Source organism: Paenibacillus sp. FSL P4-0176, from assembly GCF_037975265.1.
Classification (GTDB): Bacteria; Bacillota; Bacilli; order Paenibacillales; family Paenibacillaceae; genus Paenibacillus; species Paenibacillus amylolyticus.
The window spans coordinates 5,070,740-5,301,425 of record NZ_CP150242.1; the positions used below are offsets into that span (position 1 = coordinate 5,070,740).

At 46.4% G+C, this 230,686-nt stretch carries 187 protein-coding genes, 1 other RNA gene and 2 other annotated features (1 of these 190 only partly in view); of the genes, 27 read left to right on the forward strand and 161 right to left on the reverse strand.

From position 1 onward, the window contains the following. From MKY95_RS23705 to lspA, 3 genes are all read right to left on the reverse strand, one after another. A protein-coding gene (locus tag MKY95_RS23705) for an LL-diaminopimelate aminotransferase (RefSeq protein ID WP_047843740.1) crosses the window boundary here: on the reverse strand, window positions 1-306 show its beginning. It extends 948 nt beyond the left edge of the window; only the first 306 of its 1,254 coding nucleotides appear in the window; it begins with the start codon at window positions 304-306; its stop codon lies beyond the left edge, outside the window. Between the two features lie 110 nt (window positions 307-416). Further along, window positions 417-1,388 (reverse strand): RluA family pseudouridine synthase, encoded by a 972-nt coding sequence (locus tag MKY95_RS23710; RefSeq protein WP_047843741.1) that lies wholly within the window; start codon window positions 1,386-1,388, stop codon window positions 417-419. Continuing rightward, window positions 1,372-1,866 (reverse strand): signal peptidase II, encoded by a 495-nt coding sequence (gene lspA / locus MKY95_RS23715; protein ID WP_017687321.1) that lies wholly within the window; start codon window positions 1,864-1,866, stop codon window positions 1,372-1,374. Before lspA ends, MKY95_RS23710 begins: the two co-directional genes overlap by 17 nt. 221 nt (window positions 1,867-2,087) lie before the next feature. Between lspA and MKY95_RS23720 the strand changes: the two genes are divergently transcribed. Then, the gene (locus tag MKY95_RS23720; RefSeq protein WP_036614837.1) at window positions 2,088-2,825 is read left to right on the forward strand and encodes a TraR/DksA C4-type zinc finger protein; all 738 of its coding nucleotides are present in this window, start codon (window positions 2,088-2,090) and stop codon (window positions 2,823-2,825) included. 41 nt (window positions 2,826-2,866) lie between these two features. Here MKY95_RS23720 and MKY95_RS23725 read toward each other — a convergent pair whose 3' ends face one another. From MKY95_RS23725 to MKY95_RS23905, 37 genes are all read right to left on the reverse strand, one after another. After that, window positions 2,867-3,226, reverse strand: coding sequence for a DUF5665 domain-containing protein (locus tag MKY95_RS23725; protein ID WP_017687319.1), 360 nt, complete (start codon window positions 3,224-3,226; stop codon window positions 2,867-2,869). Window positions 3,227-3,391: 165 nt separating this feature from the next. Then, entirely contained in the window at window positions 3,392-6,490 is a 3,099-nt protein-coding gene (gene ileS / locus MKY95_RS23730) for an isoleucine--tRNA ligase (RefSeq protein WP_036614965.1), read from the reverse strand. 512 nt (window positions 6,491-7,002) lie between these two features. Beyond that, window positions 7,003-7,295: a binding site (T-box leader), on the reverse strand. A gap of 57 nt (window positions 7,296-7,352) precedes the next feature. Further along, a complete protein-coding gene (locus MKY95_RS23735) occupies window positions 7,353-7,862 on the reverse strand; it encodes a DivIVA domain-containing protein (protein WP_017687316.1) in 510 nt (169 codons plus the stop codon). 240 nt (window positions 7,863-8,102) lie between these two features. Next, entirely contained in the window at window positions 8,103-8,885 is a 783-nt protein-coding gene (locus tag MKY95_RS23740; protein WP_036614847.1) for a YlmH/Sll1252 family protein, read from the reverse strand. An 18-nt stretch (window positions 8,886-8,903) separates the two neighbouring features. Further along, window positions 8,904-9,170, reverse strand: a complete 267-nt coding sequence (locus MKY95_RS23745; protein WP_036614851.1) for a YggT family protein — start codon at window positions 9,168-9,170, stop codon at window positions 8,904-8,906. A 7-nt stretch (window positions 9,171-9,177) separates the two neighbouring features. Beyond that, window positions 9,178-9,645 (reverse strand): cell division protein SepF, encoded by a 468-nt coding sequence (locus MKY95_RS23750; RefSeq protein WP_036614853.1) that lies wholly within the window; start codon window positions 9,643-9,645, stop codon window positions 9,178-9,180. Then, entirely contained in the window at window positions 9,636-10,337 is a 702-nt protein-coding gene (locus MKY95_RS23755; protein WP_036614854.1) for a YggS family pyridoxal phosphate-dependent enzyme, read from the reverse strand. The genes MKY95_RS23750 and MKY95_RS23755 overlap by 10 nt, the downstream gene beginning before the upstream one ends. Before the next feature lie 6 nt (window positions 10,338-10,343). Further along, window positions 10,344-11,243: a peptidoglycan editing factor PgeF gene (gene pgeF / locus MKY95_RS23760; protein WP_036614856.1), complete on the reverse strand. Its 900-nt coding sequence runs from the start codon at window positions 11,241-11,243 to the stop codon at window positions 10,344-10,346. 51 nt (window positions 11,244-11,294) lie between these two features. Then, a complete protein-coding gene (locus MKY95_RS23765; protein ID WP_017687310.1) occupies window positions 11,295-11,687 on the reverse strand; it encodes a YlmC/YmxH family sporulation protein in 393 nt (130 codons plus the stop codon). A gap of 174 nt (window positions 11,688-11,861) precedes the next feature. Next, on the reverse strand, window positions 11,862-12,644 hold the full coding sequence (gene sigG / locus MKY95_RS23770; protein WP_017687309.1) for an RNA polymerase sporulation sigma factor SigG: 783 nt from the start codon (window positions 12,642-12,644) through the stop codon (window positions 11,862-11,864). 111 nt (window positions 12,645-12,755) lie between these two features. After that, window positions 12,756-13,478, reverse strand: a complete 723-nt coding sequence (gene sigE, locus MKY95_RS23775; protein ID WP_036614858.1) for an RNA polymerase sporulation sigma factor SigE — start codon at window positions 13,476-13,478, stop codon at window positions 12,756-12,758. An 11-nt stretch (window positions 13,479-13,489) separates the two neighbouring features. After that, window positions 13,490-14,470, reverse strand: a complete 981-nt coding sequence (gene spoIIGA / locus MKY95_RS23780; RefSeq protein ID WP_036614861.1) for a sigma-E processing peptidase SpoIIGA — start codon at window positions 14,468-14,470, stop codon at window positions 13,490-13,492. Between the two features lie 261 nt (window positions 14,471-14,731). After that, the gene (ftsZ, locus tag MKY95_RS23785) at window positions 14,732-15,847 is read right to left on the reverse strand and encodes a cell division protein FtsZ (protein ID WP_017687306.1); all 1,116 of its coding nucleotides are present in this window, start codon (window positions 15,845-15,847) and stop codon (window positions 14,732-14,734) included. A gap of 150 nt (window positions 15,848-15,997) precedes the next feature. Continuing rightward, entirely contained in the window at window positions 15,998-17,281 is a 1,284-nt protein-coding gene (gene ftsA / locus MKY95_RS23790; protein WP_036614863.1) for a cell division protein FtsA, read from the reverse strand. Window positions 17,282-17,574: 293 nt separating this feature from the next. Continuing rightward, window positions 17,575-18,342 (reverse strand): FtsQ-type POTRA domain-containing protein, encoded by a 768-nt coding sequence (locus MKY95_RS23795; protein WP_036614865.1) that lies wholly within the window; start codon window positions 18,340-18,342, stop codon window positions 17,575-17,577. 58 nt (window positions 18,343-18,400) lie between these two features. Further along, a complete protein-coding gene (gene murA, locus MKY95_RS23800) occupies window positions 18,401-19,684 on the reverse strand; it encodes a UDP-N-acetylglucosamine 1-carboxyvinyltransferase (protein ID WP_036614867.1) in 1,284 nt (427 codons plus the stop codon). 17 nt (window positions 19,685-19,701) lie between these two features. Further along, window positions 19,702-20,607: a UDP-N-acetylmuramate dehydrogenase gene (murB, locus tag MKY95_RS23805; RefSeq protein ID WP_036614869.1), complete on the reverse strand. Its 906-nt coding sequence runs from the start codon at window positions 20,605-20,607 to the stop codon at window positions 19,702-19,704. A 149-nt stretch (window positions 20,608-20,756) separates the two neighbouring features. Further along, on the reverse strand, window positions 20,757-21,866 hold the full coding sequence (murG, locus tag MKY95_RS23810; RefSeq protein WP_036614872.1) for an undecaprenyldiphospho-muramoylpentapeptide beta-N-acetylglucosaminyltransferase: 1,110 nt from the start codon (window positions 21,864-21,866) through the stop codon (window positions 20,757-20,759). A 7-nt stretch (window positions 21,867-21,873) separates the two neighbouring features. Next, window positions 21,874-22,971 carry a stage V sporulation protein E gene (gene spoVE, locus MKY95_RS23815; protein WP_036614875.1) on the reverse strand — a complete coding sequence of 366 codons (1,098 nt, stop codon included), beginning with the start codon at window positions 22,969-22,971 and terminating at the stop codon, window positions 21,874-21,876. Between the two features lie 48 nt (window positions 22,972-23,019). Beyond that, window positions 23,020-24,441, reverse strand: a complete 1,422-nt coding sequence (gene murD / locus MKY95_RS23820) for a UDP-N-acetylmuramoyl-L-alanine--D-glutamate ligase (protein WP_339194738.1) — start codon at window positions 24,439-24,441, stop codon at window positions 23,020-23,022. A gap of 3 nt (window positions 24,442-24,444) precedes the next feature. Beyond that, entirely contained in the window at window positions 24,445-25,413 is a 969-nt protein-coding gene (gene mraY, locus MKY95_RS23825; protein WP_047843751.1) for a phospho-N-acetylmuramoyl-pentapeptide-transferase, read from the reverse strand. A 12-nt stretch (window positions 25,414-25,425) separates the two neighbouring features. After that, window positions 25,426-26,838: a UDP-N-acetylmuramoyl-tripeptide--D-alanyl-D-alanine ligase gene (gene murF / locus MKY95_RS23830; RefSeq protein ID WP_036614967.1), complete on the reverse strand. Its 1,413-nt coding sequence runs from the start codon at window positions 26,836-26,838 to the stop codon at window positions 25,426-25,428. Continuing rightward, on the reverse strand, window positions 26,838-28,325 hold the full coding sequence (locus MKY95_RS23835; protein ID WP_036614878.1) for a UDP-N-acetylmuramoyl-L-alanyl-D-glutamate--2,6-diaminopimelate ligase: 1,488 nt from the start codon (window positions 28,323-28,325) through the stop codon (window positions 26,838-26,840). Before MKY95_RS23835 ends, murF begins: the two co-directional genes overlap by 1 nt. A 140-nt stretch (window positions 28,326-28,465) precedes the next feature. Next, window positions 28,466-30,418 carry a stage V sporulation protein D gene (locus MKY95_RS23840; RefSeq protein ID WP_036614879.1) on the reverse strand — a complete coding sequence of 651 codons (1,953 nt, stop codon included), beginning with the start codon at window positions 30,416-30,418 and terminating at the stop codon, window positions 28,466-28,468. 94 nt (window positions 30,419-30,512) lie between these two features. Next, entirely contained in the window at window positions 30,513-32,846 is a 2,334-nt protein-coding gene (locus tag MKY95_RS23845; protein WP_036614880.1) for a penicillin-binding transpeptidase domain-containing protein, read from the reverse strand. A 12-nt stretch (window positions 32,847-32,858) separates the two neighbouring features. Next, the gene (locus MKY95_RS23850; RefSeq protein ID WP_036614881.1) at window positions 32,859-33,287 is read right to left on the reverse strand and encodes a hypothetical protein; all 429 of its coding nucleotides are present in this window, start codon (window positions 33,285-33,287) and stop codon (window positions 32,859-32,861) included. Window positions 33,288-33,314: 27 nt separating this feature from the next. Continuing rightward, window positions 33,315-34,265, reverse strand: coding sequence for a 16S rRNA (cytosine(1402)-N(4))-methyltransferase RsmH (gene rsmH, locus MKY95_RS23855; RefSeq protein ID WP_036614882.1), 951 nt, complete (start codon window positions 34,263-34,265; stop codon window positions 33,315-33,317). Window positions 34,266-34,283: 18 nt separating this feature from the next. Next, window positions 34,284-34,721: a division/cell wall cluster transcriptional repressor MraZ gene (mraZ, locus tag MKY95_RS23860; RefSeq protein WP_017687291.1), complete on the reverse strand. Its 438-nt coding sequence runs from the start codon at window positions 34,719-34,721 to the stop codon at window positions 34,284-34,286. A gap of 274 nt (window positions 34,722-34,995) precedes the next feature. Beyond that, window positions 34,996-36,261: an adenosylhomocysteinase gene (locus MKY95_RS23865; protein ID WP_036614885.1), complete on the reverse strand. Its 1,266-nt coding sequence runs from the start codon at window positions 36,259-36,261 to the stop codon at window positions 34,996-34,998. A gap of 44 nt (window positions 36,262-36,305) precedes the next feature. Continuing rightward, window positions 36,306-37,937, reverse strand: a complete 1,632-nt coding sequence (bshC, locus tag MKY95_RS23870; protein WP_076318869.1) for a bacillithiol biosynthesis cysteine-adding enzyme BshC — start codon at window positions 37,935-37,937, stop codon at window positions 36,306-36,308. Window positions 37,938-38,094: 157 nt separating this feature from the next. After that, entirely contained in the window at window positions 38,095-39,864 is a 1,770-nt protein-coding gene (locus tag MKY95_RS23875) for an ABC transporter ATP-binding protein (protein ID WP_036614890.1), read from the reverse strand. 17 nt (window positions 39,865-39,881) lie between these two features. Then, entirely contained in the window at window positions 39,882-40,808 is a 927-nt protein-coding gene (locus MKY95_RS23880) for an ABC transporter permease (RefSeq protein ID WP_017687287.1), read from the reverse strand. A gap of 2 nt (window positions 40,809-40,810) precedes the next feature. Continuing rightward, on the reverse strand, window positions 40,811-41,743 hold the full coding sequence (locus MKY95_RS23885) for an ABC transporter permease (protein WP_036614893.1): 933 nt from the start codon (window positions 41,741-41,743) through the stop codon (window positions 40,811-40,813). A 189-nt stretch (window positions 41,744-41,932) separates the two neighbouring features. Then, window positions 41,933-43,630, reverse strand: coding sequence for a peptide ABC transporter substrate-binding protein (locus MKY95_RS23890; RefSeq protein WP_036614896.1), 1,698 nt, complete (start codon window positions 43,628-43,630; stop codon window positions 41,933-41,935). 153 nt (window positions 43,631-43,783) lie between these two features. Then, entirely contained in the window at window positions 43,784-44,158 is a 375-nt protein-coding gene (locus MKY95_RS23895) for a DUF3397 domain-containing protein (RefSeq protein WP_036614898.1), read from the reverse strand. Beyond that, window positions 44,158-45,117, reverse strand: coding sequence for a 2-dehydropantoate 2-reductase (locus MKY95_RS23900; protein ID WP_036614900.1), 960 nt, complete (start codon window positions 45,115-45,117; stop codon window positions 44,158-44,160). Before MKY95_RS23900 ends, MKY95_RS23895 begins: the two co-directional genes overlap by 1 nt. Window positions 45,118-45,267: 150 nt before the next feature. Then, window positions 45,268-45,918 (reverse strand): RsfA family transcriptional regulator, encoded by a 651-nt coding sequence (locus MKY95_RS23905; protein ID WP_036674824.1) that lies wholly within the window; start codon window positions 45,916-45,918, stop codon window positions 45,268-45,270. 314 nt (window positions 45,919-46,232) lie between these two features. On the opposite strand from MKY95_RS23905, the gene MKY95_RS23910 reads away from it, so the two are divergent. Further along, complete coding sequence (locus MKY95_RS23910; RefSeq protein WP_017687281.1) at window positions 46,233-46,469, forward strand: DUF2626 domain-containing protein; 237 nt, start codon at window positions 46,233-46,235, stop codon at window positions 46,467-46,469. A 184-nt stretch (window positions 46,470-46,653) separates the two neighbouring features. Continuing rightward, on the forward strand, window positions 46,654-47,733 hold the full coding sequence (locus MKY95_RS23915) for a hypothetical protein (RefSeq protein ID WP_036614980.1): 1,080 nt from the start codon (window positions 46,654-46,656) through the stop codon (window positions 47,731-47,733). Between the two features lie 23 nt (window positions 47,734-47,756). On the opposite strand, the gene MKY95_RS23920 is transcribed toward MKY95_RS23915, so the two are convergent. Further along, window positions 47,757-49,028, reverse strand: coding sequence for an extracellular solute-binding protein (locus tag MKY95_RS23920; protein WP_076318868.1), 1,272 nt, complete (start codon window positions 49,026-49,028; stop codon window positions 47,757-47,759). 221 nt (window positions 49,029-49,249) lie between these two features. After that, complete coding sequence (locus MKY95_RS23925) at window positions 49,250-50,584, reverse strand: PhoH family protein (protein ID WP_024628438.1); 1,335 nt, start codon at window positions 50,582-50,584, stop codon at window positions 49,250-49,252. A gap of 152 nt (window positions 50,585-50,736) precedes the next feature. Here MKY95_RS23925 and MKY95_RS23930 point away from each other — a divergent pair, with 152 nt between their 5' ends. Beyond that, window positions 50,737-51,432, forward strand: coding sequence for a YhcN/YlaJ family sporulation lipoprotein (locus MKY95_RS23930; RefSeq protein ID WP_076318867.1), 696 nt, complete (start codon window positions 50,737-50,739; stop codon window positions 51,430-51,432). Between the two features lie 7 nt (window positions 51,433-51,439). On the opposite strand, the gene MKY95_RS23935 is transcribed toward MKY95_RS23930, so the two are convergent. The 6 genes from MKY95_RS23935 to MKY95_RS23960 all read right to left on the reverse strand — a co-directional run bounded on the left by MKY95_RS23935 (window position 51,440) and on the right by MKY95_RS23960 (window position 57,205). Beyond that, window positions 51,440-51,892, reverse strand: coding sequence for a pyridoxamine 5'-phosphate oxidase family protein (locus MKY95_RS23935; RefSeq protein ID WP_076318866.1), 453 nt, complete (start codon window positions 51,890-51,892; stop codon window positions 51,440-51,442). A 98-nt stretch (window positions 51,893-51,990) separates the two neighbouring features. Further along, a complete protein-coding gene (locus MKY95_RS23940) occupies window positions 51,991-53,052 on the reverse strand; it encodes an LCP family protein (RefSeq protein WP_074095864.1) in 1,062 nt (353 codons plus the stop codon). Window positions 53,053-53,142: 90 nt separating this feature from the next. Next, window positions 53,143-53,439, reverse strand: a complete 297-nt coding sequence (locus MKY95_RS23945; RefSeq protein WP_036614990.1) for a YlaH-like family protein — start codon at window positions 53,437-53,439, stop codon at window positions 53,143-53,145. 298 nt (window positions 53,440-53,737) lie between these two features. Beyond that, window positions 53,738-55,582 carry a translational GTPase TypA gene (typA, locus tag MKY95_RS23950; RefSeq protein WP_036674819.1) on the reverse strand — a complete coding sequence of 615 codons (1,845 nt, stop codon included), beginning with the start codon at window positions 55,580-55,582 and terminating at the stop codon, window positions 53,738-53,740. Between the two features lie 177 nt (window positions 55,583-55,759). Beyond that, entirely contained in the window at window positions 55,760-56,254 is a 495-nt protein-coding gene (locus tag MKY95_RS23955; RefSeq protein WP_143781059.1) for a hypothetical protein, read from the reverse strand. Between the two features lie 291 nt (window positions 56,255-56,545). After that, on the reverse strand, window positions 56,546-57,205 hold the full coding sequence (locus MKY95_RS23960) for a TerC family protein (RefSeq protein WP_047843767.1): 660 nt from the start codon (window positions 57,203-57,205) through the stop codon (window positions 56,546-56,548). Window positions 57,206-57,292: 87 nt separating this feature from the next. On the opposite strand from MKY95_RS23960, the gene MKY95_RS23965 reads away from it, so the two are divergent. Then, window positions 57,293-58,003 (forward strand): TerC family protein, encoded by a 711-nt coding sequence (locus MKY95_RS23965; RefSeq protein WP_036674816.1) that lies wholly within the window; start codon window positions 57,293-57,295, stop codon window positions 58,001-58,003. 123 nt (window positions 58,004-58,126) lie between these two features. Here MKY95_RS23965 and thiI read toward each other — a convergent pair whose 3' ends face one another. The 6 genes from thiI to MKY95_RS23995 all read right to left on the reverse strand — a co-directional run bounded on the left by thiI (window position 58,127) and on the right by MKY95_RS23995 (window position 62,977). Beyond that, the gene (thiI, locus tag MKY95_RS23970) at window positions 58,127-59,368 is read right to left on the reverse strand and encodes a tRNA uracil 4-sulfurtransferase ThiI (protein ID WP_036615288.1); all 1,242 of its coding nucleotides are present in this window, start codon (window positions 59,366-59,368) and stop codon (window positions 58,127-58,129) included. 5 nt (window positions 59,369-59,373) lie between these two features. Beyond that, the gene (locus MKY95_RS23975) at window positions 59,374-60,522 is read right to left on the reverse strand and encodes a cysteine desulfurase family protein (protein WP_076318864.1); all 1,149 of its coding nucleotides are present in this window, start codon (window positions 60,520-60,522) and stop codon (window positions 59,374-59,376) included. A gap of 172 nt (window positions 60,523-60,694) precedes the next feature. After that, a complete protein-coding gene (locus MKY95_RS23980; protein WP_047843770.1) occupies window positions 60,695-61,447 on the reverse strand; it encodes a lytic transglycosylase domain-containing protein in 753 nt (250 codons plus the stop codon). Between the two features lie 190 nt (window positions 61,448-61,637). Continuing rightward, complete coding sequence (locus MKY95_RS23985) at window positions 61,638-61,979, reverse strand: hypothetical protein (RefSeq protein WP_235193989.1); 342 nt, start codon at window positions 61,977-61,979, stop codon at window positions 61,638-61,640. A gap of 107 nt (window positions 61,980-62,086) precedes the next feature. Next, on the reverse strand, window positions 62,087-62,305 hold the full coding sequence (locus MKY95_RS23990; RefSeq protein ID WP_074095869.1) for a DUF1540 domain-containing protein: 219 nt from the start codon (window positions 62,303-62,305) through the stop codon (window positions 62,087-62,089). 165 nt (window positions 62,306-62,470) lie between these two features. Continuing rightward, window positions 62,471-62,977, reverse strand: a complete 507-nt coding sequence (locus MKY95_RS23995; protein WP_017687263.1) for a YpuI family protein — start codon at window positions 62,975-62,977, stop codon at window positions 62,471-62,473. A gap of 283 nt (window positions 62,978-63,260) precedes the next feature. Between MKY95_RS23995 and MKY95_RS24000 the strand changes: the two genes are divergently transcribed. After that, window positions 63,261-65,135, forward strand: coding sequence for a S8 family peptidase (locus MKY95_RS24000; RefSeq protein WP_076318863.1), 1,875 nt, complete (start codon window positions 63,261-63,263; stop codon window positions 65,133-65,135). A gap of 101 nt (window positions 65,136-65,236) precedes the next feature. Here MKY95_RS24000 and MKY95_RS24005 read toward each other — a convergent pair whose 3' ends face one another. Continuing rightward, window positions 65,237-65,494, reverse strand: coding sequence for a hypothetical protein (locus tag MKY95_RS24005; protein WP_076318862.1), 258 nt, complete (start codon window positions 65,492-65,494; stop codon window positions 65,237-65,239). Window positions 65,495-65,580: 86 nt separating this feature from the next. Next, window positions 65,581-67,101, reverse strand: coding sequence for a PLP-dependent aminotransferase family protein (locus MKY95_RS24010; RefSeq protein ID WP_076318861.1), 1,521 nt, complete (start codon window positions 67,099-67,101; stop codon window positions 65,581-65,583). A 107-nt stretch (window positions 67,102-67,208) separates the two neighbouring features. Here MKY95_RS24010 and MKY95_RS24015 point away from each other — a divergent pair, with 107 nt between their 5' ends. Next, entirely contained in the window at window positions 67,209-68,438 is a 1,230-nt protein-coding gene (locus MKY95_RS24015) for a PLP-dependent aminotransferase family protein (RefSeq protein ID WP_036615022.1), read from the forward strand. Between the two features lie 257 nt (window positions 68,439-68,695). Here the strand turns inward: MKY95_RS24015 and rnpB are convergent. The 24 genes from rnpB to MKY95_RS24135 all read right to left on the reverse strand — a co-directional run bounded on the left by rnpB (window position 68,696) and on the right by MKY95_RS24135 (window position 91,525). After that, an RNA gene (gene rnpB, locus MKY95_RS24020) (RNase P RNA component class A) lies at window positions 68,696-69,105 on the reverse strand. 82 nt (window positions 69,106-69,187) lie between these two features. Next, a complete protein-coding gene (locus MKY95_RS24025; RefSeq protein WP_036615024.1) occupies window positions 69,188-70,303 on the reverse strand; it encodes a Nif3-like dinuclear metal center hexameric protein in 1,116 nt (371 codons plus the stop codon). Continuing rightward, window positions 70,279-71,037, reverse strand: coding sequence for a class I SAM-dependent methyltransferase (locus MKY95_RS24030; protein WP_036615026.1), 759 nt, complete (start codon window positions 71,035-71,037; stop codon window positions 70,279-70,281). Before MKY95_RS24030 ends, MKY95_RS24025 begins: the two co-directional genes overlap by 25 nt. A 184-nt stretch (window positions 71,038-71,221) precedes the next feature. Then, window positions 71,222-72,361, reverse strand: a complete 1,140-nt coding sequence (rpoD, locus tag MKY95_RS24035) for an RNA polymerase sigma factor RpoD (protein WP_017687256.1) — start codon at window positions 72,359-72,361, stop codon at window positions 71,222-71,224. 43 nt (window positions 72,362-72,404) lie between these two features. Further along, on the reverse strand, window positions 72,405-74,225 hold the full coding sequence (dnaG, locus tag MKY95_RS24040; RefSeq protein ID WP_036615029.1) for a DNA primase: 1,821 nt from the start codon (window positions 74,223-74,225) through the stop codon (window positions 72,405-72,407). A gap of 47 nt (window positions 74,226-74,272) precedes the next feature. Further along, window positions 74,273-74,761 carry a YaiI/YqxD family protein gene (locus MKY95_RS24045; RefSeq protein ID WP_047843776.1) on the reverse strand — a complete coding sequence of 163 codons (489 nt, stop codon included), beginning with the start codon at window positions 74,759-74,761 and terminating at the stop codon, window positions 74,273-74,275. Window positions 74,762-74,969: 208 nt separating this feature from the next. Continuing rightward, a complete protein-coding gene (glyS, locus tag MKY95_RS24050; protein WP_036615031.1) occupies window positions 74,970-77,045 on the reverse strand; it encodes a glycine--tRNA ligase subunit beta in 2,076 nt (691 codons plus the stop codon). Further along, window positions 77,038-77,925 (reverse strand): glycine--tRNA ligase subunit alpha, encoded by an 888-nt coding sequence (gene glyQ / locus MKY95_RS24055; protein ID WP_017687252.1) that lies wholly within the window; start codon window positions 77,923-77,925, stop codon window positions 77,038-77,040. Before glyQ ends, glyS begins: the two co-directional genes overlap by 8 nt. A 410-nt stretch (window positions 77,926-78,335) precedes the next feature. Then, entirely contained in the window at window positions 78,336-79,088 is a 753-nt protein-coding gene (gene recO, locus MKY95_RS24060) for a DNA repair protein RecO (RefSeq protein WP_036615032.1), read from the reverse strand. Between the two features lie 33 nt (window positions 79,089-79,121). Beyond that, window positions 79,122-79,262, reverse strand: a complete 141-nt coding sequence (locus MKY95_RS24065) for a YqzL family protein (RefSeq protein WP_074095877.1) — start codon at window positions 79,260-79,262, stop codon at window positions 79,122-79,124. Window positions 79,263-79,366: 104 nt separating this feature from the next. Beyond that, complete coding sequence (gene era, locus MKY95_RS24070; RefSeq protein ID WP_017687248.1) at window positions 79,367-80,266, reverse strand: GTPase Era; 900 nt, start codon at window positions 80,264-80,266, stop codon at window positions 79,367-79,369. A 39-nt stretch (window positions 80,267-80,305) separates the two neighbouring features. Then, window positions 80,306-80,719, reverse strand: a complete 414-nt coding sequence (locus MKY95_RS24075) for a cytidine deaminase (RefSeq protein ID WP_036615035.1) — start codon at window positions 80,717-80,719, stop codon at window positions 80,306-80,308. Window positions 80,720-81,021: 302 nt separating this feature from the next. Then, window positions 81,022-81,393: a diacylglycerol kinase family protein gene (locus MKY95_RS24080; RefSeq protein ID WP_017687246.1), complete on the reverse strand. Its 372-nt coding sequence runs from the start codon at window positions 81,391-81,393 to the stop codon at window positions 81,022-81,024. Beyond that, complete coding sequence (gene ybeY / locus MKY95_RS24085; protein WP_036615036.1) at window positions 81,393-81,890, reverse strand: rRNA maturation RNase YbeY; 498 nt, start codon at window positions 81,888-81,890, stop codon at window positions 81,393-81,395. Before ybeY ends, MKY95_RS24080 begins: the two co-directional genes overlap by 1 nt. A gap of 115 nt (window positions 81,891-82,005) precedes the next feature. Continuing rightward, a complete protein-coding gene (locus MKY95_RS24090) occupies window positions 82,006-84,255 on the reverse strand; it encodes an HDIG domain-containing metalloprotein (RefSeq protein ID WP_036674803.1) in 2,250 nt (749 codons plus the stop codon). A gap of 16 nt (window positions 84,256-84,271) precedes the next feature. Continuing rightward, window positions 84,272-85,243 carry a PhoH family protein gene (locus tag MKY95_RS24095; RefSeq protein ID WP_017687243.1) on the reverse strand — a complete coding sequence of 324 codons (972 nt, stop codon included), beginning with the start codon at window positions 85,241-85,243 and terminating at the stop codon, window positions 84,272-84,274. A 6-nt stretch (window positions 85,244-85,249) separates the two neighbouring features. Continuing rightward, window positions 85,250-86,443 carry a sporulation protein YqfD gene (yqfD, locus tag MKY95_RS24100; protein WP_076318860.1) on the reverse strand — a complete coding sequence of 398 codons (1,194 nt, stop codon included), beginning with the start codon at window positions 86,441-86,443 and terminating at the stop codon, window positions 85,250-85,252. Next, the gene (gene yqfC, locus MKY95_RS24105) at window positions 86,440-86,733 is read right to left on the reverse strand and encodes a sporulation protein YqfC (RefSeq protein ID WP_076318859.1); all 294 of its coding nucleotides are present in this window, start codon (window positions 86,731-86,733) and stop codon (window positions 86,440-86,442) included. The genes yqfD and yqfC overlap by 4 nt, the downstream gene beginning before the upstream one ends. A 180-nt stretch (window positions 86,734-86,913) precedes the next feature. Next, complete coding sequence (locus tag MKY95_RS24110; protein ID WP_076318858.1) at window positions 86,914-87,513, reverse strand: hypothetical protein; 600 nt, start codon at window positions 87,511-87,513, stop codon at window positions 86,914-86,916. Window positions 87,514-87,526: 13 nt separating this feature from the next. Continuing rightward, window positions 87,527-88,537 carry a flotillin-like protein FloA gene (gene floA, locus MKY95_RS24115; protein ID WP_036615045.1) on the reverse strand — a complete coding sequence of 337 codons (1,011 nt, stop codon included), beginning with the start codon at window positions 88,535-88,537 and terminating at the stop codon, window positions 87,527-87,529. A 158-nt stretch (window positions 88,538-88,695) separates the two neighbouring features. After that, on the reverse strand, window positions 88,696-90,018 hold the full coding sequence (locus MKY95_RS24120; RefSeq protein WP_051447387.1) for an NfeD family protein: 1,323 nt from the start codon (window positions 90,016-90,018) through the stop codon (window positions 88,696-88,698). A 282-nt stretch (window positions 90,019-90,300) separates the two neighbouring features. Then, complete coding sequence (locus tag MKY95_RS24125; protein ID WP_017687237.1) at window positions 90,301-90,744, reverse strand: GatB/YqeY domain-containing protein; 444 nt, start codon at window positions 90,742-90,744, stop codon at window positions 90,301-90,303. Between the two features lie 15 nt (window positions 90,745-90,759). Continuing rightward, window positions 90,760-90,933 (reverse strand): 30S ribosomal protein S21, encoded by a 174-nt coding sequence (rpsU, locus tag MKY95_RS24130; protein WP_005547957.1) that lies wholly within the window; start codon window positions 90,931-90,933, stop codon window positions 90,760-90,762. A 232-nt stretch (window positions 90,934-91,165) separates the two neighbouring features. After that, on the reverse strand, window positions 91,166-91,525 hold the full coding sequence (locus MKY95_RS24135; protein WP_024628477.1) for a histidine triad nucleotide-binding protein: 360 nt from the start codon (window positions 91,523-91,525) through the stop codon (window positions 91,166-91,168). Between the two features lie 247 nt (window positions 91,526-91,772). Between MKY95_RS24135 and MKY95_RS24140 the strand changes: the two genes are divergently transcribed. Then, window positions 91,773-92,696, forward strand: coding sequence for a cysteine synthase family protein (locus tag MKY95_RS24140; RefSeq protein WP_076318857.1), 924 nt, complete (start codon window positions 91,773-91,775; stop codon window positions 92,694-92,696). Window position 92,697: 1 nt separating this feature from the next. After that, complete coding sequence (locus tag MKY95_RS24145) at window positions 92,698-93,831, forward strand: bifunctional cystathionine gamma-lyase/homocysteine desulfhydrase (protein ID WP_036615052.1); 1,134 nt, start codon at window positions 92,698-92,700, stop codon at window positions 93,829-93,831. 768 nt (window positions 93,832-94,599) lie between these two features. Here the strand turns inward: MKY95_RS24145 and MKY95_RS24150 are convergent. The 6 genes from MKY95_RS24150 to MKY95_RS24175 all read right to left on the reverse strand — a co-directional run bounded on the left by MKY95_RS24150 (window position 94,600) and on the right by MKY95_RS24175 (window position 109,690). Next, window positions 94,600-94,944, reverse strand: coding sequence for a hypothetical protein (locus MKY95_RS24150; protein WP_036615054.1), 345 nt, complete (start codon window positions 94,942-94,944; stop codon window positions 94,600-94,602). A gap of 588 nt (window positions 94,945-95,532) precedes the next feature. Continuing rightward, window positions 95,533-98,952: an SMC family ATPase gene (locus MKY95_RS24155; RefSeq protein ID WP_036615057.1), complete on the reverse strand. Its 3,420-nt coding sequence runs from the start codon at window positions 98,950-98,952 to the stop codon at window positions 95,533-95,535. Beyond that, window positions 98,949-100,133, reverse strand: a complete 1,185-nt coding sequence (locus MKY95_RS24160) for an exonuclease SbcCD subunit D (protein ID WP_036672068.1) — start codon at window positions 100,131-100,133, stop codon at window positions 98,949-98,951. Before MKY95_RS24160 ends, MKY95_RS24155 begins: the two co-directional genes overlap by 4 nt. A 53-nt stretch (window positions 100,134-100,186) precedes the next feature. Continuing rightward, entirely contained in the window at window positions 100,187-104,614 is a 4,428-nt protein-coding gene (gene addA, locus MKY95_RS24165; RefSeq protein ID WP_076318856.1) for a helicase-exonuclease AddAB subunit AddA, read from the reverse strand. Further along, window positions 104,611-108,114: a helicase-exonuclease AddAB subunit AddB gene (gene addB, locus MKY95_RS24170; RefSeq protein ID WP_036615064.1), complete on the reverse strand. Its 3,504-nt coding sequence runs from the start codon at window positions 108,112-108,114 to the stop codon at window positions 104,611-104,613. The genes addA and addB overlap by 4 nt, the downstream gene beginning before the upstream one ends. Window positions 108,115-108,313: 199 nt before the next feature. Next, the gene (locus MKY95_RS24175; RefSeq protein ID WP_036615067.1) at window positions 108,314-109,690 is read right to left on the reverse strand and encodes a class I SAM-dependent rRNA methyltransferase; all 1,377 of its coding nucleotides are present in this window, start codon (window positions 109,688-109,690) and stop codon (window positions 108,314-108,316) included. Window positions 109,691-110,078: 388 nt separating this feature from the next. Here MKY95_RS24175 and MKY95_RS24180 point away from each other — a divergent pair, with 388 nt between their 5' ends. Continuing rightward, complete coding sequence (locus MKY95_RS24180) at window positions 110,079-111,080, forward strand: Na/Pi symporter (RefSeq protein WP_017687227.1); 1,002 nt, start codon at window positions 110,079-110,081, stop codon at window positions 111,078-111,080. A gap of 57 nt (window positions 111,081-111,137) precedes the next feature. Here the strand turns inward: MKY95_RS24180 and MKY95_RS24185 are convergent, their stop codons facing one another. The 18 genes from MKY95_RS24185 to gpr all read right to left on the reverse strand — a co-directional run bounded on the left by MKY95_RS24185 (window position 111,138) and on the right by gpr (window position 129,180). After that, complete coding sequence (locus MKY95_RS24185) at window positions 111,138-111,572, reverse strand: NUDIX domain-containing protein (protein ID WP_036615070.1); 435 nt, start codon at window positions 111,570-111,572, stop codon at window positions 111,138-111,140. A gap of 113 nt (window positions 111,573-111,685) precedes the next feature. Further along, complete coding sequence (gene mtaB, locus MKY95_RS24190) at window positions 111,686-113,032, reverse strand: tRNA (N(6)-L-threonylcarbamoyladenosine(37)-C(2))-methylthiotransferase MtaB (RefSeq protein WP_076318855.1); 1,347 nt, start codon at window positions 113,030-113,032, stop codon at window positions 111,686-111,688. 2 nt (window positions 113,033-113,034) lie between these two features. Beyond that, window positions 113,035-113,799 carry an RsmE family RNA methyltransferase gene (locus MKY95_RS24195; protein WP_076318854.1) on the reverse strand — a complete coding sequence of 255 codons (765 nt, stop codon included), beginning with the start codon at window positions 113,797-113,799 and terminating at the stop codon, window positions 113,035-113,037. 137 nt (window positions 113,800-113,936) lie between these two features. Beyond that, a complete protein-coding gene (locus MKY95_RS24200; protein WP_036668570.1) occupies window positions 113,937-114,617 on the reverse strand; it encodes a site-2 protease family protein in 681 nt (226 codons plus the stop codon). 3 nt (window positions 114,618-114,620) lie between these two features. Next, complete coding sequence (gene prmA, locus MKY95_RS24205) at window positions 114,621-115,586, reverse strand: 50S ribosomal protein L11 methyltransferase (protein ID WP_076318853.1); 966 nt, start codon at window positions 115,584-115,586, stop codon at window positions 114,621-114,623. Window positions 115,587-115,776: 190 nt separating this feature from the next. Next, entirely contained in the window at window positions 115,777-116,169 is a 393-nt protein-coding gene (locus tag MKY95_RS24210; RefSeq protein WP_076318852.1) for a hypothetical protein, read from the reverse strand. Further along, complete coding sequence (locus MKY95_RS24215; protein WP_017687220.1) at window positions 116,162-116,341, reverse strand: YfhD family protein; 180 nt, start codon at window positions 116,339-116,341, stop codon at window positions 116,162-116,164. The genes MKY95_RS24210 and MKY95_RS24215 overlap by 8 nt, the downstream gene beginning before the upstream one ends. Window positions 116,342-116,599: 258 nt before the next feature. Beyond that, entirely contained in the window at window positions 116,600-116,968 is a 369-nt protein-coding gene (locus tag MKY95_RS24220) for a hypothetical protein (RefSeq protein ID WP_076318851.1), read from the reverse strand. Window positions 116,969-117,208: 240 nt separating this feature from the next. Beyond that, window positions 117,209-118,333 carry a molecular chaperone DnaJ gene (gene dnaJ / locus MKY95_RS24225; protein WP_036615086.1) on the reverse strand — a complete coding sequence of 375 codons (1,125 nt, stop codon included), beginning with the start codon at window positions 118,331-118,333 and terminating at the stop codon, window positions 117,209-117,211. Window positions 118,334-118,462: 129 nt separating this feature from the next. Next, window positions 118,463-120,310 (reverse strand): molecular chaperone DnaK, encoded by a 1,848-nt coding sequence (dnaK, locus tag MKY95_RS24230; protein WP_036615087.1) that lies wholly within the window; start codon window positions 120,308-120,310, stop codon window positions 118,463-118,465. Window positions 120,311-120,471: 161 nt separating this feature from the next. Then, window positions 120,472-121,035 (reverse strand): nucleotide exchange factor GrpE, encoded by a 564-nt coding sequence (gene grpE / locus MKY95_RS24235; RefSeq protein ID WP_036615089.1) that lies wholly within the window; start codon window positions 121,033-121,035, stop codon window positions 120,472-120,474. 44 nt (window positions 121,036-121,079) lie between these two features. Beyond that, a complete protein-coding gene (gene hrcA, locus MKY95_RS24240) occupies window positions 121,080-122,111 on the reverse strand; it encodes a heat-inducible transcriptional repressor HrcA (protein ID WP_036615092.1) in 1,032 nt (343 codons plus the stop codon). A 254-nt stretch (window positions 122,112-122,365) separates the two neighbouring features. Next, window positions 122,366-122,836 (reverse strand): N-acetyltransferase, encoded by a 471-nt coding sequence (locus MKY95_RS24245; RefSeq protein ID WP_017687214.1) that lies wholly within the window; start codon window positions 122,834-122,836, stop codon window positions 122,366-122,368. A 118-nt stretch (window positions 122,837-122,954) separates the two neighbouring features. Continuing rightward, complete coding sequence (gene hemW, locus MKY95_RS24250; protein WP_036615094.1) at window positions 122,955-124,139, reverse strand: radical SAM family heme chaperone HemW; 1,185 nt, start codon at window positions 124,137-124,139, stop codon at window positions 122,955-122,957. A 223-nt stretch (window positions 124,140-124,362) separates the two neighbouring features. After that, entirely contained in the window at window positions 124,363-126,177 is a 1,815-nt protein-coding gene (lepA, locus tag MKY95_RS24255; protein WP_036615097.1) for a translation elongation factor 4, read from the reverse strand. A gap of 145 nt (window positions 126,178-126,322) precedes the next feature. Next, window positions 126,323-126,682, reverse strand: coding sequence for a hypothetical protein (locus MKY95_RS24260; protein WP_036615099.1), 360 nt, complete (start codon window positions 126,680-126,682; stop codon window positions 126,323-126,325). 54 nt (window positions 126,683-126,736) lie between these two features. Then, a complete protein-coding gene (locus MKY95_RS24265; protein ID WP_036615100.1) occupies window positions 126,737-128,032 on the reverse strand; it encodes a stage II sporulation protein P in 1,296 nt (431 codons plus the stop codon). A 146-nt stretch (window positions 128,033-128,178) separates the two neighbouring features. Next, window positions 128,179-129,180, reverse strand: a complete 1,002-nt coding sequence (gene gpr / locus MKY95_RS24270) for a GPR endopeptidase (protein ID WP_036615103.1) — start codon at window positions 129,178-129,180, stop codon at window positions 128,179-128,181. 175 nt (window positions 129,181-129,355) lie between these two features. Between gpr and rpsT the strand changes: the two genes are divergently transcribed. Continuing rightward, entirely contained in the window at window positions 129,356-129,628 is a 273-nt protein-coding gene (gene rpsT / locus MKY95_RS24275; RefSeq protein WP_024628504.1) for a 30S ribosomal protein S20, read from the forward strand. 188 nt (window positions 129,629-129,816) lie between these two features. Here rpsT and holA read toward each other — a convergent pair whose 3' ends face one another. The 3 genes from holA to MKY95_RS24290 all read right to left on the reverse strand — a co-directional run bounded on the left by holA (window position 129,817) and on the right by MKY95_RS24290 (window position 132,918). After that, window positions 129,817-130,833, reverse strand: coding sequence for a DNA polymerase III subunit delta (holA, locus tag MKY95_RS24280; RefSeq protein WP_036615106.1), 1,017 nt, complete (start codon window positions 130,831-130,833; stop codon window positions 129,817-129,819). A gap of 256 nt (window positions 130,834-131,089) precedes the next feature. Further along, window positions 131,090-132,373: an anti-sigma factor gene (locus tag MKY95_RS24285; protein WP_036615109.1), complete on the reverse strand. Its 1,284-nt coding sequence runs from the start codon at window positions 132,371-132,373 to the stop codon at window positions 131,090-131,092. After that, complete coding sequence (locus MKY95_RS24290; protein ID WP_017687205.1) at window positions 132,370-132,918, reverse strand: sigma-70 family RNA polymerase sigma factor; 549 nt, start codon at window positions 132,916-132,918, stop codon at window positions 132,370-132,372. Before MKY95_RS24290 ends, MKY95_RS24285 begins: the two co-directional genes overlap by 4 nt. Before the next feature lie 351 nt (window positions 132,919-133,269). On the opposite strand from MKY95_RS24290, the gene MKY95_RS24295 reads away from it, so the two are divergent. Beyond that, on the forward strand, window positions 133,270-133,572 hold the full coding sequence (locus MKY95_RS24295) for a hypothetical protein (protein WP_017687204.1): 303 nt from the start codon (window positions 133,270-133,272) through the stop codon (window positions 133,570-133,572). 131 nt (window positions 133,573-133,703) lie between these two features. On the opposite strand, the gene MKY95_RS24300 is transcribed toward MKY95_RS24295, so the two are convergent. The 6 genes from MKY95_RS24300 to MKY95_RS24325 all read right to left on the reverse strand — a co-directional run bounded on the left by MKY95_RS24300 (window position 133,704) and on the right by MKY95_RS24325 (window position 140,873). Further along, a complete protein-coding gene (locus MKY95_RS24300) occupies window positions 133,704-135,728 on the reverse strand; it encodes a copper amine oxidase N-terminal domain-containing protein (protein WP_051447376.1) in 2,025 nt (674 codons plus the stop codon). 763 nt (window positions 135,729-136,491) lie between these two features. Then, window positions 136,492-137,931, reverse strand: coding sequence for a polysaccharide deacetylase family protein (locus MKY95_RS24305; RefSeq protein ID WP_036615114.1), 1,440 nt, complete (start codon window positions 137,929-137,931; stop codon window positions 136,492-136,494). Window positions 137,932-137,983: 52 nt separating this feature from the next. Then, window positions 137,984-138,118 (reverse strand): hypothetical protein, encoded by a 135-nt coding sequence (locus tag MKY95_RS24310; protein WP_268745214.1) that lies wholly within the window; start codon window positions 138,116-138,118, stop codon window positions 137,984-137,986. Window positions 138,119-138,526: 408 nt separating this feature from the next. Then, a complete protein-coding gene (locus tag MKY95_RS24315) occupies window positions 138,527-139,303 on the reverse strand; it encodes a DUF3298 and DUF4163 domain-containing protein (protein ID WP_051447377.1) in 777 nt (258 codons plus the stop codon). 170 nt (window positions 139,304-139,473) lie between these two features. Next, window positions 139,474-140,364 (reverse strand): DUF3298 and DUF4163 domain-containing protein, encoded by an 891-nt coding sequence (locus MKY95_RS24320; protein ID WP_036615115.1) that lies wholly within the window; start codon window positions 140,362-140,364, stop codon window positions 139,474-139,476. Next, window positions 140,361-140,873, reverse strand: a complete 513-nt coding sequence (locus MKY95_RS24325) for a sigma-70 family RNA polymerase sigma factor (RefSeq protein WP_036615117.1) — start codon at window positions 140,871-140,873, stop codon at window positions 140,361-140,363. Before MKY95_RS24325 ends, MKY95_RS24320 begins: the two co-directional genes overlap by 4 nt. A 620-nt stretch (window positions 140,874-141,493) precedes the next feature. Here MKY95_RS24325 and MKY95_RS24330 point away from each other — a divergent pair. Beyond that, on the forward strand, window positions 141,494-141,946 hold the full coding sequence (locus tag MKY95_RS24330; RefSeq protein WP_036615118.1) for a hypothetical protein: 453 nt from the start codon (window positions 141,494-141,496) through the stop codon (window positions 141,944-141,946). Window positions 141,947-141,961: 15 nt separating this feature from the next. Here MKY95_RS24330 and MKY95_RS24335 read toward each other — a convergent pair whose 3' ends face one another. The 3 genes from MKY95_RS24335 to MKY95_RS24345 form a co-directional block, all read right to left on the reverse strand. Then, window positions 141,962-144,838 (reverse strand): ComEC/Rec2 family competence protein, encoded by a 2,877-nt coding sequence (locus tag MKY95_RS24335; RefSeq protein WP_076318849.1) that lies wholly within the window; start codon window positions 144,836-144,838, stop codon window positions 141,962-141,964. A 102-nt stretch (window positions 144,839-144,940) separates the two neighbouring features. Further along, window positions 144,941-145,459, reverse strand: a complete 519-nt coding sequence (locus MKY95_RS24340) for a deaminase (protein ID WP_076318848.1) — start codon at window positions 145,457-145,459, stop codon at window positions 144,941-144,943. 39 nt (window positions 145,460-145,498) lie between these two features. Further along, a complete protein-coding gene (locus MKY95_RS24345) occupies window positions 145,499-146,134 on the reverse strand; it encodes a helix-hairpin-helix domain-containing protein (RefSeq protein WP_076318847.1) in 636 nt (211 codons plus the stop codon). Window positions 146,135-146,319: 185 nt separating this feature from the next. On the opposite strand from MKY95_RS24345, the gene comER reads away from it, so the two are divergent. Further along, complete coding sequence (gene comER / locus MKY95_RS24350; protein WP_036668550.1) at window positions 146,320-147,165, forward strand: late competence protein ComER; 846 nt, start codon at window positions 146,320-146,322, stop codon at window positions 147,163-147,165. Here the strand turns inward: comER and leuS are convergent. From leuS to spoVAC, 17 genes are all read right to left on the reverse strand, one after another. Further along, complete coding sequence (gene leuS / locus MKY95_RS24355) at window positions 147,146-149,590, reverse strand: leucine--tRNA ligase (RefSeq protein ID WP_036668549.1); 2,445 nt, start codon at window positions 149,588-149,590, stop codon at window positions 147,146-147,148. The two genes, comER and leuS, sit on opposite strands and share 20 nt — an antisense overlap. A gap of 78 nt (window positions 149,591-149,668) precedes the next feature. Beyond that, window positions 149,669-149,938 (reverse strand) — a binding site (T-box leader). Window positions 149,939-150,050: 112 nt separating this feature from the next. After that, complete coding sequence (locus tag MKY95_RS24360; protein WP_076318846.1) at window positions 150,051-151,007, reverse strand: aminoglycoside phosphotransferase family protein; 957 nt, start codon at window positions 151,005-151,007, stop codon at window positions 150,051-150,053. 223 nt (window positions 151,008-151,230) lie between these two features. Beyond that, window positions 151,231-152,001: a class I SAM-dependent methyltransferase gene (locus tag MKY95_RS24365; RefSeq protein ID WP_036615129.1), complete on the reverse strand. Its 771-nt coding sequence runs from the start codon at window positions 151,999-152,001 to the stop codon at window positions 151,231-151,233. A gap of 319 nt (window positions 152,002-152,320) precedes the next feature. Next, window positions 152,321-153,226, reverse strand: a complete 906-nt coding sequence (locus MKY95_RS24370) for a S1-like domain-containing RNA-binding protein (protein ID WP_036668546.1) — start codon at window positions 153,224-153,226, stop codon at window positions 152,321-152,323. After that, window positions 153,223-153,570: a ribosome silencing factor gene (rsfS, locus tag MKY95_RS24375; RefSeq protein WP_036615136.1), complete on the reverse strand. Its 348-nt coding sequence runs from the start codon at window positions 153,568-153,570 to the stop codon at window positions 153,223-153,225. The genes MKY95_RS24370 and rsfS overlap by 4 nt, the downstream gene beginning before the upstream one ends. 17 nt (window positions 153,571-153,587) lie before the next feature. Further along, window positions 153,588-154,154, reverse strand: a complete 567-nt coding sequence (gene yqeK / locus MKY95_RS24380; RefSeq protein WP_076318845.1) for a bis(5'-nucleosyl)-tetraphosphatase (symmetrical) YqeK — start codon at window positions 154,152-154,154, stop codon at window positions 153,588-153,590. Next, the gene (locus MKY95_RS24385; protein WP_074095918.1) at window positions 154,138-154,728 is read right to left on the reverse strand and encodes a nicotinate-nucleotide adenylyltransferase; all 591 of its coding nucleotides are present in this window, start codon (window positions 154,726-154,728) and stop codon (window positions 154,138-154,140) included. The genes yqeK and MKY95_RS24385 overlap by 17 nt, the downstream gene beginning before the upstream one ends. Window positions 154,729-154,743: 15 nt before the next feature. Then, window positions 154,744-155,037, reverse strand: coding sequence for a ribosome assembly RNA-binding protein YhbY (gene yhbY / locus MKY95_RS24390; RefSeq protein WP_017687186.1), 294 nt, complete (start codon window positions 155,035-155,037; stop codon window positions 154,744-154,746). A gap of 269 nt (window positions 155,038-155,306) precedes the next feature. Next, complete coding sequence (aroE, locus tag MKY95_RS24395) at window positions 155,307-156,176, reverse strand: shikimate dehydrogenase (protein ID WP_076318844.1); 870 nt, start codon at window positions 156,174-156,176, stop codon at window positions 155,307-155,309. A gap of 42 nt (window positions 156,177-156,218) precedes the next feature. Next, window positions 156,219-157,346 carry a ribosome biogenesis GTPase YqeH gene (yqeH, locus tag MKY95_RS24400; protein ID WP_036615146.1) on the reverse strand — a complete coding sequence of 376 codons (1,128 nt, stop codon included), beginning with the start codon at window positions 157,344-157,346 and terminating at the stop codon, window positions 156,219-156,221. Continuing rightward, entirely contained in the window at window positions 157,343-157,870 is a 528-nt protein-coding gene (locus tag MKY95_RS24405) for a YqeG family HAD IIIA-type phosphatase (protein ID WP_036615148.1), read from the reverse strand. The genes yqeH and MKY95_RS24405 overlap by 4 nt, the downstream gene beginning before the upstream one ends. A gap of 110 nt (window positions 157,871-157,980) precedes the next feature. Next, window positions 157,981-160,194: a transglutaminase domain-containing protein gene (locus MKY95_RS24410; protein ID WP_076318843.1), complete on the reverse strand. Its 2,214-nt coding sequence runs from the start codon at window positions 160,192-160,194 to the stop codon at window positions 157,981-157,983. Next, window positions 160,191-161,375: a DUF58 domain-containing protein gene (locus tag MKY95_RS24415; protein WP_339200034.1), complete on the reverse strand. Its 1,185-nt coding sequence runs from the start codon at window positions 161,373-161,375 to the stop codon at window positions 160,191-160,193. The genes MKY95_RS24410 and MKY95_RS24415 overlap by 4 nt, the downstream gene beginning before the upstream one ends. A gap of 66 nt (window positions 161,376-161,441) precedes the next feature. Further along, window positions 161,442-162,398 carry a MoxR family ATPase gene (locus tag MKY95_RS24420; RefSeq protein ID WP_036615157.1) on the reverse strand — a complete coding sequence of 319 codons (957 nt, stop codon included), beginning with the start codon at window positions 162,396-162,398 and terminating at the stop codon, window positions 161,442-161,444. Between the two features lie 207 nt (window positions 162,399-162,605). Then, window positions 162,606-162,956 (reverse strand): stage V sporulation protein AE, encoded by a 351-nt coding sequence (gene spoVAE / locus MKY95_RS24425; protein ID WP_047843814.1) that lies wholly within the window; start codon window positions 162,954-162,956, stop codon window positions 162,606-162,608. A 5-nt stretch (window positions 162,957-162,961) separates the two neighbouring features. Beyond that, window positions 162,962-163,978, reverse strand: a complete 1,017-nt coding sequence (spoVAD, locus tag MKY95_RS24430; RefSeq protein ID WP_076318841.1) for a stage V sporulation protein AD — start codon at window positions 163,976-163,978, stop codon at window positions 162,962-162,964. Beyond that, window positions 163,975-164,427 carry a stage V sporulation protein AC gene (spoVAC, locus tag MKY95_RS24435; protein ID WP_047844446.1) on the reverse strand — a complete coding sequence of 151 codons (453 nt, stop codon included), beginning with the start codon at window positions 164,425-164,427 and terminating at the stop codon, window positions 163,975-163,977. The genes spoVAD and spoVAC overlap by 4 nt, the downstream gene beginning before the upstream one ends. A 699-nt stretch (window positions 164,428-165,126) precedes the next feature. Here spoVAC and MKY95_RS24440 point away from each other — a divergent pair. Together MKY95_RS24440 and MKY95_RS24445 are read left to right on the forward strand one after the other, a co-directional pair. After that, the gene (locus MKY95_RS24440; protein ID WP_076318840.1) at window positions 165,127-166,200 is read left to right on the forward strand and encodes a M42 family metallopeptidase; all 1,074 of its coding nucleotides are present in this window, start codon (window positions 165,127-165,129) and stop codon (window positions 166,198-166,200) included. A gap of 161 nt (window positions 166,201-166,361) precedes the next feature. Then, the gene (locus MKY95_RS24445) at window positions 166,362-166,682 is read left to right on the forward strand and encodes a hypothetical protein (RefSeq protein WP_036615167.1); all 321 of its coding nucleotides are present in this window, start codon (window positions 166,362-166,364) and stop codon (window positions 166,680-166,682) included. Between the two features lie 231 nt (window positions 166,683-166,913). Here the strand turns inward: MKY95_RS24445 and MKY95_RS24450 are convergent, their stop codons facing one another. Then, a complete protein-coding gene (locus MKY95_RS24450) occupies window positions 166,914-167,621 on the reverse strand; it encodes a metal-dependent hydrolase (RefSeq protein WP_036615169.1) in 708 nt (235 codons plus the stop codon). Between the two features lie 275 nt (window positions 167,622-167,896). Here MKY95_RS24450 and nirB point away from each other — a divergent pair, with 275 nt between their 5' ends. From nirB to MKY95_RS24470, 4 genes are all read left to right on the forward strand, one after another. Then, entirely contained in the window at window positions 167,897-170,326 is a 2,430-nt protein-coding gene (nirB, locus tag MKY95_RS24455; protein WP_339194800.1) for a nitrite reductase large subunit NirB, read from the forward strand. Between the two features lie 57 nt (window positions 170,327-170,383). Beyond that, entirely contained in the window at window positions 170,384-170,710 is a 327-nt protein-coding gene (nirD, locus tag MKY95_RS24460) for a nitrite reductase small subunit NirD (protein WP_076318838.1), read from the forward strand. A gap of 43 nt (window positions 170,711-170,753) precedes the next feature. Then, window positions 170,754-171,536 carry a formate/nitrite transporter family protein gene (locus MKY95_RS24465; protein ID WP_076318837.1) on the forward strand — a complete coding sequence of 261 codons (783 nt, stop codon included), beginning with the start codon at window positions 170,754-170,756 and terminating at the stop codon, window positions 171,534-171,536. Between the two features lie 286 nt (window positions 171,537-171,822). After that, window positions 171,823-172,452 (forward strand): YfbR-like 5'-deoxynucleotidase, encoded by a 630-nt coding sequence (locus MKY95_RS24470; protein WP_036615181.1) that lies wholly within the window; start codon window positions 171,823-171,825, stop codon window positions 172,450-172,452. Here the strand turns inward: MKY95_RS24470 and MKY95_RS24475 are convergent, their stop codons facing one another. Further along, complete coding sequence (locus MKY95_RS24475; protein ID WP_036668535.1) at window positions 172,453-173,262, reverse strand: response regulator; 810 nt, start codon at window positions 173,260-173,262, stop codon at window positions 172,453-172,455. A 4-nt stretch (window positions 173,263-173,266) separates the two neighbouring features. Further along, on the reverse strand, window positions 173,267-175,144 hold the full coding sequence (locus MKY95_RS24480) for a sensor histidine kinase (protein WP_076318835.1): 1,878 nt from the start codon (window positions 175,142-175,144) through the stop codon (window positions 173,267-173,269). 177 nt (window positions 175,145-175,321) lie between these two features. On the opposite strand from MKY95_RS24480, the gene MKY95_RS24485 reads away from it, so the two are divergent. The 3 genes from MKY95_RS24485 (at window position 175,322) to MKY95_RS24495 (ending at window position 178,425) form a co-directional block, all read left to right on the forward strand. Next, the gene (locus tag MKY95_RS24485) at window positions 175,322-176,626 is read left to right on the forward strand and encodes an ABC transporter substrate-binding protein (RefSeq protein WP_235193736.1); all 1,305 of its coding nucleotides are present in this window, start codon (window positions 175,322-175,324) and stop codon (window positions 176,624-176,626) included. A gap of 100 nt (window positions 176,627-176,726) precedes the next feature. Beyond that, window positions 176,727-177,599 carry a sugar ABC transporter permease gene (locus MKY95_RS24490; protein ID WP_017687164.1) on the forward strand — a complete coding sequence of 291 codons (873 nt, stop codon included), beginning with the start codon at window positions 176,727-176,729 and terminating at the stop codon, window positions 177,597-177,599. Window position 177,600: 1 nt separating this feature from the next. Next, entirely contained in the window at window positions 177,601-178,425 is an 825-nt protein-coding gene (locus MKY95_RS24495; RefSeq protein ID WP_036668529.1) for a carbohydrate ABC transporter permease, read from the forward strand. A gap of 161 nt (window positions 178,426-178,586) precedes the next feature. Here the strand turns inward: MKY95_RS24495 and MKY95_RS24500 are convergent, their stop codons facing one another. The 16 genes from MKY95_RS24500 to MKY95_RS24575 all read right to left on the reverse strand — a co-directional run bounded on the left by MKY95_RS24500 (window position 178,587) and on the right by MKY95_RS24575 (window position 212,874). Beyond that, complete coding sequence (locus MKY95_RS24500; protein ID WP_036668528.1) at window positions 178,587-179,915, reverse strand: MFS transporter; 1,329 nt, start codon at window positions 179,913-179,915, stop codon at window positions 178,587-178,589. 20 nt (window positions 179,916-179,935) lie between these two features. Further along, a complete protein-coding gene (locus MKY95_RS24505) occupies window positions 179,936-180,571 on the reverse strand; it encodes a TetR/AcrR family transcriptional regulator (RefSeq protein WP_036615194.1) in 636 nt (211 codons plus the stop codon). A 60-nt stretch (window positions 180,572-180,631) separates the two neighbouring features. Continuing rightward, complete coding sequence (locus tag MKY95_RS24510) at window positions 180,632-181,399, reverse strand: ABC transporter ATP-binding protein (protein ID WP_036668524.1); 768 nt, start codon at window positions 181,397-181,399, stop codon at window positions 180,632-180,634. Between the two features lie 12 nt (window positions 181,400-181,411). Further along, a complete protein-coding gene (locus MKY95_RS24515) occupies window positions 181,412-183,733 on the reverse strand; it encodes an FtsX-like permease family protein (protein ID WP_339194807.1) in 2,322 nt (773 codons plus the stop codon). Between the two features lie 47 nt (window positions 183,734-183,780). Further along, window positions 183,781-184,521 (reverse strand): alpha/beta fold hydrolase, encoded by a 741-nt coding sequence (locus MKY95_RS24520; RefSeq protein ID WP_036615200.1) that lies wholly within the window; start codon window positions 184,519-184,521, stop codon window positions 183,781-183,783. Between the two features lie 25 nt (window positions 184,522-184,546). After that, complete coding sequence (locus tag MKY95_RS24525; RefSeq protein WP_017687157.1) at window positions 184,547-185,431, reverse strand: hypothetical protein; 885 nt, start codon at window positions 185,429-185,431, stop codon at window positions 184,547-184,549. Next, on the reverse strand, window positions 185,428-185,691 hold the full coding sequence (locus tag MKY95_RS24530; RefSeq protein ID WP_017687156.1) for an acyl carrier protein: 264 nt from the start codon (window positions 185,689-185,691) through the stop codon (window positions 185,428-185,430). Before MKY95_RS24530 ends, MKY95_RS24525 begins: the two co-directional genes overlap by 4 nt. 15 nt (window positions 185,692-185,706) lie before the next feature. Next, window positions 185,707-186,756 (reverse strand): HAD-IIIC family phosphatase, encoded by a 1,050-nt coding sequence (locus MKY95_RS24535; protein ID WP_036668585.1) that lies wholly within the window; start codon window positions 186,754-186,756, stop codon window positions 185,707-185,709. 20 nt (window positions 186,757-186,776) lie between these two features. Further along, on the reverse strand, window positions 186,777-187,628 hold the full coding sequence (locus MKY95_RS24540) for a 3-hydroxyacyl-CoA dehydrogenase family protein (RefSeq protein ID WP_036668523.1): 852 nt from the start codon (window positions 187,626-187,628) through the stop codon (window positions 186,777-186,779). A 28-nt stretch (window positions 187,629-187,656) separates the two neighbouring features. After that, window positions 187,657-188,976 carry an aminotransferase class III-fold pyridoxal phosphate-dependent enzyme gene (locus MKY95_RS24545; protein ID WP_036668522.1) on the reverse strand — a complete coding sequence of 440 codons (1,320 nt, stop codon included), beginning with the start codon at window positions 188,974-188,976 and terminating at the stop codon, window positions 187,657-187,659. Further along, window positions 188,973-189,953, reverse strand: coding sequence for an ACP S-malonyltransferase (locus MKY95_RS24550; protein ID WP_051449589.1), 981 nt, complete (start codon window positions 189,951-189,953; stop codon window positions 188,973-188,975). The genes MKY95_RS24545 and MKY95_RS24550 overlap by 4 nt, the downstream gene beginning before the upstream one ends. After that, window positions 189,950-191,101 carry an acyl-CoA dehydrogenase family protein gene (locus MKY95_RS24555; protein WP_076318834.1) on the reverse strand — a complete coding sequence of 384 codons (1,152 nt, stop codon included), beginning with the start codon at window positions 191,099-191,101 and terminating at the stop codon, window positions 189,950-189,952. The genes MKY95_RS24550 and MKY95_RS24555 overlap by 4 nt, the downstream gene beginning before the upstream one ends. Continuing rightward, window positions 191,098-191,355 carry an acyl carrier protein gene (locus MKY95_RS24560; RefSeq protein ID WP_036615207.1) on the reverse strand — a complete coding sequence of 86 codons (258 nt, stop codon included), beginning with the start codon at window positions 191,353-191,355 and terminating at the stop codon, window positions 191,098-191,100. The genes MKY95_RS24555 and MKY95_RS24560 overlap by 4 nt, the downstream gene beginning before the upstream one ends. Beyond that, complete coding sequence (locus MKY95_RS24565; protein ID WP_339194816.1) at window positions 191,352-195,551, reverse strand: beta-ketoacyl synthase N-terminal-like domain-containing protein; 4,200 nt, start codon at window positions 195,549-195,551, stop codon at window positions 191,352-191,354. Before MKY95_RS24565 ends, MKY95_RS24560 begins: the two co-directional genes overlap by 4 nt. Next, window positions 195,541-212,334 carry a hybrid non-ribosomal peptide synthetase/type I polyketide synthase gene (locus MKY95_RS24570; RefSeq protein WP_036668517.1) on the reverse strand — a complete coding sequence of 5,598 codons (16,794 nt, stop codon included), beginning with the start codon at window positions 212,332-212,334 and terminating at the stop codon, window positions 195,541-195,543. Before MKY95_RS24570 ends, MKY95_RS24565 begins: the two co-directional genes overlap by 11 nt. Before the next feature lie 63 nt (window positions 212,335-212,397). Then, window positions 212,398-212,874 carry a DUF6790 family protein gene (locus MKY95_RS24575; RefSeq protein ID WP_026080959.1) on the reverse strand — a complete coding sequence of 159 codons (477 nt, stop codon included), beginning with the start codon at window positions 212,872-212,874 and terminating at the stop codon, window positions 212,398-212,400. Between the two features lie 423 nt (window positions 212,875-213,297). On the opposite strand from MKY95_RS24575, the gene MKY95_RS24580 reads away from it, so the two are divergent. Both MKY95_RS24580 and MKY95_RS24585 read left to right on the forward strand, forming a co-directional pair. After that, entirely contained in the window at window positions 213,298-213,723 is a 426-nt protein-coding gene (locus MKY95_RS24580) for an Rrf2 family transcriptional regulator (protein WP_036668516.1), read from the forward strand. Window positions 213,724-213,833: 110 nt separating this feature from the next. Then, window positions 213,834-214,691 carry an SDR family oxidoreductase gene (locus MKY95_RS24585; RefSeq protein WP_076318832.1) on the forward strand — a complete coding sequence of 286 codons (858 nt, stop codon included), beginning with the start codon at window positions 213,834-213,836 and terminating at the stop codon, window positions 214,689-214,691. A 188-nt stretch (window positions 214,692-214,879) separates the two neighbouring features. Here MKY95_RS24585 and MKY95_RS24590 read toward each other — a convergent pair whose 3' ends face one another. From MKY95_RS24590 to MKY95_RS24620, 7 genes are all read right to left on the reverse strand, one after another. After that, window positions 214,880-215,419, reverse strand: coding sequence for an RNA 2'-phosphotransferase (locus tag MKY95_RS24590; protein ID WP_047844448.1), 540 nt, complete (start codon window positions 215,417-215,419; stop codon window positions 214,880-214,882). Between the two features lie 31 nt (window positions 215,420-215,450). Then, on the reverse strand, window positions 215,451-215,891 hold the full coding sequence (gene imm48 / locus MKY95_RS24595; protein ID WP_053061631.1) for an Imm48 family immunity protein: 441 nt from the start codon (window positions 215,889-215,891) through the stop codon (window positions 215,451-215,453). Window positions 215,892-215,982: 91 nt separating this feature from the next. Further along, on the reverse strand, window positions 215,983-217,224 hold the full coding sequence (locus tag MKY95_RS24600) for a hypothetical protein (protein WP_076318831.1): 1,242 nt from the start codon (window positions 217,222-217,224) through the stop codon (window positions 215,983-215,985). A 182-nt stretch (window positions 217,225-217,406) separates the two neighbouring features. Then, on the reverse strand, window positions 217,407-223,043 hold the full coding sequence (locus MKY95_RS24605; protein WP_076318830.1) for a S8 family serine peptidase: 5,637 nt from the start codon (window positions 223,041-223,043) through the stop codon (window positions 217,407-217,409). A gap of 552 nt (window positions 223,044-223,595) precedes the next feature. Further along, entirely contained in the window at window positions 223,596-224,585 is a 990-nt protein-coding gene (locus tag MKY95_RS24610) for a serine/threonine-protein kinase (protein WP_047843836.1), read from the reverse strand. 299 nt (window positions 224,586-224,884) lie between these two features. Beyond that, window positions 224,885-225,754, reverse strand: a complete 870-nt coding sequence (locus MKY95_RS24615; protein ID WP_036668513.1) for an alpha/beta hydrolase — start codon at window positions 225,752-225,754, stop codon at window positions 224,885-224,887. 210 nt (window positions 225,755-225,964) lie between these two features. Continuing rightward, on the reverse strand, window positions 225,965-226,618 hold the full coding sequence (locus MKY95_RS24620; RefSeq protein WP_047843837.1) for a ribonuclease H family protein: 654 nt from the start codon (window positions 226,616-226,618) through the stop codon (window positions 225,965-225,967). Window positions 226,619-226,772: 154 nt separating this feature from the next. Here MKY95_RS24620 and MKY95_RS24625 point away from each other — a divergent pair, with 154 nt between their 5' ends. After that, entirely contained in the window at window positions 226,773-227,405 is a 633-nt protein-coding gene (locus MKY95_RS24625; protein WP_339194823.1) for a DUF421 domain-containing protein, read from the forward strand. 144 nt (window positions 227,406-227,549) lie between these two features. Here MKY95_RS24625 and MKY95_RS24630 read toward each other — a convergent pair whose 3' ends face one another. After that, window positions 227,550-228,317, reverse strand: a complete 768-nt coding sequence (locus tag MKY95_RS24630; protein ID WP_339194826.1) for an ABC transporter ATP-binding protein — start codon at window positions 228,315-228,317, stop codon at window positions 227,550-227,552. A gap of 2 nt (window positions 228,318-228,319) precedes the next feature. Further along, on the reverse strand, window positions 228,320-229,396 hold the full coding sequence (locus MKY95_RS24635) for an iron ABC transporter permease (RefSeq protein ID WP_339200036.1): 1,077 nt from the start codon (window positions 229,394-229,396) through the stop codon (window positions 228,320-228,322). Between the two features lie 166 nt (window positions 229,397-229,562). Between MKY95_RS24635 and MKY95_RS24640 the strand changes: the two genes are divergently transcribed. Beyond that, complete coding sequence (locus tag MKY95_RS24640; protein ID WP_339194829.1) at window positions 229,563-230,627, forward strand: ABC transporter substrate-binding protein; 1,065 nt, start codon at window positions 229,563-229,565, stop codon at window positions 230,625-230,627. Window positions 230,628-230,686 lie beyond the last annotated feature (59 nt).

Below are 230,686 nucleotides of genomic sequence, written 5' to 3' on the forward strand. Positions count from 1 at the left end.
GTTTTTCAGGTAGGAAGCAGCAGCAGCTTTGAATTCAGGAATACCATTGTCGGAATAACCACGGTTCTCAGGTCTGGAAGCTTCTTCTGCAAGTGCAGCTACAATGCCTGCATCAGCCATTTCGTCCGGTTCACCTACACCAAGGTCAATCAGTTCCACATCGGGAAAATCTTTTTTGGCCGAAGCTTTGGCACGTTTGATTTTCTCGAATTTATAAATGTTCGTGTCTTTACCATAGTTGGAGCCACCGATACGGTCGGCAAAATTAGTCTGAATGTAAGTTTCTTGGTATTTATCGATACTCATAACGTTGTTCATCTCCTCATTTGACGCAAATTTCTACACTTTAATATGAAGCATTTGCGTGATCAAAGCCATGGACAAAGTATCCGAACATTTGTACTTTCTTGGAGCTGTTAACGACTGCGTAGCGAGGCGAGCACGTCTTCCATATCTTGCGGAATCGGAGCTGAAAATTCAAGGTATTCTCCCGTTGTTGGATGCACAAATCCAAGAATGGCCGCATGAAGAGCCTGTCCTTGCATTTTGATGCCTTTATTCCGTCCATAAGTTGGATCTCCTACAAGCGGGTGACCAATAAATTTCATGTGAACCCGAATCTGGTGAGTACGTCCTGTCTCCAGTTTCAATTCCAACAAGGTGTAATCATTAATCCGCTCAGTAACGGTAAAATGCGTAACGGCATGTTTACTGTTACGTTCCGTTACCGTATACATTTTGCGGTCATTGGTATCCCGTCCAATCGGTGCATCAATGGTCCCTTGATCATGGTTAAGATGACCATGAACGAGCGCAATATACCGTCTATTCACCGTATGTTCCTTCAACTGAGCAGCCAGTGATGCATGCGCACGATCGTTCTTGGCAGCCATGATCAGGCCGGATGTATCCTTATCAATACGATGCACAATACCAGGACGCAACTCCCCATTAATACCCGAGAGGTCTTTGCAGTGATGCATAAGTGCATTAACGAGGGTACCCGATGTGTGTCCTGGTGCCGGATGCACCACAAGACCACGCTGTTTGTTGATCACGATCAGGTCGCTGTCTTCATATACCACTTCCAGCGGAATATCTTCGGCAACGATCTCCACAGCAGCTGGTTCTGGAATCTGTAACTCAACTAGATCCCCTTCGGATAACTTGGCATTGGCTTTGACTACAGCACCATTTACCGTAACCATTCCGTCTCCGATCCACAATTGAACTTGGGAGCGAGATACGTTATCTACGGCTTCCGTAATATATTTATCAATTCGTTCTTTTTTATGTTCAGCGGCAACGGTCCATTCCATACGTTCATTGCCATTCATTAGTTCTTCGTCGTTAATCTGTTCCTTATTCGGATTACTCATGATGTTCATTCCCTTCAATCTTCGCGGCTGCTTTTTCGCGCCGTCCTTCAAGCAATGTCTCCACTATGATCAACCCTACACCGATGCAGATTGCCGAATCGGCGATGTTAAAAATGGGAAACGTATAACTCCCAAAATTAAGTTGTACAAAATCTACAACTTCTCCGGTCAATGCCCGGTCAAGGAAGTTGCCAATTGCTCCACCAAGCACCAAACTAAGCGCCACAGGCAGCAATTTGTGCGGGGTATCTTTTACCTTTTGCAAATACCAAATCAAGGCAACGACCACAATCAACGTAACCACAATAAAGAACCAACGCTGGTCTTGCAGAATGCCAAATGCTGCTCCTGAGTTACGATGTGATGTGATGACAAAGAAATTGCCGATGACCGGAATTTCTTCTCTGAGTTCCATCCGGGTTGCAATCAGATACTTGGTTCCCTGATCCAATAAAAATACGATAAAAGCAAGGATATAATACACCACGTTTGTTTGTCACTCCGTTCTTGTCTTTTCCAAACGATACCAGGCTTACGCCAGACTTGTTTATTGTAGCACAGCTGTTTGGAAATCGTCCACGACGCGCTACATCGCAATGCTTATGGCAAAAACGATAACATTTCCCTTCTGTAATCTTGCCCTCAATGGCACATCCTACAATAGAGTCAAAATCCGGATTCCAGCATGAAAGCAGAAAGGGGAAAATCATGTCACATTTTACTAACGAACAACTACAATTTCTACGTTCCCAACTGATGTCCGATAAGCGCGATATTGAACATAGACTTTCGGAAAACGAGCATTATGGCCTTGGAGATTCCCTTAAACTACAGACAGGTGAATTATCACCAATTGATAACCATCCTGGCGACATAGCTACGGAGGTGTATGAACGCGAGAAAGATATTTCCCTGCTGGAACATGATGAATTCCAATTGGAACGAATCGATTCTGCACTGCACTCCATCGAAGAAGGACATTACGGTACATGTGCGGTCTGCCAGCAACCCATCCCTTATGAACGCATGGAAGCTGTTCCCTACACCAAATACTGCAAAAAACATCAACCGGAAACCGTTGTCTCTGAGAACCGTCCTGTAGAGGAAGAATTCCTCGCCCCGGCATTTGGTCGAACCAGTCTGGACGAGCGTGATGATCAAAATGGCTTCGATGGTGAAGACACTTGGCAGATTGTTGAAAGCTGGGGCACATCGAACTCACCAGCCATGGCTGAAGGACGCGATATCGACAGCTATGATGTTATGGCGATTGAAGCCACCGATGAAGTGGAAGGCTGCGTTGAAGCGTACGAAAGCTTTGTTGCCACGGACATCTATGGTCATGACGTCTCCATCGTGCGTAATCGGCAATATCGCCAGTACCTGGAGAACCGTGAGGGCGAGGGTCTGTTAGAACCGGATATGGAGACGGATGACATTTACTAAATGCACTTTGATATCTTTCACCTTTAATCGCTGCTAATCGCTTAGTATGTGTTCATATCAAGCTGGCGCTGGACAATGCGCACAATATCAGCGATGTAGTCTCCAACAATGGGAAGATTGAGCGCCCCAAGTAGCTGTAAAACGTAAATGATCGTTGCTGCGAAAAAGGTAAACCCAATCGCAATCCCCACACCTCGTGCGGCTCCAGACAACAGGTTCAATCCTATCAATTTCCATGGCCTGTTCAGCAATTCTGTGTATTGCGCTATTCGTGAACGTTCGAGTTCATTCGCCAGACGGTTCGTCAGGGTATGTAACTCTTCGATTTTGTCATGCGAATTCAGATTATCTGACGTTGATTGTTGTGAAGTGGATGCGGTTTGCTTGTCATGTTCGCTCATGTTTTGGTCAGTTCCTTTGATCAATATAGATTGACTGCACTATAGAATCATTGCCTTATTGCCTAAAAAACAAACGAGCCCAGATACAGGGAATATGTCCCTGCCTCTGCGGCTCGTTTGTTTATACTCTATATTCTATCCCTGTTGAATGGGACATGCTCCGAATTACGCTTCGATGTAAATACCGATCGATTTGCCTCCGGCTTCAACACGTTCCATCGACTCATTCGAACCAAATGTAACTTCGGTTACGAGAACATTTTCACGCAACACATCATCAAACGCCTGAATAGCTTCCTGAAGGGATGCATCCACATCCAGTGTCAAACGTACTCTTTTCTCAATTGGCAGATCCAGTCGTTTCCGGGTATCCTGCACAGCACGAACCACTTCACGGACCCAGCCTTCCTGTTCCAATGCTGGCGTGATTTCGGTATTGAGCGCAACCGTCAGACCGTAACCTGATGCTGAAGCAAAGCCTGATTTGGCCTGTTTATCAACCAATAATTCTTCGCTCGTTACTTGCAGCTCTTCGCCTTCCGGTGAAACGATGTTCAGTACACCTTCCGAAACCACTTTACGCGTCTCATCGGCTGACATTCCCTTGAAGAAGTTTTGCAGGAATCCTACGTTTTTGCCGTATTTTTTACCTGCGACCTTCAGGTTCAGCTTCAATGTAAAGTCAACGAATTCCGCGTCATTATGCTCCGTACGGATTCCTTTTACATTGATCTCTTCCTTGATGATCTCTTCATAACTTGCCAGGTCAAACCCTTTATCCAGAGAAACGATCAATTCGGACAGTGGCTGACGTGTCTTGATGCCTGTTTCGTTACGAACGTTACGGGCAAGTTCGACCACGCGGCGAGCCGTCTCCATATCCTGTTCCAGTCCTGCATCAATCAGCGCTTCGTTAGCTACCGGATAGTCTTCCATGTGCACACTCTCACCTGTTGCAAGGTTCAGATAGATGTCTTCTGCCAGCATCGGTGTGAACGGAGCAACCAACTTCGCGGTAGTCACCAGCACCTCAGTCAATGTGCGGTAAGCGTCCAGTTTATCCTCTGTCAGGCCACTTCCCCAGAACCGGTCACGGGAACGACGGATGTACCAGTTACTCAACTCATCAACAAATGCTTCAATCGCTTTGGAAGAGTTCAGATAGTCGTTAACCAGCAATGCTTTTTCTACAACCAGGATCAGGCTGTTCAGTCTCGACAGAATCCAGCGATCCAGCTTGTGTGCGGACAGTTGGAACGGGTGCTCCTGTGGATCAAATCCATCAATGGTAGCATAAAGCGTCAGGAATGCATGGGTGTTGACCAGCGTATCCACCATTTTGGATTTTGCTTCGCCTACGATACCTTTGGAGAAACGTTTGCTGTTCCACGGTGCACTGTCAGACAACAAAGCCCAGCGGAATGCATCTGTACCGTATTCTTCAATCACTTCCCAAGGATCGATAACGTTACCTTTGGATTTGGACATCTTCTGTCCGTTCTCGTCAAGAACGTGTCCTGTAGCCATAACCGCTTTGTAAGGCGCTTTGCCTGTCAAAAGGGTGGAAACCGCCAGCAAGCTGTAGAACCAGCCACGTGTCTGGTCAATCCCTTCACAGATCATATCTGCAGGATACTGCTGTTCGAATACTTCTTTATTTTCAAATGGATGGTGCTGCTGGGCAAACGGCATGGAGCCGCTGTCGAACCAGACATCGATCACTTCCGGTGTACGTTTCATTTCATATTTGCCACAAGAGCTCATGACTTTAACGTCATCCACGTATGGTTTATGCAATTCAAGATTCTCAGGCACATCACCTACCGCACGAGCACGCAATTCTGCAATGCTGTGTGGAGCAAATTGTTCGCCAGTCTCCTCGCAAACCCAGATGTTCAGCGGAGTTCCCCAATAACGATCACGGCTGATGTTCCAATCCACCAGATCCTCAAGGAATTTCCCGAAGCGACCTTCACGAACGTGACCCGGGTACCAATCCACTTCACTGTTGTTGGCAATCAGTTGGTCCTTGATGGCTGTTGTTTGGATAAACCAGCTGTCCATTGCATAGTACAGAAGTGGTGTATCACAACGCCAGCAAAATGGATAGCTGTGCTCATATTTTTCTTTGCTGAACAACCGTCCATGCTCAGACAGATATCTCACGATATCAATGTCACAATCCTTCACGAAACGTCCCGCAAAGTCAGTAACCTCAGCGACAAATTTGCCTTCCAAGTCCACCATGTTCACAAAGCTGATCCCATTCTCACGGCATACACGGTAGTCATCTTCACCATGGGCAGGAGCCATGTGTACGATACCCGTACCACTTGCATCCGTTACAAAGCCTGCGCCCAGGATGATGTTGGCTTTCTCAGCCTGTACGTAGTTGAACGGAGGATCATACGTTTTGCCAACCAGATCGGCACCTTTCAGTGCACCGATGATCTCATACTCACCCTTGGTATCTTTCATCACTTTCTCCACCAGATTGGTTGCCATGATGTACACTTCATCACCTTGACGAACACGGGAGTAGTCCATATCCGGATTCACGGCAAGTGCAACGTGTGAAGGCAGTGTCCAAGGTGTTGTCGTCCAAGCCAGTACGAATTCTCCGCTGTCATTCAGTTTGAATTTCGCTGTAGCACTCAGATCTTTGACGTCTTTGTACCCTTGTGCAACTTCATGGGAACTCAGTGTTGTCTGACAAGATGGACAATACGGGCTCACACGGTGACCACGATACAACAGGCCTTTCTCGTGGATCGTCGCCAGGATGTTCCATACACTCTCGATGTAGTTGTTATCAAGGGTGATATACGGGTTATCCATATCCGTCCAATATCCGATGCCTTCTGTCAAATCACGCCATTGTTGCTCATACTCGAATACGCTCGCTTTACATTCGTTGATGAATTTCTCCACGCCGTAATCTTCGATTTCCCACTTGTGGGAGATACCAAGCTTCTTCTGTACACCCAGTTCTACAGGCAGACCATGTGTATCCCAACCTGCTTTACGAACGACACGGTAACCCTTCATCGTGTTATACCGTCCAACAAAATCCTTAATTACCCGTCCCAGCACGTGACCGATATGCGGTTTACCGTTTGCTGTAGGCGGCCCTTCATAAAATACGAAGTTTGGCTTGCCCTCCCGGTTTTCGATGGATCTTTTGAATGTATTCTCCGTTTTCCATTTATCTAACACGCGTAATTCTCTGGCGCGTGCCTTCTCTTTGACGTCAACTCGTTGCATGATGATCAACTTCCCTTTCTTTGGTTGGATTGTGGACCGTCCACAAAAGCGTTTCAATCCCCCTAAATCCCCCTTGCCAAGGGGGACCCCATAGGCGCTCCGCCCTCTGGACACCCGGGATGGGTTGTCGTTGGGGGAACGGTGGCGCTTATGGGCGAGGGGTGGATGTGCGTAGTGGCGGCCATTTTGCGGCTGTTCCCTGCGCGAACGCCGCATGGCCTTACCGCGAGGCGGGTGTTGCCGGGCGCTTTGCTTTCCCGGGCGGGCGGCTCTCTCCTTGAGGTCCCTTCGGGCCTCATGGACGTTCGCCTTAGCGAAACCCGTGTGCCGGGCGCTTTGCTTTCCCGGGCGGGCGGCTCTCTCCCTGAGGTCCCTTCGGGCCTCACGAACGTTCGCCTTAGCGAATCCGTGTGCCGGGTGCTTCGCTTTCCCGGCGAGCGGCTCTCTCCTTGAGGTCCCTTCGGGCCTCATGGACGTTCGCCTTTTTTGGACACAAAAAAGCCCCGTCCCTGGAAAGGGACGAGGCTATACTCGCGTTACCACCCTAATTCTGTTCATCACAAACCACATCCAGGCAAACCTGGGTATGCTCTGTCATCAACAGCGCTTATGCCCCGCTAAACTACTGCAGGGTGCCGTTATAACGTACGGCTTACGGTTCGGCTTACACACGGCAATCATAATCACCGCTTCAGCGTCACTTCTCCGGGGAGATATTCGGCTATAACTCATCCATTGGTTTGCACCAACCACCAACTCTCTGAGGGATGAGATCATAACGTACTGAACCCGTCATGGAATCACTATTCATTATGAATATAGTTATAGCCTCTTTGCAGACAAAAGTCAACCAGGCGACAGACTAATAAATTTCTTTCATCTCCCGCTCACGGTCACGCACTTCCTGCTCCCGGCTCTCCAGCACTTCCCAACCATCCTGAGTCAACAGTTCAAGCTGCGCTTCAACAAGCGTGCGGAAACGGGCACGATAAATCGAGGCCTGCTTTTTCAGTTCTTCCACTTCCAAAGCAATTTTGCGAGATTTGCCCAACGATTCGTTCACGATCCGGTCTGCATTTTTCTCTGCTTCCTTCACGATCAACTGCGCTTCTTTCTTCGCATTACCCTTCACATCATCAGCAGCTTCCTGCGCAATGATAATCGTTTTGCTAAGCGTCTCTTCAATTGTAGAAAAATGATCCAGTTTCTCCTGAACGGACAGCAACTGATTGCTCAGCTCTTTGTTCTCGCGAATGACGCCTTCGTAATCTTTGATGACTTGATCCAGGAATTCATTGACTTCATCCTCGTCATACCCGCGCAAACGTCGGGAAAATTCCTTGTTGTGTATGTCCAGCGGCGTTAATGGCATGCTGTCCACCTCCTGTTAAAGTTCCTTCCCGTCCAGAGAAGGTTTGCAGCATATGGGTACCACCCAAGGGGCCGTATCGTTGATGCCTAACCTTGGCAACGTATACGGAATGCAGGATCAGAATTGCATCCTCCAACGTTCATGTAAAGCTTTGACTTAATGTTTATCGGATACACCGCGTATTTTCTACACCTTTATGATAAACATTTCGACAAGAAAGCGGATTTTCCTGCAACAGACTCAGGCAAATTTGCCGATTTTCACTCGGCAACGCCCTTTTTTGGTCATCCCATCCTGTTCCATAACCTTGAAGCGGCCAAATCCCTGAATGGATACGACATCACCCGCTTTTAGCGATTTGGAGGGATCTTCCTCAACTTTCCAGTTCACACGGCAGCGACCAGCTTTGATCGGAGCCAGCACTTTACTGCGACTAAGCCGATACACATCTGCGCAGATTCCATCCAAACGAAGCGAAGCGACCGTAATGTCCATCGTCTCCAGTTTACTCTCTGACCATCGCATCTGATCCAAAGGAAGTAACTCTGTGAACACATGTAACCGATGCACCTGATTCAGTTGAAGCGATAAAAAAGCGCCGGTTTCCGCCGCCACCACTGTATGGCAACCGTCCTCCAGCACTTGGATATCCCCGATCTTTCCACGTTTCATCCCAAGCCCGAGCAGGGAACCCATATAGTCCCCATGCTCCAGCTCCGAGATTTTCTGATCATCAGACGTAATACTGAGCACCTGCATACCCATATCCTCATCATCCAGATACATATAATCAGGTGCAACCAGCGCACGCTTGCGTTCAGCAGCCTCGTAACCACCATCCAGACGAATCTGAACGTCGTTACGGCGATTGGCAAGAGTCTGTAATATAAAAACCTGTCTTGGATCAAGAAAGTCAGTTAGCTTCATGTCATGATACTTACCCGCCTGCTCAACCCAATCCGAAGCCTTATCTACAAAATCCCGCTCATCATGGCTAAAATGTTCGTAAATTTCACCGCTCATCTATGTCACCCTACCCTATTATGCAAAATATCCAAGTATAGAGATCAACCCAACAAGCGCAAGTCGAAGAACAAGCAACGCCACAATCGGGGAAATATCCAGCACACCGAACAAAGGCGGTATAAATCGGCGAAACGGACTTAGATATGGTTCCACTAATTTGCCCAGCCATTCACCGATAAAGCTTTCCCGTGCGTTGGGAAGCCATGACATCAATATGTAGACGATGACCATGTAAAAGTAAATTTGATATGCAAAACCCAAAATATTAACTAACGACTCCAAAAACGGCTCACCTCATTCTGTTATAATCTTGCTCGCTGTCAGCCAGTATTTCCGTAATTGATCCCTGAATTTCAACCGTATCTGGCGTACAGAGAAAAATGTTTCCGCCGATTTTGGAAATACCGCCACCCAATGCATATACCGTGCCACTCAAAAAATCAATAACGCGCAGCGCTTGGTCCTGGCGAATTCGTTGCAAGTTCACCACAACGGTACGATGCGAACGCAGATGGTCGGCAATTTCCTGAGCCTCGTCATAAGAACGCGGTTCATACAGGACAACTTTAACATTTTTCTGGGAATGAATGCTCACCACATTATTCCCCCTTTGGTTTCTACGTTTATCGAGACTGGAGGTTTCAGCTTCCTGATGTTCAGCCTCATTTTCCTCCTGCGCAGCCATTCGTTCACGTTCCACAATCTCTTCCTCTTCCTGAAGTCCGAGGAAATTCATAAATTTATTCATTACGCCCATCGTGAACCCTCCTCTTTTCCTACGAGAATCGATCCTAGCCGTACCCAGGTTGCACCTTCTTCAATGGCCACTTCAAAATCATTGGACATCCCCATCGACAGTTCAGTCAATGGTTCTGCTGTAAGGGCTTGTCCATTCAGTTGATCTCTCAGCTCACGCAATCCACGAAATACGGGACGCGTCAGCTCCGGATCTTCCTCATGAGGTGCCATGGTCATCAGGCCAACGACCTTGAGATTGTTGAACGAACGAATATCACGCAAAAAAGAACTTGCCTGTTCAGGCTGTAAGCCATACTTGCTCTCTTCACCCGAAATATTCACCTGCAAAAACGTTTCCACTTGGATGCCAAGTGAAGCTGCTTTTTTATCCAACTCCTTCGCCAATGACAAACGATCCAGTGAATGTATGTAACGAAACTTGCCAATCACGTCTTTCACCTTGTTTGTCTGCAAATGACCGATAAAGTGCCAGGTACCCTGCTGACCAAAAGCTTCCCATTTGGCCTGTGCATCCTGCCACCGGTTTTCTCCAATATGCTCAAGACCATGATCCAGCACCGATCCCGTTGTTTCAAGTGAGACATATTTCGTGACCGCAATCACATTCACATCATCACGATGACGGTTACTGCGCCGACATGCGTCCTCGATCTTCTGATTTACCTGTTGAATACGCTCCTCCAATGACACAGAGGGTCACCTCTCTTCCAGCCCAATCCAGCTCGCCATCCGCCCCGTAACACCATTTTCCTTCCGATAGGAGAAAAATAGTTCGGGATAACAACTTGTACACCATGTTGTACATTCGATATGATCCGGCATTATTCCTGCTTTCATCATAATGTGTCGATTACATTCTTTCAAGTTTAACATCGTTTTACCGTTATTCACGGCTCGATATGCTTGTTTAGAAGCAGAATCCTCGTATTTATCATTAACCGGGGAATCATCAAACCAAACCCGTACATGCTGCATGACCGCCTCATCCACTTCATAACAGCAATCCCCGATCGACGGACCGATTGCAGCTCGAATGTCCTGCCTACGGCTGCCATACTCCCGTTCCATCGTCTCCACCATGGATACAGCGATACCCGCGACTGTACCTTTCCAGCCGGCATGAGCAAGACCTACCGCCTGCTGCACAGGGTCATAGAAATAAAGCGGAACACAGTCTGCGTAGAAAGAAGTCAACAGCACACCAGGCGCATTCGTGACCAAGCCATCCGTATCCTGCAACGCAGATTGACGATCAAGTAATCCTCTGCTCCGATCTTCAGCGGTAATTACAGCCACATGTTTGCCATGCACCTGCTCTCCACAGGTCCATGCTTCTGCTGCAAAGCCAAGCTTCTCGGTTACAAGCCTGCGGTTGTTAAGTACAACTTCAGGGTCATCCCCCACATGATAAGCACAATTGAGCGTAGCATACGGAACTTTTCCAACTCCACCATGCCTCGTTGTAAACCCGACTGACAACTGTTCAAATTGTTGTGTCCAGGGCTCAACATATAATAATAACGGATCAGGACCGAAATCTGGATTTGGTTTTTTGGTCCGTTCAAGTAATTCTTTATCCAATACAAAGGGTTCCATTATCTCACCTCACCACTTCCAGTGTACCAAATGAGCCACATTCTGTCTCATTTATATCGTTCGACGCTGATTACGTTCCGACCGTTCAATGCGTTCCACTCGCTCTGTACGGTTATGCTGCTGTTCATCATACAGGCGCGCTTCGCGATCACGCTCGTCATACGTATTTTCCTTCACCTCATCCATCTTCACCAGTATCACATCTGAACCAATCTTCACAATGTTTCTCCAGGGAATCACCAGATCCGTTCCCCCGCCAAAAAGACCCATAAAACGGCTGTACCCTGGCACAACAATCGCTTCAATTCGTCCCTGCTTCAGATCTAACTCCAAATCACTGATCTGACCGAGGCGTTTACCATCCGTAATGTTAATGACATCCTTTGTCTGAAAGTCCGAGATTTTCATGCCTCGTGCCGCTACTTCGCTCGTATTTACTTTCATTCATTCCCGCCCCCTGTTATTCCTCTTCTGCCCGTTCTTCACGCTTCTATACAATATATGTTTCAGGGGCGAAAAATGTCCTGTTTTTCATCGAATGTGGAAACGGTCCAAAACAAAAAGACGACCAACGGTATACACTGCCCCGATTGATCGTCCTTCTGCCTTTGCATCGTGTTATGACTTTACATGTTTTTGCATCTGCTGTATCGCTGATTTCTCCAGACGTGATACCTGAGCCTGGGAAATGCCAATTTCATCAGCCACTTCCATCTGGGTTTTCCCTTCGAAAAACCGCATCGATAGAATCATTTTTTCCCGCTGACCAAGACGATGCATCGCTTCACGAAGTGCAATTTCCTCGATCCATGACACATCTTTGTTTCTGTCATCGCTGATCTGATCCATAACATAGATCGGATCTCCACCATCATGATAAATCGGTTCGAAGAGCGAGACCGGGTCCTGAATGGCGTCCAATGCAAAAACAACATCCTCCTTCGGCACATTCAGCACTTCCGCAATTTCGAATATCGTCGGTTCCCGGGAGTTTTTATTCGTCAGGCTGTCACGGACCTGAAGTGCTTTATAAGCAATGTCCCTCAAGGAGCGAGATACCCGAATTGGGTTATTATCACGCAGGTATCGACGGATTTCACCGATAATCATCGGCACCGCGTAGGTTGAAAATTTGACATTCTGGGATAAATCAAAATTATCAATGGCTTTCATCAGGCCGATGCAACCAACCTGGAACAGATCATCGACAAACTCCCCCCGATTGTTAAAACGCTGAATGACACTGAGTACCAGACGCAGGTTGCCATTCACTAATTTCTCTCTTGCTGAGCGATCATGGTGTTGCTGAAGGGAATGAAACAATTCCCGCATTTCAGTGTTGGTGAGGACAGGCAATTTTGCGGTGTCCACGCCACAAATCTCGACTTTGTTTCGGGTCATCGTGATTTACCTCCCAAGGAGAAACATTAATGTACATTATCTCCGGGGCAGGCTTTTTTATTCGTACTTGGCACCCTTGCCAGTAATACCCATTCTGACCAATGATGTATTTCAGACCATTTTATTGAACTCCTTGCGAAGTCTTTTAATGATTCTTTTTTCGAGTCGAGAGATGTAGGATTGGGAGATTCCGAGGAGATCGGCTACATCTTTTTGTGTCTTTTCTTCCCCATCCGTCAGGCCAAAACGAAGCTCCATAATCATTCGCTCGCGCTCCGTTAATTTCTCCAGTGCCTTGTGCAAAAGTTTCCGGTCTACCTGCTCTTCAATATTCCGATAGATTGTATCGTTTTCTGTACCCAATACATCGGATAATAATAGTTCATTTCCATCCCAATCAATGTTGAGCGGTTCATCAAAAGAAACTTCAGTTCGGATCTTACTATTACGTCTCAGGTACATCAAAATTTCATTTTCGATACAACGTGAAGCATAGGTTGCCAGTTTGATTTTCTTTTCCGGGTCAAATGTATTAACTGCCTTGATCAATCCGATCGCTCCAATGGAGACCAAATCCTCAATATTGATTCCTGTGTTTTCAAACTTTCGTGCAATGTACACCACCAGACGCAGGTTGCGCTCAATGAGCATCGCGCGAATGGCCGAGTCTCCCGAGGATAATTTTTGCAGCAAAAATTCCTCCTCTTCCCTTGTCAAAGGCGGCGGAAGTGCCTCACTTCCCCCAATATAATAGATCTCTTCGCTTTTGAGTCCCAATAAAAATAACAGACGGTAATATTGCAGCTGCACCACCAGTTTCCATTTCACAAGCATGTACGTTCCTCCTATACCACATTCAGCGGCTTTTCTGTTGCTCCCGCAGAGAGAGCCGTAGACTGCGCAGAAGCAGCGTCTTGCACAAGTTCAGGATGAATCACGGCCTGGTATTTCCCATCCGACGACAAAACACCTCCATCCAGCCCAATAAGTACCCTTGTCGTCTCATAACATGTTTCCTCCATCGTCACCTTCACCCGGTCCGGCTTCATTGCCAGCATAAACGCAGTCCCTTTGTTAATGCCCCGATAAGGCACCAGCCGCAGTCGATCCTGCCACTGAAAACTTTCCTGATCAAGCTCCAGAATAAGGTTGTCCGGCGCCTCGTCCTTGAGTCTACCCTTCCATGAAGCGGGTAACATGTCTTGCCATAACGAAACCTCCATCACCATGACCGGCATGCGCGATAAGGGATCTGTAAGTTGATTGCCCGTATCCAGAAGGCCTGTACAAGAAATGACTACCTCATCGATGCAGACCTCAACTTTACCCAAATAGGTCGTCATGCGATCCGTTTTCCGTTTTGAGCTCTGCACAGCTTTGAATAAAAACAGGACAGAAAAAAATACGATAAACGTGAACCAGAAAGCAATTTTCAGATCAAATGACATACCGCCAGAAGCCGTGAACCAAATGCCGTTAAACAACTCACCGGAGCTCTGAAGCATGTAATGCACACCCAGAATACCTCCGGCAGCGACAAAATTAATCACATAGAAGGTACCTAGCGTCCTCGCAAAAGCCTGCAGACCTTTAAAACCAAAAGCAATCGTAAGCATGACCAGCGAAAACCCGAACTTGATCAGAAAGGTGAACATAAAATCAAACTCCGGTACAAACATCATGACCACGTATAATGCACCCACAATGGCTGACAGCAACCATCGCCACCAAACCAGCTTTGTCTTGCGCATCCAGGCGGTCATTCCGATGAGTGCACCGTCAATACACAGGTTTGTCAAAAAAATTAGATCCACATAAACAACCAAAGTCTTCACCTGCCTGCGCGCAACATATCGAAATACCGGTACCCGATATCCTGATATTCATGAGCATATTCACAAGTATACGGAGCCCCCTGTTCAAAGTCTGTCTAATCATGGGGGTGTGGTTCCAACTTTTTTTGTCGGAATTGCTCAGGCCCTTTGTTCAGAATTTGTTCATTGCTGTATGCTATGATATCTAAATAAACAGAAAAAACCCGGTCGCTCCATAAGGAGTACCGGGTTTCCAATAAATTGATTTGCGTATTAATCGTTGTTATTATTGCGTGAACGATTGCGTAAAAATGTCGGAATGTCCAGCTGATCATTGCTCGGCTGATTTCCGAAAGGACGCAGGTTCGGCGAACGTGTATCCGTCGTCTCCGCTGTTGCTGGAGCTGGCTTACGTCCTGGTGGTGGTGGAGCAGGTTTATCTTCAAAACCGGTTGCAATAACCGTAACCTTAATCTCCTCTTTCAGGTCTTCGTCAATGATGGCACCAAAGATCATATTCACTTCCGGGTCGGAAGCAGAAGTTACGATCTCTGCCGCTTCGTTCACTTCATACAGGGACAGATTAACGCCACCCGTAATATTCATGATTACGCCGCGAGCACCTTCAATAGAAGTTTCCAGCAAAGGACTCATAATGGCTTTCCGTGCTGCTTCTGCGGCACGATTCTCACCAGTTGATTCACCAATCCCCATAAGGGCTGAACCACGTTCGTGCATAATCGTTTTGACGTCAGCAAAGTCAAGGTTGATTAGACCCGGTACAGCGATCAAATCAGAGATACCTTGTACAGCTTGACGAAGTACGTTATCCGCTTGACGGAATGCTTCAAGCATAGGAGTCTTTTTGTCTACGATTTCGAGCAAACGATCATTAGGAATCACGATCAGTGTGTCGACTTTTTCCTTGAGAGCTTCAATACCTTGCTCTGCATGGCTGGAACGCTTGCGTCCTTCAAATGTAAATGGACGAGTTACGACACCAACGGTAAGTGCACCACACTCTTTAGCGATTTCGGCAATAACCGGAGCCGCACCTGTACCTGTACCACCGCCCATACCGGCTGTAACAAATACCATGTCTGCACCTTTCAACGTGTTCATGATCAGATCGCGGGACTCTTCCGCTGCTTTTTTACCTACATCCGGGTTGGCGCCAGCACCAAGACCACGAGTCAATTTATCACCGATTTGCAATTTATGCTCGGATTTCGCCAGGTGTAACGCCTGAGCATCCGTATTCACCGTAATAAATTCAACACCTTGTACACCATTTTCAATCATACGGTTGACTGCATTGCTTCCGCCGCCGCCTACACCGATGACTTTAATTTGAGCCAAGCTCTCCATCTCGAAATCAAATTCCAACATATTATTCCATCTCCCCCTCAATGTGCATGGATGGCCCGTCCAATTTTTGATTTGAACCGAATCAATTTCATATATCGACGAACGAAAGCGTTTATTTTAGTACCGGCGCATTCAGACGGCTTCAAGAATGTATGAAATGGATCCAACCTGTTATATAAATTCGCTGAACATATTCTTCAGCCGCTCGAACAGACCGGGTTTTTGCTCCGATTCCTGTGCCGTATTTGGCTTCGGACGGTTGGTCGGTTTCTTGTTGTTATTATTGTTATTGTTATTTCCACCGCCGTTATTGATCGAGGGACGAATGCGCAAACTGCGAATTACACTGTGCAATATGCCGACTCCGCTTGTAAACCCGGGGTCACGCACACCAATATAATCCGGAACTGCAACTCGTACCGAAGCAGCAAGCTCATGCTGAGCGACCTGCAGAACCCCCGGCATAGAGACCGTACCTCCCGTTAGTATATAACCTCCAGGAAGCTCGTTGTAACCAAGACGCTTCACTTCTTGGGATATCATCTGGAATATTTCTTGAACCCTAGGTTCAATAATTGCTGCCAGATCCTCCTGTGAAAACTCCTTGTCTACATTACTGCCAATTCGGGTGACTTTGAACATCACATCCGCAGCAGCATCATCCAACCAGGCACAGCCATATTTCAGTTTCACCTTCTCCGCCTGATCCGTTAACGTGCGTAAGCCATAGGCGATATCATTTGTTACGAATTCCCCACCTATAGGCAACGTTGATGTTGCAACAAGACTGTCTTCTTCAAAAATGGCGATGGTTGTTGCACCTGCTCCAATATCAACAAGCACTGAACCCATCGTTTTTTCATCTTTGGACAAAGCCAGTTGACCCGCTCCAAGCGACATGAGAACCAGATCGCTTACTTTCAGACCCGCTTTTTCCACGCAGCGCAAAAGATTATGTATCGCGGTTTTTGCACCCGTTATGATCGTTGCTTCAACTTCCAGACGAACACCAATCATACCACGGGGGTCCTGTATGCCCTCCAAGCCATCCACAACATATTGCTTGGCGACAACATCAATAATTTCCCGTTCCGGCGGAACTGCAATGACTTCGGCTGCTTTCAACACCCGTTCCATGTCTTCTTCTCCGATTTCACGATCCTCGTTAGACACAGCCACGACGCCGTGACTGCTCATCAGTCCGATATGATTTCCCGAGATTCCAACATACACTTCGGATATTTGAATACCTACCATACGTTCTGCATGATCCACTGCGTTGCGAATCGACTGCACCGTCTGATCGATATCTACGATTACACCTTTGCGAATTCCCTCCGAGTCGGCAGATCCAACTCCTATAATATTAAAGGTTCCATTATTCATTTCCCCAATAATAGCGCGAATTTTGGATGTACCGATGTCCAAACTAACAATGATGTCATTGTTGCTCAAGTCTGTGGCACCTCCTGACTCCAATAGTAAATTACGTTCGAATTTAAACACTCTTAAAACATATTCAACACACTTCAGGCTTTCCCTCTTTTTTCTACAATGTTTTTGGGTGTCAAAATCTGGTTGCCAGACATAAAACATTGAAGAAAAAAGAAGGAGGCAACTCATGTGCCATAAGTTCAAGTGTATCATTTTTTCTTCATCTCAGAAAGAACAAGTTTCATTGCTCTGACGGGGTCAAACCCCGACCTGCCTAGGCTTTCATATTCAGTCCAGCCTCATCATGGCAAAGATCAGGGGCTTGCTCCTGGTTCAGCATCATCTTCCGGGTCATCCGGGATGAAAGGGACATAGGTATCTGCCTCAAGCATGGTGATTTTCCCAGGCCGTTCGGTCTCAATCACCTGATTCAGATACTCCACTTTATCCGATAAAAGAGAGACGGTTGTAATCACTTCAAACTGCGATTTGGTATACATCCGAATCTGATCCGGAAATGAAGGCGTTGGATTCGGAATAATTTCCGAAATATCCGTCGTCAATTCATTCGGAATTTTAGCCAGTGTCTGGCTCAGTTTGGCTTTGAGTGGATCATCAGCCTTCCATTGGGTCAATATGGGCTTCTCCACAGCAACACCAATTGTTGCCGGAACCGTCAAGCTTGTCCCACTGGCTAATATCGCTTTTAGCGTACCGTCAGAACCAAGCTCATAAGCAACCGTGGCATATTCCTGAACCTTGATATGGATAATCCCCGGAAACTTTTTGTCCACGGTAACGGTGGAAATCGCCTTGATGGTCTTGAGACGCTCAATAACCTCGGCAGTACTTGTCCCAAAAAATTGTTCGCCTTCTTTCAGCCCGCTTTTCTCCAGCAGTTCTGAAGTTGCTGTATATACATTACCCGTAATTTCAATTGCCGAAATCCGACTCATGGAAGAACGAAAGAATAATACAGCCAGCAATACAATAAATAATAATAAGAGAATAATTACAATTTTGCGGCTTGTGTTTCCTTTTGGCCGATTCTTCTTCAGAACCGGAATTTGACTTTTAGGCATAAGTAGCGCTCCACAAAGCCTCAGGTCCCCTCCCTTCAAGAAGGGGACTCCAAGGACGTTAATTGGCAAAATCCAACTGTTTCGAAACGGGCGACTGTCGCTCAACCGATGCTCCAAGACTTTGGAATAACTTCTCGATCTGATCGTAGCCCCGGTCAATATGATGCACTTGCTCCACAACCGTTTTGCCTTGAGCAGCCAGACCAGCAATGACCAGAGCTGCACCTGCACGAAGATCGGTTGCTTCTACTGTAGCCCCGTACAGACGGGGAACACCACGGATAAATGCTGCGTTCAGATCGACTGAAATATCAGCCCCCATCACATTCAGTTCATCCACATGTTTGAACCGGCCCTCGAATACCGTTTCCTTCATCACACTGAATCCGTCTGCCAAACTGAGCAGCACCATGATTTGCGATTGCAAATCTGTCGGAAACGAAGGATACGGAGAAGTCACAATACGGTCTACTGATTTGGGACGGCTCATACAGCTCACCGTCATTATATCATTGCAGACTGTGATTTGAACACCAGTGCGCTTCAATACATGTATAAGTGAAGTAAGATGAGCAGGATTGCAGTGTGTAAGCGTAACATTGCCTCGTGTTGCTGCTGCTGCAATCATCACGGTTCCGGCAACGATTCGATCCGGTATAATCTCATAGGAACAAGGTTTCAGTTTCTCAACGCCATTGATCGTGATTGTATCCGTTCCTGCACCAATAATGCTTGCACCCATAGCATTCAAAAAGTGTTGCAGGTCCTGGATTTCAGGTTCTCTTGCGGCGTTGCAGATGGTTGTCGTCCCTTTAGCCATAACGGCTGCCATCATGATATTCTCCGTCGCTCCCACACTCGGGAAATCCAAATGAATATCTGTACCCACCAGATTGTGCCCATGACAGATAATCTGTTGGTCCTGCTCTTCAATCAAAGCTCCGAGCGCTTCCAGGCCCCGGAGGTGAAGATCAATTTTGCGTTCTCCAATGGCACAGCCGCCTGGCTGATACACTGACACTTGCCCAAACTTAGCCAGCAATGGTCCCATCAAAAAAATGGAAGAGCGCATCTGCTTCATTAGATCTTCTGGCACATCATATGACCGGATAGACGAGGTATTAATCGTCACTGTTCCCTGTTCATGCCGACACGTGCATCCAAGCCGTTCCAGGATATACAGCATCACTTCAATGTCCAGCAAGTGTGGAACGTTATGCAGTGTAACTTCTCCATCTGCCAACAAACTTGCGGCCATAATCGGTAAAGCGGCATTTTTTGCTCCATGGATGCGTATGGATCCTGAGAGGGGTTTCCCGCCTTCAATCACCAATTTGTCCAATGTATCACCTCCGGGGTTTACCGCTCACCCACTACGAAGACTTCCGGTACCAGGTTAATACCGTTTTGAGATGATATAGTGCTCTGTATCTGCTGCATTAGGGTGATAACGTCCTCTGCTGTTGCTTGGCCTGTATTAACAATGAAATTGGCATGCATGGTGGATACCTGTGCGCCTCCCTGGGTCATTCCTTTCAGCCCTGCTGCTTCAATCAGGCGGGCTGCATGATCACCCGGTGGATTTCGGAATACACTACCTGCACATGCCATCTGCAGTGGCTGTGTGCGGCGTCGGCGATCTTTGTAAGCCGCCATCGTTTCCGAAATGACGTTGCGCTCTCCATGCTGGAGTTCAAACGTAGCTTCCAGCACGATGCCTCTCCGATCATGCAGAACAGAGTGGCGGTAGGCAAAATCCATGTCCTCCTTGCTGTAACGTACCAATTCCCCTGTCTCCAGTACAATCTCAGCGAATTTGAATATCCGTGACACATCCGATCCATGCGCGCCTGCATTCATGTATACGGCTCCACCGACAGTGCCGGGGATACCGCTGCCGAATTCCAGACCGGTCCATTCCTTTTTGGCAGCAACCACACTGAGTTTAACAAAAGAATGCGCCGCTCCGGCGGTTACACCGCCTTCGTGAAATTCGGCATAATCAAAGCCCTCGCCTGGTTTCACCACAACACCACGTATTCCTTTGTCTGACACCAGCATGTTTGAGCCCCGTCCTAGTTGCATCCACGGAATCTGATACGTGTGAAGCAATTGAACGAGATTCATCATCTGCTCTTTATTCTCCGGAATGACCAGTGCATCCGCAGGACCGCCGATCTTCCATGTGGTGTATTTGGCTAGCCATTCGTTTTCAAGAACTCTGCCAACATTATTCTGGGATAGTAACGATATCCACTGATGCATGTTTGCTTCCTCCTTTGCTTCAAAACCGATGAGCACGGTATGTTCTGTTGTTACAGACCGTGTTCTGGCGCCATGGAACGATGGTCACGATTTATACGGTATCTTATGTCAGCCCCGTCTCGTGTGTGACAATCGCCCACAATCACACTTTATCGGTGTGCAGCAAGACGCTGAATTTCATGAACAAGCACTTCAGCTGCATCGGGTTTCCCCAGTTTTCGGGAGGCTTCAGCCATTCGTTTACGTCCCGATTCATCATTCATAATCTTGGCGATGGCTTCATACAGGACTTTGCCTGTAAGATCCTTCTCCAGCATCGTGAGTGATGCGCCTCCACCTTCAAGCGTGCGTGCATTGGCTTCCTGATGATTATTAGTCACGTTAGGTGACGGAATCAGGATCGAAGGAATACCCAGTGATGTAATCTCCGCAAGGAATGATGCACCTGCGCGGTTTACAATCAAGGATGTGCAGGCAAGCACCTCAGGCATATTATGCACGTAAGGCAGGACATGCAGGTGGTTTGGCATCGTACCCAATGAGCTGCGAATGGCTTCACGCGTTTCATCAAAATAGGTATCCCCTGTAACGTAAACGACATGTACATCATCCAGTTGTTCCAGCAATGGAGCCATGTCCACCATGGCCTGATTGATTGCTTTTGCCCCGCGACTGCCACCAACCACAAGAACAACACGGCTGTTCATCGGTACACCTAACGTGGCAAAACCACGATCACGGCTAGCTTGGGCTACCGTAGTCGCTCGCGGATTACCAGTGTAGATCACCTTTTTTGCGCCGGAAAACGATTTTTCAGAACCTTCAAAGCTAACGGCAACCGTGTCCACATAACGCATCAAAAATTTGTTCGTCAGACCAGGGATGGCGTTCTGTTCATGAATTATACTCGGAATCCCCAGTTTTGTTGCTGCATATACCACAGGTCCACACACATATCCACCTGTACCAATCACAACATCCGGTTTGAATTCCTTCAGCATTTTTTTGGACTTGCGTACTCCTTGAATGAAACGCATGACCGTCTTCAGGTTTTCGATGGACAATTTCCGTCGAAAGCCCGTAATATCAATGGATTTAAAAGGAATATTTTCTTGGGGAACCAGCTTACTTTCCAGCCCTCTGGTTCCTCCGATGTATAGAAATGTCGAGTCCGGATTCTCCGCCTCGCATTGTCTTGCTATGGCAACGGCCGGATAGATATGTCCACCCGTACCGCCACCGCTTAGAACGACTCGCATCGCATAGTCACCTCGCATAACGGGATAAATTCACTAAAATGCCCAGTGCTGTGAGCATGAGGGTCAATGATGACCCGCCGTAACTGATCAGAGGCAATGTAATGCCCGTAACAGGCATCATGCCAATGACAACACCAATGTTAATAATGACCTGTACGGCGACCATACCTACGATACCAACACCAAGCAGACTGCCGAAGGCATCCGGAATGGTCATGGCTACACGCATCCCTCTCCACACCAGCACCAGAAACAACAATAATACAATCATTCCACCTATAAAGCCGAGTTCTTCGGCCAAAATACTAAAAATAAAGTCCGTTTGCGGTTCAGGTACATAACTGTACTTCTGCCGGCTCATACCCAGTCCCAATCCCGCCAGTCCACCAGGACCAATTGCGTATAAGGATTGAATGATCTGATATCCGGCACCCAGCGGATCGGACCACGGGTCCAAAAACGCTGTGATACGCTGCAGCCGATAGGGTGCTGCTGCAATCAAAGCTGCAAACCCGGCTACGCCGCCAAGAGCAAGCAAGCTCAGATGTTTCATTCGCGCTCCGGCTGTGAAAATAATAAGCATCGATGCGCCCATCATCACGGTGCCAGTCCCCAAATCAGGTTGCAGCATAATAATCCCAAAAGCCAAACCGATCAATCCCAGCGGTGGCAGAAGCCCCGTTGTGAAGGTTTTGATTTTACCCGGTTCCTTGCTCAGCCAGTGAGCGAGAAACAGAATCATGCCCAGCTTCATGAATTCTGAGGGCTGAATACCGAACGAACCAATGCCCAGCCAACTTCGTGCACCACCGCGAACCACACCAATTCCTGGAATGAGCACCGCAATGAGCATAATAAAACAGGCAATCAATATAGGCTTGGCATATTTCCTCCACACCCGGTAGTCTACATTAGCAGTTACGAACATGGCTACAAGCCCAAGCACCGCAAACAGGGCCTGTCTTTTTACAAAATAAAATGAATCGCCATAGTCATGAAAGGCAAGCACCGAGCCCGCACTATATACCATAATAATGCCGATGGCAAGCAATGCCAAAATACAAATCAGCAACCAAATATCTGGTGCTGGTCGCGTCTGTTTCATCAGGAGGCCACCCCTTGCATGTAAGTAGGGGCTTTTCCACCCCCCTACTTACAAGTTATGCGCCGCCTCTTTAAAAATGCGTCCCCGCTCTTCATAGGAAGCAAACATGTCCCAACTTGCACATGCCGGGGATAACAAAACGACATCACCGGCACTGGCAAACTTCGATGCTTCCTGCACAGCAACGGTTAACGTCCGGGCAGCGTCCTCCTCATTATCGACGACCTTAATTTGCTTTAATCCGGCAAGTTCCGCGACCTTGGCAATTTTTGTCCGTGTCTCTCCAATTGCAACGACAGCTTTTACCCGTTCCTGGAACAAGGGTAACAACTCCATCATGTCTGATCCACGATCCAGCCCTCCTGCAATCAATACGACCGGTTCCTTGAACGAATTCAGGGCCATGACCGTAGCCTTTGAATTGGTCGCTTTGGAGTTGTTGTAGTACGCAGAACCATTATGCTCTAGAACATATTCAAGTCGGTGTTCAACCGCCTTGAAATCTGCAAGCGGAGCAGCCAGCACTGCTGGATCAGCTCCTGCCGCTACGGCAATGGCCACAGCGGCCATTGCATTTTCCACATTGAATCGTCCAGCGATGCCAATGTTCTCGATGTCAATAATGGTGTGGTGATTTCCCTTTTCATCCGCGTAGATAATCTGACGCTTCACATCATCCTCTTCTCCATCCACATAAGGAGGATCTGCATACACACCTGTATCCAATTTCTCTGTCACGGAGAAGGGGATCAATCTGCCTTTGATGTAAGGAACCAGACCACGACATACCGCATCATCCCAATTCAAGATGGCTACGTCGTCAGGCTGCTGATTGGCGAACAGTTTGGCTTTGGAAGCCACATAATCATCCATGTTCCCGTGATAATCCAGATGCGTCTCTGCAACGTTAAGCAAGCTGGCAATCCGAGGACGAAAATCAACCGTTCCTTTGAGCTGGAAACTGCTAAGCTCAACAACCATCCAGTTATCTGGAGAAGCTTGCTCTGCCGCTTCACATAGAGGTGTTCCGATATTACCGGCAACGATCGGGTTGAGGCCGGCATGCTCCAACATTTTACCCACCCAAGTGGTGGTTGTTGTTTTGCCGTTGGAGCCCGTAATCCCGATCATGGGTGCAGCACATAGATGATAAGCAACCTCTACTTCGGTCACCACTTCAATGCCCAATGCCAAAGCTTGCTGCACAGGAGCTGCATGGTAGGGGATACCCGGGTTTTTGACAACCAGCTTCACACCACTGTGAATCAGATCATCCGGATGCCCTCCGCATACAACAGAAATTCCCAAAGCCTCCAATTCGGAAGCTTCGGGACATTGATCTCTCTCTTTTTTATCATTTACTGTAACCTTCGCTCCGGCGCGATCCAGCACTTTGGCGACCTGTACGCCGCTTTTGGCCAATCCGAGCACGACTACTTGTTGTCCGCGATATGATTCAGGATGGTTCATGATCTACAACCCCTTGTTGAGATAAAGTCCAAGAGCGGCCAAAATTGCGCCTACCGCCCAAAAGGTAATAACAACCCGCCATTCTGACCAACCACTTAATTCAAAGTGATGGTGAATGGGGCTCATTTTGAATACACGCTTGCCACGAGTCTTGAATGATACCACTTGAATGATGACAGACAGGATCTCGATAACAAAAATACCGCCAATGATGACAAATAGAAGCTCTGTTTTGGTTACAATGGCTACCGCACCAATCGCACCGCCAATCCCCAGAGAACCGGTGTCTCCCATAAACACTTTGGCCGGATGTGCGTTATATACCAGAAAACCGAGTACGGCCCCGATCATCGCTGCTGCACACACTGCTGCCGGCATCGACGTGGCTTGCATCGCCACAATGGCAAACGCGCCAAAGGCAATCGCACTTACCCCTGACAGCAAACCATCCAGACCGTCGGTAAAGTTAACCGCATTGGTAATGGCAAGCATCATGAATACAACAAACGGATAATAGAACCATCCGGTCCAGTCAAACGAGAATGACGTTCCCGGAATAGAGATGGCTGTGCTGTGTCCATTCTGGATCAGCAAGAAACACATCACTGCACTGAAGAACAATTGGCCCAGCATTTTTTGTCTGGCCGTCAGTCCCAGCGAACGTTTGAACACAATTTTGATGTAATCATCCAGGAAGCCAATCAGCCCGAATCCCAGCGTAGCCACAAGCAAGACATAAAAGTCTGTATTCTTGACTGCCGAAAATTTCAAAAAGGCCAATGTGAACGCAACTAAAATGACGACTCCACCCATTGTAGGTGTTCCGCTTTTTTTCAAATGGCTCTGAGGCCCATCTTCCCTAACTTGCTGTCCGAATTTCATCCGGCGTAACAGCGGAATCAGGAGCGGTGCGGCAATCACCGCCAGAATAAATGAAACGCCGATTGTTAACAGTAATACCTGAAAATCCATGGGTTCACCCCTCTAGTCTACTCGATTCTGTAATGGTGCTATTTGTAGTGCTTCGACCACGTCTTCCAGCTTCATGCCTCTTGAGGCTTTGAACAAGACAACGTCTCTGGGATGTAGTTTCTCCAGTAGATAACGGGTCATTTCTTCTTTATCTATAAAAGCATGCACAGCCTCTGTAGGCATATGCTTGCTTGCTCCTTCAGCAATCTTGGCTGATAGCGGACCATATACCAGCACCATGTCCATTTTGGCCGATGTGATATACTCTCCGATTCCGTAATGCAGATCCTGCTCTTGGGGACCGAGTTCAAGCATATCACCAAGCACAGCCACTTTCATGCGGTATCCTTTCAGACCTTCTAGTACATCGATTGCGGCCTTCATGGAGGTTGGACTTGCATTGTATGCATCATTCAGCAGGGTTAGACCACTAACGCCTTGCGTAACCTCAATACGCATGCCTGTCAGTTTCAAGCGAGACAATCCCGCGGCAATCTGTTCCGTCGTCACTTTAAAATGACGGGCTACTGCCAAAGCAGCCAGACAGTTAACGACATTATGCGTTCCTAGCAGAGGTAGCGTAAAAGCATGTTCTCCAGACTGTTTGGTAGTGAAAACTACCCCGTTCTGCGCATTCATAAGTCCGGTAGGATAGTCATCATTATCGGTTTGCAGACCAAATGTAAACCGCTGCAATCCATCGGGTTGTTTCGTTGCGGGTTCTTCAAGGACTTGTGCAATTAAAGGCTCGTCTCCGTTGTAGATCAGTAACCCGCCAGGCTTCAATCCCGCAGCAATCTCGGCTTTGGCTCTGGCTATCTCCAGTCTGGACCCCAGCTGAAGCAGATGTGATTCACCAATATTGGTAATGACCGCTACATCAGGCTGCGCAATAACCGACAAATCGTTAATTTCCCCGCGACCACTCATACCCATCTCCAAAATGATAATCTCGGTATCCGGGTCCATGCTTAGTACAGTCAGCGGTAAACCAATGTGATTATTGAAGTTGCCTTGCGTCTTATGCACTTTGAACGTCGTTGAGAGAATGGCATCCACGATGTCCTTTGTTGTTGTCTTGCCGTTGCTGCCTGTAATGCCAACCACAGACGCTTTATTCTCCGTTAGATAAGCAGATGCGAGTGCTTGCAGTGCGACAAGTGTGTCGTCAACAACAATGACAGCTCCTTGTGGCGGAATACCATGATCCTTTTGCCAGATCGCCCCTGCAGCCCCCTTCTCTAGACAGGCTTGCACAAATTCGTGTCCGTCAAACCTTTCACCCACTAGCGGGATAAACAAACTGCCTTCCAGAGGTTTACGCGAATCGGTAAACACCCCTTCGACCATTACATTGCCATGAGCGGCAACGTCACTTAATGTTCCTCCACACATCTCGGCCAATTGTGCCAATGTTCTTTTTATCAATTGGATTTGCCCCTTATCGCTTCTTTGGCTATGATTCGGTCATCAAAATCGGTTTTGGTTGTGCCGATAATCTGATAGGTCTCGTGACCCTTACCCGCAATCAATACTACATCGGCTGGGCTTGCCATTTCAATAGCTTCATGAATGGCCTGGCGTCGATCCACAATCATCGTATAACGTTCAGCAGGAACGGATTCTTCAATCAGGCCCTGTTCAATGTCTTTGAGAATGAGATCCGGATCTTCTGTCCGTGGATTATCGGAAGTAACCAGTACAAAATCACTATAATTCGCAGCAATTTTCCCCATGAGAGGACGTTTGGTACGGTCCCTGTCACCACCACAGCCAAACACGCAGATTACACGCCCTTCGGCAAATTCTTTCACCGTCCGCAACACATTCTCCAGTCCATCCGGTGTATGGGCATAATCGACAATAACAGCAAATGGCTGTCCTTCGTCCACTCCTTCAACACGTCCATCCACGCCCGGAACCGTCTCCAGACTGCGCTTGATCTCTTCCAGCGGAATACCTTCCACCAGCGCTGCAGATATTGCTGCCATTGCATTGTACACATTGAATTTGCCTACCATGCGCAAGCGAATATCTGTGCTACCTGCAAATGTATCCACATGGAAAGAAGTTCCCTGAGACGTGATTGAGATTTGGGATGCGCGTACATCCGCCTTTTCACCCATGCCATATGTAATCACTTCAGCCGCAGTCACAGAGATGAAATAAGCCGCAGCCGGATCATCTGCATTGATGACAGCATATTTACGCTGTGTAACATCTTCCGTATAACCGTTACCCAGACGTGCAAAGAACAATCCTTTGGCCCCGCGATATTCCTCCATGGAATGGTGGTAGTCCAGATGATCTTGCGTCAGGTTAGTAAATACCGCAGTACGGAAATTCGTTCCCTTTACTCGCCCTTGTTCCAATGCGTGAGAAGAAACTTCCATAACACAGCAGTCCGTACCCTTCTGAACCATATCATGCAGACTACGCTGCAGATCAAGCGCCTCTGGTGTTGTTCCTGACATCGGGTAGGTGCGACCGTCATACCGCATTTGAATAGTACCGATCAATCCCGTCTTGCGTCCGTAATCACTCATGATTTTTTCAATCAAATAGGTGGTCGTTGTTTTTCCGTTCGTTCCCGTTACACCAATCATATTCATTTTCTGGCTTGGCGAGTCAAAAAAGAAATCTGCCAGAACAGCCATCGCAAATCGGCTGTCCTTCACCAGCAATTGTGGTACAGGCAGATCCAGCTGCCGTTCAACCACCAATGCAACTGCACCGGCATTTACAGCTTTTTCTGCATAATCATGACCATCTACCGTATGTCCCGGAAGACAGATAAACAGATCACCCGGTTTTACCTGCCGGGAATCTGTCTGAAGGTTTTGGCATTCTGTATTTGATTCGCCCACGAGGCGGGCGGTGGTCAGCATCGATGCAAATTGTTTTAAAAGCACATGAATAACCTCACTTTTCCAATTATACTTCTGTTTTAACATATGTCTGTATTTATTAATATCGTCAATACAACCCAATAATGAAACGCACTTGGATGAATTTTGTTGCGCTAGAAGCCTCAAACTACCCCTAAGCCCCGTTATTCATCCTTTGTGTGATCATGTGCATCGTTCAGTACATTCCCCATATAAATGCGGATAGTTGATCCCTGATCTACCCTCGCCCCAGGTTTGGGTGCCTGATTAATCACGTATTTACCACTGCCAGACTTCGCCAGCATAAAATTCATGTTCAGGTCTTCGTACAGATCTTCAACAGTAGCTCCTGTCAGGTCTGGGACTGTCACGATTTTGGTTTCACCATACTTGTATTCTTTGGCGACCTGATCCTTCCGAACAGGTACATTCATATAGTGCAAAGCATCTTCAAGGATGTTCTGTACAATCGGGGCGGCAACCACACCTCCGAACTGAATTCCTTTGGGATTATCAACTGCGGTATAGACCACAATCTGTGGATCATCTGCTGGTGCAAATCCGATAAAGGATACGATATGCTCGGTCGAGGAATAACGTCCGTTGATAACCTTCTGGGCTGTACCTGTTTTGCCACCGACCCGGTATCCATCAATGAATGCCGGACGCCCGGTACCTTTTGCGACAACACTCTCGAGTGCTTCACGTACTTGTTTGGATGTATTCTCCGAGATCACCTGACGAACCAGTTCCGGCTTGGCTTCTTCCATGACTTCTCCTGTGACCGGATGGACCCACGCTTTCGTAACATAAGGCTTGTAAAGTTTCCCCCCATTGATGGCCGCTGACACAGCTGCTACTTGCTGAATGGGCGTTACGGATACACCTTGACCAAAAGCCGTCGTTGCAAGCTCGACAGGTCCCACTCTGGACAGTTTGAACAGAATTCCACTGGCTTCTCCGCTAAGGTCGATCCCTGTCTTGGTACCGAAACCAAAGTCTTTAATATAGGAGAAGAGCGATTCTTTGCCCAGCCTCTGCCCCAAAGCCACAAAGCCCGGGTTACATGAGTTCTCCACAACTTGTAAGAAGGTCTGACTTCCGTGGCCGCCCTTTTTCCAGCAACGCAGACGGGCCCCACCCACCTCAACATATCCGGGATCAAAAAATTGATCCTGTTGCAGATTGACCTTTTTCTCTTCAAGCGCTGCTGCCAAAGTAATGATCTTAAATGTGGAGCCCGGCTCGTAGGTCATCCAGATCGGTAAATTTCGATTGTATATCTCCGCGGGATATTGCTGATAATCGGCAGGTTCGTATCCCGGCCTGCTGGACATCCCCAAAATTTCACCCGTTTTGGGATTCATCGCTATGGCCAATGCTGAGTTCGCCTGGAACTTCACCATGGCCTGATCCAGTTCTCTCTCCATGATGGACTGAATGGATTTATCAATGGTCAGCTTGAGGTTAAGGCCGTCCTTCGGTTCCACATACTTCTCGGATGAGCCCGGCATTAGCCTTCCGGCCGCATCGGACAAGTAGGACACACTGCCATTCAAACCATTCAGCTTATCATCATATTTCTTCTCGACACCCGTTAAGCCCTGATTATCAATGCCCGTAAAACCAAGAATATGGGCAGCCAAATCATCATAAGGATAAAAACGTTTATTGTCTTCAGCAACAACGATACCCGGAAGCTTCAAATCACGGATGCGCTGAGCTTTCTCCATCGTAATTTTGCGGCCGCCGGGTTGTAGTCGTACAATGAGTTCTCGTTTCTTGATGGTTGCGAGCACTTTTTCTTCCGTCATCCCAAGCAATGGGGCCAGCGCTTTAGCCGTCGTTTCAGCTTCTTTCACCTGAGCCGGAATGGCCATAATGGTTGGTGTTGTCACATTATAGGCCAGAGAGGTTCCATTTCGATCCAGGATCTCCCCTCGCTTGGCTGAGTAAGGAATATTACGCCGCCAGGATTCTTCTGCTTTTGCTGACAATTCAGGGCCTTCCCCGAGCTGTACATAAGCAAGCCTGATCATCAGAGCCGAAAATAACAAAACTAAAATCATTAAACTCCATAGCAACCTGCGCCGCAGATTTACGCTTGATCCCTTCACGAAAAGATCCCCCCACTCGTCCCAAAATCATGACATTCGTTCCATTCATGAATATTCAGGACAACCGGGGGTTAGAACAAGCTGTCAGAGCTCCCTAAGGAAGCGTAGCTCCGTTTGTTGCTGGATCGTCAGAGGATTCGGATTCATTGGCAGGAGCCTTGCTGTTATCTGTTTCGTCTGTTTCGTCGGTTTTAGCTTCTCCGGCCGAAGCCTCTTGTTCCTTCACTTCAGCTTCTGATGACGGATCAGAAGAGATTGGAGCCTCATCGGCTATACCTGTCACTGCAGCTTTAGCAGTTTGCAAGTTCAACTGCACAGTTCTCTGCTCACCTGCGACCTGCTCGGTTTGCTTCACGACATAACCCTCGCCCTTGACCGTAACCCCCACTTTCATGAGAGAAAGTACTTCTAGGGCATCCCGGAGAGATTCACCTGTTAGATCGGGAATCTTCATCTTGCTGCTTTCTTCCGTTAGCAGATAGATTCGTTGGCCTGGATTCATAGAGGCGCCAGCAACCGGATACTGCCGAATTACATTATCACCTTGACCAAGAGTCACATAAGCAATACCTGCGCTTAGAAGCTGGCTTCTGGCTTGTTTGGCTGTCTTGCCACTTAAGTCAGGCGCCTTGGCTTGCACGACAGAGACTTCTTTTGACTTTTTGTCAGGAGTTTTGGCTGTATCTTTGGGTATTCCCATGTATTGAAGAGTCTGGCTGACAATCTTTTTGAACACCGGCGCAGCTGCGGTTCCTCCCCCAATGTTGGTTCCATCCGGTTGGTCAATGACAACAAGTATAGCAATCTTCGGATTATTCACGGGCGCGAATCCAATAAACGATACAACGTCTTTTGACTTGCTGTATGCTCCGTTAACAACCTTTCTTGCTGTACCTGTCTTACCAGCTACACGGTAACCTTCAATATAGGCGTTACGACCGGTACCAATCGTTTGGTCTGCAACCACTTGTTCCAGATAACCGCTCACCAGTTTGGAAGATTCCTTGGAAATCACCTGACGAACAACTTTGGGTTTGATGACTTCCGTTGTTCCATCATTCGGGTTCTTGATCTCCTTCACCAGATGTGGCTCCAGCAATTTGCCGCCGTTGGCAATCGCAGAGATGGCTGCGACCTGTTGAATTGGTGTTACCTGTACAAGACCGTGACCGTAAGCAGCAGTAGCAATCTCGGATTTGTAAACCAGTGGCTTGATCGGGGAGGCTGCCTCATTTGGCAGATCAATACCCGTCTTTTTGCCGAAGCCGAATTCGTCTATGTAATGACGCAGACGTTCGCCGCCAAGCATGTTGTAACCCAAGTTAACAAAAGCAATGTTACTTGACCGTTTGACACCTTCGAGATACGAGATCCAACCATAGGAATGACCATTATCACTAATCGGGAAACCACCGATATACATGCGTTTGGATTCAAAACTTGCATTGGGATCGAAGAGTTTTTCTTCAACAGCCCCTGCTAGCGTAACTATTTTGAATGTACTACCTGGCTCATAGATGGATTGAGTAGCATGGTTGATAAAATTCTTTTGATCAGGTGTACTCCCATACGTATTCGGGTTAAAGGTTGGCCAGTTCGCCATCCCTAGAATCTCCATCGTGTTTGGGTCCGCGGCAATGACCGTCATGCTCAGTGGGTTATACTTGGCAACGGCTTCTTTCATTGCATCCTCAATGTAGAACTGGATCGTATCATCGATGGTCAGCGTAAGGTTCTTACCGTTCTGAGGTGGCAGATAGTTATCCTGTGAATCCGGAAGTTTAATGCCTTTGGCATCCTTCTGATAATTCAAATATCCATCTGTACCTGTCAGTGCTTCATCATATGAGACTTCAAGTCCATTGACAGCTTTCCCATCCCGGCTCATATATCCCAAGAGGTGAGAAGCAAGTGTTTCTTCAGGGTAAAAACGCTTCGACTCCTGAGCCATCACAATTGCATTACGAGCCTTGTACTCTTCTTGTAATTCCTCACGCAGTTCGTTGACTTTTTCCGCAAGCTCTGGACTTATCTTATATCCTTCACTGCGTACTTCACGTTGCTGAAAAAAATCGCCATTTTCTTTCTTCGCTGTGACTAGAGCACGCATCTCACTCTCATTTTTCCCAAGAAGGGCAGAGAGCTTCTCCGTAACAACATCCTGAATTCCGAGTTCATTAATTAATAACGGATTAACAGAAACCGTATACGCAGGGGCATCGGTAGCCAAAATATTACCATTTCGATCCGTAATCGTTCCACGTGCAGCCTTAATCGTCTGTTCCCGCTCTACCAAACCGGCTGCCCGTTCCTGCCATTCACCGCCATTCACAACCTGAATGAAAAAGATTCGGGTTACGAGTACAAGAAAAAAGAGGGTAATACATCCCCCTATAAGCAACGTGCGCATCTTTATTCTTTTTATCATCGGAACACCTCTTTACTTACTGCTTGCTGTATTCGAGGACGACTCAGTGCCAGTTGATTTCGTACTTGTTGAGCGAGGTACATAAATGACATCCTTACCGGAAGCTTCAACGTAACCAAGTTGTTTTGCATTTTCGATGACCTGGTTGTTCAATGTTTCTTTTTCCACTTGCAGGTCTGCAATCGTCTTTTCATACACCTTGATATCCGAAATAGTAGACTGCGCCTGCTTGTTCAGATCATAGATATGAGCATAACGAGACATCAAGGCTCCTCCAACAAGGATAACTGCAACCAGGGTAATCAGATACAAAATCTTCTCGCGTGCCGGAAGACCCGTACGACGGGTCACCACTTTGGTGGTTTCTTTGTATCGTTGCTGGGTCACACGTTCCTGGGACGCTTTTTCTTTTACAGCGAGATTACCACGTGTATATGCCATACTCCGATTCTCTCCTCCACTCTTGATCTACAATTTCTCGGCTACGCGCAGCTTGGCTGAACGAGCACGTGAATTTTCGGTCAATTCCGTTTCCGTTGGAATCAACGGTTTTCTGTTAACTAAACGCAGGGTCCCCTTGCCGCCGCATACACACAACGGAAAATCGGGTGGACATGTACATTTTTCCAGATAACTACTGAAAATCTGTTTACATATCCGATCCTCAAGGGAGTGGAAGGTAATAACAGATACACGTCCTCCTGGTGCCAGACAACGAACAGCCTGATGCAAGCCTTCTTCAAAGGCACCCAACTCATCGTTGACGGCAATGCGTAATGCCTGGAAGCTGCGTTTGGCAGGATGTCCACCAGTACGTCGAGCTGCCGCCGGGATGCCTTCCTTGATCAGTTCCACGAGTTCACCTGTCGTCTCAATGGTAGACTGCGCTCGTTTTCCGACGATAACACGGGCAATTCTTCTCGAAAACTTCTCTTCACCATAGCGATACAAAATTCGAGCAATCTCTTCTTCTGGCCACTCATTCACAATCTCTTTGGCCGTCAGCATTGCATCCTGGTCCATTCGCATATCGAGCGGAGCATCGTGATTGTAACTGAATCCACGTTCTCCTTCATCAAATTGCGGAGATGACACACCCAAGTCGTACAAAATACCGTCGACCTGTGGTGCACCATCCTTCATTGGTACATCCAGATCCTTGAGTACCTGTTCCAGATCCCGAAAATTGGTTTTCACCAATGTTACACGTTCTCCATAAGCTGCGAGCTTCTCGCGAGCATTATCCAAAGCCCAATCATCCTGATCAAGTGCGATCAGACGTCCCCCTGGACCGAGCTTGGAAGCAATCACGGAGCTATGTCCGCCACCGCCTAAAGTGCAGTCCACGTATATACCGTCCTGCTTGATGTTTAATCCCTCTGTTGCCTCTTCTTTGAGTACGGTTATGTGGTGAAACAACCTGCACCCCTCCTGACTTTATAAATCAAAATTAAAATCGACCAGCTTTTCGGCAATGTCGTTGAATGCTTCTTCGGATTGATTGAAATAACTCTCCCATATGCCTTTGCTCCAAATCTCCACCCGGTTCGACACGCCAAGAACAACACAATCCTTGTCCAGCTTGGCATACTCTCTTAAATTGCCCGGCAGATTTACCCTGCCCTGTTTGTCCAGTTCACATTCGGTTGCACCCGAGAAAAAAAACCGGGTAAACGCACGTGCATCAGATTTCATCAATGGCAGTGCTTTGAGCTTCTGTTCCATGACCCCCCACTCCTCCATGGGGTACACGAAAAGACACTGGTCCAAACCCCGTGTGACAACGAAAGACGGTCCCAGAGATTCGCGGAATTTAGCCGGAATGATCACCCGACCCTTATCATCAATGCTATGTTGGAACTCCCCCATAAACATTGGCCCACTCACTCCTCACCCGTTTCTCCCACTTTGCCCCACTTTCCACCACCTAAGCATAATAGATTCGCACAAAAAAATCAAAACCCTTCTTGCATGACTTGATTTTTTAATTTTTCAGCATAAAAAAAACGTCCTTGATCCTGTCACTCAGGATCAAAGACGCTTCCCTTAAACGGGCAATCGTATGTCTACCCGCACATGAGCCATATCATCAATAAACCATTCTATACCTATTGAATCATTTCATCAGCTTGTAATTATTGGATAGTGCTTAAAATTTCCAGCTATCCAGGTATTTCACTTGCTCAGCTGACAAGGAGTCGATGCCAATATTCAGGCTTTCAAGTTTATAGCTGGCAACCTGCTGGTCAATATCATAAGGTACATTAACAACGTTTTTACCCAAGTTTTCATAATTCTCACTTACATAACGCAGACCAAGCGCCTGCAGAGCAAACGTCGTATCCATGATTTCGGCAGGGTGACCATCTGCTGCACCCAGGTTCACAAGACGACCTTCTGCAAGAAGATACATTTTACGACCGTCTTTGAAACGATATTCCTCAATGTTGCGACGAACTGTGCGAATCGATTCGGAACGTTTAGCCAGTTCAGGTTTATTCACTTCAACATCAAAGTGACCTGCATTACTCAGGATCGCTCCGTCCTTCATCACATCGTAATGCTCACCTGTGATAACATCCTTATTGCCTGTAACTGCGATAAAGAAATCTCCCAATTTGGCGGCTTCCACCATCGTCATGACTCGGAACCCATCCATGTGTGCTTCTACCGCTTTGATTGGATCGATCTCGGTTACGATCACATTGGCACCAAGACCTTTGGCGCGCATGGCTACACCTTTACCACACCAGCCATAACCTGCTACCACTACGTTTTTACCAGCGATAACCAAGTTAGTTGTACGAATAATCCCGTCGAATGCAGATTGTCCAGTACCGTAGCGATTGTCAAACAGATACTTGCAGTATGCGTCATTAACCGCAACCATCGGAAACTTCAATTGGCCTTCTTTCGCCAATGCTTTCAAACGAATAATACCCGTTGTCGTTTCTTCTGCTCCTCCGCGAATGGTTGCTGCGAGGTCAGGGCGCTCGGATGCAATAATGGTTGCAAAGTCTCCACCATCATCAATAATGAGATCAGGCTTCACCTCAAGCGCACGCAGTTGCAGTGATTTGAATTCCGCAGGCTCCGGATTGTACTTCGCATACACCGTAACACCGTCTTCCACCAATGCTGCGCAAACATCATCTTGTGTAGACAATGGATTGCTATGCGTAATGGTTACTTCTGCACCACCCGCTTGGATCACTTTTGCCAAGTAAGCTGTTTTCGCTTCCAGATGAAGACAAATGGCAACCTTCAAACCTTTGAAGGGCAGATCCTGTTCGAACTGGCGACGAATGCGGTTTAGTACCGGCATATGCGCTTCTACCCAATCAATTTTCAGGTGACCCTCTGAAGCGAGTCCCATATCTTTAACAATACTGTTTTGCAATGCAGGTGTAGTCATTTCATATCCTCCTCGTTTATGTGTTTCTTCTATTATAAAGGGCTCTATAGTGCAATAACCTTGTGCTCTCCAAGGAATTCACTTGAGGCCTTAATCAGTTCATCGATCCACTCGGTGCCATAACGATTCAGGTAAAAGAGTGCATTATGTACTCGTTCCTGTGGTTTGCCCGTTGGGAATAAGGAGTTCTGAATGCCATTCCAGTGCCTTAGACTCACATTATGTTTATCTTCGATAGCTTTGTGAGTCTGCTGTTTCAGATACTGCATTTGCTCGTTGATTTTACTCAAATTGGTGTCACCAATTCGTTCCAGCCCAGGATGAATCTCCGCAATCTCATCTAGCAACGGTCCATACAGATCAAGAAACGCTTCCTGAACCTTGTCAAACTGTTCATCTACCTTGAACGTCTCCTGCTGTGCGAGCCATTGCTCCTTCTTTTCTTCCATATGATATTGAACATCCTGAAAAGAAAGTCCATATTGTTTCATATGTTTGTGATGAATATCTTCCATGATGGTGAAAGACAACCGCGGCAACAAAATGGGCATTTGCAGGCCGAACTGACGGAATGCTTCCCGAGTCAAACCCCAATATGCAATTTCACCTTGCCCCAAAATAACAGCGGCTACAGGCAACACGGAATCTTGCATTAATGGTCGTGTCAATACGTTGTTACTGAAGCGCTCCGGATGTTCTCCCAGTTCCTGAAGCAAACGTTCCTCTGAGAAAGAAACCAAACCTTTGCGATCACTATATAAACCGTCCTTCAACAACAAGAGTAGACGCGTACCTTCATGAATGTAGAACAGATTGGCTCCATCCTCCGCCACTTCGGCAGGCATAACATAACCAGCTTGTTGTACCAGCGCAGCACCTTGTGTGTATGCGCTGCGCAGTACTTCATTTTTTCGTATCAACCGCTCAAACACGGGCTGTTCCAACCTGCGTAAATCTGGATCCGATGCATCCATTAGAACAAGTCCACTACTGGCAAACAAGGCAGATATCATGCGGGCAAATGCATCACTCAGATTTGAACTGGATTGATGGATCTCTGAGATGCATTTCATCAGTCCTGGTTTATGTATCGTATCAGGTAAAAGATGTTCCACCTGTTCGAGTACATTCACCCACTGCTGCGAATCCACATGAACATTACTCACAGAATCCCTTCCTGCGAATCGTCCTTGTAACTTAACCTTCTTCATGTCTCCCTGATAATCAGGTAGATATGTGTGGTTAACCTCATCCCAGTCATGGTCTTCACCGGCAATCCAAAATACTGGGACTACCGGGCGTTGAAGTCTTTCTTCCGCTTCACGCGCAGCTGCCACTACGCTAGCGGCTTTGTATATGACGAACAGTGGTCCGGTGAGCAGACCGCTCTGCTGTCCTCCTGTAACCACTAGTGCATCTTGTTCTGCAAGACGTGTGATGGACGTATGAACCTCTCCATGGTCGTTCACCCGCTTATTATATATACGTAAATACTCTGCCAGATCACGACGATCAATACGTGTGTTTTCCGATTGGTCCAGCCACTCGGCACGCGCCTGAAGTCCTGATTCCCAGCGAATGTCATACTCGTAAAGGCCACGCGCAGCATCTCTTGAACAGATATAATCTTCTGCAAGTCTTGATCCGCTGCGGAGTGCCTCGGTAATACCGTTCATGAGGTCTGCCTCCTATTCTGCTTCAAAGAGCCTTTCTTGATTGTACCGAATTCAGGGCCGCTTCGTCAAAAGAAAGTAATTAAAATACGAAAAAAACCGCCGAACGAGTCGGCGGCATTTAATACATCAATAATAGCATATCGCTTTAATATTCCTATTATACGTAAGGTTCTGCAACCCAGTGACCTTTGGAAACCTCAATCAATTGAGAATTTTCCAGGTTGTACGGATCATTTGCAGGACCGCCAGATCCGTTCTGAATCGGGCTCATATGCTCTTCCGGCAGCAAGATGCGACGTTTGTTCGCTTCCACTTCCGGATCAGGTACAGGGATCGCGGAAAGCAATGTTTTGGTGTAAGGGTGGACAGGGTTCGCATATAGTTCTTCACTTTCTGCGAGCTCAACCACTTTACCCATGTACATTACAGCTACACGGTCACTGATATGTTTAACCATTGACAAGTCATGCGCAATAAACAGGTATGTCAAGCCGAGACGTTGCTGAAGTTCTTCAAGCAATTTAACGACCTGCGCCTGAATGGATACATCCAGTGCAGACAATGGCTCATCACAGATGATGAATTTAGGGTCTACAGCAAGCGCACGCGCAATCCCGATCCGTTGTCTTTGACCACCGGAGAATTCATGTGGATAACGAAGTGCATGACTTGGATTCAAACCTACCAGATCAAGCAGTTCCTCCACTCGTCTCTTGCGCTCTTTAGAGCTGGAAGCCAGACCATGAATATCGAGTGACTCCCCGATAATATCCATAACATTGAAACGCGGGTTAAGAGATGCATATGGATCTTGGAAGATCATCTGCATATCTTTACGCATTTCTTTCATTTTACGCGGAGACAACTTGTAGATATCCGTTCCGTTGAAGTTAACATTTCCGCCAGTTGGCTCATAAAGACGCAGAATGGTGCGACCTGTTGTGGATTTACCACAGCCAGACTCGCCTACAACGCCAAGTGTTTCACCTTCAAAGATATCAAAGCTTACGTCATTGACCGCTTTGAGAATGTTACCTTTACCCAAATTAAAGTACTGTTTCAAGTTTTTCACTTGTACCAGAGGCTTATTGCTGCCTTTGATAATACCAGCCGGAGCTGGTTTTTCCTTTTTGGGCTCGTCCAGACGTGGCAAAGCATTCAGCAATTTAATCGTGTATGGATGTTGAGGGTTACTAAAGATTTCAGCAGTTGTTCCTGTTTCAACAACTTCGCCTTCCTTCATAACAACAACACGGTCACACATACCCGCTACGACACCAAGGTCATGTGTAATCAGCATGATCGATGTTCCTAGCTTTTGCTGCATGTCTTTCATGACATCCAGAATTTGAGCCTGAATTGTAACGTCAAGTGCAGTTGTCGGTTCATCCGCAATCAGAAGGGATGGACGACATGCAAGCGCGATCGCAATCATGGCACGCTGACGCATACCACCAGAGAATTGGTGAGGATAATGATTCATGCGAATAGCCGCATTTTTAATACCTACAAGTTCAAGCATCTCCAAAGCCGCTTTATTCGCCGCTTGTTTGGACATGTTCTGATGCTTGCGCAATACTTCGGTAATTTGTTTACCAATTTTAATGGTAGGATTCAATGAAGTCATTGGATCTTGGAAGATCATACCGATATCTTTACCACGAATCGCTTCCATTTGTTTGTCTGTCTTATTCAGCAGGTCTTGCCCGTGAAAAGTAATTTCTCCGCTTTTGACCTTCGAAGGCGGGGAGGGAATCAATTTCATGATGGTTTGGGCGGTAACACTCTTACCACTACCCGATTCACCTACGATCCCCAGCGTCTCTCCTTTGCCAAGTTCAAAACTCACATGTTTAACGGCATCAAATTCACCAGAACGTGTTGAGAACGACACACTCAGGTCTTTGACAGTTAAAATCGGCTCCATAATCCCACCTCCTGTTTCTATTTACGTAATTTCGGATCGAGTGCGTCACGCAGACCGTCTCCGAGCAAGTTAAATGCAAGCATTGTAAGAACCATTAGACCTGCTGGGAACCACATCCGCCACGGGAATAGCGTCCAGCCTGTAAGTGCATCATTGATCATAGAACCAAGTGAAGATCTTGGTGCTGATACACCCAATCCAAGGAAGCTCAGGAACGCTTCAGCAAAGATTGCATTTGGAATGGACAACGTCAATGTTACAAGAATCGGTCCTATTGCATTGGGCAACAAATGACGGAACAATTGACGCCCTGTGCTTGCTCCCATGGACCTTGCAGCAAGAATAAAGTCTCTGTTTTTGAGTTGCATAATTTCACCACGCACAATCCATGACATGCTGATCCAGCCTGTGATGGTGAGGGCAATGATAATCGTTGTCAGACTTGGTTCCAGTACAACCAGCAACAAAATTACAACAAGCATGTACGGCAAGGAGTAGAGAATTTCGGAAAACTTGTTCATAATTCCATCTACACGTCCACCGTAGAAACCCATGATCGCTCCATAAATAACCCCGATAACAAGGTCAATCAAGGCTGCGGCCAAACCTACAGTAAGGGATACACGTGCTCCTACCCAAGTTCTTACCCACACGTCGCGACCAAGCTCGTCCGTGCCGAACCAGTGCTCCGCACTCGGTGCTGCATTGGCATTCAACAAATCATTGGAATAATAATTATAACTTGTAAACAAAGAAGTTGGACCAATCAAAGAGAAAATCACGACAAGAACTAACACGCTCAGACTGATCATTGCAGCCTTATTGGTTGCAAGTCTGTACATGGCATCTTTAAAAAGGGATACACTTTCTTGCGGTTTAACCGCTGCCTGACTAGTCAGGTTCGTGTTCGCCGTTTCATTCTTTTTATTATTCGTGCCAGACAACGTTATGCCCCCTTCCGGCTTTCCAGCTTAATTCTAGGATCAATCAGCACGTAAGCGATATCCGTAAAGAAACGAGCCAACATCAGGAGGATACCATAGAAAATTGTGATCCCCATGATCATAGTGTAATCACGGTTTGTGATACTCTCTACGAATACTTTACCAATTCCCCCGATGTTAAAGATCTGTTCAATTACAACGGAACCTGTGATGATATTCGCTGTCATTGGACCAACATAAGTTACTACTGGTAGAATACCGTTTCTTACAACGTGTTTAAACATAATTGCAGGCCATTTCAGACCTTTGGCTTTAGCTGTTTTGATATAATCTGCATGTAAGACTTCAAGCATGCTCGAACGCGTCAAACGAGCGATAAAAGCAATCGGAGATGCAGATAGCGCTGCAACCGGAAGAACGTAATCCAATGGACCATCAAAGCCCATAACGTTAAACCAGCCTAATTTAGTAGCAAAGAGATACTGCAATAGTGACGCAAGCAAGAAGCTCGGAACAGCTATCCCTATGACTGCCAGGATCATCGTGATATCATCAATGAGTTTACGATGGTAAACTGCAGCAATAAGGCCCAGCAGAACACCCACGATAATGGAGATAACAATTGCAAACACTCCAAGTTTCAGTGAAGCGGTGAATGTTTCGCCGATCATTCCGGCTACATCTCGATTGAGATATTTCATTGAGACTCCGAAATCTCCCTTAATGATTCCACCCATATACTTCAGGTATTGTTCATACATCGGTTTGTCCAATCCATACTTCTGTTCCAGCAAGACCCGAATTTCAGGCGATACTTTTTTCTCAGATGTAAAAGGGTCACCCGGAATAGCCTTCATCAGGAAGAAGGTTGCAGATGCGAGTATGAAAAGCGATAGCAGCATAAATAATAGTTTTTTCAACACATACTTAACCAACCCTTGCACACCTCCACAAACAATATTTTGTATACAAATCGATTGTAGAATTAGACAGAAATAAAGTCCAATCCATTTATCGGAAATTTCAAGAATTATAAGGAAAATCGGTGCACATACAAAAAATCGGGATATATATGGAATTCCACATATATATCCCGAAGTATTCATATTAGACTTCAGAACAACTTATTTCTCTTCCAGATATGCACGAGTGTAGTCAATAGCTCCACTGAAATCAAGTTGTACACCTTTCAGGTAAGGCTTAGTCAAAGATACGTTAGTGTAATAATAGATTGGCATAACGCCCATTTCATCTTGAATCAGGATTTTCTCAGCGTCAGCAAATGCAGCCATACGTGCAGCTGGATCAGCAGATTTTACAGTTTCTTTAACATCTTTGTCATACTGTTCGTTGCTGAATTTGGAATCATTGTTTGTGTTTCCAGTAGTCCACATTTCCAAGAAGTTGTATGGATCGTTGTAGTCAGCAGACCAACCTGCACGAGCTACTTGGAAGTTTTGGTTTTGACGGTTCTCAAGGAATACGCCCCACTCTTGGTTTTCTGTTTTCACATCAACACCAAGATTTTGTTTCCACATGTCAGCAACCGCCAAAGCGATTTTTGCGTGGCCATCACTAGTGTTGTAGATCAACGTAACAGCTGGCAATGTTGTGTAACCTTCTTCTTTCATACCTTCAGCAAGCAATGCTTTAGCTTCTTCAACATTTTCAGTGAAGTAATCGTCTTTGTGCTCATCACGGAATTCGCCGTTTTCACCACGGATACCTGGAGGTACAAAGCCGAATGCTGGAATTTGTCCACCTTGTGTAACTTTGTCAACAATCAGCTGACGCTGAATTGCCATTGCAAATGCTTTACGGATTTTAACGTTGTTAAATGGTGCTTCGTTTACGTTGAACTGATAGTAGTACGTACTTGCAATACCAGTAGCTTTGAACTCGTCCGGCAATTCCGCTTTTACAGAAGGAATTTGGTCGGATGGAATTTCACCGTTAGGTGCACCAGTGTAGTCCAATTGTCCTGATTTGTAAGCTTGCAGTTCGGAAGCACTGCTGTTTGTCAGAGACATATCGATTTCAGCCAATTTAATATCGGCAGCTGCATGGTAACCATCGTTTTTCTTCACAACAATTTTTTGACCTTTAGAGTATTGATCCATTACAAATGGTCCGTTAACGATCATGTTTTTGTAGTCTGTGAAGAATTTGTCATTTGTGTCTGCAGATGCATGTACTGGGTAGTACGTGTAGAATGCTGTCAGACCCAAGAAGTAAGGTGTTGGGTTTTCCAACGTTACTTCCAATGTGTGCTCATCAGTAGCTTTAACGCCTACTTGTGAGAAATCTGTGACTTTAGTACCTTTGTATGTTTCATCTTTGCTGAGGTTGTAACCTTCAGCGCCTTTAATATAGTACAATTGGTATGCATATGGAGAAGCTGTTTCCGGTTTCAAAGCACGTTCCCAAGAACGAACAAAGTCTTCGGCAGTGATTGCATCACCGTTGCTCCATTTAGCTTCCGGGTTCAGGTTGAAAACATATTTCAAACCATCTTCGGAGATTGTCCAGTCTTTAGCTACGCCCGCTTGTTCTTTACCATCAGCATCGATGCGTACAAGACCTTCATACAAGAATTTCAGAACTGTGTTGGTTTGGCTGTCTTTTGCTTGAGCCGGGTCCAACGTAGGAGGTTCAGCTGACAGGTTGATTTTCAGAATTTGATCTTTAGCAAGACCATTTCCTTCGTTTGCAGAACCAGTATCGGTGTTACCTGTGCCTTCGTTTTTCGATCCGCACGCTGCAAGTACGGTACCGAACGCCAAAATCAGCGTCAAAAGGACTAATAGACTTTTCCTTTTCATCTAACACGTTCCCCCTAAATTGATATGGTTTATATGTTTATAGATTATACAACCACCGGTCAAAAAAATCTACATTACTTTTTCAGAAAGTAATGTTTTTTTCAGTTTTCGACAAAATCGACACATTTTTTGCCTCTTATGCGTTATGTAACCTTACATCTGTTGCATGAAGTATCTAAATAATCCAAATAAAGTAAACAAAACATACCCGAAACTCATGATGACGAAAGACATGCGCCATACGGCCCGGAACATTCTACCCCTATCGACCTTCCCTTTTAGTCGATTTTGCGCACCCCCGATGAATCCAAGTGCTACTAGTATGAGTATTAATGTCAGATAAAAACCAAAATTCGAATCAAATGTTAAGTTGAATAACGCTGAAACTGAAAATACAAGAAAAAAAGTGGTTACATCCATTGCCATTCGCAATGCTTTACGTTTGTCTTTTTTCCATACGTACATGCCCCAATAGACAAGAAAGAACGGAAAAAAGGGCAAAATGCTCAACACAATAAAAAGTCCCATTAATTCACTCCTTCCGGTTGCATTCCTTCAATCAGATGAAGCAGTATTTCATGTGTAGGTGCAAAAAGGTCCAACTTCTGTGCCATTCTTACAATATGACCGTTAATTGACCTCACTTCTGTACCACGTCCAGCGAGAACATCTGCAAGCATGGAGGAAGTATTCGTGGCAGTAGAACGACAGACCGATATCAGTTGATCCCACATATCCTGATCCAAACATATTCCACTTGCAGAGTAGATTAACAATACTTCATCATATAACTGGCGCATTAGCCTCTTTCGTTCTTCCTTGACGATCAATTCTCCATTAGGGATTCGCCATAGTGCCGTGAGCGGGTTAATGACTGAATTAATCAATAGTTTCCTGTATATCAGCTTATCGATTTCATTCGACACTGTACAGTCAAATCCTGCCTGCTGCAACGATCCCGACAGAGTAAATGTTCTCTTCTCCTCTATAGAGGTAGAAGCTCCTATATGTATGTTGTACCTCCCCAGCCTAGTTTCACCTGTACCTGCACGAGTCACCTGACTTTGTGTTCGCTTCGCACCTTCTGTTGTAACCGCACTACACAGAAGCGACTTTGGCAAAGCTGCTTGAAGTTTTGTAAGATGGCCCATCCCATTCTGAAAACAAGCGACATTCAGCACATGATCTTGTAATGGACTAATCTCATGAATGAAATCATCAATGCTTGTCTGCTTAACCATGAGCAATAACCATTCTCCTGGTTTTTTCTTCCATGTGTCAGTCAGCTTACTTATTGGTTTCGCCTGTAATTGATCCGGTAGAATATGTATTTCCTCGTCTTGTTCCACAATGATTACTCCATTATGGCTGAGGAGGTCTGCCTGAGCTGCTGTTCTCGTCCAAAACCTGACCTGGTTACCTGACGCCAGCAGTTTCCCGCCATACAAAAGACCAAGTGCTCCCGCTCCTACGATGTCAATGATCATATGATGCACTCCTCTCCGCTTCAGTAGTTTCTCTTCTATTATCTATAATAGAACAAAAACACCAAACTAAAAACCCGTCATACCTGCCGTTGTGTAACGGAGGTGTGGCGGGTTCATACCTGACTTTCACAAATCAAACGTCTGAATTTGTTATTCAATTCGTTCCAGATTCCCGTTGGCATCCATCTTGAAACGTGTCTTAAGTTCCTCTTCTTCTTCGGACAAAAATGCGAGTCTGCGAGCCCGATCCATAATCTGAATCAAAGCTTTGTAGTCGTCATTCACCACACGGTAATCCGTCTGTACTTCATTCACTTCCTTGGAGAGACGGTCATTCTCAAGACGTAGTTCAAGCAATTCATCTTCTTTCTCCCGAAGCTCCTTCTCCAGCATCTTGAGTTGACGACTACTCTCCTGCACCGTTCCCTTCCATTGTCGCAGGAAGCGGATTACTGCATCCATCGATAATGAATCGTCTGAGATCCCATCTGATTTGTACAGATGTTCTTCAGTGTCCAGTGTAGACAGCGCTGCAACCTGCGGTCCGAGCATAGCTGGTTGCTTTCTGAGATAACTTCGTTTTTGTCGTTGTGCCTTGGCGTTACTGATGGCAGAATCATACTTTTTACGTACACAACTGTTCCAGCGAAAACCGCATGCGGCAGATGTTCTGCCTATTTTTTCGCCCACCTCTTCAAAAGCGGCCAATTGTGTACTGCCTTCCCGAATATGACGCAAAGTAACCTCAGCCAATATCAAATCGTCCTCTGTACTCCAAGCATCCTGTCTCACTGCAGTCATGCTATAATACCCTCCTAACAACATCCTAAAATAACCGTCCGCATTACCGGAAGCCCGGTATGTGAATTAGGTATAAAAGCTGCTTCATTCATTCTTATGCCTCTCATAGAGTTCATAGAATTGATTTCATACTAAAATGTATTTCCACATTCAGGCTTGCTCATACGTGACATACGTAAAACATATCCCTCTATACTTACTTTGAGCAAAAAAAGAATTCGCTTTCATATCCAAATTTGTTTACACGTTTTTCCTTTCCCGGTATAATGTTGTGTAGACAATCTATGAACGTACTTAGGAGAGGAGGATTTACCGTGGCACGCATGTTTCGGGTACTCGGGTTCTTCACGCTTGCAATTGGCCTGATGGCTTTTGCGGGAGATCTGGTCGAAATGGCTTTGCTTTTTTTCCTGCAGACTGCGTTTTTTGTCATTTTGGGATACTTGAAATTTACCGAGCGAACGTACATATTGCTCTTCTGGGGTTATATGATCGTAACATTCACGGGGTTCAGCTACTGGACCGTATTCGAAATGGGTTTGCCGCTCTAATCCACCTGCAGCATCAAAGTGATCCGATATCTGTCGGGTTGCTTTTTTGTTGTGTTCAGATTAAATGAATGCTCATGGTGTTATGTAACCACTAAGGATATTTCACGTATTTGTTTCATATATTGTCTGGAAGACAACAAGCCTGTACGATTGTCATTTAAGAAGTGGAAAGGAGAATGGATCGGTGAAACATCAACACGGCATTTCCGCCTTTATATTATGCATCATTTTATTCCTCCAGCTACCTTTAGCCTATGCCTATGGAGAGTCTTCACCTGAGGATACACGTGAGATATTACAAAAAAGTCTATCCATCGTTGAAATCGATCATGAAATCGAACGCATCACCGAAAGGCAGAAGCAGCTGGCTCAACAACACGAGACATTATCCGTCCAGCTGCAGGAACAGGAAGAGCAGATACATATTCAGCAAGATCGGGCCGGAGCTGTAGTGAGGTCCTACTACACAGGAGAACGCGACAGCCTCCTCATGACGGTCCTGGGAGCCAGGTCATTCAAAGACCTGTTTGTACTGTATGATTATTACCAGATTATTATCGGACGGGATCAGGCTGTGCTGGACAAGTATCAGGTCCGTTATCGCAATCTGCAACAGACTTCCACTCAGATTCGTCAGACTACAACAGAATTAACCGAAATGAAGACTAATCTTCAAAACCAGCGGGAACGTGTAGTCGCCTTGCAAAAAGAAGTGGATGCCCAAATAGCCACCAGCGGAGATGCGGCAGCGATTCAGAAACTGATGGATGAATTAACCCTCTATTGGGAGAATATCGGCATCTATGAGGTGAAACGATATTTCAAAGCATTGGCATCTGCCATGCAGAACCTGCCCGATTTTATCCAAAAACAAAACGGAGGTATATCCACGACTGGAACAACGTATACGATTCGAATTGGGCAGGATGAGCTTAATTCATTTCTACGTTCCCAAAATTCAATCTTTGAAGACTTTGCCTTTCAGTTTAACCAGGATAAGATTATAGCTTCCGGTCAGCGGGATCAGTTGCAATTAAGCATTGAAGGACATTATACGGTAGAAAATGAACCTCAAAACTCCATTCGTTTTCATGTGGACAAACTTGTATTCAACCAGCTTGAATTACCAGACACCACTCGCCGAATGCTGGAAAAAGAATTTGACCTTGGGTTCTATCCACAGAAAATCCTCTCGTTTGTCAAAGCAACCGATGTTTCGACAAGTGAAGGCATACTGGAAGTAAAACTAGCTATATCCTTTTAAAGAGGTTGAACACGAACTTAACGTTAATTCGTCGTTCTAATACTGTCTACGTATTGATTCGCTGTAATTTCACCCTTTAAGAATTGTTGTACTTTTTTATGAAAACGAGTTATTAGAGCATGACTTTCGGTCGTTGCAGCAGGGACATCTTGGGTGGTCGGGAACCAGGGTTGTCCCTTTGTCATGTCATAACGTCCAACGAGTTTCTCAGACTCCATATCCAGCTCCTGTTGCTTTGCGGGCAACCGGTTAACCTGTTGGTACCATTTCAGCTGTGTCGTAGCGGACGTCATTCCTTCAATCCATCTACTGGCCTCCTCAGCCTCAACCGACCCCGCAGTAATAACAAGGCTTCTGGAGTTTACGGTTTCCAAGGTTTCGAAAGAAATCCGCTCCAAAGAATCTTTATCAACTGCACTCGCTTGATCCGCACTTAATAATTGAGATAACAATGATACAACCATCGGTGTGCCGTTCTGGTCAGCAGTTGGAGAGAACTCTGAATTGGTAGACTCCAGCTTAATAAGGGGCTGAATCTGATTCATCAACTGAATCCCCTGCTGAAGATTCCCCGTTTGCGAATCTATCTGTGTTCGTTTAACTTGGTCTGGTGCCATTTTCGGTTCCAAATGATTCAGCCACGCATTTGTCCCGTACATATCATTGATGTTCATTGTAATTAAAGGGATGCCTTCCGCAACAGCTTGTTGAGTAAGTTTGACCCACTGATCTTTATTGCGAGGTAATGACTCCAGACCAGCTCTCTTCAGAAATGAAGATTGTGCAGCCAGAATGTACGGATCAAAATCAAAAGGCATTCCCCACTGATAACCATTCCACTCTGTCATTCCCCGTAACCCAACTACCGTATCTCCTAGCGACTTCGATAATGTGGTTCCGTTTAACGGATACAGGTACCCTTTTTGGGCATAGTATTGCACTTCCTCACTATCAAGCAGAACAACATCACCGTTCTCTCCTAGTGAAAATTCAAGATCCAAAACATGCTTATATGTATCCGGCTTCTCATTCCGAAGATTAATCTCTACCAGCTGGGAAGCAGCAACTTCTTTAGCTATTTTTTGAAAGGCTTGGAACTCTTCATCCGACATGGCCACTACAATCTCCAGCGGAGCTTGAGCATCTTCATTACGGGACGAAGACCCAGGAAAAGCATCCTTCTCCTGATCGCGTTCCTGATTGAGCTGCGAACCTCTAAAGTCAAAACTCGGTGACAAGATCGTTAACGAAAGCAGCAATACCGCGAATAAAACAACCTGATGTCTACGCTTCATTAACTTCCCTCCCTGTTCACCTAGTTTTTTCCTGCAGCAATTATTGTAACAAATAAGTAGTACTCTTGTCCTACCCTGCCGAAAAACACTTTTTCGGATTTTTGCATAATACGAGCATATCGAGTTCTGTGTAATAACGCTTACTTATTTTTTCAGCAAAAAGCCGGCTCCAGGAGCCGGCTTCAATAACAACATTTTCCGGGAAATAAATCCCCTAAATTTTACAATAAATCAGCTGCAAGCTGTGCCAGCTTGGACCGTTCTCCTTTTTCGAGCATGATGTGTCCGCTGATTCCCTCTTGTTTGAACCGTTCCACGATATACGTCAGACCATTACTGGCAGAATCAAGATACGGATGGTCTATCTGTTCGGGGTCTCCCATCAAAATAATCTTACTGCCTTCACCGACCCTTGATACAATAGTCTTCACTTCGTGGCGCGACAGATTCTGGGCTTCATCAATAATGATAAACTGTCCAGGTATCGATCTTCCACGAATATACGTTAAGGCCTCCACCTGAATACTGCCAAGCCCCATTAGGATTTTATCGATATCTCCGGCTTTTTTGGTATCAAACAAAAACTCCAGATTATCATATATCGGCTGCATCCATGGACGAAGTTTTTCTTCCTTCTCACCAGGCAAATAACCGATATCTTTCCCCATTGGAACAACAGGACGAGCAATCAACAGTTTTTTGTATTTATGATCATCCTCTACCTTAAGCAGACCTGCTGCAAGTGCCAGCAAGGTTTTTCCTGTTCCGGCTTTACCGGTGATAGTAACAAGCGGGATGTCATCATTTAAAAGCAGTTCCAGTGCCATGCGTTGTTGTGCGTTACGTGCGCTAATACCCCAGACATTATCATTACTGAGGAAAAGCGGCTCCAGCTTTGTTCCCTCTGTGTTCACTTTAAGCAAAGCCGATTTATTGGTTCCCATCTCATCCTTGAGAATGACAAATTCATTCGGATACAACGAATAAGACAACTGCAATGGTTTGATTGGTAAAAAACGATATGTGTAAAACTCATCAATCACTGACGGATGAACTTTTAGGGCCGTATAACCTGGATATAACTCACTGAGTCCTGCCGTCCGATCTGATAAGTAATCCTGTGTGAACAGACCAAGTACATCCGCTTTGATACGCACAAGTACATCTTTACTGACAAGCACGACCTGACGTTCAACTACTTCCTTTTCATTCTCCTCAATCTGATAATTCAGTGCGACAGCCAAAATGCGATTATCGTTGGACACTTCACCAAACATTTCCTGAACTTTCACGAAACTCCGATGATTCAGCTCTACTTTCAGGTTACCTCCATTAGCCAAAGGTACCCCACTGTGCAAGTGACCCAGCTCTCGTAATCCATCTAACAGTCTGGATACATTACGGGCATTACGCCCAATTTCATCGGCATTTCTTTTTTTGGAGTCGATCTCCTCCAGTACAACCGCGGGAATGATTACCTCATGTTCCTCAAAGGCAAATATGGCATTGGGGTCATGCAGAAGCACGTTGGTATCCAATACAAAAATCTTTTTCATTCAATCCCCTCCAAAGCGGCGTCGTTAAAGGCATGAATAGTGTGATCTTTCAGCAGCGGCATGGACAATCATGATCCCATACATAAATGTATTCGACTAGGGCAAAATAATTGTCAACCATTCTGAAAAACTCCAAGAAAGGATGAACATTTATGAAAATATGGGTTTGCACGCTGCTTCTGATCTTTATACTTACAGGTTGCAACAGTTCCACACGCAGCGCTTCGCCGAATCAAGGTACACATGCGAAAGGTTACGGAGGAAATGTAACAACTCAGCAAGATCAAGGGAAAGGATCTCACATGCTCAATGCACAGGAAGATCGGATGAATCCTTCACGTTTGGACCGTCTCAATGAGAATACAGGTGAAGTCCATGATACCAACATTGCGGATGATGCACAGAGTGGCCGGATGCCCAATGAAAAACGAATCAATCACCTTAAAGCCCTTGCCAAGCAAGTAGAAGGTGTTGAAGATGCGAACTGCGTCATACTCGGTAATACAGCCGTAGTTGGCATCGATGTTGATGGTGAACTGGAACGTGCTCGGGTGGGTACCATTAAGTACGCTGTTGCCGAAGCACTTCGCAAAGACCCCGAAGGTATAGATTCCATCGTTACTGCTGATGCAGATGTCACTGAACGAATTAAAGAGATTGGTGAACATATTCGTCAAGGGCACCCAATCTCCGGTTTTGCTTCAGAACTCGCTGACATGGTGGGACGAATTATCCCTCAACTCCCAAAAGACGTCAAAGTCCGTCAAAATCCGGATGAACACATGAATCAAAAACAACAAATGCAGCAGCTGCATTCATCGGACAAAAGACAACAAAAAGCCCAGTGATCTCTCACTAGGCTTTTTTCATGGCAGCAAAAACCTGCTCATCTAATTTCTCAGCAGCACGCTGATCATATATTTTGACATATTGAGGCACAGAGGACAATTGAGCGCCGTAAAACAGAGCATTCCTCACCGCTTCAATTGTAATGTCGAAACAGCACATATTAAATGGAACGTCCAGCAGCGGATCTTGTCGTACTGCAGCACGTCCGTTCACTGCGTACACCGTCTCTTCTCCAAAGACAGTTACCGTAATGAGCGGATTAGTAATCATGTTTTTCACTAAACGTGAACGATGATCAATTGCTACACGAAAAGTAGAAGCATTCTCCGCATAAATCCAGGAGATGGCTGTTGAAGTCGGACCTCCGGATTCTACATCCACAGTGCTCAGAAGCACAAAGGTCTCATTCTTGAATTGCTGTAAAAGAGATTCAGTTAATTGTGTGACGGCTTCGGACATTCAACCAGCCCCCTAACCTTCTTTATGCAATTCTTGTACTTGGTTTATGTTATTATAGCATACCGATTAACGTGCTTCCAATCCCAAAAGAATGAAGGTTATTCGCCTGAAGGTGAAGCCGTTACTTTACCTGAAAGTGTATCTTGTAAAGCCTGCTTGGCATTGGCGAGTTCCGTCTCATTAATATACACATATGGACTTCTCCACTCTCCGGTAACCGGAGTATAATGCACATCCGAAGTGGAAATGTTCCAATACGTCGAGATAAAGTTTTTCATTTGTTCCGATTCCACATCTGTCGTCATATTCTTGTCAACTGCACCAATCACTTTGCTGATCTTTGTAATGCCCCCAAGAGATTTCATCTGATCCAGCATGGAGTTCAGCACTTGGTTTTGACGTTTGTTACGATCAAAGTCATTGGATTCATCAGTCTTCGGATTACAATTGGATTTGCGGTAACGAACAAAATCTAGTGCTGCTTTACCATCGAGATGTTGTGCGCCTGCGACCAGATTGATATCTGTACCATCGGCTGTATCTCTATAACACATATTTTTATCCACAGTCACATCCACGCCACCCACGGCATTGACAGCATCACGGAATGCCTGGAAATTCAGGACGGTTGTATAATTAATATCTACATCCAAATACTTGCCCATCATTTCTTTCATCTGATCCTCTGCATTTTTGCCAGTGGTTTTTTCCTGTGCTTTGAATCTTGGATAATAGGAATTCAGCTTGTTGGATTTGTACCCATCCAATTGAATACGCGTGTCTCGAGGCAAAGATACAATGGTTGCCGTCTTGGTCTTCGGATTCAACGAAGCCACCATAACAACATCCGAGAGATATGTGCCAGTTTCAGGACGGTTATCTGTGCCTAATAACAGCATCGTGATCGGTTTGGTTGTGGCTGACATCCCGGGAGGTACCGGTTTATCGATGCCTGTATCCACGACTTGATTGTATACCCAGTACGCATATCCACCGCCTACCACAATGGCAATAACCAATAGACTTAAAAGGATTCTGCCAAAAGCATTCATTCTCTTTTTCTTCTTAGGCTGCTTGCCCTTGCCATTCTTCGATCCAGAAGCACCGGATTGCGTTGGTGCCTGTCTCCGTGGAGGCAGTCCGTTCGAATTTGAGTTCATATCTTCAACACCTTTATCACATCTGTTTTTGTCTAAATAAAAGACAACCGCTTTCCCTAAGGAAAACGGATGGTCTGTACAAGACAGGATTTATGAGTTTCGAGCGGCAGCTTCCGCTTTTTTCTTTTGACGACCTTCAATAAAATAACGCACTCTCACTAATAACATCAAACCAACCGCCACCAGCAAACATTGAATGATGGGAAGCTTGTCGATTTGAAAAATAAGAAGCATGAATGTGCCCATCGCCATCAAAATATAGAGAACGATTTCCTTACCAAGTGGCAATTTCTGACGTACCCGAAACACCTTATTATATACGTAAGTAATCAATACAAAGATGACGATGTAGGCTACGATCGGGTGTGATGCGAACCATGCTTGCATGCACAGCCAGCTCCTTTCGTGTTCATGCTAGGATAAGTTAACTGGTTGATGGAATTCCCTTTAGCAACTTAGAGAGCCAGTACGTGCATCGTGACCGTTTCGGTCTCAGCTCGTTCTTCTGATCGCTGTTATCCCCAGATTTTTTTGATCCATTTTTCAATGGTAAAATCCGTGGATAAAGGCGAGCGCTTCGCTTCTTCAGAATCGATTCTGATCCCTACACTACTTTAGCTGTACAACCCTCTCGTTACTTGCCGGGCCCATCAAATGCTAACTTATATAGTTTATTTTGTTGTTATTAGGCTTTAGAAGCCATTTTGCGTTGTTTTTCTGCACGCTCACGCTCGGATTTGTTCAGAATCTTTTTACGAAGACGAATAGATTTTGGTGTAATCTCACAATATTCATCTTCATTCAGATATTCAAGCGCCTGTTCCAATGAGAAGATAATCGGAGTTTTAATTTTAACCGTATCATCTTTACCGGAAGAACGAACGTTAGTCAGTTGTTTTTCTTTGCAGATGTTAACAACGATATCATTGTCACGTGTATGTTCACCAACAATCATACCTTCGTAGATTTCAGTACCCGGCTCCAAGAAGAGCGTACCGCGATCCTCAACGCCCATCATGCCATAGAACGTAGATGTACCCGTTTCAGTTGAGATCAACACGCCTTGGTGACGTCCACCCACTTGACCGGATACTACTGGAGCGTAGCTGTCAAATGCATGGTTCATTACACCGTAACCACGAGTCAATGTCAGGAAGTTTGTGCTATATCCGATCAAACCACGTGCTGGAATCAGGAACTCCAGACGTACTTGACCACTACCTGTGTTAACCATGTTAACCATCTCTGCTTTACGTGCGCCCAGGCTCTCCATTACGGAACCCATGCTCTCTTCAGGGATATCAATCAACAAGCGCTCAACAGGTTCCATTTTCTTACCGTCAACTTCTCTTACGATAACTTCTGGTTTGGATACTTGAAGCTCATATCCTTCACGACGCATATTTTCAATCAAGATACCCAAGTGAAGCTCACCACGTCCGGAAACGATAAATGCATCAGGGCTATCCGTTTCGTCAACACGAAGGGAAACGTCTGTTTCCAACTCTTTGAACAAACGCTCACGAAGTTTACGGGAAGTTACCCATTTACCTTCACGACCTGCGAATGGACTGTTGTTCACGAGGAACGTCATTTGCAGTGTTGGCTCATCAATTTTCAGAACTGGCAAAGCTTCCGGGTTGTTAGGGTCGGCAATGGTTTCACCAATGTTGATGTCCTTGATCCCTGCAATGGCAACGATGTCGCCTGCTCCTGCTTCTTCCGTCTCAATACGTTTGAGACCTTGGAAACCAAACAGTTTCTCGATACGTGCAGTTTTGCTCTTACCATCACGCATAATAACCGTTACCGATTGTCCTTGACGGATCACACCGCGGTTAACACGACCAATGGCAATACGGCCAAGGTATTCATTGTAGTCCATCAAAGTAACGAGGAATTGAAGTGGTTCTTCAACATTTTCGGTAGGGTGTGGGATATGACTAACGATGGTATTGTAGATCGCCATCATGTTGTCATCTTGTTTGGCAGGATCATTATCCATGCTGGATGTTCCGTTCAATGCGGAAGCATATACAACAGGGAATTCGAGTTGTTGATCGTTGGCACCCAGTTCAATGAACAGGTCCAATACTTCATCAATAACCTCAGTCGGACGAGCCGCTGGACGGTCAATTTTGTTTACAACAACGATTGGTGTCAGGTTATGCTCAAGTGCTTTACGAAGTACAAACTTCGTTTGTGGCATACAGCCTTCATAAGCATCAACAACGAGCAATACACCGTCAACCATTTTCATGATACGTTCAACTTCACCACCGAAGTCGGCGTGTCCTGGTGTATCCACAATATTAATCAGGTAATCTTTATAAGTTATAGCCGTGTTTTTGGCCAAAATCGTAATACCGCGTTCACGCTCCAAATCGTTGGAGTCCATTACGCGCTCCTGTACCGTTTCGTGATCTCGGTAAGTACCGGATTGCTGGAGCAACTTGTCAACGAGTGTTGTTTTTCCGTGGTCGACGTGGGCAATAATCGCAATATTGCGAATGTGTTCTCTTGAATGCATGTTTTGTATCCATATCCTTTCCAATTTCAAATCATATCTACTTAAACTTCCCGCAATTTCGCAGGTTACTCACAAAATAAGCGTCGGTGATATCCCGACGCATGTCTATATCCCTTATATTATAGTTTATTATAGGTAAAAATCAAGATATTTCGCACGAAAAGACCACTGGGAATGTTACCAGCCTCTCCCTTGACGTCCTCGTCCAAGTAATAACCAGACTCCGCCCAAGATCAAAAGGACAGCAAGTACATAGATTATTCCCGTTTGCAGCAAGGTAAATCCGAATAATATGATGGACACCGCACCAAGGATCAAAGCTGCAGGTAACACATATTCCGGTCTTCGTCGTTCAGCCATTCCATATTCGAGTAACCCTATGGCGATCCCTAGCAAGAATGCTGGCCACAGCCTGCTCATAAGTCCAGCGCCCCATGTATTCGTTATACTGAATAAAACACCATACACCGTTAGTATGCCGGCAGGAACGAGTGACCACGATGGTGAAATGCGCGCATAATATAACGCATGAAGGGCGATTCCTGGCAGCAGAATCAGCAAAGGCCAAAAATTGCGACCAATAAATCCAAACACGCCAAACTTGCCAAGCAGAATAATAATTCCCGCAGCTACAATAAATAGTCCAATCGCTTTTTCATTTCTCATCCTCAATCACCTCTTATACTATGGCTATGTACTTTATTTCTTCATAAACGATACGCATTCCATGCTGACTGTTGATATTCAAACCTGTAATCATGCTTCTAGTGTATCCGATGTTTCGGCAAAAAACTATACTTTATGTCGCACTTTGCATGCGTCCTTTACCTGTATTACCCTAAAATGTGCAACTTATGACCAGCCCAATGATTGTTGTATTGACAAGCGTATTATCTCACCACAAAACCGCCTAAACCGGACGGTTCAGACGGTCATATGTTCAAGCTTTTATCCAAAATTAAACTATGCGTTCTTCCGCACAAATTTATGTGCGCCTCCAATCGCAACCACAAGACAAGCCATGGCTACGGGTAGCAGCGTATGCACCTCTGATGCCATACCCCCCAGCCATTCTCCTAACTTGGGGTCTTTCATCACCATCTCACCTGCTGTGAAGGCCAGGATGCCTGATCCGACGAATACAAGAATCGGAAATCGCTTCAACAAACCAACAATCAACCCGCTCCCCCATACGACGATGGGGATACTGATTGCAATACCAATGACGATCAGAGCCAAATCTCCATCTGCCAAAGCCGCTATGGCCAAAACATTATCCAAGCTCATTACAAAATCGGCAATCAGAATGGTTTGAATGGCTTTCCAGGTCGTAGAAGCTTCTCGAATATGTACTTCATCCTCATTTTGAAGCAGCAGCTTTACTGCAATCCAGAGTAGCAACAGCCCACCTGCCGCTTGGATAAAGGGAATCCCCAGCAATAATACCGCTACAAAGGTTAACACACAACGCAGCAGCACCGCGCCAAAAGCTCCCCACCATACCGCTTTTTTGCGTTGTATTGGTGGCAGATCCTTGCTGGCAAGCGCAATAACAACCGCATTATCTCCACTTAATACCAGATTGATCATTAAAATTTCAGTTAACAGCCATAGTGTATCCATGTCCTCATCCCCCCACATTAACTTGTATGTCGGAGTTGTCCATGCTATTCTTAATGATTGAACCGTATATAAGGAGTGACATATATCATGGAGCTATTTAGTCCCACATTCTGGCTGGCTTTGCTGAACGTTGTCTTTATTGATCTAATTCTGGCTGGGGATAATGCCATCGTCATTGGTCTCGCAGCTCGAAACTTGCACCCTTCCGTGCAGAAAAAGGCGATTCTATATGGAACTGGCGGCGCACTTTTGATTCGAATTTTAGCAACAGTTGTTGTTTTATGGTTGCTTAAAGTTCCGTGGCTCTTGCTTGTGGGAGGCATACTTCTGATCTGGATTGCCTATAAATTATTGGCGGATCAGGGAGATGAACACAATAATGTCCAGGCGGGAACTTCCTTGTGGACCGCTATTCGTACCATCGTGATTGCGGATGCAGCCATGGGATTAGATAACGTGATTGCAGTTGCTGGAGCAGCGCAGCAGCATCTCGTGCTTGTCATCCTTGGACTCCTGATTAGTGTACCTATTATCGTCTGGGGCAGTACCCTGTTTATCAAGCTAATTAATCACTTTCCTTGGATCATCTATGTCGGAGCCATTGTTCTCGGGTATACGGCTTCCAATATGATCACCGAGGAACAGCGACTCTTGCCTTACTTTACGGAACATCCGGCATTGCGCATTCTCTTCATCGTTGTGGTTATTGCAGGTGTAGTCTTTGCAGGTTATCGCAAACGCTCCAGCAGTTCCAGCCACAAGGGATCTGGCGGGGAGCAGCAGCGCTCCTATTCGTAGGCTAATTTAAACTAAAAATTTCATCTGAATACAGCAAAGGACTGAACGATATTTCATCGAACAGTCCTTTTTTTGCAGTTAACATAGCCCTTATTATGTCAGCCATGCTAATTTTTATAGAGTTTAGAACCAGTCATCCTTCATGCCATTGTCGCCTGTCGGATTCGTTACCACAGAAGTTTCACCGGCGTGCAGTGTGATCGTTTCAGTTTGTTCCACCGCCTGATCCACCCATTCTGACAGATGGCTCATTGTTGATTCTATTTTATCCACAATTCGAAGATTTGGATTGGTTGAAGGTGACTTTGGCACAAAGAGAGTGCAGCAATCCTCATATGGCAAAATAGAAATGTCATACGTTCCGATCTGTTTGGACAGGGTAATGATCTCCTGTTTATCCATCATAACCAGTGGTCGCAACAGTGGCAGATCCGTCGCACGACCAATGACATTCATACTCGGAAGAGTCTGACTCGCTACTTGGCCCAAGCTATCCCCGGTGATCAGTGCTAATGCCCGCTCACGCTCGGCAAGTTTGGATGCAATTCGCAGCATTGAACGTCGCATCAGCGTAATAATCAGATTATCCTGACCCAGTTGAGTAAATGCCGTTTGAATCTCTGTAAATGGAACCAGATGCAGCTTGATTGTTCCTGCATGATCAGCAAGGGCACGTGCCAAATCAATGACTTTCTCTTTGGCGCGCTCGCTTGTGAACGGGTAACTGTAAAAATGTACACATTCCACTTCAAGTCCACGGCGCATGGAAGACCATGCTGCCACCGGGCTGTCTATTCCACCTGATAGCAGTACCATTGCTTTGCCATTCGTACCCAGTGGAAAGCCGCCTACTGCCGGAATGGTTTCGTTGAAAATATAGGTACCCTGATCCCGAATTTCCACTCGCAGTTCAATATCAGGTTGACGAACATCAACACTTAATTGCTGAAACTTCCGAAGAATCGGGGAACCGACCAAATGGTTCATTTCATGGGAAGAGTTCGGGAACTCCTTCCATACCCGCCTTACATTTACCTTGAATGTGGTGCCTTCTTTGAATTCGTCTTCCCTTTCGTCCATAAACGCAACTGCGGTTTTCACAATCTCATCAAGCTCAGATGGAGTAACTTTAACCGGACTAATCGACATCACACCAAATACCCGCTTCAGCACCTTAATCAGTTCAGTATGTGATTCACCGCCAAGATCCACATAGACACGGCCATATTCTTTGCGAAGGCTCGCTCCTGGATAAGGTTTAAGCAAAGCTTTCACCTGTGTAATGATCGTTTTCTCAAATCGGGCACGATTTTTCCCTTTTAACATAAACTCTCCGAAACGGAGAAGCAGCATATCATATTTCATATCCATTACATCCGCCTTTCGAGGGGCCGCAACTGCGCCACCATCTGATGTAAAGCCTGTTCAAGCAAGGCTACATCTTCTTCTGTATGTTCATCTCCAAGACTAATACGCAATCCGCCAACAGCACAAGCTGCATCTCTGCCCATCGCAAGTAGAGCCCGACTCGGTTCAGCCGAACGCGAAGAACAGGCAGATTGGGTCGATATGGTTACGCCAAGTTGCTCCAAGGTGTGCAGCGCCACTTCTGCCTTCATCCCGGGATAGGAGAAGTGTACAATATGAGGTGCACCCTCTGGGCGACTGTTCAATTCAAATTCAGGAATGGCACGTATCGTTTCCATCAATCGATCACGGAGCACCGTTGTACGCCGGGCAAAATCAACCTGATCTTCTGCTGCCATTCGCATAGCCTTTGCCATGCCTACCAGCAAGGCCACGTTTTCTGTGCCTGCTCTTAGGCCTTGCTCCTGTGATCCTCCTGACAATAGTGGCGTAAGCTCCACTCCACTTCGAACATACAGGAGACCTGCTCCCTTCGGTCCACGAATCTTGTGAGCAGACAGACTGTACAGATCTGCACCCCAAGCGGCAGGTGTCGCCTCCATTTTCCCAAAACCCTGAACACCATCCACATGGAAAAGCACCCGTGGTGCTTTCTTTTTGAGCTGTTTGCCAATCTCTGCAATCGGATGGATGGCTCCTGTTTCATTGTTTACATGCATCAGACTTACAAGCACCGTGTCGGGCCTGATCGCGTCTACGACCTGCTGAGCGTTCACTACTCCATCGGAATTCACAGGAACTAATGTCACATTCCATCCCCACTGCTGCAATTGCATAACACTTTCATACACCGAGGCATGCTCGGTAGCCGTAGTGATGATATGTCTGCCTCGTGACTGATAACGTAATGCCGCACCTTTTATCGCAAGATTGTTACTCTCGGTGGCACCGGAAGTAAATACAATCTCTTCAGGCTTAACGCCGATTGCAGCAGCGCATCCAGATCGAGCACGACGCAGCAACTGATCGGCACGCTCTCCATACCCATGGATGGAGGACGGATTACCGAATTGTGTCTCCATAATTTCGGCCATCGTACGAATCACATCAGGATGGGGAGGTGTGGTTGCAGCATAATCAAAATATTTCAAATGAGGTTAGACCTCCCTTATCTCTTCGTTCTTGAACCTACAGTGAGCATTGTAACACGATACCCATACAACACAAAAAGACCAACCGGGAACAGGCGTTTCAAGCGCTTCTGCTCCCACATTTGATCTCATCCTGTCTACCATGTGTTTTCACAACTGTCTATCTGTGAGTTTAGATCACATATTTCGACTGTGCCTTCTCCACCTTGGAGATATAATTCTGAGTTTCGGAAGGCAAACGGTTAAGTACACTCATCAGTTCGCTATCACTCGACACGCCCAGACGTGAAACACGCCCTGGCCCTGCATTATATGCAGCAAGTGCCATCTTCACTTCTCCACCGAAACGCTGGAGCTGAAGGGAAAGATACCTCGTACCCGCATCAATGTTCTGGGCAGGGTCAAATGAATTACTCACACCCAGCCCTGCAGCCGTGCCATCCATTAATTGCATGAGCCCTTTGGCACCGGCAGAGGACACCACATTTGGGTTAAAATTGGACTCTGTGTCAATGACGGCCTTGATCAATGATTCAGGAACACCGTATTTGGCACTTGCCTCGGCAATCAAAGATTCATAATCCGTAGGTACAGATGCACCTGAATCCACGATTCCTGTATTGGATGAAGATAATAAAGACTCAACGATGTTATTGGAGACAGAGGACGATCCTGCCGTATTTATATCTGGATTGTACGTGCTTCCGAGTTGCAGCCACAACAGACCATCACTGGATCTTTTGGAGACCGTAGCGGTAGAATCTGTATTGCTCGTCGAATTGGCACCCGTACCTAACAGCCCGTCCATCACATTGGCGAAATCCACTGTTGAACCAGCATCCGATTGTGATCCACTGGTTTGGTTATTCACATTGGACAATTGCAGTTCCAACAACTGCCGCGATCCGCTTGGATCAATCTGCATGAGTTATACCCACTCCCGTATAATTAAGCGTATTATGACCTTATTCTACATCGTTTTACAGCAAGGTTCCATTGTTTTCAAAAAAATATATGAATCTCTCCACATAACCTGCGCATATACGAAAAAAACCTTCTGTAATTCACCGCATTTGGGTGAGAACAGAAGGCTTTTGAATGAATCATTTTACACGTTAACGAGCGAATGGAATCATGAAAAAATAACTCAGCGTAGCTACAACACCCAGTCCAATGGACCAGGCTCCCGCTGTCTTACGACCATTCACATAGGCATAGTAACCCAGTACGGCTGCGGCCGGTCCAAGTACGATTGACCACATAAACAAAGACGCGATCCCGAAGGCAAGTCCCATGTAACCCGCAACCTTGCCTGTTGATTCCATGACCCGGTCTGCCTCATGCTTCTCAGGTACAGGCTCTGCCCGTTCGGTACCTCCAGTTCTTACGACAGTCGGAGGAGCGACCTCTGCCCCGTATTCTTCCCGATGTGCTTTTCTGGGATAATCGACGCGCATACGCTGTTTTTCACCGTCAACATTGATTTTAGGGCGATCCTGCAAATTAAACTTATTATCGTCATTTTTCATTGGGAAGCACCTCCGTTATGAATAGGGATGACTGCTCACTTGGGTTTGAACGTGTGACAGCATGTTGCAGAGGATGTGCGTGCATGATCATGGTGATCGGAGTCAAATGTCTCACCGGCAAATTCCTCATGCAGACGACGGGTGGCATGTTGGTCGATGTCAATCATGATGGCATCAGCGTGGCAGAAGTTGTTCTCCCCCCAAAAGTTGCAGTTGGAGACGCTGCATTTGACAATTGGTTTGTCTTGGCTCATTTTTTATCACCTCGACTACTATTGTCTCCCCGCCACAAACCTGATATTCCCCGTCAAAATGCCAGATGATGACATGATCACACCTCGTCTGATTCTCACTAAAAACACAAAAAAACCGCCACAAGGGCGGTTTCGTCCAATTTCATATTCAGGTTTAAACGTTAATTAGGCGTGATTCCGTTGATTTTGCATACGGCGCTGAGTCAGGTAATCACTTTCATAATATGCCAGATCATCGCGCAATTCTTCGTACGTTTTGGAAACCTCAAGAATGACATCCCGTACTGCACGGATTGGCTTGTCACGGAAACGAATGGCATCTTGTCCTGTGTAAGCGTATCTTCCGTCTTCGGAATAACATTCATTTTTGGGATAGAAAAAGCTGTTTACGCATTGGTGATACGTATTATAAAGAGCCTTTTCGGCAAAATCGACATCAAAGTTGGCACGACGCAGCACAACGCCAAGTTTTTCGTAAGAAACTTCAGAAAAAACGAGCAAATGACGGAGATCTGAAAGAAATCCTTTGTAGAAGGCTGTTGATTCTTCCGTCTGATTCTGATCCAGTTCAGGCAAAGCATTCTCATTCAAAAAATTTTCAATCCGATCGATAGCCGGTTTTAACTTTTCCCTAGTTGACTCACATGTTTTCTGTACATTGGCTGCTGACATAAAGGTAGCTCCCCCTTAAATAAGTCCTTACATATAGGTCGGCCAACGGTGGTTTTCCCCTGACCTTTGAATTCTCAGCTATAATCCTACCATAAAAAGATGACGAGCGGTATCCCTTAATCATGCTTTCAGCTTCTGCCGTTAAACATGCCTATTATACGCAGTTAGACTCGAACCCGCCTGCATAAAAATATCCGCTTTTTCTAACGATAGATATGACCAGTGACAACGACGAAGCACTGTTAATGATTGTCCAAAATGAACGAAGGAGGTTCCATCCACCATGTCCAGACCGAAATGGATTAACTGGGCCCTTGCAGCTGGTGCAGGAGCACTCGCTCTGACACTCCTGCTTCCAACATCCAATCGTCCCGAACCTAAGCCAGGTGCCCTGTCTGACTCTGCTCATGAGGAGCACACGAGTAAACAGCGTCTGAAAGTGCAGGATGTCAAAGCAACCGATCTTCTGACCCGTATGGATGCCAAGCAACATCTCAGTATCATGCTGGAGAAAACCGCCACAATGAATGCTTCGCAGGTTAGCCGATATGTGAATGATCTCCAAAGTTCACATGAACATATCAGATCCATTCATCTCATGAATACCAATGGCTCTTTTAACAAGCCCTTTGATCACGCCTCCACACAAGGAAGCAAGTTGGAACAACAGAAGCTTCAACATTCGCTCAACCTTGCCAAAAAAGCGGTAAACAAACGTCAAAGTTTTGAATCCTCTTCTTTTCCTTTGGGAAAAGAAAAATATTTTGTTATGGGGCAACCCTCCAAAGATGGCAAAAGAGCTGTAATTGCCTTGTTCAGTCAGAACGTATTAAATGCTGTTGAACAACATCAGCGCAAAAATCTGCGCATGATCCCTTATCCGCGTGAGGGTAAATTCAAAATTGAGTCTGTTCACCCGGATACGCTTAACGAAATCACAGTAAAAACTGGACATGATAATGCAAATGCCAGTCATTTTTATGAAAATGAAATCGTCATCCGTTTTCGCCAAGATCCCGGTGAACGGGATATGCGTATCATTAAATCCGATCTGAGAGCGCAATCTGCGCGCAAGCTGGGATACACGTATGTTTTTCGGTCAGAACATATGAGTTACAAACAATTGCATAGTTATTTCGAAAGCAAATGGAATCCACTCTATATGGAGCCCCACTATATGTATTTAACCAATGATACTGTAACTGAACAAACAGATGTAACGATACCCAATGACATTTTGTTCTCCGATTATCAGTGGAACCTGCCTGCGATTGAGACAAACAGAGGTTGGAATATTACCAAGGGAAACAAAGATGTCATCGTAGCAGTAGTTGATACGGGGGTTGATATGAATCACCCTGACCTGAAGGGCAAGCTCCTTGAGGGTTATAATGTGGTCGAGCCGGGAAGCCAACCGATGGATGATGTGGGACATGGAACACACGTCGCAGGCATTATCGGCGCTATTGTCAACAATAATGAAGGCGTGGCAGGCATGAGCTGGTATAACAAGGTACTACCGGTTAAAGTACTCGACAACTCAGGTTCTGGTACCACGTATGCCGTTGCCGAAGGCATCATCTGGGCAGCCGATCATGGAGCCAAAGTTATCAACATGAGTCTCGGCAATTATGCTGATGCGCAATTTCTTCATGATGCCATTAAATACGCTTTTGACCGGGATATCGTCCTGATTGCAGCCACGGGGAACGATAATACCGAGCGTCCAGGATACCCTGCTGCTTATCCGGAAGTATTTGCCGTATCTGCTACGGACCCGGATATGAGCAAAGCTTCCTATTCCAACTACGGGGACTATGTGGATGTGATGGCTCCGGGGTCCAGTATCGCCAGTACCTATCCAAACAATCAGTATGCGGCCTTGTCTGGAACGTCCATGGCTAGCCCTCATGTAGCCGCACTTGCAGGTTTGATTCGTTCGTTGAACCCGGACTTGACCAACACGGAAGTGATGGATTTGATGCGCCAAAGTGTTATTGACCTCGGTGATCCGGGTCACGACAAGTATTTCGGCTATGGCCAAATCGATGTCTATAAGGCACTGCAAGCCGCATCAGGCAACAGCGCTCCTTTGCAGTTCTGGCCGCAACATGTCAGACAACAAATGGATAATACGATGAAAAAGTATACGCAGTAAGCGTAATGAGGAAAATCTGTAAAAAATACAAAAGCAGCTGCGCCCCGGGGCGTACGCTGCTCTTTTGGTTTATATCCAATTCCCCGGGGCACCCGCTGCGATTAGCGTTTGCGAGAAGATGTGCGGGTTTTGCTTGATTTTTTCACGGATTTTTTCTTCGGATTATGGCTGGATACATAGCAAGGGTCTTCTTCTTTAACAACAACAGGATACATGTGGTGATGAATCGGAACACAGTGATGTTTTTTGATCACTTCAATCGGGTGGATTACAGGCACGATTTGTGGGATGTAATAATCCTCAACAACCTGGATCGGGTCACAGACAATCGGGCAAAGCGGTGGACAGTAATGGTTCATTTCAAAACCAACTCCCTTTCTGGTGATACTATAACCTATTGCAACAGAGCGAAAGTGGATTGGATGTATGTCCATAGTCCGAAAAATTATATGAGCGGTAGCCTGTCCGCCACTGTCCCACCCTGCCCAGGTGTTACTCTGTCAATGACTTGGCACAGTACACGAAGTCCTTCACACAAAAGCTCAACGTTTGTTACCGTGAAGCAGATACGCAGACTTGGTGTATCCATCTCCCCTACATAACAGGCTGAACCGGGGAGGAAAGAGACCCCTGCAGCAAGTGACTGATGATGCAACTCACGCATATCCAAGTTACTTGGAAGTTGGAGCCACAGATTGAGTCCTCCCTCTGGCAAGCGCCATTGCACGCCCATAGTAGCATGCTCTTCCAGCACTTCAGATGCTGCGCACAAGCGAGAATACAATTCATCCCTCAATCGGGATACATAGGCACCGTACTGATTCTGAATGAAAGATTGCAGTGCCTTTTGTGTAAGCAGCGGACTCCCCAGATCCGCCGTAGATTTCGCGGCCACAAGCCGGGTCAATACACTTCCGTCTGCGATGGCGCAGGCTATACGGCAACCGGGAGACAACACCTTGCTGAAGCTTTTAATATATACGACATGACCTGTCCCATCCATCGATTTAATGGAAGCCGGGGGAGGGTCCCGAAAATAAAGATCTGCAAACGGATCATCCTCCAGAATGAGGCAGTGGTAGCTTTGCGCGAGATTAAGAAGTTGTGCTCGTCTTCTTGCACTCATCGTGATACCTGTTGGATTGTGATAGGTCGGGATCGTATAGATCAGCTTGGGCGGATAGGTATCACATAATCGGGTCAACAGATCAATACGCATGCCTTCGTCATCCATTGGGACCGTAATGATCTTCGCGCCTCTACTCGTAAATACATCAATGGCTCCGGTATAGCTTGGTGCCTCCATGTATACAACATCCCCAGGTCCGACAAAAGTTCGTGCCACAAGATCGATTCCCTGCTGAGCACCACTTGTAATTAACATGCGTTCAGGTGCAGCCTGTAGTCCACGCTCGGCAAAATGTTCGGCCAAGATCTGTCTAAGCTCACGATCCCCCTGAAAAGACCCGTAAGCTGCCATACGCTCTGTATGATCAGAGGAGAGTCGGTAGGCGCTGTCGATAATCTCTCGTGTAGGCAACAGTTCAGGCTGAATCGCTGACATATGAAGTTCATACCGCACTTGAGGTGACGTATCAAAATGTCTCCAGAGCTGGGCTCGCGGTAAATAATCCACCAGTGCCATCTGCCAATTCCATGACGTACTGGATTCACCGTTGGCATTGTTTCGCTGCGTTCGGTCCACATCCTCCATCTGATCCACGTTCAATGTACCTCTCACATAACAACCTTTCCCCTGGGAGCAGGTGATCAATTGAATCGCTTCAAGTTCAGCATACGCTTTGGATACAGTGACCAGGCTGACACCCAAATCAGCGGTCATTTTGCGAACAGAAGGAAGTCGGGTTCCGGGTTCAATGAGTCCTGATCTGATGCGATCGGCAATCGTTAGCGCAATCTGCACGTACAATTTGGTACTGCTTCCCCGCTTTAATTCAATATGCATATGTGCTCCCCCAACTGTTATGATCTTCATTTTACTGTTATAGTGTAGTCCGTCTATTATAGTTTATAATATCAGTATAACAGTGAATAACAGGAGATGAGAATAACATGAGTATCCCTTGGTCCAAAATGGCACAAAACACCCCGTCCTCTGTCGTTCGCGATATGCTCCAGGCCGCTCAGGCACCTGGAATGATCTCTCTAGCCGGTGGATTACCAGCCCAGACTTCATTCCCACTGGAAGCCATCCGCGTTGCATATGAAAAAGTATTTATGAGCGGAGCAGCCGCTCTTCAATATGCGGAGACTGAGGGTTACCGTCCTCTTCGCGCCAAAATCGCCGAACGTCTTGAATCCAAGGGCATTCCCGCTTCACCCGATCACATGCTTCTCACTACGGGTTCACAGCAATCCATTGACTTGGTTTGCCGCATCCTTCTCGACCCGGGTGACCGCGTACTGGTGGAATCACCAACCTACCTCGCTGCTCTGCAAGTCATTCATTCCTATCAGGCTGAATCTCACGGCGTAGCCTGTGATGATCACGGCATGTTGCCTGAATCTCTGGAGGAACAGCTCCAGTTGCATCGTCCAAAACTTGTTTATATTAATCCCACGTTCTCCAATCCTACGGGAAAAGTATGGTCGCGAGAAAGAAGACAGCAGGCTGTGGATCTGTGCCGCAAGTATGGTGTACTCATTCTGGAAGATGATCCCTATGGTGAAATTCGGTTTAATCCAGAGCAATTGGATGTCCCTGCTCTCGCAGAACTGGATGCAGTATCCTATGACGGCCCTTCCAACGTTATTTACACCAGTACATTCTCCAAAACGGTAGCACCTGGCCTTCGTACGGGCTGGATACTGGCTGCCCCCGATATTGTCAAAATGGCAGCACGAGCCAAACAAGGTGCCGACTTGCACTCCAGTAGCATTGACCAAAGAGCGCTTCATGCACTGCTTGAATCTTTCGATCTGGATGCGCATATCCGCCATATTTCAGAGGATTACGAACAACGCATGAAAACATTGACTACTCTTATGGCAGCCAAAGCTTGGGAAGGCATCTCGTGGAATTCACCTCAAGGTGGCATGTTCTTGTGGCTGCAACTGCCTGAAGGCATGCTTGCAAGCAATCTGTTCACTTATGGTATCCAGGAGAAAGTGTGCATTGTCCCTGGTGATTCCTTCTATGCAGGTACACCAGAGTTAAACCGCATGCGGATCAACTTTACTCATACGGACCCTGAGCTCCTTCCGGAAGCCGTGGAAAGAATGGATCGCGCCATCCAACGTTGGCATGCTTCCTTAACATCCGACAGTGTTGTTACACTGTAATGAACTGTCATAAACGTTTCACTATTCCATTAGCGTATGAAGGTTAATAAATTGATATGAGAAACAAAAATAAGGCGGCAGGCCCGAGAATCTCGGAACTGCCGCCTTATTTTTATAGAACCTGTTATCAACAGGAGTTAAGTTTTTTTAGATGTTCATGGGTCCTTCTGATCAGTCAGGCCATCGGATGATTCATACGAGTTGTCCTCGACTGATAGGTGGACTACATTGTGTTGCAATAGTGTTGTTGTTGCAGTTAGGAAAGCTTACCGTAAGCCGGGTTCTGTGCTCTTCGTGGTTCATACGGGAACTACCCTCCCACCAGAAGCGACAATCATCTATCTAGGCCATACATTGCTGCACAGCTCAAGCGACCAACCTAGACACACCTCGGGCTAAGGTTGCCTCCTCCGAAGAGGCGGCTGTGTCCCATTAGGTCTTGCTCCAGATGGGGTTTACCAGGAACGAAGTCACCAGCGTTCCTCGGGGTCTCTTACACCTCGGTTCCATCCTTGCCTGTGCCGGAAAATCCGGCCATCGGCGGTCCATTTCTGTGGCACTATCCTTCAACTCGCGCTGACTGGACGTTATCCAGCATCCTGCCCTGTGGAGCCCGGACTTTCCTCTCGTGGCAACGAAGGCCACCAGCGATTGTCTGTCAAGCTTTCCGAACAACATTACATAGTATACAGGCATTTAGGTTCCCAGACAAGCTTAATATTACTGGGAGCTGCACAGCAACGGTCTTTTTAGATAAACTGGAATACTTCCGTATTTACCTCAGAAGCCGTAACTTGCGTATCATATCGTTTTTCTTCCAAACGGGAACGAAGCCAATCCGCTGTTTTTGGTTTCATAATCTTCTCGGAATTATGTCCCGGGTCGATGATACACATACCTGCCATTAACGCATCATGAGCCGTGTGATAATCAATATCTCCGGTCACAATAACATCCGCACCTTTGAAGCGGGCAGTCAGCGCGTAACGGCTGCCAGAGCCGCCAAGAACCGCTGCTTTTTTGATCTGCTTGTTCAGATCTCCTACTACCCGCACATGAGGCACATTGAATTGGGTCTTCACGACCTCCACTAGCTCACCTAATGTCTTAGGATCCCTAAGGGGTCCCAAGCGTCCCAGACCGAGCGTACGGCCCTTTAAATCCATTGCATAGAGGTCATAGGCCACTTCCTCATACGGATGAGCCTTAAGCATCGCCTGAACGACCTTACTTCTCAGACTTTGGGGTACGATGGTCTCAATACGCATTTCTTCCACACGTTCCATCTGCCCTTGGGTACCGATAAACGGTTGAGTCCCTTCACCAGGTACAAATGTTCCTGTACCTTCCGTGTTAAAGCTGCACTTGTTGTATTGACCGATACTCCCCGCTCCGGCTTCCAGAATGGCCTGAAGAACCTGTTCATGATGGGTACGAGGCACAAAGACAGCCAGCTTGTACAGATGATCTGTGTGTACATCTTCCAGCGATTCTTTACTCTCGATGCCAAGTGCCTCGGCCATCCAGTCATTCATACCACCCTCGGCCACATCCAGGTTTGTATGACTGATATAGACAGCAATATCATGCTTAATCAGCTTTTCATACAATTTACCCATAGGTGTATCTGTACTCAGTGACTTAACCGGACGGAAAATGATGGCGTGATGAGCGATAATCAGGTTGGCTCCAATGCGAATCGCTTCGTCCACCACTTCATCCGTCACATCCAAAGCTACTAACACGTGACGGATTTCTTTTTGCAAACTGCCGAGCTGGAGACCAATGCGGTCATCCGGTACAGCCAGATGTTTTGGAGCGAGTTGCTCCATCAGTTGAATTACAGTTTGACCTTTGGCAAACATGCCAAAACCTCCTTCAAGTTTGCGATAAGACGCTCTACCTCAGCCGCCTTGTCCCGGGAAGAATCCTGATCGGATTTGGAGATGGAGTTAACAACCCCTTGCAGTTTGACGATCTCACTTTCCCATTTGGCAAAAAATACATCCGTTGGTCGATCAACCAAATAAGGCCCCATCCGTAGCAGCAAATCTTCCGTCAATTCTGCCCCGCCTTGAAGCGGACGTGCACGATACACCTCTACATTGGCAATCGGGCTTACAGATTGTGGCATCGCCGTTATAATCTCATAAATCTTGCCATCTTCTTCGAGCAACTGTTCTGCTACAACCACCCAGTGATGCTCCAGTAACCAGCGTCTGAGGATATCCTCACCCACATTTGGTTGCAAAATAAGTAACTGGACTCCTTCCAGTTTGGATAAACCTCTGTCCAAAATAGAAGCAATCAAGGCACCGCCCATACCTGCAATGGTGATGACATCCACTTCACCCGCAGAGATCACATCAAGACCGTCTCCACGACGCACCGTGATTTTTTCTTTCAGGCCAGCATCACTGACTTGTTTGCATGCAGCATCATAAGGGCCAGGATTGACTTCCCCGGCTACTGCACTTGCAGCTTTCCCACTGCGGATTGCGGCTACTGGCAGCAACGCGTGGTCTGAACCGATATCAGCCATGCGGCTGCCATCGGGAATTTGATCATGTATTCGCTGTAATCGATTCGAAAGTTTCATGAAGCACCTACACCATTCATTTAATTTATTGATTTGCATTGAACAAGGAAAAGCGATAAAATAAAATCCAATAAAACATTTCAAGGATGAATTTCCAAAACCAAGAAATCAAGACGTTTAAATTAAAAATAAAGGAGACCCCGCCGCCGCTAAAGCGTCTTGCGGAAAGTCTCCCATAGTTCGATTATTCGAGGAAATCCTTGAGTCGTTTACTACGACTCGGGTGACGCAACTTACGAAGAGCCTTAGCTTCGATCTGACGAATACGCTCACGCGTAACACCAAATACCTTGCCGACTTCCTCCAGCGTTCTCGTCCGTCCATCGTCCAGACCAAAACGTAGACGAAGCACGTTCTCTTCACGTTCAGTCAATGTATCCAATACATCTTCGAGCTGTTCTTTCAGCAACTCATACGCAGCAGCATCCGCCGGAGCAAGTGCTTCCTGATCCTCAATGAAGTCACCCAGATGGGAATCATCTTCCTCACCAATCGGTGTTTCCAGAGAAACCGGTTCCTGTGCAATCTTCGTAATTTCACGAACTTTCTCTACACTCAGATCCATCTCAGCAGCGATTTCTTCTGGTGTCGGTTCACGCCCAAGTTCCTGCAACAGCTGACGGGATACCCGGATCAGCTTATTAATCGTCTCCACCATGTGCACAGGGATACGAATTGTACGCGCCTGGTCAGCAATAGCACGAGTGATCGCTTGGCGAATCCACCATGTTGCATACGTACTGAACTTGTATCCTTTTTTGTGGTCGAACTTCTCAACCGCTTTGATCAGACCCATATTACCTTCCTGAATCAAATCAAGGAACAACATTCCACGTCCAACGTAACGCTTGGCGATACTGACAACGAGTCGTAAGTTAGCTTCAGCCAGACGACGCTTGGCTTCTTCATCCCCGTTCTCAATCCGTTTAGCCAGTTGTACTTCATCATCTGCCGACAACAGTGGCACACGACCAATTTCCTTGAGGTACATACGGACAGGGTCATTGATTTTGATACCTGGCGGCAAGCTCAGATCATCATCAAAGTGGAATTCGTCCTCTCCCTCTCTGGTGTTGTTCTCGGAATCTTCACTAGGACGAAGTGTAACCTCTTCATTATTTTCATTCACTACATCGATACCCAGATCGCTCAGTTGCTCATAGAACTCATCCATTTGCTCTGCATCCTGCTCAAAAGGAGAGAGTTTCTCTATAATTTCCTTGTAATTCAGCGAAGCTCTTTTCTTACCTGATTCAATCAATTGATCTTTAACCTGATCCAGTGTCAATTCTGTTTCTAGTTCAGTATGCTGATCATTCGCCATAATTCGACTCCCTCCTCCCTAGAAACATCTAATCATCAGACGTTCACTGTCTCTCTAGGGCAATCATTTCAATTGCAATCTGTGCCGCGCGTACAGAATCACCTGCCCGCTCTGCAGCAATCATTTCTTCTTTTTTCAAATCGTACTCTTTCTTACGCGGATGCTTCAGCACTTCCCTGATGCAATCATCGAGCATTTGAATACTCCATTCACCTGGACCATCCATCATCGAGATTGAACTAACCGTCTTTTCCAGGCGATCGTCATGCAGTGAAGACATAAAACGGCTTGTATCCGACGGTTTGCCTTGCGCATAGTAGGCATATAGATAAGCAGCAATAGCTGCATGATCATCCAAGTTAAAAGCTTCACCAAGATGCTCATTCACGTACTGGGCAGCCTCATCATCCTGCAACATCCAGGCAATCAGTTTGCGTTCGGCAGCGTGATAAGCCGGCAACAGATTGGGTGTAGGCACCTGCCTATTTTGTTGCCTACCATTATTCCACCTTTTCGGGTTATTATCCCCAAACTGGAGGTTATTTTTCATCGCCTCCCGTTCTTCATTACACTCCTGCTTCAATGTTTCGAACGATACGTCCACTTCTGCAGCCAGTTCACGAAGATACACTTCCCTTTCTGTTGGAGAAGGTAAGGGTGCAATCAACTTTACTGCTTCTTTCGAATAGGCGATTTGTCCGCCACCCTCTAGCAGTATATGGCTTTTTTTTAAGTTTATAAGTTTAAATTTTGTAGTTGTCACGGCACCGTCCACAATCTGGTTTCGGAACCGTTCACCACCATGCTTCCGGATAAAATCATCCGGGTCAAGTCCCTCGGGAATGAGAGCCACTTTGACCTGCAATCCAGCTTCCTCAAGAATAGGGAAGTTTTTGAGTGCAGCAGCCTGTCCTGCTCTGTCGCCGTCATAACATATGATGACTTCGTCGCACATCCCTTTGAGCATCAGTGCCTGATTCTCGGTTAACGCAGTGCCCATTGCCGCTACACCATTCTGGATATCCTGGTCCCATGCGGAGATGACATCACCATATCCCTCGAACAAAATGGCTTGTCTTTGTTTGCGAATTGCATTCTTGGCATGATGCAGATTATAGAGAACACGGCTTTTGTTAAATAACCGGGTTTCCGGTGAATTTAGATACTTCGGTTGCCCATCTCCCAATATGCGTCCTGCAAATGCAATCGGCTTGCCGCTCCTGCCATTAATCGGGAACATAATCCGGTCTCGGAATCGATCAACATATCCCTGACCTTCATTTCGGGGTGACAGAAGTCCACCCTTTTCCATCTCTTCGAGTGGATAGTTACGTTTCTCAAGAAATTGTACCAGTGTGTCCCAACGATTTGGTGCGAAACCAATCTGGAACTGGTCAATCAACTTGTCGCCAAAACCTCTTGAGCGTAAATACTCCATGGCTGACTTGCCGTGCTCTGTATTTTTCAACAAAAAATGATACAGCTTCGCGGTAAGCTCATAAGCCTCCAACAGACGTTCTGTCTCCGGATTCACATGAGCAGATTCACGCCCTTGCCAGTCCCCCATAGAGATGTGACTTTCTTCCGCCATCGTTTTGACAGCCTCGGGAAAGGATAACCCTTCGATTTCCATCCTGAATTTGATGGCATTTCCGCCCGTGCCGCAACCGTAGCAGTAGAAAATTTGTTTCTCAGGTGTAACGGTGAACGAAGGCGTCTTCTCGGAATGAAAAGGACAGAGGCCTTTCATATACTTCCCCTGTTTGGTCAGATGCACAAATCGGCTCACCGTATCGACAATATCATTCTGCTGTAACACCGATTCAATAATACTTTCGGGTATACCGCCTTGTCCGGTACTCATCTCTGGCCACCTTCATCTCTTCAACACGTAAATATAATTCGATAAACTTACACATTCTCCTGCAAATCTTTTAAAAGTTTTGTCAGTTTATGTTGAAACATTTCTCGATCCTGCTCTGTGAAAGGCTTTGGGCCTTTCCCGTAATGGCCTCTTTTTCGTGCTTTGGCCGCAGTATGACGAGAATCCAACATGAAATCAATGTCACGATCGTTGAACTCACGACCACGAAAGGACAAAACATAACAACGTTTGCCAAGCGCAAGTGCCGCAAGTCCATAGTCCTGAGTGATAACCACATCATATGGCTTAATATGATTAGCAATATACAGGTCTGCGCTCTGATCACTGCGATCCACTTGCACGGTTCGTACCCCTTCTCCTCCTTGAAGCAAATGATCAAATGAAGAGACTAACAATACGGGGATGTTGAAAAGGCGAGCTGTTTGCGCAATCTCGGTTTTGACCGGGCAAGCATCACCATCCACAACAATGTGGCGTATATTTAACTCACTCAAACCCAGACCACCCGGTTTCATAAAATAGCTGCATATTGTTATATACGACCCCGGCCAGGCAAAATCCTTCTGCCGGAACGAGGGAAATCAAAGGCTAAAATACGGAGCGGTTGTCAAAAATACAATTCACAACCCGTTCCGTATATTTATACCCTCATATATCCTTCTTTAATACTGAATTTTAGCTTTGCGCCAAGTCTGTGGAAAAGGACTCATGAAATTCGCCCAATTACCAAACCAACTTGGAAAAATCAGCAAATCCTTTCAAGTCACGATCAATAGCCGCGAGTAAGGCAAGTCGGTTCGCCCGAACAGCTTCATCTTCAGCCATAACCATGACCGAATCGAAGAATGAGGTAATACCATCCTTCCAGGCAGATGCAATAGCCAGTGCTTCAGCAGCATGATGCTGAGTCAACGCCTGACGATATTCTGCATTCGTTTTGCTCCATGCCTCATGTAACTGACGTTCTCCATCTTCTGTGAACAGTTCTGGATGTACGGAAGCATTGGATGCTTTGGCCGCCAGATTACCCACACGGTTGAACGATTCAACCGTTGTTTTGAATGCGTCTCCTGTCATAACAGCCGCCATCAACGCTTCACCTTTTGGTACAACAGCGCTGATATCATCGAATCCGGAAGAAATTACGGCATCCACTACGTCGTAGCGAACTGTTTCGGACAACAATTTTTTCACACGAAGACCAAAGAAGTCTTGCAGATCTTTACGAACCTCTTCATCTGCACGTTTCAACAGGTTCATCTGGGCATGCACTTGAAGTGCTACTCCGAACACGTCTGACAATGTCAGCGGAAGCTTGTGATCCAGCAAAATCTGTACAATACCTGCAGCCTGACGGCGCAGCGCATACGGATCTTGAGAACCCGTTGGAATAATGTTGATGGAGAAACAACCCACGATTGTATCCATTTTGTCCGCAGCACTCACAATGGCACCAACAAGAGAAGCAGGGGATTGATCTCCAGCGAAACGTGGCTGATAGTGTTCAAATACCGCTTTGGCCACTTCTTCTTTTTCGCCAGCTTTACGAGCGTAATCCTCACCCATCACACCTTGCAGTTCCGGGAATTCTCCCACCATCAGTGTCACCAGATCGAATTTGCAGATATCTGCTGAGCGGCTAACGGATTCAGCAACATCACCGGATACTTGCAGTTTGGTAGCAAGTCCATCGGCAATCTTGCGAATACGACGCACTTTATCTCCAACCGTTCCCAATTCTTCCTGGAAGACGATACTTTCCAGCTTCGACAATGCATCCTTAATCTGTAGCTTCTGATCTTCCTCATAGAAGAACTTGGCATCAGACAGACGTGCACGCAGAACTTTTTCATTCCCTTTGGCAATAACGTCCAGTGAATCACTTCCACCGTTACGTACCGTCACGAAGAATGGCAACAATTGTCCTTCATTGTCCAGTACAGGGAAATAACGCTGATGCTCACGCATGGAAGTAATCAATACTTCTTGTGGAATATTCAAGAATGAGGAGTCAAATGTCCCGAACAATACGGTAGGTGTTTCCACCAGGAACAGAACTTCCTCCAGCAAGTCTTCCTTAATCGCGATATCCCATTTTTTCTCCGCAGCCAGTGCCTGAATCTGGGATACAATCATCTGTTCACGTTCCTGGATATCAGCAATGACATGTTCGGAACGCAACACTTCCACGTATGAAGACGGAGTGGAGATCACAGCCTCCTTACCGAGGAAACGATGTCCGCGAGTTACATTACCCGACTTAATACCTGTCACTTCCAGATCGATAACCTCACTGCCGAGCATAGCCACAATCCAGCGGATTGGACGTACAAATTTGAAATCATAGGAAGCCCAACGCATGAATTTTGGGAACGTCATGGCATGTAATACAGAAAGTAATCCTTCGCCAACTACAGAAGCCGTCTCCACACCTTTGCTGCTCTTCGTTGCATAGATATATTCGACACCGTTCAGTTCCTTGAACGTGAACTGGTCCGGTTCAACACCTTGACTGCGGGCGAATCCGAGTGCAGCCTTGCTCCAATTGCCACTGTCGTCCAGGGCAATTTTGCGTGAAGGACCTTTCACTTCTTCCTCGATATCTTCCTGCTTTTCAGCCACATTGTGAATCAAAACAGCCAGACGGCGCGGTGTAGCATATGCATTCACTTCACCATAAGCAATGCGGGATGCGTCAAGCCATTTCACGACACGCTCTTGCAGCTGTGCGATTGCTGTGCGCATAAAGCGTGCAGGTACTTCTTCCAACCCGATTTCGAACAATAGATCCTTAGACATGCTCGGCTCCCCCTTTCTTGATCAGCGGGAAGCCTAGCTTCTCACGCTCTTCCATATATGTTGCAGCGACTTGGCGAGCCAGATTACGAACACGTGTGATGTAACCCGTACGTTCCGTTACACTGATGGCTCCACGTGCATCCAACAGGTTGAACGTGTGGGAACATTTCAGCACATAGTCATATGCCGGGAATACCAGATGCTGCGCCATGGCCTTGTTTGCTTCTTCTTCATGCATGTTGAAGAGTGTAAACAGCATTTTGACATCAGATACTTCAAACGTATATTTAGAGTGTTCGAATTCTGGCTGACGGAATACATCACCATAAGTGATACCTTCCACCCATTCCAGATCAAACACATTCTCTTTATCTTGAATGTAAGAAGCCAAACGCTCCATACCATACGTAATTTCAACAGCTACCGGATTTGTCTCGATCCCACCGACCTGTTGGAAATACGTAAATTGTGTAATTTCCATTCCGTCCAACCATACTTCCCAACCAAGACCTGCACAACCAAGGGAAGGATTCTCCCAGTTATCTTCAACAAACCGAATATCATGTTTGAGCGGATCAATGCCAAGACGTTTCAGACTTTCCAGGTAAATTTCCTGAATATTGTCCGGAGAAGGCTTGATGATGACCTGGAACTGATGATGCTGGTACAGCCGGTTAGGGTTCTCACCATAACGTCCGTCCGAAGGACGACGGGAAGGCTCCACATAGGCCACTTTCCAAGGTTCGGGTCCAAGCGAGCGTAAAAAGGTCATCGGGTTCATCGTACCTGCCCCTTTTTCCGTATCGTATGGCTGGACAATAATACAGTTATGCTCGGCCCAGAATTGTTGCAGCGTTAGAATCATCTGCTGAAAATTCATAATCATGCTCCTTTTCAATGGTTTGTTAGCAAGCTTAGGACGGTGAAGACAACAATAAATAGCCCCCGTCCTACGCCTGTTGTACAGACGTAGGGACGAGAGCTATTCCCGCGGTTCCACCCTACTTGGCTTAGATCAAACAAGATGATCCTGTTCGTTCCAGCCCACTTTTCCGTGTCCATTCATGCTCCCGAGTGCCGTTTCAAAAACCGATTCAGCCAGGCTCCCACCATCCCCGACTCGCTCATTCATGATTCCCAAGTGTTATACAACGACTTGTCTCCATAAATGTAATAAATCCAGTCTTTTACTTTCTCGTTCAATGCATGTCTCATAAAGAGAAATTATATTTCATAATATATAAAATCTAGTATGAAGTCAAGATATAGTTTCACTTCCACCAAAACGCCTCAAATCCCGTACTTCTCCATCTGATCGAGGAAAGAACGGGATTTAAGATTCAGACCAAGCTGATGATCCATAAAGGCACGCATCAACTTTTTGATCTCATCACGGGTAGATTCACTCACAGATATATTCCCCAAGCGCTGCAGATCCAACTGTGCGAACAAACGCAACAACTTCAGAGCCTTTGGACTAACTGACATCGCTGGAGGATCGAAATGTTTGCATGCTCGACACAAGACGCCACCAAGTCTGGGACTTATAAACAACTGCTCATCTGGTCGCTCCTGGTTGCAGGAGATGCACTCATCGAACTGTGGACCATATCCGGATGCCTGTAATATTTTCATTTCGTACAGACTTATAATAACAACCGGATCTTTCTCTTCCTTCAACGCCTGCAAACACGCCTTTAACTGTTTGAACCAAAATGTACCTGTTTCCTCATCCTGAAGCACCCGATCCAATAGTTCACACGCATAAGAGGCATAAGAGGCCTTGACCAGATCTTCACGCAACTCATGATAGGATTCAACGATTTCTCCAGCATTCAGTGTACCTAGACCCGTATTGCGAAAATAAACATATTGACCAAACGTAAACGGCTGCACCAGTGCAGCATGTCGGCTCTTGGGCTTTTTGGCACCGCGGACGAGTACCCCTACTTTCCCGCCGCTTTCGGTGCAAAGTGTAATGATTTTGTTCCCTTCGCCGTAGTCCATGCTGCGGATGACAATGCCTTCCACCCTGTATAGCATGCCTCGTCACCTAACCATTCCCGAATCAGCCAGTTATCCTTCGGCTTCTTCATCTTCAATCACTTCCCTTGCATTATCCGACTCCTGTCCTAACGAGTTACACGCCTCGGTATATAACAAATAGGACTCCACGTCCCCCGTCATCGCAAAAACCTTCCACGAAAAATCTCGCATCGGAATTTCATCCTCTCTTCGGAAATGACGTCTGCATCTACCAAATAGGATGGAGTCTTGCAAGGTAAACTATGTGTTGCAATTACTGGATACAACTCGGATGATCAGTCGCGCCCGAAGCCAAGATCACGCAGAACTCGATCCTGATTTCTCCAGTCCTTTTTCACTTTGACCCACAGATCCATGAAAATTTTGGAGCCAAGCAAGTTTTGAATGTCATGTCGAGCTCGTTTACCCACTTCTTTCAGAAGGGCACCTTGCTTGCCGATAATGATCCCTTTTTGCGAATCCCGTTCCACAAATATGACAGCTGAGATATAAACGACACCGTTATCTTGCACTTTCATATCTTCGATCGTTACAGCAATGGAGTGAGGCACTTCTTCACGAGTCATTTGCAGAATTTTCTCACGAATCAACTCGGCACATACAAACTGCTCCGGATGGTCAGTAACCTGGTCGTCAGGATAGTACTGTGGACCTTCAGGCAGATACTTGCCGAGCTGTTCCAGTAATGTGCTGACATTATTGCCATGCTTGGCAGACACAGGCACAATTTCAGCGAAATCGTGTAATTTGCGATACTCTTCAATAAGTGGTAACAGCGCTTCCGGCTCAATTTTGTCAATTTTGTTCATAACGAGAATGACAGGCGTACGGATATTTTTCAGCTGTTCCGCAATATAGCGGTCACCACCGCCCATTCCTTCGGAAGCATCAATCAAGAATAAGGCTGCTTCTACTTCACTCAGTGTGTTCAAAGCGGTCTGGTTCATATAATCGCCTAATTTGGACTGACGTTTATGAATCCCTGGTGTATCCAGAAAAACGATCTGTTGATTGTCCGATGTATATACACCGTGAATTTTATTACGGGTTGTTTGCGGCTTGTCCGACATAATTGCAATTTTCTGTCCGATGACTTGGTTCATCAAAGTGGATTTACCAACGTTTGGACGTCCGATAATGGCTACAAAACCGGATTTGAATTTTTGTTTTTTCATATGTTCCTCCTCAGGCGCCTAGGCCTGGAATGTATTGGTTTATTTTTTGGCAGAATTCAGATCAGAAGGCCCAAAAGCCCAAGGTAACAGTTCAGCAACGGTGGTCTCTTGCAGATCACCTTTCAAATTCCCCAAGATGACTTTCATATCGGGTTCACACAGTTCGTACATGACCTGACGACATACGCCACATGGAGCAATCGGACCATCCGTGTCTCCCACAATGGCAATCGCTGTGAAGCTGCGAGGCTTCTGCCCACCTGCAATGGCACTAAACATCGCTGTACGCTCAGCACAGTTACCTGGTGTATACGCAGCATTCTCAATATTACAACCATGATGCACATGACCTTCACTGTCAAGCAAAGCCGCGCCAACACCAAAATGGGAGTAAGGCGTATACGCCTTCGTACGTGCCTTAATTGCTTCTTGCATTAACAAACCGTTATCCATTAATAATCTCTCCCTTAGGGTGCAATATAAAGTTAGTACCTACGAATTAAGTTCAACCAAAGCCAATTTTACACTAGCCACTCCGAGTCCAGAATAACCCTTCGATCGCTGTTACCCCCAGATTTTTTGATTCACTTTTTCAACGTGAAAATCCGGGGATAAAGGCGAACGCTTCGCTTCTACAGGTTTATTTCTGTCCTCTTCGTTATCGTGTAATGTCAACAAGTTCAACTTAAAAACGGTCTAACTTCACAAATTTGTGTAGTATTAAAATCACAAAACGAATCAAAGTTAATACAAAATCAGTACAAACCCAGCCAGCTCATCACCGGCTTAATGAAAACGATACAACCGATGATGACGGCGAATACCGCAGCCAGCAGAACTGCCCCGGCCGCGGTATCCTTTGCCGCTTTTGCCAGCGGATGGATATGGGGGTGTGCCAAGTCAACCGCTGCCTCTACAGCCGTGTTCATCAATTCAGTCACCAGGACCAAAAAGACAGCGGTCAGCACAAACATCCAATCCGTTCTTGAGATTCTGAAAAAAAAGCCGGCTACACACATCAAAATAGCCACTCCCGTGTGAACTCTCACATTACGCTGAGTCCGCAACCCATATGCGATTCCTTCCGCAGCATTGCGGAATACCAGACCCCAGGAGCGTCTTTTCATTATCGTGTCAACCCGGCCTGGGCCAATACCGCTTCTTGTTTGCCCATCATTTCAGCCTCACTCGCTTCATCCTGATGGTCGTATCCGAGCAGGTGCAAGAAACCATGGACAAACAGAAAACCAAGTTCACGTTCAAATGAGTGTCCATACTCTTCACTTTGCAGGATGGTCCGTGGTACGGAAATGATGATGTCTCCAAGAACATCCGGCATTTCTTCCATTTCTTCATCTTCGTCCAGCTCATAGATAATATCTAGTTCTTCATCCACCGTTTCGTTCATCGCAAAAGACAGTACATCCGTAGGACGGTCAATGCCGCGATAATCACGGTTCAACTCATGAATCTGCTCATCATTCACAAAAGTCAGAGCCACTTCCCCGTCTGCCACACCTTCCGCTTCTCCTGCGAGATTCAGCAATTGTTCCAGCATTGCAATCATCGGGTCTGTAATTTCTTTATCCTGTTGTTCATTATTCCATGCCAGGTTAAGACTCATTCTTTCATAACTCCTGTCTGCTCATATTAGAGGTTGTTCAAAAAAAACATTTCTAGCTTCATCCCATCTTCTCGGTACTGAAAACCAACCTTTTTGAACACGAACTATTATTGAATTAGCCTGCTTCGGGTGAAGTCGGCTTTGGTTTCTTGATCTCCTCCGGATATTCTATCCTGGAGTGGAAGATACCCATCACCGTTTCCTTCAATGTTCTGGCGACGATATCCAGTTCACGCATCGTAAGGTCACAATCATTGAATTGATGATCATCCAATCGTCCTTTAATAATCTTCTCAATCATGGACTCCACTTGCTCCACTGTCGGTTTGCGCAAAGATCTCACAGCAGCCTCTACACTATCAGCAATGCCAACAATAGCCGATTCCTTGGACTGAGCCTTCGGCCCAGGGTAACGGAAATCTTCTTCCGTGAAATCAGGCTCAACACCTGCTTCTTCCGCCTGGCGCAGTGCTTTGTGATAGAAATAGTGGAGAAATGTCGTGCCGTGATGCTGTTCCGCAATATCCCGAATAGGTCTGGGCAGCTTATAATCCTTCTGCATTTCCACCCCATCGCGCGCATGGGCAACGATAATGGATTTGCTCAGTTTCGGATCAATTGAATCATGTGGATTCTCCATATTGTTCTGATTTTCAATAAAATAGATCGGGCGCTTCGTCTTGCCAATATCATGATAATACGAACCGACTCGGCATAGCAATCCGTTAGCTCCTATGGCTTCTGCTGCTGCTTCGGACAGATTCCCTACCATAACGCTGTGATGATAGGTACCCGGTGTCTCCGTCAGCAACTTACGAAGAAGCGGATGGTTCGGATTAGACAGTTCCACCAGTTTGAGCGCTGACAAGATGCCAAATGAAGTTTCAAAAAATGGCATCAGCCCAATGACCAGTATGGCAGTTAATACGCCACCCGCAAATGCAAATCCAACACCGTACAGTGTCGTGGTTCGATTCCAATCGCCCGAGTCAATCAAAGCCAAGGTGAAGACGGCTATCGACCCGAACAGACAGACCATAATGGCCCCTTTCAGGATCGTTGATCGCTGGCTAGCCTTATGAGTTGCGAAGATCGCAACAAACGAAACCAATACAGCGAAGAAACCTAATTCGAAGTCAAAAAGCTGACCCTGATGGGTATTCAAAATGATGCTGGACAACATACCGATCAATATCGAACATACAAAGGCAAGCGAGGTATCCAGTAACAAGGCAATTAACATCGCTCCTACCGCAACAGGTGCAAGGAAGCCAACATAAGACCTCTCATTGGTCTGGATAATCGCCGTCACATGCATAACCACAATCGTAATAATAAAAATGAGAACAAGCATCAACAGCTGGGCATTATTATATTTAAAATGTGTTCCGCTGCCTTGCTGAATATACATCAGAATGGCTGCTGACAACAGGCAGGAAAACATAAGAAGTCCAAGCTGCGGCCAGTAGTTCACTTCATTTTTCAGCAAATCATTCTCATCCAGCAAAGTATACATCTCCGGGGTGATCATCTCACCCTTGGCAACTAATGTGTCCCCTTGCTTGATAAAGACGGTTTGCGTGTTCTCACGCGCCTGTACTTTGGCTTCCTTAGTTCCCTCTTCATCGTAGAAGCGGTTCGCGGTCACCACAAGGCGAGCAAGCTCTTGCACGACCTCACGTTGCGTTCGCTTACCAAGAGAGCTGACACTCACCATCTCAGCTACTTTGGCACGGGCAGTGGTTGCATCGCTGATCTGATCCGTCATTAACCGGGCAACAATATCCCTCGCAACCGGTTTCATCTCCTGGATATCATCCGATGTCAGACGCGAGATTTTGATGTAAGTTTCTTCGGGAATACGGTAGCTTTGCTCCTGTACCACATTTCTGATTTCTTCCAAAAGAGTCTCGGAGTATGTACCGGCTTTCCGATTATTATTGATATAGTTGGTCACAAAATCCTTCTGGCGCTGTGGAATTTCATCCCGATAAATATCAATCTTATCCTGACTTGAAATCTGATCATCCTGATTTAATCGATCTACACGATCAAGCAGGGTAGTCATCAAATTTTCGTTTCGCAACTGGACAATCTGAAATATCGGCTGTACCCGTTCAGCAGCTTCTTCCTGTGCTTTGAGTGTGGCCTTGTTATTCGGAATCTGCATGGGCGCAGCAATGTCCACTTCACTCCGTGTCCCTTCCTGAATATCATAGCGCTCAGGGAGCAGTTTGGAAGCCAGACTGACGTAGAAAAGAATCACCAGAAACAAAAACAGAAGATAGCGTGCCCACACGCTATACTTCCATCCTGTAGCCTTATTCTGAAAAGATTTGCCTTTTGACGGTTCCTTCGAGGTCACTTTAGACAATCCCTTTCTATGCTTGATTTTCTGCGGCGTGGTTGTAAGCCACGATAATTTTCTGGACAAGGGAATGCCGTACAACATCTTGCTCGGCAAAATAGACAAATCCAATCTCGTTAACTTCATTCAAGATCGTATTCGCTTCCACAAGCCCGGATTTCTTACCACGCGGTAAATCAATCTGTGTCACGTCTCCGGTGATGACCATTTTGGAGCCAAAACCAAGACGGGTTAGAAACATCTTCATCTGTTCCGGCGTTGTGTTCTGTGCTTCATCCAGAATGATGAAGGAGTCATCCAGCGTACGCCCCCGCATGTAGGCGAGTGGCGCGATTTCGATTAACCCTCGCTCCAGTGCCTTAGCGGTCTGTTCCTGTCCCATAACGTCATATAGGGCATCGTACAGTGGTCTCAGATAAGGGTCTACCTTCTCCTGAAGATCACCTGGCAAAAATCCAAGACTCTCTCCCGCTTCAACAGCAGGCCGTGTGAGTACAATGCGTTTGACGCTACCTTCTTTAATCGCGGCAACAGCCAGTACAACAGCAAGGTAGGTTTTACCCGTACCGGCAGGACCAATGCCAAATACAATATCACGTTTTTTAATTGTAGTTACATAGTGCTTCTGTCCAATGGTTTTAACACGGATTGGTTTACCTCGATATGTCGTCGTAATCTCGCCCTTGAACAGATCCAATAGCTGGTCTGCCCGCATATCCTTGGCAAGTTCAATCGCATACTTCACATCTCTCTCGGTTAACACATATCCATTGCGTATCAATTGCAGTAACACATCAAATAATTGTTCAAGCGATTCCACCTGCTGTGCGTTGCCAAAAATCACAATCTCCGCTTCACGGGATGCAATCTGGGCGGGAATCTCGGATTCAATCAGTTTAAGAAAAGTATCTTGGGGTCCAAAAAGAGATTGGCCCTCTCCCGCACTCTGGAGGGAGATTTGTATGCTGCGTGTTTGCTCTGACAAATATCCTCATTCTCCTTGACTATGGACTAGCGGAAGTTCTTCCGCAATGCTTTCTTCTACTTCAAATAAGACTTTCATATAAACTTTACCATTCTCTTTCTTCTCATGCAAAATTTTTTCACTTATAATTTTTGTTCCTTTGCCGTTTTTGGCGATAATATCGTTCCTTGCTCCTTCCAATCCTTTCGTTCTGGCCCATTCTATCGTCTGTTGTTGCTCATGCTCTCGGGTCTCCAGATCTTTCTCTGTCAGCCAACCCATAGGAAGTGTAAAGGATCGCCACGTTAATGGTTTATGATTACTCTCGGTATCAAATGAACTGAACGGTGTACTTCCGTACCCCCACAGTTGAATCGCCCAATTCCCCAGTACCATGTAAAAACGTTCTTTGCTCTCACCTGTCATTGTATTATGTTTTTGCACTAGCGGAACCTCTACCTGATACTCACGCCATACCAGACCACGAACTTCGCCTTTGGCAACGATTGTTTTGGTGTTCTCCTCATCCCCGAGAATCCCTGAGATCAATACCTGACCCTTTTTGACACGCATGTCCTTCTGAACAACAGGGCGTCCCTGCTCCGCATAGATTTGAGTGACCACAGCATCTGACTTACTGATCAGATGTCTGGGGTTCAGTAATGGTTCGCGCTTTGGTTGGGCAGATTCTACGACCTGAATGGTAATGGTTGTCCCCTCTTTGCTCACGCCAATCCAGGTTACATCCGGCAGAGCGAGTGCAAGCTGCCTGGAGAGCTTGTCTTGGCTTTGCAGACGGAACCCCCATTGCAAAGGATATATGCCCTCTTTCTTCGCTGCTGCAAGCACCTCGTCGGTGGGAATGGTGACGTTACCCTTGACCTCCACACTCCATACCATGGACGACAACGCAAACAAAGCTGCCACAAAAAACAGCATACCCCCAAGAAAGAACTTCCTCCGCAATAATCGGGCCGCAAAAAAGGGGAAACCGCTGCGATGGGTTACTTTCACCCTGCAGCCTGTCCGTTTCAACACAGGACGCAACCTGAAAAAATGCGGCAGCAGAATATTCATCTCTGCCACGCGTCCATCGTGAGCACGCAGGTCCCAAACTTCCAGTCCCTGCTCTGCCACCGTGTTGATTAATGTTTCAATGTCTCCCCCAGTGACCGTTATTCGGACTGCTCCCCGCAGTTTGTACAGACTGGGCTGCTTCATCCGTTCCCCTCCACTCCATTCATATGAATATCCAGAATCCTTCCTTCGACAGCTACTTCATCCGGCAAAATATTACGTATCACCAAGGCAGTTCCTTTGATCTCTAACTGGCCTTGGGAAAGAGCCAACACGATACGATCCGGCGTGAAATGGATGACACCGCGATGGTTCTCTATATACAGTTGCTTACTGCCGATCAGGGTTAACCGTGGCATATCATAAAGCACATCCTGCGGCAGATCCAACACTTCACTGGTCCATCTGCGCAGCTTGCGGCTGATCCGGGTCATTCGAAGGTCTTCCCCCTTCCTCTACAGTTCAACTTATGCGCAGATTCATGAATTTATGAAAATTCCGGGGCGTGTTAGGGACGAATGTTGAGAAAAAAGGATAGAACACAGAAAAAGCCGTCTCCGGCGGCTTTATGCTCACCAGAGACGGCTTTATTTCCGTCCAATAAATTGACTTGTTTACAGTTTTCCTCTTGTACCAAACGGTTGCTTGGAACGAGGGGAACCCAGTACTTCTGCCCACAGGACACCTGTGCGAATGTCTGCCGGACGAAGCGGAGACGCTCCCGATCCATCGCTGCTGGTCTCATCCCAACTGGAATCAGACACAACTGGCCGATTCGCAGAAGAGATGCGATTCAAGCGTTCTTCGATCAAACGTTGCTGTTCTTCCATGCCTCTCATCTGTTCCTCAAGTGAATTTGCCATCGCACTCATCGTGCCCTCACTTCTGTAGTCAGTTGCGGGGCGAGAAGATGCAGCAGGCTCCGAATACGGCTCATCATACTGATTCTCATATTGCACGTCATCATACCGATCATCATACTGTTCATCATAGCGGGGGTCTGTAGGTCCGGAAGACTGCTGCGGAGATGAATTGTCTCTTGAACGTTCATCCCGGCCTGAATCACCACTGCCTCCAAATGTAGGCATCCCGTTGGCAGGACGCTTTTTGTTCGGATCAGCCGATTTGGCAGCTTTCCCCAAGAAGGAGAAGAGTGCAAAACCGATGACGGCCACAATATACAAATTATCAAAAATCCATTCAAATAGGCCCATATGCACTCACCGCCTATCTTCCGTTTTTGGAATCACCCTGATCGTTGGAATTCGAACCTTCACCAGGTTTTCCCAATGTGTTGCGCATTTGAGTATCCGCTTCAATGTTCTTCAGGTTCATATAATCCATCACACCGATTTTACCGTTACGAAGTGCCTCAGCCATTGCCAAAGGTACTTGGGACTCGGATTCAACAACGCGTGCTCTCATTTCCACTACGCGTGCTTTCATCTCTTGCTCTTGGGCTACGGCCATTGCGCGACGCTCTTCGGCTTTTGCCTGAGCGATACGTTTGTCAGCTTCTGCTTGCTCTGTTTGCAAGAAGGCACCAATGTTTTTACCTACATCAACGTCCGCAATATCAATGGACAGGATTTCAAAAGCAGTACCAGCATCCAGACCTTTGGACAATACAGTACGAGAGATCAGATCCGGATTTTCCAGGACGTCTTTGTGAGAATTGGAGGAACCGTTCGTACTTACGATACCTTCACCAACACGGGCGATGATCGTTTCTTCACCAGCACCACCGACGAGACGATCAATGTTGGCACGAACCGTAACCCGTGCTCTAACTTTAACTTCAATACCATCTTTGGCAACCGCAGAGACAATCGGTGTTTCGATAACTCGTGGGTTAACACTCATCTGTACGGCTTGTAATACGTCACGACCTGCGAGGTCAATCGCAGCAGCACGTTCAAATTCGAGTGGAATGTTGGCACGTTGTGCAGCAATCAGAGCGTTTACAACACGGTCAACGTTACCACCGGCCAAGAAGTGACTTTCCAGTTGGTTCATTGAAAGTTTAAGACCAGCTTTAGTTGCTTTAATCATTGGATTAACGATACGGCTAGGCGTTACACGTCTCAGTCTCATCGCTACCAGTGTAATAATACTTACGCGTACGCCGGATGCAATCGCTGAAACCCAGAGCATAACCGGGAAAAAGCTGAAGAATACGCTCAATACGATAATACCTACTACCGCAATGAGCAAAATCGTAATCATAGATGTGTCCATTTAATTTCCTCCATTTGCAATTTGAATTTGATAAAAATATTTGAGAATACACTCTTGAGTCCGCTGCTAAATGAAAGAATGCACCACCTTGCTGGCAGCTTCAGCTACGTGGTTATGTACATTGCCGAAGCGTTAATCCGCTTCGACAACAGAGCGAGTTACACCGGCAAAGCTTGCTGAACCACAATCCGGGTACCTTCCGCTTTAATCACAATAATCGGAGTATCGATGGGAATAAAATCTCCGTCGGTCACAACGTCAATTCGTTCCCCTTCAAACATCGCTGTTCCAGAAGGACGAAGTGGTGTCAGACTGATTCCTTGCAGACCAACCAGCTCTTTACGTTCTGTGGCTGATGAATAACCCCGATCCGCAGACATGCTATCACTCAGTATGAAGCGATTCCATATCCCTCGATCCTTAAAGATAATTGAGATGATCGCAATGACTACCAGTGCTGCTCCAAAAGCGATACCTAGAGATACAAATGCATCACTCGTATCATAAGCAGCCCTTACAACACCGGCCACAAGCGCAATTGATCCCAAAATCCCCAGAATACCAAAGCTCGGAATAAACATCTCCAGAATCATCATGATGAGTCCGACGGTAAATAGCACCCATGTCTCTGCTCCGGCAAATCCCGCAATGTAATTACCCGAGAAATACAACACGAAACACACGATACCTACAATACCAGGAACTCCAAAACCAGGAACAATCAATTCAATGATCACACCCGCGATTCCGAGGAACAATAACACAGTCATAACAACCGGATTAGTAAGAAAAGAGGAAATATTCTCCGCTGTTGTTCGTTCTACCTTAAATACGTCATCTTGACTGTAACCTGCCCAAGCTGCCGCTTCTTCCGGTGTGTTACTGATGTGGTCGGCATAACCAACTTTCAGCGCTTCTTCAGCCGAGAGAGCAATAATTTCACCTTTTTGCTTGGTTTTATTGATCTCTGGCATTTCAACAACGATGTTAACATCCGTCATTCCAGCTGCAATCTTGCCATCACGACCACTGATTTCAGCCGCTCCCTGCATTTTGCTTTTCCAGAATGCAACAAGCTTTGGATCATCAACATGTTTACCCGTACTGTCGACCATTGCTGCCGCACCAATCATACTGCCTGGTGACATTACGATCTTATCTGCATTCAGAGCCAGAAAACTCCCTGCTGAAGCAGCATCTCCACGAACAAATGCAACAGTCTCAATCGGACTGTCCTTAATTAGGGTACCTAATGCTTCTGCAGTGTCGACACGGCCTCCCGGCGTATTGATATCAAGAACGATCAGGCCAGCATTCATCTCTTCTGCTTGCTTGAACCCGCGTTCCATGAACTTGCCAAGTCCCTGCTCGATTGGTTTATCAACCGGAATAATATATACGGCACCACTCTTCTCAGCTGCATGCGCTGACGGTGATCCAATCCAGACAGGAAGCAACAGCGTCAGCAGCATTAAGAGCATCAATGGCCCCGTAAGCTTCTTCCGGCGCTTTCCCTTCACAATAGTCCCCCCTTTTCCATTAATGTTATACTGTCCAGCTTATGGTATTTATTACGTGCAATGCAACATTTCGTTTCAAAATCTTAAAATTATATTTGAAAACTCAATCAATTGCAAGAATAAAAATCCATAATAATATATATTAACCATTAAAAAGAAATTTCGTCATCCCAAGGACATGATGCCTTCTGATAAATGGAAAAAACACCTCCTGACAAGTCAGAAGGTGTTTATTGATTTGCTTTATTGCAGAAATTGTTGAACTGCTTGATTTACCAGTTTGCCGTCCGCTTTGCCTTTAACTTTCGGCATAAGGGCCGCCATGACTTTCCCCATCTCGGCTTTCGAAGAAGCACCGGTTTCCTGGATGGTCTGCTGTACAATAACTTTAATTTCTTCTTCGGTAAGCTGTGTGGGAAGGTACTGGATGAGTACTTCAATTTCCGCTTTTGCATTTGCCGCGAGATCTTCACGGCCCGCTTTGTCAAATTCTTGGAGGGCATCTTTGCGCTGTTTGATTTCACGACTCAGGATATCAAGCACTTCGTTGTCATCCAAATCTCTTTTCAAATCTATTTCAAGATTCTTGATCGTCGAACGAATCAACCGAATGTTGGAGAGTCTGAACTTGTCCTTACTCTTCATCGCTTGCTTCATATCTTCGTTCAATCGTTCGCTAAGATTCATGTAATTAAAATCCTCCTAAAACTTTCTCTTACGAGCAGCCTCGGACTTTTTCTTGCGCTTTACGCTTGGCTTCTCATAATGCTTACGTTTCTTCACCTCAGCCAATACGCCATCTTTAGCGATGGAGCGTTTAAAACGACGAAGTGCAGCATCAATAGTCTCGTTTTTGCGAACTTTAGTTTCAGACACCAGTTTTCCCTCCCTCCGACCAGACCGTCCAAGAGCAATAACACGGTTCATCATCTTACATTATAGGCGAAAGATAATAAAGGTGTCAACCTCAATGTAATGATCACTTATTTGAATCCATTTTATAACTCAAAGGTATTATGAAATGAATTCATTATATAAGCATTTGGTCACACATTCGTGGATTTAATGCATATGACTAAATCCTCAATAGTAGTACCCATTAGCTCGTTTATTTGTGAGAATCGGACAGACTTGTCAACACGCCAAGTCTGGTACCACCCAACAAATGGTAATGCAGATGATGAACGGTTTGTTCTCCATCCTTACCACAATTGTTGATTAATCGATATCCTGTTTCCTCCACGCCAAGACGCTTCGCAGCTTCTTGAGCAGCCAGATGAATCTCGCCGATCAACGGCAGATCTTCTGCAGTAACTTCATTCATGGAAGCAATATGTTTCTTCGGAATGACAAGAACATGTGTCGGTGCAGCGGGCTGGATGTCATGAAAAACGATAACATGGTCATTCTCCAGTACTTTATTGGAGGGAATGCTGCCCTCTACAATTTTGCAAAATAAGCAATCCATAGTTCATACCCTCCTTTGTATTCCAGTGTATGTATTCCCCTCTATCATACTAAAAGTAAAAACCCACGTCCAATCTCTAGACACACAACCAGGTATTCCAGGTCAACTCTCCATCTATCATCGAGCCGAACACTATACAACATTGGATGTATACCAAGCCATTTTATTGAAATATGGTTTTATCACGCACTTTTCCCAATTAAACAAATATGTATGGTTAATGACACACAAAAGGAGATTGGTTAATTTGACCGTTTATCAACATGTACAGGAACTTATAGGTAATACACCTCTGCTTGAATTAACTCGTTATCCATTACCGGAAGGAATCCGCCTGTTCGCCAAACTGGAATTCATGAATCCCGGAGGAAGTGTGAAAGACCGGATCGGCAAGTTTTTATTGGAGAAGGCCTTGGCACGAGGAGATGTTAAACCAGGTGGAACGGTGATCGAAGCTACTGCAGGCAACACAGGAATTGGTCTTGCAATGGCGGCTGTAGGCCTGAATTTAAAGGTCATTTTCACCGTACCTCAGAAGTTCAGTGTTGAGAAGCAGCAGTTGATGAAAGCCCTTGGTGCTACGGTCGTCAACACACCCACATCCGAAGGAATCACTGGTGCCATACGCAAGGCGGAATCGCTGGCGAAAGAAATACCGGGTTCGTATATTCCAGGTCAGTTCTCCAATGCAGATAACCCACTCGCACATTATGAACATCTGGGTCCTGAGATTTGGCGTGATCTGAACGGGCAGGTGGATGTATATGTCGCCGGAGCCGGGTCTGGCGGAACTTTCATGGGAGTATCTCGCTATTTGAAGGAGCAAAAACCGTTAATTAAAACATGTATCGTAGAACCCGAAGGTTCGATACTCGCAGGAGGTCCATCGGGACCACATCGTACAGAAGGAATAGGGGTCGAAACGTTATCTTCTTTTATGGATGTGAGTTACTTTGATGCCATTCATACGATCTCAGATGAAGATGCCTTTGAGCGGGTCAAGGATCTGGCCTTGTTGGAAGGCTTACTGGTAGGAAGTTCCTCAGGTGCAGCTATGCAAGCCTCATTAAACGAAGCCGTTCACGCAGCTCACGGAAGTAACATCGTCGTTATTTTCCCGGATAGCAGCGAACGGTATTTAAGCCAAAATATCTATAATGGAGGACAATGAAATGAGACCAAAAACCAAGCTGATTCATGCAGGTATTGTCGGTGATCCACACACTGGAGCAGTGAGTGTACCGATCTATCAAGTAAGCACGTATGAGCAAGAATCAGTTGGCGTACACAAAGGATACGAGTATTCACGTACAGGCAACCCTACCCGTCATGCGTTGGAAGAAGTCATTAAAGAGCTGGAGGATGGCGTTCGAGGTTTTGCTTTTAGTTCGGGCATGGCTGCAATTCACGCTGTACTGTCTCTGTTGAAAACAGGAGATCACGTCATTCTGACGGATGACGTATACGGCGGGACCTATCGCATTTTCACCAAGGTGCTGAATCGTCTGGGTATCGAGTCTACTTTTGTAGATACCACCTCACTACAAGCACTGGAGCAGGCTTTGCGATCCAATACAAAGGCCATCTATGTAGAAACACCTACCAATCCGTTACTCAAAGTCACCGATATTGCTGCTGTAGGGAAATGGGCGAAACAACATGAATTGTTGTTCATCGTGGATAACACGTTTAGTACCCCTTATTGGCAAACCCCGCTGGCTCTTGGGGCAGATATTGTACTGCATTCTGCAACGAAATATATCGGCGGTCATAGTGATGTCGTGGCAGGACTTGCGGTTGTCAACAGCGAGCAACTTGGTGAAGATCTGCATTTTATTCAAAATGCAATTGGCGCAGTTCTGGGACCTATGGATTCCTGGCTGTTAATGCGAGGTCTTAAAACATTGGGATTGCGGATGGAAGCGCAAGAGCGCAATACAGAGCAGCTTGTGACATTTCTGAATCAGCATCCAACAGTGAGTAAAGTTTATTATCCCGGACTGCCCGACCATCCGCAGCACAAGCTTGCTTCCATGCAAGCGAGAGGATATGGCGGTATGGTTTCCTTTGATGTAGGCAGTGCTGAAAAAGTAGATGACGTGTTAAGCAAAGTCCGTTATTTCACATTGGCTGAAAGTCTAGGCGCGGTGGAAAGTTTAATCTCTGTACCTGCCCGAATGACGCATGCCTCCATTCCTTATGAACGTCGGCAAGAATTGGGGATCACGGATGGTTTGATTCGGATCTCCGTTGGGATCGAGGATGTTGAAGATTTACTGGAGGATTTGAAATCTGCATTAAGTTAAGGGCATTTTGAAGTCCGTGCTGGCTGATACTTGCGAATGGGTAGTTGACCATTCTCTAAGGAACACAGGACGTCTCATTTGGCGTTCAGGCGCTAATTTGAAATTATAAGGAACATCAGGCACGTTATTTCCCGAAATAACTCAAAAAAATGCTGAAAGCGGCTGTTTATTCGGTTATAACGTGTATCAGATTCCTTAAAATTCTGAGGACGCTTCAAAGCCTTGAATAAGATGCCTCAGATTCGTCAGCGCTCACATCATGCTCCGCTCCTCCAATCGTGGCAAGAGAACAGCATGGATTCCACCCGAAGCGAAGCTTTTTATCGGGATAGAGAATTAAAGCTTTTCGGTGTCTTGATCGTAAGCTTGCACATAGGACGTTCTCGCATATTCAGGATGCAGTACACCGATTGCTGCTGCGGACGTTCAGGCCAGGTCTGCTTTCAGTAGTTAAATACACGTTATGTGCCATCCGTTCATCATCGACCTTACACTAATTAGATTCAAAAAAAGGTCATGCCTTACAGAAGTTCGCTTCTGCACAGGCATGACCTTTTTAGATATTCGGTATGTTGCCAGTTGTATTGCAAAGACTGTTGCGATACATCAGGCTGAGACTCTGTATGTGATAAGACCTCTCTAATTCATGCTGTACGGTACCATGAATGAAACATCCATCCTCAGCTAGTTATTTTCGAGGATTTTCATAGGATGCCCATAGGGTACATAAGAATGTGTCACTTGCAGTTATGACTGTTTTTTCTAATTTCAATAATACGGTAAAAGGGTTAACGCTGTAAGCGCAAATAACGGGAGCACCAGTCGGTTAAAACGTCTACGGCCATAACCATAATACGGATAAGGCGTAGGGTAGCCGTAACCTGGATAAAATCCGCGAGTATGACCTATCGGATAGTTTGCCCCAGGCATTGCATTTGGAGCCCAGTTCGCATGATTCACCATGGCTTCTGGTCCAACGGGAACAGCCAGGTAGATCATTTCATCATCCACATTTTCCATAATGCCATCGTAGTGCATACCGTCTTTCATCTGTACACATACATAACGGTGCATGTGTTCTTTGCATATTTTCTTCGCTTCCACTTTTTCCACTTGCCAACGCCTCCCTGATTCTGCTCTTGATCACCTTTTCATGGTATTCAGAACTGGGCGAATTGACACTACTGATGAGAAAACACAAAAAAGAAGCACCCCGTGAGCGGCTTCCTTGGAAGTCTGCTGCGCGGACATCTATTCAGGAAACGTCCTGATCAGATGTCCGCCGGGGTACTTAAATAAAGTTTGTCGGCTTAACTGTAGTATAACAGTGGGATGAACCTGTATCTGTGATGTAACTCACTCCGCTAAGTTATAAAAGCAGGAAAAGAAATATTTTCACAAAAATAATATTACGTAATAGTGCATGTTTAAAAAGGGCGGTTTTCAGTACCAAAAAGACGGGATAAAGCTAGAAATGGAGTAGCGGAGCATAGATAGAACTACGTGAGCAACCGTAATGTTTCCGAAGGAAACAACCTTCGTAAGCCCCTACTTATTTCAGCTGAATTCCATATTAGATGTTGATGATGCCGCTAGGCACCATTCGTAATCAAAAGCGGACTTTTTGAACAACCTCTAATATTCATTTTGCTTGGACTATTAGAGGCGCTTCTATGATCTATATTGCTTACACATTGCCCTCTACAGAGTCTCCAAGACCACACGTGAGCCGTTTCCGGCCTCACCTGCCGGAATCACCACAAGTTTGCGCGGCAAGCGTGCACGCAGTTCAGGCACGTGACTGATGACACCAACAGCCAATCGATCGTCATGCAATTTTTCCAGAGACGTAATGACGGTATCCAACAGTTCAGGGTCAAGGGTACCAAACCCTTCATCCAGGAAGAAGAATTGAAGTGGGTACTGACCTCGCAGTTGAATCTGGGCCGACAGTGCCAAGGCCAGTGACAACGAAGTCAAAAATGTCTCGCCACCTGACAACGTTGATACCGGTCGTTTGACTCCCCCGTTGGCATCATCACAGATCACAAAACCACCACCGGAATCCACCTCCAGTGAATAACGCTGTTTGGTCAGGAAGCGCAGACGCTGAGATGCCGCATGACTAACCTGCATCAGTTGTTCCTCCGCAATATACTCAACAAAAGCATTGCCTCTGAACGCGGATTGCAGCTTGCTGAGCAGTTCGCCTTGACGGCTTACCTCCACCCGCTTGTTCTCCAGTTCGGTCCAGCGAACATGTCGCTGCTCCACATCCTCCAAATCACGTTCTGCACGTGCTTTGGCACGAAGGGCAGCCTCGTCCTCAATTCGGACCTGCTGCAAACGTTCGGTGCAGGCTAACCACTGTTCCTCCGATACGACAGCACCACCCAGCTTTTGTTCCAGTTCACGCAACTGGGATGCCAGTTCACGCTCACGTTCCCGGTGCTGCTGGATCTCCCCTGCCAGTCGCTCTGCTTCCTGTGCAGGAATTGCCGCGGATACAACAGCATCATCTGAGTCAAATGGAGATTGTTCCAGCAATTGCTTCCACCGTTCCTGTGCTTGTTGCAGATGTTCTGTGGCCGAGGCGGCTGCCTGCTGTGCCATGACGTCTTTCTTGGCTGATTCCTGCTTCAGCGTGTCCGCTTCTTTGAAGCGTTGTGCCGAGTCCGAAGCTGTTTTCCGCAGTCCATCCAGACGAGCCTGAGCCGCAGTAATCAGATCTTCTACCCGTTGCTCCCCAACCCACTGGCGCAAGCGTTCTTCCTTCTCGGCCAGCTGTTTGCTATTGCCCTGCCACTCCGTTTGCCACTGAATCAGTTGTTTGTCCAATTCCACCAGCTTCTGCTGGAGAGATTGAATGATTTGGTCTTTTTCCTCAAGGAACGTCACGCTTTTGTTCAGACGTTCCTTGATGTCTTCGGCGCGCGCATCGCGCTCCTGCATCGCCTGATAGAGGGCCTTGGCCTCCTCCTGAGCGATGCCCGGCAGTTCTGCGGCCCAGCGGCTCTGCAAAGTAGCCGCTGCGGCCTCGCTCTCAGCCAGCTTGCGCTCCGCCTGGGTGAGCCCGGCACGGCCGGCCTCTTGCGCAGCTGCCGCTTCCATGCGGCGCTGCTGCGCGCCCACAGCCGCCTGCTGTAACGCGGCGGCTTCGGCTTGGAGCGGCGCTGCTGCGGTAGCCAGCGCCTGCGCGGCTTCGCGCAGCGCAGCGGCACGCGATGCCCAGCCTGCCGGGGAGCGCCCGTGTTCGGGCGACCCGGCGGGCTCGGGCTCCGCTGCCGCAGGCGCGGCCTCGGCTGCGGCCGGAGCTTCGCCGGCCGCAGCGCCAAGCTGCGTCAGCAGGCTGCGACGTTCGTGCAGCTGCTGGCGCAGCCCAAAGCGCAGCTCCTGCAGCTCCGCGTGCAGGCTGCGCAGCAGTTCCAGGTCCGCGTCGCCTGCGTGCGGACCTTCTCCCGGCGGGGCAGCCGGGAGCGGGTGATGCGGCGAGCCGCACACCGGGCATGGCTCGCCGTCGTGCAGTTCGGCGCGCAAGGCGGAGGACAGCCGGTGCAGCTCCTGCTCGCGCATCGTGCCACGCAGCCGTTCCTCCGCAAGGGCCAGCAGGCTTTGTTCGCGGCTAATGTCCTGCTCACAGGCAAGCAAGGCCTCAAGACCTGCTGACGCCTGTTCTACCAGATGCTGACGCTGATCACTCAGGCGTTTTTCTTCCTCAGCCGCCGCCTTCAGCTTGTCGGCTCCCTGTTCTGCCGATTGCTTATAGGCTTGCATGTCAGCCTTATTTTGCTGCAACTGCTCCGCGGCAGTATCCACACGATGTTTCAGTTCTAGCGCAGCTTGAAGTTGCCTGCGTTCCTCTGACTTCACTTCATTTGGCTTGAGGCTCTCCTGTAGTTCCTCTCGCCGTTTGCGTCCGCGCTGTTGCAGTTCCTTTTCTTTCTCAAGCTGCTGTCCCAGCGCAGTTTGTTCGCTCTGCCCCTGTTCCAGCAACTGCGCGAGGCGCGAGCAATCGGCTTGAAGTCCGTCCCGTTCACGTTGCAGCTCTTTTGCTTGTTCGAGTTGCTCCAGGCGCAGCAGAAGTTTCGGTTCTTCCTCAGTCATTTGCTTGCGTGCCGTCTCAGCCTTCTCCGCTTCCTGAACAGCCAGACGCTCATGTTCCAGTGCTTGCTGATGAGCTGTCTCGGCAGTATCCTGCCGCTGCTTCTGTGTAGCCATGGCATCTCGAATCGTCTGCAATGCAGGCAGTATTGCATCTGCCGCAACGGATTGTTTCAGCCGTTGTTCGCCTACCTCTATCTGTGGTTCCAGTGCTTTCAGCTTCTGCTGTTCATCCGTCCGGGCCTGCCGTTCGTTACTTAACTCACGAATTTTGCCCAGTTGTTCAGCTTCCTTCACAGCTTCATCCAGCGCTTTGCGGGACAATTCAGACTGCTGAACAGCGTTTTGAAGAAGACGTTTCGTTTCTTCCAGCGTCTCCTTGCTGGCATTCCCAAGTCCCTGTTGCTCCGCAGCAAGAGATTGGTGAACCATATCATTATCCTTAACCCGCCGACTTAATTTGATGGCCAGCTGATCCCCATACTTCTCCAGATGGAACAATCGTTGCAGCATCTGACGACGTTCACTGCCTTTGAGTGACAAAAACTCGGCAAACTTCCCTTGCGGAAGCACCACTGCCCGTGTAAAATCATCCATCTTCAAACCGATCACATCTTCAACGCAGCGATTCACATCTGCCAATTTGTCGGCAAGTACCTGTTCTTCGCCATTAACCGTCTCTATGAATTTGCTGATCGTGTTACTCACCGAAACTTCATTATTTCGTTTGAAACGTCGCTCTACCCGGAACCTTCGAGTGCCTTCCGCCGACATCAGTTCAAATGTAAAAGCAACCGACAACGAATCCTCTGCATGATTCATAATGCCTTGCGTCCCGTTCACCGCACGTTCCACTTTTCCGTACATGGCGAGTGTGATGGCATCGAGCAAGGAAGATTTACCACTGCCCGTTGGACCGAAAATACCGAATAGCCCCGTCTCTGTCAGCACGGTAAAATCAATCTCCTGCATCTCCCGGTAACTTTGCAGTCCGGCAACTTTTAATAGAATTGGCTTCATCTTTCCTCGACCTCCTCACGCGCACCCGGCTCGTCTTCATCCACAAGTTCCAGGAAAAGCTGTACCAGGCTGTCTTCCGGTTGTGCACCACCGGTCTGACGCTGATAAAATTTACGGAACAGTTCGTGGACCGGCAGCTCGGATCGTTGTTCCAAAAGTCCTGCTGCAGCCATCTCGGGATACACCGGGCGAATATGAATGATACCTTCATGTGATTTTCGCAGCTGCTGAATCTCCTTCAGGGACATCGCCTCGTCCAGCCACACTTCCATGTCGATAAAAGCCTGCGGATCACGCCCCTCATCCAGCCAGCGATATACTTCTGCCAAACCACCACGGGCCTGCCAACGTACAAGCGGACGCCCGGACGTTAACAAAACTTCTTCTACCTGTGCTGCTCCACCCGGCGCCAGATCAACCATCGTGACAGACTTGCTCTGCCCTGCTTCCGAGAAGCTGTAGGCGAGAGGAGAACCGCTATATCGAATCACACCGTCTCCTTTGACAGCCTGTGCACGATGAAGATGCCCAAGCGCCGTGTATTGCGCACCAGTCGCTAAAGATGATGGATCCACCGTGTAGGCCCCACCGATCTGAATCGGACGTTCCGAATCACTCTCAAGTCCGCCGAGCACATAGATATGGCTCATGGCCAAGTTCACGGTATCCGGGCGAAAAGAAGCTGCCAGACGCTGCATTAACATGCCCACCCGGTGACTGTATGCCTGACGAAGCACATTTTCGTCCCCATCTGTTGTCAGCAATTCATTCAATCTGGCTTCAGAAGGATAAGGTAATGCGGCAATCTGTGCAATTTCTCCGGTTCGCTTTGCATGGATGGTTACCGCTTCTGAAGTAGGCATCCCTACGAGTGTAATGCCCTGTCTGTTCACAAGTGGAGTTACAGAAGCTACACGTTCTGGCTGATCATGATTTCCAGCAATCACCACGAGGGGTCTTCCATGCTCCGTCAGACGCGCTGCCGCTTCATAAAAAAGTTGTTCCGCCGCTGCGGGAGGATTCACCGAATCATACACATCTCCGGCCATCAATATGGCATCCGCCTGTTGCTCATCAGCGACCCTGACGAGTTCATCAACGAAATCTTCCTGTTCACGCAGTCGGCTTCGTCCTTCCAGCGTTTTTCCCAAATGCCAGTCCCCTGTATGCAAAATACGCATCGTCCGTTCCACCCCTCTCCCATGTGATATACATGGTTTTAAATTCCGATCTTTTACAATTTCACTGCATGTCCACCATCAAAAAAGTACAGCCATTTCCGGTCAACTTTCCGACCCAATATATCTTCAATGGCCCGTCCATACAGATCTAGCTGGAAGCGATAATTTTTGGTGAGTTCATCCAAACCACCACGATGCTCCAATACCCGATCCGTCTTGTAATCAAGCAAGACAAGCTCGCCGTCCACCTCATACAGACAATCGATAATCCCCTGTACAAGCACGGTTTCATTTTCAATCGTTGCCTGCATTTTGCTATCTTCATTTATTATCTGCATATCTGAGTTCGCCGCCCGTTCATGTAGCCATTCCACAGGAGACTGATGTGCCGGAAGTCCATACACAAACGGAATCTCCCGTTTCACCCACGCTGCACGCAATAATTCTTTCCCTGGTTCTGTATTGAAAAATCCGGCCAGTTCTTCAGGTTCGATAGCCGCAGCATGATGGGGCAGCAAAATCTGAAGCTTAATCAATCGCTCAATTGTCTTTTCAATAAGTTGTGAATCAACAGATGATCCATCTATAGGAAGATGCTGCATCAACGTATGATACACGTTCCCCCGTTCTGCCCCTGTCAACTGCGTTGCCTCCATGAATTTGGGACGACGCAGGTGCAGTTTGAAAGACGTACCTGCAGATCCCGCATCCGGAAGGTTCACCGTACCGTTTGAATCTGTCCATGATCCAGTCTCACGCTCGTTAGATTCATCGGATACGCCACGTAGTACATGGCCTGCTTCATCTTTGGTGTGATTGATTTCTGGGTTGTTGTGAGCCAATAATTTCTCGGACTGTTCTCCCAGTTCCTCCATCACCTCTACAGACTGGATATCCTGCATCGCAAGTAACGTTTTCAACTCCGTGACAGATGTACTGGCTGCTACTTGAGTTGCTGCTTCATAGGGGTACGTCCATGAAAGTCGTTGATCAACCTCGTTGATCAGCCTTGTCTCCTCTTGTTGAAGAGCTACTATGTCTGCACCTTCATCTCCAATGTTTTGGTTAGCCGTATCTTGTGCACTCTTCGTCAGCTCTTCTACAGTTGAAGATGTAACCAACTTCACGGGTTGGACGGCTTTTAGTGCAGCAATTCGTTCTTTCCGTACCTCATTTATCCCGTCTTCTTCTCCGAGTGTCAGATCTACCACATGGTCACGGGATACCTGATCGGCGGAAATAATAGAAATCGCCCAGCGTGATTGATCATCTGCAAGACAAGCTGAGAACGAATCATTGCTTCCAGCAAGTTCACGCAGCACACCCGCATCTGGATGTCTCATTAGGGATGGCCCAATCCAGTCCAGGTAACTCCGTCCTGCAGCCAGCAGATAGTCTGGCAATGCCAGTTCAGGACTATCCTTGACCTGAGACCACGCCAGTGCTTTTTTCGATGCATCTTTTACGGTACCTAGCAGAATCATTTTCTCTTTGGGACGAGTCAACGCAACATACAGCACACGCATCTCTTCAGCAAGCAGTTCAAATTGCGCCCGACGACGAATCGCCAGATTGGCTAATGTAGGATAAGCTACTCGGTTCTCACGATCCACAAACCTCGGACCAAATCCCAGTTCCTTATGCATTAGAAACGGTGCGTTCAAGTCTTGCTGATTAAACATCTTGGATATGCCACCGACAAAGACAATTGGAAACTCCAAACCCTTACTCCTGTGAATCGTCATGATACGTACGGCGTTGTCCTGCTCACCAGAACTACTTGCTACAGTCCCGAGGTCTCCCCCGTTTTCCCGCAGTCTGGAAACATAGGTCAGGAAACGGAACAAGCCGCGATTCGCAGTTGATTCCTCATATTGTCGTGCGCGGTCGTACAATGCCTTAAGATTACTTTGACGTTGCAGCCCTCCTGGAAGACCACCAACCCAGTCCAAATAACCGGTTTCCCGATACATACGCCAGATCAGTTCACTTAGACTGCCTTGCCTTGCCTCAAGTCTCCACTGCTCCAATTGACGCATAAAACGAATTAACTTTTGCTGTAATTCCGAGCCTGAGATCTCCGTTATGCCCGGATCCTCACTTGCATGTCCCGTAACACCAGCATCTTGCATTCCATCTGTATGCAATGTATGCACATCGGATTCATAGACATCATCCAGGATCTCTGCCTCGACTGAAGCTGCTGTCTCCCGCTGTCCCTGTTCCATCTCTGCCCAGGCTTCCGGCCACTGCAACTGGACCATATTGGAATCAGGATGATTATCCTGCCGGGATTGTTGTACAGCATTAGTGGAGGAATCGCTCCAATCTCCCGCAGCTGATATAACCGCATCATAGAATGATTGTCTTTTGTCACCAAGCCGAATCTGTGCCAGTTCCTCTTCATCCAGTCCAACAATCGGGGAACGAAGCACGGAAGCGAGCGGAATATCCTGCCTTGGATTATCAACAAGCTGAAGCAGAGACATCATGATTTCCACTTCTGTAGCCTGAAAATAACCCTTGCTCTGTTCTCCTCCAGCAGGAATTCCCTGCTGTCTGAACTCCTCAATCATGAGCGGAGCCCACATCAAGGTCGAACGCAGCAAGATGACCATGTCACCGTAACGTGCCGGGCGCATCGTTTGCAGGGCTTTGTCATATACATGGAGGGCAGGTTTGTCCGTATCCCCAACCATCTCCCGAATACGCCTTGCGATCGCCCTCGCTTCCAACTGTGCTGTTTCGAGTTCGGCACTCTCCAGTTCTGCGGAGACCGATACATCCCCATTCTCATCCGTGCTCTCTGTCAGATCCGGACCACCACCCTGACGATCGATCAGCATGAGTTCAGGTGTATACGCCTCATCACCAAGTGTTTCTGACGGGAACGTAGCCCCATATGCCAGTTGAGCTCGTTCATCGTAAGCAATCTCTGCCACACCTTCGTTCATGAGTTGCCGGAATATCATATTGACCGAATGCACGATTTCCGCACGACTGCGGAAATTACGCGCAAGATCAATACGTTGGCCTGCACGACTCAGGCGATCTACAACACTTCCATCCTCACGCATGCTCGCTCCATACTGACGATACTTGTTCATAAATAGACCTGGCTCAGCCAAACGGAAACGGTAGATACTCTGTTTGACATCACCGACCATGAATCGGTTGCCCGGGTTTTCTCTGGAGATGAGCTTCACGATATCTTCCTGAACCGTATTGGTATCCTGATATTCATCAAGCAACACTTCATCGAATCGCGAACGGTACTCCATAGCCGCATCGGAAGGCATCGACAGTTCAGGCGTTGAATCCTCATGTCGCAAAATGTGAAGACAGTAATGCTCCAGATCACTGAAGTCAACTTGCCCACGTTCCTGTTTGGCCTGTCGATAACGTTCTCCAAATGTACTAACCAACCTCGACAATTCCTGCATGAGTGGTGCCGCTTGCTCCAGCTCCTGCCAGAACGAAAACGCACTTCTTCCGAACAATGAACCTTTCAGGTCGGTAACTGCTTTTTTCGCAGCCTCACGGAGTTCCTTCACCTGATCCTGTAAAGCCGGGTCCGTTTGATCCTTTTTGCAGGGTTTCAATTTGCCAAATGCAGCGGGTTGAAACACTTCAGGCAACCTTTCCCATGGCATAACCTGGGCCGCAGACAGCAGCTCTTCTACCATCACCAGGTCTTCTTTTAACGTTTCTGCATAAGGTGCCGGACCTTCAGGCTGCATGGAAATATGGATGCCTTGACGAAGCAGTCCTGCTGCACCACTCAAAGCAAGAGCCGCATCACGCAAAATACTCTGAACCCATGCTGAATGTCCAAGTGCCTCTACACTTTCCACCTGAAAAGCAGATGCCATCTCTGAGAGCCAATGATCCGGCCAGGAATGACTGCGGGAGAAATCATACAATCGTTGCACCAGTCGATGCATCGCATCATCGTTTCGTTCTCCACTGAACCAGTCCACTAATTCGCGGAATGTACTCCCTTCATCTTCTTCGCCATACTTTTCCTCAAATAGTTCTTCAAGCAGTTCCTGCCGCATGATTTCCGCTTCATTTTCATTCAGGATACGAAAAGCCGGGTTCAACGGAATTTGCTGATAATAACGGCGAATGACTTCCATACAGAATGAATGCAGCGTTGTAATAGATGCCCGTCCAAGCAGCGACAGCTGCTTACGCAGATGCTCTTCTCCAGGCTGTTCTTCCAGCGCACGTTCCAACGCTTCCCGAATCCGTTGTTTCATTTCGGCGGCGGCCGCTTTGGTAAACGTAGCTACAAGTAAACGATCCACACTGTATCCTTGGGAGGGATCTGCGATCTTGCGAATAATTCGTTCAACCAGTACGGCTGTCTTGCCTGATCCCGCCGCTGCGGCAACCAGTATGTCTTCTCCGCTTTCGGAAATCGCACTCCACTGGTCATCACTCCAGAAGCTTCCTTCCGGTTTTGGTATATTCGTCATGATGTTTCCCCTCCCTTGGTGTGAGATAACATATCCCAGATTTGCTGTTTGCCCGGTTTGGACAACAGGTTGTATTCATTTCCTTCTATATTCTCATCAAACTGACAAACAGGCTTATACGGACAGAACGTACACGCCACTTCCTGCTGAATACGATAAGGCTCAATGGCCACATCCCCATCCGTAATCCGGGTACCAATCTCACGGATATTACTGCGAACCGAAGCAAGCAGCGTATCCCATTGCTCTGGCGTAGCTACAGCTGCACTGCTATAAAAGCTGCCATCTGCCTTAAGGGCAACCGGAATAATCGCTGAATACCCCTTATCCAGGGTGTTGTCCATTTGAGCGATTGCATCCCGATCCGCCAGCAGCAAACCTTTCATTTTGAACCGTTTCAGCAGTTCTTGTCCTGCCTGCTCCGATGTCATGCCGTTTGCGGATTGCAACAGCGGGTTATGCACATGGAAATACAACGTTCCTCCAGGCATCGCCGTTTCCCCAAGCCATTCTTCGGCAGCACTAAGCAGCACCTCCAGATAGGTGAGCATTTGCAATGACAGACCATAGTACACTTCATGTAACTTGAGGTCCGTCTGGCTTGATTTATAGTCAATGACACGCAGGAGCAGACCATTCTCTCCTTCTGCGACATCTACACGGTCAATTCGACCCACGATCTCCATCACACAGCCGTTCTCCAGTTCAAAACGTAGTGGCGGCAGTGTTTTATCGGGTCCAAAATCAAGCTCCAATCCAATCGGTTCAAAACTTCCACGTCTGGACTGTTCACCAAGAATAACCGATGCCCGGCTAACAATGTCCTTCAATTTGCGGAAAATATAACCGTATCGCTTGGTGCTTAGCAAAATCTCCCCTTGCAGCTGTGGTGCAATCTGCTCCACAGTTTGCTCGGCTTCCTGACGACATTGGTCTGGAGTCAAACTGCCCCAACTACGATTTTCTTCGCGCAATCGCATAGCCAACTGGCTTAGTGCAGCATGAAACAGCTGTCCGATATCAGGAGCCTGAAGGCGGTACAATTGCCGTTCTTTGAGACGCAGCCCATGCGAAGCAAAATGGGAGAACGGACAAGCGACGAACCGCTCCATTCGCGAGACACTCGTCCTCACCTCTGTACCATACAGTCTGCGACTGGTAGCTGTACGTAGTGGTAATGCCCGATTACGATAAAAGATTGATCCCATCAACCGTTCCAGCTGAGGTCTGCTTGTCTCTCGAGATACATGCCAATTGTAGACCGCCCACCACATTTCAGGGATGTCTTCTCCGCGGCGCCATTTGCGCAATTGTCCAATAAGCGTTGACAGACTCTGACCCGGATGGGTGACATAGGACCAATGCGCTTCTTCCGAGTTCGCAACCGGTGGTTGAGCGAGCAATGGCTGTTCTTGTAGACCAAACATCTTCCGTACATGGCGGACAATCTCGGAAGGAAGCAGTGCTTTCCCCTCATCATCAGCAACCGGGTAACTCAGCCACAACTGGCTGCTTGCCGCTGTAAGTGCCGTATAGATCAGAAAACGTTCATCCAGCATCTGCCTTGTTGCACCTGGTCCAAGCGCCATGCCTCTTTCCGTCAGTAACGCTCTCTCCAGTTCCGTTAATACGCCATCATCCTGAGGTACGGCGGGTAATTCACCATCAACGGCGCCAAGGATAAATACGTATTTGATGTCCTGAAGGCGTGTACGGTCCATAGAACCCATCAAAACCTGATCAAGTGCTGGTGGTACCAGACCCAGCTTCAGTTCCGTCAATCCGGTCTCAATCATCCCGGAAAACAGCGTGATATCCAGCCGTTCATTCCCCATCATATCGACCATCTGATCCAATAAATCTAGCACAGCTCCCCACATCTGCCGATGTTCTCTCGACCGTTCGGGGTCACCTTGTGCCTTAGCTTCAGCAGACATGTTTTCCAGCTTCCATGCGATCTCAGCATCTTCCAGCAGTCTGTATAGTGCCTCGCACTGGGCTTTGGCTGTCTTTGCCTTTTTCATTCGTTTCTCAAAAGCACCCAAGGAATCTGTAATGACCGTTCGGCAGCTCTCCATTAAAGAAAGCATCTGATCCCGTCCTCGACTACGGCCATCCTGACCGTTGTCTTCCAGCGACAGGCTTGGTACATACTTCCACGGTTTGCCGTCAGTCCAGCGATACCCGTGAATACCACAAGCCAGTACATAATTCTCAAGCTGGTCCATATCTTCACGAGTGATGGAACCATCACGCGGAAGCAGCAGATCCGTTTTGACACAGCGAAATACATCCTCGTAACGCCAGTGGCGCCGAACAATATCCAGTGCGGAACGGATAAACTCAGATAATGGATGATGAAGTTCATTTCTTCTCCGGTCGAGAAAGACGGGTACGTCATAATCCCTGAATAACGGTTCAGCTATATCAGCGTAGGTATCCAACTGCCGGACAAGTACCGCCATGTCCCGATAACGCGCACCTTCGTTTTGTGCCAAGCGCCGCATCTCACGCAGTGCTCCCTCCATCTCAGCTCGTCGGTTCTCCGCTGCAACCAGTTGGATTCCGGAATCAAGGCCTTCACTTTTCCAACGAATTCGTCGGTCGAAACCAGCCTCCAGATGAGCAAGTCCCGGACGATCCTTGTATCTCGGTGGAATCTCCGAATCTAGCACGGTTATATCGCTCGTTACACCCAGTTCGTCAGCCATTCCTTTCAGGCGCGCATAGGCACTTGCCGTAGGAAAAAATAGTTCCAGTTCTCCAGGCAGTGCGCCATGATCATAAGGACGATCCAATGTCAGTGCAATCGTCACGGAAGAGGACTGCAACATCAGCCGACCAATCACACTCATCTCCTGTGGTGTGAATCCCTGAAAACCATCAATCCAGATCTGGGCATCCTGCAGCAATGCACTTTCCGACAAACGATCTGTCAGCTCGGTCAACGTGTCTTCATCATCAATATATAAATTGGTCAGTTCCTGTTCATAGTCACGATATATCAGATTCAAGTCATGCAACTTGTCCTCCAGAATTGGCGAAGTGGATGAGGTATTCCCTCCAGACAGCCCGTCTTCCAGCAATGATGGATCAACTTCATAACGTTTAAATTCACTATATAAGTCATTTAATTCGCCTATAAAACCCAGCTGGCTGCCGGATGCACCAAACAGCTTTAATTCTTCCTTACGGCGCTGGATGACCTTGTAGAGCAGCATCTTTTTGCCTTCGGCTCCGATCGGAATACGAGCAGAACCACCTGCTTCTTGCATTACACGATAGGCTAGACGGCGAAAGCCGAGCACTTCTGCACGCATGGTACCTTTAATTGCTCCAGAAGACACCAATACCTGCTCTGTTCGAAAAGAACTCTGTTCGGGAACGAGTAAAATCAAAGGTGTGCCTTGCGGCTCCTTTTGAAGCAGGGATGTAATTTCCCGGGTAATCAGCAAGCTTTTTCCGCTGCCTGCCCGGCCAATAACAAAACGAACGGACATGTCTAATCCTCCAAACCACACGTACAAGATTTTAATTCCCAGTATAACATATCTGACTTGGTTCGGAACATACGTTTGCCACTATCCGGTAAAACCGGAGATCATCTCCGTTAACACAGCAAAACAGCAAAAAGCCCGCAGCTATCACACTGTGGACTTTTGACTTGATCTATACTTGATTGGAACGAAAATCATACGATTAATTCTTTTTACTGCGCACTTCGAAAATAGCAAATTTCAGGTAATGTCCTTCATCCACGCCCAAAATTTGTGGGTGATCCTTACCGGCTGCTTTCCAGTCGATCAAACGAAGCACTTTGCCTGCATCTTCCGCTGCATCGGCAATCGTATCCAGGAAGAGGTCTGGACGCATGTGATACGAACAGCTGGCTGTTACCAAATATCCACCCTCATTGACCAGTTTCATTCCTTGCAGATTGATATCTTTATAACCGCGACATGCACCTTTAACTGCTGATTTCGTTTTGGCAAATGCAGGAGGATCAAGGATGACCACATCAAATGTTTTACCGCCAGCTGCAAGCGCTTTGGATGTATCCACTTTCTGTTCGCCTGCACGTGCACGTGAGGTACGTTCATCCAGCCCTTTCACTTGTTCACGCAAGTACTGGAATGCATCAGCAACTACGAACTCGACCCGGTCAGTGAAACCGTTCAGCTCCACATTTGTTCGTGCACTCTCAATGGCATGCTCCGAAATATCAAGACAAGTCACTTTTTTGGCTCCATACTTGCAAGCATTCAACGTAAAGCTGCCCGTGTGTGAGAAACACTCCAGTACAGTGGCACCATCCCAATATGGGTATGTAACTACCTTACCGCTTTTATTCACAGGCAAGAGCTGCTCTGTGCCATCCTGCTCAGTCGTTTGAAGTGTGATTCCACTCTTGTAGCCCCAACCCTTCATGAGCGGTTCGATGGCTGCACGATTCTCACGTTGGTCGAAGAAGTAACCTGTCTTCTGCCCTTCCACGATATCCACTTTAATGAGTAGCCCATTCTCTGTAACAGTGACATGCCGTGGGCACTCTCCATACAGCGGACCTTTGGTCTGTTCCAAACCTTCCAGTTCACGAATCGAGACATCACTGCGCTCATATATGCCTTCCGGCTGCATTACTTCAATGAGTGCCTGTACGATGGCTTCACGGCAACGATCCATGCCAAGTGTAAGCAACTGTACAACGAGGATGCTACCGAAACGGTCAACGATCAATCCTGGTAGAAAATCAGCTTCTCCGTAAACGAGACGGTATGCCTCTCCATCATGGATAAAACGTTCCCGGTGACGCAAGCAATCGCGGAAACGCGCTGCAAAAAACGCGGTGTCCATCTGTTCGGACTCCAGAGGTTGATACGCTACAACCCTTACAGTGATCTGAGATGCAGGATTGTAATAACCTGTCGCCAGATAGCGACCTTGATGATTCAATACATTGACCAGATCTCCCGGTTCCGGGTTTCCGTCAACAGAGGCAATTTCATTGTTAAATATCCATGGATGTGCATGTTCAAGCCGCTTTTTGCGACTGCGTTCGAGTGTAACTGATGGCAAGGTAGATCCACTTCCTTTAATTTAATAGTTCAAAAGATAGGTTTGGTGCGGCGCGTAGGTGACGTTCCGGTTACGAATCGATCTTCTGATCGCTGTTGTCTCCAGAATTTTTTGATTCCCTTTTTAAAGGGAAAATCCGGAGACAAAGGCGCACGCTTCGCTTCTTCAGATTCGATTTCGTCCCCTCCACTACACTTGCACGAATCACCGTATCTTTCGAATTGGGGTGCAGCAGTTAAGTGACGTTCCGGTTACGAATCACCGTATCTTCCGAATTGGGGTGGGGTAATTTAGGTCGCTTCCCTCTGAATTCCTTTAGGCTTGTCATGGTTGTCTCTTCTTACTCATAGGATGAGTTAAGGAACCGGACGGAAGGAATGATGTTTCTATGTTTAGAGATGTGATATTGCCCCTACTCTATGGGCTTATTATCTTTTTTGGTGGCATGAAGCTGATGGAAACGGCCTTGCAGCGCATGGCTGGGCCCATGTTGGCAGGTTGGCTCAATCGCGCCACCTCTGCTCCATGGAAAGGCATGGCCTTCAGTGCAGGCGCAACGGCCTTGTTACAGAGCAGTACTGCGGTCACCGTACTCACCATTGGACTGGCTAATGCCAGATTAATTACCTATGGGCGCACACTTGGCATCATCCTTGGCACCAACATCGGGACATGCCTGACGACGGAGCTGGTGGGACTGCAGATCGGACGTGCTTCCCTACCACTACTCGTCCTGTCGCTAACGGGCTGGGCCATGTTTGTTGTTCTTGGTGAACGCAATCTGGCCGCTCCTGAACGCACGCGTCAGACTCTGTTTAACATCCAGTACAGTTTCCTCGCAGCTGCCGGATTTGCACTTGTTATGACAGGCATTCAGGTGATGCAATCCATTGCCTTACCCTTGCGGAGCATGGGCGTATTTCAATGGTTTCTCGACCGCTCGGCCGATAGCTTGTGGTGGGGCTTCCTGGCAGGTGCCTGTCTGACAGCGCTCATTCACAGCAGCGCAGCTGTCATTAGCATGGCGATTACGCTGGCAGCCACAGGGGTATTGCCTGTGGAGATCGGCATCGCCATTGTGATCGGGTCCAATGTGGGGACCTGCATCACCGCTGTGATTGCTGCCGCGGGTGGAGCATCCGCAGGCAAATTTGTCGCAGCCTCCCATGTTGTATTAAACATTGCGGGAGCGCTGCTGTTTATGCCGCTGATCGGCCAGCTGCATGCAGCTTCGGCCTGGCTGTCAGCGGACAACGGGGCACAGATTGCACATGCCCAGACCCTTTTTAACATCACCAGTTCACTGCTTGCTTTGCCATTTTGTTACTTGCCAATCTGGCACAAAAAACCACCGGTCCACGCCCCCGCGGCGAAGTCACCCGTGGCTTGATGATCTGCCTATCCAGACCCACAGAGCTCGCGGCTAACTGACTCGAACAATAGTGCGTTATACGTTAATGCCTAACTTGTTCAGGGCTACACGCAAGATATCATCGTTATTATCATATCCGCTCTGCTGCTGTAAGGACCATGCTTCTTCCGGAGCATACCAATCCACACCCTTGATTTCTTCAATCTGAGGCTGTAGATCACCACTCTCGGCTTCAACGAGATAATAATGAACTTCCTTGTCCACCGGGCCAAAGTCTGCATGTTGGTACGTGTAAGCAATGATATCAACCGGCTCTACAATGCGGCCCACCATACCTGTCTCTTCCAAAATCTCGCGCAGTGCCGTCTGTTCAATTGTTTCTCCATCTTCCATTTTGCCCTTGGCGAGAGTTGTTTTACCATAACGATCTACGATAAGCTGAATTTGAAGACGTCCGTCTTCCCCTGTTCTATAAACAACTCCGCCTGCTGAAATTTCTTTTTTGTTCATCGTGCTCTCCCCCATCAACTTCGATATCTTTATCTTATTTTTTGCAAAAGAAGGACCTCATCTCCCCGGGTAAGCTCCCCAAGGAAATGAAATCCTTGTTTCTGACGCCTCGATCACATCGCGGCGGACTTAAGATTGTCTTCCAACACACGTACCAGCGTAGCCTGACTCTCGTTGACGCCAGCTTCAACCACTTTGACTCGGCACACTTTACCGACCATATCCATCGTTCCGTCAAAGACCAGTTGAATGTAGTTGTCGCTATAACCGTGCAGCTTCCCACTTCCCTCGCGGCCTTTGGCTTCCCCTTCGGGAATAACATCCAGTACCTGTCCAACAAACTGCTCAGCGTACTCCAGCTGCATCTGTTCAGACAAGTCAATCAGTTCATGCACACGTGCATTTTTGACTTCTTCGTCCACCTGATCTTCCATTCGTGCTGCTGGTGTACCCGTACGCTTGGAATAAGGGAATACGTGCATTTCGGAAAAACCGATCTTCCGCATCAACTCATAGCCATTACGGTACATCTCATCCGTCTCACCTGGAAATCCAACAATAATGTCTGTTGTAATCGCTACATCCGGCATTGCTTCCCGAATGCGAAGCATCTTGTTGTAAAACTCTTCTGTCGTATATTTACGGCGCATGCGTTTCAACACCGTATCATCACCCGCTTGCAGCGGAATATGGAAGTGACGAACAAGTTTGTCCGAACGTTTGATCACGTCGAGCATACGGTCGTCAATCTGACTGGCTTCAATCGAACTGATTCGAATACGCTCCAAACCCTCTACCTTATCCAAATCCCACAGCAGATCGGTCAGATCATAGTTCTCCATGTCATCACCATACCCACCTGTATGAATACCGGTCAGAACAATCTCCTTGTATCCGGCGTGTACGAGTTGATGTGCCTGTTGAATAATGCTGTTCGCTTCCCGACTACGTGAGAGACCACGAGACCACGGAATGATGCAGAATGTACAGAAGTTATTGCATCCATCCTGAATTTTCAGGAATGCGCGGGTGCGGTCTGCAAAATCCGGTACGTCCATTTCTTCAAACACACGGGTTTTCATAATATTACGCACCGCATTAACCGGTTGACGGGACTCCTGAATTTCATTAACGTATGGTAAAATCTTGTCACGGTCCTGTGTACCGATAACCAGATCCACCCCTGGGATGTCCAGAATCTCTGCCGGAGAAGTCTGCGCATAGCAGCCTGTAACGGCCACAATCGCCTCCGGGTTGCGCCGAATGGCACGACGAATAATTTGACGGCTCTTTTTGTCGCCGGTATTGGTTACTGTACAAGTATTAATCAAGTATACATCCGCTGTCTGTTCATCAAAGTCCACTTGATCGTAACCTTCGTTTTTGAACAATTGCCAAATCGCCTCTGTATCATAGAAATTAACTTTGCAGCCTAAGGTGTAAAACGCCACGGATGGCATAATTACATTCCTCCCATTTCTCCGGATTCATATAGCACGCAAGTTAGTGCTGCCATTCCAGCTGTCTCAGCACGCAAAATGCGTTTGCCCAGTCCAACAGATACAGCACCTGCCTGATCAGCCTCTGCCGTCTCCTTCTCAGAAAATCCACCTTCCGGTCCAACCACGATCAAAACTTCTGCACTTGCATCAGGTGCAAGCTGCTCTATAAACGGCTTCAATGCATCTCTCAGCTGTTTACCATTTTCTTTCTCATAACAATAACATACCAGGCTATAGCCCTCAAAAGAAGATAACAGCCCTTTCCAGGAAAGCGGCTGCTCAACGGATGGAATGCGATTCCGGTGACTCTGTTCGGCAGCTTCCTTGGCAATTTTCCGCCACCGCTCCAACCGTTTGCCTTCTTTCTTGGCATCATATTGCACAATCGTACGTTCTGATAGGAAGGGTACAAATGATACCGCCCCAATCTCAGTACATCTCTGGATGACTGTTTCCATCTTGTCACCCTTGGGCAAACTCTGTGCCACGGTTACACGAATTCGTGCTTCATGGTCCATCTCGAGAGGTTCCACAATATTGGCTGTCACTTGGCCAACTTCAATACTCTCAATTTCCACGAGTGCTTCTCTGGAGTTTCCGTCACTGACAATCAGTTTATCTCCAGGTTTACCACGCATGACCTTGCCAATATGGCGTGCATCATCACCTGCGATGATCACAGCGTGTTCATTAAACTGTTCTGCAGATACAAAATATCGCTGCATTAGTCAATCCACCCATTCTGTCCTGTTATGACTGGAATTCACCCCGCCTGATGGCAGGCGTGAATCCAATCGCCACAGATGATCATACAACTTTTACATGTTTCTGACCAGTATTCCGGTCCATAAACAATGCGCTTTTAGCGATATAATTCGATAATCACCTTTGCCAGATCCACATACATCGTTTGCGCAAACTCATACAAAGGTTGAATCGTCACATTTTGCAACGGAGGTATAACAAGAATCAATAGGAAGATAAAAATAGACCATTGCTCCACCCCTTGCAGCTTGCGGCTGATTGAAGGTGGCAGTAGATCCTCTAGAATCCGATAACCATCCAGTGGTGGCAACGGAATCAAGTTAAACAGGAACAGGAAAAAGTTGGTTAAGTTAAAGATAGCGAAAAACGTCGTGATTGCTGTGAGCAGACGCTCATTATCAATCCCACCGAGTGCTCCCGAACCAACCAGTGAAGCATAGATGATTGTACCGATGATCGCGAGCAACAGATTGCTCAGAGGCCCTGCTGCAGATACGATGATGCCCATCAATCTAGGTTTGTCGAAGTTAGCCCGATTAACGGGAACTGGACGTGCCCAACCAAAGCCGGCAATAATGAGCAGCAGCACACCTAACAAGTCAAAGTGTACAACCGGATTCAGCGTGACCCGACCCAACAGCTTCGCTGTTGGATCACCAAATTTGTTGGCAAAATATGCATGCGAGAATTCATGCACTGTAAATGCGATCAGAATGGTTAGCAGGAAAAACGGAAGCTGATCGATCGGATAACGAAAGAACGAATTCCAAAAGTCCATACGTTACCCCTTTCTGGCTACAAACGCCAGCCAATCCTCATCACGGTGGATCGCACTCACTTCAAATCCGGAGGCTACCAGTGCATCATGCACAACCTGCTCTTTGTTCTTCCAAATGCCGGATACAATATAGGTGCCACCAGACTCAAGCGCATTATAGACATCGTCTACGAACAACAAAATGATCTCAGCCAGAATGTTCGCCACGACAACCTTAACCGGCAGTTGTACACCAAGTGCAGGGTCCTGACTCCCAAGGACGGACAACAGATCACTCTCTTTAACCGTAATTTGTTGCTCCAGCCCATTCAGTTCCACATTCTCCCTGGCACTAATTACGGCAACTGGATCAAGATCGAGCGCCAGTACATGTTTTGCCCCAAGTTTTATCGCTCCAATAGCCAAAATACCAGAGCCTGTACCTACGTCAATAACTTCCTCGCCGCCCTGAATAACCGTTTCCAGTGTGCGCAAGCAGAGGGAGGTCGTTGGGTGGGTTCCTGTACCAAAAGCCATGCCTGGATCAAGCTCAATAATTTTCTCATCCGGACTTTCAGGCGTATACTCTTCCCAAGTTGGCTTGATCGTCAAACGTTCCGATACACGTACCGGCTTGAAATATTGTTTCCAGGCTGTTGCCCAGTCATCTTCATCCACTGTACGCGTCTCATAACGAACCTCACCTGTATCAATTCCGAATTCGGAGAGTTCCTCAATTCTCGGATTAACTTCTGACTGTAATGCAACCATATCCGTACCTTCGGAGAAGTACCCTTTGATGACTGCAAAGCCTTCCGGAATATCATTCAAAGGAACGTCGTATAACTCACCATACGTTGTGTCCCGTTTTTTATTTAAAGTACCGGACTCTTCAATCGAAACCCCTCCAGCACCCGCTTCATGTAAAAAATTCGAAATCATCTCCACAGCTTCTTCTGTGGTATGTATTGTTAGTTCATGCCATAACATACTTGGTTTTTCCTCCTCATTATTCAAACATCCCAACTATTGTACTACACAAGCTAGCCGGAGCACAAAGCCGCACCAGTAAAAGAAAAACAAAACAGGATATCCGCAGCCTGACTGCTCGAATATCCTGTCATCTATTCATACATATCTGTTTCATTTACTTCAGCATTTTGCATAATTCGAATCTCAGTTAGCAAAAACGCCCACCATTCTGCGTGATCATCTCTGCGGCTTGCGGGAGCGAATCGTTGGATACGGACACGGTCAGCAAAATTTCTTGTTTTAGCCTGTTGGCCGAGTCCTCTTTGGGTGTATCATACACCTGACCATTGGACAACATTTCCGTTTCATCACTAATCAAGGCAAGTACATTCAGTTCGCCACTAAATCCTCCGACGACGGCCGTAGGAGAATTATCGGAGCCCGTAACATCGTTTGAGCCCAATGTGGATGCTTCATTGCCAAGGCTCTCGATGCTTAATTGGTTCGGGTGCAGCAATTCCAGGGCTCTCCGTGCAGACTCGGCCTCAGTCCAGCTTGTAAAAACAGCTTCGAGGGTCACTGCCGAGCGATCTTCAGTCATGAAGCTCCCGTCCCTGTCTTCGATCAGCCGCTTCACTGCGGCGTAGTGCTTCGATATCTTCATGATCCGCAGCTTCAGCGCTGAATTCCACGTCCTCATTTTTTGCGGATTGCATACGTTTCATCTTTTCCGTTTTCGTTAAGATCTTGCCTGGACGTTCATGTTCTGCCATTGTAATGCTCCTCCTTCAAATTAAAATGAACTAATATTTGTTACACTGTAAGACTCCGATTGTAGCCCCATCCTCCGATCGCTGTTATCCCCAGATTCCTTCAACTCCCTCCTTAAAGGGAGAAATCCGGGGATAGCGTATGCTTCCGAAGTAGCTTTCTTGCGAAAGCTTTTAGGCGAACGCTTCGCTTCTTCAGATTGGTTCTACACTCTCCGTTAAAGTGTAATTCTCTGTTCATCTTATATCGATTTCTTGAAACTAGATCATTCCACCGGCTTGTTCGATAATAGACATAGCGCGGTGATGTACCGATTCATCTACGATGACAGTTAGCAATACATCTCTTCCTGTAGGGCCACCCTGTCCACCATCACTCATGCCGCTTGCAGAAGGGTCCGCCGCAGCCATGATTCCAGCACTGGTATTTGTTTGCATCGAATCGGGCACCCATGATGAAAAACTGCCGGAAACGCCCGGCTTGTAGGAAGCCCCGCTTGGTCCTACACCCGCATATCGGCTGAATCGATTAATCGACAGGTCCTCCACTCGCAATGCCTCCAGTTTTTTGGCCGCCCCTTGAGCCTGCTCCGGGCTGTGAAAGTACGCCAAAATATTTTTCTCGGTCATCCGCTTCACCTGCTTCCCTAATTTCTCGCATATCAGCTATGCATATCATTCTCGCCATGCTATCTTTCCGCAAGTTTGCTCAGAATATACCGAAATGCTCCCACAAATTGCTGTCGAGCTTCGTAGCATAGATCCATGGATTTCACAAAAACCACTGAACCACAAAAAAAGGCGCACAAAAAAGGACACCCTGCGGTAAAAACCACTGTGGTGTCCTTTTGGACTTGCTTTATTTTATTCTCAGTCGCCGCGGAAGGCGCGTTTCACTCTATCAAAGAAAGATTGTTCATGCTCATGTGTTTGCTCTCCATCCAGCGAAGCAATTTGGCGAAGCAGATCTTTCTGCTCGTCATTCAGCTTACTAGGTGTAACCACAACCACTTTCACATGCTGATCCCCTTGCCCCATACCGCGCAGGCGTGGTACACCTTTGCCTTTGAGGCGGAAATACGTTCCCGTTTGTGTACCAGCTGGTACTTTCAACTTCACTTTCTCGGTGAGCGTCGGGATCTCAACTTCATCTCCCAGAGCTGCCTGAGCAAAGGTAAGTGGGATTTCGCAATAAATATCGTCGCCTTCACGCTCGAAGAAATCATGTGATTTCACGCGAATGACAATATACAGATCTCCCGCTGGTCCGCCACGCAGGCCGCCTTCGCCCTCACCTGTCATACGCAGTTGCGCGCCATCATCTACACCCGCTGGAATGCGGACATGGATTTTGCGTTGCTTGCGGACTTTACCGCTGCCACTGCACGTTGTACATTTTTCTTTGATAATTTGGCCCGAACCGCTACAGTTCGAACATGCACGACGATTAACCATACGACCAAACGGTGTATTTTGCACGACTTCCTGCTGACCGCTACCTTGGCAGACCGAGCAGGTTTCCGGTTTCGTTCCAGGTTTGGCACCTGAGCCATGACAGGTATCACAGCCTTCGGTACGCGGAATCGTAATATCGGTTTCTTTACCGAATACAGCTTCCTTGAACTCAATCGTCATCGTGTATTGCAGATCATTCCCCCGTTGCGGAGCATTTGGATCACGTCGTCCACCGCCACCGCCGCCAAAGAACATGTCGAAGATGTCGCCAAATCCGCCGCCGCCAAAATCACCGCCACCACCGAATCCACCTTGATTCGGATCGACATGACCATATTGATCATATTGTGCACGCTTCTGACCGTCACTCACTACGTCGTAAGCTTCTTTAACTTCTTTAAATTTAGCTTCCGCATCAGCAGCCTTGTTTACGTCAGGGTGATACTGACGGGCAAGCTTACGGTAAGCCTTTTTAATTTCATCGTCGTTAGCCGTTTTACTAACGCCAAGCACCTCATAATAATCACGCTTTTCAGCCACTCTTCCACCCCCATATCATTCACCATATCGCACATCGTGACAAAAGGAAAGCCAAAGCGCGGGAGCCCCGGCTATGACTTTCCCTCTAATTCGAACGTCACCGATGTTTAATTCGCGTAGAACTACGAATTAGTTTTGTTTTTTATCTTCATCCACAACTTCGTAATCAGCGTCTACGACGTTGTCACGTTTAGCAGAACCTTGTTGTTGCTCTTCAGCACCTTGTGCTTCTTGCTCTTGCGCCTGAGCTTGCTCATACAGTTTCACAGACAGTTGTTGAACGATCTCTGTCAGTTCTTCTGTAGCAGCTTTGATATCTTCCAGGTTGTCGGAAGCCAGAACGCCTTGCAGTTTTTCTTTGGCAGCATTTGCTTTTTCAACTTCGCCAGCATCTGCTTTTTCGCCAAGATCTTTGATCGTTTTGTCAACAGAGTAGATCAATTGATCTGCACTGTTTTTCGCTTCAACGAGTTCTCTGCGTTTTTTATCTTCTTCAGCATGCAACTCAGCATCTTTCATCATTTGCTCAACTTCAGCATCGCTCAAACCGCTGGAAGAAGTGATTGTGATTTTTTGAGTTTTGTTCGTACCTTTATCTGTTGCAGATACGTTAACGATACCGTTGGCATCAATATCGAAGCTAACTTCGATCTGTGGAACGCCACGTGGAGCTGGTGGAATATCACCCAACATGAAACGTCCAAGCGATTTGTTACCCGCTGCCATCTCACGCTCACCTTGCAGAACATGAATCTCAACGCTTGGTTGATTGTCTGCATACGTGGAGAACACTTGAGATTTGCTTGTAGGGATCGTAGTGTTACGCTCGATCATTTTAGTGAATACGCCACCCGCTGTTTCGATACCCAGGGACAATGGCGTTACGTCGAGCAATACAACGTCTTTAACGTCACCTGTCAGTACGCCCGCTTGTACAGCAGCACCCAAAGCTACAACTTCATCCGGGTTAACGCCTTTGTGTGGCTCTTTACCCGTCAGTTTTTTGATTGCTTCTTGTACTGCTGGAATACGTGTCGAACCACCAACCAATACGATCTTGTCGATATCGTTAGGCGTCATACCCGCATCACTCAATGCACGACGAGTTGGTTCAAGCGTACGCTCAACCAGACCTTCAGAGATTTCTTCAAATTTCGCACGGCTCAGGTTCAACTCCAAATGCTGAGGAACGCCATCAGCAACTGTGATGAACGGCAAGGAGATCGTTGTAGTCAATACGCCGGAAAGTTCTTTTTTCGCTTTTTCCGCTGCATCTTTCAAACGTTGAACCGCTGCTTTATCTTTACTCAAGTCAATGCCTTGATCTTTTTTGAATTCACTTACGAGGTAATCAATGATCACTTGGTCAAAGTCATCCCCGCCTAGTTTGTTGTCCCCGCTAGTTGCTTTAACTTCGAAGAAGCCATCACCCAGTTCAAGAATGGATACGTCGAACGTACCGCCACCCAGGTCATATACGAGGATCGTTTGGTCTTCGGATTTCTCCATACCGTATGCCAAAGCTGCTGCTGTTGGCTCGTTGACGATACGCAGAACTTCCAAACCTGCAATTTTACCCGCATCTTTAGTCGCCTGGCGCTGACTGTCATTGAAGTAAGCTGGTACAGTGATAACTGCTTGAGTTACCGTTTGACCCAGATAAGCTTCAGCATCGGATTTCAATTTTTGCAGAATGATTGCAGAGATCTCTTGTGCGGAGTAGTCTTTGCTATCGATTGTTTCCTTGTGGGAAGTACCCATGTGACGTTTGATCGACATGATGGTACGATCCGGATTGGTGATGGCTTGACGTTTTGCTGTTTCACCAACAACGCGCTCTCCATCCTTTTTGAAACCAACTACGGATGGAGTTGTACGTGCGCCCTCCGGATTTGGAATTACGACAGCCTCGCCGCCTTCCATTACTGCTACGCATGAGTTTGTTGTTCCTAAGTCAATACCAATTACTTTGCTCATCCGAAAATTTCCTCCCTCAACAATTTAAAATGAATGGGTCTGATCTGACCCTTATTTAGATGTTCATGTTGCTAATCGTGCTCTATGTGTACAAACCTTTATATTAAACTTCGCCCACATTGTTCAACCATGGAGCCGACTCATTCCTTCCTATAAGGAATTTATGAGCTGACTTTAACCATAGCTGGACGAAGCACTTTATCTTTCAGCATGTAGCCTTTTTGGACTTCCTCAACAACGATACCTTCTTCGTACTCGTCGCTCTCCACTTGCATAATTGCTTGGTGGAATTCAGGATTGAACGGTTGTCCTACCGATTCCATAGCCGTCAGACCTTCATTATTCATCACGGTTTCCAATTGACGGAAAATCATTTGGATGCCCTTGGAGAAAGATTCGACCTCTGCTCCTTCCGGTACAGTAGCCATGGCGCGCTCGAAGTTATCAATAACCGGTACCAGTTCGGTGACCAGCTTCATCGAAGCGTATTTAGCCAATTCTTCTTTTTCCTTCTGCGTACGACGACGGAAGTTATCAAAATCAGCCTGTGCACGGACATAACGCTGTTGTTGCTCCTCAGCTTCTGCCTTCAGACGTGCAAGCTCATCCTGCTCCTGACCAGCCATCTCTTCAGCTTGTGCTTCTGCAGCGCCAGCTTCATTAATAGGCCCCTGCTCAGTTGCTGTTACCTCTTGTTCTTCTGTAAATGATTGCTCCTCTTTCAAGATGTTCACCTCCTTATACGAATGAAATGGTTCATTCCCGAATCTTATTTGAAACGATGTGTCAGCATCGCCGTCAAGTCACGGGATAGTGTATTTAGAATATGAATGACACGTGCATAATCCATCCGCGTGGGTCCTAGAATACCGATCGAACCCAAAGCCTCACCGTCCAATGAATAGGAGGCTGTAATCAGGCTGCAGTTGGCAAAGGCTTCATGATCATTTTCAGTGCCGATTCGCACTTGAATACCAGATCCACCTGGCACGGGCATCATCAATTTCATGAGTGTTGGTGTCTCTTCCAGCAGGTCAAGAATATCTTTTACCTTTTCGATATCTTTAAACTCCGGTTGAGTCAACATATTGGTGGCACCACTGAGGAAAAGACGATTATCATGTTCATTGTCAAATGCACTGTTCAGCACCTGCATAACTTCCTCGTAACGTGTAATATGCCGTTCCATCTCTTGCCCAAGTTCGGTATAAAGACGGGATTTCAATTTGTAGATTGGTACGCCCACAAGCTTGGTATTTAACAAGCGAACCACATTTTCCATCTCGGCTACCGAGATTTCTGGTGGAATCTGCACCGTCTTGTTCTCCACTTGACCTGTATTGGTCACGATGATTGCCACAGCTTCACTCTCGTTCAGCGGAAGCAATTGGAAGTGACGTAAGGACGTATGGAATACTTCCGGTCCAAGCAGGATCGAAGTATAATTCGTCATATGTGACAAAATATTGGATGCATGCTGAATAACTTGTTCCATGACGTTCAGTTTTTCAGCGAAGAACGACTTGAGATCATCCAACTCCTGAGGCTCCACCTGATTCCAAGGGACCAAATGATCGACATAATATCGATAGCCTTTATGAGAAGGAATGCGTCCTGCCGATGTATGCGGCTGTTCCAGGAAACCCATATCTTCAAGGTCCGCCATTTCATTACGGATCGTCGCCGGACTGTATCCAACATCTCCCCTTTTGGAAATGCTCCGGGACCCTACGGGCTCAGCTGAACGGATATAGTCATCCACTATAGCGTTCAGAATCATTCGTTGACGCTCTGTTAACATGGTGAGTATCCCTCCTTCTGACTGTACTGTCCCATGTCGTTAGCACTCCGGTTAGATGAGTGCTAAGCGGTAATACAAAAATACCAAACTGACGTGAACATTGTCAAGTGAGTTTGATGAGTGGGCTCATCTATTTATAGTATAGACCAATGTCGACGAGTCCTAACAACTTTATTGAACATACTTTGAAGTAAAAAAGGACTGCATGTAGGGCAGAGGCAGACTCGGCTCGATCCATGCAGTCCATTCAGTTGTTAAGCTGAAACGTTAAGCTCTTTTAATACCGCGATCTCATCGCAACAATCCTGCTTGCTGCAATGAACACAGTCGGTCCATACTTTCTCAGGGAAAATCTCTTTTTCCACTACGGCAAAACCGTTTTTGAGGAAGAAGGATACTTCATATGTCAACGCCATAACCTTAGGAATCTGTTGTTTCTCCGCTTCTTCTACCAGTCGGTCCAGCAATCGGGAGCCAATACCGAGCCCTTTGTGTCCTTCCGAGATACCGAGTGATCTGACTTCCACCAAATCATTCCCCAGACGACAAAGCGATCCGCAACCCACCACTTCACCATCAACTTCGGCTACAACAAAGTGCTCCAGCTGTCGGTGCAGTATTTCCCGTGATCGCGGAAGCATGATCCCACGCTCTGCATAGCCCTTAATCATTTCATACAGTGGTTCAACATCTTCCGGCACGGCTTTTCTGCATATTACCGACATCCTGCTCTCCTCCTATTACCAAGCTTTCCAGAGGAAAGCTGACTTCGTAGTTGTTAAATTAACACGCTCTGTAAAATCAATATGAATAAATATACAACAGAGCGTATAGAATTTCAAGCTATGAATTCAGCGATATGGACCCGATAAACTCCGCAAAAACGTCATTTCCGAACAGGATACCCTTCTCGCTCAGTCGGAAGCCGTCTGCCGTCCGCTCAAGCAACCCTGCGTTCAACATTTTGCCCAAAGGCTTCGCAAACACTTCTTCCATGGACTCTCCGAACTGTTCGCTAAAGCGTGAGGCCGAAGCTCCCTCCAACATTCTCAGTCCAACCATCAGATAATCTTCCATAGCTTCCGGGCGAGCAATCTCAAAATGATCCAGACGAGGCAGTCCTGCTCGTGAAGCTTCAACATAAGGATTTATACCTTTAATATTCATATGCCGTTCGCGGCCCACATATCCATGCGCACCTGCACCCAGACCATAGTAGTCCTCATTACGCCAGTAGGTAATATTGTGACGACTCTCAAAGCCCGGCTTGGCAAAGTTACTAATCTCGTATTGTCCATAGCCCGCTTCTTTCATACGTCTCATTAATAGAAGATACATCTCCAGCTCATCATCTTCATGAGGAAGTGGTAACTGGTTCTTCTGATACAGGGTATGGAAAAGTGTATTCTCTTCCACTTTCAGGCTGTAGATGGAGTAATGCGGCAGATCCAGTTCCAGCGCTTTGTCGATACTCTCATTCAACATTTCAACAGTCTGGTTTGGCAAACCAAACATCAGGTCAATGGACAGGTTATTCAAGCCTGCTTTTCGAGCATTCTCCAAACTGCGATATACATCATCCGTATTATGAATACGGCCAATGCCTGTCAGCAGATCATTCTGAAAAGCCTGCACGCCAAAACTGACGCGGTTGACGCCGCCTTCTTTCATCGCAGCGAGTTTCTCCGCATCCGTTGTTCCCGGGTTGGCTTCCATCGAAAATTCAATATCGTCCGCCCAATTTGGGAAATACGTCTTCACGGAACGAAGAAATACGGCCATCTCATCCGGTTTCAGAGCTGTTGGCGTACCCCCACCTACAAATATGGTCTTGATCTCACCCGGTGGATTGGCCTTAACTGTATGTTCCATCTCCCGTTCCAGCGCTTCGAGATATTGCATCACGGGCTGATCTTTCAGAACGTAGGAGTTAAAGTCGCAATAAAAACATTTATTCGTGCAAAAGGGAATGTGAAGATACACCGCTTGGGGCGCACCTGTCTTCCGGCTGTGTGCTGCCAATGTCATGGCAAGTCCCCCTCTATTTGAAAAAAGGAAAGCCATCCGGCTTCCCTTTCAGCTTAGTTATTTTAATATTCTGTGTTGTACCCATGTTTGCAAGCAAACGTCCTACAATTCAATTTCGATACACACAATCTGTGTTGTACCCGAGACAAAATATCGTTTATCCTTTCATACACAAATTATTGATGTACCAAAAGGATTCACGTGACGTTTGCAAGCAAACGTCCTAGTCATCAATTTTCAGTACCGCCATGAATGCCTCTTGTGGCACCTCAACGTTACCAACCTGCTTCATCCGCTTCTTACCTTCCTTCTGCTTCTCAAGCAGTTTCCGTTTCCGCGAGATGTCACCACCATAACACTTGGCAAGTACGTTTTTACGCATTGCTTTTACCGTCTCACGAGCAACGACCTTGGTACCTACAGATGCCTGAATTGGCACCTCGAACATTTGCCGTGGAATCAGCTCGCGCAGTTTCTCACAGACAATGCGTCCGCGGTTATAGGCACGATCACGGTGAACGATGAAGGACAAAGCATCCACCTGTTCGCCATTGAGTACAATATCCATTTTCGCCAGATTGGACTGACGGTAACCGGACAACTCATAATCCAGGGATGCATATCCTTTGGTACCGGATTTCAACTGGTCGAAGAAGTCATATACAATCTCGGACAACGGAATCTCATAGGTAATGGTAACCCGGGTTGTGTCCAGATATTCCATATTTACATATTCACCGCGTTTAGTCTGACACAGCTCCATAATGGTACCTACATAATCATTCGGTACGATAATATCTGCCTTGACGTATGGTTCCTCGACGTAATCAATCCGTCCCACCTCAGGATAGTTGGATGGGTTGTCGATTTTCATCACTTCACCATTCGTTAAGGTAACGTGATAGATTACACTTGGTGCCGTTGTGATCAACGGAATGTTAAACTCCCGCTCGATCCGCTCCTGAATTACGTCCATGTGAAGCAGTCCAAGGAATCCGCAACGGAATCCAAAACCGAGTGCACTGGATGTTTCCGGTTCAAAGCTCAGAGACGCATCGTTCAACTGCAATTTCTCCAACGCTTCACGCAGATCAACATAGTCCGATGTTTCGATCGGATAGAGACCACAATACACCATTGGGTTAATTTTACGATAACCCGGCAATGGTTCCGGTGTTGGATTTTTGGCATCCGTTACCGTATCCCCGACTTGTGTATCGCCAACATGCCGGATACCTGCAACGATAAATCCAACATCCCCGACGTTCAGCTCGTCCACGATGGTCATACGAGGTTTGAACGCTCCAACTTCAATGACTTCAAATGATTTTCCTGTTGCCATCATTTTGATTTTGGAACCGGATTTGATTTTGCCGTCAACAACACGCACATATACGATTACACCTTTGTACGGATCGTAGTGCGAGTCAAAAATCAGCGCTTTCAAAGGCTGGTCAGGATCACCAGTTGGTGCCGGAACACTCTTCACCACTTGCTCCAAAATTTCTTTGATTCCGATTCCTGATTTGGCCGAAGCCAAAACCGCATTACTTGTGTCCAAACCAATAACATCTTCCACTTCCTGCTTCACCCGTTCAGGATCAGCGCTCGGAAGGTCAATTTTGTTGATAACCGGTAAAATTTCAAGATTGTTATCCAATGCCAGATACACATTGGCAAGTGTTTGGGCTTCAATTCCCTGAGCCGCATCCACAACCAGCAGAGCACCTTCACATGCAGCAAGACTGCGTGATACTTCATACGTGAAGTCTACGTGTCCCGGTGTATCAATCAGATTCAATAAATACTCTTCACCATCGTCCGCTTTGTAAGTCAAGGCTACTGCTTGTAGCTTGATCGTTATTCCACGTTCACGTTCAAGGTCCATTTTATCCAGAACTTGTTCCTGCATTTCACGTGAAGTGAGCGCACCTGTGTGCTCCAAGATCCGGTCCGCAAGTGTTGATTTGCCGTGATCTATATGTGCAATAATAGAAAAGTTACGAATTTTACGTTGTCTTGCCCGAATGTCAGTCATTCCTTACCCCCAGAAACAGCCTAGTGTCAATCACTTCATTATAACAGTTGAAGCACAGTGCATCAATCCCGTGATGTCTCAACTTTATAATAAAGTGTCATCATGCACTCCCAGAGGTTATATTGTACCTTAAAATTATGGTATTTTATTCAGCAACGCCGCTAAAAAGAGAGACCACCCACTTGATTCCACTATGTGAGAGATTTTGCAGTAGTCCAGCCGTTTTGTCTGCCAACACATCAACCGGAGCCTTATCTTGATCCGCCCCAAGCACTTGGCTTGGTGACTGAACAGGTACAAATGGTGGTTCTTTAATTTCCTTTTGGACAGGTGCAGTCGGAACAGATTCGGTCACCGATGAAGTGGGCTCAGTTGTTACAACGGTTGACGTGCCTCCTGATGGATTGCCCATGTGAAAGTTGCTGCCAGCCAGCTGCATTCCAAACAGCACACCCAGCAACATTAATACAGCGATGGATAACAGTCTTTTACCGAATCTGGACATATGCTTTGCCTCCTGTCACTCTCTACTATTTTGTTCTTCATACATATATAGTCCCTATCCACCCTGTGATGACGTTTCTGCACTGGCTTTGTCCACCTTCTGATCTTCCCAATACACTTGGGCAATCATGTCTGCTAGAATCTTCGATGTCCGTTGGAGCTCAGCTCCTGTGTTGTCGATGCCGCCAATCTCAATCAAAATGCTGTTGGGTGAAAGGGTTTGGTTATACTCTCCATTGTTGGCTCCTCCACCATCTTTGCCCCACACACCACGGGATACCCCAGGATACTTGGCTTCCAGTTTCTTATGAATTTTCGCTGCAAAGGCTTCATTTTGCCGCCAATTTGGATTTTCATGCCCAATAATGAAATACACTTTGGCGTAGCCCAAGTCATTAATAGTGGTTGTTGTTTTGCCATGACGCTGTGAATCGCGATGAATGTCTATGAGATATGTCAGATCATCATTTTGAGCGAGTGCCGCTTTTACCGTTTGACGGGAGTATTTATAAGAATAGTTCCAGTTATAGTCCTTTACTTTAGTGGGGTAATCATCCTTGGCGTGTTCTACGCCGATTCCCAGCTTCTCCAGACTGTCTGAGAGGTAGGTTCCCACTTGAAATACATTGCCTGTTGATTTGCCTGATGATGGATTATCACTTTTCGTACCTAGCAGTGGGTTGTAGCCTTCCCGTGGATGGGAATGATAGATAAGAATTGACTTTTGGCCTGTTGTCGGTGAGCCTGAATTGTCTTTCTCACCATTCTTCGCTGGGGGATCTTCTTTACCTTCTCCATCTCCAGGCTCACTCGACTCAGGTGGGTCCGTATTGTCCTGGCCTGGTGGAATATGCAGCTCACTACCGGGTTTTCCTCCACCTGCGGAAGCCGTATCCGTAAGACCAGGACCGGGCTGATAATCTTCGGGAGCCTCTGCTTTTTCGTTACCAGATCCAGGGCGGAGCAGAACAGGTTGGTTGGAACCCATGCCCGGCATTTCTCTCGCAATCAAGCTCTTCGGATCTTGAGGATTTACATTCGTTAGTAATTGGAAAACAAATGAGGTGAGGTTTTCACCGGATATAGCAGAGGTCTGTTCCTTCTGGGTGAGATGAGGCATCTCCATACCGAGCATATCGACGAAAAAACGGCTTGATACGGCACTCGCAAATCCTTTCATGGAAGAAACGGGTGAATTATTCAAGCGTTTCTCTGCCATCCCCCCCAGACCCAGTACGACAAAAAACAAGGCAGATATGATCATAAGCAACAACAACGTACGGCCCATGGCCAGCACGTGCAGACATCTTTTTTTCCACTTCCCAATATTCCAGGCCAATATCTTGTTCATTCTGCTGTCTCCTTCCCTGCTGGACAACTCTTATACTTCAACTCTATGAGCCCGCCCAAATTGATAGAACAGGAAAATGAAAGATTCCAAAAACAAAAAAAAGAAAGTCCGATAGATTCGGACCTTCTTCTCAGCAGTTTTAAGTTTTAATGTGTATAGGCCGCTACGTTATCTGGATTCACAGCATCATGGAGTGCCGCGTTAAGTCCTGTAGCAATAACATTGGCAATTCCCTCAATAAACTCATCGATTTCCTTTGGGGTAACAATGAGGTCATGACCCAGTGGTTCCAGTACCTCTTTCACCAGACTCAAGCGATCCTGCTCACCGATGTCGTCCAGCATACCCATGATCTGTTTGGTCTGATCCGTTTCCTGGCGGAAGTGTGAGCGCATCATCTCAATCACATTGTTCACAATGGTGGACGCATAACATACGGTTGGTACTCCGATGGCGATGCAAGGCACACCTAATATTTCACGAGTCAGGCCACGCCGTTTGTTTCCAATACCGGAACCCGGGTGAATACCAATGTCCGCTACCTGAATCGTTGTATTTACACGTTCCAAGGAACGGGAGGCCAGCGCATCAATCGCAATAATGGCATCCGGCTTGGTCCGATCTACAATCCCCTGTACGATGTCACTGGATTCAATGCCCGTTGTACCTAACACGCCGGGAGCAATCGCGCTGACTTCCCGATACCCTGGCGCAACCTGATCTGGCACCAATTCGAAATACTGACGCGTCACCATCAGATTTTCCACAACAAGTGGACCAAGTGAATCCGGGGTGACATTTAAGTTGCCCAAGCCAACAATCAAGACCTTGGATGTTTTGTTAATTCCGGCCTTAACCATAAAATCTTCCATTTCACGGGTGAACTCGGCAGCAACTCGCTCCTGTAACTCGGTATCACCATTCCGTAGTGAAGGTACTTCCAAAGTGACATAATGACCTTTCACCCGACCAATAGCCGTGGCTGCTTCTTCAGTCAGGACATCAATACGTGTAATCGTAATGCCCTCTTTTTTCTCTACATCTTCCTGTAGTCCGGGAATCGTCTGTTTCTGTCCACCTTGCGCCATTTCCTTGGAGTCGATCGCCAAATCGGTACGAACTGTATAGTTTTGCAAATCCAGTGTCATTCTGTCCTTGCCTCCCTTACCGCATTTGAGCATATTGTGTGGGAAAAAGGGTTTCTTTATACAGCATGTCGAACATCGTAGGAATATCTGTTGCATTTTACATGCTAGCGTGATAGAATATTTTAAGTTGTGAAACGTTTGTATTCATGCAAATGCCTTACAGGAGGTGAATGTAATGCCAAACATCAAATCCGCTGTTAAACGCGTAAAAACGAGCGACAAGCGCCGCGCACTCAACGCTTCCCAGAAGTCTGCACTCCGTACAGCTGTTAAAGCTGCTGATGCTGCTCTGGTAAGTAACGAAGTTGATACTGCAAAAGCTGCGATTCAAGCTGCTTCCAAAAAGCTGGACAAGGCTGTAACTAAAGGTCTGGTTCATAAAAATGCTGCAGCACGCAAAAAGTCTCGCTTGGCGAAAAAACTGAACGCTCTTTCCGCACAAGCGTAAGAAGCGTTACTTTTACGATCCAATGGAAAAATCCTGAACAGCATAGGCTTTCAGGATTTTTTAGTATCTGATTCGATAAGTATAAGACAAAGATAAAGCGACCTTTATTCAGATGATTTAACTATCATGGAGCAAAGGTCGCTTTGTTTGTTATTCACACTAGTAATCTATTACGTTTACTTATCCATTCATGCACCAAGTCTCAATAAGAACAGTTCCAGACCAAGAACTTTATCCACCGCTCCTGTTTTCATCTGGTAATCCAGTTCGCTGAGGTGACTCAAAATCATTCTCAGACGTTCCGGCTGAAACTTACGGGCTTGCTCACCTGCAATCTTAACAGCATACGGATGCAAACCAAGCTGACTGGCAATCTGCTGCTGGGAGTAACTTTGTTGTCCCAACTCTTTCACCTGGATCATGATCCGAAACTGGCGTGCGATTAAAGCCGCAATTTTAATCGGTTCTTCCCGCTGCTTCAACAACTCATAGAAAAGAGCCAACGCTTTCTCCAGTCGCAAATTAGCAAGTTCCTCCACCAGTGAAAATACATTCTGCTCTGTACTACGGGCAACCAGTGACTCGATATCAGCACGTTTGATTGTCCCCCCATTACCCGCAAACAAACATAACTTATCTACTTCAGCAGACAGGGTCTGAAGACCCGTTCCTGCATAGCTGATCAACGTTTCCGCCGCTCCCGTCTCCAAGGAAACATCCCGCTGCTTCGCAAGTTTCACTATCCAATTCAATAACTCTTCTCCACTGAGTGGAGCAAAAGCAAGAACTACTGCCTGTTTCTTGACAGCTTTCACCAGTTTCTTACGCTCATCCAGCTTATCCCCTTGGGCCAGGAAAACAATCGTACTGTAATCTGCCGGATTTTCCATATATGTAAGCAGACGATTAACCTGATGTTCAATCTTGGATTCTTTACCTGCGGTAAACAGGCTCGCATCCCTTACAATAATTAATTTGCGTGGAACCAGAAAAGGTACGGTCTCTGCTTCTTCAATAACGACCTCCACAGCCGTTTCAGACAAATCATATGGAATAATCGCAAAATCACGATGTTCTTCTTCAATAACCTGTTCTTTTAACATATCCGTAAATTGCTGTATCTGGTACTTCTCCGTTCCGTACAGCACATAGATCGGTGCCGTTTCTCCATTACGTATTGCCTTTGTTGCACTTTTTACATCCATTCACGGCGCCTCCTTATCCCTCTTATCCTACCAGAAAAAACGCAAGACAACAAAGGGACCTTACATCCAGTTATGGATGAAGGTCCCCTGTCCTACATCTATATAAACGCTGACACCAGCAGTTCTAGAAAAAGCCGGTGCGCGGTCATACGACGTCAGTTGTTTGAACTGAGATAGGACGTTTTGTTACTTCCACTATATGCTTGTCATACTGAAAATGTTCTTTCGTTTAGAGGAGCGCACTCCCCATTTTTAATTATTTCGCAGGAGCTCCCCCTGAAACAGCAGGTACATTAAACGAGTTCTTCGCCGTTGTTCCGTCCTTGTCCGTTTCGTAATTAAAAAGGGTACCATCCTTCGACCAACTCGCTGACTTCAGTGTCCCCTCTATGCTGCGTTGTTCAACCAAATTTAGAACATCCGGTTCGCTCACAGGTTTGGAGTATATGCTGATTTGATCACCAATAAGCATAACTACATAGGAACCGTCAGGTGACTTCCATTCTTTTGGTGCTACTGTTGTAGCCATTCCCTGATCCGGTCCTGCTGCGACTCCTTTGTTTCCTCCAGAAGCGTCTGCACCTGCACTGGAATCAAGTACAGTGTTACCTTCAACCGGAACATCTTCAGTCATATTAGGTGTTGTATCCTGAGAAGTGAAGGATTGCGCATCTCCATTTTCTGTTTCTGTTTCTCCATTCTCTTCCCCATCTGCAGAAGATTTAGGAGAATCTCCTGATCCCTGAATTCTCTGCTCAGAATCTTGGTTCTGAGCCGGATTCTTCTGATTATCGGTCGAAGGAGTTCTGGACGAATTATCCTGCGGTCCTTTATTCGGAGCAGGCGTTGATTCAGTAGCCGGTTGTTTAGGTGTCGGATCTGACTGAACTTCAGGCTCCTGTACCTCATCTCCACCGTTCTCTTCAGGCATTGTTTCTACGTCTTGGTTATCTGGTTTAGTTGGTGAATCATTCGATTGACCCACAAACACATCGTTGCTACTTGGTTGGGACGAAGTGGCAGGATCATAATTTTCAATATTCTTGCTTAATGAATTCTCATCCAAATTGCCGCTCTCTTGAGAAGCTCCAGAGCTCATCAGCATGGAATCGGCATTCTCAATCTGTTCAGGCGGATTTCCCCAGATGGCGAATCCCAATATAACTGCCGCAGCCGCTGCACCCATGGACATACGTCCTGCCATCGAGTTAAGCCATTTTTGCTTCGTTTTCCGCTCACTTGAACGTTGTAAATTCTCAAATGTAGCGGGGACAGGATTCATTTCCTGTATGGTGCTACTTTGTTCCTTCCGCGCTTCGTCAATGGCATCAAGCTGTGGCATTATCGCATCAACCAGACTAAATTTCGGGCTTACTTGCGGCAATTCTTCCAGTTCTCTGGAAAGAGCTCTGAGTAAACTAAAATTCTCGGCGCACTCCGGACACTTTGCCACATGCTGTAGCATCTGCGCGGTTTCCGCCTCGCCCAGATCATGATCCAGATAGCGGTGCATCCATTCCACCACCTCTTCGCATTTCATCCTGTCACACCACCTTTCTGATATTCCTGTAGTAGATTCTGTAATTGCTGCCTGGCTCTAAATAAATAAGATTTCACCGTATTCAACGGAAGATCGAGACAATCCGCAATTTCATTGTAGGATAAGTCCTGCAAATATCTTAGAACAATAACGGTACGATGATGCTCGGGAAGCTTGTTGATCGCATCCTGAATGTCCTGGGCCACATATGTAGACATGACCTCGTACTCCACATCCTGATTATCCTGAAAAACCATGTCATGTTCGTCAATGGAGACGGACGGTTTGGTTCTTCTGAATTTATCAATACAGATGTTCGTGACGATGCGTTGTACCCATGTTTTGAATTGGGCCTTTTCTTCGTATGAATTGATTTTGGTGTAAATTCGGATCAACGCTTCCTGAGCAGCATCCAAAGCGTCCTGTTCATTATTTAGAATGTAATATGCGGTCCGATAGACATGTTGTTCAATCTCCCGCAATAGGGTAATTAGAGCGTCGCGATCGCCCGATTGAGCGGCTCTGATGAGTTCCGGCTCTACCACAAAGGATCCCCCTCTCCCTGCAACCTTACAGACGTGATCATCAATAAAATTGTTGCAAAGTTAAGTATTTTTTTAATTTGCCATAACAAAATAACGGCGTATGTATTAGGGCCGCTGAAATCTTCTCTTAGAATAACAGAAATTGCATAACGAGTCACCAAACGTATCCAAAAGTGATTCCATTACTTACACGACTCAATTCAAATGCAATGGCATACATTATAGATAAGCACTTTTTTGGTTCCTAAAATAAAAAAAGTCGAAATTTGTCCAAATTTAAGCTGATTTTAATGCAATTTTCATGAAAATAGTGTATTGTAAATTTACATTCATAAACACGAGGTGATGAGCATGCCAGCTCTTGCGAAAATTCAAGCTTTAAAAGAACAAATGCCCAAAGAATATCAAAGTATTTCCCACTTTGTTGAACATGCATTGGAGTCCATTGATACTCTGGTCGAGGAACATCGGAAGTACGTAGCTGCACAGGCATTATACGGCGATAAAATCGTTGGATCGGAAGAACGCTTGTACAGAGAAACCGTACTGGATGTCAGAGCACAGCTATTGATGACTCTTGAGAAAACGGTAGAAGATCTGTTGCACAAGGGCGACAAACACTGGAGCAAACACTTTAAGGATGGCGTAGAGTAGTTCTTATATTTCTTCTACATTTTGAAAAAATGGCCCGTTTTCCGATATTCTCCCTCCTGGGGTGTAACGGAAAGCGGGCTTTTTTTGTACTGTGACTTGCAATCAAATGATATGATTAATTGGTATATTCATCAGTAAATCGCCATCAGTTTGCCATTGAGAAACCCTAAAGCTCTTATGCCTGCGGAGCTGGCATACACCCAAACCTCGATTTTGCCTTTTGAACTCGTTTCATACGTAATGCTCGATGGATCTCCCCAAGCAAGGCGCACCTGAGTTATGTTCATTCCTAAAGCTACTTCTCCAGCAATGATTTTATTCCAAGTGGACTTGGACCAATTGTATTTCTTATACGGATCAGAAGAGAAGAATTGGTTGGAATCGGCAAGCATCTCCGTCACACTGGAAGGTGCACCTCCTGCGTAGGCAGAAACGGTTTTTCCTTTTGCATTACGGAAGATAATAGAGTAACTTCGATCACCGTATTTAATCTTTTCAATTTTGATATCTGATATGGTCACTTTACTGAAACGTTGCCCTAAACTCGTATCACTGTTGATCCAGTAGGACTTGCCAATGAAGCGAGCAAGATTCCCCAACTCTTTTTTCTTGATCAGTGCAAGTGTATCCTTCGATTCCACCAGAATAGAAGAATTTCCAACCAGCACCTTGGCCTGCTTTAGCTCAGCATCCCATCGAACCTGAATACCCGCAGCCTGTCTTAACAAGTCCGCAGGAAATACAGTTTGCCCTCCAATGGTTTGTACTTTCCCTTTCAACTTCAGCTCTTTGTTGTTTAATCGCGCAACAGCACTCCCTTTTTGCAAAACAATACTGTCATCTCCAAATTGAATTTCAAAAGATGAACCCTTCACATCAATTTTGGCTCCCAAAGTTTTGAACACCGACTGTACTGGCAAGTATACATTTCCATCCAACAATGTGGCGCCTGTTAACTTTTGCTGTGAATCAACGTTCAGTTGAAGACTTGAGGCAAAATCACCTATCTTCAAAGTCACTTTGGTTGTTCCCATGCCCGTAACCTTCAGTTTGCCTCCTGCCTGAATTTGTGCAACTCGGGGCTGCTCCACTATAATTTCTTCAGGCAATGGCGCACGCTTGTTTTTGAAACCATTACTATAATTCTCCTGAACTGCAAGCGTGATCGTATCCCCAATATTAGCTTCCTTGGAAGATGCCGTAAGTGTCACTTGATTTAACGCGGGAGCTGATAGAGGAGTTAACTTTCCATTATCATATGTAGCCCATGATCCATCTTGTAACTGTGCATATAGCTCATCCAGATTAGGCGCATACACCATCCGCGATACGTTACTTAAACCAGGCAGTTGCTCGCCCTTATATTTGGCAGTTCGATCGTAGCTCCAGACGCTTCCATCCTGTTTCACCGTGAGCAGCTTATGCGTACTCCCCCACCAAATCAAAGATTGCACATTATTCGCAACCGTGATGTAGTCATCCTCATACAGCATACTTACGATCACTACCGAGCCATCATCTTTTAACACTGCTGCGTAAACACCATTCGTTGCAATTGCTTTACCATCAGGTACATTTCCAGCTTTACGTATTTTGTTGTATTTGTCATAATATATATCTCCCGATGAAGATAATGCGCTATAAGAAGAATCGCTTCCAGTACTACTCCAATAAGAATCCGCATCGATAATCGATTCCAAAACCTTAGCCTGATCATCAAAATTATAAAGGTTTCCATCCTGAAGCTGAACCCATCCATGGCCATAAACTTTCACAACGCCATTGAATTGTTTCGTTACTGGTTTATGCGCATTGTCCTTATTCCACCGAATCACTTGGCCATCGGCAGTCCACCCAAAGATGGAATGGTCTTCTGATTTTGAAATACCAATCAGTTTTCGATTTTGTGTCCATACTCCACTTGTGATCCCTTTAGACCAAAGTGTACCATCGTCCAGCAAATAGTCATTTCGGTCAAGAACTGAAGTGATGGAATTACCCGATCCAGATGATGCAAAAGCGGAGGACTGTCCTACGATCAAACCGATAACTAAAAGTCCAATGCATAGGGCTATCGCTTTTCTAATCCATTTCACTCTAAACTTCTGAGTTGCATTTCTGTTCTTTTTACTTTGCGACATTTCTACAAGTTCCATTTTCTTGATCCCCTCATTATTATGTATAGTGCTACGATCCCTAAGTATCTCTATCCCTCCTCTAAGGTGGGCCTAACTATTATTCGGTAAAAACAACCATAATCCTGCAACAAAAATCACCTAACAATAATAAAACCATATTTTTACATAACTTCAACAAAACAAATACAAATGATTGCATTTAATAATCTAAAATAGAAAACATATTACAAACTAAATAGAGCGTGCAACCGTAACAAAACTATAAATGGATATGCGGGAGATTAAATGAATCTAATAATATTTTTCAAATACTTCCTGGGATTTTTTCTACTCAGTAGTGTGTTATTCATTGCATTTAATATGATAATAGGGCATAAAAGTTGGGATCAAATTGATCACATACTCAACTTGTTCAGCGCAACTATAATTAGCTTGATAGTTGGCATATCAAAGGCAAGAGAGTAACTGATTTTTAGTCAACTATCCTAAGTGATAGTCTAGATGTCCTTACACTTCATGAAGTATTACTTACTTCTAGTACGAAAAGTCGAAAAAAAGATGACTGCATAACTAAAATATTATAACGCTGGAACCATCTGTCGCTAGCGAGTGAAGCAGCTTATGGACAAAATGTTCGTTAGAAAAACTCTTACATCCGTATCTGAATATAAGGAACTATGGAGAAATCGGAACAGCAAGGAATTATTTCAAATCCAAATTCTTATAGAAAAGGTACAAACCTTAGAAAAACGAAGGTTTGTACCTCTTTTGTGTGATGAACTTATTGATTATAATAAGGGCCATTTCCTGTGGATTTATTCAAGGACAACAACTGAGACACCGTTACGAATTGGTAGCCTTGCTTTTTTAGTGATTTAAGCATGTGGGGCAGTGCATCAGCTGTAGAAGCGTGAATATCATGCATAAGTACAATCGAACCTGATCTGATGTTTTTAGCAACCTCTTTATTTACAGCTTGGGCGTTCCGGCTTTTCCAATCCAGCGAATCCACAGACCATAAAATAATGGGTGTTTTCTGTTCTTTGGTGACTTTTTTGACTGATTCATTCATAGCACCATAAGGCGGACGGAATAGGGTTGGTTTTTCTCCAGTCGCATCTTTGATTCGGTGCGATGATTCTATGATTTGTTTGCGCACCTCACTCAGGCTCATATTCGCAAGATTCGGATGACTCTTGGAGTGATTGCCGATCTCGTGGCCGGCCTTAGCAACCTTTTTAGCCATATCAGGATAATACTCTACTTGTACGCCCAGCATGAAGAAAGTAGCCTTCGTGTTGTACTCCTTCAAAGTCTTTAGAACTCTAGGTGTCACCTTTGGGTGAGGCCCATCATCAAAGGTAAGAGCCACATATTTCCCTTTAGGATCAAGCGGAGGCTGAGTTGGCCTCTTCCCTTTTGGTTCATCGTTATTTTCATAAGTAATATTCCATTTTTTAGTAAGGTCCTTCTTCAAGTAGGAATGCAAGGATTTCAGTGGAATGTTCACTTGGACCGTTCCGGCTGCACCAGCAGCGATCTCGTATTTATTAAAGTATAAAGTAAAGACTCCGTTACCTATGGACCATTTCCATCCAGATGGATTTTTTATAGATTTTTGAAGTTCTGCTTCGAATACATAAGAGTGAACGTTTTTCTGTTTCTTCAATTCTTCCTTCACGATGGACATAATATGGTTAACAGTTGCTTTGTCATAAGTCATGATATCAGATAAATTCAATATTTTATTTTCAGCTGTGTCGATATTAAAAGATTTTATTATCGATTGTCCATTAGCACCGCCTGTGGTGATTTGATAGGAAGTGAACACTAAACTATATAAATGGTCATTAATTTTATTCGTATCTACTGTAATATTCAATTCAGCACGATGATCGCCTTGAAGCGTTTTTGTACCGGTTTTAACCTGGGTTAAGAATTTCTTTTCCTGATCATTGACCCACGTCTGAATAGGAGTATTAATCTCCTTGTTGTTTGTGAGAACGTTGCTAATCGACAGTATATAATGCTTCGTTTTCTTCGTCCTTGTTTCGATATTTAAGCCTGGGTATGCACTGGGCGACACTTCAACGTTCTCTGTAACGCTGTGGTTTCCAGCTAGAACATTTTGCACCATTAGATTGATTCCTAGAATCCCGCCAGCTAATACAATAAATCCAACCAGCCAAACGGGCCACCGTGTTTTCTTCCTTTTGTTCATTTCAAATCATCCTTATCTTTATTCTAGTCATAAAAATGCAAGTCATTGTCTATCATTTCTTCCGGCGATGGTAGGCCATGACAGCCATGACGGATAATGCCCTTAAGCCATCAAATCCTGGTATATAACGTTTACCATCGCCTCGTACCGGTGCAAAGTTCCGGATTAAACTTCCGAAATGATTCATGTTGTCGTGCATTTTGCTTTCGTCCCTATCCTTTTTGATTTGTCGCTCATAGGCAGGACGCCGAGCTTGTGAAAAAAGTTTTCTCCAATTAATTTAATCAATGAAGAGAACAAAACATTTTCATGGAACTTCTACCTTTAGAACTAAAAAAAGCATCCCGTAAGAAGAGAGTCTTCGGGATGCCACATTCAGAATAATCGTCATGTTTCCAGCATAAGACTTGAATTAATGTTGTACTTGTACATTTAAAATGTCGGACACAAATTGGATTGCGCGGAAAACTGATTTTTATGAATCGAAGTGGCTGCGCCGAGCGCTTTGGGAGCCATTTTCGAGAAGAAGCAAGCTGCCACCTTTTTCAGATCCAATTTTACTGCGATTTCTGGCTTCATATCATTCGCCTTTGCCTCAGAGGCTGGCATTCTTCAAATTGAAACGGAACTCCGGTGAACCCACATATCCCGGCGCGATACTGTATTTTGGGAAGACGATAACCAGTTCGCCTTTTTCAATATAAAACGACTGTTCCGTGAACGTCCCTTTGAATTCTTCCAGGAAGTATTGATCGGGATCCTTTCTCATTTGCGCAAGAATATCTGCATCAAGCTTTTCTTTATAGTTAGAACCGAGGAGATCCTCCAGTGTCACGCGCTGAGCCGCAGAGGCATTTTTCAAGTTGTAGGTATCGATCCGGGGCATGCTTGTTCCGCCCCTGTAACCTTCCGTGATTACTTCAAGCGAAACTACTCCTGCCGGGTTTCCAGTTCCGTCCGACTTTAGCTTATAGCTGACGTAAAATTCATAGGGGTGGAACTTCTGGTGATTTACTTTTGCCTTTTTGGCCGTTTTTGCGGCATCCTTCTCCCACTGAGCAAGATCCTTTTGCGCACGGGATAAAAGGATGCCATTCAGTTCATTCTGGTATCTGGTGTCCAGCATGCCGTCCAGCTGCGGTACCTTGATGTTCACAATAAGGTTCTTGCTTGTTGTGCTCAGTACCTTCTCCACGATTTTTACACCTGTAGCCGAAGGGACGGTTGCTTGTACCTTAGAGCTGACAGTTACGTTCGCTGAAACAGGTGCCGAGGCCAGCGCATATGCAGATAAGCTCGCTGCGCCGACGCCGAGCATGGCTACACAGCCCATGGCCCCCATCTTCATGTATTTTATCGTTTTCTTTTTCATAGCTTCCATCCTCCATCTCTTTGTATGAGTGTCTAATCACGCACACTCATTGGCTAGACGCATGAGATGGTTCAGAAAGTTTTGGAAAATCAAAAACAGAACAATGTCTCTTCGACCAAAGTACTAACAAAAAAAACCGGCGCGGGGTACCCCATCACCGGTCTCTTCCATTACTTAATGTATTTGTTATTAATCAGAACGTCTTTCAACACATCCGTGGGAATGACGAATTCCACAGAACCCATATAGCCTGGCGCAACGTCATATTCGTTGAAAGCAATCACCAGCTTGCCGCCGTTGTTGATATAGAAGCCTTGATCCTTCGCGATGCTCTGGAACTCACTGGTGACCGGCACGTCGGTAGCTCCCGGAGCCCAGTAAATCTTATTAGGGTCCGCTTTCATTTGCCCCTGCATCTGCTCTTTAACGTTGTCGCTGATGAGCCGTACATAACGATCGTCCTTGAACAGCATCGGCAGAGTTATGAGGATTTGGTTTTTCTTATCGATCGTATCAAACTGAAGCTCCTCCGAGGATGAACCGGCGGTCTCGACCACGTATCTTTGTATAGATAAAATCTCGTCGTTGTCCGTCTTTACTTCATATCCGACATCAAGTCCCAGATGGCCTCCGCCTTGCTTCTTCAATTCGCTGATTTCCGCCTGGAACTTTTCGTAAAGCGCTTTGTTCTCCTTCATATATTTCTCGTTCAACCCGCTTTGCAACTGCTCATTCTCCATATCGGTAATGGAAGGCACTTTGATAATCGCATTGTAATTAGACTCGTCAACCACGTATTCCTTGAACGTGAGCACTTGGATAACCCGGTCCACACCCGGTATGGATGACAAGGCTTTCGCTACAGGAGGGCTCACATTGATCGCAACAAGGAACATGACCGCAGCCGCACTGGAAACGGCTAACCATCTGTAATTTGAGCCGCGGCCCCTCCTTCCCTCCTTAGAGAATTTATGAATCGATTGGTTTACAATGCTATCCAATTCATCTGGAATGGGTATTTCTTGATATTCTTTTCGCAAATGTTCCATGTTATTGTTCATCTTACTCGATCTCCTTTGGTTGTTTCATCATTCATTTTGATTCGCAATAGCTGATGCGCCTGATACAGCCTTGTTTTAATCGTATTCACATTCTCATCCAGCACAGCCGCAACTTCTTCGATCTTCATGTCTTCAAAATATCTCAGTATAATGACGCTCTTGTATTTATCCGGCAAGGATTCGAGCATTCGCTTCAAATCAATGTCCGTATACGTATCTTCTTCCCCGGGGCTGTAGGTTTCGATCATTTCATGATCCATCGCCTGAACCTTTTTGTTACTGCGCAGAAAATCCAGGGCGGTATTCACCACAATCCGGTAAAACCAGCTTTTGACCGCATCTGGGTTCTTCAAAAGTTCGAGATGCGTCATCGCTTTGTATATGGAGTCTTGTACGATATCCAGGGCATCATCCTTATTTTTGACATAGCTATACGCAAGTCGGTATACGTTCTCTTTATGCTCGGTAATACAGTGTGTCAGAATTTTTTCAGTTTTCCTATTGAACATGGCCGATTATTCCTTTTCTATATAAATCTTTTGTCGTCACAAGAAGTAAGACGTATACGGGTTCCCAAAAAGTTTTGGCATCCAAAATTTTTTTTAATTCTGCAAATCGTTCAAGGCCCTCACAAGCAGCTCAGCGTAAACCTCGGTGCCTCTATTAAATGCACCTCGTCCTTTTAAAAATAATCTTCCCATCCTTCACTTGCCGAATACCAGTCTACTACCGATGACCGAATTCATTTGAAACTTTCGAAGGTTTCTTTCCGAAAAAACAATGTATCACTCGGAACCGAAAGTTGTTTGGTAGTCTGTAGCGCTTTTGTCGTTGTAGGCTTTCTATAGTAACGATATTTCATATTTTTAATCCGTCTCCTTCTGATCTGTGCCGGTGGAACCACGCTCCCCTCCCTCATTCCCTACCCTGCCACTACCAAAAAATATGTCACCACCATGCAATTAAGAAAAAAGTCGTTTCGCAGCGAAACGACTTCTTTCTTTTATAGGTCAACTAAGTACTTTCTTTCTCTAATTCCCACTTTTCCTCAACCTCTGTATGTTAAAATATAGTAACGCCTTAGCCTATCTCTTATTGAATATAGTTATTTAGGGAGGTCAATATTTAAATGACAAAAACCCATAGAATCAATAGGCCGCGCGGAAAAATAGTTGCAGCTGTATTAACTGCAGTGTTCATTTCACTTGCAATGGGGATATATCACTATGTCCCTATAGATGAAAGATTAGAGAATACTTACTATTATTCATTCGGGTATAAATTTGCGGTTGGATTATTGATTAACCTCGCTATTTTACTTTTCTTACTTACGCCACTTTCTATATTGGTGGATGGATTACTTTTATACAGAAAAAAAGATAATACGTATAAAAGATTGCTCGTTGCAATCGTTGCATATGGTCTATTAGGCTGCATAGGTGGGATCATCTACTCGATATTTACACGTAACTTCAATACTTTTTCTGCTCAAACTATCCACATTGTTGTATGTTCTCTTGTCTTTTTAACCTTCCAGTTGGTATTAAATCGGAGTTTTCTTCACTCATCTTCATACCGATAAATAGATTGCCTGCCTTCACTCAACTCCAAACAACTTGTACCGGATATCAATCTTCCCATCTTTCACCCTCATCTGAACCTCTCCCATCTGATCTGTCCGATAAATATCTGACCCGGTAGCCTCCAGACGTTCCATCACTCCCGGATTGGGATGCCCATATGTATTGTTAACTCCTGCAGATATCACAGCGGTTTTGGCGTTCCAGTATTGGAGCCAGGCTTCAGTGGACGACGTTTTACTACCATGATGAGCGACCTTTAGAACATCAATGGATACAGACGCCGCAGCTGCAGCATCATTTAAATTACCTTGCAACGGGCGTGTAAATACCCTTTGTACAACTCCCTCTGTAACTCCAATATCTGCACCTTTCTGTTCAAACTGGGCAGCCAACGAGCCATCCTGAATCATATAGAGCAGGTCCTGCTCGGCTGCTGCATCCATATCTCCGGTGAACAACATGGAAGCCCCCGCCATTTCCAGCAAAAAGACAACGGAATCGTGATTCTGGTGTTCAGATACAGGCAAATTGCCCGATACATTTACATCCATATGTGCCAGATCCGGAGCTATAAAATGTAAACTTGTCTCTTTATCAGCCTTATAGGACATGCCCTGCTGAATAGCGTACAGAGGAATTTTGCGTTCCATGGCTGTGTCCAGTAATTTATCAAAGTTATCCTTACCGCTGGTCGTTCCATTAAACATGAAACGTTTAACCGGAATCTGTTCCAGCACAGCCTGTAGTCCTCCGGCATGATCCTGATCGGCATGCGTTACAATTACAGTGTCCAGTTGATGGATGCCTCTCTTTTTCAATAGAGGAACAACCACCTTGGCTCCCACCTCATACGGATCACGCCTTGTTTTCCACGATTGTTCGTTGTTCCCAAAACTAACCGTTCCCCCGCCATCCACCAGAATGTGTTTGCCTTCCGGGGTTGTAATCAATGTACTGTCTCCCTGGCCAATATCCAAAAACTGCACGATGCCGGTTCCAGCAGGCTTGGGAGTCTGATATGCCCACCATAATCCAGCAATAAAGCTGATTGCGAGCAACCCGCACAACCATTGCTGAGCTTTACTCATTCGTTCATTTGAATAATAACCTGCGCCTCGTGTAGTAAATGCACTTGTATATTCCGGCCAGGCAATACTGGCTCCTAATGTCGTTAATGAAGTTTCTTTTCCATCTACACGGTTCTTACCTTGATCCTGTAACACGGTAGACATCGAAGAGCGAATGCCCATATTCGCCATTGAAACTGAAGGTTGTCGCCTCACAAGAGGAGCCGTCTCTTCCTCAACAAACGCTGTTTCTTGCTGCTTACCATTGCCACGATGCAACAGGTAGAGTAAGGCATACAACACAGCATAATAGGCGGCAATCCATAACAAGGGCGGTGTTGCCCAGATCAATACAAAACCTGGCAGGCTGTTCATCCACTCCACGCTTACAAAAGTCAGTTGATTCAGTTGCATCGCTATCCATGCGAGGGGTTTCGCCAAGGGAACCCATATGAATGACAGTAACATGGCGACCGTCCCCAGAGGTAATACAATGGCACTAATCAAAGAAACCAGCAGAAAGTTGGCCACAAATGAGAGTAATGAGAACTGATTGAAATACAAAATGGTTACTGGGAACGAAATCAACTGAGCGGTCACTGTAACGGATGCCGTTGCAGCCAGAGATTTCGGCCAGCCGCTGAACAGCCGGTTAATCAATGGCATGTAGATCATCAAACCTGCGGTCACGAGAAAGGATAACTGGAAGCTCACGCTTAGCAAAAAGTACGGGTCCCACCACATCATCAGCAACGCTGCTGCACTGATCATCTGAAGACCGTCTCTGGCGAGACCACGACGTGCCATATACAACCCAATCATGGACATAATTCCTGCCCGAATCACTGAAGGTGAACCTCCGGATAACAGTACATAAGCTGGCACCAGGATCAGAACAATCGTGAGTGCCGTCTCTCTGGTAAGCCTTAGCCAAGATAGAATGAGAAGCAACGAAGCAACATATACAGCGACATGGGTTCCGGAGATTGCCAGGATATGCGTTAGACCGAGTTGTGAAAACTGACCATAGGTACCTGGATCGATATCAGTAGCCATCCCGATAATAAGACCCTTCATATATCCAGCATGAGGCTCTGGAAATAACTGCTCAACCGCCGAGCCCAACTTATGCCTAGTCCAATCCGTCCACCTTAGTATGTTATATTGTCCAAGTCCCTCAGGAGCAACTGCTGTTACCGAACTGGCTCCTTTCACTTTGAACAACCAGTGGATATGCAGGGTACGCAAGTAACTGCGATAATCAAATCCGCCAAAGTTCCTAGCTTCACCAGGAAGGACAAAAGAACCATTAAGCGTAATCAAATCGCCCCTCTTCCAGCCCGCTGCTATCTGTTGTTCTTCTTCCTCCAACAGTCTGACTTGTACCATCAATTGTTCATCTATGTTGAATGCAGATAATACTGTTGCCAGATCTGTATCTGCTAACGAATCCAATGTTGGCAATATTGAAGACATCTGTATCTTAAAGTCAGCCCGATCTCCATCAATACGTACATCTGACACCAGCTCACCCTGAATTTCAGCTGACCATCCGTCCAACTCATGAGTAGCGATATGCATGGTCTCCGGCAGACTACTATGATTGCGTGCGTCATTCCACTCCCAATGTGCAACACCTCCAATAAAGGCAGCAAGTAAAAATAAAACAGACCATCCACGCACATCCATAAAACGAAGTAAAAGTGGTAAACATGCCAGAGCTCCAATTAACCCCCAGATTAATGCCCAGCCTGTTAACGCACATGCTATCCCGCTCCCGCACAACCAACAAATCGTAAAACTTAATAACGGTCTGCCTTTCATTTCTCCCCCTCCTTCATTTCACCCGTTGAACGCAGAAAAACCCCCGGAAAGCCAATTCAGGCTTGCCGGAGGTTCTCCCTCACATATTCGACCATATTCACATTAATTGCTCACAGTCATCATCGTTTCCCGCGGGGGCTGGTAATTCTCCAGCCTGCGGAACGTTATGCCCTTCTGTTCCATCATATTTGTAACCTTGCCGGTATCTTTAGGATAAGAACGATGAAACACGATTTCTGTAATCCCGCTATTCGCCAGCATATTGGCACATGTCCAGCACGGTTCGTCGGTCACATACACGGACGAGCCTTCGCGGTCGATTCGATCTGTGAATAAAAGTAAATTTTGCTCCGCATGAATTGTGCGAATACATCGTTGCTTTTTCACCATTTCTTCTTGCCCATCGGTCACGACCAACTCATACTCTTCTGATATCATGCAACCTGCTTCAGAACAATCCAGGACGCCGGTGGGTGCACCATTATAGGCTGTTCCCAGCAGTTTCTTTCCCTGAACAAGAACGGCACCCACATGACGACGCGAACAGCGGGAACGGGTGGAAACCATATACGCGATGTCCATAAAATACGTATCCCAGTCCTTGCGTACCTCAGTACTCATGCTGCATTCCTCCCGCTCAACACATTTTTCATTCTAATATTACCGGATCTGCACATACGGCGCCATCTTCTCCAGCATCTTCATCCCAATTCCTTTGACCTTTGTCAGATCACTGACTTTTGCAAAAGGACCATGTGCATTCCGATAGTCCACAATAGCTTGAGCTTTCTTCTCTCCGATTCCGGGAAGCTCTATAAGCTTGGAGACAGGAGCGGTATTCACATCAATCTTGCCATTGTCGCTAGCTTCCTCACGAACTACAGGTGGATTACTGTTCGAGCCCGTCTCGGAGGTAACCGAAGGATTCGAATTCGTACTTTGCGTAACTAGTTCAATCGAATTTGAGGTGTCCGGTGGATTATCATTCGTCTGACTTGTCGTTTGAACAACTGATTCACCTTCAACCCCAATGCTCGCAAGCTCTTTAGACTCTTCTGCCTTTGTCTCATTCCCAGTCTGCATACCACTTGCATCCGCTCCCGAAGATGCTCCTGTATTGCCCTGAACCGAAGTAGCCGACTGTACAACAGGGAGTTCCTGCTCTATCGTCGGCTTCTCGGTGCCGAGCTGCAAGGGTTCCCAGCCACTAGGTGGTTGTTCACTTTTGCCCGACCATAATATAAGTATACTTCCAACCACCGCAGCAGCAATAGTCATCCCTTTGTTCCATCTCATTCTTCCACACCTCTCCCTGAATTCAAAATCATTCATTTCGAACACGGGCGGTGCTTCCGAACCGTTGAACTTTCCTGATGAAACAAGTTGTGCATTTTTCATGTCATGTGAAACAGGTCCTCACGCATAGAATAGAGGGAATGAACTGCGCCAGTACCGTAAAGCATGAAAGGAGGCCTGAAACAATGAAGGTTGGATTTATCGGAACCGGCAGCATGGGCAGCCTGCTAATCTATGCCCTGATCCAATCGGGTGCACTTGAGCCCCGGCAGATCGCGGCCAGCAATCGAACCCCGTCCAAAGTACGTCAGTTATCCCTCCGTTACCCCGGTCTGCATGAATCCCAGAGCAATCGGGAAACGGTGATCCGAAGTAATATCATCTTCCTGTGCGTGAAGCCGCTTGAATTCAAACATGTTATTGACGACATCCTGCCTGTCGTGAATCCCAATCATATAATTGTCTCGATCACCAGTCCCGTGCAGCTGCGACATCTGGAATCTTCACTTCCTTGCAAAGTCTCCAAGGTAATTCCCAGCGTCACACACCAAGTCGGCAGTGGAGCATCCCTCTGCATACATGGCGAACGAATGACCAGTGAAGACCGCGCTGTGTTGGAAAGTCTGCTCAGTCATATAGGCAGGCCGTACCAAGTGGATGAAGCCTGTACACGAATTACATCCGACTTCTCCAGCTGCGGACCTGCATTCATATCGTTCTTTTTGGAACAGTGGATCGAAAGTGCAGTGAAGCTGACAGGCATCAAAAGGGCAGATGCCTGCGCTCTGGCTGGCGAAATGCTCCTGGGAACAGGCAAGCTGCTCACCGAAGGAGGATACACCCCGCAAGAGCTTCAGGCTCGTGTCGCTGTACCTGGCGGTATTACCGCTCAGGCACTCGCACTGCTGAAGGTTAGTCTTGACGGTGTTTTCGACAACCTGATCCACACGACACATGACAAATATGATGAAGATTTGTTAAAGCTGGATGAACTATTCCGAGCCGGTGAGATTAACCGGCAACAATATTAACGAGTTTGCCTGGAACGGCAATGACCTTACGAATGGTCTTGCCTTCCAGCGCCTGCTTAACAGGTGCCAGCTCCATCGTAAAGTCCTGCATACCCTGTGCATCCAGATCCTTCGCGATTGTAGCACGAGTTACAATTTTACCATTTACCTGAACAACGATTTCTACTTCCGCATCCACTGTCATGGACTCATCATATTCAGGCCAAGCCACGTAAGAGATTCCACCTTCATGACCCAAACGGCTCCACAGTTCCTCTGCCATATGTGGTGCCAGTGGTGACAACAGCTGCACAAATTTCTCCATCGCTTCACGAGGCAGTGTGTCCGCTTTGTATGCATCGTTGATGAAAATCATCAGCTGGCTGATGGATGTGTTGAAGCGCAGATGTTCCAGATCTTCCGTAACTTTTTTGATCGTTTTGTGAGCAGTCCGTTTGAACTCATCCGTTCCACCGTCCACCGTAATCTTGTCATTGATGGCTCCTGTGTCTTCGTTAATGAAGAGACGCCATACACGTGACAGGAAGCGGTGCATGCCTTCAACCCCGTTTGCATTCCACGGTTTTGTCGCTTCCAATGGTCCCATGAACATCTCGTACAGACGCAATGTATCTGCACCGAATTCATTCACGATTTCATCCGGGTTAATGACATTACCACGAGATTTACTCATTTTCTCATTATTGGTACCCAGGATCATACCTTGGTTGACCAGTTTGTGGAAAGGCTCTTTGGTCTCCACAACACCCAGATCATACAGCACTTTGTGCCAGAAACGAGCGTACAGCAAGTGAAGTACGGCGTGCTCTGCTCCGCCAATGTACAGATCAACTGGCAGCCACTGCTGCTGTTTCTCCTTGGAGATCAGTTCCTTGTCATTGCGCGGATCGATAAAGCGCAGGTAATACCAGCAGCTACCCGCCCATTGTGGCATGGTATTGGTCTCGCGACGTGCCTTCATTCCCGTTTCCGGATCTACCGTATTCACCCACTCCGTAACATTCGCCAGTGGTGATTCTCCTGTACCCGAAGGTTTGATCTGGTCGATATCAGGCAGCAGCAGTGGAAGTTGATCCTCAGGTACTGTCTTCATCGTTCCGTCTTCCAGATGCAGAATCGGGATTGGCTCACCCCAGTAACGCTGACGGCTGAACAGCCAATCGCGCAGACGATAGGTCACTTTCCCTTGTCCTTTACCGTTCTCTTCCAACCAAGCAATCATCTTGGCAACCGCTTCTTCATTATTCAGTCCGTTCAAGAAATCGGAATTCACATGTGCGCCATCACCCGAATATGCCTCTTGTGTAACGTCTCCACCTTGAATAACCTCGATGATATCCAGACCGAACTGCTTCGCAAATTCCCAGTCACGCGCATCATGACCCGGAACTGCCATAACCGCACCTGTGCCGTAACCTGCAAGAACGTAATCAGCAATCCAGATCGGCAGTTTTGCACCATTAACAGGGTTGATTGCATAAGCGCCAGTGAATACACCTGTTTTGTCTTTGGCCAAATCTGTACGTTCCAGATCACTCTTACGAGAAGCCTGCTCCTGATAAGCCTGAATCGCTTCACGTTGGTCATCGGTTGTAATTGCTTCTACCAATTCATGTTCTGGAGCAAGTACTGCAAAGCTCGCACCGAACAATGTGTCCGCACGGGTAGTGAACACCTTGATAACTTCCTCGCGACCCTCAATGGCAAATACAACTTCCGCACCTGTTGATTTACCGATCCAGTTGCGCTGCATATCCTTGATGCTTTCAGACCAATCCAGCTCTTCCAGGTCTTCCAACAGACGCTCTGCATACTCGGTAATTCTCAGAACCCATTGACGCATCGGTTTGCGTACAACCGGATGTCCACCACGTTCACTCTTGCCATCAATAACCTCTTCATTAGCAAGTACCGTTCCAAGGGCTTCACACCAGTTAACTGCAACTTCATCCACATAAGCCAAGCCTTTATTGTACAGCTGAATAAAGATCCATTGTGTCCATTTATAGTATTCAGGGTCCGTTGTGCTGATCTCACGATCCCAGTCATAGGAGAAACCAAGCGATTTGATCTGGCGACGGAAATTGTCAATATTACGGAATGTAATATCTCGTGGATGTTCACCTGTATCCAGTGCATGCTGCTCAGCAGGCAGACCGAAAGCATCCCAACCCATTGGGTGCAATACGTTGTAACCGCGCATACGTTTGTAACGGGAAACGATATCCGTTGCCGTATATCCTTCCGGGTGACCTACGTGCAGACCTGAACCGGATGGATAAGGGAACATATCCAGTGCATAAAATTTCGGTTTAGCAGGGTCCTCACCCGTTTTAAACGTTTTATTTGCATCCCAATATTGCTGCCAACTTTTTTCCATGACTTGTGGCTGATAGCCGTGTTTCGGCTGGTTATTCTCACTCATCTATTGTTCCTCCTTCAGGTTATTCACTTTAGCTTTAATTGCAACAAAAAAACCTCAGCATCCCGTAGCGTTTGCAGCGCTAGGGACGAGAGGTTGAATTCCCGTGGTACCACCCTAGTTAGTGGACGAACGTGCTTCGTCATCCACTCCCTTTGGACCTGTAACGGCGGTTAACCGATGCGGATTTCCATTCCTGAACCCAAGCTTTATACAAGCAGGTTAAACAGAATGGTGTAATCACCGCATTTCTCCAAGGCGAGTTCGCAAATCACTGTCAACCGGCTTGCACCAACCGCCGGCTCTCTGTTATGTACAGGAATTACTACTGATCCTTATCATCGAAATATGTATACAATATCGGGACCATTATATAAAAAAGCAAGCCCAAAGTCAATATTACACGTTATAATGACCCTTTTAAGTCACACGGTTCGTACCGTTCAATAATACTCGTTGCTGTTCAGGATAACCGAAAACGCTCAATGCCTTCCTCCAGATTATGAATGGTCCAATTCACATGTTCCTGATTATCATATTGACGATAAGCGCACTCAATGCGCAGCACCAGATCAAAGTACAAGTCATAGAGACTTCTTCTTTTCAGCTCACTTTCAGTCGTAATCTCATGCCCATACCCTTTCACAAAACCGGGTGTATAGTTAAAATGACTGAAATAATGCTCCATCAGAGGATCTGCCCACAGTGAACGTTCAAAATCAATAATCGCTGTGATACGACCTTTGTCTACTAGAACATTGCCATCCCACAGATCCCAACTCACAAGAACAGGTTCTTTTACATCGTCCAGCACATCCGATTTCTCTTCAATCAAGCGTCTCAATTCAGGATAATCGATTGAAAATTTAATTCCGGCTTCTTCCCCGTCGGTAAGAATATCATCCATCAGATTCATAAATGCTTCTTTCCATGTGGAATAACGCTGTTTTTGCTCCGAGAAATATCCAAACTGCTCCCCCTTGATTTCATTAATTCGACGATTGTACCGACCGAGCTGATGTTCAATGGCCTCCTGTTCTTCCGCAGAATATTGATCCTTGACCTGATTATAGGGCGCTCCAGACATGTACTCCATGATAAAATAACGCGCTGAAGCCATAGTTAACGAATCATCATAAGCCAACACTTGGGGTACGGGAACATCCTGTAGCTCCGTGATGAGGCGTAGTGCCTCAACCTCAGCAATCATGAGATCCTGTTCACAACGCATCAGATTTGTCGAAGCCGACGGTGCAATTTTCAGTACCACTCGCTGTTCGTCACTAAGTGTGATGAGATATGCATGATTGGCCCAGCCATCCACCATTTCCTTGTAGTCCTCTATACTTGCAGAGAAATGCTGCTCTATTATTGCATCCAACTGTTCTGACGAAAGTCTTGTTTTATATGTACTTTCCATTTTTCTACACCTCACATTGACAATTGATTTATTTTCTCAGAAAACGCTTTCTATCCAACCATTATGGCCTCGTTTATTATAACAGGCAATACTTTTTGTCACGTGATTATGTCTTTTCTTGCATTCCTTTATCCTATTTAAGAATATTGCTATTCATTCTCCATAAAAAATCAAACAAAAAACTGCCCTTATGCACCATAAGGACAGTTCTCATTATTCGCTCTTACTTCACAGCCACGTAGAACAAGCGCTGTGCGCTGTCTCCGGCCTCTTTCCATTCAAAATCCGCATATACCTTCACGTCTCTAAAACCTGCCTTGGATAACTCCAGCTTCATCCAGTCCGGGTTATATGCACGCTGGACATGAACTTCTTCAAACCGCTGGTACATATCCTTGCTACCATCATCCACACGCGAAAAAATACTGAGATGATGTTCAATCTCACAGCGATCCTGATCCAGATCACATGTCCAAATATACGACACGGAGCGCTCATCCAGTACAAAAGGCTGCTCTTCATCATAACGAATAAGGGTATTGGGATGATGCACATCAAACAGGAACGTTCCACCAGGCTTCAGCATCTCGTATGTCCGCTGGAAAGTACGAACGACATCTTCTTGTTCAAGCAAATAATTGACACAATCACAGAAAGATATCACCGAATCCACAGGTTCCGGAACTCGCCATTCCCGCATATCCTGTTGCACCCAACGGACACTGCCCTCGCGATACAAGCGATGACCCTGAGGCGTAGCCTCCATCTTGCTACGCGCAACCGACAGCATATCTGATGAGAGGTCAATGCCTGTAACTTCGAAACCGGAGTTCACGAGCGGGATCGTAATGGAGCCCGTTCCACAGCCAAGTTCAGCGACACTTTTGGGCATTCCATGCTTTTCCCATGCTGTTCTTGCAAACCTTATCCAGTCCGGATAAGGCATATCTTCCATTAATTCATCATACACATACGCAAATTTCCGGTAAGACATGTCAGGCACCGCACTTTCAATTTCATTTTCGAATTGATCTATATAAGTTGAACCAAAGAATATTTACACTGGACACTCCAATGACAGAACAACCTTCCGATCGCTGTTATCCCCAGATTTTTTTTATTCCTTTTATAAAGGTTTAAATCCGGGGATAAAGGCGAACGCTCCGCTTCTTCAGGTTCTTTCTGTCCTCTCCGTTTCGTGTAAATGTTTAGTTCAATTTATATAACAAAAGAAAAAGCAGGGGCATCCGGTGTTTACCCAGCCTATCCCTGCCTTATCCGAGTTCCATATTACAACTATTTAATCAGGAAGATTACTTGTTTTCACTTTGATCCGCAGGAGCAGATTCGGACAGATACGTCCAGCTTTCCTTTTGGACCACCAATCCGTCTTTCATCAATTTGCCCAAGGCACGCTTGAAGGCAGACTTACTGATGCCAAAGCGCTGCTTGATGATATCCGGCGGAGTTGCATCCGAGTATGGCATGCCACCCATAGGGCGTTCTTTCATAAAGGCGAGCAGTTTGTCTGCATCTTCGTTACGTCCAACTTGTTTGAGTTGAGTCATGGCCAGATTCACACGTCCGTCTTCACGTACCAGTGTCACCCGACACTTCACTTTCTCACCAAGACGCAGCATATGACTGCGTTCAGATGAATGAATCATACCAATCGCGCCAAAGCCCAGTACACCGCCCTCTACAAGCACAAAAGTACCCATCTGCAGTGGCTTGTATACCGTCGCTTCAACCCACTCGTTTAACCATGAAGTTGGCGCATGGAAAGACAATGGTGAAAGCTCACGTTCCCCGGCCAATTTGGCACGCAGACGTCCCTGCTTGTCATGTTCCATGATGACAAAGACTTCATCCCCCACTTGAGGACGCAATTCTTCCAGTTCAGGCAATTCACGAATAGGAAGCAGCAATTGCCGTCCAAGGCCCATTTCCAGGAAACAGCCCAGTCGTGGGTGAACATCAGCCACAACCAGTCGTGCCATTTCGCCAAGCATGAGATAAGGCTTTTTCATCGTTACGGCCAGACGATCTTCTGTATCAAAGAATACAAATACCTCAAGCGTCTCACCAATTTTAATATCCCGTGTTAACTCGGTGTAGTGAAGCAGTACATCTTCCGATCCTGTCGTCAAAAAGAAGCCAAACGGAGACACTTCACGTGAAACCGGCAAAGAGACGACTGTTCCAGCAATCAAACTCATACAGTTTCCACCACTTTGGCATCAGACCATAGTCGTTCAATGTTGTAGTATTCACGCTCGTCGCGGTGGAAGATATGAACAACAACATCGCCCATGTCCATCAATACCCAACGTGCGGAATCCATACCTTCGATACCTTTGATCGTCGCTCCGGCTGCATGAGCCTGTTTGCGAATTTCAGTGGCAATGGCTTGTACCTGTGTATCGGAATTCCCGTGACAAATAACAAAATAATCTGCCACCAGGGAAACATTAATCAGATCCAACGCTACAATGTTGGATGCCTTTTTGTCGTCAGCGGCAGCAACCGCCATATTCATAAGTTCTTTCGATGATACTGTCATGAACCAACCTCCATAATCTATAATTGTGCAATTAAGTCATTCCGCGACAGCATGGTCAAAGGATAAATGACACGCCGTTGCGAAATCAGCAAGCTGATCGTCGAATCGAATCCGGCAATTAAACCTTCCTCCAGACTACGTTCAGCCTGTTCGCGAATGTGATCCACTCCCGGGAAATCTCGTCCCGGTTCAATGTAATCGGCAAGACATACCACTTTGTCCAGCAAGCTCATGCCTACCCGACCCGAGGTATGCCACCGGATGGCATTAATAACTTCGGAATCTTCCACACCGTAATCACGCTTGGCTACAAAAGCACCGACTTCGGAATGCCAGAGCTGCTTGTCATGCTGCAGAAGTTCCTGGTTTAACCCGTTATCACGGATGACCGCTTCCATCTCCGCTACGGGCCAGTACTTCGCCACATCATGCAATATCGCTGCCAGATCCGCTTTTACAGGATCAGCCCCGTATTTTTCAGCCAACATTACTGCCGATTCCATTACACCCAGTGTATGCTTCCAGCGTTTTTCCGGCATTTGTCCGGATACGGCTTGAATCAGTTCCTCACGGCTTAGTGCCATATAAACCGCTCCTTACAATGTATTGGTGCACCTCATCAGGAATCATGAAGCGTACCGAATGTCCTTTGGCCAGACGTCTGCGCACGGCTGTCGATGAAATATCGACCAAGGGCATCTCGGCCAGCAAGACCCGATCCTGTAACTCGTCTGGTAAATCATCCAGATGTAACTGGAAGCCCGGCCGACCAACTCCGATAAAGGTTAAGCGTTCGGCAAGTTCTTCAATCTGCTCCCATTTGGGAAGATAGTTCACCATATCCGCCCCGATAATGAAATAAAATTCATGTTCAGGATGGCGACGCCACAGTTCCTTCATCGTATCAATGGTATAAGACACTCCGCCCAATTCCATCTCGATACCCAGCACCTCATATTGCTGCACACCCTTCACAGCCGCTTCCGTCATATCGAGACGTTGCTGTCCCGAAGCTCCGGCTCCGCGTTTGTGAGGTGGAACATGGGAAGGCATGAACCAGATCTCATCCAGTGCATGTGAATCCCTTGCCGCTTCAGCTGCCAGGAGATGTCCCATGTGGATCGGATCAAACGTACCACCCATGATGCCGATCTTCACCTGCGTCACGCTCCCTTATCTAGGTAGTTCGATTTGTTTGTTATCGCGAGATTCTTTGTACAGGATGATTGTGTTACCGATGAGTTGTACAAGCTCACTTCCCGTTTCACGGGCAACTTCTTCTGCCATCTCTTTTCTGTCCTCGTCATTGTTGTTCAACACTTGCACTTTCATCAATTCGCGCTTCTCAATCGCATCTTCGATGTGACGGAACAGGTGCTCGTTGGTTCCACCTTTACCAATCTGAAATACAGGGGTCAGGTGATGTGCCTGTGACCGCAAAAAGCGCTTTTGTTTACCGTTTAACATGAATACTCCATACTCCTTATGTTGAGCAGGCCCTGATCGACAGCGCAAAAACTGTCCGGACCTGATCATTCAATTATTATTTTTCAATGGTAAAAATGATCACTGAGTACACAAGGTAACTCCGATTGCAGTACCATCTTCCGATCGCTGTTATCCCCAGATTTTTCTGATCCCTTTTCACAAAGGGAAAATCCGGTGATAAATGCGACCACTTCGTTTCTTCAGATTGGTTCTGCACTCGTCGTCTGCATGTACTCTTAATATCATTTTCACACTTTAAAACTGTTTAGTACAGCACGTCTCATCGTCTCCACAGGAGCCGGGATGCCAAGCCAATGTTCAAAGGCCACTGCGCCCTGGTATACAAACATCCCCAGACCACCGTGCACCGTACATCCTCGCATCCGCGACTCTCGAAGCAGACGGGTCTCCTGCGGATTGTAGATCAGATCACTCACCGCTGCGCCTTCACGGATCAGTGCAGGATCAACCGGTACGTCATCAACATGCGGGTGCATTCCGGCAGCCGTTGTGTTAATCACGATATCAGCCGTAGCCAGTACCGTTGTAGCGTCTTCCATGCCACTGCCCGAGATTTCTCCCAAGCCATGGCCTCGTAAATCCGAAGCAAGTGTAATAGCCCTGTCCGCTGTACGGTTCAGAATGTGGATCCGTTCAGGCTTCTCCAGTGCAAGTGCATATATGACACCTCTCGCTGCTCCACCTGCTCCCAGGACAGCGATACGTTTGCCCGCAAGCTCAGGCACAGCCTCTTCCTTCAACGATCGGACATAACCAATACCATCCGTATTGTACCCTGTCAGTGTTCCACCTTCATTAACGATGGTATTCACCGCACCAATCAGGCGAGCACTTTCATCGATCACATCCAGATACTGCATCACCTGCTCTTTGTGCGGGATGGTCACATTAACACCACGATAGCCCAGTGCCACAATTCCGCGAACGGCCGCTTCCAGTTGATCCGGATGAACATGCAGTGGCATATACATTCCATTCACTCCTGCAGCCTGCAGAGCCGCATTGTGCATTGCCGGAGACTTGGAGTGAGCAATAGGATCACCCATAACACCAAGCAACACGGGAAGTGAAGAGTTGAATTTGTTCTGCTCAGACATAGGTCCGCCTCCGATCCATCTGATGTACAGCTTCTGAGATTACTAGATCAAGGATGGGCGGATCTGTACACGAATGCCTTTTGGAGCATGAACAGCAACAAGCGCTCCAATATCGCCATTAACCTTAATCCAGCCCAGACCCGAGATGAATACATCCGATTGACTGCCGCGTTTGATGCGGAATTCATGTCTGGTCCATTCAGCCATCTCTGCTGCATCCTCACGGGTTGGCGGAGACAACAATTCTCCCAGATGGTCGCGGTACAGATCATCTGCACGCTCCAGCTTCGTCCGGTGAATATCAAGCGCAGTGCTGATAAAACAAGTGAACGACTGGCGATCACCTTCCACAAAGTCAAATCGAGCCATGCCGCCAAAGAACAGCGTCTGACCGGAATTCAACTGATACACAGCGGGTTTAAGCGGTTTTTCCGGCATGATGGCAGCGAGATCCTTACGTGAGACAATCTCGCTGAAACGCCATGGATAAACGATTCCGGGCGTATCAATAATATATTTTCCATCATCCAACGGAATGTTCACCATGTCCAGCGTTGTTCCCGGATAACGGGATGTGGTCAGTTCCTGCTCCAGATCGCTGTAATCACGGATCAGACGGTTAATCAGTGTGGATTTGCCCACATTGGTGCCGCCAACCACATATACGTCACGATCTTCGCGATAGGTTCCAACAAGCTCAAGCAGACGGTCGAAGCCCTGATTTTGCTTTGCACTGCACAAGACTACATCCACGGTACGCAAACCCTGTTCTTTGGCTTGCTTTTGTACCCAGTTGCGAATCTTGTTCCAGTTAGTTACTTTCGGAAGCAAGTCCGTTTTGTTCACAGCAAGCAATACCGGATTGTTGCCTACAAAACGTTGCAGACCGGAGATAATACTGCCATCAAAGTCAAACAAATCAACGATATGGATGACAAGTGCATCCTTATCCCCGATTTTGCTAAGCAGCGCCAGGAATTCGTCCTGATCCACCGTAACGGATGATGACTCATTGTAGTTTTTGATGCGGAAACAGCGCTGGCATATAACCGGTTCACGATCCAATGCCTTCTCGGGGATAAACCCTGGTAATTCCGAATTTTCTGTTTGCAGATGCACGCCGCATCCGCTGCACCTTACGGCAAGATTGCCGTTATGCGGTTCTGTCATTTCTTCTTTTCCTCCTCAAGCCATAAGCCTTTCCTGCGTAAACTCGTTAGAGCAATCCGTTCCACGCGTCGATTGAAGCGGGTCATAAAACCTTCGTCCCCAATGGAGATTGGCAGTACCAGAACGGTATATAACCCCATTCGGTTCCCTCCATAAACGTCCGTAAGCATCTGATCGCCTACTACAATCGTGTTTTCAGGAGATAACTCCATCATTTTCATTGCTCTACGAAACGGTACATTCGATGGTTTGCGTGCACTATGCACAAACTGGATATCCAGCGGGGTCGCAAACAGGGATACACGATTCAAATTGTTATTGGACACAATCATCAGCTTGAAACCTGCCTCTTTCACACGTGCAAACCATTCAATCAGTTCGGGCGTAGCGTCAGGGGCTTTGGCTCCAACGAGTGTGTTATCCAGATCAGTTATAATTCCACGGTAGCCTTGAGCGTACAGCTCTTCCAGATTAATGTCAAAAACCGTGTCTACACGCAGCTTGGGCATTAACATTTTAAACAAAGAAGTCACCTCAGTTTCATACGACACACTATATCACAAATCCGTCTTTCCTGAAAATGCATACAGCGCCTGATGGCATAGGAAAAAAGGAAAAACGGGACGGGCAACAACTATGCCCGTTCCGCTTTCAGTTCCTTCCGCAGCTTCAAGGCGGTCTGATAGACGCCCTTCCAGTCGTCGGCAGTTACGGACGCCGGACTGTAACGAGTCTGTTCAAACTTCGTGAGAAGCTCATAGAATGTTGCTTCTGCAGCAGGTTTTGCCTGGCTCCAGCGGGCTACCGATTCACGAAGTGTCTCGTCTCCGCTCCGGGTCAACCCTTTGCGTTTCACATACTGAATCCAACGCTCGGTCTCTGCCACTACCTTCTGTTCAGGGGTGAGCGGTCCACCTGTCCGTAGACGAAGCAGGAAGAATCGCATGGAGAAACGATTACGCCAGAACATATATGCTACCCACAATACAATAATGGCTCCTGCAGCCCAGATAACAAAAGTCGGGATGGCAGACGATGTCTGCTCAGGTGCAGGAGTCTGCTCTTCCTCTTGTACCGGCTCCTCTTCTGGCTCTTCTTCAGGCTCATCTACAGGTTGTACATCAGGCTGTTCCGTTAGCAGCGGCATATCAAAGCCCGGCGTTGCTTCAACAGGAATCCAGCCATACTCACCAAAATAAACCTCTGCCCAGGAGTGTGCATCTGCATTGGTAACGGTGTAGGTCGTCTCAATCTCCGCACCAGGTTGACGTGGGGCCTGCATGTCCGAATTCAGGGACAATTGTCCAGGCGCATAACCTTTAACCCACCTTGCAGGAATGCCCTCCGAGCGCGCCATCATCACCAGCGCAGTGGAGAAATAGTCACAGTAGCCTTCCATAATATCAAACAGGAAACCTTCCACAAAGTCGCTGCTTACTTTTCGAGATAAATCCGGATTGTTTGTGTATTCAAAATTAGTTTGTAAATAGTTTTGCAGTAATGCCACTTTTTCATACGGAGTATTCGCAGATGCCGTTATCTCGGCTGCCAGATTCGACACCCGGTCAGGGAAACGGGATGGTAACTGCAAGTACATATCATCTGCCGGATTACTGTTATACAGATCTTCAAATGACTTCGTACGAAGCTCATCTTCCACAATCACAGGGGCTTCCGATACGATAGTATACGTCTTGGGATACTGTGGTTGCTGACGGTCTGTCACCACATGCAGTTCAGCCTGTTCAGCATTCCACAACATCCGTTCCGTTCTGTCCTCACCATTAATTGAGCTCACTTCCGAGATCGAATAAGCACCAAAGAGAATCGGATAGACATTATCATTCAGCATCGTTACATTCTGAGTCACTTGTTTGGTATTCACATTACCGGATTCTTGGTTCTCCAGAGGCTGTCCGGATTCAATATTCTCTGTCGCACCCCGTCCACGGTCATCCCAGCCTGTGCCTGTATACTCTGCACGTGTCTCACCGCGCCAGTAACTACGCTCATTGGTCGTGACAGACATGACAGGGGTATAGTCGAAGTTGAATCCTCCACCAAGCTGATTGTCTTCCCTGCTGTATCCCGATTCGGTAGCCGCGGGAATATCAAGGTTTCCGTTACCAGCCTGACTTGTGGAAGTTCCGGTATAGTTACGCCACGCCGTATATGGGTCCGTCAAGGTGGGTGGAATCTCCGGCATATTAACGCTGGCTACAATAATCAAAGAAAAGATAATAGCAATATTGGCCAGGACTTTATAAGGATACCGGATGATTCGTTTCCAACCTTGAGGATACTGTAGCTGATAGTTACGGAAATGCTGACATACGAGCCATCCCATCCCCGCAAACATCACCCACGCGATTTCAATCCAGAGTGGAATCTGGGTGAAAGAATCGAGAATCCCCATCGAAATGATGTTAACACCCAGAAAAACAAGAATGCGACGTGTTGTGGTCACGAGTCGAAGCGCTGCTTCAAGCATCACCCATGCACACAGGGAGAACCAGATATACGGCGTCATGTGTAATATGAACTGCTCTGCTCTGTCTGTTAAAGAGCCATAAGGGATGTACACCGTATAATCGATCAGCGTTTTATGCAAAATGTAACCAACAACGACCGCCTTGATAATCGCGCGATATATCGTTTTGAAGGGCAGAATGACCTCCAGCACACTGACTGCTGCAAGTGTCCATAACACCAGAGAAGTTGTCTCCGTGTACCACGATTCCTGCGTAAATGAAATCCACTGCATTCCAATCAGGAAAATCCAGAGCAATGACGCTGCATGATACCAGGATCGTTTGCCTGTAACACTTTCAATTCCTTTTGTACTCATACAGAACCTCCCCCCATCACCGTTGGAAGCTCCTGCAAGTGAGAAACAGTGAATGACCTCGTGCCTCTTCCACGCAACATGGCATTCCACTCGGCACTCCGGCGGGATTCACTGGTATCGATCAGAATATGACATGGAGTCATGCCCCGCGTATCGGCCCAGCGCAACAGTTCCATTATTTTTTCATCCTTCTGGGGAGAAATCACAACAAAGTAAGCTCCCTGAGGCAGTTGACGTGCAATTCTTTCCACGCCGGGCAACAGATGGGTATCCTGACCGTTATATTGAATATCCACCAGATGATGCATCATCTTCTGTCGTTCCATCAGACTTTCACTGGGGGCCATGAAGGATGTCTGGTCTGACAATGTCAACAACCCCATCCCCATTCGTTCCCTGACACCATACTCCAGCAGAGAGGCAGCCGTGGAAACGGCAATTTCAAATGCATCCCCATGTTCATAACTTAATGCCAGCACATCCAGAACCAGAACGGTTTTGGGCACAGACTCATGTTCAAACTCCTTGGACTTCCAGTTCCCTGTCTTTGCCGTTGCATTCCAGTGAATGCGGGAAAGTCGATCGCCGTATACGTAGTCACGTACACCATTGATCTGAGTGGTCTCTCTCCGTGAGCGGGTTAACGCCGTCTGAGGACCGGATAACCGTGATTTGCGGTCGTAAAGCTGCCAATATGGAATAAATACCGTTCTTGGCAGTACGCGAAACTCACCTTTGGCCTTAAACTTTCCTCGATGTTCAATCAGTCCAAATATGTCCTCGCTGGCACATTCCGTTTCTGAAAAGACATACTTTCCCCGCTCAAGTGGCGGTGTCTGGAATGACAGCTCGCCATTACCTCGCATATTGGGAATCAAACTTTCCTTGAACGACCACGATTCTCCGTTATGCCGATGCAGCATTTCACGCACAACAACATAGGGAAGCGGGAGGAATCCCGGAATCGTCAGACTCAGCTGTACTTGAACCTGGTCACCCGCATGCAGCAATTCTTCGTGGTCTGGACCAGAAGATAACCTACGAACTCCTTGAGCACGTCTTACCCCGCTAAATCCAGCAATGGCAAGGTACATACAGAGCAGGGTCACCATCGACAGCAACATAAGGGATGTCTTCCCGCCCTGAAACAAAACATAAGCCAGACAGCACATCCACACCATTGCGATGCTCCATACGCGTGGGTGGCGTAACCCTCTATTGACTGTTCTCAAAAGCGGCTTCATGAACTATTGCCCCATGGAGACGGGCACGCGTACTTGCTGGAGTACGGCATTCAAAACGGCCTCGGAACTCATACTGTCCAGTCTCGATTCAGGACGAAGCACAATACGATGAGAGATCACATAAGGGGCCATCGTTTTCACATCATCCGGAAGCACATAATCACGTTCCTGTAAGAAAGCAAAGGCTTTTACGGCCATCATGAACGATATGGCTGCCCGTGGGCTGGCACCCAGCAATACAGATGGGTGGGAGCGGGTTTGACGAACAACATCAAGCAGATAGTCCATGACCGGATCACCGATAAAGACCTCTTTAATCTCCTGTTGGATTGCTGAGATCTGGTCCATATGAGTCACGGATTCAAGACGATCAACAGGCTGACCGAGCTGATGCTGTTTCAATAGGATTTTCTCAATTTCCTTATCGGGATAACCCAGACTTATTTTCAACATAAACCGGTCGAGTTGTGCTTCCGGCAAAGTATACGTACCTTCAAAATCAATCGGATTCTGAGTTGCACAGAGCATGAATGGATGTGGCAGATCATACGTATCGCCATCAACGGTTACGCTGCGCTCCTCCATCACTTCGAGCAGAGCCGATTGGGTTTTTGTTGTGGCCCGGTTAATCTCATCAGCCAGCAAAATGTTGGTCATCACAGGACCTGGCCGGAAATAAAAACGCTCATCCTTCGGATGGAACACAGATACGCCGGTAATATCACTAGGTAAAATATCAGGATTACATTGAATACGCCGGTACTCACCACGCATGGATTTCGATAACGCCTTGATTAACTGCGTTTTGCCAGTTCCCGGTACGTCTTCAATCAGAACGTGCCCGCCTGCAAGCAAAGCTGTAAGTAAAAGTTGAATTTCAAAGGATTTCCCCATAATACAGGATTCCAGATTTGAACGAACTGCGGATATGATTTGGATCGACTCTTTGCGCACAGGCATGTGGTCTAACCTCCTAAAAAAGCATACAGATTTCCTTTTATTGTACATGATCCAGAGTCACGAGTACACTCGAAGGAACTCACAATTTGTTTCCAGCCCGTCAGATTCACCGCAGTTCACGCATGAATACGACAAAAAGGCCCGGATAGAAGTTATCCGAAGCCTCTGCTGAATCGCAATATGTTCAAGGAGATTTCTCATTCTATGTTAGCCTTTTGGTCTAACGACCAATGCCGCGAGAAAAGAAAAGATGATCGCTGACGAAATCCCCGCCGCAGTCAGGTCAAAAATCCCTGTAATCACACCCAACCATCCCTCTTTTTCCAGCTCCGTCAATGCCCCGTGCACCAAGGAATTACCGAAACTTGTGATGGGGATGGTAGCGCCCGCACCTGCAAATTTAACCAAGGGGTCATACACGCCAAATGCATCCGCAAGCGCACCCGTCACAACAAGTGTACTCATGGTATGAGCTGGCGTCAGTTTAACCCCATCCATTAGAAGCTGTCCGACAACACAGATCAAACCGCCAACAATAAATGCCCACAAGAACTGCATTACCTTTATCCCTCCATTTCTATGGCTACGGCATGAGCAATACAAGGAATACTTTCACCCTGCTGGTACGAAATTGGAGACAACAGTGCCCCGGTAGCTACGACGAGCACCCGTTTAAGATCACCCTTCTGCATCCGGTTCAAAATGTGACCATAGGTGACGGTGGCAGAACATCCGCAGCCACTTCCCCCGGCAACCACATAAGGCTGTTTCTCCCGATCATAGATCATCAGGCCGCAGTCATTAAATACCGTCTGTTCCATGGGAATGCCTTCTTTTTGCAAAAGCTCTTTCGTAATTGGCAGACCGACGGAAGCCAGATCCCCAGTAACAATGAGATCATAATAGCCGGGTTCCAATCCCGTATCCCTGAAATGAGAGATTATAGTATCGGCTGCTGCTGGCGCCATGGCTGAACCCATATTAAAGGGATCTTTGATACCCAAATCCATAATGCGTCCAATGGTGGCTTTGGTAACAACGGGACCATCACCCGTACGGGAGACCACACCACACCCTGCTCCTGTGACGGTATATTGCGCATAAGGCGGCTTCTGTGAGCCATACTCCGTCGGATACCGAAATTGTTTCTCAACCGTACAGTTGTGGCTCACCGTTCCTGCAAGGACATAATCTCCAGCTCCCGAGTCAACAATCATGGACGCTAACGCTAACGTTTCCATGGAAGTAGAACAGGCCCCAAAGACACCCAGGTAAGGCACACCCAGTTTTCGCGCTGAAAAGGAACTGCTGATAATCTGGTTCATCAGATCTCCACCAACAAAAAATTGAAGCTCTTCCTTGGTGATATTTGCATTAACCAAAGCCAGTTGGGAGGCCTGTTCGAGCAGTTTACGTTCTCCCTTTTCCCACGTTTTCTCGCCGATCTCGAGGTTGTCGTAGACATAATCGAAATCAGATGACAGTGGGCCCTCGCCTTCTTCTGGTCCTACAACTGCGGATTTACCAATGATCCGAGGACGATTCTCAAACTGCCATGTCTGGCGACCCAATCGTTTCACAGGTGCCCACCTCCAAATCCCAAAAAGGCATAAACGATCCCTACGACAAATGCTGCCACGACACCAAACACAATAACGGAACCAGCAAGTTTAAACATGTTGGCCCCTACACCGAGCACCAGTCCTTCAGCACGATGTTCCAGTGCAGCAGAACACATGGAATTGGCAAAGCCGGTAACCGGCACAGCCGTTCCTGCTCCTGCCCATTGAGCCATTTTATCGTAAACGCCGAGACACGTTAGAATAACCGATATGAGAATCATGACCGCTACCGTAGGACTGGAAGCTTCCTTCGATGTCATGTCGAAACCGGCCATAAAAGCCTCTTGAATGGCCTGTCCAATCAAACAGACGGTACCCCCAACCAGAAATGCTTTGAGGCAATTTTTCAGGATTGGACGAGGCGGCTCATGTTTTTTTGCGACTTTTTTGTACTCCTTTTCATCCATGGACAGGGATGACGATTTTTTTTCGCTTCCGGATGTAGATTGAGCTGGCAAGATACAAGACCTCCTCTATGTGAAAATGGTTCAAAGCTACGGCTGAATGCCAATGTGTGTAATCCTATATTCATTGTTTGTTAATAATCGGAAGGTTATGTATCCGGCGACAGACAGCATATGTTTCCAACAAGATTATGTTGTGAAAGCAAGATGGGAATACGCCGGATCTGAGGACTTTTAGATACTTCTATAAATAAAGAAGAACAATCACGAGCAAGATAAAAAGAACGATAAACAGTACTTTTTCCGTGCCCTCTTCTGGAGGCTTCATTGGATATTTAGCTCCTTCCTGTAAACAGACAAACAAATATTGAAATAAAGAACTTCACAAAATGATGACATCTCCTCCATATATTCATATTCATTGAAGTAGCATCAGGACTGCGACTACAGCGGATAGAGTCATGAAACTTGGACACGATAAGCGCCCAAAATATGCCTTAAATACGTGACATAAACATGGACAATCACTTGCGCAAGGTTCATACTGTAATGTGACCAGTGGTTAAATAACAAGTCCTCAGCATAATAAAGTGCATGTTCAAAAAGATAAAAGACTTTTTGAACTACATCTTAAAAGGACAACAGGCGGGTAGCCGTTCTACTGTGACCTGAAATACATACCAACAGAGGAGTTGTTGACACATGAATGAAAAAACGATGGATATGTTCCGTACGTTGACGGAATTTCCTTCCGCATCCGGTTTTGAACGTGAGCTTCGCGGCTGGATGAAAGATAAGCTTTCCGCTTATACCGATGAGTTCGTCCAGGATCGCCTGGGGAGTCTATTTGGTGTATTACGCGGGGAGGAATCCGGTCCCAAAGTTATGGTAGCCGGACACTTTGACGAAGTGGGTTTCATGACTACTGGCATTACCGAAACAGGTATGATCAAGTTCCGTCCACTGGGTGGATGGTGGAGTCAGGCTGTACTGTCTCAACGATTGGAAATCATCACACCTGATCGTCGGATTACCGGAGTTGTAGGTTCTACACCTGCTCACTTGCTGGACGAGTCCCAACGGAACAAACCTGTGGATCTGAATTCCATGTATCTCGATATTGGAGCAGACAACCGTGCGGAAGCAGAATCCTGGGGCATTCATCCAGGGATGCAGATCGTGCCGATCTGTGAATTTACGCCTATGGCGAACCCGAAAAAAATTATGGCCAAAGCGTGGGATAATCGTTACGGCGTAGGACTTGCACTTGAACTGGTTGAAGCGCTGCACAAGGAAAAACTGCCTAACACGCTTTATGCTGGTGCAACGGTTCAGGAAGAGCTGGGGCTTCGCGGTGCACGTACGGCGGCCAATCTGATTCAGCCTGATATCTTCTTTGCACTTGACTGTAGCGCGGCAAATGATATGACAGGTGACAAACAGTCGTTTGGACATATCGGAGAAGGCGCATTGCTTCGTATTTTTGACCCGGGTATGTTCACCCATCGCGGAATGGTGGAATATGTTCAAGATACGGCTTCATCCAATCAGATCAAAATGCAGTATTTCATCTCACCAGGTGGTACCGATGCAGGTCAAGTACACTTGAGTGGAATTGGTGTACCATCAACAGTTATTGGTATCTGCGCACGTTATATCCATACCTCATCTTCCATCATTCATACGGACGACTACGATGCGGCCAAAGAGCTGATTGTAAAGCTGGTCAAAGGTCTGGATCGAACAACGATGAATACCATAATTAATAACGCGTAACAATTGACAAGAGACCTCCTAACTATATTGGGAGGTCTCTTTTTTATATCCACAACTATATCAGTTGGACACGTAGATTAATAGGCCGAACATTATAGGGAATTACACATAAGATACAATAACGGAAGATGAATTAAACACCAAGCAGCGGGGGACCTGTTATGGCAGTGAGAAGGAATGGAAAATCGAATAAAGGTTCCAAAAAAACAAATGCCGCAAACACCCTTCTCAATGGCAACCTTAAAGGAAGAAATCTGGAACTTATCGTTGCAGCATTACTGGTCAGTGGGAAGTTAAGAGTGGATGCGGTCACGTTGTTTCGAGAAGCTACACTGGTCGTTGAACTGGTTGGGCAGTATAAATCGCTACAAAATATTACACCATCGAATCAAGACAAACTGGTGCAATTCCTCGATGAGATCGGTGGCGATATGACGTTGAATGACGTTATACGGGCTTTCCAACAGAGAATCAATTCCTAAACGCCAAGAAATGAGGTTGAAGTGATGTCTGACTTTGACGGAAATGGGTTCGCTGAACTACTGATCATTGTCATTCTTGTTGTTTTATTTGTATTTGGTTCTTCCGATATTGACGACCTGACTGATTCTCCTTCTCAATCCTGAATTGGCTAAGTTATTACGATTTATTCATTATGAAATGCATACCTGTAAACGCCAGCCCACAATATGCGGGCTGGCGTTTTTGGATGGCTATAGAAATAGCGGTGAGAATGCAATCCAGGCCAGAATAAGAGTAAGCACAATGCAGACATTCTCTACAACGGCCCCACGCTTGGTCCCTGTACTCATCAGATTCACCCGTATGCGCCACTTGAGCGGTGGTAACGGACGAATACCCCGATTGGTTAGTGAATCGGCCAATAGATGCATCGCATATGCCGTGCCTCCCGCTACCCAGATCTCCGGTCCCTGCTGCTGGGTCGTGCTGTACAACAAGCCCGCCCATATTGCGGTTCCGTACAGGGTATGTGTCAGTCCCCTATGAGTCAGTGTGGTGCAGAGCATTAACAAACTGCCTGCAATCAAGTTCCACGGTGCGAACGCGTGACCATAGAAAACCAGCCCAAGTCCAATCGCAAACATCAACACTTTGCGAAGCGAACGCGAAGGCAGGAATGACACAAGCGCAATGAGGATCGCAAGCAACAGGTTCCATGGTTTGGCATGAACATAGAAGTACACAAATACAGCTGTGGGCAACAGAATCGTCTGTAACAACCTGATCAGACTGTTAGGCAAGGCTCTGGATACCAGCAGCGAATTAGGCTCATCAATGTCAGGCAATAAAGAACCAATCAGAGCAACCGTAACTGCTGGCGCGGTCACTGGCATACCGGCCAACTGCAGAACAGAAAGCGACACGCCTGTCCCGATAATAAGGTGGGATCTTCCCATCATGATGCAAAAACGTCCTTTCGAAGAAATCGGGAACAATACGGCCCAGTTCCGATTTTACAACGAAAACAAAATAAGAACAATAGTTCGCATTTCTTATTTGTATGAAAATAAATATAACTTTCTGTGATGGGGCTCACACTATTATATTTATGACTCTTCTATCTTTATTAGTGAATTAAATCACATAAACTATCGTCAACTACTTGTATAATTTCAAATATAAACCACTAAAATTGTTGGTAATGTACAGCGTCTATCCAAGGAGGCATACACACATGAACGAAAAAAAAGAGAAACTCGTTATCATAGGTAACGGAATGGCAGGAATTAGTACCGTTGAGCAAATTTTAAAATTAACTACGCGATTTGATATTACCGTTTTTGGCACAGAGCCCTATCCTAACTACAACCGCATTATGTTGTCTTATGTACTGGAAGGAAGCAAAACACTGGACGATATCGTGCTGAACGACCTTCACTGGTATGAAGATTACGGCATTACGCTGCACACAGGCACAACGGTTACACGAATCGATGCCGAGACACACGAAGTTGTGACTGAAGATGGAACTCGCGTTCCTTATGACAAAATCATCATTGCAACAGGCTCCAACTCCTTCATTCTCCCCGTACCGGGACATGACAAAGAGGGTGTTGTTGGTTTTCGCGATATCGCCGATTGCAATGTCATGCTGAAAGCTGCTAAGCAGTATAAAAGAGCGGCCGTTATCGGGGGCGGACTGCTAGGCCTTGAAGCTGCCAAAGGGTTGGTACAACTTGGCATGGAAGTTACCGTAGTGCATCTGATGGAAGATCTGATGGAGCGTCAGCTTGATCCGCAAGCTTCATCCATGTTGAAGGCAGAACTCGAACGTCAGGGTATCCGGTTCAAGATGGGTGCGCAGACTTCCGAACTGCTGGGCGGCGAACGCGTTGAAGGGATACGTTTTGCAGATGATACGGTTCTGAATGTTGATTTTGTGGTCATGGCTGTAGGCATCAAACCCAATACGGCTGTAGCCCGCGAAAGCGGTATGGAAGTGAACCGGGGTATTGTCGTGAATGACTATATGCAGACTTCACTTGAGAATGTGTATTCGGTCGGGGAATGTACAGAGCACCGCGGGGTATGTTACGGCCTCGTTGCCCCATTGTTTGAACAAGGTATGATTCTGGCGAAACATATCTGCGGTGTGGAGACCGCTCCTTATGAAGGTTCAGTTGTATCCACGAAATTGAAAATTTCGGGTGTGGACGTGTTTTCAACTGGTGAATTCATCGACAGCCCCGAGCACACCGTCATTTCGCACAAAGATGACTGGAAACGGACCTACAAAAAAATTCTGCTTCGTGATAATAAAATGGTCGGCGCTGTTCTCTTCGGTGACATTAAGGATTCTGCCGAATTGCAGAAACTGATTAAAAATCAAACCGAAATGACCGAAGAATTGTATGGTTCACTCATGGGTACAGGCTGCGGCGGTCATAAGAAAGCAACCTCTGTTGAAACGATGCCCGAGGACGAAATCGTCTGTGGATGTAACGGGGTAACCAAAGGAGCCATTGTTGATGTAATTACAAACCAGGGCCTTACCACTGTTGATGAAATCAAAGCCTGTACCGGTGCAACACGCTCTTGTGGTGGGTGTAAACCGGTTGTGGAACAGATTCTGCAATATGTACTTGGAGACAGTTTCAGTACTGGGGCTAAACAGGGCATCTGCGGATGTACTTCCATGGGACGGGATGAGATTGTAGCCGAGATTCGTGAAAAAGGATTACAAACGACCAAAGAGGTCATGAATGTACTGGGTTGGAGTCAGCCAGAAGGTTGTTCCAAATGTCGTCCGGCGATCAACTACTACCTTGGCATGATTGCACCAGACACACACGAAGATGAGAAAGAATCCCGTTTTGTTAACGAACGGATGAACGCGAATATTCAAAAAGATGGAACGTATACGGTTGTACCTCGGATGTACGGCGGGGTGACTACACCAGCGGACCTCAAACGCATCGCTGACGTTTCAGTCAAATATGATGTAAAAGCAGTCAAAGTGACTGGCGGTCAGCGTCTCGACTTGATTGGTGTCAAAAAAGAAGATCTGACCAAAGTCTGGGCTGAACTGGATATGCCTTCAGGTTATGCATACGCCAAATCGCTGCGTACGGTCAAAACATGTGTCGGCTCCCAATTCTGCCGATTCGGTACACAGGATTCCATGGCCATGGGTGCTCGCATCGAACGTAAATTCGAACGTCTGGATCTGCCAGCCAAGTTTAAATATGCCGTCAACGGTTGTCCGCGAAACTGTGCAGAGGCATGTACCAAAGATATCGGTATCGTTGGTAACGACGGAGGCTGGGAGATCTTCATCGGTGGTAACGGCGGTATTAAAGCAAGACTGGCTGATCCCTTATGCAAAGTGAAAACGGATGAAGAGTTGATTGAACTGTGCGGCGCCATCATGCAATATTACCGCGAGACAGGTAACTATCTGGAACGGACGTCCGAGTGGGTGGAACGCATGGGTCTGGAGCATATTCGTTCGGTTGTTGTGGATAACCTTGAGGAACGTAAAGCGTTGATGCAGCGGATTGAATTTGCACTTGAGCATGTTGAAGAACCTTGGCAAAAAGCGATTCGCAATGAAGAAGGCCAAAGTAAAATGTTCCATGGCATCGAAGTATCAGCTCGTCCATAAGTAAGCTTGCAGATTAATACTGCCCGAATGTTAAATATAGATAAGGAGTGGTTTAAGATGACGACAAAACAATCAGGCACCTACTTCCCTGCCGGAGTAGTTGAAGAATTCCTGCCACGAATCGGAAGAGTAGTTGAGATTAAGGACCATCAGCTTGCTGTCTTTCTTGCATCGGATGGTACCATCTTCGCTGCGGATAATCACACCCCCCATCCTAAGGGTGGGCCGCTGGCTGAAGGCATCGTGTCCGGGCATTATCTGTACGATCCGCTGTATGATTGGAAAATTGACCTGACTACAGGTCTTGTGCAAGCACCGGACAACGGTCAAGTACAGATGTATCCGGTAAAGGTAGAGAACGGCCAGGTTTGGATCGAAATATAGCGAAACGTTCAAAGATTGATGCAAAATAATGGGGGAAACCGTGATGTATACACCAAGTGTTGAGGGAATTATTGAAGCTGCGGTTAAAAAACGGGATCAAATGAACGCAAGCCTGTCACGATATATGGTTGCTGCCTTGATGGCTGGTGCCTATGTAGGGCTTGGCATCGTTCTGATCTTCAGTATTGGTGCTCCGCTCCTTGCGGCACAGTCACCACTGCAAACCATGTTGATGGGCATGTCCTTCGGACTCGCGCTCACGCTGGTTATCTTTGCCGGATCGGAACTGTTTACAGGTAACAATATGTTCTTTACCATGAGTACACTGGCAGGCCGAACCACAGTGAACGAAACGCTGAAGAACTGGGGGCTCGTCTTTGTTGGTAACCTGCTCGGCGCAATTCTATTAAGTCTACTTATAGTCGGTAGCGGTCTATTCAAAACGGCCACACCGGAACATCTGTTATTCGTTGTCTCTGCCAAAAAGATGGCGGCGCCCGTGTCTGAGTTGTTCTTCCGCGGCATTCTCTGTAACTGGCTCGTCTGTCTGGCGATCTGGATGGCAGCTCGCTCTAAAGAAGATATCGCCAAACTTGTTCTTATCTGGTGGTGTCTGTACGCATTTATCGCAAGTGGTTATGAGCACAGTGTTGCCAATATGACTTTGCTGTCTTTATCCTGGCTGCTGCCAAACCACCCGGATACAATCACGATGGCAGGCTGGTTCCATAACATGATTCCGGTAACGCTTGGTAATATTATCGGCGGTGCCCTCTTTGTTGGAATGGCGTACTGGTATACTTCTCCGGTACGAAAAAAAGCATAATTCTTGATTCAACTGCACTTATGTAGCCTAGAGCACAACATCTACACACACTGAAGCCACGATGGATGCCGAACTCACGTTCAGTCACACATCGTGGCTTTTTATTGTTTGTCAATAACCTGCGTACTCTCTCGCACGTTTCACTTTCATCCTCTCGTCCTTCTATAGAGAATTAAAACTTCATTTTACCTTCGTCGCTATCCGCGTTAATCCACAGTTGACATAACTGGCGTATAGTCGATGGATACTCACACTTATACTCAACCAGCAAAGGATGAACGCTTATATGGGAATTCACACGTACTTCAGGTCACTAAACGATCTTGAACGTATTATTCGTACACCTGGCAAATTCAAATTCGAAGAACACAGCGTATCCGCCCATTCCTGGAAAGTGGTACAGTACGCCAAAACGCTCGCAGATATTGAGGAGCAACATGGAGTCACCATCAATTGGAAGAAGTTATACGAAATCACCAGCAGTCATGATTATGGCGAAATCTTTATCGGTGATATCAAAACACCCGTCAAACATTATTCACTGGAGCTGCGTTCGATGCTGCAAAAGGTCGAAGAAGGCATGGTTGAACATTTTATTAATGAAAATATTCCTGAAGAGTTCCAGCCTATTTTCCGCAGACAGCTGCGTGAGGGAAAAGACCAATCGGTTGAAGGACTGATTCTCGAAGTCGCAGACAAGATGGATCAAGTATATGAAGCCTTTGCTGAGCTCCAACGTGGCAATACGGAGAAAGAATTTATCGTTATGTACCGTTATGCCCTGGTCAAAATCAAAAATATCGACCTCCACTGTGTGCAGTATTTCCTGGAACAGATTCTCCCCGACATGATCGAAGAAGGTATCCGCTCCCCGTTTGATATTCGCAAAATAACAGAAGAAGCTCTGGCCCAGTAATCAGCTCAAGTCAACATGGTGCTCATCATCCATGGACAGGGCTTTTTTTCGTTCCTGCAATTGCAGTCGGTACTCGCTAGGGTACATGCCCGTTTTGTTTTTGAAGATCCGGCTGAAATAGTGGGAATCACTATACCCTACCGCTCCACCAATAGTCTTGATATCCATATTCTCGTGCGTGACGAGCATACGTTTTGCTTCATTAATCCGCAGACCTGTCATATATTTTAGCGGAGTCTCACCCGTTACTTTCTTAAAACACTTCCCCAGATAGTCCACACTAAAATGCATCTGTCCCGCCATGTCCTGGAGTGTAATCTCATGCATGTAATTCTGCTTCAAATACAACTTAACGGCCTCTGCGATATCCTCCGGCTTCACCTGCTCATCCAGCACGGCACTGACATGCGCAAGCGAATCCACAGCGCTCCCAAGCTTCAATTCCATCGCATCCAGCAGTGTACGAAGCTGTTCTTCCGATAATGGTTTGAGCAGATAATCCTCCACCTTGTAACTGATCGCCTGCCGTGCATATTCGAATTCATGATAACCACTCAGAATGACAATTTTCACATGCGGATAGGCAAAGTACAGATGTTTGGCGAGTTCCAATCCATTCATTACCGGCATCTGTATATCAGTTACAACCAGATCAGGTACGGAATGTTCAATGAGCTGTAACGCTTCCTGACCGTTCCGCGCTTCACCGATCACCTCGAACCGGGTGTCCAACTCTCTGAATTTGCGCGAGACATTCCGGCGAATCAGGGCTTCATCTTCCACAATAATCGTTCTATATTTGATTGTCATGGGTTCAGTCATGCTCCTTTCGAATGGAACCACCTATGGTAATCTGGACACCGCCGGAAGGCTTGTTCGTAATCTGCATGTGGGCTGCCGTGCCATACCATAATTTCAATCGGACCCATATATTTTTGAGTCCCATGCCGTTGATTTCGAGGTCAGGCATACGCTCCCACTCCTGTGACTGTTCGATGTAATGCATGATCTTGGCAAGTGCCTCGGGTTCCATGCCAGGTCCGTTGTCTTCCACGTGGATCTGCCAGGTCTGCTGTACCGCATCCATATCTCCAGTAATATTCAGTTTCCATGGAGGGGTATCACCCAGTCCATATTTCATGGCATTTTCGAGTAGTGGTTGTACCATCAGCATCGGAACCTGGATATACTTCATCTCTTCCGGAATATGAAACTCGTAGTGCAGATCATCCTCAAACCTAATCTTCATACACTCCAGATATCGCTCACAATAATCCAATTCTTGAGACAGGGGAACCCCGTTCTTACCCGGAGTAGAAATATAACGCAGCATAGACGCAATATTGGCGCAGAACGCGACAATCTGCTCATTCATGCCTTCTTCCGCCATGATGCTAATATTAGTGATGTTGTTATAGAGAAAATGCGGGTTCATCTGGGATTGCAGCGCCAGTAATCTCGCTTCTGTCTCCTGAGATTTCATCGCCAGCCTGTCCTGAAACGATTGTACAAGCTGTTGATTCAGCCGGATAAACGTATCATTTAGCTCATCCATCTCCCGAATAGAACCGGGATGCTCCAGCTTGAACAATTGACCGGAATCCTGACCCGATACCAGATCATTCTCACCCGTTTTGAGAATAATGCGCTGCAAACGATGCAGCGGCAAAGTAACCCGTTTGGAGATCAGATACGAGAGAATCAGAATCAGCATGAGAGTAGCTAACGTCGCACCGATAAACATCACAGCCATCCGGTTGAGACTCGCGAAAAGGGACTGTTTGGACTGCATGACAATAACGGTCCATCCCGTCTCCTGTGACGTCATGTACGTCATCATCTGTTTGGACTGACTCAAAGGATCGCTAATCTCCTGCATCGTATCAGGCGGAAATGAAAGATTTTGAATCAAGTCCACATCATCGAAATGGCCTGCTTGAGAAGCATCGGCATCCGAAGAAAGTGGATATAGCCGTGTATTTTGTTCATCCACTACATAGATCCGAAGATCGTCGTTATTTGTCTGCAAATCATTCAAATGCTGGAACAGGGTTCCGGCATCCTGCAAAATCTCAACGACACCTTGGCTGACATAGTTGCCATCTTTGTATACCCGGGTAAGGGAAATGTAAGGTTGATCTGATTTACCATCGCCTGTTGGCATGGGCAAAGCTCCGTCCTCTAACAGTTGGATTACCCGCCATCCACTCCGCTCCCAGGTTTCCTTGTACCACGGTCGCTGAGTCAGGTCTACCGACAGTTGACCGTTGAATGCACCCGCTCCCAGCATCTTGCCGTTCACATCATAGATGTTGGCCTGCTTGGCTGTATTGGAGCTGCTGATGATCGCGAGAATGACGTCAATTAGTGTGGTTGTATCCTTATACAATGCTGGATCACTCGTCATTGTCTGCTCACTGTCTTCTGCTGGTGCCAAGTAGTGACTGAAGTGTTCCTTGACCAGATTGGAATACACGATATTCATGGAGAAGTTGTTCATTTTCACCACTTCCTGATCCAGGTTACTGACAATTGATACCCCCAGTTGTCTCTGCTGTTCTTCACTTCGCTGACGAATGTCACTTGCGAGAAAAACATACAGAAGCCCCGCCACAATCAGCGAAAAGATAATAAATACCGCAGAGTAATAGGCAAACAGACTTTGCTGAAGCGTTCCAAATCGATATCGCAATCCTCACACACCTCGTCCTCTGATGATATCTGTCACACCATTCGAAAATGTCCACCCAACAGAACGCTTTTGTCTATTGAGCACATCCCTTGTTCACAGTAAAGTTATCCACATAAGAATACGCTTACATTAAGCGTTTCGGCAAGTGACAATTTTCTTTATATTCCGGGAGGTTCAATGATGAGAAAACGATTTCTATTTTCACTTGCAAGTGTGCTCCTGCTCTCCACTCTGCTGCTTGCCGGGTGCAACTCAGGTAAAAGTACGGAAGGTTCGGGTAAGGTGACTCTCACGTTTGGAACAAGTCAATCCGGTATTCCGCGTACAGGCATCATGCAGACGATGGCCAAGGAATATGAGCAGGAGACCGGGGTCAAAATTGACTTTCAGGTCGTACCTGACGCACAGTGGCGGGACCTGATCAAGGTGAAGCTCGCTTCTGGCGAAGCACCTGATATTTTCAATGTCGATGTGGACCCACTAAGCATGCCGGCTAACGTAAGACCGGAGGAAAATGCCATTGACCTGACCAATGAGGAATTCACAGGTCGGATGTCTGAAGAGATTTTGCCAACCGTCAGTCACAATGACAAGGTGTACGGGGTTTCTTTTGCGCCAACGAAAATCTGGTATGTGTACTATAACAAACGTATCTTCCAAGAGCTCGGCACAGAGCCTCCTACATCCTATGCCGAATTCAAGGCAATCAGCCAGAAAATTAAGGATAAAGACATTATTCCGTTCTATCAAGCACCTGCCAGCGGCTGGTATCAGGTTCTGCCTTTGTTTGAAACGGGGCCCAACTATGAGCAAACAACAGAGGGAACGTACGAGAAGCTGAACAATAATGAGATGAAAGTCGCAGATATGACGCAACTCAAGACGGTCATTGAACAGTTGAAAGAATTTGCGGATCTCGGTTATTTCGGCAAAGACTTCTTGTCCAATACGGTAGAAGCGGGAATTGAGGCGTTTGGTCAGGAGAAGGCAGCGATGTTGCTGCGGGTGCCAGGGACGGAAAAGGAAGTCTCCGAAGCGTATCCGGAAATGGAAGACAATATGGGATTCTTCGTCATGCCATGGGGTGACAATCAGACGATTGGTGTGAATCCGGGCGGATCAGCTGCGATGTTTGGTAACAAAAACAGTAAACATCCCGAAGAAGTGCTGAAATTCTTCCGCTGGATTACCGAGCATGATCATCTGCAGCGTGTGTTCGATGAAGGTGAAGGCAACCTGACGATCTGCTGGCCGGAAATCGAACCAAAGCTGACACAGGACTATATTGATTATGAGAAAGATCATGAAAAAGGTACGGTTATGCAGGCCGCTGTGAAATACATTGATCCACAATGGATGGATATTGGCAAGGACTTGTCAGGTATGTTCGCTGGCGCAATGACACCGGATCAGATTCTGCAAAATATTGATAAACGTCGTGCTGAACAAGCCAAAGTGCTGAAAGATGAGAAGTGGCAGTAACAGCGCAAATCACAGATAAACATAAACGCTGAACAGCGTTACATGCAGCGGGCATTTGCCCGCTTGTGTATTTTGGCAGGAAGGAAAGGTGTTACGGATTATGAATGCAAACAAAATCTATCCCTGGTATTTCTCATCTGGAGCGATTGTGTTATATCTGCTGTTCATTGTCGCTCCCGCCCTGCTGGGCATCTATTATTCCTTCACCGACTGGAACAGTTATAGTTCGGAGAAGAACTTTATTGGTCTGGAGCATTTCCGTACCATTCTCGCGGGTGATCCGACCTATCTTCTTTTTATCAAAAACACAGTCCTGTTCACCCTGGTTACATCCATCGCCAAGACGGTTCTCGGCTTGTTTCTGGCCCTGCTGCTGGTCAGCGGTGTAAAGGCCGCCAATCTGCATCGGATGATTATCTTCTCACCACAGGTGCTATCGTTCCTGATTGTTGGACTCGTGTTCAAAAGTCTGCTCGACCCCAACAATGGGTTCGTTAACGTGACTCTGCGTTCCATGGGACTAGACGTTCTCGCACAGAACTGGCTGGGCTCCCTGACCTGGGCCATGCCATCCATCATGGCAGTGGACACGTGGAAAGGCATGGGGTACATCATGGTGCTGTTCATCGCCGGACTGCTCGCCATTCCCCGTGATTATTACGAAGCAGCATCCATTGATGGAGCCGGGTTCGGGCAGAAGCTGTTCCGGATCACCATTCCGATGCTGATGCCTACAATTACTATCGCCACGGTGCTTAATATTACGTATGGGCTGAGAGTTTTCGATGCCGTATACGTGTTAACCAACGGTGGCCCCGGTAACGCGACAGATGTGATTAACACGGCGGTCTATTCCTCTTTTGCCAAAGGGTATTGGGGACTGGGTAGCGCACTATCCACCATTCTGTTTGTCATCATGGCGATCATCTCCTTTTTCATCATTCGTTTGATGAACCGAAAGGTGGAATACTGACATGCGATTGAGAAAAAGATTGGCTTCGATCGGGTTAAATGCTCTCGCCTGGTTGCTCAGCCTGGTGGTCCTGATTCCTTTTGTCGTCATTGTACTGAATTCATTCAAGTCGGACGCCGAGGCCAAAGTGCTGAAACTGACGCTGCCCGAGAAGTTTATTTTCGAAAATTACAAAATCGTCTATGAACAGGGACATTTGGGAGGTTCTTTTTTCAACAGTCTGCTGCATTCCGGGGCCTCCTCCCTGTTATTGGTGTTTGTTGTGGCCTTCTCGGCCTTCACGTTATCCCGCAACCATTCGAGGCTCAGCAAGTTTCTGTACTTCTTCCTGATTCTCGGTATCACACTGCCGCTTAACTACATTCCACTGATGGAAGTAATGAAATCGATGGGTATGATCAATTCACATGTCGGCATGATTCTGCTCTACACGGCCATGGGCATTCCAATCTCGCTGTTCATTACGTATGCGTTTGTGTCTAACATCCCGAAGGAACTGGATGAAGCCGCGATCATGGACGGATGTAATGGGATCAAGCTGTTCCTGAGAATCATTGTACCTTTGTTAACCTCGGTGCTGGTAACGGTATTTGTTCTTAATTTCCTGAGTGTCTGGAATGAGTTTACTGCCCCACTCTATATGCTGAATACAGTGGAGATGTGGCCGATGACGCTGGCTGTATATAACTTCTTTGGACAATTCAGTGCCCAGTGGAATCTGGTCAGTGCCGATATCGTGCTTACGTCATTGCCTGTGTTGATTGTGTTCCTCATTGGGCAAAAGTATATTGTAGGAGGACTAACTTCTGGGGCGGTTAAAGGGTAAGCTCCACCGACAATCCAAATACACAAACCCATCTTGTCTAAGTACATCTGCTGACTCCTCAGCACAAAAAGCCCTTGTCTGCCCATCGTGTGAATAACTTCTTCTTACAGAAGAAGTATCACACGCTGCTGCGGACAAGGGCTTACGCTGTTGGATTCGAATTAATCGTGCGCCAACCCGCCAACATCGGATGGAGCTGTTATATCTGGGCTCTGCTCTAGAGATTTGATCATTTTCAAACGGGATGTGATTATTGCGATCAGAATAACAAACAGACCCGCGATGATAAACAGAAAGGCAATACCTCTGCCTGGCCCAGTTCCAATAATTTGACCAACAGACGAAGCCAGCGCTCCCCCCTCCATCAGTAACGGATTAAACACATGGTCGGCCAGAAAACCAGCCAAACTGTACGCGATAATAAACCCGAGTTGTGACAGAATACCAATGATTCCCCATACCCTGCCCTGCTTATCGTTGGCGATATTGTTTCGCACCAGTACATCTGCGCTCATATTAACAAACGGCAGTGATGACAGGAACAGAAAACCTGCGAAGATAATAAAATAAATGTTGGTGGATATGCCCAGAAGTGAAAAGGACAAACCGCACAAAATCAGACCCATCACAAGCACACTTGCGTATCTCTTTGTTATTGTAAATATGCCGATGCACAAGCTGCTAATCAGCATGCCGATGGCACTAACAGACTGAAACGTTCCAAGTGTCTTTGCATCCGTGAATGACAGAAGCATCGGACCAATGAGTGTCTCCAGGAATCCCAGATAAAAGGTGACAAGTGAAATAATCACCACCAGCAACAGTACTCCCTTGTTGGTTACAACTTCTCTCCAGCCCTCTTGAATATCTGTGATCCAGTTTTTTCCTTCTCGATCCTCTCGCTCCACCTTCATGCTCTTCCGAATAACCAGCACAGCCAGAATGGCAACCAGGAATGTCAGAATATTAATGACCAGAATGACTTCAATGGTTGTTATACTAAGCAGAATGCCCGCAATGATGGGTGAAAACAGAAACTTCGAGGATTCAGCCAGTTGTACAAGACCGCTGCCTTTTGAGAATTGATCCTTATCCAGCAGGTCCGTAGCAGAGGCCTTATATGCCGGGCTCTGCAACGCGGAAAACACGGAACTAAAGGCTACTCCCACATAGATATGCCATAATTGGATATCACCTGTGAGCATAATGGACAGAATGAAAATCAAACCGGCTGCCGACCCCAGGTCGCCGATAATCATCATCGTTCGACGGTCGAATCGGTCGGCCAGTACCCCTCCAATAGGTCGAAGCAGGATATTCGGCAGAAACGTGAATAAGGTAATCAATGCAACACTTGTTGCCGTATTCGTTTTTTCGAAGGCATACACCCCCAGGGAGAAGGCCGTAAGTCCAATCCCAATCATGGAGATGAGCTGACCAAACCATACTACCAGAAACTTTTTAAATGATTTTTGAACGGTATGTTCCATGGATGATACTCCTTTCTCGGCTAACCTTGATTCGGAAAATAGAGACGTGTGACGTAGGCGAAGCTTCCTTGTTCTGCTCCCAGCACACGTTCCATAATATGTGTGAATGCTTCAACCTTTTTTTGAAGTTCTTCCTCCTCCCATTGAAAGATGCCTCGATCCAGCAAAAATTGTGACGATACGAGCAGGAATTCGATGGATTCCTTTGGGTTAGGTGTATGAAATACCCCCTCCTGAATGCCCTGCTCTACCACCTCGGCCAAGATGGGACTTAATCGAATTACCGTCTCTACAAGACTCTTTTGGTGCATCTCCACATTATGAACACTGTGCAATTGCTCGATGAGATCATGTTTTCTGCCGTCTGGCTGATTCTGCGCCATCATGATGCGAAAAATTTTGTCATGGGCATTCAGTTTGGGATCGGACACGACGTGCCTGGCCGATGCCTCCCCACTCAAAATAAAACGCATCACGATGGCGTTCATAACCTCTTCCTTGGACTGAAAATAATAATAAAATGTACCCTTGGCAATGTTGCACGCCTGAAGGATATCCATGACCGTAGCTTTGGTGTACCCCTTTGTTATGAACAGAATCTCGGCGGCATCCAAAATCTCGTTCCTGCGTTCTTCCGGGTTTTTTATCAGTCTCATATCCTGGCCTCCGATACGTTCGACCGACTGTCGGTCTATTGTAGTCATGGAGTTCTTTTTTTAGAACCCCATTTCATTCAACCATTGCGCCAAATGGCTTTCCCTTTTTTTTAAATCCTGACGCTCTCTTGCATATTTTCCAATATTTCTATCTGCAACCAGCTTACCGTCCATCATAAACAGTACACGTTCCGATCTGGCAGCGACTTTCACATCATGGGTCACCAGCAGAATGGTTGTACCCGTTGCATTAATATCGCCCAGAATATCCATGATTTCATACGTTGATTTGGAATTCAGCGCCCCCGTTGGTTCATCGCCGAATAAAATATCTGGATTATTGATCAGCGCACGGCAGATGGCAATCCGTTGAAGCTGTCCGCCTGAGGCTTGGGTGATGTTATGCCCAGCAAGCTCATCAATCCCCATTTTTTTCATTAATGACATTGCCCGTGTATTAATCGTTTCTCTGCTGCTATTCTTGGCCAGATACGCGGAAAGTACAATATTGTCTAATAGATTCAGATTCTTGAGCAGATGAATATTTTGAAAGATGAATCCCATCTTGGTCAAACGTAGACTTGCCAGATCCCTCTCCTCAAATGCCGATATTTTTTTGCCATTAAAATAGACACTTCCAGCACTAATCTGATCCATACCACTTATGTTGTACAGTAAGGTAGACTTGCCTGAGCCAGATGGCCCCATGATGGAAACAAATTCTCCCTTTTTTAATTGAAGGTTGATATCTTTTAAGATGTTATGTTCTTCATTCTCGCCGATCGCTACGGATTTATTCACGTCTTTAGCCTCAAGTATAGTTGTCATCGTTGATCCTCCCTATTCGACAATCATTTTGGATATGCTCGTTTCCTTGATCGATTGGATGCTAATCCATGCTGTTAGTACAATCGTGCCTGCAAGTAACAATGGACACAAAATATATGCCTGTAACGGGTTAACAACAAAAACAATATTGGAAGCACCAAACGTCGACATAATGGCACTAACCAGCAACGGACCCAACGTATTGGACAATATCGTTCCAGTAACAACCCCTAAGATTAATATGACAAGTGACATCACGACATACTTGAACTTGATTTTAGACAAGGCAAACCCAAGGCTTCTTAGTACAGCAATGTCGTTGTTGTCCTTGGCTACTAACATCTGAAGGAACAGCGCTGTAATTAAAATAGATATGAAGACACCGATGACCAAGGCCAGCATCGTCACCATTTTCAATTGTTGGATGGTTCCGCCTAATGTCTGATCCAGATAACCTTGAAGATCGGTTACTTTGGCTGGCGAGAAAGCCGCCTCATATTCAGCGATTTTGGTAGCCATGTCCCCGCGATTATTCAGATCCAAACTGACCACGTACCACAACACACTATCCTTGTTGTAGGGCAATAAGGCCTTCGCCGTTTTGCCACCATTCGTAACGTCCTGGTATATTCCGCTGACCGTCATCATCTGGTCCTTGCCATTAACCAGCAAGGTAAGTTGCTCACCAGTCTTCAGGTGCAGCTCGCTACTGTTGGCATCAGATAACGCAATTTCATTCTCGGTTGTTGGCGCATTACCGCTAACATAAGACAATGGGAAAATACTGAAATCCCCAGTTTCTACACTCAGATTGTCGTAACTTCCTTCCGCATTTTTAATCTTGAACTGGCTTGTTACCAATGGGGAATAGGTTTTGATGTCTTTATCATTTTGGATCTGGGCAACCAGATTGTCATAACGCTGCTCCACATCATCTGTGTGCCTCAAGTCAATGCGAATATCACTTTGTCCAACACCCATATAAGAGATAAAACTTGGCGCCTGCAAAGTGTTCAGGAAGTTGACCGGCACAATCATGATAAATGAACTGACTACAAAGACGAACAACAATAATCGAAACATCTTGATTCGCTGTATCACTTCCTTCAGACCAAGAAAGACAGGTACGGAAGACCAGCGATTGCGGGACAAACTAAGCCGGTTTCGAATGATCTGTGTATCGCCCAGGCTTCCGGTACGGAGAGCATCCACCGCGGAGATGGAACGAAAACGCCGCAGTACCGTTCGACAGAACAGAACAACCATGGCAAATATTATTCCAGCGGCTAATAACGGAATCGCGAAATGCAACAGGGTTGCAGGTGCTTTTCCCATATACAACATGATGTTGGAAACAAATAATTTGTTAACACCAAGTGATGCAATGTAACCAAGCACGGATGCAAATCCGGCCATAAATACATACTTCATCAGATACAGTCTCTTAATATCCTTCTCTGCGATCCCTATCGCTTTCATGACACTAATCTCACGATAATCCTCTTCGATGGTCGCAAGCATCGTGAATCGGATGCAGAGCATCGCGATCAGAATCAGCACAAGACTGACCAGAATAATAACGGCTGCAATGACTCCGTCGGTCATGGCATTCAATACTTGGAAAAGCCCATAGGTTACGACTGGACCCGCGTTAGGAAGTCCGGCATTTTGGTAAGCCTGGGTAAATTCACTCGTCAGTCCGGGATCCGTCAACCGGAATTCGATGAGATACTCCATCTCTCCGATGCTCTGCTTCAGTTCTTGCAAATTCCCTGCACTCACGATAAAACGTTTGGAGTGCACAACCGATGGATTCATCTGAGCATCACGGACAAAATCAACGATGGTGTAAGAACGCTCAAATTGACCATTATCGATCCGAACCTGGTCGCCCACGCTCAATTTTTTTTGCTGCATGTAATATACCGGAACCGCGATCTCGCCATCGTTCACCTGAATAATCTCACTGTCCAGATTCAACAAATAGTCGAAACCCTGATTCTGTGTAACAAAGTCAATGTCCATAACGCTGTTCTTTTCGGACTCTGCTCCGAGAAACAGATTAGAGCCGTCAATGTTAACCATTTCCACAATCTGATGCTGCTGGACCATGGCATTTTCTTCAGCCCATGTATTCACTTTGACCTGATCGAGTTCTCCGGCATGCATTTGCACAAAATGTGGTGTTTTGGATTCAGAAAATAGATATTGGATGGAACTCGTCAGTTCCATAATCATTCTTGACCCCGAAGATACCAGCAAGGCGGCCAGCAGTACAAAAATAAACAACGCAGCCGTAATCCCTTTTTTTCTCGTTATATCGTTTCTCAGCATTCGTAGCAGCATAAACGAACATGGCTCCTCTCATCTACAAGTTGTTCCTATTTATCTGGAGTCATAAAGCTTGTCAGACAATGCGCCACCGTTGAAGGTTGATGCATCATGAACATATGAGCACCCTCTTTGATGGTTTGAAGCTTCATGGATGTGCCAAAATATCGGCCCCATCTCAACGCTGATTGAAGGGTAACAGTACGATCCCGTTCTCCCCACAGATACAATACCGGCAATGAGAGCGGCTCATATTCAAGCGTTGCTGCAGATTCCAGCATCCTGAAATCCGCCCGGATGACGGGCAGAAAATAATTCAATAATTCTTTTTCATGTATCAGTTCTTGCGGGAGAGCTTCATAGGAAAACAGATGATCAATCAGATTTTCGTCTGACATCCGATCATAATTCTGCATCCCGCATTCATCAGGCGTGTTGCAGGCAGATAACACAAGCCGTAGCGTTTTAGCTACATCTGGACGTTCCTGACATAAGCGCTGCGCAACGAAGTAGGCTGTAATTCCTCCCAGACTATGTCCAAATAACAGACTGCCGGGCTGTATAACATCCAGCAGCTTGCTGGTATACAGTTCTACGAGTTGCTGCATATGCTCCAGGGGTGTTTCGGTGTTCAGACCATGACCCGGGGGCGTAAACGCCCAAATTTCCGTGTCAGGAAGGTAAGGCACTAGGGGCTGAAAACTGTTGGAGTTGCCACCGAGATAAGGAAAACAGACCATTTGTCTGTTTCCCTCCCCCTTTTGTAGCTGCTCCAAATAGATCGGTTCCATCACTTATCCACCACCATAACCAGGCTTACTTTCTTTCCAGAACATATGCAGGGAATGTCTGAAGCGAAGTATCCACATTTTTACGCTTGAAAATGACATGTATGACAATAGCCGATATTGCAAAAAAGAAGAATTGCATAATTTGAACTTGCGGATTAAAGTAGTACAAATCAATTTGACTTCCTGTGGCCACAAGCCAGAATGCAAGCAGATAAAACAGAAGTGTACCTTTGGTTGCATTGAAGATATAACTTTGGAACACGATAAATGCCATAAGCTGAACAACGTAGTATATGTAAGTGGTTGAGGTGCCAAAAGAGGAAATCAAGTATCCCGGAAGCACCCATAATCCGAACAACAGGCCGGTAATCAGACCACTTGTTATATTATTTTTTAACTTCCCTTGCAAGAATGGAAGCAAAAATCCGATCCAGCCAAACAGCCCACCAATCAGCCCCGTCTCCTTGATCAGATTCACAATCCCCAACCAGATCATTTCAGGTACACTATATGTCAGTTCAGGGACCGGTATGCCGAATAACAAGGAACCAAAGTGCATTGTTGATGCAAAGATGATGGAAATTCCAATAATGAGCGGTATCCAGAACAGGTCCTGTCTGCGCGGAACCAGCTTCATAAACATTCCTTTTAATGCTTCCTTTCCGCCCATCACATAACATGTAATTAATCCGGCAATGGAAGGTGAATACAGAGCAACGATCGCAAGTGGATGCATCAAGGTTAACTCACCTGTTATGGGTACAATAAAATCCGCAAAGAACATGAACAAACTTGCGATTCCATAACATGTGCCAAAGGAAATTCCCAAAAACAAATACATATATTTGTTGGACGGGCTGGTTGCCGGACTTGTGACTGGACGAATGGATGCCTGATTAGCTGTAATCATAGTGCCGCCTCCTTCTCAGTCAACTTTCTCTCAATAAGATCATGCAAACGGTTAATCGTGCAGAAATTAGCCAAATCCAGATCTTCATTTGCTATCTCAATCTGGAATCTACGCTCTACAAAGTCCACCAAACGCATCGCAAAGAGCGAATTGACGAACCGCTGCTCAAAATAATTGTCATTATCATTAATTTGAGTGTCCTCATGATCCATGGTGAGGTTGTTCCCGATAAACTCCCGAATTTCCTGACGATAATCCACTGCCCTTCCCCCTTGTTATTGATATTGCCCCTCGGGCACTAAAACCTCAATGTAGTCTGGAAACTCTACAGCCTGTTGCAAATCATGATAAAACAGTACTCTTCCTTCCTGATCTGCAGATTGCTGCTTGAAACCGGCAAAGCGGTAGCTGATATTCATCATCCGGTTCCTTCCGGTATCCCTGAAGTCCGCAAGCATCTGTTTGCCCTGCTTCTGAGCTTCACGCATGATATACGTTAGCAGTACACTCCCTGCTCCCCTGGACATCACTCTGCATGACATCAGAAGCATGTTTAGCCGCCATACTTTCTGCTGCATGTGAATAAGTGCAAGCCCAATTTTGCCATACGTTCCGTATTTGTCTTCGAGTTCACACACCAATAACATGTGGTCCTGCGAGGTCATCAGTTGATGCAGCTCCTCGTAACTGTAGGTAATTCCCGTTGCATTTAGTTGATTGGTGCGGACGGTAAGTTCCTCTGCACGTTGAAGATCATCCTCAGTAGCCTCGTAGATGGAAAATTTCATGCCAAGCGTAGCCAGAAATTGTTCTGAAGGTCCTTCATACTGTTCCTCAGCCTGTTTACGGAGTGTATCCGCCTGGTACATCTGCCTTCTGCACGCAGAGTCGGCTGTAATGAATCGGGGCATCAGCCTTGGGTCATCAAGCATGGTTTCATATTGACCCGCATGAAGTACCTGGATGTCAGCATGTACACTTTGCACTTCTTCCAGTTCAAAAGGTTGATCATCCACAAACAGAATGGCATCCATGCCGATATTAATGTTCTGCTGAATCCGCTGAACAGAGACGGATTTTGCATCCCAATGGATTTCGGGATACAGAAAATATTCGGCGATGCCCAGTTCGTTTAGTTTCGCCCAAGCTAGCTCTGCATCATTTTTACTGGCAACAGAATGCAAAATACCTCGCTGGTCCAGTTTTTCAATCACCTCCTTTAAGCCCGGCTTCAGTTGCACATCTGCAGATTCAAGCAAAACCCCATCCCATATGGTGTGGTCCAGATCCCAAACGATACACTTGATATCCTTGAGCTTTTCCATGGTCATGCCACCCTTCATCATTAGTAGGCATAGAATCCTTGACCCGTCTTCCGCCCCCACTGTCCTGCATCAACCATTTTCTGCAACATCGGACAGCATCGGAATTTGGGGTCCTGATAGCTGTCGTACAATACTTTCAATGAATGCACGACCGTATCCAGACCAATCAGATCCGCCGTCTCCAGCGGCCCCATCTGATAATTGAAGCCCTTCTTCATAATGGCGTCCACCTGCTCGGGTGTAGCGATTCCATCCTGTACAATGTACGCCGCTTCATTCATTAACAAGTGCGAGAGGCGATTAGAGACAAACCCGGGCAGATCCTCTATGACAACTGGACTTTTATCAAGAGTTTCCAAAAACGCTACCATCTCATGTTCCGTACCCTGTGTTGTATGATGTCCTTTGATCACCTCCACCATGGATTTAACGGGAACCGGATTCATCAGATGCACCCCAATGACTCGACCTGGTTCAGGCAAAAATGAAGCGAGCTTTGTCACGGAAATACAGCTTGTATTTAGCGCAAATAAAGCATCCGGACGAACCTTGTGGTATAGTCGTGCGTAAACTTCCTTTTTCAACTCCAGGTTTTCGGTTACATTTTCAATAATGATACTTGCCTCTTCCACCCCTTCATCTTGTGTCTGGAACGAGATTCGTTCCATGATCTGATTCAGGGGCACCTGACCGTACCCTTGCTTCAGAAAGCAAGCTGAACGATATTCACGACGTATAACATCAGGGGCGTGTTCGATGACCGACGCCGAAATATCCTGCAAAATTACACGATAACCAGCCCTCGCGACATCCAGTGCTGTGGCGCATCCCATCACCCCTGCGCCAATGATTGCAATGAGTCGATTATGCATACCTAATCACCTCCTTATTGAGCTACCATCAGATCAGCTCGTCGTAGATCTCTTTCATTTCTGCAAGCGCTGCAGGGACACGCTCACGGAACCAGGCAACATCTTGCATATCAAGCAGGATATTCGGATACATCCGCGAGAGCGTAGATACCAGAACACCGTGCTCAGCAAGCTTGCTATTTAACAAAATATCAAAAGACATCAATTCAAACGTATAATCAGCCGTATCCGTAAGCGGCTCCGTGCAGCAGTGATAAGAAGCACAGCCAGACGGCCCTTGAACAATTAAAGGCAGACCTACCTTCACTGCTTCCTGGCAGAGTATGTCATGCATCATCTCAGCGTGGCGGTTCATGCTGTGCATCGCCTGTCCTCCATTGCGTCCCAACATTTCCAGCGTAGCTTTTACAGCAGCTGTACCTAATGGATAGCCATTAAACGTACCCGCATGAATTACTTTTTTGTCTACAAGCAACTTCATGATATCCGCTCGGCCAACCAGGGCTGACACTGGAACTCCGCCACCCGCGATTGCCTTCCCAAGTGTAGTCAGATCAGGCGTTACACCGAATAACTGTTGGGCACCACCGAGACCCATACGGAATCCTGTTATAATCTCATCAAAAATGAGCACGACCTGGTACTGATCACATAACTGTCTGACTTTTTGCAGATAACTTGGAGCAGGCATGACTCCGCCTCCATTTACACAAACCGGCTCCATGATTACTGCTGCAATGTCGTCTCCATGCTGGCGAAATAGTTCCTCCAGACGGGGTGCGTCATTCCATGGCAGGAGGTAGGATTGAGATTCCATTGCATCCCTTGCCCTCCCCTTTGTTCCTTTCATGTCACCAGGATAGTCTGAAGGTACAGGCAGACCTGTACGTGCAGTCTTGCCACCCATAATATTGTCCGCATTGCCATGATAATGGCCTTCAAAACGTACAAAGCGATTTTTACCTGTCCACGCCCGGGCAAGACGAAGTGCATTCTGGACAATCTCCGTGCCTGATAACCCAAAACGAATCATCTCTGCTGAGGGTACATATTGATGGATCAGTTCCAGAGCCTCTGCATCCAGATCGCAATGACTTACGGAAAGAACACGGTCAATGGTATCCTTCAGACACTCGTTATACTCCTCGTTGCCGTGGCCAACGATGAGGGCACCAAAGCGTGCATATAGATCCAAATACTCGTTGCCGTTCATGTCCGTCACTCTGCTTCGGGAAGCATGCTTGAAATGGAGCGGTGTCTCTTCCCAAGGAAGGTGGAAATTATAGTGCACACCGCCAGGCAGCCATTGTTTCACCCGCTGATTGTACTGCATCATCTCCGTGATCATCCCTTATCGCCTCCCCCACTTGTCTGGTTTACTGCTTCATATCGCTCCAGTAACCTGGACCGATCTTGCGGATCATCCAGCGAATAGGCTGCAGGCAAGGTGTTATTCTCAGCCAGCATATTTCTTACGCTCTGGCCTGGACCGATATCGATCCATACCGTCGCTCCCAGATTTTGAATGCGTGCCAATGCCTGATTCCAGCGAATGGGTTGCAAAAGCTGGCTGCTCAGCAGCTTAGGAATGTCCTCGGCTCCGCGAATGAACTCACCATGTACTGTTGAGCAGATGGGAAACACCGGTGCAGAGAAGGAAATCCCTGCAAGCATCTCTTCAAGCTCAGGCTGAATGAACTGCATCAACTCGCTATGATAAGGTGCATCTGCCTTCATTGGCATCATGCGAAAAGGAATGAATTCCCCACCGTAGCCATCCACCTGATCATCCAGCAGTTGAAGACCCTTCGCAGTACCTGCGACGACAAACTGTCCCGGTGAATTATAACCGGAGATCGTCACATACTCGTTCTGACGAATATTCTCGACTAATTCTTCAAGCGCTGCTTGTGTTACATCAACGACAATACCCGCTCTTCCTTTTTGCTCCTGAATGGAGCGATGCATCAACGCACCACGCTGAGCTGTAAAACGAATTCCATCAGCAAATCGCAATGCTCCCGCCGCTACTAAAGCCGAAATCTCCCCCAAACTGTGACCTACTGCATAATCTGGAGTCATTCCAGTCCGCCGAACAAATGAGTCAAATAAAACGTAGCTTGCCGTCAGTACAGCAGGCTGAGCATATTCAGAGACCGTCAATTGATCCAGGCTCCCTTCCATAACCAGTGCCTTCAAATCAAATCCGATCACCTCGCTCGCTTCCGCAAAGATCTGATTCGCCTCCGGCTCACTGCCCAACAACTCGCTGCACATTCCGATATACTGGCTTCCCTGGCCAGGAAATAGCGCACAGAACGTCATACGCTACCGCCACGCTTGTAATAGGCTTTTAATCCGTAATGCGAGATCATCTCCTGCTGCATCTGAGAAGAACCTTCAATAATCTCCAGAATTTTGGCTTCCTTATACAGCCTGGCAACAGGATATTGGTTACTAATTCCGTTTGCACCATGAACCTGTAGCGCATCACTTGCAACTTCAACAGCAACTTTGGACGTAAAATATTTGGCGATCGTTGTTTCCATGGCGGCCTGCGGGTCCTTGGCTTCTCTCAGCTCGGCTGCCCGTAAACATAATGCTCGCGCTGCATGGACTTTTGTCACCGCATCTCCAATCATGCCGCGAATCAGCTGAAAATGACTCAGCTTCTGATCAAATTGCTTCCGCTTCCTTGAGTAAGTCACCATGGCATCCAGCGCTTCCTGCGCAATCGCCAGCCCTGCCCAGGCAATGCTATATCTGCCCTGGTCCAGCGCCCCGGTTACGATGTACTCAAAACCTTCATTCAGACGTCCAATAATGTGATTCTTTGGTACACGCACCTCATGGAGATCAATCTCAGCTATACCTGTCTCTCCCGCAACCATGACACCTTCGATAGGTTGGGTCTGTACACCCTCAAACTGGCGTTCGACCCAAAAAGCAGTGCTTCGTCCCTGATTCGAGGCAATAATGATAAATACATCTGCCAGATGTCCAAACGTGATCCACTTCTTTTTTCCATTTAAAACATAACAGTCCGATTCTTCTCTCCACTCGGTCTTTACACTTTTGGCATCCGAACCAACTTCCGGTTCAGTCAGACCAAAGGCAGCAATCCATTCTCCCTTCACCAACTTGGGCAGCCAGGACGATTTTTGCTCAGGCGTTCCGAAACGTACCAAAGTTTCACTTACAAGTGAAGTATGTACCGTTAACAAGCTGCGAACGGCTGGAAGAGCCTTGCCAAATACTTCAGTCAACAGCCCGTACGCCTTAGGGCCGAGACCCATGCCGCCATATTCAGCCGGGATCGAGGCAGCCAAGTAACCTTTTTCAGCCATGGCACGGATCAATGTTCTGGGAATGGCTTTCTGCTCTTGAATCTGTTGAGCATAAGGGCGAATTTCACGGGCAGCAAACAATTCAGCTTCATGAATGATCTCTTGCTCTACATCCACTTCAATCATTCGGCAACCCCCTCTTGAAGAAGAGATTCATTGAGATAAGTGGCGAATTCGGCAATTGTTTTGTATTCAAACAACGCAACCGGACTGATGTCAACTTGAAGATGCTTACGCGCACGGTTAATGATCTTGAGCGCCTGCACAGATGAGACACCAATTTTCAGAAAATTCATCTCTTCATCGATGTCCTCTGGCTCCTGATTCAACGCTGCAGCAATCTCGCTTTTGAGAAAAAGCTCAATTTCTTCTTTTGTCATATCATGACCTCCGTTCCCTGATTCACATCTATCCAATGTACATACGGCTCGAATGGATGTGCTGGCAGATGTACAATCTGGCCAGAGCCATTCGGATGTAACTGTTCCCAATCCAGCGCAGCACCACGTACATAAAGCTGTCCCAGTAATAAAGCAAGCTGATCCTCCATGGTAAGTGTGGGCTCGGCAGACAGGCGGATGATGCTCTCCTTGCCACTGTATTCGAGCTGCTGCACTGTCTGATCTGCAGCAATTATAATTACAATGTCGGCGTTTGCCATCTTGCCAGGTGTGTCTTGCAGACTGTCTAACGTCACTCTGTTGTTCACTGGAATGGATTGGCTTGCATGAGCGCTGTGATGTTCCTCGCCATCCAGATGTAAACTGGATACAAGTTCCTCTCCTGTAGCTATTCCTCGAATCTCTTGAATGGAAGGGACCAGACGCACAAGTGTCTCAAGCAAAGTCACCCAGTAGTTCAAGGTTGATACGGTATCTTCATTAGAATCGTCTGGCCTGATTACCTTACGCGCTTGAGCCTCATCTTCTCCGCGAATCTCATGCCCCCCAACCACAATATTGACACGAGCAGCTCGGTTTCTAGGCTTGAAGCCAAATTCCATCTCTTCGATGTTCCACTCTCCGGTTGAGCTGACAGCTACTGCTGCACGATACCGATAATGTTTTCTATATCTGTTCCGGGTAAAACAAAGATCCTCTAGTGCCAAGTCCGCATGTTTCTTCACATATTGCTCCGTGTTATCAATCAGCTTTTTTAAAGCCTGCTCTGATTTCGCAGAGTACGTTAACAACTGGCCGCGTGCCGGGGCATCTGCACGGACAGGGGCTTTCCATTCTTCCAGCACAATGTGGGCATTCGTACCTCCCAGGCCAAATGAACTGATGCCTGCCTTCCGTGTTTTTCCTTCAGGTACATCCCACGTTTTATGCTCGCTAACGATATGGAACGGCGATTGCTCCAGTCGGAGGGCCGGATTCGGATTATCCATATGCAGACTTGGTGCCAGTTCCCCATGCTGCATACTGAGAAGAACCTTGGCAAGACTGGCTCCACTGGAGGCTGCAAATAAATGACCAATATTGGTTTTGACTGAACCTAATCCAATCGAATTATCGCTTGTATATCCCTTTTCCCGGAACAGTCGGAGCAAGGCATTCACCTCAATTGGATCTCCAATCCTTGTCCCCGATCCATGTGCTTCAATATAAGAAATCTCGCTGGGGTTTAGGTTGGCGTCGCGATAAGCGGCACGGAGTACCTCATATTGCCCCTGAGGGTTGGGTGCCATAATGCCCAGGGAATATCCGTCGTTATTCACCGCTGTCCCGCGAATCACACCATAAACATGTTTATTGTTGCGAATTGCCTCTGTTAGCGGCTCCAGATATACAACAACAGCACCTTCTCCCAAGACTGAACCATCTGCTTCCCGGTCAAATACCTTCGTATGTTGAGTGGAAGAACAGATTCCAGCATTGCGTGATAGTTGATGAACATGCGGTGTAGCCAAAATGTTTGCTCCACCTACAACTGCCCCAGAGATACGCTTGTCCTGAATGGCCGCCACAGCTTGTGTCAGTGCTACCAGAAAAGAAGAACATGCTGTATCTATGGACAGTGCCGGCCCTGTAAAATTGTACATGTGTGAAATGGAGGCCGCTGCTATATTGGACATATTGCCTACCATAGCGTGAGAATGAACAGCCTTTCCAAGACTCCGGTTCATATAATCAATAACCAGATCGAAGTATGTGCTTGGGTTAATCCCTACATACACACCCACATCACGCTTATCCTCATGATCCACGAGCATACCTGCATCCTCCAGCGCCTCATGAGCAACTTCCAGCAGCTTCCGATGCTGCGGATCCATAAATGCAGCTTGTTCAGACGGGATTTCAAAGAACTCATGATCAAACGTATCCGGTTGCTTCAGTTCCCCAATCCAGTCATCCCAACCGGGTTGCTTGGAACGTGTTGCACGCTCTAAGCTAACCCGGTCAACACTATCTAACCCGTTAACCAGATTGCTCCAGAACTGCTCTTGGGTGTCGGCATCAGGCAGACGCAGAGACAGTCCGGTAATAGCAATAGCACGATGTACATTCAGATGATTATTTGTTGTTTCAACTTGTTCAAAGTCCTTCGTTTCTGCTGGAAGTTCCTGCAGATATTCCACCATCTCACGTACTGTACTGCAAAAAACAAGTAGTTCTTGTCCTAATTCACGTCCCATATGTGCAGACAGCTTGTCAAGTAATTGATAGGAGAGAATGGAATTGCCTCCAAGTGCGAGAAAAGAAGTATCCATCTCAATCTTTCCTGCGGGCAATTGAAGAATTTCGGCCCAGGCTTTACGTACGGTATATTCCAAAGACGATGCGGAAACCGTCTCGTGTCCTTGCTGTTGTGTGTTTTCGCGAATCAGCTCTTCAATGGCCTCGATGTCCTTGGTAAATACTCCACGCTCATAATCGTTTCTCAGCATGAAACGCTGGACCTTGCCACTCGTCGTTTTGGGGATGACCTTGATTGGGAGAACATGAGTGATCTCAATACCCAATCCAGCCCTCATACGTTGGATCAGATCCTGTCGTACATCCAGAAACTGTGGAGTGCCCGATTTGTATTTAACAAATACAAGCAGCTCCTCAACTTGTTTGAGGCTGTTAAAGTGCCCGACTACCGTCAGATTCCCTCTCGGAATGCTGCTATTCTGGTACAAAATTTCTTCAAGATCATGCGCATAATGGTTCTGTCCCCGAATAAACACAATGTCCTTGATTCGTCCGCTTACAACTAGGGAGCCGTCAGCCATATAACCCAAGTCTCCAGTGCGAAGCCACCCATCCACATACATTTCACGATTGATCTCAGGGAGACTGTAATATCCGGAGGTTACCGATTCCCCACGAATCTGGATTTCGCCAACAACCCGCTCATCCAGCACTTCCCCCTGTTCATCCGCAATCCGGATCTGAATCCCTGTCATGGGATATCCTTCATGAACAAATTCGATCACATCCGAAGTATGGCTATCACTGCTAGGTAGCTGGACTGGCACAGCCAGTCCTTCCTGCACCAGCCGTGTACGCGAAATACGTTCAATTCGCGGCTCTTCCCCCAGTCTGGAGGTACATACACCTACTGTCGCTTCGGCCATGCCATATGCAGGAAACATCATATTGGGACGATAGCCACAAGAGCTGAATTTTTTGACAAATCGCTCGATAACAGACGTTGATATAGGCTCTGCACCATTCAAGGTCATACGCAGTGAAGACAGATCAAGCGTTGAGAGCTTGGAATCCGGGATCTTCTGAACCATCCATTCGAAACCGAAATTGGTACAGCAAAACCATTTTCCCTGATGCTCCGTAATCTTGCGCAAGAACAGATAAGGCGACCGTACGAAGGTATAAGGTGACATCACCATGATGTTGGCTCCACTCAGGACGGGTGTCAGATGCTGTCCAAATATCCCCATATCATGCGTATGCGGCAACCAGGTAAACACATTATCTCCTTCTTCAGCTCCAAGAAAAGTCTTGCATGCAATACTGTTGGCGATAATATTGTGATTTGTTAACTGCACACCTTTGGGAATTCCAGTGCTTCCTGATGAGAATTGCAGGAACACAATGTCATCAGGACAGGTTGGGCATAGATCAGCCATCTGCTGGCCTGCTTGAAGCTGGTTCACGCTAATCAACATAAGACCTTTGAATACCGGACTTTCCCCAAGCTGCTTATACTTGGGCATGTAGGCTTCCTCGACGATAACGACTGGACGCCCGAGTACCTCCCACACTTTCGTGAATTTCTCCAGACCGGCTGAGCCTGGTTCCCAGGCAGCCGGAGGACTAACCGGGGCGACAATAATGCCCCCCAGCATACAAGCCCAAAAGGTACGGTAAAATTCCTGTGACTGGTCAATCTCCAAAATAACGACCTGTCCTTGTTGAATGCCTTGCTCCTGAAGAGACTGCAGGTACTTGCGCGCCTGCATCAGTAATTCAGGATATGATTCAAACTGTTCGTCACCTGAAGAGCTGATATAGGTCATTCCCTTTTCTGGATGAGTATCTGCAATGTAGATTAGCATCTCAGCCACTGTTGAATAATGTTCTGGCACAATCAGCTCGGGTCCTCGCTGTATGGATTTACTGGACATGTTGCACCTCCATTGCCTCATTGTGAACTACCACTTTCACATCGCTACCAAGCTTGTCATCAATCAGCTGTTTCATACGTTTGATGTCCAGACCAGCCTGACAGGCCAGATGTACGTACAGACACTCTTCGTCGTAGCGAATAACCCATTCGAATTGGGCGAGTCCCGAATTCGAATCTTGGTCATCCGACGACTGAGACGACATTGGGATCGCTTCGCTACTGGAGATGAAGCCTTGATAATTAAACAGAATCATCTGACGCGGCTCCTGTTCTGTTTGCCTGTAGGCAGTTCCCAATTGTTCCTGTATGCCATCATATTGTGCCGAGAGGGAAGAATCATGTGTAAGTGCCATAAAGTTAATGCTGTGTCGCTTCGTAAATTCCAGACGTTTCAACAGATCTTCCTGTGTGAATTCACTGTCTACCAGCACTGGAATCAGATCAAGGAATTCTCCCACATAATCGTAGTAGGATTCTTCGCCATACTCCCTTCCGTAATGGACCAGGGCTATTGGCAATTGGCTTATGTTCAGATAAGCCGCAATGATGTTGGAAAAAGTTTCAAAGCATGTCCACCAAACCTCTGCAGGCTCCTTCCCTGCAAGGGACAACTCGACAGTCATCGCTGAAGGCGACAATGTTTCTGTTTCCTTCAACTTGTTCATGACGATGGCGTTACATCTCTTCCATGTTTGAAGTGAAAATTGTTTCTCTATTTCATCTTCTGATACCCCTATGGGGCCTTGAGACAGAAAATTTACATAATCCTCATAATTTCGTACTTGGTACAGAAGATCACTCTCGATCTCTATACCTTGCGGTCTATATAATGCCTTCGACTCAAGTTGCTGCTTGATGATTTGGGCACTCATACCATCAAACGCAAGGTGATCAAAACTCCAAATCAGCTTATGCTCCGTGGCTCCTGTACGCAAAATACACAGACGCCAAGGTAGTTCCTTCAACGTATACGTTTTGTGTAACAGAGACTGAACCAGTTTGTACTCCAACTGCTCAATCGTAGCCGAAGCATAATGACGAATATCAAGATACGGGATAAGCTGTTGCAGCATGTCCGCCGCTAACGACATATCACATGGATGCCAATACAATTGTTCTTCCTCATATATCATGCTGTGCAGCAACTGGTGCCGGGATATAACCCCAAGAATCAGGTGTTTTACAGCTTGTTCATTCAATTCGCCTTCCAGCGTTGTTGTAAATCCGCTTGCTCGTGAAGTCGTAGAAGCATGTGCTTGTTGAATTGGAGATAGTGGGAATTGCCCCATAGGGGTCATGCCCGCCATAAAAGATGAAACCTGATTGCAGCTGTTTAAGACATGCAGGACCAGGCTGTCCAGTTGTTTCTCATGAAGTATTATGTCCTGTGGTATGACTATCGGGGACTGAATATGCAGGCTATCTTCGGACCAAACTGACGCCGGAGGATTAATGTCTACCAATTTGGCAAGTCCTCTAACTGTCGGATATTGGAATAATTCGTTCACATTGATGGCAATTCCTTCTTTTTCCAAAATTTGAGTGAATGCAATCGCTTTGAGCGAATGCCCCCCATTTTGAAAGAAGTGATCTTCCACACCAATGCCTGGATCACCCAGGATCTGTCGCATGGCGGCAAGAATGACACGCTCTGTTTTTGTCCGAGGTGAACTCATCTCCAGAGACCTCTGCTGCTCTTCAACCAAATGCTCGGACAATGCTCTTCGGTCCACTTTGCCATTGGCATTAATCGGAAGATGATCCATTCGAATAATGCGTGCAGGTACCATGTACTCTGGCAGCTGCTGGTGAAGTTCTCTTCGAATATACTCAGTATCTGCTCCAGTATCGGTTGTATAAAAAGCGGCAATGTATAGACTTCCTGATGATTCTGTAACTGTCATGACAAAGGCATCACGAACTCCCGAAACACGCTCCATACAATTGCCTATCTCCGATAACTCAATGCGGAAACCTCTAATCTTGACCTGGAAATCCGAACGTTCAATAAAAATCAGACTGCCATCAGCCAGACGTTTGACGATGTCACCTGTCCGATACATTCGTTCTCCCTTGCGGAAGGGATCATCAAGAAAGTGTTTTCGGGTAAGATCCTCACGGTTAAGATATCCAATACCTACCGCATCCCCACTGATATACAGTTCACCTGGAACGTTCGGTGGCACAGGCTTCAGCTCATCATCTAGAACATACAAGGCTGTGTTAGACAGGGGGTAACCTATAGGCAGTGAGCCAGTATAAGGCTCTGTTTGCTGTAATAAGTGGTAGGAGGCAAAAAAGGTTGCTTCCGTTGGCCCATATCCATTTAACAGTCTGCCCGGCCCCACACATGCAAGCGCTTTGTTGGCATGACTCACCGATGCAGCTTCACCACCAAACATCACTCTACGCACATTCTTCAAGCAATCAGCATCCCAATCTACCAGCATATTAAACAAGGATGTCGGAATATAAAATACTGAAATCCGTTGCTGTTGGATGACATCGGCCAAACGAGCCATATCCAAAATGGTCTCTTTTGAGATTAATACAAGAGTAGCGCCATTTATTAATGAAGCAAAAATATCGAAAATGGAACCGTCAAACGCATAGTTAGAAATTTGCAGGATACGATCCTCTGGCACGACGGTAACAAAATTACTATTTTTCATGACTTTGGTTACATTGCGATGACTCATCACAGTCCCTTTTGGGGTTCCTGTTGACCCTGATGTATAAATGATATAAGCCGGGTCAAGAGCGGTCTTGTTCATATTTTCAACGGGCTCCTGAATGTCTCCTGAATCAAATGCTGCCAGTTCATCTGCCGGCACGATACAAGGAACTACAGATTGCCATGTGGAGGCATAAGCCGTTTCAGTCAATAACACAGCCGCATCGCAATCTTGCAAAATAAATTCAATTCTCGATGGCGGCGAAGCCGGGTCGATCGGGACATAACTGCAACCCACTTGGAGTGTAGCAAGAATACTGATCATCTGGTTCGGTCCACGGTCCAGAATGAGAGCAATACTGGAGCCTGATTTCACCCCTTGTCCAAGCAATCTGAACGCCAGCCACTGAACACGTTCATACAGATCCGCATAGCTCCATTCACCGTCTTCCCAGACCAATGCTGTCTTCTGTGCATGCACATGAACTTGTTCCTCGAATAATTGGGAAATGGTCGCATCTCGCGGATACTGGGCGGCATTATCGTTGACTCCGTACAGCAGCCATTCCTCTTCCTCCGGTGTAGTGATCTTAATCTGACCAATTCGTTCAGTATCCCCTGTTGTGATCTGAGACAGGATATACCGGAATTTATCCAGCATCAGTTCCATGGACTCGGCTTTAAACAAATCTGAGCGATAGTCAAGTTCAACCGTGTAACATTGTTTATGTTCGACCAGTGTCCAAGTCAGATCAAATTTGGCATCCACCTTACCTTCGACCCATGGTTCAAGCATCAGTTCCCCGGCTTCAGGATCATCGGTTCCCATATTAATGTAATTTAGCACCACATCAAATAGGGGGTTGCGGCTTAAATCACCGAATAGACCAAGTTGTTCCACCAGTGCTTCATAAGGATATTGTTGATGCTCATAACAGGATAACAGCTTGCCTCGCATCTCATTCAAATACGCCTCTGTGGAGCATTCTCTGTCCATGCTGGTGCGAATGGCAAGCATGTTCACGAACATACCCATAACGTTATTGAGTTCTGGCTTCTCACGCCCCGCAACCGCTGTACCAACGACCAAGTCGTCTTGACCCGTATACTTCCAGATTAATAGATTCAAAGTTGCCATAAACAACATATAGGGTGTAAGCCCTTGTTGAGTACAGAAGTCATTGACCTGTGTGCTTAACGACTCACCAAGTTCAATGGAACGTCTGTCTCCGCTGTAGGATGACGCGCTATGTCTTGGGAAGTCTGTAAGCAATTCAACCGGTGCAGGCATGTCCTCGAATTCCCGTATCCAAAACTCGGCGTCTTTAACAGATTGTCCATGTGACGCAGCTTCATCACGCCATTCCGCATAATCCTTATACTGAATATCAAGAGATTGCAATGTTTCTCCTCTGTACATGCGAGCAAAATCCTGCATCAGGATAGCAATGGAACTCTGATCCGAAATGATATGATGCATGTCGATGAATAAGATGTGTTCCTCTTGAGAAAGGCGAATGAGCTTAACACGAACCAATGGTGCGCTGGTCAGATCAAAAGGCTTGATCCATTCCATGACCTGTTCTAACCCTGCCGTTTCTAATTCCAGCAACTCCACCACGCTTGGAACCTGATCCTCCACAATTTGGAAAAGCTCACCATCAATCATTTCAAATCTGGTACGGAATGCTTCATGTCTCTCTACCAGTGCATTCATTATTAATCTGAATTGCGTAGGGTCAAGTTTTCCCCTTACCCTATAGGAGCTGGCGAGATTGTACGCTGTACTCTCACCTTTCATCCACTCATGCACCACATACATTCTTCTCTGTGCAGAAGTGGTCTTGTATTTCTCTTTCTTAGTAACAGGCAAGATTGGGTTCACTGTATCAGAGTCACTTGTAGCCTGATGTTCAGCAATCCATTGAACCATGTGTTCAAATACAGAATGATCAAAAACCTCTTCCAGCCCCAAATTTAATCCAAACATTTCTTTAATCCTCGACGCCAAGGAAATCGCTTTTAATGAATGACCCCCAAGCTCAAAGAAATCATCTTCAAGGTCGACTGCTCCATTACCAAGCAACTCCTGCCACAATTGCGACAATACATGCCTTATCTCATCTTCAGTCCGTTGAACCCTGACTTTCCCAGATGGAGATTGGTCTAATGCTGCGATAGAACCCGCTGCAACCTGCGACATACCTGCAAGCTGATACAACGCAACATCATGTTGATGAACAATGGGATCAAAGGAATACGTCGGCAGGGAGATTTTTTGCCTACGCCCCGTTCCGTTTAGCTGTTCCCAATCCAGCTCCATGCCAGAGCACCAGCAAAAAGCAAGTACTTTCATTAAATACACGTCTGCCTTAAGCAAGCTCTGACGATCTTCAGTAAGAGCAATGATGTTTGGCTCTGAAAATGAATCCGGGGCTATTTGTTCTGTATCCTGCAGCTGATTCGAAACGATCCACAGCGTATGCCCAGCAGATTCAGAAAGCGTCTTGCGATTTAGCAGCGTAAACAGGAAATTTGGAGATAACAGTGGTGCAATACTTGACGCAAGGTCTGTTACAGTTGCATCTGTCATCCTTCCTGTCAAAGCATCTGACAATGCTCCTTCTTCTAGTGACCAATGCTCCAGATTGTATAGAAGCCCCACGGCATGTACTGGATCAAGTGCATCACTAATAACCAACCCCACCAGTTCGCCAACGCCTTGTCCACAGACAGCATCCGGCTTGATACCAAGCTGCATCACGGTTTTATAAAGAGCATATTGCACAACAAAGCACTGCATGCGCTCAAGCCTTGAATCGGTTAACGATCGCCCTATGCCTTGGCGAATGGCATACTGTTCCTTGGACTCAAAGAGGTTCAGTATCTCTTCAAAGTACTGTTTGAATATCTCTGAGACCTGGCTGCGATACACAGAAGCATATAGTTCCCGAATCTTGCGCGCTTCCCAACTTGCATTTCCGCTGAGGTAAAACATGACCTTAGGCTTCCCATTCATCACACTTGCCTGTGTCTCAAACTCTACAGACTGCTCGCTTGGCGGAGTATAACCGTCTACAACGATTAGTGCTTTACGATGAATGAATCTGCTTCTTCCCTTCTGTAGCGTCCACGCAGCATTGGGCAACTGGTCCGGCAATGCATGAATCGCCTGTAGAACCGAATCGTACGTGCGTTCCAGCGCAGATTCACTTTTGGCCGAGAAGGGCAGCAGAAGCAATGATTCATAATTGGCTTGGCTCTCTTGGACGGGCGGTTGCTCCAGAATGACGTGAGCATTAGTACCCCCGATCCCAAACGAACTGACACCTGCTCGCAGGATACGCTTCGCGTCTTCTAATGGCTGTGGCTCCTTGTTGATATAGAAGGGACTATGCTCCAGCTCCAACATCGGATTCGTCCGATTCATGTGAATCTGTGGCGGAACCACCCGGTGATAAAGCGTCAGTACGGTTTTAATAAAACCGGCGACACCTGCTGCCGCATCAAGATGCCCAATATTGGCTTTCACAGAACCTAGAGCACAATAATTTCTACGATCTGTTCCCCATGACTGCCTGAGCGCTTCAATTTCAATCGGGTCCCCCAGTTTGGTTCCTGTTCCATGCGCCTCCAGATAGGAGATCTCTTTTGGAGACACTCCCGAACGATGCAGGGCTGATTGAATAACCTTGACCTGCCCGGCCACACTCGGTGCCGTATATCCAATCTTGTCCATGCCATCATTATTTATCGCTGAACCTTTAATGACTGCATAGATATGATCTCCATCTCTCTGCGCGTCGCGGAGTGACTTGAGCACAACCATTCCGCATCCATTACCAGACACCGTACCAGATGCCTGCTCATCAAACGGTCTGCAATGACCATCCTTTGAATAAATCATGCCTTCATGCCAGTGATAACCTTCTTTGAGCGGATAGGAGATAGAGACACCTCCCGCAAGTGCCACATCACACTCCCCCCGAATCAGCGATTCAGCAGCTTGGTGGATAGCGACCAAAGAAGTCGAACATGCGGTCTGGACTGCCATACTCGGCCCTCTCAGATTTAATTTGTGAGATACTCGGGTTGTAATATAGTCCTTTTCATTTAAAGTCATGGCTTCAAAAGCCTGTAACAGATTACCGGAGCGACCGAGAAATTGCACCATCCATGGTAAGCTCAGTCCACTTCCGGCAAACAATCCTATAGATCCCTCATAACTGTAAGGATCACACCCGGCATGCTCAAGTGCCTCCCATGAGCACTGATGCAGCAGCCGTATTTGCGGATCCATCATGTTGGATTCCTGATGCGGATATTCGAAAAATCCGGAGTCAAAATACTCAGTATCTTCCAGTACACCTTTGGCCCGTACATAATCAGGATGTTTGAAGTCTTCCGGTCGTACACCCGCAGCGGTTAGATCCTCCTCATTCAGACGGGTGATACCGTCCTTACCTGCCATTAGGTTATCCCAGAACTCCTCGATATTTCTTGAACCGGGAAAATGCCCTGCCATACCAATGACTGCGATATCCGAGGAAGAAGAAATTCTGCTACTGTGTTCTGAAGCAAACGGGATACTCTGTTCCGGTCTGCCCTGATCTGGTCTTCTCTGTTCCACTTTGCTGTGTTCAACTGTGCTCATTACATACTCTTTTGGAGCTATTGTCGGCTCCGGGTCCGTAACAGAATATCCAGCCGAAGCGATATGTCCGCTCTCCTCTTGTACCTGTTGTGTAACTGTCGGCAGCATCTGCTCAGCCACCAGATGATTGACCAGTGCTGCAATGGAGGAATGCTCAAACAATTGCACCAGCGGAACGCTTTTATCCAGATAGGCATTCAGCCGATTATTGATCAGAATAAGCCCCAGCGAGTTGCCTCCGATGTCAAAAAAGTGATCATGGATATTAACCGTATCCAGATTCAATATTTCCTTCCACGTTGCAATGAGCATCTGCTCCAGATCAACTTTTGCCCGCTCCATTCCTTGAATCGATGAGCCATAAACCAGAGCCGGGTTATCCCTCTTTCCCGGCTCAAAATCAGCCAGACGAAGGGCATTGCGATTCAGTTTGCCATTAGGCAGCACAGGCAGATTTTCCAGACGAATCAAGCGAGAAGGCATCATGTACTGTGGAAGCCGCTGCTTTAACCAGGTCCGAAGCTGTACGTCTTCATCTTCCATAACGGAAGGCCCACTCCCAGGCTTCAGACTGTAGAAAAGGATTAATTGCAATGAATGTGGCTCGGCCCCTTCTACCTTAACGACAGCTTCTCTTACACGTTCATAATTCATCGCTGCCTGCTCAATCTCATTCAGTTCAATCCGGTAGCCACGAATCTTCACCTGCTGATCCAACCGTCCCATTAACTCAACATCCCCATCCGGCAGTATACGGGCCAGATCGCCAGTTCGGTATAAACGGCCTCCCAAAACATTGGGGTTTGCAATGAATCGGGCATCGGTCTCAGCAGCGTTGTGCAGATAACCGCGGGATAATCCTTTTCCTGCAATGCACAGCTCTCCATAACTTCCAGGTGGCAGTATTTCACCTTCATCATTCAGAATATAAATCTCTGTATTGGTAATGGGCTTGCCAATCGTAATCGCAGCTGTGTCATTCAATTCTTTGGTCGTTGACCAGATCGTAGTTTCCGTTGGTCCATACATGTTAAAGACTCGAGCGGGCGTAAGCCGCTTCAGATCGGTGAGGAGTCCCACAGGGACATTTTCCCCTCCGGTAAGAACACACCGCAGATTGCCCAACGCATGAGCGAATTCTGGATTTTCGACAAATGCCTTAATACGTGAGACCGTGCTAAGAATGTGTGTAACACCATGTTCACGTATTCGACGTGAAGCAAGAGCCGGGTCAAGCTGCTCCTGCTCATTGGCCAGATACAACGAATATCCGGTGCATAATGGTGCCCACACTTCAAATCCGAAAATATCAAAAGATATGGTCGTTACACTGATGATGCGATCTGTCTCATGTGCAAAAATATGTCGGTGCCTAATGTCCTCAACAAAATTGACCATCGCCTCATGAGTAATCATCACCCCTTTGGGACGCCCCGTCGATCCTGAGGTAAAAATCACACAGGACAGGTCCAAAGACAGGAGGCTTACGTCCGGGTTAACGGATGAGCGCACATCCTGGGCAGTTGGATCATACACAAATCGCTCTCCGCTAAAAGTCACTGTGCCTTCTGCATCAGGCGTACACAGCAATACGTTCATTCGGCTGTCTTCAATCATATTCACGATGCGCTGTGGCGGAAAAGCAGGGTCCAGAGGCACATAAGCCGCCCCAGCTTTCAGCACCGCCAATAGCATAATGATCAACGATTCATCTCGTCTGGATAATATGCCTATAGGTTCATCCCGGCGCACACCTTGATCAATCAGCTTCCAAGCCAGCGTATTAGCTTTTTCATTAAGCTCCCTGTAGGTAAAAGAGGCTCCGGATGATACAAGGAGAGCTTTCTTGTCTGGCGTGTGTTCTGCCTGTAGCTCGAACAGCCGATGCAGACCTACCCTAGGATTGTAATCCAGACGTGGACCAGCAAGACGATGGACTGGGTGCTCATGAGAACGTTCGTTTCTCTCAAACAGTTCACTCACAGACAGGTCAGGCTGTTTTACAACCTCTTGGCAGAGTCCGATAAACTCCTGCATCATACCTTCAACTGTGTCCCGGCCGAACAGATCGAGCGAGTATTCGATATATCCTTCAATCACCTGCTTCTCCCTGTTTTCTTGACAGGTCATTAACAGATCATAAGTAGACGTACCCGTCTCCACCGGAAAAGAACTGAATTGCAAGCCATGAAGTTCAAGTCCATGCAAATCCATGTTCTGATAATCAAAACAAACATCAAATACCGGATTTCGGTTCAACTCACGTGTCACGCCCAGTTGTGCCACAAGCTCATTAAACGGATACTCCTGATACGCAAAAGCATCCAGTGTATGTTGTTTAAGTTCGCGTAAAAAATCAGTATACGTACGATCAAACGTTGGAAAATTCCGCATCGCAATCATATTGACAAACATGCCTACCGTCTCTTTCCACTCCTCTTGCATCCTTCCTGCAACAGGCGTTCCTACCACAATGTCCTGCTGACCTGAGCGGTGTGCGAGAAGAAGATTCCACACACTTAGCATTACCATATACATGGATGCTTCCGATGAGGAAGCCAGCTCGTGCAAGTGTTGTGTTAACGAACGATTCAACGTGAAATGGAGACGTCCCCCTTGCATGGATCGCTGTGATGGACGCTCATGGTCAAGTGGAAGCTCCAGCACAGGTAAAGAAGGGCCAAGATGGTCCAGCCAGTACGTTTGATGTGAAATGTATTCCTGTGAAGCGAGACGTTGCTGCTGCCATACCGCGTAATCTTTGTACTGCAATCGGACTGCATGCTCTTTGCCAAAATATAAATCATTGAAGTCACGAGTAATGATTTCGACAGATGTACCATCCGCGATAATATGGTGAATATCAAAGAATAACAGATGCTTGCGCTCGCCTATCTTAATCAGTTCAACCCGCATAAGCGGAGCACTCCCCAGATCAAAAGGACGAATCAATGTCTCAATCATCGCAGGCAAATCTTGGTCATCTGCCACATGCTGCTCTGCATAGCCCATACTTAAGCGAACCGAAGGTTGGATAATCTGAACGATCTGACCACCCCGTATCTCAAACGATGTTCTGAGCGCCTCATGATGCTGCATCAACTTCTGCAAAGCAACCTCAACTCTTATACGGTCCAATTCACCTTCAATAATGGTTGCAGACGGTAGGTTGTATGCCGTATTGCCTGGATCAAGCATCGCCTGTGTGAACATACGCATCTGTGCAGAAGAGATTGGATAAGCGTCCATAGTGGGTGCAGATTGAATTATCTGTTGGTCCACTTTTGGTTTCGCTATGACATAGAGATGCTCCGCCAGTTGAATAGGCGTTGAATGATTGAAAATATCTGCTACCTCAGGCTGAATTCCTAAATGGGACCGGATCCATGCAGACAAGCTGACTGCTTTGAGAGAATCTCCTCCAACCGCAAAGAAATTAACCTTTTCATCTAGATCATCGATGCCAAAAATCGTTCGATATGCGTCCAGGACAATCTGTTTCAGTTGGTCTGAACCACCAGTATAAACTGTCCCTTTTACTAGAGTAGAGCCACTTCCCTTACCCAGATCTGCATGCTGCCTATCATCCCCGGTACCCATTCCTTCCACTGCTGATGAGCCAGAAAGAGAAACACCCACAGGATAGGATTGTTTGTTGAAAACATAAGTAGGCAGAGAGCATTTGCGTCGTACCGTCTGCCCTTTGAGCACCTTCCAGTCCGGTTCAATGCCTTCGCACCATAACTCCGCAAGTCTGCGGTTCACATAGATACTGTCCTGCTCCGTCTCCCTTACGTGACGTAGCATATTCAGTACCGTCTGGGAATCTCTTGATAGACTGTGCTGTCTGGCAAAGGAGCTTAGCGTTCGTCCTGCACCTACTTCAATTAATACAGCCCGTTCATCCTTTAACACTTCAGCCAGGTTTGATTCAAACAACACCGGCTGTAAAATATGACGGGACCAATAGTCAGGTTGTGTGATTTCATCTCCAAGCGCCCATGTTCCACTGGTGTTGGACAGTAATGGGATCTGTGGCGTATGAAGTGAATGCTCTGCTAAATAACGTCTAAATTCCTCGGCAGCCTGATTCATCATTGGCGTATGGAATGCATGGGAAGTCTTCACACGAATGCACTTCCAGCCCAGTCCTTCAGCCTTGGCTTCCATCCGTGAAATGGCTTCAGCTGTCCCACCAATCACACTGGAACCTGTAGTATTCACCAGGGCAAGCCACATGTCTTCCTCCAGTTGTGACTTCACCTGCTGTGCATCCGCCATAATGGCAAGCATAACCCCGGGTTGTTGTTGCTGCATCAGACGTCCGCGAAGTCGAACTAACTTGACAGCATCTCCGAGTTCGAACACACCCGCTACCGCTGCGGCAGCCAATTCACCAATGCTATGCCCGATCATGCCATCTGGCTTGATGCCCAGATCCAACAGCGACTTGGCCAGCGCATAACTTGTCATGAACAGTGCGAATTGGCTGTACTCCGTCTGGTTTATTCGCTCAGGGTGCTGATCCCCGTATACAACAGACAGCATATCTTCTCGTTCTTCCGCAGGCAGAAGGTCCAATATTTCCTGAATATAACTTCTGAAGATTGGAGCCAGGCCTGCTTGCTCTGTAGATCTGTATAGTTCTGCACCCATTCCCTGATACTGACTGCCCTGTCCGGGGAACATAAAGTATACGGGACGAGTGCCTTGAGCCGAATGGTATACGCGTGCTTTTCCCAGCTGCTGTATCAGCTTGTCCGGATTATCCTTCCATGTCTTATCCAGAATGAGTGCCTTACGATACGCAAAAACAGATCTACCTGACTGCAAGGTCCACGCTGCGTTCGATACAGATTGATTCGACTGCTGAGTCAGATGTTCCATAATCCGTTCAGCGGTGCGGTTCAGCGAGTACTCTGTTTTGGCGGAAAAAAGCAATATATTTACGTCATCATCCGGACTGCACTTCTCCATCTCGGGAGCCTCCTCCAATACCATGTGAGCATTCGTGCCCCCCACACCAAATGAATTGATTCCTGCGCGCATGACTCCAACATTGCCCTGTTTCCAGTCCACCCCTTGTGCATTAACTTTAAAAGGCGTATTCAAAAAATCAATTTTGGGATTAGGTTGCTCATAATTCGCTGTTCCAGGGATATAACCTTGTCCAAGACTGAGCGCTACCTTGATTAAACCAACCACACCTGCGGCTGTATCCATATGTCCCACATTGCCTTTAACCGAACCAAGATAACAAAATTGCTTTTGGTCGGAAGCAAAGGCCCGAGTTAACGAGTTTACTTCAATTGGATCACCAAGCAACGTTCCCGTACCATGTGCTTCGATATAACTCACCGTTTCCGGGTCTACTCCGGCTACCTTATAAGCATCCTGAATGACTTCAGCCTGTCCGCTTACGCTAGGAGCAAGAAAACTGAGTTTTTCTTGTCCGTCATTGTTAATTGCTGAGCCTTTGATGACCCCGTAGATATGATCTCCATCCCGCAGAGCATCGGTTACCCGCTTCAGCACCACAATTCCCATACCATTGGAGAAGACGGTTCCACTGGCTGCCGCATCAAATGGACGACAGTGTCCATCTGTGGAAAACATCATGCCATCCTCAAATATGTAACCCCCTTCATTGGGCAACTCCACGGTAATTCCACCAGCCACGGCCACATCACATTCTCCAACGATCAAAGATTGACATGCCAGATGAGGTGTAACCAATGAAGTAGAACATCCCGTCAGAGCGGTATAGGCCGGCCCTTTTAAGTTCAGCTTATAAGCCATTCGGGTAGCGAGAAAATGATTGGTGCTGAGGGTGAATGCTTCGTATTTACTGCTATAGTTAGCATCGTTAAAAAGCACTTGACGGTACCATTCGAAGTCATCGGACCCGCCAAGGAACACACCCACCTTACCCGCTTCATCCGGTCTGCAGCCTGCATCCTCCAGCGCTTCCCATATTCCCTGATACAAAAGTCTGAATTGGGGAGACATCATTTTGGCTTCACCGGGAGTATAGTCAAAGAACCCTGCATCAAACTCATCGATGCCGTTGGCACGTCCTTTTGCCTTGACATAACGAGGTGAACGCAGCAGTGCTTCCTCCACGCCAAGTTCCCTCAATTCATCATCACTATAAAAGTGAATACTTTCCCGCCGTTCAACAAGGTTACTCCAGAACTCCCTTATATCCTCAGCACCCGGCACATTCACCGCCATGCCCACAATTGCAATGTCCTCACGCATAATGCCATCTTTTCGTTGAAACAATTGTTCCCTTTCAGTCGGTATCCGAACTCCCTCATCTTTCGGACCCAGTGCGGCAAATTGACGCAATGTCGGGCATTCGAAAAAACGAGGCACAGGGAACTCCACATCGGTATAATGCTTAAGTTTATTGTGAGCCTGAATGACAGAAAATGAATTTCCGCCCAATTCAAAGAAATGGTCATCGCGCCCTACTCTCTCAACACCGAGCACTTCGGCCCACACTTCGGCTATAACCTTCTCAAGCTCAGAAGACGGGGCGGTATAGAACGTACTGGAAGCGTGAGCATGCGTGATATCTGCCATGAGTGCCTTCCGGTCAATCTTCCCACTGCTATTCAATGGAAATTCGGATTTATGTACAAAAACGGATGGTATCATATATGCCGGTAACAAACGAGACAGATGCTCTCTCAATTCGACAGAAGGCAGCTCCTGCTCTGACAGATAGTAGGCATACAGCAAGCCGGACCTACCTTCAAATGATTTCATGACTACCACGGTCTGGATGACACCCGGATAGGATGACAGGGTATTCTCAATTTCACCTGTCTCCAGTCTGGCTCCCTGAATTTTAACCTGAAAATCAATGCGTCCCAGATATTCGATCGTACCGCTTGGGAGTGAACGTACCAGATCCCCTGTACGGTACATGTACCTGAAATGCTCTGCGTCCTGTCCTTCTTGAAAGAAAGGATTAGGGACAAACTTCTCTCGGGTCATCTGTTCCAGATTCAGGTATCCACGTGCAAGCCCAACACCGCTAAGACAAAGCTCCCCTGGAATACCTAACGGCTGAAGCTCATCTTGATTTCCGACGACATACCATCTGGACTCATTGAGCGGGTAGCCAATCGGTACATTGCCCAAGCCTTCGTAATGGCTTAACGGATAATGAGAAACCCATATGGTGCATTCGGTTGGACCATATACATTTTCAAGACTTGCTCCAATGCCTAACCTGTTAAATTTCTCAATGATGTCTGGCGTGACTGCCTCTCCGCCAACAAACATCCATTTCAGCGTTTCCAATGCTGACAGATCGGAGCGAAGCTCCATCGTTTCCAGAAAAAGACGGAACAACGTTGGAACAAAGTTGATGTGTGTAACCTTATGTGATGCCACCGTAGACACAATACGAGCAGGGTCTTTTTCTGCTCCAGGCTCAAGAATACTTAGTGCGCCTTCACCCATGAACCAGCCGAAAAGTTCCGTGGCGGACACATCAAAGGTATATGCCGTTTTCAGCAAGTAAACATCCTGCGCCTGCATTGGAAAACGACGCTCCAGATCAAGCAGTGTATTGACTACGCTATGATTTTCAACCATGACTCCTTTTGGCTTGCCTGTTGATCCGGACGTGTACATGATATAGGCAAGGCTATGCGGATTCAGCGCCTCTTCGAGGTTTGAGACATCCCCCGTATAGGCCTGATCGCCCTCAACGTAGATGTACTGGACATCCAGAGTCTCGTCATCTTTTTCGGGCTGCATAGCCAGCACTACGGATATGTCTGCATCCGATATAATATAGGCCTTTCTGGACAAAGGGTAGGAAGGGTCTACAGGTACAAAAGCACATCCGGCTTTTAATACAGCCAATAGGGCAATGACCATATCCGAGGAACGTGGCATCTGCACGCCAACTGCTGCGTTATCACTTTTTTTACTCGCAACGATCTGCCTAGCCAATTGATTCGCTTTTGCGTTGACCTGCGCATAGGTCTGATGCTGCTTGCCTTCCATTAGAGCTACCCGCTCCGGGAAACGTGCTACTTTATCGTGAAATATATCCATAATATGTTGTGGAGTGTAGGGAAAATAAGAAGTTTGATTGAATCGGTACAGTAGGTTTTCTTTCTCATCTTGCACCAGGAGGCTGAACTCACTGATTTTTTGATCAGAATTGGTTACTAGTTGATTCAGCAAATATAGAAATCGTTGGCCCATTCGCTCCATTGAATCTTCACGGAACAAGCTCGGTTTATATTGCAGCTTCAACTGAGCACCTTGCGGTAAACGACTCAACACCACCATCAGATCTCCTGGAAACGTAACCTTATCCTGATCCAGAATACGAGTTCCGAGCATATCTTCCTCATAGGAATCATAAACAAAGGAGATATCAAACAACGATGGTGATCCGGGTTGAGCCTGTAACATACTGTCTCTGACAATGAGGTTATTGGGATATCCGATGTTCCTGTACGTATCCATCCAGGTTGTGGCTACTTGTTGCAGCAGAGGTTTTAGAGTTGATTCGAGGTCAATATGGAATCGCATAGGCAACATATGGACAAAACATCCAATCGTTTCTTCCAAGTCCATACCGGGACGATGAGAATATGGGGAGGCAAAGGTGATATCGTCTGTACCGACATATTTACTCATAAGAATGCCAAAGGCACCCATAAAGAACATAAAAACGGTTACTTCATTATCTTTGGACATCTGTGTAATATCAGCCATTAACGATTCCGAAATATCAAATCTCAGTTCATGACCAATCCCTTCTTGTACAGAACCTGCTGGAAAGTCGTGCTTTAGAGAAAGAGGTTCCACTCCCTTCATTTTGTTCAACCAGTATTCCCGCTCTTTGGAGTACTTGTTTTCGTGCAGTTTCTTGTTCTCTGCCTCAACATAAGAGATGAATCCTTCATCCAGCTTGACATCCACAGGCTGATCTTCAAGAAGACACGTATATGACTGGATAAGTTTGTTTTTCATCAGTTCAAGCGACAAGCCATCACATATTAAATGATGAATACATAAGGTCAGAATATATCGGCTTTTATCCATCTGAACAATCATTATACGGAACAGAGGACCTTTCTCCAGCTCAAAAGGTGTCCCGATGCATTCATCCACCAGTGCTACTAACTGTTGTTCCTTTGGATTCTCCTGATTCTCGCTACTTAGGTCCCACAAGGCAAGTGAATAATCCATATCTTCATGAACGGATAACACGGGTACATCATTTTGAATCTCAATCCGAGTACGCAGCACCACTTGCTCATACATAAGCAATTCGATGGATTGGCGAAATATCTCCATTTGAAGATGATCAAATTGCATTGAAGCTGAGATGTTATACGAAGTGGGATCATTCACCTGACAATCAAAATAGATTCCCTTTTGTGTTTCGGAAAGTTCAACGGTTTTTTGTACCATCACGACCACACCTCATCGTTTAATTGAGATTCAAGCTGTGTAAGGCAAAAAATCAGTTACAGCTTAGTGCATTACCCAGATTCCACCAGCCAATACGGAGAGAACCGTGATAAACGTTTGATACACCACATCCATAATGAGATTCCCGATACTGTCTCCATCTGCCTTGCGATTTTTAATCATGACATAAGTATGTGACCAAAGACCACTTAATCCGTATATGTACATCGTTACCAATACACCAACCCAAAAGTTCCCTTGGAACCAAATGGCCATAATCCCCATAACTCCAAGCCCTACCTGGGAAAAACCGTATTTAACCTGAAATGGTCCACCAGGCCATCCTAACATTTTGGCTGTTTGATCCGCTCTGGCAATGTTGACAACATAACCAATCACTCCAACCAATCCAAACGTAACCACAAACTGATGAAGCAGCAACACCCTGCTAATCTCGCTCATTTCCCCGGGAAAACCTAACACATATAGGTGTACTCCCCCTGAAATTAGACCTAACAACCATAGAACCAAAAACCACATGCCTGTCCCACTCCCGCCGTTTGTTATTTGGAATCATTTGTAACTAAATGTACAATCTTGTAGTTAAACACATTATATAATCGCTTTTACATTTGTCAATTCATACATAATTTTCTAGTTTGTCGAAGCTTTTGTCATTTTTCTTCTTCTGTACGCAAACAAGAAAACCATATAGTTCCATTTAACTTGAAAATAATAGGAATTTAGCCCTATTATTACATTAAAAGGTTTGAAACCTACTTCTTTTTTAACGCATCAAAAGAACCACAACTCATTTATTTGACATAGCTGATAGTTCAATTATCATCTGTTTGATCATCTACGATTACAGAACAACAGCAACTATCCATTAAAATATAATATAAAGGAATTGACATCCGATCTCTTTGTAACTATTATAGTTACAACGGTGGTGATTATCCCATGAGACAAATCAGCAGTCGCTTTTCCATTGCGGTTCATACCCTGTCCCTGATCGCTGTTATGCCCAATGAATGCACCGGAGATGTGATCGCGCAGAGTGTGAATACAAATCCCGTGATTATTCGGCGGATTATGTCCAAGCTGAAACAGGCTGGACTGATTGACGTCAGACCCGGTGTGGGTGGTGCTTCCTTGTTGAAAGATCCAGCCGACATTACCCTTCTTGATGTATATCGAGCGCTTGAGGTGGTGGAGGATGGGGAATTGTTTAACTTTCACAAACATCCGAATCCGAAATGTCCGGTCGGCAACATGATTGAACACACCTTGCGTGCCGAACTCATTGAGGCTCAGACAGCCATGGAACAGCGCTTGAATCGTGTAACCATACAACAGATGATGGATCAGATTCATGTCTCTGAATAAAAAAGCTCATAATGAGCTTTTTTTAACCCTTTCGTTGTAATCACACCTGTTATAACAATTTTGATTACATCCATATGCAAGCAAAACACATATCATAGGAGGAAAAGAAAATGAAAATTTTGGTTACTGGCGCAACAGGTCAATTGGGTTCACTGGTTGTAGAGGCATTGTTAAAAAACAATTCTGCCAAGGATGTGGCAGTAAGTGTACGTAATCCAGAAAAAGCGGAAACATTCCGCGCTCAAGGCGTTGACGTACGTCACGGTGATTTCGATCAACCGGAGACGTTGGAGAAAGCTTTCGCTGGTGTAGACCGTCTGTTGCTCATCTCAACTGATGGTGACAATGAAACGCGTATTCGCCAACATCAGGCTGCCATTGACGCTGCCAAGAGCGCAGGCGTGGGTTTCATCGCTTATACAAGCGTTGTGAATGCAGAGAAAAATACCCTTTCCCTGGCGGAAGTTCACCGCGCCACAGAAAAAGCTATTCTTGAATCCGGCATACCGTATTCCTTCCTGCGCAACAACTGGTACCTGGAAAATGAAGCAGGCAGTGTGCAAGCAGCTACGCAAGGTGCACCTTGGGTTCATGCCACCAATGACAGCCAAGTAGGCTGGGCTACCCGCAGTGACTACGCCCATGCTGCAGCAGCTGTACTTGCAGGTGAAGGACATGAGAATACCGTGTATGAATTGTCCGGCAAACTACGCACGCAAGCTGAACTGGCTGCCATTGTTGGTGAAGTGCTTGGGCAGGAAATCAACGTGCAAAACGTGGACGATGCCGCTTACGCTGACATCATGAAAGGTGCAGGTCTACCAGACTTTGTCGTATCCATGCTCGTTGATATGCAAGGTGCCATCCGTGAAGGCGCGCTGGCTGTAGAAAGTGATAATTTAGAGAAATTGCTTGGCCGTCCGGCTCAGCCACTTAGCGAAAGTATTAAAGCAATTGTAGGCAAGTAAGTTTTGAATATGAGAAAGGGACACACCAACAAATGTTGGATGCGTCCCTTTTTTTGGTTTGGTGTAGCTAACGATCAATACAACGATATCCCCGTTGAACGGATGACTGTACACTCAACCCATTCATTGTGACTGCTGTAATTCGAGATAGGTATTTATGTTTTCCACAACAGTTCATCGCTCACTGCTCACTGCTCAACAATATAACGTGCGGGAATGTGATCGGCCAGCCAGATATTTTCGTTTCCATAATAAAAAAGGATTCCGTCTGTGGCCGCTTGAGCAGCATTGATTCTCAAAATGACAGGCTGATCATCCCGTCTTCGTCCCACCTGATTGGCCGTATCGATATCTGCGGACAGATGTACATATTGCCTTTGCCGTGGCTGTAAGCCATGTTCCATAATAGAATGCACTGCGCGTGCCGGGGTCCCATGGTACAGAGTTTCCGGTGGCTCAGCAGATAACTTTGATATCTTATGGGGGGTCGAATGTCCATACAATGCCCGAATGCGGCCAGAACGGATTTCATGTCTCTTTTTCTCCGAGGCTTGAATCATCTGCTCCAGATCAACTTGCGTGACTCCCTTCCACTGCGGACTTTCATGTAAAGCCACCAGCAATTGCGAGATCTCCACCCAACCCTCTTCGTCCAGTTCCAGTTCATACTCCCATGGTGAATGTCGCAGAGCGTATGAGAGTTCCTTGCTTAATTTCATCAGATCCAATGCAATCATCTCCCACATCTAATAAAACCGTCTATTTTTGCGATTGAACCGCGGTTAAAATCTCCTGAATGTTACGTTCCAATCCTTCATCATCTTCCTGATTGAATTGGCGGTGTCCATCAATCCCACGTTGGATAATCGTATTCATCACCGGATGAACCTCACGATCAGAAGCCACCCGAATCAGATCATCGGCAAAATCAACCGCCTGCTGTTCACTGTAATTAAACGGTTTAATCAGCATCCGAATGCTCAAGGCATGGGCCTGCGGCTCCGCCAGCTGATCCCGATGAGTGATGCCATACACCGCGCCAAAACCAAAAGCAGCCATGACCTGACGCTCCAGTTCTGTTGTCTGTTCCAAAGGCGTGCCGATCAGCTCACACATTTTGTCCACCATCTGCTCCAACTCGTTTGCTGCCGCAGCCAGAATTACGTCATTAATATCGTCAGCGTTGATAAATTCAGTCATATTGGTTTTCTCCATTTCTGCACCGTATTTGATCCATTCTCTCAGACTCTATGAGAACATTGTATCGGAGTTGGGGTGTTCGTTTCAAATCTTATATAAGTGAAGTCGCTTGTGATTCAAAACGATTTTTTGCAAGTCTGAGCGCCTTTTCCTTTTCACCATGATCCATATAGTAATGAAACAATATCCCTTCATAACGTTCAGCAAGATACTGGGAACCAAGTTCACGATAATAAGGAAGAATTCGCTCTTCTATCATTTCATAATACGCTTGCTCCTGCCCTTGTAAAATGACAGACTGGAGTTCCAATTCCATATAACTTGCGTCTGAAATAAGTTTAGAATTGTGCAAGGCTTCCAAAGACATGTCCAACAGTTTGTTTGCAGGAATGAGGTTCCCTAGCCTATTCGATTCTATGTAATTATTGAGTACCATCAGGTATAACGGTTGTTTCTCCGGAATGATATCAAGCGCTTGCCTGTACCAGTGAGCAGCATCCTCATATTGCTTCCGCCGGTTATATTCATAACCCAGATTGTTCAACAGCTTTGCTTTTCGGTCAGGGAGCCCACAATCATCACTAATCCGAATCAGATTCTCATATCTGCGTTTCGTCTCAGGAAAATCATGATACTCACGTGAATTGAGCTGAACCAGCATAATGGTTTCAGTGTCAATGATCCGCACCATATTGAGCGTTTTCCGAAAATGCTGGATAGCTTTCTCGGCGTAATAGTACGACGTAATATTCGAATATATCGAGTGATATGCCAAAGACAAATGATAGAAGTACTCATGATTCGTATATTTGGACTGATTAATTGAAGTTAACGTCTGGATGGAATTGCTATAGTGTCCTGTAAGGAAATAATAAATCCCCATCACATGATGATAAAAATAATGTTCATATGAATGCTCCGATTCATCCGGAATCTCAACTTCGGCTATAAGTCTCTCGGCTTCATCGATATTATTCATAAACAAGTAAAATCGGATCTGCAGCAAGTCATAGGATAAACGCAGGTCAGGTATACCTTTTAACGGTTCCACTTCCAACTTGTCTTTGAGACGAATAGCTTCGGCAGTTCTCTGCATAATAATGGCCTCTTGCCATGAATCCAGCAGATCATTCATTTGATGATATCTCGCTACTTCCCTTGCCATATCAATACATAGTCGATCACAGAGCATGTCCATAATTTCTTGGGAATACTCTGTCATTCCCCGTTCAATTTTGCTCAGATGTGTGACTGAACAGATTCCTTTCACCAGTTCGCCTTGAGTTCGTTTATTCTTCTCCCGGTAAAATTTAATAATCTTCCCTTCAATCATCACTACACCTCATTTTAATCCATCATTTTATTCCTAATTATAGGGTTCGAATATGGACTCTGCCAGTTATATATTGGAGTCTGATGTACTTGGGAAGAGAATTTTAGAAGCTCACTTAGATAAAATAACAAAAAAATAAGAGGGCCTCCTAATGCTGGAGGAACCTCTTATCCTTGTACTTCTTATTTCAGCAACGAAAGTAAATTGTGAACCGTTTGGGCCGTTTCGGCACGTGTAGCACTATTTTTCGGTTTGAATTGCCCACCAGTAGAACCGTTCATTACACCAAGCTCGGAAGCTTTCGCCGCAGCTTCTTTTGCCCAAGATGCAATGTTTGCTTCATCCGTATAACCGGCATCAGCCGACTGGGTATGATTTGATTGGGATTGGTATTCGTATGCTCTCATCATGAGCACTGCCATTTCTTCACGTGAAATAGTTTGGGTCGGAGCAAACTTATCATTCGCTATTCCCTGAACCAGACCTGCTTGATATGCCGCAGCCACGCTGTCTGCATACCAGGCATCCTTACTCACATCACCAAATGGCAAATCGTTACCTTTCACCTCTAAACCAAGGGTTCTCACGATTAAAGCGGCGAATTCGGCACGAGTCGTTTGACCTTGTGGATCAAACGCAGTCTCTGTTTTGCCTGTCAGCACATGTTTCGCCGAAAGAAACTTGATGGCTTCACTTGCCCAATGCGTTGGTGCCACGTCTTCGAAGGATTTATCGTAAGCGAACGCTACATACGTGCCCATATCAGACAATTGGGAAGTAACGGTACCCTTCTCTTCATCAACGATCCCACCTGCGTAATCCCATTGATCCGCAGATGAATCTTCATTATACATTCCAATCAGATCGCTGTTTAACCTTCTGTCGTAAAAGAGTGTCAGCGTAACATCTTCAGGAAGCGAGGACAGAGATAATTTCTCACTGGAAACCTGGAGATACAGTTCAACGTCATAAGCAACACCTGCGGTTATCCATGTGAGACCTTGTTTTGTTTCTGGTGCTTTCACATCTTGTTTCATTATATCCAAAATGATCTTGCCACCAGCAGCACCAGAACCTCCTTTGGTTTGCAGTTCTTTCAATACGCTAGATGGAATGGTGAGTGATAATACACCTTGCTGAGAAAGTGTGAGTGAATTCGCACCCAACAAATCCCCCGCATTAACAGGCAGCTCAATCTTTTTACCGACTATAATATCCACATTTGCGGTACCGTTTGTCACTGCTTTCAATTCTTTTTCTGTAATGACCTGATTTTGGCTTGGATCTGGGTCTGTGGTTGGTGCAGGGGTCGTAGACGATCCGCCGCCACCGTTATTTCCCGAACCGCCCCCATTATTACCAGAACCACCATTGTTCATTTCCTGAATTTTATTGAGGAAATACCCTAAGTCTTTGTCCCCAATTTGCAAAACAGGCTTCTTGGTAGAATAGTTAGCAGTCATTCCAAAGTTATTCGTAATATAATTCACTTCGGCGTCTCCTACAGAGCCATCCTGGTCAATATCGGCGATTTCATCCGAAGTATGATAATGTTTCGTTACAAGCTCCATGTCATAGATATCGATGACTCCATCCCCATTAATATCTCCTGCATACGTAAAGTCGGACGAGTTCATTTGATTGAGGCCATAATATTCGCCATCAATCGTCTTGCTCAGAACCACTGCCAGCTTGGAAGGTAAATGACCCGGAACTCGTGTGTAGATGGTCGTCATTTCTCCTGTTGCCGGAATCCCATCGATAAGGAACTCACCATAATTTTGCACAGTCCCCTCATATTTCTCACCGGAAGCCGTCTCGGCATAAACTTCAATGCCCATTTCCGAATAGTCATTTTCAAAATCCAGATACTCTCCATCGACCATAAAAGCTTCTGGACGTACAAAACCATATGTTCTTGATGATTTGGAGATCACTTCATAACTGTCTGTGTTAAACGCGGTTAATGCCAATTTCTCTTCGTTCTCTTTCATACCAACAGTCGTATATTTCACTTCAAGTAATGGTACGTCGCTTTTCTTAAAATAATATTCATCCTTGGTTACATCAAAGACAACATGGAACAAATCAAGATCACCTGTGATTCCTTCAAAGGACCCACCTGAGATGGATGCCTCAAAGCTGAGTTCTCTTTGGTCCACTACAGGATCACTGAATTTCACTTCGGCACCTGTTGCATCCAGTAATGCCTGCAGTTCAGGCGTGGGTTCAATCCGATTAAATTGTTTGTAGTCATACATCGATTCCAGAGTAAACGAAATACCGTTTAACTTCTCCACATCGTTCAATTGAATGGTCTGGGTAATGGTATCTCCTTTACGCACTTGGTCTTTGTCATATTTACTGGTCACATAAGGTTTGCCTTCAGAGATAAACCCATAGCGATGGTCCTTAACGGCATTTGCCGCTGTACCCACATCCAATCCAAAGAGTCGAAGTTCGTAACCATTATCATATTCTTCTTTGGTAATACCAAATGACACGTTTCCATCTTTAGAAACAGACAATTCGCCCGAATAGAAAGGACTGCCATTCTCGTAGAAAATGATACGATTGGAAGATTGATCATAAGCGGTAATCCCATTATCAACAAAAGTTTGAACTGTTGAATCGATAGCTGTGCCATCATACCAGACGCCCTGTCCACCTTCCCTTTCCGTGAGCATACTATCATTGAGCTCGTATACGCCAGGCTCTATACCCAAATCAATCTCGGGGGCTGTATTATCCACAACTACCAATGTTTCATATGAATACTGCTTGGCGTCCGAATCCGCCCCGATGAACTCAAGTGTGTAGCTGCCCTCAGGGACAAAACGTGCAACGTTGGAGATCTCCCCGTTTTCAATCGGAAATGCATAACCTCTAAACACATTCAGCATCAGATATTCCACTCCCGGAAGCATGGACTGCGAATTCAAGGTACCTACAAACCCGATTTCCTCGTTTGTTTCGCGATCCTTCAGCAATACATCCACAGAATCAATGGGACTTCCCAATTGAATAGCACTCAGTGTAATACGATTCAGGAACTGGTGAAATGGAGTATCGTTTGTGATGGATGGAGGAATCAATTCCACGGAATTAATGCCCTTTTCACTAATACGGATGGAGAATGGGATCTGAATATGATCCGCCGCATTTTCCGTATCCAGATATACATATCCTTCATAACGACCACTTGGCGTGTCCTGTGGTATATCCACTGAAACAGTCATCTCTTCCGTACTTCCGCCACTTACAGTAATGGATTCTGGCAGATGAACATTTAAGTTCATATCGTTTAACAGCTTCATGGAAGTGTTATATGTTTTGGTACGGTCCCCTTTATTCTCGATCTTAACTGTCCGGCTGTCAGATACGTTTTTCCGGCCGTTTTCTTCCAGATATGCACTATCAAATACGATGGAACCTGTAATTTCATCAATCAGGATGGATTCGTCATTCGAGAAGTGAATCGTTTTATCCTGAACTTTGGCAAATACGGACGTGTGGACTGCCCGGTACGGATCTACTCGGCCTGCACCTACTTCATACACGGAATAATTCCCGTCCAGATCGACAGCCGTATTCATAAGAGCAGTCTTCACATCAAAAGGTGTATATTCTTCATGTGCCTGGAGCATAAGTGCAGCAATACCCGCCATATGCGGGGTTGCCATGGAAGTACCCGAAATTCGTGCATAGGCAATATTATAATTCTCGCCCGTATGATCATTCACAAATACAGGATAGGTTGAAAAAACAGCTACGCCCGGAGCTACGATATCAGGTTTAATATCATCATTCACGGCAGCTGGACCTCGGGAACTGAAATCGGCCAGTTTATTGCCTTCCGTAACGGTTTGGCCTGCTGCGCCAAAGGTGACCGTCACACCGTTCAACTCTTTTAGTTTTTCTCCAAGCTCTCTCATCATTTGGAATGTAGGAATATACCCGTTCATTTCACCCAAATAATTAGGGATTGTTCCTTCAACATTATTATATATAATTGCTGCTGCCGCCCCTGCTTTTCTTGCGTTAACAATCTTGGCATCGAGCGCAATGTCTCCCCGAGCGATTAGGGCCACTTTGCCTTGCACATCAATACCTTCAAAATCAAAAGCATTACCAAGCCCTGCATAAACAAGTTCGTAGGTTTTGCCTTCAAGCGTGGTCAGATCGTCAGTAAAATCTTTACCAAACAGAGGTAACACCTCAGTATAAGTTGCAGCAGGTGCTTCTTCTGCTGCTGGTGGTGCCTCTACTTCTGCATCAGGTGCATCTTCTACTGATAGTGGAGTTTCTACATCTGCTGCTGGTGTCTCTTCTCCTGTTGCCGATGCTTCTACATCTGCTGCAGATGGTTCTTCTGCTGTTGGTGGCGCTTCTTCTTCCTCTGCGGGCGCCACTTCTTCCTCTACAGTTGTTTCCTCACCCTGAACAGGTTCTTCTTCTTCCATTACAGGTGGTTCCTCTGTCTCTCCCTCGCCTGGATTGTTATACACGTCCAGAGTCACAGTAGCCGTAGGAAGGGTTAACGGAACATCGGAAGCACCAATCGTAATGGCCAGCGCGCTTGCTCCCGGTGTACCTAAAGTACCTTCATTGGGTCCATCATTACCAGCTGCAACCATACTCACCACGCCTTGCAGCATCGCATTATTCAGTGCGATCGAAGAAGGATCCAGCGGATCATTCGTGGCAGCCCCTAAGGATAGATTGATAACATCAAGTTCATCTTCAATGGCCTTGTCAATTCCGGCAATAATGCCACTCATCTCACCACTTCCACCAGGGCCAAGTACACGATACACATATAAGTCTACGTCTGGAGCAACACCTTTTACAGCATACCCCACGTCATTTTTGGCCTGACCAGCGATGGTTCCCGATACGTGTGTTCCATGGGAAGTATAATAATCTTCTGCTAATACACCTTGCTCCTTATAACCTGAATCTTCCCAATCTTTATAGGTCGTCTCCATCGGGTCAGCATCGTTATCAACAAAGTCCCATCCTTTAACTGTCGTTGGATCAACTTGCTTTGGATCCTCACCCGCATGAGCGCGATACCCTTTATACGCCCCTGTTAAATCTGGATGATTATAATCAATTCCGGTATCCAGTACACCCACTTTGATTCCCTTACCAGTGATGCCCTCTTCATGAAGGTTGTCTATGCCAAGATATGGCACACTATCAGCCATTCGAGGTTGCATTCCGGATGCAGATGCAAATTCACTTGATGTGTCTGTCTCTGGCAGATCAAGTACCACTTCCTGGTCAGCCCATACTTTTTTCACAACTCCGGATTTCATCAAGTCTTCTACGGCTACGCCAGGGACTGTTAACGCAACACCATTTAGTGCGGTTTCATACTCCTGAGTGATTTGGATCGAGGCAGCATCATAAGATAGCCCTCTCTTCTGCTGCAATGACTTAATGTGCTGCTTGAATTGCTGATGATTTTGTTTTACTCTGCTTGCGGCCGTAAGCTCTGACAACTTCTCATTGACTAGTCTAGCCCGTTTCAATGCAACGGCAGCGGGTTCACTTTTGAATTGGATGATCACTTGGACCAAATCGTTACTTTTGGTATTCACCTTGGGGTCGATCACTTCACCATCCATGACTTGAAGCTGGTTCAAAGCTTGTCTTTCTTCTGGCGTAAGTGATTGTAGAATGGACTTAGCGCTTTCACTCTGCTGTAGAGGACCATAAGAAGGTGCTGCGTAAGCAGGAAAGGAGAACATGGAAGACAATATGACTCCTGCTGCTACTAAACCGGATAACCATCGGGTTGATTTTCGTTTCATTTCATACCTCCTGCGATTTACGATCAGATTAGGCTTATCGTATTCCGCAGCGTAGGGGATGTAAATTGGGGTAATTGAGTAGGTTAATAGATGAATCAGTTTGTTACCCTTCGGAAAAATTTACATATAAATAGACCGAATTATCTAATTTAGTGACTTTATTTAACGAATTCAGGATTCTATCCTTTTATTCACAACTTAAACTGATAAACAAGTTTCTTTAGACCTAAAATCACTTTCGAAAATGAAGAGTTTTTTCAAAAATAAATTACTTTTTTTGTTAATTTTTGTTTGGATTCAATTTAAAATCTTTATAAAAAACGCAAAAAAGCTCACACCATTGTTCTAAACAGAACGAGGCATGTGAGATTTTTTAACGTATATCTCGAATAGATGACATTGGTAAACGATGATGTATTCTATAAACTATAAAAGAAACAAGCCAGTTCGCCCCATATGTACGGGTAAGAACTGGCTTGTTTCTATTACACCTATTTAACGGTTATGCTTTTATTTAAGCGTATCTACTTTAGTAACATAGGTCATGACTGCTTACGCCGTCTCATGTTGCTTTTTCGACTCCACTTCATAGACCTGCGTATGTTCATTCTCGGCTAAAGACCATTCCACTGTACCTGGCTTGCGCACTTTCCATACCCAGGCTTGAACTCGCAGCGAGCTTCTGACCCAAGCTAAGGAAGCACAGCGTTTCTCAGAACGAACCGTCAACCCCCAATGAATAACACGAGCGAGCCAAGGATTCACATACTCATTATGTGAGCGAACAGATGGCAATTCATCCTGGAACAACCGCTGTTTCACGTCCATAGGAGGTTGCCCGCATGTCCAATAATGGAGCAGAGCTGCCAAACTATAGATGTCCGACATCGGTCCTTGACTGGATTTCTCTGAATAAAACTCTAGCGGAGAATAACCTGCCGATGTAAATATCACCTGTTTCTCTCCAGATTGCATCGGCCAACGGGTAGCTGAGCCAAAGTCCAGAAGTTTGGGTGTACCATCCTCCATAACCATAATGTTGGAAGGTTTCACATCCCGGTGAAGAATGCCTTGCTTATGTATGTAATCCAATGTATCCACCAGTGGAAGCAGCGTCTCCGTTATGAAGGCAGCATCAAGAGCATGATTATGTTCATTCAAATACTCGGTCAATGTGATTCCCGTGCAGTATTCCATAACCAGATACCCCGTACCATTCGCTTCAAAATGATCCAAATACGATACAATATGAGGATGATCCAGTTTCGATAACAGTTCACCTTCGAGCAGAAATGCAGCCAGTAACTCCTGATATTGCCCACCGTATCCTCGTGAAGAGCAGAACACCCCTCGCTTGTCTGCCTGCCGTTCAGCCATTCTCTGTGGAAAAAATTCCTTAATGGCTACTTTGGCACCTGTATTACGATCTCGCCCTGCATATACAATAGCCAACTCACTGCTGGCTAATACCTGTCTTACCTGATATGTATCATTTATAATCACATTGCGCTGCAATGCCATTTTGCAATTGTCTTTTCTCATAACAGACCTCTTTTCAACCTTGTCGATCGGAAGACTTTCCGCGTAAATGCATCACTTGGTTTAACCAGTCAGCAATTCATCGCCAACTATACATATAAACCAAATGATGCAATTTGAAACACCTTAACGCGAAATATTTAAATATTAATGATATCAAGCCTTCTTCGTTCTACTGCTAATCCCTATCCACACTATTCTATAGAAGAAAAGCATTCTCTTATATAGAGTATCGACAGATGGATGTAATTACTTTATTAAACTGGAGAAAAACATTTCCCATCCTTCATTTACAGCTTTTATTAATAATTATTCTGTAAAAAACGTCCTATTTCCTCGTTCATCTGAACCAATACGTCCTGTGAAGGGAAATGTCCTGTATCATACTTGATGGCTTCTACATTCGTAATAATCTTTTGAGCTCGCTCAATACACTTATCCGCAGGGAAAAAGACATCCTTCTCTCCTACCAATAACAAGGTTGGTGACGTATAATTCACCAGTTCTTCCCGCTCCGTAAGCTTGGGCAGATCCTGATCTATGCTGACGTATTTAAAAAGTTTGCCGATAATGTTTTTATCCATTTCTTTCATGCAGTTGCACGACATGTTGTCCGTAATTTTTTGCAAAGAAGATGGTGAAGACGTCATGCGGTACTTGACGAGTGGCAGCGTGATATCCTGAGCTGTTTTAATTTTGGAGTTGACCGCAAGACCCGCAGGAGCAACCAATACGGCACACGAGATGCGTTCCGGAATATAGGTAGCCAGTCTGAGGATAATGCCTCCTCCAAACGATGGACCGATAAATGCACTCTTTTCAATATCATAGTGATCTAACAGATCCGATACCCATAATGCCAAGCTATCAAACCGTGTCGAGATACTCGCTTCCTCACTATAACCAGGATGACCAATCGTATCAGGAGCAATAATCCGGTATTCTTTAAATAAAGAAGAGAACCAGGACAACGTCATCGGATTCACACAATTACCGCCTTGGAGAATAAATAACGGCTTGCCATCTAGAGGACCCGTCAGTAAAACATGCGTCTTGCCAAAACGCGTCTCTACATACTCCCGAGTAAATTTCTCACCCAACTCGTTCAAATAAATCTCATACTCTTCAAGTATACTGCTCTTGCCTTCTTCACTTCTATAAATGGAACTCATGTCTGCCTCCTGCAATATATACTCAAATACCCCATGCTATTGAATGGACTTGCTAATCAGTGGACCAAAAAGATAAAGAGGGCCTGCAGATGACAGGCTCCTCCATATGTTTAACTAATCATATTCAGATGATTATAGAGCGGAAACTGGAAATTGTAAATAACGATTCTAATAGACCAGAAATAAAGGAGGCATCCTTTGGAAAAATCCCTACTTCCGGCCGTAATCTGCCTTGATTTCGCCCCACTGCTTGGTCTGCCATTTTAGCACTTTATTGCTGTACGTATTCGTCTGGAGCCACTGCTCCGCACGATCAATCATCAGCCAGATCTCTTCCGTGGAGTTGTCCCGTGCTAATGTCGTGGCTACTTTTTTCTGCTTTAGCCATTTCATGGCATTGACCGAGTCGGTATACACCGTTTTGGTACTGCCTTCTTTTTTCAGATGTGCAAGGGCATGTACAATGGCCAAAAATTCGCCCAGATTGTTCGTGCCTTTGGAGATCGGTCCGACGGAGAAAATAACCTCACCGGTGCGGGTGTCTACCCCTTTGTATTCTACAGGTCCGGGGTTACCACGTGTGCCCACATCAACAGAGACGCTGTCGTAATCCACTTCCTCTGACGTTTCCATGCCAGCACTTCTTCCGCTACCAGCCGACTTTGTCTTCGACGCTCCGCCTGCACTTGAACCCCAGTTCCCTTTCCATCCAGCACGATACGCTTCTTCTGCGGCTGTTTTGGACTCATAGGATTTATATTTTGCTCCAGTATAATGATCCGTCTGCGCTTTGCAATCTGCCCATGTGTTATACACACCCGGCTTCTTGCCTTCCCAGACAACATAGTATTTCTGTTTTGCCACTGTAACCCGCTCCTTTGTTCACTTCATCAATACCCTATTGTAAACGATCTGGTGGGCGGAATGAAAGCTATGGATTTAGCCATCTGCATAATTCCTCCAACTCCAGAACAGTCTAAGAAACAAAGCGCATACTGGAATAGAAAGGAATATACGTATGGACTGGATATGGAAATCTGTTTTACTTGTACTTATCGGCATGATTCTGCTGCGAATTGCAGGACGCAAGTCGATCTCACAGATGAGTGTCGCCACAACGGTCATCATGATCTCCATCGGAACAACGATTGTACAACCCATCGCAAATCATGAGCTTGGCAAAGCGATTGGATCAGCATCGGTCTTCATTTTGACATTGCTTGTGGTGGAACAACTGCAATTGAAATTTAATATTTTTGAACGGTTAATGAGTGGCAGTTCCAAAATCGTGGTAGAGGACGGAATGGTCATTATCCCGAATCTGAAACGTATGCGTTATACGATGGATCAGCTTGAGATGCATATGCGACAGCACGGAATTACAAGTGTAGATGATCTGGAGACGGCGACGGTGGAACCCAATGGTCAACTCGGTTATGTCCTGAAACGACATGCTCGTCCCGTGACGATTGGAGATCTGGAAGAGATCCTACGAAGTTATGCAATTACAGGTAGTAGTCCAGCAACGGGAGAACACCCCCAACAAGACAACAGCAGCAAGTCTTCAACGCATAGCGATAACTCCTCAGATATTTTTCAAGAAGTTAGCAAAGGTGCTCATGCTCATCCCGTTGATCCTAAGCTTCAATAGTTGATCCCTACCCCCACCTAAAAAACAAAAGACCGGCCCTGTGAGCACTCAACAACATCGCTCCAACAGGCACGGTCTATTTTCACTTCAATTGATTATTTCGAAAGATTGCTCCGGGTCATCCAAACGAAGATATAGTCCCAATCAACGTGTACTCAGGTAAGCGATGCCCAGACCGCCTGTAACCGGATTTGTATAGATTTCACAATCGACATCAAATACCTCACCAATCATCTCGCGAGTCAGAATATCAGCCGGTTTGCCATGGACCACAATCTGGCCCTTTTTCACCACATAGAGATAATCGCAATATTCTGCGGCGAGTTCGAGATCATGCAGCGCTGCCAATATGCCAATGCCGAGTCCACGGACAATATTTAGAATCTGAAGCTGGTATTTGATGTCCAGATGGTTCGTCGGCTCGTCCAGGATCAGGAATTGGGGTTGCTGTGCCAAGACACGTGCCAAGACCACACGCTGTTTCTCTCCACCAGACAGAGACACGTAATTGCGGTCTGCATATCCAGTCAGATGTACTTTTTCCAAAGCCTGCCCGACGATTTCATGATCCCGTTCATTATCCGTCTCCAGCATTTTTTTGTGCGGGGTACGGCCCATCATGACCATCTCACGCACCGTAAAATCAAAACTCAATTCATTAAACTGGCCAACAACGCCCATGTGTCTGGAAACAAGCTTTGGACTGGATTTGAGAATATCGGTATTGTCCAGAAAAACCTTACCTTGCTGCGGTTTGATCACTTTATAAATGCTCTTGAGCAGTGTTGACTTGCCACAACCATTGGGTCCGATCAGTCCAACGAACTGTTTACCGTTCACCTGTAATGAAATATCCTTGATGATGTCCGTGTTCAGCACAGAGATGGATACATTTTCTACGTTCAGCTTCATCTTTAATTTCCTCCAAAACCGTAGCCTTTTTTGACCAGCATATACATAAACATTGGTGCACCAATCATGGCCGTAATAATACCGATTGGCAACTCCAGGCTGGATATGAGGGATCGTGCAATAACATCCGTCCAGATGAGGAAAATGGCTCCAAACAGCACAGATACAGGCATCACCTTACGATGGTCGGAACCCACGAGACCTCTGACGATATGCGGAATAATGAGGCCGACAAAACCAATCATGCCACAGCTCGCCACCATAACGCCTGTCACCAAAGCGGTTAACAGCATGTACACCCTGCGGTACACACTCAGATTAATGCCCAGTGTAACGGCTGCTTCATCCCCCAATAACATCGTATTAAGAACTCTGGACTGTAAAAGGAAGAATAGAATCGCCACCAGCACGACGATACCCACGAGTGGAAGCTTGTTCCATCCGGAAGCCGCCAGGCTGCCCATGGTCCAGAACGTCACCGTTTTGATGCCTTCAGCATTGTTGGCAAAATAAATAATAAAGTTCGAAAAAGCGCTGCATAACGCGTTAATCACCATTCCCGCAAGCACCAGCTTGACCGACGTCATTTTCCCCCGAATCCCTGCCAAAGTCAGGACCAGTAAGGACGCACCCATCGCACCGGCAAAGGCCCAGAAAGCCACTCCCGTCTGACCTAGCCACCCAATCGCACCGAATCCAATAAGAATTGCAAAGGTTGCTCCAAGTGAAGCGCCTGAGGATATACCCAGTATGTAAGGATCAGCGAGCGGATTCTGCACAGCAGCCTGCATAACAGCACCGCACAAGGCCAAGCCTGCACCGATAAACATCGCCATCAGCACACGCGGAAAACGAATCTGCCAAATGATATCGGTAAAGGAACCTGCCTCAATGGGTGTTGTCCCCCACTGAAATCCCGTTAATTTGTATAAAAGAATACGATATGACTCCGCCAGTGGAATTTGTACCTGTCCAATGGAAACTGCAATACCTACGGATATAAGCGTAATCATGATTAAAGCTGCAATCAGTAAAGCAAACCCGGATTTACTATGAATCAGAGACTCTCTTTTCCCCATACGCTGTGTCTGAACCTGAACCGTCTGTGCCATCTCTTCCCCCATCAATTCGCGTAAAATGTAGAACAAATTAAATTTAGCTATTTACAATGTGTTTTCTCGGATTATAATTGAGAATGATTATCTTTGTCAATTTAAAACACATAGAAAAGGGGTTCATCATTTAATGAAATTCACATCCAGAACCATTGGCTTTGCTGCTCTAAGTCTCCTGTTACTGCTGCTTGCAGCCTGTTCGAATGCTTCGACTTCTTCCCCTGCCGAAGAGACGACTTCAACAACTAACACGACAGAAACTTCAGCTCCTGCTGAGAATACAAATAAAACGACGTACCCGCTCACCATTGAGAATTTCACGATCTCGGGTGAGGGTGGCGAGTGGAAGCCCAAAGTGCAAGTATTCGATAAAGCACCTGAACGTGTTGTTGCGAATACCCAGTCTGCGGCTGAGATGCTCATCAAATTGGGTCTGACCGATAAAATGGTCGGTGTTGCTGCTCTTTATGGTTCCGTTACACCGGATGTGGCTGATGATTTCGCCCAAATTCCGGTATTGTCCAAGGATTATGTAGGTAAAGAGCTGGTTGTAGGTACAAGCCCGGATCTGGTACTCGGACGGGGCGACCTGTTCGCTGATGCAGACTGGGGCGTGGGTACCGTCGATGGATTGAATGACATGAATATCCGCACGTTCCTGCAAACGACGAATCACAAAGGCACACTAGATAGCCTCTATAGCGATATTGCACAACTTGGGCAGATCTTCGATGTTCAAGATAATGCCGCAACATTCACGGAAAGTCTGAAGACTCGTGTTGCAGCCATTAAGGCAAGTGTAGCCGATCAGCCTGATCATACTTTTGCTTATATCGTACCCGCTACAGAAGACACCATTACGGTAAGCAGCATGCAGAACGATACGTATCAGCTCGATGCACTTGGCCTGTTGAAGCTGAAAAATACGTTTGATGGTGTGCAAGGTGAAGTTAGTGTAGAGCAACTGATCACAGCGAACCCGGACTACCTGCTCTTGTCCGCGTATGCCGGTTCACCGGATATCGACAAGCTGATTGAGAATCTGTATGCCAACCCTGCCCTGCAAAGTATGAACGCAATCAAGAACAAACAGATCTATGTCACAGATTTCAGCCAGTTCTGGGGTTATGGATATCAAATTCTGGATGGCATTGAGAAAATGGGACAGGAAATGAAGGCTAATCCAATCAAGTAGTGACTTGAGCGAAGAGCAGGAGAAGAAATTCTCACTGCTCTTTTTTTCAGTCCACTTTG

Bases quoted from the DNA above. Each gene is read 5' to 3' on its own strand.
- murB (WP_036614869.1), bottom strand. From the start codon at position 20,607: ATGCATCAGTGGATATCGTTACTATCCCAGAATAATGTTGGCAGAGTT.
- yhbY (WP_017687186.1), bottom strand. From the start codon at position 155,037: ATGTTAAACGGTAAACAAAAGCGCTTTTTGCGGTCACAGGCACATCAC.
- mraZ (WP_017687291.1), bottom strand. From the start codon at position 34,721: ATGTTTATGGGGGAGTTCCAACATAGCATTGATGATAAGGGTCGGGTG.
- MKY95_RS24340 (WP_076318848.1), bottom strand. From the start codon at position 145,459: ATGAGTACTGAGGTACGCAAGGACTGGGATACGTATTTTATGGACATC.
- MKY95_RS24320 (WP_036615115.1), bottom strand. From the start codon at position 140,364: ATGAACAATAACATGGAACATTTGCGAAAAGAATATCAAGAAATACCC.
- ftsZ (WP_017687306.1), bottom strand. From the start codon at position 15,847: ATGTTGGAATTTGATTTCGAGATGGAGAGCTTGGCTCAAATTAAAGTC.
- MKY95_RS23725 (WP_017687319.1), bottom strand. From the start codon at position 3,226: ATGAGCGAACATGACAAGCAAACCGCATCCACTTCACAACAATCAACG.
- MKY95_RS24560 (WP_036615207.1), bottom strand. From the start codon at position 191,355: ATGACAAAAGAAGAAATTGAGCTTTTTCTCAAAAGCGAGATTGCTGCA.
- leuS (WP_036668549.1), bottom strand. From the start codon at position 149,590: ATGAGTGAGAATAACCAGCCGAAACACGGCTATCAGCCACAAGTCATG.
- MKY95_RS24000 (WP_076318863.1), top strand. From the start codon at position 63,261: ATGTCCAGACCGAAATGGATTAACTGGGCCCTTGCAGCTGGTGCAGGA.
- MKY95_RS24245 (WP_017687214.1), bottom strand. From the start codon at position 122,836: ATGTCGGTAATATGCAGAAAAGCCGTGCCGGAAGATGTTGAACCACTG.
- MKY95_RS23925 (WP_024628438.1), bottom strand. From the start codon at position 50,584: ATGAAAAAGATTTTTGTATTGGATACCAACGTGCTTCTGCATGACCCC.
- MKY95_RS23985 (WP_235193989.1), bottom strand. From the start codon at position 61,979: ATGCGCGTCGATTATCCCAGAAAAGCACATCGGGAAGAATACGGGGCA.
- MKY95_RS24635 (WP_339200036.1), bottom strand. From the start codon at position 229,396: ATGGGGAAAAGAGAGTCTCTGATTCATAGTAAATCCGGGTTTGCTTTA.
- MKY95_RS24535 (WP_036668585.1), bottom strand. From the start codon at position 186,756: ATGGAAAAGCTCAAGGATATCAAGTGTATCGTTTGGGATCTGGACCAC.
- hemW (WP_036615094.1), bottom strand. From the start codon at position 124,139: ATGACATTGGCAGCACACAGCCGGAAGACAGGTGCGCCCCAAGCGGTG.
- MKY95_RS24305 (WP_036615114.1), bottom strand. From the start codon at position 137,931: ATGAACAAAAGGAAGAAAACACGGTGGCCCGTTTGGCTGGTTGGATTT.
- hrcA (WP_036615092.1), bottom strand. From the start codon at position 122,111: ATGTTAACAGAGCGTCAACGAATGATTCTGAACGCTATAGTGGATGAC.
- ileS (WP_036614965.1), bottom strand. From the start codon at position 6,490: ATGCAACGAGTTGACGTCAAAGAGAAGGCACGCGCCAGAGAATTACGC.
- sigE (WP_036614858.1), bottom strand. From the start codon at position 13,478: ATGCTTGTGAAATGGAAACTGGTGGTGCAGCTGCAATATTACCGTCTG.
- MKY95_RS23965 (WP_036674816.1), top strand. From the start codon at position 57,293: ATGGAGCTATTTAGTCCCACATTCTGGCTGGCTTTGCTGAACGTTGTC.
- MKY95_RS24285 (WP_036615109.1), bottom strand. From the start codon at position 132,373: ATGAAATGCGAAGAGGTGGTGGAATGGATGCACCGCTATCTGGATCAT.
- MKY95_RS24065 (WP_074095877.1), bottom strand. From the start codon at position 79,262: ATGCGAGATTTTTCGTGGAAGGTTTTTGCGATGACGGGGGACGTGGAG.
- aroE (WP_076318844.1), bottom strand. From the start codon at position 156,176: ATGTCTGAGCAGAACAAATTCAACTCTTCACTTCCCGTGTTGCTTGGT.
- addB (WP_036615064.1), bottom strand. From the start codon at position 108,114: ATGTCCGTTCGTTTTGTTATTGGCCGGGCAGGCAGCGGAAAAAGCTTG.
- MKY95_RS23720 (WP_036614837.1), top strand. From the start codon at position 2,088: ATGTCACATTTTACTAACGAACAACTACAATTTCTACGTTCCCAACTG.
- MKY95_RS24360 (WP_076318846.1), bottom strand. From the start codon at position 151,007: ATGGAAAGTACATATAAAACAAGACTTTCGTCAGAACAGTTGGATGCA.
- MKY95_RS23845 (WP_036614880.1), bottom strand. From the start codon at position 32,846: ATGATAAAAAGAATAAAGATGCGCACGTTGCTTATAGGGGGATGTATT.
- MKY95_RS24625 (WP_339194823.1), top strand. From the start codon at position 226,773: ATGGACTGGATATGGAAATCTGTTTTACTTGTACTTATCGGCATGATT.
- MKY95_RS23795 (WP_036614865.1), bottom strand. From the start codon at position 18,342: ATGCCTAAAAGTCAAATTCCGGTTCTGAAGAAGAATCGGCCAAAAGGA.
- MKY95_RS24550 (WP_051449589.1), bottom strand. From the start codon at position 189,953: ATGACGTTCTGTGCGCTATTTCCTGGCCAGGGAAGCCAGTATATCGGA.
- nirB (WP_339194800.1), top strand. From the start codon at position 167,897: ATGAACGAAAAAAAAGAGAAACTCGTTATCATAGGTAACGGAATGGCA.
- MKY95_RS24220 (WP_076318851.1), bottom strand. From the start codon at position 116,968: ATGACCGAGAAAAATATTTTGGCGTACTTTCACAGCCCGGAGCAGGCT.
- MKY95_RS23930 (WP_076318867.1), top strand. From the start codon at position 50,737: ATGAAAATATGGGTTTGCACGCTGCTTCTGATCTTTATACTTACAGGT.
- MKY95_RS24325 (WP_036615117.1), bottom strand. From the start codon at position 140,873: ATGTTCAATAGGAAAACTGAAAAAATTCTGACACACTGTATTACCGAG.
- MKY95_RS24015 (WP_036615022.1), top strand. From the start codon at position 67,209: ATGAGTATCCCTTGGTCCAAAATGGCACAAAACACCCCGTCCTCTGTC.
- MKY95_RS23980 (WP_047843770.1), bottom strand. From the start codon at position 61,447: ATGCAGATTGATCCAAGCGGATCGCGGCAGTTGTTGGAACTGCAATTG.
- MKY95_RS23935 (WP_076318866.1), bottom strand. From the start codon at position 51,892: ATGTCCGAAGCCGTCACACAATTAACTGAATCTCTTTTACAGCAATTC.
- MKY95_RS24525 (WP_017687157.1), bottom strand. From the start codon at position 185,431: ATGATTACAGCTAATCAGGCATCCATTCGTCCAGTCACAAGTCCGGCA.
- ybeY (WP_036615036.1), bottom strand. From the start codon at position 81,890: ATGAGTCTTAACCTGGCATGGAATAATGAACAACAGGATAAAGAAATT.
- MKY95_RS24505 (WP_036615194.1), bottom strand. From the start codon at position 180,571: ATGAGACTGATAAAAAACCCGGAAGAACGCAGGAACGAGATTTTGGAT.
- dnaG (WP_036615029.1), bottom strand. From the start codon at position 74,225: ATGAGTACCGGACAAGGCGGTATACCCGAAAGTATTATTGAATCGGTG.
- nirD (WP_076318838.1), top strand. From the start codon at position 170,384: ATGACGACAAAACAATCAGGCACCTACTTCCCTGCCGGAGTAGTTGAA.
- rpoD (WP_017687256.1), bottom strand. From the start codon at position 72,361: ATGGCGAATGATCAGCATACTGAACTAGAAACAGAATTGACACTGGAT.
- MKY95_RS23850 (WP_036614881.1), bottom strand. From the start codon at position 33,287: ATGGCATATACACGTGGTAATCTCGCTGTAAAAGAAAAAGCGTCCCAG.
- murD (WP_339194738.1), bottom strand. From the start codon at position 24,441: ATGAACCATCCTGAATCATATCGCGGACAACAAGTAGTCGTGCTCGGA.
- MKY95_RS23940 (WP_074095864.1), bottom strand. From the start codon at position 53,052: ATGAACTCAAATTCGAACGGACTGCCTCCACGGAGACAGGCACCAACG.
- MKY95_RS24610 (WP_047843836.1), bottom strand. From the start codon at position 224,585: ATGAGAAAAGACAATTGCAAAATGGCATTGCAGCGCAATGTGATTATA.
- MKY95_RS24600 (WP_076318831.1), bottom strand. From the start codon at position 217,224: ATGATTGAAGGGAAGATTATTAAATTTTACCGGGAGAAGAATAAACGA.
- MKY95_RS24125 (WP_017687237.1), bottom strand. From the start codon at position 90,744: ATGAATCTTAGCGAACGATTGAACGAAGATATGAAGCAAGCGATGAAG.
- MKY95_RS23740 (WP_036614847.1), bottom strand. From the start codon at position 8,885: ATGAGCGGTGAAATTTACGAACATTTTAGCCATGATGAGCGGGATTTT.
- mtaB (WP_076318855.1), bottom strand. From the start codon at position 113,032: ATGCCATCCGTGGCGTTTTACACCTTAGGCTGCAAAGTTAATTTCTAT.
- MKY95_RS23875 (WP_036614890.1), bottom strand. From the start codon at position 39,864: ATGGAGCCGATTTTAACTGTCAAAGACCTGAGTGTGTCGTTCTCAACA.
- MKY95_RS23905 (WP_036674824.1), bottom strand. From the start codon at position 45,918: ATGACTGCAGTGAGACAGGATGCTTGGAGTACAGAGGACGATTTGATA.
- MKY95_RS24345 (WP_076318847.1), bottom strand. From the start codon at position 146,134: ATGAGATGGAACAAAGGGATGACTATTGCTGCTGCGGTGGTTGGAAGT.
- gpr (WP_036615103.1), bottom strand. From the start codon at position 129,180: ATGACACTGGATTTGCAAAACTATACAGTTCGTACCGATTTGGCGATC.
- MKY95_RS24565 (WP_339194816.1), bottom strand. From the start codon at position 195,551: ATGTCCAGTAAATCCATACAGCGAGGACCCGAGCTGATTGTGCCAGAA.
- thiI (WP_036615288.1), bottom strand. From the start codon at position 59,368: ATGAAATATGATATGCTGCTTCTCCGTTTCGGAGAGTTTATGTTAAAA.
- MKY95_RS24155 (WP_036615057.1), bottom strand. From the start codon at position 98,952: ATGAAGCCAATTCTATTAAAAGTTGCCGGACTGCAAAGTTACCGGGAG.
- MKY95_RS24210 (WP_076318852.1), bottom strand. From the start codon at position 116,169: ATGACTGAAGATCGCTCGGCAGTGACCCTCGAAGCTGTTTTTACAAGC.
- MKY95_RS23890 (WP_036614896.1), bottom strand. From the start codon at position 43,630: ATGAAAAGGAAAAGTCTATTAGTCCTTTTGACGCTGATTTTGGCGTTC.
- MKY95_RS23900 (WP_036614900.1), bottom strand. From the start codon at position 45,117: ATGATCATTGACATCGTAGGAGCGGGAGCACTTGGTCTTTTGTATGGC.
- MKY95_RS24445 (WP_036615167.1), top strand. From the start codon at position 166,362: ATGGCAGTGAGAAGGAATGGAAAATCGAATAAAGGTTCCAAAAAAACA.
- bshC (WP_076318869.1), bottom strand. From the start codon at position 37,937: ATGAACGGTATTACCGAGGCACTCCGCAGCGGATCAAGACTTGCAGAA.
- MKY95_RS24520 (WP_036615200.1), bottom strand. From the start codon at position 184,521: ATGGAACCGATCTATTTGGAGCAGCTACAAAAGGGGGAGGGAAACAGA.
- MKY95_RS24580 (WP_036668516.1), top strand. From the start codon at position 213,298: ATGAGACAAATCAGCAGTCGCTTTTCCATTGCGGTTCATACCCTGTCC.
- rpsT (WP_024628504.1), top strand. From the start codon at position 129,356: ATGCCAAACATCAAATCCGCTGTTAAACGCGTAAAAACGAGCGACAAG.
- MKY95_RS24080 (WP_017687246.1), bottom strand. From the start codon at position 81,393: ATGAAAAGACGCTCCTGGGGTCTGGTATTCCGCAATGCTGCGGAAGGA.
- MKY95_RS24135 (WP_024628477.1), bottom strand. From the start codon at position 91,525: ATGGATTGCTTATTTTGCAAAATTGTAGAGGGCAGCATTCCCTCCAAT.
- yqeK (WP_076318845.1), bottom strand. From the start codon at position 154,154: ATGGCACTAAGCCGTGAGGAACTGATTCAAGCCGTATCCGGACAAATG.
- MKY95_RS24330 (WP_036615118.1), top strand. From the start codon at position 141,494: ATGACAAAAACCCATAGAATCAATAGGCCGCGCGGAAAAATAGTTGCA.
- MKY95_RS24260 (WP_036615099.1), bottom strand. From the start codon at position 126,682: ATGTCCAGATTCGGTAAAAGACTGTTATCCATCGCTGTATTAATGTTG.
- MKY95_RS23710 (WP_047843741.1), bottom strand. From the start codon at position 1,388: ATGAACATCATGAGTAATCCGAATAAGGAACAGATTAACGACGAAGAA.
- MKY95_RS24515 (WP_339194807.1), bottom strand. From the start codon at position 183,733: ATGCTGAGAAACGATATAACGAGAAAAAAAGGGATTACGGCTGCGTTG.
- MKY95_RS24630 (WP_339194826.1), bottom strand. From the start codon at position 228,317: ATGAAGCTGAACGTAGAAAATGTATCCATCTCTGTGCTGAACACGGAC.
- MKY95_RS24500 (WP_036668528.1), bottom strand. From the start codon at position 179,915: ATGGAACATACCGTTCAAAAATCATTTAAAAAGTTTCTGGTAGTATGG.
- MKY95_RS24185 (WP_036615070.1), bottom strand. From the start codon at position 111,572: ATGAACAAAAAAGAAATTTCAGCAGGCGGAGTTGTTTATAGAACAGGG.
- MKY95_RS24075 (WP_036615035.1), bottom strand. From the start codon at position 80,719: ATGGATAACGGTTTGTTAATGCAAGAAGCAATTAAGGCACGTACGAAG.
- MKY95_RS24310 (WP_268745214.1), bottom strand. From the start codon at position 138,118: ATGAATCATTTCGGAAGTTTAATCCGGAACTTTGCACCGGTACGAGGC.
- MKY95_RS24540 (WP_036668523.1), bottom strand. From the start codon at position 187,628: ATGCATAATCGACTCATTGCAATCATTGGCGCAGGGGTGATGGGATGC.
- yqeH (WP_036615146.1), bottom strand. From the start codon at position 157,346: ATGACAGAACCGCATAACGGCAATCTTGCCGTAAGGTGCAGCGGATGC.
- yqfD (WP_076318860.1), bottom strand. From the start codon at position 86,443: ATGAAGCAGCCCAGTCTGTACAAACTGCGGGGAGCAGTCCGAATAACG.
- MKY95_RS24160 (WP_036672068.1), bottom strand. From the start codon at position 100,133: ATGCGTATTTTGCATACAGGGGACTGGCATTTGGGAAAAACGCTGGAA.
- MKY95_RS24265 (WP_036615100.1), bottom strand. From the start codon at position 128,032: ATGAACAAGATATTGGCCTGGAATATTGGGAAGTGGAAAAAAAGATGT.
- MKY95_RS24315 (WP_051447377.1), bottom strand. From the start codon at position 139,303: ATGAAAAAGAAAACGATAAAATACATGAAGATGGGGGCCATGGGCTGT.
- sigG (WP_017687309.1), bottom strand. From the start codon at position 12,644: ATGACCCGAAACAAAGTCGAGATTTGTGGCGTGGACACCGCAAAATTG.
- MKY95_RS24450 (WP_036615169.1), bottom strand. From the start codon at position 167,621: ATGATGGGAAGATCCCACCTTATTATCGGGACAGGCGTGTCGCTTTCT.
- MKY95_RS23765 (WP_017687310.1), bottom strand. From the start codon at position 11,687: ATGAAAGTAAATACGAGCGAAGTAGCGGCACGAGGCATGAAAATCTCG.
- comER (WP_036668550.1), top strand. From the start codon at position 146,320: ATGAAGGTTGGATTTATCGGAACCGGCAGCATGGGCAGCCTGCTAATC.
- MKY95_RS24570 (WP_036668517.1), bottom strand. From the start codon at position 212,334: ATGGTACAAAAAACCGTTGAACTTTCCGAAACACAAAAGGGAATCTAT.
- dnaK (WP_036615087.1), bottom strand. From the start codon at position 120,310: ATGAGCAAAGTAATTGGTATTGACTTAGGAACAACAAACTCATGCGTA.
- MKY95_RS24615 (WP_036668513.1), bottom strand. From the start codon at position 225,754: ATGAGTTCCATTTATAGAAGTGAAGAAGGCAAGAGCAGTATACTTGAA.
- MKY95_RS24410 (WP_076318843.1), bottom strand. From the start codon at position 160,194: ATGAGTACAAAAGGAATTGAAAGTGTTACAGGCAAACGATCCTGGTAT.
- recO (WP_036615032.1), bottom strand. From the start codon at position 79,088: ATGCTATACAGGGTGGAAGGCATTGTCATCCGCAGCATGGACTACGGC.
- MKY95_RS24180 (WP_017687227.1), top strand. From the start codon at position 110,079: ATGTTTAGAGATGTGATATTGCCCCTACTCTATGGGCTTATTATCTTT.
- pgeF (WP_036614856.1), bottom strand. From the start codon at position 11,243: ATGGAACCCTTTGTATTGGATAAAGAATTACTTGAACGGACCAAAAAA.
- MKY95_RS24640 (WP_339194829.1), top strand. From the start codon at position 229,563: ATGAAATTCACATCCAGAACCATTGGCTTTGCTGCTCTAAGTCTCCTG.
- MKY95_RS24440 (WP_076318840.1), top strand. From the start codon at position 165,127: ATGAATGAAAAAACGATGGATATGTTCCGTACGTTGACGGAATTTCCT.
- typA (WP_036674819.1), bottom strand. From the start codon at position 55,582: ATGCATTCAAGAGAACACATTCGCAATATTGCGATTATTGCCCACGTC.
- MKY95_RS23735 (WP_017687316.1), bottom strand. From the start codon at position 7,862: ATGCCATTAACGCCGCTGGACATACACAACAAGGAATTTTCCCGACGT.
- MKY95_RS23750 (WP_036614853.1), bottom strand. From the start codon at position 9,645: ATGGGCGTAATGAATAAATTTATGAATTTCCTCGGACTTCAGGAAGAG.
- MKY95_RS24545 (WP_036668522.1), bottom strand. From the start codon at position 188,976: ATGATCACGGAGATGATGCAGTACAATCAGCGGGTGAAACAATGGCTG.
- addA (WP_076318856.1), bottom strand. From the start codon at position 104,614: ATGACGAATATACCAAAACCGGAAGGAAGCTTCTGGAGTGATGACCAG.
- glyS (WP_036615031.1), bottom strand. From the start codon at position 77,045: ATGTCTAAGGATCTATTGTTCGAAATCGGGTTGGAAGAAGTACCTGCA.
- rsfS (WP_036615136.1), bottom strand. From the start codon at position 153,570: ATGACAGTATCATCGAAAGAACTTATGAATATGGCGGTTGCTGCCGCT.
- era (WP_017687248.1), bottom strand. From the start codon at position 80,266: ATGAAAAAACAAAAATTCAAATCCGGTTTTGTAGCCATTATCGGACGT.
- glyQ (WP_017687252.1), bottom strand. From the start codon at position 77,925: ATGAATTTTCAGCAGATGATTCTAACGCTGCAACAATTCTGGGCCGAG.
- spoVE (WP_036614875.1), bottom strand. From the start codon at position 22,971: ATGAAACAGACGCGACCAGCACCAGATATTTGGTTGCTGATTTGTATT.
- MKY95_RS24010 (WP_076318861.1), bottom strand. From the start codon at position 67,101: ATGCATATTGAATTAAAGCGGGGAAGCAGTACCAAATTGTACGTGCAG.
- MKY95_RS24145 (WP_036615052.1), top strand. From the start codon at position 92,698: ATGAGACCAAAAACCAAGCTGATTCATGCAGGTATTGTCGGTGATCCA.
- MKY95_RS24495 (WP_036668529.1), top strand. From the start codon at position 177,601: ATGCGATTGAGAAAAAGATTGGCTTCGATCGGGTTAAATGCTCTCGCC.
- MKY95_RS24605 (WP_076318830.1), bottom strand. From the start codon at position 223,043: ATGAAACGAAAATCAACCCGATGGTTATCCGGTTTAGTAGCAGCAGGA.
- mraY (WP_047843751.1), bottom strand. From the start codon at position 25,413: ATGGATTTTCAGGTATTACTGTTAACAATCGGCGTTTCATTTATTCTG.
- MKY95_RS24585 (WP_076318832.1), top strand. From the start codon at position 213,834: ATGAAAATTTTGGTTACTGGCGCAACAGGTCAATTGGGTTCACTGGTT.
- MKY95_RS24335 (WP_076318849.1), bottom strand. From the start codon at position 144,838: ATGAAAGGCAGACCGTTATTAAGTTTTACGATTTGTTGGTTGTGCGGG.
- MKY95_RS24490 (WP_017687164.1), top strand. From the start codon at position 176,727: ATGAATGCAAACAAAATCTATCCCTGGTATTTCTCATCTGGAGCGATT.
- MKY95_RS23895 (WP_036614898.1), bottom strand. From the start codon at position 44,158: ATGGGACTTTTTATTGTGTTGAGCATTTTGCCCTTTTTTCCGTTCTTT.
- MKY95_RS23960 (WP_047843767.1), bottom strand. From the start codon at position 57,205: ATGGATACACTATGGCTGTTAACTGAAATTTTAATGATCAATCTGGTA.
- MKY95_RS24420 (WP_036615157.1), bottom strand. From the start codon at position 162,398: ATGCCTGTGCGCAAAGAGTCGATCCAAATCATATCCGCAGTTCGTTCA.
- MKY95_RS24110 (WP_076318858.1), bottom strand. From the start codon at position 87,513: ATGGGCCTATTTGAATGGATTTTTGATAATTTGTATATTGTGGCCGTC.
- MKY95_RS24200 (WP_036668570.1), bottom strand. From the start codon at position 114,617: ATGGACTTTTGGAATTCGTTCTTTCGTTATCCGATCGATCAGCTTCCG.
- MKY95_RS24030 (WP_036615026.1), bottom strand. From the start codon at position 71,037: ATGAAACTTTCGAATCGATTACAGCGAATACATGATCAAATTCCCGAT.
- MKY95_RS24295 (WP_017687204.1), top strand. From the start codon at position 133,270: ATGCCAGCTCTTGCGAAAATTCAAGCTTTAAAAGAACAAATGCCCAAA.
- MKY95_RS24365 (WP_036615129.1), bottom strand. From the start codon at position 152,001: ATGTCTTACCGGAAATTTGCGTATGTGTATGATGAATTAATGGAAGAT.
- imm48 (WP_053061631.1), bottom strand. From the start codon at position 215,891: ATGACTGAATTTATCAACGCTGACGATATTAATGACGTAATTCTGGCT.
- MKY95_RS24555 (WP_076318834.1), bottom strand. From the start codon at position 191,101: ATGATTGAAGTGGATGTAGAGCAAGAGATCATTCATGAAGCTGAATTG.
- MKY95_RS24195 (WP_076318854.1), bottom strand. From the start codon at position 113,799: ATGCAGCGATATTTTGTATCTGCAGAACAGTTTAATGAACACGCTGTG.
- holA (WP_036615106.1), bottom strand. From the start codon at position 130,833: ATGGATGTAAAAAGTGCAACAAAGGCAATACGTAATGGAGAAACGGCA.
- MKY95_RS24470 (WP_036615181.1), top strand. From the start codon at position 171,823: ATGGGAATTCACACGTACTTCAGGTCACTAAACGATCTTGAACGTATT.
- spoVAC (WP_047844446.1), bottom strand. From the start codon at position 164,427: ATGGATGAAAAGGAGTACAAAAAAGTCGCAAAAAAACATGAGCCGCCT.
- MKY95_RS24475 (WP_036668535.1), bottom strand. From the start codon at position 173,262: ATGACAATCAAATATAGAACGATTATTGTGGAAGATGAAGCCCTGATT.
- lepA (WP_036615097.1), bottom strand. From the start codon at position 126,177: ATGACTGACATTCGGGCAAGACAACGTAAAATTCGTAACTTTTCTATT.
- MKY95_RS24005 (WP_076318862.1), bottom strand. From the start codon at position 65,494: ATGAACCATTACTGTCCACCGCTTTGCCCGATTGTCTGTGACCCGATC.
- MKY95_RS23945 (WP_036614990.1), bottom strand. From the start codon at position 53,439: ATGCAAGCATGGTTCGCATCACACCCGATCGTAGCCTACATCGTCATC.
- MKY95_RS24215 (WP_017687220.1), bottom strand. From the start codon at position 116,341: ATGGCAGAACATGAACGTCCAGGCAAGATCTTAACGAAAACGGAAAAG.
- MKY95_RS24045 (WP_047843776.1), bottom strand. From the start codon at position 74,761: ATGAAACCGGGTGGTCTGGGTTTGAGTGAGTTAAATATACGCCACATT.
- spoVAE (WP_047843814.1), bottom strand. From the start codon at position 162,956: ATGCAGTTCTTGTGGGCATTTATTGTTGGCGGTTTGATCTGTGTTGTC.
- MKY95_RS23995 (WP_017687263.1), bottom strand. From the start codon at position 62,977: ATGTCAGCAGCCAATGTACAGAAAACATGTGAGTCAACTAGGGAAAAG.
- MKY95_RS23920 (WP_076318868.1), bottom strand. From the start codon at position 49,028: ATGAAGCGTAGACATCAGGTTGTTTTATTCGCGGTATTGCTGCTTTCG.
- prmA (WP_076318853.1), bottom strand. From the start codon at position 115,586: ATGTTATGGCATGAACTAACAATACATACCACAGAAGAAGCTGTGGAG.
- MKY95_RS24575 (WP_026080959.1), bottom strand. From the start codon at position 212,874: ATGTGGTTTTTGGTTCTATGGTTGTTAGGTCTAATTTCAGGGGGAGTA.
- MKY95_RS24300 (WP_051447376.1), bottom strand. From the start codon at position 135,728: ATGGAACTTGTAGAAATGTCGCAAAGTAAAAAGAACAGAAATGCAACT.
- MKY95_RS24025 (WP_036615024.1), bottom strand. From the start codon at position 70,303: ATGTTTGCCAAAGGTCAAACTGTAATTCAACTGATGGAGCAACTCGCT.
- MKY95_RS24370 (WP_036668546.1), bottom strand. From the start codon at position 153,226: ATGAGTTTGATTGCTGGAACAGTCGTCTCTTTGCCGGTTTCACGTGAA.
- MKY95_RS23990 (WP_074095869.1), bottom strand. From the start codon at position 62,305: ATGAGCCAAGACAAACCAATTGTCAAATGCAGCGTCTCCAACTGCAAC.
- MKY95_RS24120 (WP_051447387.1), bottom strand. From the start codon at position 90,018: ATGCTCTTAATGCTGCTGACGCTGTTGCTTCCTGTCTGGATTGGATCA.
- yqfC (WP_076318859.1), bottom strand. From the start codon at position 86,733: ATGACCCGGATCAGCCGCAAGCTGCGCAGATGGACCAGTGAAGTGTTG.
- MKY95_RS24415 (WP_339200034.1), bottom strand. From the start codon at position 161,375: ATGGTGTGGATGTGCTGTCTGGCTTATGTTTTGTTTCAGGGCGGGAAG.
- MKY95_RS24510 (WP_036668524.1), bottom strand. From the start codon at position 181,399: ATGACAACTATACTTGAGGCTAAAGACGTGAATAAATCCGTAGCGATC.
- MKY95_RS24485 (WP_235193736.1), top strand. From the start codon at position 175,322: ATGATGAGAAAACGATTTCTATTTTCACTTGCAAGTGTGCTCCTGCTC.
- floA (WP_036615045.1), bottom strand. From the start codon at position 88,537: ATGGACACATCTATGATTACGATTTTGCTCATTGCGGTAGTAGGTATT.
- murG (WP_036614872.1), bottom strand. From the start codon at position 21,866: ATGCGAGTCGTTCTAAGCGGTGGCGGTACGGGTGGACATATCTATCCG.
- MKY95_RS24465 (WP_076318837.1), top strand. From the start codon at position 170,754: ATGTATACACCAAGTGTTGAGGGAATTATTGAAGCTGCGGTTAAAAAA.
- MKY95_RS23865 (WP_036614885.1), bottom strand. From the start codon at position 36,261: ATGACTACACCTGCATTGCAAAACAGTATTGTTAAAGATATGGGACTC.